Annotated in this window: 166 protein-coding genes, 3 pseudogenes, 1 riboswitch and 1 other annotated feature (1 of these 171 cut by a window edge); of the genes and pseudogenes, 31 read left to right on the top strand and 138 right to left on the bottom strand. The window is 42.5% G+C overall.

Annotated features, from left to right (window positions below; genetic code table 11):
• Nucleotides 1-702 precede the first annotated feature (702 nt).
• From E4K67_RS11945 to E4K67_RS30625, 13 genes are all read right to left on the bottom strand, one after another.
• On the bottom strand, nt 703-2406 hold the full coding sequence (locus tag E4K67_RS11945; RefSeq protein WP_199242522.1) for a hypothetical protein: 1704 nt from the start codon (nt 2404-2406) through the stop codon (nt 703-705).
• Nucleotides 2403-4139, bottom strand: coding sequence for a hypothetical protein (locus E4K67_RS11940; RefSeq protein ID WP_135546841.1), 1737 nt, complete (start codon nt 4137-4139; stop codon nt 2403-2405). Before E4K67_RS11940 ends, E4K67_RS11945 begins: the two co-directional genes overlap by 4 nt.
• A gap of 236 nt (nt 4140-4375) precedes the next feature.
• Nucleotides 4376-5464: a YecA family protein gene (locus tag E4K67_RS11935; RefSeq protein ID WP_135546839.1), complete on the bottom strand. Its 1089-nt coding sequence runs from the start codon at nt 5462-5464 to the stop codon at nt 4376-4378.
• A gap of 125 nt (nt 5465-5589) precedes the next feature.
• The gene (locus tag E4K67_RS11930; protein ID WP_135546837.1) at nt 5590-6999 is read right to left on the bottom strand and encodes a HEPN domain-containing protein; all 1410 of its coding nucleotides are present in this window, start codon (nt 6997-6999) and stop codon (nt 5590-5592) included.
• A gap of 187 nt (nt 7000-7186) precedes the next feature.
• On the bottom strand, nt 7187-7522 hold the full coding sequence (locus E4K67_RS11925) for a hypothetical protein (protein ID WP_135546835.1): 336 nt from the start codon (nt 7520-7522) through the stop codon (nt 7187-7189).
• On the bottom strand, nt 7494-8438 hold the full coding sequence (locus tag E4K67_RS11920; RefSeq protein ID WP_135546833.1) for a hypothetical protein: 945 nt from the start codon (nt 8436-8438) through the stop codon (nt 7494-7496). The genes E4K67_RS11925 and E4K67_RS11920 overlap by 29 nt, the downstream gene beginning before the upstream one ends.
• Before the next feature lie 437 nt (nt 8439-8875).
• Nucleotides 8876-9301, bottom strand: coding sequence for an IS66 family insertion sequence element accessory protein TnpA (gene tnpA, locus E4K67_RS11915; protein WP_420841538.1), 426 nt, complete (start codon nt 9299-9301; stop codon nt 8876-8878).
• 105 nt (nt 9302-9406) lie between these two features.
• On the bottom strand, nt 9407-9859 hold the full coding sequence (locus tag E4K67_RS11910; RefSeq protein WP_135546831.1) for a hypothetical protein: 453 nt from the start codon (nt 9857-9859) through the stop codon (nt 9407-9409).
• Nucleotides 9860-10270: 411 nt separating this feature from the next.
• Nucleotides 10271-11056 carry a hypothetical protein gene (locus E4K67_RS11905; protein ID WP_135546829.1) on the bottom strand — a complete coding sequence of 262 codons (786 nt, stop codon included), beginning with the start codon at nt 11054-11056 and terminating at the stop codon, nt 10271-10273.
• A gap of 276 nt (nt 11057-11332) precedes the next feature.
• Entirely contained in the window at nt 11333-12520 is a 1188-nt protein-coding gene (locus E4K67_RS11900) for a hypothetical protein (protein ID WP_135546827.1), read from the bottom strand.
• Between the two features lie 542 nt (nt 12521-13062).
• A complete protein-coding gene (locus tag E4K67_RS11895; protein ID WP_158408460.1) occupies nt 13063-13932 on the bottom strand; it encodes a tyrosine-type recombinase/integrase in 870 nt (289 codons plus the stop codon).
• Between the two features lie 470 nt (nt 13933-14402).
• Nucleotides 14403-15425, bottom strand: coding sequence for a substrate-binding domain-containing protein (locus E4K67_RS11890; RefSeq protein ID WP_243454432.1), 1023 nt, complete (start codon nt 15423-15425; stop codon nt 14403-14405).
• Nucleotides 15426-15751: 326 nt separating this feature from the next.
• Nucleotides 15752-16261 carry a class I SAM-dependent methyltransferase gene (locus E4K67_RS30625; protein WP_243454423.1) on the bottom strand — a complete coding sequence of 170 codons (510 nt, stop codon included), beginning with the start codon at nt 16259-16261 and terminating at the stop codon, nt 15752-15754.
• A 477-nt stretch (nt 16262-16738) separates the two neighbouring features.
• On the opposite strand from E4K67_RS30625, the pseudogene E4K67_RS11880 reads away from it, so the two are divergent.
• Together E4K67_RS11880 and E4K67_RS30620 are read left to right on the top strand one after the other, a co-directional pair.
• Nucleotides 16739-17970, top strand: a pseudogene (locus E4K67_RS11880) (IS110 family RNA-guided transposase).
• Nucleotides 17971-18423: 453 nt separating this feature from the next.
• Nucleotides 18424-18501: pseudogene (locus tag E4K67_RS30620) on the top strand (response regulator); the annotation flags it as partial.
• Between the two features lie 230 nt (nt 18502-18731).
• Here E4K67_RS30620 and E4K67_RS11870 read toward each other — a convergent pair.
• The 13 genes from E4K67_RS11870 to E4K67_RS11810 all read right to left on the bottom strand — a co-directional run bounded on the left by E4K67_RS11870 (nt 18732) and on the right by E4K67_RS11810 (nt 32062).
• Nucleotides 18732-18971 carry a DUF2922 domain-containing protein gene (locus E4K67_RS11870; RefSeq protein ID WP_135546988.1) on the bottom strand — a complete coding sequence of 80 codons (240 nt, stop codon included), beginning with the start codon at nt 18969-18971 and terminating at the stop codon, nt 18732-18734.
• 38 nt (nt 18972-19009) lie between these two features.
• Nucleotides 19010-19237 (bottom strand): DUF1659 domain-containing protein, encoded by a 228-nt coding sequence (locus tag E4K67_RS11865; protein WP_135546821.1) that lies wholly within the window; start codon nt 19235-19237, stop codon nt 19010-19012.
• Nucleotides 19238-19319: 82 nt separating this feature from the next.
• Complete coding sequence (locus E4K67_RS11860; RefSeq protein ID WP_135546819.1) at nt 19320-20174, bottom strand: DUF3102 domain-containing protein; 855 nt, start codon at nt 20172-20174, stop codon at nt 19320-19322.
• A 291-nt stretch (nt 20175-20465) separates the two neighbouring features.
• Complete coding sequence (locus E4K67_RS11855; protein ID WP_199242521.1) at nt 20466-20765, bottom strand: hypothetical protein; 300 nt, start codon at nt 20763-20765, stop codon at nt 20466-20468.
• Nucleotides 20766-20841: 76 nt separating this feature from the next.
• A complete protein-coding gene (gene ade / locus E4K67_RS11850) occupies nt 20842-22602 on the bottom strand; it encodes an adenine deaminase (RefSeq protein ID WP_135546817.1) in 1761 nt (586 codons plus the stop codon).
• Between the two features lie 12 nt (nt 22603-22614).
• A complete protein-coding gene (locus E4K67_RS11845) occupies nt 22615-23547 on the bottom strand; it encodes an ABC transporter permease (RefSeq protein ID WP_135546815.1) in 933 nt (310 codons plus the stop codon).
• 4 nt (nt 23548-23551) lie between these two features.
• A complete protein-coding gene (locus tag E4K67_RS11840) occupies nt 23552-24625 on the bottom strand; it encodes an ABC transporter permease (RefSeq protein WP_135546813.1) in 1074 nt (357 codons plus the stop codon).
• A complete protein-coding gene (locus E4K67_RS11835) occupies nt 24615-26120 on the bottom strand; it encodes an ABC transporter ATP-binding protein (RefSeq protein WP_135546811.1) in 1506 nt (501 codons plus the stop codon). Before E4K67_RS11835 ends, E4K67_RS11840 begins: the two co-directional genes overlap by 11 nt.
• 98 nt (nt 26121-26218) lie before the next feature.
• Complete coding sequence (locus E4K67_RS11830; protein ID WP_135546809.1) at nt 26219-27346, bottom strand: BMP family ABC transporter substrate-binding protein; 1128 nt, start codon at nt 27344-27346, stop codon at nt 26219-26221.
• An 83-nt stretch (nt 27347-27429) separates the two neighbouring features.
• The gene (locus E4K67_RS11825) at nt 27430-28950 is read right to left on the bottom strand and encodes an ABC transporter ATP-binding protein (RefSeq protein WP_135546808.1); all 1521 of its coding nucleotides are present in this window, start codon (nt 28948-28950) and stop codon (nt 27430-27432) included.
• 13 nt (nt 28951-28963) lie between these two features.
• The gene (locus E4K67_RS11820; protein ID WP_135546806.1) at nt 28964-29989 is read right to left on the bottom strand and encodes a BMP family lipoprotein; all 1026 of its coding nucleotides are present in this window, start codon (nt 29987-29989) and stop codon (nt 28964-28966) included.
• 31 nt (nt 29990-30020) lie between these two features.
• Nucleotides 30021-30956 (bottom strand): ABC transporter permease, encoded by a 936-nt coding sequence (locus tag E4K67_RS11815; RefSeq protein ID WP_135546803.1) that lies wholly within the window; start codon nt 30954-30956, stop codon nt 30021-30023.
• Complete coding sequence (locus E4K67_RS11810) at nt 30956-32062, bottom strand: ABC transporter permease (protein WP_243454422.1); 1107 nt, start codon at nt 32060-32062, stop codon at nt 30956-30958. Before E4K67_RS11810 ends, E4K67_RS11815 begins: the two co-directional genes overlap by 1 nt.
• A gap of 34 nt (nt 32063-32096) precedes the next feature.
• Between E4K67_RS11810 and E4K67_RS29735 the strand changes: the two genes are divergently transcribed.
• Nucleotides 32097-32249 carry a hypothetical protein gene (locus E4K67_RS29735; RefSeq protein WP_158408459.1) on the top strand — a complete coding sequence of 51 codons (153 nt, stop codon included), beginning with the start codon at nt 32097-32099 and terminating at the stop codon, nt 32247-32249.
• A 60-nt stretch (nt 32250-32309) separates the two neighbouring features.
• On the opposite strand, the gene queC is transcribed toward E4K67_RS29735, so the two are convergent.
• Nucleotides 32310-33014, bottom strand: a complete 705-nt coding sequence (queC, locus tag E4K67_RS11805; RefSeq protein WP_135546801.1) for a 7-cyano-7-deazaguanine synthase QueC — start codon at nt 33012-33014, stop codon at nt 32310-32312.
• 242 nt (nt 33015-33256) lie between these two features.
• Here queC and E4K67_RS11800 point away from each other — a divergent pair, with 242 nt between their 5' ends.
• Nucleotides 33257-33808: a hypothetical protein gene (locus E4K67_RS11800; RefSeq protein ID WP_135546800.1), complete on the top strand. Its 552-nt coding sequence runs from the start codon at nt 33257-33259 to the stop codon at nt 33806-33808.
• A 232-nt stretch (nt 33809-34040) separates the two neighbouring features.
• On the opposite strand, the gene serC is transcribed toward E4K67_RS11800, so the two are convergent.
• The 6 genes from serC to E4K67_RS11770 all read right to left on the bottom strand — a co-directional run bounded on the left by serC (nt 34041) and on the right by E4K67_RS11770 (nt 43223).
• On the bottom strand, nt 34041-35126 hold the full coding sequence (gene serC / locus E4K67_RS11795) for a 3-phosphoserine/phosphohydroxythreonine transaminase (RefSeq protein ID WP_135546799.1): 1086 nt from the start codon (nt 35124-35126) through the stop codon (nt 34041-34043).
• Between the two features lie 141 nt (nt 35127-35267).
• The gene (locus tag E4K67_RS11790; RefSeq protein WP_135546797.1) at nt 35268-37646 is read right to left on the bottom strand and encodes an ABC transporter permease; all 2379 of its coding nucleotides are present in this window, start codon (nt 37644-37646) and stop codon (nt 35268-35270) included.
• A gap of 159 nt (nt 37647-37805) precedes the next feature.
• The gene (locus E4K67_RS11785; protein WP_135546795.1) at nt 37806-39107 is read right to left on the bottom strand and encodes an efflux RND transporter periplasmic adaptor subunit; all 1302 of its coding nucleotides are present in this window, start codon (nt 39105-39107) and stop codon (nt 37806-37808) included.
• Nucleotides 39108-39129: 22 nt separating this feature from the next.
• On the bottom strand, nt 39130-41508 hold the full coding sequence (locus tag E4K67_RS11780) for an ABC transporter permease (protein WP_135546793.1): 2379 nt from the start codon (nt 41506-41508) through the stop codon (nt 39130-39132).
• Nucleotides 41502-42206: an ABC transporter ATP-binding protein gene (locus tag E4K67_RS11775; protein WP_135546791.1), complete on the bottom strand. Its 705-nt coding sequence runs from the start codon at nt 42204-42206 to the stop codon at nt 41502-41504. Before E4K67_RS11775 ends, E4K67_RS11780 begins: the two co-directional genes overlap by 7 nt.
• Nucleotides 42207-42422: 216 nt before the next feature.
• On the bottom strand, nt 42423-43223 hold the full coding sequence (locus tag E4K67_RS11770) for an undecaprenyl-diphosphate phosphatase (RefSeq protein WP_135546789.1): 801 nt from the start codon (nt 43221-43223) through the stop codon (nt 42423-42425).
• Between the two features lie 332 nt (nt 43224-43555).
• On the opposite strand from E4K67_RS11770, the gene E4K67_RS11765 reads away from it, so the two are divergent.
• Both E4K67_RS11765 and pdxR read left to right on the top strand, forming a co-directional pair.
• The gene (locus E4K67_RS11765) at nt 43556-44731 is read left to right on the top strand and encodes an aminotransferase-like domain-containing protein (RefSeq protein WP_135546787.1); all 1176 of its coding nucleotides are present in this window, start codon (nt 43556-43558) and stop codon (nt 44729-44731) included.
• Nucleotides 44732-44843: 112 nt separating this feature from the next.
• Nucleotides 44844-46403 (top strand): MocR-like pyridoxine biosynthesis transcription factor PdxR, encoded by a 1560-nt coding sequence (pdxR, locus tag E4K67_RS11760; protein WP_135546785.1) that lies wholly within the window; start codon nt 44844-44846, stop codon nt 46401-46403.
• Between the two features lie 265 nt (nt 46404-46668).
• Here the strand turns inward: pdxR and E4K67_RS11755 are convergent, their stop codons facing one another.
• From E4K67_RS11755 to E4K67_RS11745, 3 genes are all read right to left on the bottom strand, one after another.
• Nucleotides 46669-47355, bottom strand: coding sequence for a response regulator transcription factor (locus tag E4K67_RS11755; protein WP_135546783.1), 687 nt, complete (start codon nt 47353-47355; stop codon nt 46669-46671).
• Nucleotides 47356-47395: 40 nt separating this feature from the next.
• Entirely contained in the window at nt 47396-48610 is a 1215-nt protein-coding gene (locus E4K67_RS11750; protein WP_135546782.1) for a sensor histidine kinase, read from the bottom strand.
• A 152-nt stretch (nt 48611-48762) separates the two neighbouring features.
• Nucleotides 48763-49452: a hypothetical protein gene (locus E4K67_RS11745; protein WP_135546780.1), complete on the bottom strand. Its 690-nt coding sequence runs from the start codon at nt 49450-49452 to the stop codon at nt 48763-48765.
• 277 nt (nt 49453-49729) lie between these two features.
• On the opposite strand from E4K67_RS11745, the gene E4K67_RS11740 reads away from it, so the two are divergent.
• On the top strand, nt 49730-50242 hold the full coding sequence (locus E4K67_RS11740) for a GNAT family N-acetyltransferase (RefSeq protein WP_135546778.1): 513 nt from the start codon (nt 49730-49732) through the stop codon (nt 50240-50242).
• Nucleotides 50243-50244: 2 nt separating this feature from the next.
• Here the strand turns inward: E4K67_RS11740 and E4K67_RS11735 are convergent, their stop codons facing one another.
• The 8 genes from E4K67_RS11735 to E4K67_RS11700 all read right to left on the bottom strand — a co-directional run bounded on the left by E4K67_RS11735 (nt 50245) and on the right by E4K67_RS11700 (nt 58194).
• Entirely contained in the window at nt 50245-50586 is a 342-nt protein-coding gene (locus E4K67_RS11735; RefSeq protein ID WP_135546776.1) for an HIT family protein, read from the bottom strand.
• A 98-nt stretch (nt 50587-50684) separates the two neighbouring features.
• The gene (locus E4K67_RS11730) at nt 50685-51230 is read right to left on the bottom strand and encodes a chromate transporter (RefSeq protein ID WP_135546774.1); all 546 of its coding nucleotides are present in this window, start codon (nt 51228-51230) and stop codon (nt 50685-50687) included.
• A gap of 48 nt (nt 51231-51278) precedes the next feature.
• The gene (locus E4K67_RS11725) at nt 51279-51806 is read right to left on the bottom strand and encodes a chromate transporter (protein WP_135546772.1); all 528 of its coding nucleotides are present in this window, start codon (nt 51804-51806) and stop codon (nt 51279-51281) included.
• A gap of 246 nt (nt 51807-52052) precedes the next feature.
• On the bottom strand, nt 52053-52721 hold the full coding sequence (locus tag E4K67_RS11720) for a GntR family transcriptional regulator (protein WP_135546770.1): 669 nt from the start codon (nt 52719-52721) through the stop codon (nt 52053-52055).
• Nucleotides 52722-52880: 159 nt separating this feature from the next.
• Nucleotides 52881-54491 (bottom strand): gamma-glutamyltransferase family protein, encoded by a 1611-nt coding sequence (locus E4K67_RS11715; protein ID WP_135546768.1) that lies wholly within the window; start codon nt 54489-54491, stop codon nt 52881-52883.
• 264 nt (nt 54492-54755) lie between these two features.
• Complete coding sequence (locus E4K67_RS11710; RefSeq protein WP_135546766.1) at nt 54756-55661, bottom strand: ABC transporter permease; 906 nt, start codon at nt 55659-55661, stop codon at nt 54756-54758.
• On the bottom strand, nt 55658-56614 hold the full coding sequence (locus E4K67_RS11705; protein ID WP_135546764.1) for an ABC transporter permease: 957 nt from the start codon (nt 56612-56614) through the stop codon (nt 55658-55660). Before E4K67_RS11705 ends, E4K67_RS11710 begins: the two co-directional genes overlap by 4 nt.
• 26 nt (nt 56615-56640) lie before the next feature.
• Complete coding sequence (locus E4K67_RS11700; RefSeq protein WP_135546762.1) at nt 56641-58194, bottom strand: ABC transporter substrate-binding protein; 1554 nt, start codon at nt 58192-58194, stop codon at nt 56641-56643.
• A 288-nt stretch (nt 58195-58482) separates the two neighbouring features.
• Here E4K67_RS11700 and E4K67_RS11695 point away from each other — a divergent pair, with 288 nt between their 5' ends.
• The 3 genes from E4K67_RS11695 (at nt 58483) to E4K67_RS11685 (ending at nt 61107) form a co-directional block, all read left to right on the top strand.
• Complete coding sequence (locus tag E4K67_RS11695; protein WP_243454421.1) at nt 58483-59487, top strand: ABC transporter ATP-binding protein; 1005 nt, start codon at nt 58483-58485, stop codon at nt 59485-59487.
• Nucleotides 59484-60449, top strand: coding sequence for an ABC transporter ATP-binding protein (locus E4K67_RS11690; RefSeq protein WP_135546758.1), 966 nt, complete (start codon nt 59484-59486; stop codon nt 60447-60449). The genes E4K67_RS11695 and E4K67_RS11690 overlap by 4 nt, the downstream gene beginning before the upstream one ends.
• A 106-nt stretch (nt 60450-60555) precedes the next feature.
• Nucleotides 60556-61107 (top strand): manganese catalase family protein, encoded by a 552-nt coding sequence (locus E4K67_RS11685; protein ID WP_135546756.1) that lies wholly within the window; start codon nt 60556-60558, stop codon nt 61105-61107.
• A 187-nt stretch (nt 61108-61294) separates the two neighbouring features.
• Here E4K67_RS11685 and E4K67_RS11680 read toward each other — a convergent pair whose 3' ends face one another.
• The 10 genes from E4K67_RS11680 to E4K67_RS11640 all read right to left on the bottom strand — a co-directional run bounded on the left by E4K67_RS11680 (nt 61295) and on the right by E4K67_RS11640 (nt 75278).
• Nucleotides 61295-62728 carry an MATE family efflux transporter gene (locus E4K67_RS11680; protein ID WP_135546754.1) on the bottom strand — a complete coding sequence of 478 codons (1434 nt, stop codon included), beginning with the start codon at nt 62726-62728 and terminating at the stop codon, nt 61295-61297.
• Nucleotides 62729-62742: 14 nt separating this feature from the next.
• Nucleotides 62743-63189: a MarR family winged helix-turn-helix transcriptional regulator gene (locus E4K67_RS11675; protein ID WP_135546752.1), complete on the bottom strand. Its 447-nt coding sequence runs from the start codon at nt 63187-63189 to the stop codon at nt 62743-62745.
• A gap of 432 nt (nt 63190-63621) precedes the next feature.
• Nucleotides 63622-64782, bottom strand: coding sequence for a bifunctional 3-deoxy-7-phosphoheptulonate synthase/chorismate mutase (locus E4K67_RS11670; protein WP_135546750.1), 1161 nt, complete (start codon nt 64780-64782; stop codon nt 63622-63624).
• Nucleotides 64783-64973: 191 nt separating this feature from the next.
• Nucleotides 64974-65228, bottom strand: a binding site (T-box leader).
• A gap of 64 nt (nt 65229-65292) precedes the next feature.
• Nucleotides 65293-66585: an A/G-specific adenine glycosylase gene (gene mutY, locus E4K67_RS11665; protein WP_135546748.1), complete on the bottom strand. Its 1293-nt coding sequence runs from the start codon at nt 66583-66585 to the stop codon at nt 65293-65295.
• A 49-nt stretch (nt 66586-66634) separates the two neighbouring features.
• Entirely contained in the window at nt 66635-67060 is a 426-nt protein-coding gene (locus tag E4K67_RS11660) for an EamA family transporter (RefSeq protein WP_135546747.1), read from the bottom strand.
• Between the two features lie 13 nt (nt 67061-67073).
• Nucleotides 67074-67247: a hypothetical protein gene (locus E4K67_RS29730; RefSeq protein WP_158408458.1), complete on the bottom strand. Its 174-nt coding sequence runs from the start codon at nt 67245-67247 to the stop codon at nt 67074-67076.
• 65 nt (nt 67248-67312) lie between these two features.
• Nucleotides 67313-69727, bottom strand: a complete 2415-nt coding sequence (locus tag E4K67_RS11655) for an ATP-dependent DNA helicase (protein WP_420841534.1) — start codon at nt 69725-69727, stop codon at nt 67313-67315.
• A gap of 126 nt (nt 69728-69853) precedes the next feature.
• On the bottom strand, nt 69854-71290 hold the full coding sequence (locus E4K67_RS11650; protein WP_135546745.1) for an HD domain-containing protein: 1437 nt from the start codon (nt 71288-71290) through the stop codon (nt 69854-69856).
• Nucleotides 71291-71294: 4 nt separating this feature from the next.
• Complete coding sequence (locus E4K67_RS11645) at nt 71295-74144, bottom strand: hybrid sensor histidine kinase/response regulator (protein WP_135546743.1); 2850 nt, start codon at nt 74142-74144, stop codon at nt 71295-71297.
• 3 nt (nt 74145-74147) lie between these two features.
• Nucleotides 74148-75278 (bottom strand): ABC transporter substrate-binding protein, encoded by a 1131-nt coding sequence (locus tag E4K67_RS11640; protein ID WP_135546742.1) that lies wholly within the window; start codon nt 75276-75278, stop codon nt 74148-74150.
• A gap of 272 nt (nt 75279-75550) precedes the next feature.
• On the opposite strand from E4K67_RS11640, the gene E4K67_RS11635 reads away from it, so the two are divergent.
• Together E4K67_RS11635 and ilvA are read left to right on the top strand one after the other, a co-directional pair.
• Entirely contained in the window at nt 75551-77212 is a 1662-nt protein-coding gene (locus tag E4K67_RS11635; protein WP_135546740.1) for an ATP-binding protein, read from the top strand.
• A 342-nt stretch (nt 77213-77554) separates the two neighbouring features.
• Nucleotides 77555-78802, top strand: a complete 1248-nt coding sequence (gene ilvA / locus E4K67_RS11630; RefSeq protein ID WP_135546738.1) for a threonine ammonia-lyase IlvA — start codon at nt 77555-77557, stop codon at nt 78800-78802.
• A 91-nt stretch (nt 78803-78893) separates the two neighbouring features.
• On the opposite strand, the gene E4K67_RS11625 is transcribed toward ilvA, so the two are convergent.
• The 5 genes from E4K67_RS11625 to E4K67_RS11605 form a co-directional block, all read right to left on the bottom strand.
• A complete protein-coding gene (locus tag E4K67_RS11625) occupies nt 78894-80294 on the bottom strand; it encodes a C4-dicarboxylate ABC transporter (protein WP_135546736.1) in 1401 nt (466 codons plus the stop codon).
• Between the two features lie 326 nt (nt 80295-80620).
• On the bottom strand, nt 80621-82264 hold the full coding sequence (gene hcp, locus E4K67_RS11620) for a hydroxylamine reductase (protein ID WP_135546734.1): 1644 nt from the start codon (nt 82262-82264) through the stop codon (nt 80621-80623).
• Nucleotides 82265-82651: 387 nt separating this feature from the next.
• Nucleotides 82652-83968: an NrfD/PsrC family molybdoenzyme membrane anchor subunit gene (gene nrfD / locus E4K67_RS11615; RefSeq protein ID WP_135546733.1), complete on the bottom strand. Its 1317-nt coding sequence runs from the start codon at nt 83966-83968 to the stop codon at nt 82652-82654.
• Between the two features lie 12 nt (nt 83969-83980).
• Complete coding sequence (locus tag E4K67_RS11610) at nt 83981-84667, bottom strand: 4Fe-4S dicluster domain-containing protein (protein ID WP_135546731.1); 687 nt, start codon at nt 84665-84667, stop codon at nt 83981-83983.
• Nucleotides 84664-87234 (bottom strand): molybdopterin-dependent oxidoreductase, encoded by a 2571-nt coding sequence (locus tag E4K67_RS11605; RefSeq protein WP_135546729.1) that lies wholly within the window; start codon nt 87232-87234, stop codon nt 84664-84666. Before E4K67_RS11605 ends, E4K67_RS11610 begins: the two co-directional genes overlap by 4 nt.
• A 253-nt stretch (nt 87235-87487) precedes the next feature.
• Between E4K67_RS11605 and E4K67_RS11600 the strand changes: the two genes are divergently transcribed.
• On the top strand, nt 87488-87736 hold the full coding sequence (locus E4K67_RS11600; RefSeq protein WP_206752192.1) for a hypothetical protein: 249 nt from the start codon (nt 87488-87490) through the stop codon (nt 87734-87736).
• A 265-nt stretch (nt 87737-88001) separates the two neighbouring features.
• Here the strand turns inward: E4K67_RS11600 and E4K67_RS11595 are convergent, their stop codons facing one another.
• From E4K67_RS11595 to E4K67_RS11505, 20 genes are all read right to left on the bottom strand, one after another.
• Complete coding sequence (locus E4K67_RS11595) at nt 88002-89645, bottom strand: AMP-binding protein (RefSeq protein ID WP_135546725.1); 1644 nt, start codon at nt 89643-89645, stop codon at nt 88002-88004.
• A gap of 126 nt (nt 89646-89771) precedes the next feature.
• On the bottom strand, nt 89772-91424 hold the full coding sequence (locus E4K67_RS11590) for a long-chain-fatty-acid--CoA ligase (protein ID WP_135546723.1): 1653 nt from the start codon (nt 91422-91424) through the stop codon (nt 89772-89774).
• A gap of 461 nt (nt 91425-91885) precedes the next feature.
• The gene (locus E4K67_RS11585) at nt 91886-93703 is read right to left on the bottom strand and encodes an acyl-CoA dehydrogenase family protein (RefSeq protein ID WP_135546721.1); all 1818 of its coding nucleotides are present in this window, start codon (nt 93701-93703) and stop codon (nt 91886-91888) included.
• Between the two features lie 306 nt (nt 93704-94009).
• The gene (locus tag E4K67_RS11580; RefSeq protein ID WP_135546720.1) at nt 94010-95203 is read right to left on the bottom strand and encodes a thiolase family protein; all 1194 of its coding nucleotides are present in this window, start codon (nt 95201-95203) and stop codon (nt 94010-94012) included.
• Nucleotides 95204-95223: 20 nt separating this feature from the next.
• Nucleotides 95224-96369: an acyl-CoA dehydrogenase family protein gene (locus E4K67_RS11575; protein ID WP_135546718.1), complete on the bottom strand. Its 1146-nt coding sequence runs from the start codon at nt 96367-96369 to the stop codon at nt 95224-95226.
• Nucleotides 96370-96391: 22 nt separating this feature from the next.
• Entirely contained in the window at nt 96392-97267 is an 876-nt protein-coding gene (locus E4K67_RS11570; protein ID WP_243454420.1) for a 3-hydroxyacyl-CoA dehydrogenase family protein, read from the bottom strand.
• Nucleotides 97268-97364: 97 nt separating this feature from the next.
• On the bottom strand, nt 97365-98534 hold the full coding sequence (locus E4K67_RS11565; protein ID WP_135546714.1) for a thiolase family protein: 1170 nt from the start codon (nt 98532-98534) through the stop codon (nt 97365-97367).
• A gap of 32 nt (nt 98535-98566) precedes the next feature.
• Nucleotides 98567-99433, bottom strand: a complete 867-nt coding sequence (locus tag E4K67_RS11560) for a 3-hydroxyacyl-CoA dehydrogenase family protein (protein WP_135546712.1) — start codon at nt 99431-99433, stop codon at nt 98567-98569.
• Nucleotides 99434-99536: 103 nt separating this feature from the next.
• Entirely contained in the window at nt 99537-100316 is a 780-nt protein-coding gene (locus tag E4K67_RS11555) for an enoyl-CoA hydratase/isomerase family protein (RefSeq protein ID WP_135546710.1), read from the bottom strand.
• 374 nt (nt 100317-100690) lie between these two features.
• Nucleotides 100691-101098, bottom strand: a complete 408-nt coding sequence (locus tag E4K67_RS11550) for an FAS1-like dehydratase domain-containing protein (RefSeq protein ID WP_135546708.1) — start codon at nt 101096-101098, stop codon at nt 100691-100693.
• A gap of 286 nt (nt 101099-101384) precedes the next feature.
• A complete protein-coding gene (locus E4K67_RS31735; RefSeq protein ID WP_476728666.1) occupies nt 101385-101513 on the bottom strand; it encodes an AAA-type ATPase lid domain-containing protein in 129 nt (42 codons plus the stop codon).
• A gap of 71 nt (nt 101514-101584) precedes the next feature.
• The gene (locus E4K67_RS11545; protein WP_158408456.1) at nt 101585-102340 is read right to left on the bottom strand and encodes an alpha/beta fold hydrolase; all 756 of its coding nucleotides are present in this window, start codon (nt 102338-102340) and stop codon (nt 101585-101587) included.
• Between the two features lie 169 nt (nt 102341-102509).
• Nucleotides 102510-103919, bottom strand: a complete 1410-nt coding sequence (locus tag E4K67_RS11540; protein ID WP_135546704.1) for a sigma-54 interaction domain-containing protein — start codon at nt 103917-103919, stop codon at nt 102510-102512.
• Nucleotides 103920-104066: 147 nt separating this feature from the next.
• Nucleotides 104067-105407, bottom strand: a complete 1341-nt coding sequence (locus E4K67_RS11535) for an acetyl-CoA hydrolase/transferase family protein (protein WP_135546702.1) — start codon at nt 105405-105407, stop codon at nt 104067-104069.
• A gap of 118 nt (nt 105408-105525) precedes the next feature.
• Complete coding sequence (locus E4K67_RS11530; protein WP_135546700.1) at nt 105526-106977, bottom strand: sodium:solute symporter family protein; 1452 nt, start codon at nt 106975-106977, stop codon at nt 105526-105528.
• 756 nt (nt 106978-107733) lie between these two features.
• Nucleotides 107734-108729, bottom strand: coding sequence for a type II TA system antitoxin MqsA family protein (locus tag E4K67_RS11525; protein ID WP_135546698.1), 996 nt, complete (start codon nt 108727-108729; stop codon nt 107734-107736).
• Between the two features lie 25 nt (nt 108730-108754).
• Nucleotides 108755-109129 (bottom strand): type II toxin-antitoxin system MqsR family toxin, encoded by a 375-nt coding sequence (locus E4K67_RS11520; protein WP_135546696.1) that lies wholly within the window; start codon nt 109127-109129, stop codon nt 108755-108757.
• Between the two features lie 144 nt (nt 109130-109273).
• Nucleotides 109274-109888, bottom strand: coding sequence for a GOLPH3/VPS74 family protein (locus tag E4K67_RS11515; protein ID WP_135546694.1), 615 nt, complete (start codon nt 109886-109888; stop codon nt 109274-109276).
• Between the two features lie 164 nt (nt 109889-110052).
• Nucleotides 110053-110463: a hotdog fold thioesterase gene (locus E4K67_RS11510; RefSeq protein ID WP_135546692.1), complete on the bottom strand. Its 411-nt coding sequence runs from the start codon at nt 110461-110463 to the stop codon at nt 110053-110055.
• Between the two features lie 107 nt (nt 110464-110570).
• The gene (locus E4K67_RS11505; RefSeq protein WP_135546690.1) at nt 110571-110762 is read right to left on the bottom strand and encodes a hypothetical protein; all 192 of its coding nucleotides are present in this window, start codon (nt 110760-110762) and stop codon (nt 110571-110573) included.
• 174 nt (nt 110763-110936) lie between these two features.
• Here E4K67_RS11505 and E4K67_RS11500 point away from each other — a divergent pair, with 174 nt between their 5' ends.
• From E4K67_RS11500 to E4K67_RS11450, 10 genes are all read left to right on the top strand, one after another.
• Entirely contained in the window at nt 110937-112355 is a 1419-nt protein-coding gene (locus tag E4K67_RS11500; RefSeq protein ID WP_135546689.1) for a Na+/H+ antiporter NhaC family protein, read from the top strand.
• 210 nt (nt 112356-112565) lie between these two features.
• Nucleotides 112566-113450: an ABC transporter ATP-binding protein gene (locus tag E4K67_RS11495; RefSeq protein ID WP_135546687.1), complete on the top strand. Its 885-nt coding sequence runs from the start codon at nt 112566-112568 to the stop codon at nt 113448-113450.
• A 5-nt stretch (nt 113451-113455) separates the two neighbouring features.
• A complete protein-coding gene (locus tag E4K67_RS11490) occupies nt 113456-114256 on the top strand; it encodes an ABC transporter permease subunit (protein WP_135546685.1) in 801 nt (266 codons plus the stop codon).
• A gap of 31 nt (nt 114257-114287) precedes the next feature.
• Nucleotides 114288-115085: an ABC transporter permease subunit gene (locus E4K67_RS11485; protein WP_135546683.1), complete on the top strand. Its 798-nt coding sequence runs from the start codon at nt 114288-114290 to the stop codon at nt 115083-115085.
• Nucleotides 115086-115200: 115 nt separating this feature from the next.
• Nucleotides 115201-115830 (top strand): TetR/AcrR family transcriptional regulator, encoded by a 630-nt coding sequence (locus E4K67_RS11480; RefSeq protein WP_135546681.1) that lies wholly within the window; start codon nt 115201-115203, stop codon nt 115828-115830.
• A 696-nt stretch (nt 115831-116526) separates the two neighbouring features.
• Nucleotides 116527-117117 carry an RNA polymerase sigma factor gene (locus E4K67_RS11470; protein ID WP_135546677.1) on the top strand — a complete coding sequence of 197 codons (591 nt, stop codon included), beginning with the start codon at nt 116527-116529 and terminating at the stop codon, nt 117115-117117.
• Nucleotides 117074-117568, top strand: coding sequence for an anti-sigma factor (locus E4K67_RS11465; protein ID WP_135546676.1), 495 nt, complete (start codon nt 117074-117076; stop codon nt 117566-117568). Before E4K67_RS11470 ends, E4K67_RS11465 begins: the two co-directional genes overlap by 44 nt.
• 58 nt (nt 117569-117626) lie before the next feature.
• Entirely contained in the window at nt 117627-118304 is a 678-nt protein-coding gene (locus E4K67_RS11460; protein WP_135546674.1) for a B-box zinc finger protein, read from the top strand.
• A 125-nt stretch (nt 118305-118429) separates the two neighbouring features.
• On the top strand, nt 118430-119254 hold the full coding sequence (locus tag E4K67_RS11455; protein ID WP_199242520.1) for an undecaprenyl-diphosphate phosphatase: 825 nt from the start codon (nt 118430-118432) through the stop codon (nt 119252-119254).
• A gap of 185 nt (nt 119255-119439) precedes the next feature.
• Entirely contained in the window at nt 119440-119739 is a 300-nt protein-coding gene (locus E4K67_RS11450) for a zinc-ribbon domain containing protein (RefSeq protein ID WP_135546672.1), read from the top strand.
• A gap of 44 nt (nt 119740-119783) precedes the next feature.
• Here the strand turns inward: E4K67_RS11450 and msrB are convergent, their stop codons facing one another.
• Together msrB and E4K67_RS11440 are read right to left on the bottom strand one after the other, a co-directional pair.
• Complete coding sequence (msrB, locus tag E4K67_RS11445; protein WP_243454419.1) at nt 119784-120752, bottom strand: peptide-methionine (R)-S-oxide reductase MsrB; 969 nt, start codon at nt 120750-120752, stop codon at nt 119784-119786.
• A gap of 105 nt (nt 120753-120857) precedes the next feature.
• Nucleotides 120858-121577 (bottom strand): CDGSH iron-sulfur domain-containing protein, encoded by a 720-nt coding sequence (locus E4K67_RS11440; protein ID WP_135546668.1) that lies wholly within the window; start codon nt 121575-121577, stop codon nt 120858-120860.
• A 502-nt stretch (nt 121578-122079) separates the two neighbouring features.
• On the opposite strand from E4K67_RS11440, the pseudogene E4K67_RS11430 reads away from it, so the two are divergent.
• Together E4K67_RS11430 and E4K67_RS11425 are read left to right on the top strand one after the other, a co-directional pair.
• Nucleotides 122080-122271, top strand: a pseudogene (locus tag E4K67_RS11430) (DUF3102 domain-containing protein); the annotation flags it as partial.
• A 341-nt stretch (nt 122272-122612) separates the two neighbouring features.
• Nucleotides 122613-124313, top strand: coding sequence for an acyl-CoA dehydrogenase family protein (locus tag E4K67_RS11425; protein ID WP_135546664.1), 1701 nt, complete (start codon nt 122613-122615; stop codon nt 124311-124313).
• Here the strand turns inward: E4K67_RS11425 and E4K67_RS11420 are convergent.
• From E4K67_RS11420 to E4K67_RS11405, 4 genes are all read right to left on the bottom strand, one after another.
• Nucleotides 124307-124633 carry a YnfA family protein gene (locus E4K67_RS11420; RefSeq protein ID WP_135546662.1) on the bottom strand — a complete coding sequence of 109 codons (327 nt, stop codon included), beginning with the start codon at nt 124631-124633 and terminating at the stop codon, nt 124307-124309. The genes E4K67_RS11425 and E4K67_RS11420 overlap by 7 nt on opposite strands.
• Nucleotides 124634-124693: 60 nt before the next feature.
• Nucleotides 124694-124858 carry a hypothetical protein gene (locus E4K67_RS11415; protein ID WP_206752191.1) on the bottom strand — a complete coding sequence of 55 codons (165 nt, stop codon included), beginning with the start codon at nt 124856-124858 and terminating at the stop codon, nt 124694-124696.
• A 199-nt stretch (nt 124859-125057) separates the two neighbouring features.
• The gene (locus tag E4K67_RS11410) at nt 125058-125900 is read right to left on the bottom strand and encodes a DegV family protein (RefSeq protein ID WP_135546658.1); all 843 of its coding nucleotides are present in this window, start codon (nt 125898-125900) and stop codon (nt 125058-125060) included.
• Between the two features lie 282 nt (nt 125901-126182).
• Nucleotides 126183-127193 (bottom strand): uroporphyrinogen decarboxylase/cobalamine-independent methonine synthase family protein, encoded by a 1011-nt coding sequence (locus tag E4K67_RS11405; protein WP_135546657.1) that lies wholly within the window; start codon nt 127191-127193, stop codon nt 126183-126185.
• A 292-nt stretch (nt 127194-127485) separates the two neighbouring features.
• Here E4K67_RS11405 and E4K67_RS11400 point away from each other — a divergent pair, with 292 nt between their 5' ends.
• Nucleotides 127486-128262, top strand: a complete 777-nt coding sequence (locus E4K67_RS11400; protein ID WP_135546655.1) for a CAP domain-containing protein — start codon at nt 127486-127488, stop codon at nt 128260-128262.
• An 84-nt stretch (nt 128263-128346) separates the two neighbouring features.
• Here E4K67_RS11400 and E4K67_RS11395 read toward each other — a convergent pair whose 3' ends face one another.
• The 12 genes from E4K67_RS11395 to E4K67_RS11340 all read right to left on the bottom strand — a co-directional run bounded on the left by E4K67_RS11395 (nt 128347) and on the right by E4K67_RS11340 (nt 142480).
• Nucleotides 128347-129825, bottom strand: a complete 1479-nt coding sequence (locus E4K67_RS11395) for a gluconokinase (protein WP_135546653.1) — start codon at nt 129823-129825, stop codon at nt 128347-128349.
• A gap of 49 nt (nt 129826-129874) precedes the next feature.
• Nucleotides 129875-130795 carry a phosphogluconate dehydrogenase (NAD(+)-dependent, decarboxylating) gene (gnd, locus tag E4K67_RS11390; protein ID WP_135546981.1) on the bottom strand — a complete coding sequence of 307 codons (921 nt, stop codon included), beginning with the start codon at nt 130793-130795 and terminating at the stop codon, nt 129875-129877.
• Nucleotides 130796-130831: 36 nt separating this feature from the next.
• Nucleotides 130832-132100 carry a nickel pincer cofactor-dependent isomerase, group 22 gene (locus E4K67_RS11385; RefSeq protein ID WP_135546651.1) on the bottom strand — a complete coding sequence of 423 codons (1269 nt, stop codon included), beginning with the start codon at nt 132098-132100 and terminating at the stop codon, nt 130832-130834.
• A 19-nt stretch (nt 132101-132119) separates the two neighbouring features.
• The gene (locus E4K67_RS11380) at nt 132120-132749 is read right to left on the bottom strand and encodes a bifunctional 4-hydroxy-2-oxoglutarate aldolase/2-dehydro-3-deoxy-phosphogluconate aldolase (protein ID WP_135546649.1); all 630 of its coding nucleotides are present in this window, start codon (nt 132747-132749) and stop codon (nt 132120-132122) included.
• A gap of 27 nt (nt 132750-132776) precedes the next feature.
• Nucleotides 132777-133595: a carbohydrate ABC transporter permease gene (locus tag E4K67_RS11375; RefSeq protein WP_135546647.1), complete on the bottom strand. Its 819-nt coding sequence runs from the start codon at nt 133593-133595 to the stop codon at nt 132777-132779.
• Between the two features lie 3 nt (nt 133596-133598).
• Nucleotides 133599-134477, bottom strand: a complete 879-nt coding sequence (locus E4K67_RS11370; RefSeq protein WP_135546645.1) for a carbohydrate ABC transporter permease — start codon at nt 134475-134477, stop codon at nt 133599-133601.
• Between the two features lie 100 nt (nt 134478-134577).
• Nucleotides 134578-135891, bottom strand: coding sequence for an ABC transporter substrate-binding protein (locus tag E4K67_RS11365; RefSeq protein WP_199242519.1), 1314 nt, complete (start codon nt 135889-135891; stop codon nt 134578-134580).
• Between the two features lie 146 nt (nt 135892-136037).
• Entirely contained in the window at nt 136038-137660 is a 1623-nt protein-coding gene (ilvD, locus tag E4K67_RS11360) for a dihydroxy-acid dehydratase (protein ID WP_135546643.1), read from the bottom strand.
• Entirely contained in the window at nt 137657-139210 is a 1554-nt protein-coding gene (locus E4K67_RS11355; RefSeq protein ID WP_158408455.1) for a gluconokinase, read from the bottom strand. The genes ilvD and E4K67_RS11355 overlap by 4 nt, the downstream gene beginning before the upstream one ends.
• A 120-nt stretch (nt 139211-139330) precedes the next feature.
• Nucleotides 139331-140188 (bottom strand): MurR/RpiR family transcriptional regulator, encoded by an 858-nt coding sequence (locus E4K67_RS11350; protein WP_135546639.1) that lies wholly within the window; start codon nt 140186-140188, stop codon nt 139331-139333.
• 28 nt (nt 140189-140216) lie between these two features.
• A complete protein-coding gene (locus E4K67_RS11345) occupies nt 140217-141245 on the bottom strand; it encodes a PucR family transcriptional regulator (protein WP_135546638.1) in 1029 nt (342 codons plus the stop codon).
• Nucleotides 141246-141355: 110 nt separating this feature from the next.
• Entirely contained in the window at nt 141356-142480 is a 1125-nt protein-coding gene (locus E4K67_RS11340; protein ID WP_135546636.1) for an ABC transporter ATP-binding protein, read from the bottom strand.
• A 595-nt stretch (nt 142481-143075) separates the two neighbouring features.
• Here E4K67_RS11340 and E4K67_RS11335 point away from each other — a divergent pair.
• Nucleotides 143076-143477, top strand: a complete 402-nt coding sequence (locus tag E4K67_RS11335) for a hypothetical protein (RefSeq protein ID WP_135546634.1) — start codon at nt 143076-143078, stop codon at nt 143475-143477.
• A 319-nt stretch (nt 143478-143796) separates the two neighbouring features.
• On the opposite strand, the gene secF is transcribed toward E4K67_RS11335, so the two are convergent.
• The 14 genes from secF to E4K67_RS11265 form a co-directional block, all read right to left on the bottom strand.
• Entirely contained in the window at nt 143797-144747 is a 951-nt protein-coding gene (gene secF / locus E4K67_RS11330) for a protein translocase subunit SecF (RefSeq protein ID WP_135546632.1), read from the bottom strand.
• Nucleotides 144747-145979, bottom strand: coding sequence for a protein translocase subunit SecD (secD, locus tag E4K67_RS11325; protein ID WP_135546630.1), 1233 nt, complete (start codon nt 145977-145979; stop codon nt 144747-144749). Before secD ends, secF begins: the two co-directional genes overlap by 1 nt.
• Nucleotides 145980-145994: 15 nt before the next feature.
• Nucleotides 145995-146522 carry a hypothetical protein gene (locus E4K67_RS11320; protein ID WP_135546628.1) on the bottom strand — a complete coding sequence of 176 codons (528 nt, stop codon included), beginning with the start codon at nt 146520-146522 and terminating at the stop codon, nt 145995-145997.
• Nucleotides 146509-147108 carry an RNA polymerase sigma factor gene (locus E4K67_RS11315; protein WP_135546626.1) on the bottom strand — a complete coding sequence of 200 codons (600 nt, stop codon included), beginning with the start codon at nt 147106-147108 and terminating at the stop codon, nt 146509-146511. Before E4K67_RS11315 ends, E4K67_RS11320 begins: the two co-directional genes overlap by 14 nt.
• A 396-nt stretch (nt 147109-147504) precedes the next feature.
• Nucleotides 147505-148470 (bottom strand): ABC transporter ATP-binding protein, encoded by a 966-nt coding sequence (locus E4K67_RS11310; protein WP_135546624.1) that lies wholly within the window; start codon nt 148468-148470, stop codon nt 147505-147507.
• Nucleotides 148463-149452, bottom strand: a complete 990-nt coding sequence (locus E4K67_RS11305) for an ABC transporter ATP-binding protein (protein WP_135546978.1) — start codon at nt 149450-149452, stop codon at nt 148463-148465. Before E4K67_RS11305 ends, E4K67_RS11310 begins: the two co-directional genes overlap by 8 nt.
• A 14-nt stretch (nt 149453-149466) precedes the next feature.
• Entirely contained in the window at nt 149467-150399 is a 933-nt protein-coding gene (locus E4K67_RS11300) for an ABC transporter permease (protein WP_135546622.1), read from the bottom strand.
• A 5-nt stretch (nt 150400-150404) separates the two neighbouring features.
• Entirely contained in the window at nt 150405-151421 is a 1017-nt protein-coding gene (locus E4K67_RS11295) for an ABC transporter permease (protein WP_135546976.1), read from the bottom strand.
• Nucleotides 151422-151592: 171 nt separating this feature from the next.
• Complete coding sequence (locus tag E4K67_RS11290) at nt 151593-153152, bottom strand: ABC transporter substrate-binding protein (RefSeq protein ID WP_135546620.1); 1560 nt, start codon at nt 153150-153152, stop codon at nt 151593-151595.
• 200 nt (nt 153153-153352) lie between these two features.
• On the bottom strand, nt 153353-153979 hold the full coding sequence (locus tag E4K67_RS11285) for a response regulator (RefSeq protein ID WP_135546618.1): 627 nt from the start codon (nt 153977-153979) through the stop codon (nt 153353-153355).
• Nucleotides 153976-155307 (bottom strand): HAMP domain-containing sensor histidine kinase, encoded by a 1332-nt coding sequence (locus E4K67_RS11280; RefSeq protein WP_135546616.1) that lies wholly within the window; start codon nt 155305-155307, stop codon nt 153976-153978. Before E4K67_RS11280 ends, E4K67_RS11285 begins: the two co-directional genes overlap by 4 nt.
• A gap of 244 nt (nt 155308-155551) precedes the next feature.
• Nucleotides 155552-157828 (bottom strand): xanthine dehydrogenase family protein molybdopterin-binding subunit, encoded by a 2277-nt coding sequence (locus E4K67_RS11275; protein WP_135546974.1) that lies wholly within the window; start codon nt 157826-157828, stop codon nt 155552-155554.
• 16 nt (nt 157829-157844) lie between these two features.
• On the bottom strand, nt 157845-158294 hold the full coding sequence (locus E4K67_RS11270) for a (2Fe-2S)-binding protein (RefSeq protein WP_135546614.1): 450 nt from the start codon (nt 158292-158294) through the stop codon (nt 157845-157847).
• Entirely contained in the window at nt 158285-159082 is a 798-nt protein-coding gene (locus E4K67_RS11265; protein WP_135546612.1) for an FAD binding domain-containing protein, read from the bottom strand. Before E4K67_RS11265 ends, E4K67_RS11270 begins: the two co-directional genes overlap by 10 nt.
• A 245-nt stretch (nt 159083-159327) precedes the next feature.
• A riboswitch (purine riboswitch) is annotated at nt 159328-159429 on the bottom strand.
• Between the two features lie 239 nt (nt 159430-159668).
• Here E4K67_RS11265 and E4K67_RS11260 point away from each other — a divergent pair.
• Nucleotides 159669-159962: a hypothetical protein gene (locus tag E4K67_RS11260; RefSeq protein WP_135546610.1), complete on the top strand. Its 294-nt coding sequence runs from the start codon at nt 159669-159671 to the stop codon at nt 159960-159962.
• A 19-nt stretch (nt 159963-159981) separates the two neighbouring features.
• Here E4K67_RS11260 and E4K67_RS11255 read toward each other — a convergent pair whose 3' ends face one another.
• The 7 genes from E4K67_RS11255 to E4K67_RS11225 all read right to left on the bottom strand — a co-directional run bounded on the left by E4K67_RS11255 (nt 159982) and on the right by E4K67_RS11225 (nt 165404).
• The gene (locus E4K67_RS11255; RefSeq protein ID WP_135546609.1) at nt 159982-160440 is read right to left on the bottom strand and encodes a MarR family winged helix-turn-helix transcriptional regulator; all 459 of its coding nucleotides are present in this window, start codon (nt 160438-160440) and stop codon (nt 159982-159984) included.
• Nucleotides 160403-162028, bottom strand: coding sequence for a DHA2 family efflux MFS transporter permease subunit (locus E4K67_RS11250; RefSeq protein ID WP_135546607.1), 1626 nt, complete (start codon nt 162026-162028; stop codon nt 160403-160405). The genes E4K67_RS11255 and E4K67_RS11250 overlap by 38 nt, the downstream gene beginning before the upstream one ends.
• A 15-nt stretch (nt 162029-162043) precedes the next feature.
• Complete coding sequence (locus tag E4K67_RS11245) at nt 162044-162697, bottom strand: HlyD family secretion protein (RefSeq protein WP_135546972.1); 654 nt, start codon at nt 162695-162697, stop codon at nt 162044-162046.
• Between the two features lie 15 nt (nt 162698-162712).
• Nucleotides 162713-163681 (bottom strand): HlyD family secretion protein, encoded by a 969-nt coding sequence (locus E4K67_RS11240; protein ID WP_135546605.1) that lies wholly within the window; start codon nt 163679-163681, stop codon nt 162713-162715.
• A 267-nt stretch (nt 163682-163948) separates the two neighbouring features.
• The gene (locus E4K67_RS11235; protein ID WP_135546603.1) at nt 163949-164602 is read right to left on the bottom strand and encodes an SdpI family protein; all 654 of its coding nucleotides are present in this window, start codon (nt 164600-164602) and stop codon (nt 163949-163951) included.
• The gene (locus E4K67_RS11230; RefSeq protein ID WP_135546601.1) at nt 164586-164882 is read right to left on the bottom strand and encodes an autorepressor SdpR family transcription factor; all 297 of its coding nucleotides are present in this window, start codon (nt 164880-164882) and stop codon (nt 164586-164588) included. The genes E4K67_RS11235 and E4K67_RS11230 overlap by 17 nt, the downstream gene beginning before the upstream one ends.
• Before the next feature lie 252 nt (nt 164883-165134).
• Nucleotides 165135-165404, bottom strand: coding sequence for a hypothetical protein (locus tag E4K67_RS11225; RefSeq protein WP_135546970.1), 270 nt, complete (start codon nt 165402-165404; stop codon nt 165135-165137).
• Nucleotides 165405-165621: 217 nt separating this feature from the next.
• On the opposite strand from E4K67_RS11225, the gene E4K67_RS11220 reads away from it, so the two are divergent.
• Complete coding sequence (locus E4K67_RS11220; RefSeq protein ID WP_135546599.1) at nt 165622-166029, top strand: hypothetical protein; 408 nt, start codon at nt 165622-165624, stop codon at nt 166027-166029.
• Between the two features lie 117 nt (nt 166030-166146).
• Complete coding sequence (locus E4K67_RS11215; protein WP_135546597.1) at nt 166147-167151, top strand: methyl-accepting chemotaxis protein; 1005 nt, start codon at nt 166147-166149, stop codon at nt 167149-167151.
• 111 nt (nt 167152-167262) lie between these two features.
• Here E4K67_RS11215 and E4K67_RS11210 read toward each other — a convergent pair whose 3' ends face one another.
• The 20 genes from E4K67_RS11210 to E4K67_RS11115 all read right to left on the bottom strand — a co-directional run bounded on the left by E4K67_RS11210 (nt 167263) and on the right by E4K67_RS11115 (nt 191857).
• Nucleotides 167263-168837 (bottom strand): ASKHA domain-containing protein, encoded by a 1575-nt coding sequence (locus tag E4K67_RS11210; RefSeq protein ID WP_135546595.1) that lies wholly within the window; start codon nt 168835-168837, stop codon nt 167263-167265.
• A gap of 248 nt (nt 168838-169085) precedes the next feature.
• A complete protein-coding gene (locus E4K67_RS11205; protein WP_135546593.1) occupies nt 169086-169856 on the bottom strand; it encodes an NRDE family protein in 771 nt (256 codons plus the stop codon).
• A 158-nt stretch (nt 169857-170014) separates the two neighbouring features.
• Nucleotides 170015-171457, bottom strand: a complete 1443-nt coding sequence (locus E4K67_RS11200) for a sigma-54 interaction domain-containing protein (protein WP_135546591.1) — start codon at nt 171455-171457, stop codon at nt 170015-170017.
• A 358-nt stretch (nt 171458-171815) separates the two neighbouring features.
• Nucleotides 171816-173027: a thiolase family protein gene (locus tag E4K67_RS11195; protein ID WP_135546589.1), complete on the bottom strand. Its 1212-nt coding sequence runs from the start codon at nt 173025-173027 to the stop codon at nt 171816-171818.
• 177 nt (nt 173028-173204) lie between these two features.
• The gene (locus E4K67_RS11190; protein ID WP_135546588.1) at nt 173205-173987 is read right to left on the bottom strand and encodes an enoyl-CoA hydratase/isomerase family protein; all 783 of its coding nucleotides are present in this window, start codon (nt 173985-173987) and stop codon (nt 173205-173207) included.
• Nucleotides 173988-174007: 20 nt separating this feature from the next.
• Nucleotides 174008-174865, bottom strand: coding sequence for a 3-hydroxyacyl-CoA dehydrogenase family protein (locus tag E4K67_RS11185; protein ID WP_135546586.1), 858 nt, complete (start codon nt 174863-174865; stop codon nt 174008-174010).
• 32 nt (nt 174866-174897) lie between these two features.
• Nucleotides 174898-175389 (bottom strand): hypothetical protein, encoded by a 492-nt coding sequence (locus E4K67_RS11180; RefSeq protein ID WP_135546584.1) that lies wholly within the window; start codon nt 175387-175389, stop codon nt 174898-174900.
• Nucleotides 175390-175510: 121 nt separating this feature from the next.
• Complete coding sequence (locus E4K67_RS11175) at nt 175511-177265, bottom strand: acyl-CoA dehydrogenase family protein (RefSeq protein ID WP_135546582.1); 1755 nt, start codon at nt 177263-177265, stop codon at nt 175511-175513.
• 47 nt (nt 177266-177312) lie between these two features.
• On the bottom strand, nt 177313-178656 hold the full coding sequence (locus E4K67_RS11170) for an MFS transporter (protein WP_135546580.1): 1344 nt from the start codon (nt 178654-178656) through the stop codon (nt 177313-177315).
• Nucleotides 178657-178758: 102 nt separating this feature from the next.
• Nucleotides 178759-180042 (bottom strand): CaiB/BaiF CoA transferase family protein, encoded by a 1284-nt coding sequence (locus E4K67_RS11165; protein WP_135546578.1) that lies wholly within the window; start codon nt 180040-180042, stop codon nt 178759-178761.
• Between the two features lie 109 nt (nt 180043-180151).
• A complete protein-coding gene (locus E4K67_RS11160) occupies nt 180152-181018 on the bottom strand; it encodes a 3-hydroxyacyl-CoA dehydrogenase family protein (RefSeq protein ID WP_135546576.1) in 867 nt (288 codons plus the stop codon).
• An 81-nt stretch (nt 181019-181099) separates the two neighbouring features.
• Nucleotides 181100-182443: an MFS transporter gene (locus tag E4K67_RS11155; protein WP_135546574.1), complete on the bottom strand. Its 1344-nt coding sequence runs from the start codon at nt 182441-182443 to the stop codon at nt 181100-181102.
• Nucleotides 182444-183096: 653 nt separating this feature from the next.
• Entirely contained in the window at nt 183097-184692 is a 1596-nt protein-coding gene (locus tag E4K67_RS11150) for an L-lactate permease (RefSeq protein ID WP_135546968.1), read from the bottom strand.
• Nucleotides 184693-184774: 82 nt separating this feature from the next.
• Nucleotides 184775-186082, bottom strand: coding sequence for a phenylacetate--CoA ligase family protein (locus E4K67_RS11145; RefSeq protein ID WP_199242517.1), 1308 nt, complete (start codon nt 186080-186082; stop codon nt 184775-184777).
• A gap of 330 nt (nt 186083-186412) precedes the next feature.
• Entirely contained in the window at nt 186413-186682 is a 270-nt protein-coding gene (locus E4K67_RS11140; protein ID WP_135546572.1) for a spore coat protein D, read from the bottom strand.
• A gap of 358 nt (nt 186683-187040) precedes the next feature.
• Complete coding sequence (locus tag E4K67_RS11135; protein ID WP_243454418.1) at nt 187041-188645, bottom strand: flotillin family protein; 1605 nt, start codon at nt 188643-188645, stop codon at nt 187041-187043.
• Nucleotides 188646-188669: 24 nt separating this feature from the next.
• Nucleotides 188670-189242, bottom strand: coding sequence for an NfeD family membrane protein (locus E4K67_RS11130; RefSeq protein ID WP_476728668.1), 573 nt, complete (start codon nt 189240-189242; stop codon nt 188670-188672).
• A gap of 132 nt (nt 189243-189374) precedes the next feature.
• A complete protein-coding gene (locus E4K67_RS11125) occupies nt 189375-189986 on the bottom strand; it encodes a DUF2238 domain-containing protein (RefSeq protein WP_135546964.1) in 612 nt (203 codons plus the stop codon).
• A gap of 355 nt (nt 189987-190341) precedes the next feature.
• Complete coding sequence (locus tag E4K67_RS11120; protein ID WP_135546566.1) at nt 190342-191184, bottom strand: 1,4-dihydroxy-6-naphtoate synthase; 843 nt, start codon at nt 191182-191184, stop codon at nt 190342-190344.
• Nucleotide 191185: 1 nt separating this feature from the next.
• Nucleotides 191186-191857 (bottom strand): futalosine hydrolase, encoded by a 672-nt coding sequence (locus E4K67_RS11115; RefSeq protein WP_135546962.1) that lies wholly within the window; start codon nt 191855-191857, stop codon nt 191186-191188.
• A gap of 516 nt (nt 191858-192373) precedes the next feature.
• Here E4K67_RS11115 and E4K67_RS11110 point away from each other — a divergent pair.
• On the top strand, nt 192374-192650 hold the beginning of the coding sequence (locus E4K67_RS11110; RefSeq protein ID WP_135546564.1) for a ribonuclease J. 1385 nt of this gene lie beyond the right edge of the window; the window shows 277 of its 1662 coding nt (coding positions 1-277); it begins with the start codon at nt 192374-192376; the stop codon falls past the right edge of the window.

The following is a 192650-nucleotide window of genomic DNA, read 5'->3' as shown; positions in this document are numbered from 1 at the left end:
CCAGAAGGTATGCTCTGAAATTCCGGAATTGTGGCTCTCGTGGTCCGGAATAGTAGCTCATTTTGCTCCGGATTATTCAGTCTAAAGAAAACTAAAAGAAAAAGCAGCCTTGAAATAGATGGCCACTTAAGACCAAAGAAAAAGAAAAATAGCGTCGCCAACGACGTAAAAAATTGGGTTGCAACGATAAGTAAAAATGAGCCAATTCCACTAAACACAAAAACACCGCAATCACTTGCGGTGTCTACGTTTCCAGTGGAGCCAATGGTCGGAATCGAACCGACGACCTGCTCATTACGAGTGAGTTAAAAGATATCCTGAGCTATACTGACGAATCTCAGAATACAGTCATATGGCGGATTCTGTGGTTTTTAGATTTAGCCATGTACTTAATCATACTGCATTTTTTGGATCGGGTTGCAACGCCGGTTGCAACGGTTGCAGTTATATTTTAATGAGGTAGTGGATTTCGTGTGCATGAGTATCTGGCCTGCGGGGTGGTCATGAATCGGGATCTCTCTAACAGCCGTGTTTGGCAGACCAACAATATCAGTTATCGGAACTTAATCCATTTGCAGAATTAGTTTCGATTCTATACTATGTTTGGTCTTATCAAACAGTATATTGGCCTTCCATAATGCCTAATTAATCTATTTCAATCTAGTGAAAATATGGATAATGGAAAGCTGATTGGGTCTTCCTTTATTGTTTGTTCGACTTAAACATTTCTAAAAAATGCAGAGGTATTGGTAGTCTATAATGCCTACATCCAATAAATAATAAGGGCCATAAACCATACTTCATTGCTGACATATCCCTAAAGTCTGAATTCTGTTGACATTCCTTGAATATTTGGTCCAAAAAATCTTCTTTGGTTTTTTCAACACATACATTAGATAGGGTTGCACCATGCGTAGATTTATTTGTATAGAACTGTTCTTCTGATGTTTCATCAGGATACCAGAATTGAAAATTACAGTGTCTTAAAGACTCCTCTTTAAAACTTTGTATTTCATAATAAATATCATTAAAACCAAATAAACCTGAAAATGCCGCCACTGTAGGATAGAGAACGCTTCCTGCTGTGACTTCAATTCGGTATGCTTCAGATTTTTCAATAGGATGCTCAATAAGTTCATAATATGCGCTCAGGTTGCAAGGATAATTACTATGTATATTAAAATTAAATCGAACGCGGTTTATAACCTCTAATAACCAAGAATGAATGAAATCAAAATTACGCGAGTCAAGGGCTAAAAACCAAGTAACGATTGCAATTTCAATTGCCTGATCATCTTTATAAGGGGATAGTAAAATCGGATTATTGGATATGAGCTGTTTCATGGCAATAAAATATCTTTGTACTTCCTTTATCAATTGGTCACGCAATTCGATATTTTCTTTTGGAATCAATTGAATCTGCCAATGTGTCCAAATCCCGCCCATAGCAACCCTGCCAAGTACATCAAATAGTTTTAGGTTCACATCCACTTTGCATGATGGTTTTACAGCACTAGACAAAGCATGGCGCTTATCTGTAAAGGGCAGTATCTTACTTTCTAGGTATTGAGTACATATGAGCTGATATACCCCCCGTATTGATTCTACCGTATTGAAAATGTCTTTAGCAACTCTTGTCTTCTTTCCTAGAAAAGGCTTAGCAATTTCCCACGCATGCAACAACGTAAGTTCGCTGGAAAGATATGCCGCTTCAATATTATTTGCTTCACGACACCAAGCAAATAGAATCCAAAGACATATATTAATTTGCCGGATAACCGTAACTTTTTTTTCGACTCTGTCAGTTTTGGTTTGAATTAAGTTTTTGATAAGATCAGCAAAGTGTTTGTAAGAAGCTTCAGGTTCATCCAATAATGCCAGTGACTTTCTAAGCATCGAACGGAAACTTTTTGGAAGCAAGTCCTCTCTTAAAAAACTTGATAAAATTAGTTCAGCTAACTTATCTCCATTCCACTGTATAACCTCTATGCCATTTTTTAAAATACTTTTTGTATATCCTTCGACATCCGTTCTAACTTGCTCTAGAATTTCTCCTCCAAAACACAAACAAATAACAATGGGCTTATCTTTATGTTCACTCGGAAGCCGGTTTGGAATATATGAATCGATGATTTCATTAAGTGAAGGTCGTAAAGATTGGACTGCAGCACTATCCCATGTAGTTCTGGTCAAATCGCCAGCTTTAATTGAGAACAAATAGACCTTCTCTATATCCCCATTTAGACAACCTGTTGCTGCCACATCAACACCATCTTGTCGCGTTCCACGACCAGAACTTGAGAAGACGTTAAAACCAATTTCACTTAAAAGGTCAGGTAGTATAGCATCTAGCTCACCTCGTTCTTTTAAAGACGCTAAATACTCTTTAATAATAAGTTTCATCATTTACACCCCTCGGCACGAAAAACCCTCAACATGTATTCGAGGCCATGTGGATCAATATTATTAAGGCTGGGATATTCAATAGAATGACCAAAACTATGTAGAGGAACTTCCATTCGTTGTATCTGAGCATTTGGATAATGAACATAATTAATCGACTTTCGACCATATAAAAGAACTGACTTGGAGCAAATCAGATTTACGATAGAGCTCTTTTGGGCTTCATTAAATGAATCCGTAAATTGACGATTCATGAGCCTTAAGTGTGTTTCACGTTGAGCCTGAGAGGGTAATAAGTCAGGTATATTCCACGCTGCTTTTAGATCTACATGGTAACTTTCTAACTTAGCAAGCGAAGTATTTAATACGCTTTGAACCTTCGGCGATTGGCATAACAATATGCTTTCGAGGTATTGCTTTACCTTCCCAGGATAGCTAATTAAAAGTGGGTCAAATAATAAGTCGGTTATTTGCTCAGCTTCATCTTTACTGGAAGCGTCAATAAGAGACACGATAAAACTGACACAACTAACCGGATTAGTGAACAACCAGCCGATAGCTTTTCTAGCCGCAAATAAGTATGGCCCCTCGGGTTGACCTTCAATTTGATGGGTGTTAGCTAATAGAACAATATCATCTTCATAACCCAAGCCAACAATATCCATTATAGCGCTGCAAAGCAAAATATTTTTTGAGATAAACCAACGTGTTGCTAGTTCATTTAATATTTGCCGGTTATCAAAATACATGTAATGAATTAGACTTTCAACAGCCAAGATACTTAAGTCGCCATCATTTTGAATCAATAGGCTTTCAAGGAATGAGAAGGCTTTTTCTTCCTGATTAGTTTTTACAAGATGTAGTAAACCAAAGCCGATATTTTCTAACGTATCCTTGTTCTGAGATTTAGTAAACTTAAGGGCATCCAACATTATATCAAAAAGCACATCTGAAATTTTTTCTGTGTTAAAAGCTAATACCTCAGAAGCTGCATGAAGGGATAATTCTCCTTTGTGATATAAAGCTACATTAATTAGGTTGGCAACATCATTTTCTATATTTTTGTCGGCAAGATAGAGTGAAAACGCTGATTTTATTCCTGTGCCAAGTAGATAATCATCTTGTTCTGATTGAATAACACAATCCAAGGCACATAGCGCGTCAGCCACTAAAGGTATACTATTACAATAATTTATTCTTCCAAGGGCATCAACTGCACGCACTCGAACTCCTTGTTTTACGTGATGAGTAAGTGCAATTACTATAGCTATATATTTAGAAAGCTCCGAATTAGAACCAGCAATAATAGCAGGCACAATAAAATCCAGCATTTTGTCATTGTTGCTTTCTACAATATGCAGTACCTCTTCGGGTCGTCTGGAGTCTGCTTCACAATATTTTATAAATGGTTCAAATAACGATCTTCTTGCCAAATCGTTACTGCTTTCCGTAGCAAGATGCTTAATACAATCCATCACCGAAGCGACAGAAGCATTTATCTCAGGCAATGCCTCTTTAAAAATATCACGAATTAAGCGTAATTCCCTTCCCTTTAAGTTTAATAAAAACTGACGAAACTCTGCAATCGCATCAATTTCACCTTCATTATGTAAGATAGCAATTTCTTTTCCGATAAATTTTCTATTATCTATGTTATTCAAATTTGCTTCACATAGTATTTTTAAGAGATCACCCTGTAGATAAGCATTAATAAGTTTTTCTCTAATTTCTCCCATAATCTCTCACCTTTATACTCTTTATGTAGCTTTATGTTGTTAAACAGCATCCACAAGCATCCTGAACTTTTATTTTAGCCTTATTGGTATTATGGATAATGTGCAATTCACAACTTGTCAGGACTTGTCGGTAATAAACATTAGTTGAATTTCATCTGCGTGTATAATATTGATTAGTGCATTTATAATGAGTCGTTGTCCTATGGAAGAAGGTCTTTGCTGGAATATCGCCTATTTCACATCGAGATATTCTCAAAAAAATTCCATGGTGTATCCATGTATGTATATGCGTAATTATTATCTTCTTTTTCCCTCATTCGATACAGTATATCAAAATTTGCATGGGCAATTAGTGCTTCCTGTATTCCCGGACCCCACTTTTTCCACAGTCGAGGAGATATAACAATGGAATCAGTCCAACGAGGAAGCTTATTATTAAAATAATTTTCTCTATCTCTACTATCTAACTTTGAAAATTGTTCAGTAAACCCTTTATATGCGTTATCGTAGATGCTTAACCAAGACCAAATGCAAAAAGATTTTCCTTCTGCAGGGAAAATATTGAGATATATGTTTTTTACATCTATGTCTTTTTCCAAATCATTGATTCGCTTGCCGTAAATGTCTTGTTCAAGTTCAGTCATCATTGATACAGCACTACTTATTTCGTATTGGATTTCCCATGTCCAAGAACTTATAACGCCGTACTGCTCATTCAATAAGGCTTCGTCAAATATCTCTTTTTCTCTTTCATTATCTGCTAATCCTAACTTCAAGCCTGTGAGGTATTCAATAAAATCGTCTGACTTGGCTAAATCATATCCTTGCTGAAACATCTTTTCAAAGTGAATGCAAGCAGCATTTGTCTGTTCTTGCTTTTTGTGATAATGCCAAGCCATAGTCCTGTATGTTAATAAAAAAATTTGCTTTTTACTTCCCGTGAAATCCTTATCCTCAATATCTTGAAAAAGAGTTTTGTCATGGTAAGAACAAAATCCAGTAAAGGTCGTAGCAACACCACGCCCTTTTATCTCTGATGTTTGAAACATATAATGAGACGTACCATCCAGAGTAAGTATCATGCCTTTTTCTGCTATCTTGTTGAGTATTCGATTATTCTGAATTGCGTGGTCTTTTACAATCTTGCCACTACATTCATTTTGATTGGGATAAAGGCATCTTTTTATTCGAGCCTCGTTTTTTATATTCTGCATAGAAGTCGTAACTGCCTCGGCTAATCGCTGCTCTTCAGTCTTAATTAAACAACATCTTTTGTACTTTTTTCCACTGCCACAAGGGCACTGTTCATTACGACCGATTTTCATCTGCCAACCACCTTAAATTTTTGAATTAGTATAATTCATATCCGCTTAAATCCTCCGTCTTTTAGACATAACCAGAATTTAATCGGTTATTGCCATACATTGTTATTTGAAATTGATTTAGTTGGCTACCTTACCAATAAATCTTCAAGAATTTTTTTGATCTGTTGGTCGCAATATCCAGCTTGCCTAAGTACAATACAATAATTCAGATGTTCTACAAGACGAATAGCTGATACAACACGCTTATCGGGTTCATATTTCCCCTTCTCATGGGCAAGTTCGTTGCGCCATTCATTTGCAACCTCTGCCAAGTCATCGACTTGACTTCCAAACCACTCATCTAAAACAGAATCTAAGCCAGTCCATTCAGGACAACCTCTATATACTTTCAAAATTTTATCCATTAAGGATGGTTCTGGGGAAATTCCTTTAATAAGGCTTTTGGCTTTTTTCTTTTTCTTCCCAGTATGATTTTCTGCATATTCCTGAAGCAAAGTTTTAATTTCGTCGTAAAACTCTATTGCATCCTCAGATGGTGTATCAGGAATGTATTCTCTGTAGTAATGTTCTAATGCCGCTGTAATATGAAGAGATTGCTTCAAATCTATCAAATTGCGTGCAGCAATGGATGAGTGAACGCTGAATACTGACACCTTGTTGTTTACAAACATTAAAAACAATTGTTCAAATCTTGCTGATAAAGCTGTGTATCGGATTGTTTTTTGGATGACTTTTTCACTTTCCCAGTTATCCTTATATTTGTTTATGATAACAAGCGTCTGAGAAGTTTTGACGGGTCGTTCATCAATAACGGTTTTTCGATCCTTATGAAGGGGATACTTCTGAATCCGCTCTCCATCAAGAGTCACACTATGTAAAGTAATATTCCTACGATTACATAAGAAACAAAAGACATCGTTCACTAATTCAAACAATCTAACAAAAAAGTCAAGATCGTTTGTCTTTTCAAATTTAAGCAATAGCTCTGTCTTAGTCAACGCCGTGCTTCTGGTACCACACTTCCCTTCAGCATAGATCCGCAAGGTAAAATTAATCATGCGTTCCAGATAATAGAACGAAAATTCCACTACTTCTTTTGGTGTTCTGGAGAACATCAAATCGGTCAAATTGCCTTCAGTTCCATATAAGCTACAAGCATTGCTGGAAGGCAGGAAATAGTCTAATTCTGAGAAAGCAAATCGCATTTGAGTAAATTCTGATTGTTCCTCATAGTTCTCGATATAAAAGTCGACATTATGCTTAATATTTCCCATTGATATTGCGCGAACTTGATGCCTACCTAATTCGTCTGTAGAATTCATAGCACAATAATTTACGAGTGGTGTCGGAAGGTGAAAATATACCATACCGCCAGTTAAAGCTGTATAGCATTGCCCGACAACTGAAGTTTTACCTTCTTCAAGTGTGCGGATATTCCCGCCGTGATAGAATTCTATTTCCCCATTCTCAAAGTGAAACGGCACCCTATTATTTTTTGAAATTTCAGCAATGCCATCATAGTTGCTCATTTGCATATTTAATGCCTTCTTTCTTAAACAGCGTCAACTTAATAGCGTCTTACGTCGTGGTACAGTGGCAGGGTCATTGTTTCGCATTATTGCTATAATTCGGCCTCTACCGAGATGCGCATTATTAGCCTTACGTGAAGTTGGACAGGTGAGTCTAGCTTGATGTAATAAACATAATGGGAAAATAATCCTATTACTCCGGAAGATTGGTATAAAAGTAATTTCCAACCTTAAGAAGTTCGATTGTATTATTCGTAGCTGCGATATACTTGGAAACGCCATTAACAGACGAATCCAATAGCTCTGTATTCCCGCAGTGATCCATATATGGTTTCAGACTTTCGATTTTTTCTGTCTTCTTTTCTTTACGTTTTTCATTAAATTTTTCATCGACATATTGGGCACCCTTAATGCCAACTGATGTTCTGGTAACTACAGTTAGAGCAACACCAACTACTGCATCAGCAGCAATCTGTATTGGGTTTCTCTTATTTAATGCATTATTTGAATCCAGATAAAGAATAATCATCTTTATACTGGTTTACGATTCCTTTAAGTTCTTCATGAACAATCTTAAAATAATCGGCATTAGGTGCATCCATTAGATAAAGTTCCATAAGATTTGCCATGCAATACGCTAATGTTGCACACCGATACTGAGTCATATAATTTCCGACATCATTTATATTCTTACCAATCTTCTTATCCTTATCTTTTTTATCAGCGGCCTGCCTAACACTTTCTGATTGCTCCTGATAAAAGTTGATAAACCCTTGCGTCTCTGTTTGGATTGATTTGAGCTGCGTTATCGTAGCATTTTTTTGAACTTCATCGTCTTTGATGAAGGAAATCCGCCTATTAACTTTTTCGAGTGTCTGAAAATCCGCCTTGAGCTTACTTTGTTTGTCGGCATCAAGAAATTGTTCTATTCGATCCAGACCATCTTTGATATCTGACAGCTTTTCATTAACCTGTGCCATAAAATATTGTCCAGTAACAAAAGATGCAGCATTAAAAATATTTAAAGCTACCTGTGGTGCTGCTGAAACAGACAATATTGCACTGCTCTCAATAAATTCTGCTTGGCCGGCCACCTTGTTTGTCACTTGATTTAGCTCAGCGCCTCGAAAGGCTCCAACTGTTTGTTTTGATTTGGCCAGAATCGTACCAGTATCCAAGATTACCCGGTAAGTTCCTTCCACTGCATCCTTAAACGCAACCTGAACTGCGCCATTGTTGATATGCTGAATAGCAAGTTGCGGTACATATTGGAATATCTGTGTCACGCGTCCAAGCGCCTCGTTTGGCAATTTCCTGTAGCCTTTTTCCTCCAGTTCAGCTGGAAGCATCTTTTTTTCGCGATACACTTCAATTCCATATTCATCTTTTAAACAGAGTTGTAACTCCTCTGAATCTTTTTTCGTCTTATTTCCAAATAAATTCATATTGCCTCCGTTGGGGAAATTTACAGTATTCTATATTGCTTGTCCTAAACATAATGAGCAACTGGTTGTAAAAATACTTTATAAAGGTTTTCTATCTACTAACTCATCAAATACACCCTTGCGGTTAAATACATGATAACAAAAATCAGCGGCGGTATTTGCGGCTATCTCGGTATTACTTTTCCAAATATGGTTTTGTATGATTCCAGTGACAATAAAAACCATTTTTTTGACCAACGCCGCATTATAGAAAAAATGCTACAAAGCGCCCTAACAATCTTGGCATGGATCCGGGGCTTATTGGTCAAGCGATTGCTTAAATTACTTAGAATTTCAACGTGTTGCCTAAATATTCCTGCAATAGTTACAAATGTTAGTAACTAAGTTATATGGTAAATAATTAAAGCTGTTATTCTTAATCGCAAACTACTAACTCACTACAGAATACCTGACATCATCGGGTATTCCTCATCATCGACAGTTCCTCCAGTGCTGAAGCGCACTCCGCTATTCAAAAATGCGGATCTAAACACCAAGCCATTCCCATACCTCTCACGTATCGAGTCTACTACTCGATCAACTGTTCTCTGCTTCTCGTAATCCTTCTCAAATAGTGAGAGCTGCCTAAATTCATTTTGACATAGCTCGGAAACACGAACTCCCAAGTGTCGAACAGGTTCACCTCTCCAAAGCTCGTCAAACAATTCGCAAGCCAACGTTTCTTTGCCTGTTTTTTGACTTTTGCGCACCCGCTGGTTCCAATAATTGTACTGATTCTTGCTCACGCCATTTTTTTCACACCAATCCCTGATTGTCATGCTATTTTGGATTCTTTCTCTTATTCGCTGCTCCCAAAGTTGCAGTTTTTAGCTGTGGATTTCACAATAAAACCTCCCCTCTGATCACTTGTTCTTAGTGTATCAAAGGGGAGGTTGATCTACACGACGGTGCTTGTTCCACCGCTTAGGTTATTGTTTCTTTTTTAAGTAATTTAAAACAGATGATATATTACTTTGGGTGTAATAGCCAGGCTTAGTATTAGGTTCAAATACACCCTCTTCTATTGCCTCTTCAAAAGATGATCTTGCTTCTTCATAACCAGGTATATGAATTCTTTTAATTATTTCCAGTAGCTCTTCTTTATTATCGAAATACCCTTCGCTTACAAATAATAATAAATCCATTAGTCCATCTGCACCTGAAAAAGATTGTAAATCCATATCACCAACTATTGCACTAAACTTTTTGTATACTAAATCCTGATTATAATTGCATCTTGCACTATGAACAATTCTTATGCCTTGGTATGAATTGTAAAGGCCATTTTCATTCTTTAGCTCTAACCATTCAACCCATCCCTCATTAATATCTTTAATTTTCTTTCTACAATTGTCGCAAATCCAAAATTTGGTTGCATTCATAATGCATATCCTCCTTTATTCATCGTCCTAATTATTGCGCAACTGCTTGATGCACAAAATCACTCTCACTTAGAATTCAATTTATTCGGCACACAAGGAACCAGGGTAATTACCATCGTTTCAGTGAGAGTACTTTCAAACTATACAAATTATCCCAGTTTAACATTTCTACTTTTTTCTTTCATATCCTCCCACGATAGCAAAAATAATCCATGAATACAAAAAAGGCCACACCGTCCATTAAGAGACTATCTGGCTATACAAAATCAACTATAGTTTCCCATACGCCTCAAACTAAGACTATACACCTTCTCAAACCTGCTCATACTAAGGCTTTCACTCAACCCCGATACAGCACTATTATCGTCTCCATTTTCTATTTATTGATAAGTAGCAAAACTACCTCTAAAATTAATAGCTATCTCTATAATCTGCTTCGTATTGCAACATGTCGCTTATAACATCGTCAAATGGCGGCATCATAGTCTGTAAATCAAGTAGCAAGATACAATAAAACTTAAGAGAAAACACTAAATCATCCCAACCATTGACCGTTCTGTTTTTAAAAGAATGTATTGTATTTCTGTTCTCTCTGATTGTATTTAATGCTTCAATATATTTATCATCCCAAGAGATTTCACTTTGAAAGAATCTTACTAAACTTTGAAGGTTCATATCCTCTAAGCTTGTTACTTCCATTTTTCCTTTTAAGTGATTCTTCAGATTCTTCTTTAATGCTTTTGCTTTCTCTTTAATAATATGACCATCACCCTCAAGTGAATTTATCACTTCATATAATGATGTTTTGACTTCGTCATAGTTGAACTCTTCCCACTTACCCCAATTGGAGTTTTGATAATCATTCAAATAAATAGATAAGAAAATTTGTAGAGAAGTTTCTATTGCTGAACCTAAAGTAATCCAGCATTGAATTAGTCTTCCCATCTCTTCTATCTCATCGATAGTACCTACTAATTGATGAAAATCATAATCAAAGTCTTTTAATGGAAGATTCAAAGCCATATTAATTGCTTCATATCTTTTTAAGGTTTCTTCATTAAGCAATCTATGAATCTCTGTATCAGTATCAATGTATACGCATTTTCTTGCACACTGAATCAATCCGTCAGATTCTTTTTTAATTATCTCCAGTAACTCTTCAATATTCGCTTCATCTATTACAATTGGTATATGCATATTTAATCTCTCTTTCTAATCTTGTAAAATGGTAAGCTCATTATATAATTTGAGTAAATTCACTATCGAGTTTTGTGATCACCTGATAAGTCACCTTATACCTTCCACATCTTTCCTCAATTTCCTTCTAGGATAGTGGAAACAATAAAAAACAAAAAAGCCAGACCTTACGATCTGGCAATACAAATTCAATATGTTTCCCTATATAAACGACACTATAAAAAGACTATACCTCTTCTGAAACCCTCTATACCACTTTCGAAAATCACAAATAATTTATCCATTAGTCTTATCCTTATTCAACTTTTCTGCTTTTTGGAGATAGTCATTTCCAAACTTTCTTTTGATGGCTTTACGTTTTTTCCAGCTTTTTTTCAACGACCTTTGAATGTTATCCTGTGTTAGGAACAACAATGATTTTTCACTGTTGCTATCCAGCTTGCCTAATAAATCTTCTAATCTATATGCGCTAATGCCGCATATAGAGTAATACAAGTCTTTAAGAATTCTATCCTCTGGTGTCTCGTTTTGCCATTCTTCAAATTGCCGTTCTAATTCCTCATATTCTTCGGGATGAGCTGCATAATACTCGTCTCTCGCTTGTGCTTGCTCGATTTGCTTTTCTATATACTCATCGCTCTGTAAGTATATTTCTTCATAGTACCGCTGGCCTATTTCGTCCTTTATGCTTTCCTCTTTTTCAATCACATCGGCTCGGCAATACTGAATTGAAGCGATTATTTTTGAACATATATATAGGGTCATGCGCAAAAAGCGAACGCACTTTTCATAGTTTATAATACCGTCATTCCAAAAATCGTTAATGTGTTCCGCATAATCCATATAGGCGTCATTGGCAAAATTGGAAGTCAACCCATTGAACTCATCTTTTGTCAGCAAACCTTTGAGGTAATATTCATGTTTGGGTAATCGTTTTAATTCTGCAACCAAGTAGTCGATGCGATTATTTCCAATATTGAGCAGTGTTTTTAAGTGCGTTCTCTCACTTTCAGACAGTTTATCCACATCCAGTTTCTTTAAGTAATCTTCGAATTCATTATATGACGAAAAATCATCGTAAAAACCGTAAAATGATTTTGGTGGAATATTACTGAACATGACATACTCATTTATCCGATAAACAACATCTCTGTATATATTTATACTTACGTTAATGATGTCACTTAGAACCAACCTTTTATCTTCGAGCAGTTTCCTTTCCTGCCGTTTGTCGTTTTTGTAATTTATTGAAATACTTACAACTAAAGACGTCAGCAGTCCTGTCCCTACGCCGCTTGATACATTTATCCAGTTTTCTTTTAGTTTGAATGACAACACAATTAATGCAATTCCAACAGCAAAACCGAAGCAATACAGAATAATATGGGAACGACTGACAAGCCAGGCCATAATGGCTTTCTTCGCTTTTTTAAATTTTCTTTTTGTGGCTCGAACTTTCTTCAACTCAGCACCTCCCATATTTATAGGATAATTATACCATGATAGTCTAAAATTTGATGGCACTATTTTAGCGGAGGCGAGGGGATTTACACCCCTGTATTTAAGAACGGCCACAAAAAAATGAATATTACGGTCTGACATTTCACTCTGGATTATTCAAAAAACATTAAGGGACACCAAAACAATTGTTGAACATATTCCCCCGATACTAACAAGACTGTCCACTCTAACATTTCTCCACTTTTCCCTCACATCCTTCCACGATGTAAAAATAATCCAATTAAACAAAAAAAGCCAGACCGTCCATGATCTGGCTCAAATATATTCCCCCTCACACACCGACACTATAAAATGACTATAAGCCTTCTCAAACCCGCTCATACCAATGCTTTCAGCCACCTCAATTATAGCACTATTATCGTCTCCACGTGCATCGTCCCCGGAACCATATATGTCATTTTAGTTCTAAGTTACACCTCTTCAACTGTAATTCTCTACAAATTTCTTTCCTAAAGAAGTACACGGCCTCGTTTTGCGATCGGCGATTACTGTCGAAGCGACAGCCTCTCTACAGCGTTCGCTTTATCCTGATCAGACGGCTGTGTGTATATTCGTGTCGTATTCAAGCTCTTGTGTCCCAGAATTTCCGCGACCATCTCCAACCCTTCACCAGTTTTCAGTAAATTCCGGGCAAACGTATGCCGCAGAGCGTGGGGATGCAGATCAGGCAGTTTTGCGAGGTAAGCGTACTGGTCTATAACCTGCCGGATTCCACTAGCTGTTAAGCGACCAGCTCCCTTCCCCCGTTGACTCAAAAATACTGGCCCTTTTGCACGACCGTTCAAATAATCTTGCAAGGCCTTCCGAATATCGCCGTTTAGGGGTACAGTACGGAATTTTCCCCCTTTCCCCAGCCGTACCTTGAGACTGCCGTAACGATCGCCCATTGTGAGATCTTCTATATCCAGAGAAGCAACTTCACTAATACGAAGGCCAGTGTTTAGCATGAGCGTAATAATAGCAATATCGCGTGATATGCTCTCTCGTTCCACTGCGCGAGTAAGTGAGCGTTGGGCAAGTTTATCTAGTCCTTGAGGTGCAGAACGTACCTCTTCCACATATGATGGCATTGATACATTCTGTCCGTTAAAGTCCAGCCAGTTTGCAATCGCAACGAAGGAAAGATTGACTGTTGATGGAGAGCGCTTAAGATTAATTAGTAAGTAGGATTTGTATTCACGCAGGTCTGTAGGGGTGACACGCTCATGAGTAAGTGTTTCTCCATTCGTCGATACAAACCACTCAGCAAAACCCAACACTCTCTGTCGATAGACTCGGAGGGTGTTTTCACTTTTGTTGGTATTGCGAAGATTTTCTAACCATGCGTTGAGATAGGGTACGTTAGTCGTTGGCAAAGACATCGCTCCTTTGCTTCTTGATTAGCCCTAAGATTTCCTCTGTGTTTTAGGGCAAAAATCTTATCTCCTGAGTTTTTTGGCACTTAACGACCTTAACTGCTTCGGGCTTAGCGTCTGAAACCCCCATTTTATAAGGTTCTTCAAAAATCAGTCTATCATAGTTATACAAGAACTCAAGAGATAATGTGTATTATCTCTTGTACTTATCTCCTGTTATTTATTACAAAAAATCAGCCTTAGATTCGATGGGTAACCGCATTTCTGAGAACATTGACTAAATTGTGGTAACCATACCATGCTGCTTTAAAACATTCCAAAGTTATTGAATATTTTTAACTCTTGCATTGCGTTTGCGTTCTATATTCATCAAGCTCTCTCATCTCTGCTAGTTTAATTTTATCGAATTCTTTTTCAAGCATACTATCTGGTATTTTGTGTTCAGCTAGTAAAGTTTGATGAGATCATGCTCATTGCGGCGGCTCGTATAACGTCTTTAAGGCGCCCAGACCGGAAATGCCAACCTCCCATTGACCCTCCGTCGTTCTCAGCCAACCCGCGATACTCCGTGCCGGATGGTCCACTGGTAGCTCTTTCCGCACGACCGCGTAATAATTTATCGCAAGCGGGTACTCCCTTGACAAAATCGTTTCCGGCGTCGGAGAAACCCCGTCGTACGCGAGCGTTTTGATATCCATTTCCCCTATCACGCTTTGGGTAATCTGGACATAGTAAAAAAGCGTATAGCCCAACGAATATGCGTTTTCCTCGCCGTCCCGTGCGAAATTCCGGTAACTTTCCACCATGTTAAGCATCCCATTCATATCCCGCTCCATGTAGTTCTCCTCGACGGCCTGGTTGATCGCCCTACCCCCGAGCACCAGATTTTCTATCTGCGCTTGGGAGCCGGAATCGGCATTGCGGCAGATCGGCACGATGCGCCCGTTCTTGCCTCCGAGCTCCGACCAGTCGGTAATAGACATGTCGGCATATATTTTTTGCACCTGAGTGGCATTGATATCTTTCACGGGGTTATCCTCGTGCGTGATGAACACAAGCGCTTCCGCGCCGATGGGAATGTACTCAAGCTCCGATCCGGTGCTGTCGGCCATCCGCTTAACTTCTTTTGAGGGGTCTGGGACAATAATCAGATCAACGTCCCCATTGATAAGCATCTCGTAAGACGCCATTGTTTTGGAAGCCTTCTGCGGCATGCCCGGCCACCCCTCCCCGTCGCCGTGCATGGGCAGAAACATCCTTTTGTATATTCCCTGCACAAGTGGAAGTGTGGAGGTCGACCCGTCGATGCGCGGATAATTTTCCGCCGTAATGCCTATGGAGGCGGCGTCCTCCGACGGCGTCGGCACTACTACCTGGGTGACTATACTTTGCTCCGCCGGTATTTGAGATTCCACTGGCGTCCCTGCATCCTCGCTTTTCGCACAACCCTGTAAAAGCAACAGGGCGATCACAATTGTTATTTGTAGAAGCATTTTCACCTGCTCACCAACTCCTTTATATTCCTCTTTTCATAGAACTTACAAACAACGTTCTATATGTTCTATTTGCAGAGTTAGGTTTTTGAGCAACAATAACAAATCTGTGTTCTTTGCTTTCAATAAATCCTTTTTCTTCAACAATTGATTGCAATAGACATAATTGCTTAAAACAACTATCAACAGAGAAACTTGGAAATTTCCATTCAATAATTTTGCAAAATAAACCAATGCTCCAACATCAAGAAATTTAAGTATTGGAAAACATTCATCTGACTTCAGGATAGTCAATCCTTTGTTCTCAATTAACATCAGATTATTTTTTAAGGTATTTCACTACTAGTAATCTCTTTGAAATCACTAATTAAAAGCCTAGATAGTTCCTTGTTGTTTAATCCGCCAACTTGCTGTGTAATAAACAAGCCATTCGGTTTTAACAATCGATAAACTTCGTTGATGTCAAAAGCTGAATGGCTGTTTATTATAATGTCAAACATCTCGTTTTCAAAGGGTAAGTAATGATCGTTAAATACTTGTCGAACATCTATGCCAAGTGGCGTGAGTGTCTTTTCGCACAGTTCATAGTTAGGAGGATATGCCTCTGTAGCAAACGTTTTGCAATAAGGGTGATTTAAAGTCAATAGGTATTCGCCACCCCCAGTTCCCATATCCAACAATGTTGAATTTGTATTTAAATATTGTCGAACCATCTTGTCATAATTCCAAGGCAAAGGTTCTTGTGTTTTTCTCTTGCCAATATATGAAAAATTCCAACCTTGGAAAATCTTTTTTTCTTCTGACAACCAGTATTCTTTTAACTTCATATAATCCATAACATAAACTCCTTTTCATAATTGATTTTGATGAAAAGCAGTGCAGTCAACTGATAACAAATTTCGCAATCTCGGTACAATCTGATATCAGATTATGTTAACTGCACCGAGTATTTAATTCGTTTTATTCTTTTCATAAAGTCACCTTCCTTATATACAGGGCCATTGCCTATTTAATATATGTGAACATATTCATCGTTCATCTTCTGAATCCAACTTCCAGTTATAGACCCCCATGTGGCACTTCGTGCCATACCATCAAATGAATGAAAACGTTGGAAAACGTTGGAATAAAAGAGTTGCCCACGTGAGATACTTTTGCTACGGATAAGGTCGAAATGTCTTGGTGCGTTTAAGCCCGATGTTATAGACTGATTAAGGCTTCCTGCTTGCACCACAAATTGTTGCCATGAGCACGTAGGGTAGATTAATGCTTTACAGGAAGCCCGCCGTAATTAAATCATTGGAGGTCTTTCAATGAATGTTATTTACGAGCGTTGTTGTGGTATGGATATTCACAAGAACACAATTGCTGCCTGTCTAATTACAGGTAGAAAAAAGGAGATTAGGAGTTTCAGTACAATGACTTCATCGCTTCTAGGACTTATTGACTGGCTGAGGAGCGCTGATTGTCAATGTGTTGCCATGGAGCAACCGGCTCATACTGGAAGCCAATCTACAATCTTTTAGAAATGGAGGAGATCCCTACTTTAGTTGTGAATGCACAACATATTAAAGCTGTACCTGGACGTAAAACCGATGTTAAAGACTCTGAATGGATTGCTGATTTACTTCGTCACGGGCTACTAAACGGCAGTTTTATTCCCAAGCGAGAGCAGCGCGAACTTAAAGAACTTGTTCGTTATCGCAGAAGTATAGTTGCGGAGCGCGCCAGAGAGTTGAACCGGATCCAAAAGGTGCTTGAAGGCGCTAATATCAAGTTAGGTTCTGTTGTCAGCGACATTGATGGTAAATCATCCCGTCGAATGCTTGATATGCTCATAGCAGGCTGTACTGACGTTCAAGCTATGGCAGATAAAGCGCTCAGACAAATGCGTAAAAAAATACCTCAAATTGAAGAAGCACTTCATGGTTTTATGGGTGATCATCAAAGGACAATGTTACGTCTGATGCTCAAGCATATTGATATTCTTGAGGAACAAGTCCTTTCGCTTGATCAAGTAATCCAAGAAAGAATGAAACCTGTCAAAGATCAAGTTTCTCTTGTCGACTCTATTCCCGGAGTTGCGGAACGTAGTGCGCAAGTGATCATTGCCGAAATTGGTATCAATATGAACCAATTTCCATCGGATTCACACCTCGCTTCATGGGCTGGCATTTGCCCCGGCAACAACGAGAGTGCAGGCAAACGCAAAAGCGGTAAAACGCGAAAAGGGAGCGACATGCTTAGGACTACACTGATGGAATGTGCCAAAGTCGCCGGGCATCTGAAGAACACCTATTTCAGTGCCCAATACGCTAGGATTGCCGCAAGACGCGGCAATAACCGTGCTACTGTAGCTGTTGCTCATGCCATCCTCAAAGCTGCGTACCACATACTCAAAAATAACACACCATACAAAGAGCTGGGACCGGATTACTTTGATCAACGCAGGAAAGCGGAGATCGTTAAGAAATCTGTAAAGAGACTTGAAACATTCGGATTTACCGTTACTATTGAACAGAGCGCTAACTCCAGTACAGCTTAGTCACTAATTAAATATTCGAAGGCAATTCATGATTGCTCAAGCATTTACTTGAGTATAGTTGGATTTTTTTTGTTTTTATGGCCCTAGCACTCTGTTTTCAGGATAGACATTCCCCTACTCCTTCACCAAATCTTCTTGCCTAACAGTTTTTGCTTATTAGGGCTTCCTCGACCAGGGTCTGTCGATCTGGGAAAGAATAATCCGGTTACTCTTTAATCTGATATTCGTGAAATTTCACTGCTTTCCTTCTTAAATAATCAAAGTATGTGGAAATTAATTCTAAAAAACAAAGGACTCCTTTGCTGTAAAAGGCTCCTTAAGAGGAAATGGCCTGACGTATTCTAAGGTGAAGTCTCCCTTATTGTCAGATACATCAAAACAGTAAAAAGCATAGCCAATGAGCTATGCCGACCTTTTTAGTTATATCTAAATTGGCTTTTGGAGGGAGATGTTTTGCTAACTATCGGCATTTGCGATGACAGGCCGTTGTGTCGCCAGTTGTTAGAGGCGTTCATTCATTTATATGAAGAATATGCAAGCCAGGTACGAAAGAGATTATGGAAGTAATTTTAGAAAGGGTACTGGTCAAAAAAGGATTATGGAGCGTTTGATTAAAATTTTTATGACCGAACCGTTCTGATCTAAGATTCATATAATACTATTACCGATGATCAGGCAAAAGATCGGGGGCGAGGCCGCCGCAACTCCTGATTGCCGGCATCCCGCCCCCGCTCTTAATTTTTTATGCCGGCACTGCCCGCTTACCCTTGGGGAGGATCATAAAGGTCATCGGTAGTTGTTTCGATGACCTTTATATCCCTTACCCCTGTAAGTGTGCCGTTTGTGGTGAGGAATATCCCGCCGGCGATAAGCAAGTTCATGACTTCCATGGTTTCAGCCAGCTGAATATTCTCCCGCGGTTGGGGAACCGTTAAGGAAAACGCATTCCCTCCGGTGGTTGTGAAGGTTAATCTTGCTGTTCTGTTGGTGGTCACAGCCAATTTAATCACCTCCTTTATGCCTGTTATCACCCTCTGGTTTACTCCTCGTTTGTTAATTCATCCGTTCTTCTGAAGTAAACGTCGAGCAAGGTGTATTCCGAGAGGCTGAAGATGGCGTAAGCCGCGTCATAGACAGCTTGAGTCGAGGCATTGTAGACAATATTGTTAAGGGTTCGCTGGCTGGTTATGGGAGCGCCGGCGGGGCTGAGTCCGGTCTGATAAACTAATACCAGAGCCGCGCCGGATGGTGCTGAAACAACGGCCATTCCAATCGTCTCCTTTCTCTATATTGGACAGCTTACGGCTGTCTGGTATATACTATGCTGGACTTGTCCATAGGTGCCAAAATCAGGAATTAACTCTAAGGGGCTTCCTGGGGGGCGGCCACGATTTAATGGTCTCGGTCATGTATTCAATCAGCCGGCTGGCCTCTTTTCTTTTTTCTTCTTTCAACTCCGAATCGATATGGGCCAGATTGGTGAGTGCAGTCGTCAGATTGAAGAAGGTATCGGCGATAGTTTTGCAGCAAGCGTCGCATTGTTCTACATACTTGATGTGAGCGTCGAGGTCACGTTCGGTTTTAAGGTTGTGGGTCGGCAGGGCAGTTCGAACGGCAGAGGAGGCCTCTGCTTTGATGTTTTCTGGATTCGTCGGTCTTGACGGAGCATTAGCCTGCTCCTTTTTTAATTGGGAGATTGTGCTGTTAATGGTCTCCAGCCCTTTTTTTAGTACTTGATTCTCCTGAAACGCCTGATCCTTTTCTTGAAGCGCCTGGTCCTTCTCCTGTTTGGCCTGGTCTCTGTCCTTAAGGGCGTGCTGCAGCTCCTGTTTCGTCATATTACTGACATCATTCTGGGCGATGAATTCCTCCCGCTCCTCTTCCGGTAAACCCAGCAGGAGGAGGGCCTGGGTGTAAGTCAAAATCGACACCAGTGTCGATTTTGACCTGCCGGATCCGTCGGGGAAGTTAGGCCCGTATTCTTCGTAGAGCTTTATCAGCCTTTCGGCAGTTTTCTGGGAATAGCTCACAGACTCTTCCAGCCACTTACCCCATTCCCCGTGTTTGACCAGAGCTTTGGCTTCCTGCAAACGACAGCCGATTTCAATAGCGCTGGTAAGCAGGATTTTTTTGGTTTGGAAGGTTATCATATTTATTTCAGCCGCAATGACTAGCGGCGTGCGTTTGGTGACCGGATTATCCATGCCGCCCGTCCTTTCATTATTCGTCTAATTACAGCATACGCAGATGGGCAGCGGATGGTGAGGCTCTGCTTTTTATTAAAAAAGCAGAACCCCGGTCAATTTGATCTTGAACCGGGTTTCTGCTTCCAAGAATATTTTCCTTACTCATTACAATATATGCTTTGTCCGTAGAAATGTTACCAACTTAAAACAATCCTTTTGGCCATGGGAGAAAGAGTGACCCACGCCGGCATTGTGCCGGCCGGTACGGCGGAAGTAACGGGACGAGCAGTTGATCCTTTTTGAACACCTTCAGAACTTCTTCATCCTATTTCCTGCGCTAAGTCCAACTCCTCTTGAATATGATCGGAGATATCCCTTTTCATCCAAAAGCTCTTTTGCGGACAGCGTTTCGCTGCCTAAGGCGGACATCAGGCACTCGACTTGATCGGTAACTTGCTCGCGAACTTGTTCGGTTTGCATAAGATCATTTAAAGCATCTCGGATCACGCGGAGCATAAATTCAACAAAAGCTGTAGAATCCGCCGCTTTGTCGGCAACAGCCAATATGGTGTAATACTCCTGTTGACGTTCGCGGATTAAAGTCTCCACAGAAACAGATTACCCTAAACAAACTTACAATGAAGTGACACCAGAGCGTTGGTTTGCCATCATGGGCATGGGAAAATTATAGTTCAAGATCAATCAACTTATGATTAAGCACATCGACTAACCCTAAGTCTGTCAGTCCCAGCTTAGGAACTGTCGGCAAAGAAATAAAACAAAGAGTCATAAATGGGGACGGCAGGAGACATCCCAACTGTCGAGCTGCTGCATTAACGTCTTCAAGCTCTTTAATCACGATCTCAGCTGGTTTCTCACTCATTAGACCGCCGATTGGTAGTTCCATTTTACCTATTACTTGCCCATCATTCACGACAACCATACCACCCTGCAGCTTGTGAATCGCATTGACGGCGCAAGCCATATCTTGATCATTGGTACCGACGCAGACAATATTATGATGGTCATGAGACATGGACGTCGCTAGGGCCCCCTTTTTCAGCTGGAATCCCTTAACAAAACCAATCCCAACCCCACCGGTCTTACCATACCGCTCGGCAATCGCCAGTTTAAAAATATCCTTTTCGGGGCTGCTGAGGATTTGTCCGTTTGCTACCGGTAGTTCTTCTTCATCCCACTCGTTGATAATTTGGTCATTATAAATCCGAATCACGTTAACCCGAGTTGTTGACCCTTGACTTTTTGCCGGTACAACAAAGGAGTGCTCATCAATAGGCTTCTTGAGTTTAATGGTTTCTTTTATCCATTCAGGATAGTTACCCTGTTGGCTTCCCACCACAAGCTGACCGTTTTCAGCAACAACTTCCCCCTCGAAAATAACCTTGACCGGGGTGATGTTGGTTATGTCTTTAACGAGCAAGATATCGGCCAACCTGCCGGGGGTAATACTCCCTATCTCGTCTTCTAAACGGAAATGTCTTGCGGAATTCAGGGTTGCCATTTGGATGGCCTGCATGGGCGGCATCCCTAGCGAGATTGCCTTATTCACATTATAGTTAATATGGCCTTCTTCTCGGATATCGATGGCATGCTTGTCATCCGTACAGAAAATCAAATGTTCGTGGCTCAGACCGTGTTTGAGAACCCCAATAATAAGTTCCTCAACATTACGTTCCGTACTACCCTCACGAAGCATCACCGTCATGCCTAATTGCACTCTCTCGAGAAGGTGTTCATAGGTAACGCACTCATGGTCATCCGACATTCCCGCACTGGCATAAACATTTAGCTCTTGACCATCACGGCCAATGGCATGGCCATTAACCACCTTGCGGCGCTGTAAGGCAGCAGCAATTTTTTTCAGATATTCTTCTTTGATCACGAGAACCTTGGAAGGATCTAACTCCCCTAAACTGATGCTTTCTGGCCAATCCAACATTTCTTCTACTTCAGCAAGGCCAAGAATACCACCGGTAGTCTCCAAACCAGGTGCGGTGGGTACTCTAGAAGAGACCTGAATAAAGGTTCTATAAGGGAGCTGAGCAATGGAATTGACCAGTTCTTTTACACCGTCAATGCCTGCCACGTTGGCAATTTCCATTAAATCCGCCATAATCGTGGTCGTACCTTGGGGTACCAGGACATCCGCCAAGGCCTCAGGGGAGAGAAGGGTCGTTTCAACGTGCATATGCCCATCGATAAGACCCGGCACGGCATACATTCCGCCACAATCCAGGGTCTTTTTAGCCTTTAATTCAGCCAAGGGATCAATTGAAACAATTCGTTTCCCTTTAATGTAAATATTCGTGGGATAGATCTGGGATGAGTAGACATTAACCAGCTTAACATTTTCCAACTTTAAGTCACAATCGCTGATACTTAACCCGGCTTCAAGCACGGTCTTGATTTCTTCATAGGTTCGCATTGTCGTCACTCCTTATCGTTCCTCGCGAGAATATGAAAGTCCCAGTGCAGCAGGTGTTCCCGAACGCCTGTTTTTTGTTTCTCGTGTGGTGAGGACTAACACTGCAAATGTAAAAATATAAGGCAGCATCTGTAAGAAATTGGAGGGAATCATGACCCCTAAGGCTTGAAGATGCAGACCCAAGGAAGCTATAACACCAAACAGCCAGGCACCCAAAAGCGCACGACGCGGATCCCAGACAGCGAAAATAACGAGTGCGACCGCAATCCAGCCGCGGCCAGCCGACATGTTTTCAATCCAAGAGGTAGAATAGGCTAGCGATAGATAAGCACCACCTGCGCCAGCGAGCATCCCTCCGACGATCACAGCGGCATAGCGAATGAAAAAGATGTTGTGTCCCAGAGCATCGACGGCGGATGGATTTTCACCCGCTGCCCTGAGCAGCAGTCCTGCTTTGGTTTTATAAAGGACAAACCACAGGATGACAACTAGCACCACGCTGAGGTAAACCATAACATCTTGCTTGAAAAAGATTTCCCCGAGGACAGGAATTTGAGAGAGGCCCGGAACTGCAACGACCTTAAAGGTTGAAGTGGGTGGAATTCCCACCAAGTTACGTCCTAGGTAGGCAGACAGACCCGTACCGAAAATAGTCAACGCCAGGCCGCTCGCTACCTGACTCGCCCGGAAAGAGATGGTGATGACCGCATGAATGAGCGCCATAAGTCCGCCCGCCAGCAAGGCCACTAAGAGACCCAGCCATTTGTTTTGTGTAAAGGTCCCCACGTAAAAAGCGCTCACGGCTCCCACCAGCATCATGCCTTCCACGCCCAGGTTTAGGATGCCGCCACGCTCGGCAATGACTTCACCCAGAGACGCATAGAGAATCGGAGTGCCTGCCACAACTCCAGCTGCTAAGATGGCGATGATATAGTTTAAATCCATACCGTCATACCTTCTTTCTTACCAAACGGTAATTATTAAAGACTTCGCCAGCCAATACGAAGAACAGAATCGAGCCTTGAAACATGGACACCATACTTGATGGAAAACCAGAGGTCCGCAGACTGAAGCCGCCCACCAGCAGCGCGCCCATCATAAACGATACAAGTACGATACTTAAGGGGTTCAACCGGGCGAGCAGAGCTATGAGTATGGCGGTGTAGCCGTAGCCAGGAGAAATCGTCTGCTGCAGTCGGTGCAGCACGCCTGAAACCTCGGCCATGCCAGCAATTCCCGCGATGGCACCACTTAAGAACATCACCTTCAGAACATTTTTCACATAACTCATCCCGGCATAATCAGCCGCCTTGCGACTGGAACCGCTGACGGAGATCTCATATCCCCACTTAGAATATTTAATCAGGAAAAACATCGCTAACGCAATGATAACTACAAGAAAGATTGCATAACTGATTCGGGTATTGCCGAAAACAGGGATGGTCGCGCTCTCAGGAAATTGTTTCGTGAGCGGGAAATTGTTGCCCTTAGGGTCTTTCCAAGGACCATAGACCAGATAGGCCATCCAAAAATAGGCCACATAGTTCAGCAAGAGAGAGCTGATGGTTTCGTTAACATTCCAGAATGCCTTCGGAATTGCCGGAATCAAGGCCCAAAGCCCGCCGCAAATAAAACCGGCCAGCAACATCAGGGGTAGCATGATTAAAATTGGCAGATCCGAAAAAAACAGAGCGAAATAGGCCGCGCCGAAAGCGCCCATATAGAATTGCCCTTCCGCGCCGATGTTCCATAATTGCATGCGGAAAGCCAGTGAAACACCGAGCGAGCAAATGGCAAGAGGAATCATTTCCACGAGCGTTTCGCTGAGACCATAGATTGAACCAAAGGAGGCATGAAGAATTTCGCTGTAGAGCTCCAAAGGGTCTTTGCCGGTAATCAGTACAAAAAGTCCCGCAAAAAGTAAACCCAGCACAATGGAAGTCACCGAGATGCCGAACTTCTTCAGGGCAGAGCTGGAATTTGTTTTTTTGATCTCCCAACTTTCCAACAGTTTAAGCTTCATGAAGATCTACCTTTCTTTTGCCGGCCATCATCAGGCCGATTTCTTCACGCGTTGTTTCACTCGGCTTTACAACGCCCATGATTTCGCCCCCGTGCATTACGATGATTCGATCCGTCATGGAAAGAAGGTCTTCCAGATCCTCGGAAATAAGGAGCACTGCCTTACCCTTTTCGCTCTGCTCTATGAGCAGTCGTTTGACATAATCGGTTGCACCGATATCAAGGCCACGCATGGGATAGACCGCCACGATTAGCAAGGGATCGGAATCTATTTCACGCGCTAGCAGCAACTTCTGGATGTTTCCACCAGACATCATTTTAACGGGATTCGCCTTACTCGCTAACCTGACATCAAAGGCCTGGATCAATCGATCGGTGTCCTTTTTAACTTTATCCCAACGAATAAAGGCGCCACGATAGCTACGATAACTATTAAGCGCCATATTTTCATAGGCGTTAAGGTCCGGCGCCAGCCCAGTTGTCATGCGATCCTCCGGCACGTAGCTGATGCCGAGATTCATTCGCTTTTTACGGCCGGATTTTGTACAGTCTTTTCCACAAAAAGCAAGGTTTCCCATTTTAACCGAACGTATGCCTGCCACCACTTCGGCAAGCTCTTTCTGACCGTTTCCGTCAACACCCGCAATACCCAGTATTTCTCCGGCATATATATCAAGTGACATACTTTTCAATTTCAGCAAACCATTGTTGCCCAAAGCCGATACATTATCTAATGAAAAAATTTTATCTTGTTTTCGAGAGGATTTCTTTACTAACTGGTCCGCGATATTTCTGCCCACCATCATTTTAGCAAGCTCTTTTTCATTGGTATTTTTGGTATCAACCGTACCTATGGATTTACCGTCCCGTAGAACCGTTATGCGATCCGTATTTTCCAAAACCTCATTCATCTTGTGCGAAATAAGAATCACTGATTTCCCGCTCTCAATCATCTTTAAAAGCGTCTTAAATAGAGCATTTGCTTCCTGCGGCGTCAAAACAGCGGTCGGTTCATCGAGTATCAAAACCTGGGCACCAAGCAGGAGCAATTTGATGATTTCCACTCTCTGCTGTTCACCGACCGAGAGCTGCCAGATTTTCGCTTTGGGATCAATAGAAAGTCCAAATGCTTCCGATTGCTTGATTATTTGCTGTTCAATCTCTTTAAGGTTATAAATCTGTTTCAGGTCCTTAATACTAAGCATGATGTTCTCCGCCACAGTAAATGGCTGAACAAGCTTGAAATGCTGGTGCACCATTCCGATGCCGCAGTTGACCGCATCCTTGGGGGACGAGAATTCAGTTTTTTTGCCTTCAATATAGATCTGACCCCCGTCGGGATGATAGAGACCTGTCAGCACACTCATCAACGTGCTTTTGCCCGCCCCATTCTCACCCAGCAGAGCGTGGATTTCGCCGGATTTAACGTCAAAGGAAACTTGATCATTGGCTAGGATGCCCGGAAATTCTTTACTGATGTTACGCATTTCCACCATGGGTGTATCTCCCATTGAGTTCATCCTTTCAAACATTACCACAAACCGGCGAGAGTCTCACCGGTTTGTGGTTAACATCATTCTTAATATCGCATCGTTTAAGATTTCGGAATGGTTCCTTGAACGCCTTTGACAAACCAGTTATAGGAAAGGAGAAGATCATCTTTACCGGCTTCTCCTTCTTTGATCTTCAGAGCGCCACTTTGGTCATAGATTGGTCCCGAGAATGGATCAAATTTACCACTCATGATATCTTGTTTTTTGGCAAGTACGAGAGCTTGGAAGTCTTTGTCGACCTTATCACTGAACGGTGTTATATCAATGATACCGCCGTCTTTCATTCCACCAAAGTATTGTGTTGGTTTCCAGGTTTTGGCTTCAACTTGCTTGATCACGTCCACAAAATAAGGACCCCAGTTGGATACATCACCCACGAGGAGAGCATTAGGAGCAAATTTTGTCATATCGGAATCGTGACCGATGGCAAGCTTACCCCTGTCCTGGGCGGTCTGAGCAAAGGTTGGCGAATCAACATGCATTGCCAACATGTCTGCTCCTGCGTCAATCAGACTATTGGCAGCAGTTTTCTCCGTCGGGGGATCGTTCCAAGAATTTGTCCAAACAACGTTAACTTGGATTTTAGGGTTCACTGACTGAGCTCCAAGCGTAAACGCGTTGATATTGCGGATAACTTCAGGTGTACCGAAGGGTGCAATAAATCCAATCACATTGGTCGTGGTGTATTTGCCTGCCACCATTCCGGTCAGATAGCGGGCTTGATAGTCACGATTGAAATAAGTGCCTAAATTGTCAGTGGTTTTATAGCCACTGCAATGTTCAAAGACGACATTCGGGAATTTCTTGGACACATTAACCATATAATCCATGTAGCCATAGCTGGTGCCGATAATGACATTGTAGCCCTTTTGTGCAAAATCCGTGAAAACACGTTCACAGTCTGCAGTCTCAGGAACGTTTTCCACGAAGGCTGTTTCAACGTTCTTCATATTGGCTTCGAGGTATTTTCGACCCTGATCCTGGGCGTAAGTATAGCCAAAGTCACCTACTGGTCCAACATATACAAAGGCTACTTTGATTTTTGCTGCAGCGGCATCAGGCGCTGGGGTAGCAGCTGGGGTCGGAGCCTTAGCACCACAGCCTGAGATAACTAGCAATAGTGATACTAATAAAGTGATTAAAACTGTACCTCTCCGTTTAAAACTCATTTCTCTTTCCTCCGATTTCTTCTCTTTTTTATTGTCACGCTTAAGGAAAATATGAACCTGGGAAAGTGCTAACTAGTACTAAATTAAGAAGCCTCCTCGGCTATACCAGCCATTAATAGTCCCAAAATACGTTCATCTGTTTCCTCAACCGACATGACCTTCATGACCCTTCCCTCATAAAGCACTGCTATGTTGTCACAGATACTCAACAGTTCTTCGAGATCCTCAGAAATCAACATGATTCCAATTCCATTACCACGGGCTTCTAGGAGTTTGCTATGCAAATACTCCGTTGCCCCGATGTCCAACCCTCGGGTAGGATAAGCCGCTACCAGCGCTACAGGACTACGGGTTATTTCTCTGGCAAGAATAACCCGCTGGATGTTGCCACCAGACAGCCTCCCTGTGGGGGTTTCCAAGTTCGGAGTTTTTATCCCGTACTTTTCTACCAAAGATGAACTGTGCGACATAATTACCCGGTTTTGGAGCAGTAAACGTTTTGCAAAGGGGGGCAGGTGGTGATCCTTAAGAATCAGGTTTTCCCAGATACTAAAGGAAGGAAGGGTTCCCACATGAAGCCTGTCTTCTGGGATATAACCCAGACCCTGCTGGATGATACGAGCCGGTGACATTTTCGTGCAATCTTTACCGTTTAAACTAATCCTACCTTTACTTAGTTTTCTCAGCCCAGCGATTACTTCGGCAAGTTCTTTTTGCCCGTTCCCTGAAACCCCAGCAATGCCTAATATCTCTCCTTCTCTGATCGTGAGAGAAACTCCTGCCAAAGCCTCTGTCCCTTTATCCCCATGGGCGAAAACATCCTGGAGCTCTAGAACCGTCTTCCCTGGAGAGAACATTCCTTCCCTTCTACAGGGAGCCATTTCTCGGCCCACCATCAGCTGGGCAAGGGCTTCCTGAGAGGTATCCCTAGTCAAGACATCAGCGCACACTTCACCATCCCTAAGTACGGTAACCCTATCGCTCAAGGCCATCACTTCGTGTAATTTGTGGCTAATCAAGATGATTGAGTTACCCTGTGCGGACATATTCCTGAGTAACTGGATTAACTCATTGGACTCTTGGGGAGTGAGAACCGCTGTCGGTTCATCAAGAATTAATAGGTTAGCACCACGATAAAGTGCTTTGATTATCTCTACACGCTGCTGTTCTCCAACACTTAGTTGCCAAACGTAAGCATCAGGATTAATGGCTAAACCATAGGTATCCGTAATTTCTTGAATCCTTTGGGCTGCCGTTTTAAGATCCACTAAGAACGTCTTAGATAGCCCTAATATGACATTTTCACTAACGGTAAGTGTAGGCACCAGCATAAAGTGCTGGTGTACCATACCTATCCCGTGAGCAATGGCTTCCCGAGGAGAATTTATCTTGACTGGTTTACCATTTAGCAAAATTTTACCTTCATCTGCTTGATAAAGGCCGTAAAGGATATTCATCAATGTGGTTTTGCCTGCTCCATTTTCACCAAGAATAGCCAATACCTCGCCAGCTTTTATATGGATATTGACATCGCGGTTACTTAGGACACCGGGAAAACGTTTAGTGATTCCACACATCTCTAGGTGCTCAATCTTTTCAGCCATTTGTATTCACCCGTTATTTCTTCGGTAATTCCACCTTTAATTTACCGCTAATGATGTCTTGCTTAGCCTGTTCAACTGCGGCTTTAGCTTCTGCCGGGATCTTGTCAGCCAATTTAGCATTGTACTTTAATTCAATCGTTCCGTCAGCAAAACTCAAGGTTAAGACTTGTCCACCGAGAGTTCCATTTTTGCGTAATTCAATTATTTTATTGACAACTTTTTCCCAGTTATACACTTGGGCAGCCAAAACATGGTCAGGGGCAATACCGCTTTGGTCCATATCCGTTGATAGCCAGTATTTACCTTGGGTTTCGGCGACTGCTCTCAAAGCTCCAACAGCTTGCTGCGAGGAACCAGTGAGGATATCTGCTCCAGCACTCATTTGGGTTTTGGCCAGGTTGCCTGCACCCACTATATCATTAAAAGAGCCAGTATAGGCGATACGCGCTTTAACATCTGCTTTACCCTTAAGTACACCTTGCTGTACACCATAATTATACTTAACTGCATCACCGGATTCGACAGGTCCAACAATCCCCACGATACCCGTTTTAGATGTCATGGCTGCAAGCATACCTAGCAGATAGCCACCTTCTTGGGCCTGTGGATCATATGCAAAAACGTTGGGTTGAGTCGCAAAACCAGTACCATAGGCGAAGGTTGTTTTAGGGAAGTCCTTGGTAATTTCGCTTAAGACGCTTTGGTACTGAGAACCGTGGGCAAAGATAATGCCATACCCCTGGGTTGCATACTGGCGTATGGCAGACCCTGCATCCACAGCATTACCCAACTTTTCACTGATGGCAAGCTCAACTTTGTCTTCACCCATGGTTTTCTGAACAGCTTTTAGACCTTCCACCATGGACTGGCCCCAAGCCAAATCATCAACAGTAGCAGGAAGTACAAGAGCGATGCGAATCTTTTCCACTTTTGCGGTATCAGGGGCAGGATCTGACTTAGCGGTCGTTTTGGTACCACAGCCAGTTAAGGCTAAGAGAGTAAGGGCAGCCAACAATAGAGCTAGTACTCTTTTCTTCATGTCTTTTTCCTCCTAAACTTTTCTTTTATAATTAACCTCTGGTTCCGCGTTCAAAGGGTTTACCCAATGCTGCTGGGGCCCAGACGCGTCCATAGGAAATTGCCAGAGCTATAATTGTGACCATGTAAGGCAAAATAACGGCCAATTCGTAGGGGAAATTGATTCCCAACACTTGAACCATGCTCTGAAAGGAATCAGCCAGACTAAATAAGAGAGAACCAAGCAAAATACCCCAAGGACTCCAACGTCCGAAGTAAACTAGGGCAATGGCGATAAAGCCTCTGCCTGCCGTAATATTGTCAGCATACATATTCGCTTGACCAATAGTCAGGAAGGCTCCGGCCAGAGCGGCTAGCATACCGCCTACAACCAAACACTGATACCTAATGCGAACAACACTTACCCCCAGGGTGTCTGCTGCCTCCGGTTTATTGCCAACTGCCCGCACATTGAGCCCCCAACTCGTTTTAAAAAGTATAAAGCCTGTCAACGGAACCAGTAGAAACGCAGTATATACTAAAACGTTATGTTCAAATAGTACTGGCCCTAAGAATGGAATAGTACTAAGCAGGGGAATTTTTATGGCCTTCAAGCCTTCGATGGACGTAATTCCTCCCACGTATAGGCGAAACAACAACCCTGATAGACCCCAGCCAAACATGTAAAGTCCAATACCACTAATTCCCTGTTCAGCCTTAAAGGTGACGCTGACCACAGCCATTAATAAGCCCATTAACGCCCCGATGGCCAAGCTAACAAGAATGCCTAAGAGCGGACTTCCCAACTGCAGAGTCGCAAAAAAGCCCGCAAAAGCTCCCATCATCATGATTCCTTCCACGCCTAGGTTATAAACACCTGAGCGTTGAACAAACATTTCCCCTAAGGCTGCTAACAAGTAAGGCGTGGCCAGACGGATTCCAGTCGCGAGGATAATAATGATAATATCGGAATTCATAACACTGTCCATTATGACTCGCCACCTTCCTTGTCCACTTTTTCCCTAAAGAACTTAGCCTTTAATACGGTTAAAGAACCTGAGTTCCTTTGGAAATAATCACTTGACACCACAAATAGGACGACTAGTCCTTGAATTACCATGATCATGGCTGCCGGAATGTTTACAGCCCTTTGCATCATATCCGCCCCTAACAGCAAGGCTCCGAACAGCACCGCCGCAGGTATAGTCCCCAATGGATGCAGGCGACCAAACAATGCAGCCACAATACCACTGAACCCGTACCCTGCAGATATACCCTCTAAAGCGCGGTGATGAACTCCAGTTACCTCGACTACACCTGCCAGTCCAGCCATACCACCCGCAAGGGCCATCGCCAGTACTAAATACCATTCCACTCTAATACCCGCGTAACGGGCGGCCTCAGGTCCTGCCCCCACTGCTCGCATGCGATATCCAATACTGGTTCGCCATAAGAAGATATAAACCAATACTGCTAACACAAGCGCGAAAATCAGACCCGAATGGAGTCTCGTACCTGGAATTAGGCGGCTAAGCCAGACTTGATCTGGGATTAAGGCTGTCTGTGGTACGCCTGTGCCGTACGATACCTCATTTGGGTCAATTAACGGACCACGTATCAGAAACATATATAGCTGAAACGCAATTTGATTAAGCATCACCGTACTGAGAATCTCATTTACTGATAGCCGTGCCTTCAACCAGCCCGCAATCCCCCCCCAAATCGCACCACTCAAACCACCAATTAAAAATATCAATGGGAGTAGGATTACCGCTGGCATATCGGGCAAGGAGTTGGCTACCGCGGCCGCGCCAATAGCTCCTGCTAGAATCTGCCCCTCTGCTCCAATGTTAATAATTCCACTTCGGAAAGAAATAACAATACCCAACCCCACCAAGAGTAGGGGAACTGACCGCACCAAGGTCTCGGTTATCCCGTATTTGTCATGCACTGGACCTGAAAACATAACCCCATAAGCAATAATTGGGTCCGACTTGGCTAAAAGCAGAAATAATGCACCGACTAGCAACGCTCCCACCAAAGCAGCAAACAATACTGCAACTTGTTTTAAGATCCGTCTGAATTTTAAGTTCAACCTCTACAACTCCATCCTGTTGGGAAATTCAATTATGTATGATTTTCAAGTTGCGCTGACCAAGGATGGTCGATTGTTCCGTAGCCAAGGATGGCGAGTGGGAACCATCGCCATCCCTTGGCGAGAAGAAAAGCTTCCTAGAGATAATCATCCCCAGAAAGCTTCATCGCTCGTTACTGTGCTATAACTATATTATATTACCTATGCCAAAAAAACACAATAAATACTTGGTGTACAACATCAGGTTCTAAAAGCATCGCCCTGTTTCATACTCAATGGGGTCTATTAATCCATTCTCCTCAAATCCATGTAACCGTCCCACACATGCAGGACAAACACCACATGCCTTTTCCTTACCATTATAACAACTCCAGGTTAATTGGAATGGAGTACCAATTTTTTTCCCTAGGGCAACCACTTCACTTTTGCTAAACCATTGAAGTGGCGTTACGAGACGAACTTTCATATAGGAGCCGATATATATTGCATTTGCCATAGCTCCATTAAATTCTGGAGTACAATCTGGATATGCCCAGTTTCTCGCATCTTCGGAATGCGCCCCATAGAAGATTGTGTCTGCACCTTTAATTAATGAAATTGATGTGGCGACTGATAGCAAATTTGCGTTACGAAAAGGTACGTAAGTTGGAGATATTCCTTGACTTGTACTAAGTTCTTCATAGGTTTTTTCTGGGTTTTGTCTATCCTGATCAATAAGAGTAGACCCTCCCCCTTTGAAAATATCGGGGAGTTGTTGGATAATATGATCTTTGAGTCCTAAGTGCTTAGACACCTCCCGTGCTGCATCGATTTCTTTAGCGTGTTTTTGCCCATAAAATAAGCTGAGTGCGAGAACATTTTCTGGACCAAATTCTCGACAAGCCAAAACTGCGCAAGTCGTACTATCAATTCCTCCGCTGAGAAGAACAATGGCTGAACGGGGACTATCCATGGGAATCTCTCCAATTCTACAATTCAATTTAGAAGATACATTACCTTAAAACTCCAAGTCCTCTTAATTTACCTTTCAAATATCAAATTGTCAATTGACACCCCTACAGCCTTCCTCCCAACTGTCAAACTTTCCACTGTGAGATCATAGTATGCACTATAAGGATACTAATTTTCTGACTAAAACAACTCAGGCGTGGAGATAAATAAGTGATATGGGAAACCTAAAAGGGGGTTACCGGCTTGGATAAAATAGCATCCACCACCAGTATCCTAGAATTAGCACCTGAAGAATTAATAATTGCAACGCAGTTGGAACCGTCTACGTATGTAGTTACCGTTAAGGTTTATGAACGAGAGCACTTTCTAGCTAACCCAAATCTGTCCGTTAATCAAAAGCAGATAGATCTGTACTCCATTTATCCTGGCAGACTCATTCAAACTTTTGCTGAAATCAAGGATAAGTATGAAGGCTGGTCTAAAATCGACAAAACTCTACCTACTGAGCTTATTGGCATTCATAATCAAGATCCCTACATTCTCTATATACAATTTTCGATCAACCAGCGATACTTCCAATATAAACGTTGCTTAGCGAGCAGTAGTGAAACGGTGCAAGAAGAATTATTTGGCAGAAAAGACCATTCTCGCTTGAGGGCCTTATGTCATGAGGATGAACAATATCTCATTTCTAAGTTAAGGTTCATGCCCAAAGCGAAAAAAGCGATTAGCTTTTATTCCCTGAAAACGTCCTATGGCTTTACCCATGCTAAAAGACATCTTACTTTCCGTTAGTGAAAACAAACCGAAGTACGATAAAGAAAACTTGGTTAGCGCCAAGCCGTCAGTCGTCGGTGGTCGCCTTAGTTGCACTTATGTTTCCAGAAAGTATGTAACGAAAGTTATGCTTTCTGATCAATATAAAAAATGGGCACGATGCTCGTGCCCAAACAAGGGGATTCTCATCGTCAAACTGATAAGAATTCCCACCTCTTATAATTCCTCTCAGGCTTAAGACCGCACAAACTTACCCATTTTTACTTTGAAAGACTTTCATGAAATCAACTAATGCCAGTGCCCCTTCAAGGCTCATGGCATTATAGATGGATGCCCGGAGACCGCCCACTGAACGATGGCCTTTTAGACCAATCATTCCCTGTTGTGTGGCCTCAACCGCGAATTTTTTCTCCAAATCTTCACTAGGTAAGCGGAAGGTGATATTCATAAGTGAGCGGCTATCTTTGAGGGCATGGCCTCGATAATAGCCTTGGCTGTTATCAATAGTATTATAGATTAAGACTGCTTTCTCTGCATTGCGTTTTTCCGCTGCGACCAGTCCTCCGTTATTTTTTAGCCAGCGCAGGACCAGATTCACCATATATACGGAAAAGCTAGGTGGAGTGTTGTAGAGGGAATCGTTTTTAGCGTGAATATCATAACGCAACATCGAAGGGATATTAGTTGGGATACCCTCCAATAAATCCTTCCGAATAATCACCACGGTAACGCCAGCAGGACCAAGGTTTTTCTGCGCTCCGGCATAAATCAAGCCGAACTTCGAAACATCAAAGCGACGTGACATGATATCACTCGACATATCGCCAACTAAGGAAACGTCCCCTAAGTCTGGGAAAGACTGCCATTGGGTACCGAAGATGGTGTTATTTGAACAAAGATGAACGTAGGCGGGACCTTTACTCACCTTAATTTCATCTGTTCTAGGAATGCGAGTGTAGTTTTCTTCCTTAGTACTGGCAGCTATATTAGTTTTAATAAATTTTGAGGCTTCCTTTTGGGCTTTTTCCGCCCAGGCGCCAGTGAGGATATAGTCAGCATGACTGTCGGCGGAGACTAAGTTCATAGGCACAGCTGCGAACTGAGTACTTGCACCCCCTTGCAGAAATAAAACTCGATAGTTTTCCGGCACGCCTAGCAATTCCTTGACGAGAGCTTCTGCTTCGGAATTAATGGCTTCGTATTCTTTGGTACGATGGCTATTTTCCATCACTGACATGCCTGTGCCTCTAAAATTAAGCAGTTCACTTTGCGCTTCTTCTAAAACCACAAGCGGCATTGTGGCTGGGCCTGCATTGAAGTTGAAAATTCTTTCCATGGTCAGTCAATCCTCCTAAGATTGTATTATTTTGCACAATCAATTACTTTATTAGACCATTATACCCTTTCAGATCAGCTGTAGCAATGCTATTTTAAAAATTTATTCTATTATATGACACAGCGGAAGAAACAGGACATACTAATCTCTAGTCGCTAGGATCTCGACATACGGTAGTGACTTTATTTTGTAATAAGCCCTACTTTGGGCCACCAAAACAGAAACGGCTGTTCCAGCGGCCGCACCCAGCAAAGCCATGAGCGGGAGATCTGCCGGTAGAGAGTACATATCATTGCTCATTGACTCCGCCATACTAAAACTTAACCCATAGGCCATGGGTATGCCTAAAAGGATTCCGAAAACATATAGAGTCCACTGTTCTGAGGTTATGACCCGTAATACCTCTCGCGGTGTCATGCCTAGAACTCGTAGGGAAGCCAATTCTCGTTTCCGTTCGGAGAGGGAAATGATACTGGAATTATAGATCAGAGCAAAACCCGTAATTCCACCCAAAATTGCTAGTAGCCAAGTCGTAAAACCGTAAGAATCCATCATTTTCCGGATCTTATCCCCCGTATCTTTAAGGGATTCAATCGACGAGACATTACTGGCATTGCGATACTTGCTTTTAATTTTTCCTACCTCAGATTGATCCATTTTGACGAGCATTGATGTGCTGATTTCTCCCTGCCTCAGAAAACGTTGCAGTTCTTTATCCTCCATGAAGGCATTAAGTCCGACATATTGAGGCACAACACCCTGAACCAGCAAGGATTCACCCTTTTGCCCGATGAGTTCTCTCCTCCAGGGACTCTCAACATAAATTAAGTCTCCAGCTTTGACGTTCAAGGTCTTGGCCAAATGCTCGGACAATAAGATTCCATGATCAGGGACCTCTATGTGCTTACCGTCTTTATCTAAGATATTATAAAGCGTGGAGTCTTTGGATAGGCCCATCAGAGCAACTTCCTTCTTTAACCAACCATTTTTTAATGTGGCTGGTACTTCTAGAAGGGGTTCGACTTTAGTAACTCCCGGTTCATGAATTACGGCTTGTTGTGTCAACCTCGTGGAGGAGGGCTGAGTCAATTGGATTTTCACATCGTAGGTTTGAACTTGTTCTAATTGAACCACTGTCATCAATTCTGTCATGTTTTGCATAGACCAAGATACCGTCATCAAACTAAAAACAACAGCAATACCCAGGGTGTTGAATAAGCTTCTGGTGGGGGTACGAAACACATCCCGTATTCCCATCTGGGCTTGAGAGGAAATATTACGCCAGAACCATGTGATCTTCTCGATTTGAGTCTTACTCGCAGTGCCTGGCGCTGGAGGCCTCATGGCTTGGGCCGGTTCCAAGCGCAAAATATCCAGACTCCCTTTAACCCCACTCAGAACACTGAAGAAGAGCGAAAGAGCCAGGCCAATCAATAAGTATTTAACGGAGAATTCACTTTTAAGTCCAGGCAAGGCAAAGAATTCTTTGTACATAGCCGTTAAGGGAAACGAAAGGGCAACTCCCAATAAGCTCCCGATTAATCCTCCGAGAGTTCCAATGACCAAGGGATAGGTCAGATAATGCAAAATCACCTCTCGATCCGTAAAGCCAAACGCCTTAAGCGTCCCTATGGCAACCCGTTGCTGTTCGATCAGTCGTTTCAACATCGTGTACAATATAATGGCAGCGACTCCAAGAAACACCACAGGAAGAGTTTTAGACATCGTTCGGATCTGTTTGATTTCACTATTCAAGATGGAATTACTCGTTTGATCTTTACGAGGGACCATACTTTGTACCCCGTAGGGCTTTAACGCAGCTTGCAGACTATCTTTAACTGAAGCAAAATCAATCCCACTTTTCAAAGTAACGACCAGATCATTGACCTGGCCTTTTTCCTTAACCAGTGCTTTCAGAGAACTTAAGGGAACATAGGCTATTCCAAATTCTTCAGGTGAGGGATAAAAGTCTTGGGCGGTCTTCATGATGTAAATAAATTCCGGACTTTGAGCGGTTCCAGTGATAAAGAAAGTCACTTGTTGTCCGTCTAAGTTAGCAGTAATACTATCGCCTAAGGACAGATGATTGGCTGACAAAAACTTCGGATCCACGAGAATCTCAGGTTGGTTATCGTCCGGAAGTTGCCCCATGATTAGACGAAGTTGGTTAATTTTTTGGGGATTAGTCATATTGATGGAAACCATTCTGAGATAGCGATTGGAATCTTTCTGTTCGTCCAAAAGGCGGACATCTTTGACAATTCGGCCCTCAGCCTGATCGATTCCGGGTATAAACGTGAGAGAGTTTACTTTATTCTCTGGATACCCTTTGACACTGATAAATCCGTCCCCAAAGTGGGTTTCACTATAGAATTCCTTTTGTGCCCGATCCAGACTTTCCACCACGACAGACATCGAAGTAAAGACGATCAATCCGATCGCGATCACCACGACGCAAGCGAAATAAACGCCCTTATTCTCTAAAATATCTCTCCAGGTCTTTCTTCTGAGCATTACCATGAGATGAGAACGTCCATCCCGCTCCCTCCATCCATCTGCTAGTTCAATACAACAGAGTTCTTCCTCTCTCTGACCACTCTAGTAATGGAGCACCTTACAAATGATTAAAGCAAACTCCGCACCACTTGAAGGTGATGCGGTGCTGATTTTCTGGATTGCTTAGAGTATTGACTTAATACGTTTTCCTTCTTTCAGACCCGTTAAATTGGGGTCCTCAATAATAATAGATCCATCCGTCAAGCCTTGTTCAATGATCACTTGGTTATCATTTTCCTGGCCTTTTTTGACGGGTTGAATTTTAGCCTTCCCTTGCTCAACTACCCAGACAGCCTCTCCTTGTTGGTAAGGAAAAAGGGCAGTTTTGGGAATCAGCAGTTTGTCGAGGACTTCGAGGGTTGTATACTTTACATCCACGTTGCTCCCCAGAACGACGACAGGAGATGACTCTGTGAGCAAAATGGTCACTTTAACGCGGTTTTCTTTTAAGCCCAAGGGAGATATCCGTTCGATCGCTGAGACTGCGACGGCTTCAACTTTGCCTGTCAAGGATTTATTTCCAGCACTGGTCGCTTGGATAACTTGGACCGTGCTCCCCACTTTGATATCGAGGGCATCACTGGCTAGGACATAACTTTCTAACTTATACCCGCCGCTCACGAACACGGTCAGTATCTGCTGGCCTAGTGGAACCAAGTTTCCTTCCTTCAGAGTGAGATCTTTGACAAGCCCATCTTGAAGGGCAACAACTTTGGCTTTACTGATCTTATCAATTAATTGGTCAGTCTGAGCTTGAAGGGCATTTTTTTGATTGTTATAATACATTTCCGTCCCTTGGGAAGCTTCACTTTGCTCGTAGATCAATTGCAAGCCATATTTTTGCTGTTCTAAAATGTTTTTCGCTTTATCGAACGTTGACTGGGCCTCTTCATATTGAACGAGAGAAATCGATCCGGAATCATATAAGGCCTTCATTCGCTTCAGGTTCAGTTCTTCGATCTGAGCATCCTTTTCCGCTTGCTGAATCATTAAATTCTGTTGGGCAACTTGCGCAGCATTGGGGCTTTTGTAACTCTGCAAGCGTTGCCCTTCCAGACTTTGCACTTGTGCTTTCAAGGCTTCCAACTGATAGTTCAGATCACTGGTGCCTATCTCAAAAAGCACTTGTCCTTTTTTGACGGTATCTCCATTCTGAACCTTGAGCGTTTGCAGTTTCCCCTCAACAGGGTTGAAGATTGGCCACTCCTGAGCGGCGATAATTTCCCCTTCTTCTGTAAAACCTTTGCTAAAGTTTTGTGGATGAAGCGTAACTACGCCTGTCGACAGAGGCTGGGCATTAGAGACCACCACGTAAATAAGAACAAGGACTGCGAGCCCACCCATAATTATTAACTTGCGATGCTTAAATTTTGGTAGCTTAAAGGTTTTTGGAGTTAGCTTGAACTTACTCTTTTCCAGCGCCATTTTAACCCTCCTATCTCGAACTTTAGTCTCTAGTCGCGAGAATCTCAACATACGGAAGTGACTTTATCAAGGAATAAGCCCTGCTTTGGGCCACTAAAACTGAAAAAGCGGTTCCCACAGCTGCACCCAGTAAGGCCACGGGCGGGAGTACTGCCGGAAGTGAGTACAGATCCGTGCTCATGGCCTGAGCCATACTCATCTCTAAGCCATAGGCCAAGGGAATACCCAGTAGGATTCCAAAAGCAAACAACGTCCATTGTTCTGAAGTAATCACCTTTAATACTTCACTGGGTGTCATGCCAAGCACACGCAGGGAAGCCAATTCCCGCTTTCGTTCAGAGAGAGAAATAATACTGGAATTATAGATCAAAGCAAAGCCCGTAATTCCACCGAGAAACGCGAGTAGCCAAGTCGTAAAACCATAAGAATCCATCATTTTCCGAATCTTGTCCCCCGAATCTTTTAGGTCTTCCATCGTCGTGACATTACTAGCATTGCGGTACTTGCTTTTCATGGTTCCTATTTCCGACTGATCCATTTTAACGAGCATTGACGTGCTGATTTCTCCTTGCCTGAGAAAACGCTGTAGTTCTTTTTCCTCCATAAAGGCATTAAGTCCGATATATTGAGGAACCACACCTTTGACAAGTAAGCTCTCTCCCTTTTCACCGAGGGTTTCTCTCCGAAAAGGGCTTTCCACATATATAACATCTCCCACCTTTACATTTAAGGACTTGGCCAAACGTTCGGAAAGCAAAATCCCTTGGTCCGGAACCTCCACGCGTTGGCCGTTTTTATCAAGGATTTTATACAGTATAGAATCTTTGCCAAGGCCCATCAAAGCAACTTCCTTCGATAACCAACCATTTCTCAAGCTGGCTGGCACTTCCAGAACGGGCTCTACTTTAGAAACTCCTGCTTCACGGGTTAGGGCAAGTTGAGTTGAACCCGTCGGAGAGGGGCGAGCCAGTTGTAGCTTCACGTCGAAGGTTTGAACTTGTTCCAATTGTACAACCGTTAGCAAATTGATCATGTTGTGTAAAGACCAAGATACTGTCATTAAACTAAAAACAACAGCCATCCCTAGGACGTTAAAAAAGCTTCTAGTCGGAGTACGAAATACGTCACGGATACCCATCTGAGCTTGGGAAGAAAGGTTTCGCCAGAACCAGGTAATTCTTTCAATTCGAGTCTTGTTTGCGGTGATTGGTGCTGGAGGTCGCATAGCTTCGGCTGGATCCAAACGTAAAATATCGAGACTCCCCTTGAGACCGCTGAGTAGGCTGACAAAGAGCGACAGTGCAAGGCTAATCAGTAGGTATTTATACGAAAATTGGCTTTTAAGTCCGGGCAGCGCAAAGAATTGCTTGTACAAGGTCGTTAGAGGAAACGAAAGGGCGATTCCTGATAAACTCCCCAGTAAGCCTCCAACCGTACCAATAATCAAGGGATAGGTTAGATAATGTAAGACAATTTCACGATTGGTAAAGCCAAACGCCTTCAGGGTCCCAATGGCAGCCCGTTGTTGTTCGATGAGTCGCTGCAACATAGAATACAAGATGAACGCGGCAACTCCTAAAAACACCACAGGAAGAGCCGTTGCCATACTTTTCATACCAGCTATTTTAGCAGTCAACACGGCATTGCTCGTTTGATCTTTACGCGCCACCATGCTTTGTAGACCACTGGATTTCAGCTCAACTTGCAGATTTTCTTTCACCGAATCAAAACTTACTCCCTTTTTCAAAGTGAAGACCAGATCATTAACCTGTCCCTGTTCCTTAACCATCACTTTAAGAGAACTTAAAGGCACATAGGCAATACCAAAATCGACAGGCGATGGATATAGGTCTTGAGCGTTCCGCATGATATAGACAAATTCCGGGCTCTGAGCGGTTCCTGTGATATAGAAAGTACTTTGTTGTCCTTCGATAATGACGTTGAGAGGATCCCCTAACGATAAATGATTGGCTGCTAAAAACTGGGGGTCAACTAGAATTTCAGGCTGGTTATCTTTAGGAAGTTGCCCGGTTATGAGTTGAAGTTGATTGAGTTTTGGGGGGTTGGTAAGATTGACGGAGACCATTCTTAAATAGCGATTAGAGTCTTTTTGCTGGTCAATGAGGCGAACATCTTTGACGATCCGCCCTTCAGCTTGATCAATTCCATAGAGATACGTGAGAGAGTTTACTTTGGCTTCTGGATAGCCTGTAACACTAATAAATCCGTCTGCAAAGTGTGTTTCACTATAAAAAGCCTCCTGAGCCTTCGTCATGCTTTCGAACACCATGGACATTGTGGTATAGATCATCAAGCCGATGGCGATGACCACGACACAAGCGAAGTAAACCCCCTTATTCTCCAAGAGATCTCTCAAGGTTTTTCTTCTCAGCATTACCATGAGATGTCCTCAGGATCCAGTGGATTCTCGTTGACTTTGACACAATCAAGCAGACCGTCTTTCAAATAAAAAACCCTATTGGCCATTTTGGCGATTTCGGCATTATGGGTGATAATCATTACGGTTTTATGGTAGACGCGGTTCAACTTCTGTAACGCTTTTAAAACCTGAACACCGGTTTGAATATCCAAGGCCCCAGTTGGTTCATCACACAGCAGCAATTCAGGATTTTTAACAATTGCCCGGGCGATAGCCACCCGCTGCTGCTGTCCCCCAGAGAGTTGGGATGGAAAATGATCTGACCATTCCTCAATTCCAACTTCTCTAAGAACGTCTGAAACAGAGAGTGGATTCTGAGCAATTTCTACAGCTAGTTTAACGTTTTCATAGGTTGTGAGATTTGGCATTAAGTTGTAGTTCTGAAAAACAAACCCGACCTCGTTCCTTCGATAAAGTGTCAGTTGTTGATCATCAATTGAATGAATGGGTTGTCCCTTGTAATTAAGCTCACCGCTGGAAGCCTGGGTCATGCCTCCAATAATATTGAGTAACGTTGTTTTGCCAGAACCACTTTGGCCCAAAATAACAATGAATTCCCCTTGGAAGATCTGGAAGTCGATTCCCTTTAAAACTTCGACTTCTACTTCGCCAGTACGGTAACGTTTGCGGATATTTGTGCCTTCCATAAGAACGTCCATCCTGATCCTCCATCCATCTTGCTGAATATATCAGAATTATACCTCTCTCTGACCACTTGGTCAATGGCCCAAATTACAAATTTGAAGGGCCCGATGCATCTTGCCCCTATTCTTTAAATCCTACATTCAGATACGCAAAAAAGTGCACCTTTTAGTCTTTCATTAAAGGTGCACTTTTTTTGCGTATCTCACTTTCCAACTAAAGTAGAGCTAAGACTATATTAAGAAAAAATACGCAAGGACAATAATTCCAAGCACAATTCTGTAATAGCCAAACGGTTTAAAATTCCTTTTACTGATGTAATTCATTAACCCAGCAATGACAAGCCAAGCTACAGCAAAGGATACGATGAACCCACAAGCTACAACAAGGAACTCATGTGTCGACAATAACATCCCACTCTTTAATAATGTGTAACCAGAGGCAGCTGCCATCGTAGGAATTGCCAAAAAGAAAGAGAATTCCGCCGCTACAATCCTAGAAGCTCCTAGTAGCATTGCTCCGATAATGGTTGCCGCTGAGCGTGACGTACCAGGAATCATTGCCAAACACTGAATAAAGCCTATTAATATCGCCGTTTTATAAGTCAGATATTCAACTGAGGTTATTCTATTTAATGGTTTCCTATTCTCGATATACAGTAGAATTAGCCCACCAACTATTAGGGCCAGTGCAACAACTGTCGTGTTAAATAAACGTTCTTCTATGTAATCGCCTAGGAGGAACCCGATTGCCAGCGCAGGAATCACTCCCGCAATAGTCTTTTTCCAGAGGTCAAAAATCCTCTGATTTTCTAATGGTTTGTTACGACCTGATGGAATAAGTCGTTTTCTAAAGTAAACTACTACCGAAAGAATGGCCCCAAGTTGGATTACCACGTTAAACATATTCGCGAATTGTTCACTGAACCCAACAAACTGGTTCACAATAATAAGGTGCCCAGTCGAGGAGATGGGGAGAAATTCGGTTATCCCTTCTACAATTCCTAGAATTAAGGCACTTAGAAAGTCGTTCAAATTATCATCTCGTTTCTACAAATTGTGACTGGTCCAAAGGCTTGGCTTTCCTCCTTTCACAGGAAAAAGGCACTGGTTATCACTTAGCCAATACTTTCTAATGATACGTATTAATACTTAAATTAATGCCAGTATTTCTTCTTGACTAACTGATAATATACCATGAAAGAGACGTTTTCTCAAGAATCACGAGCCATGGAAGACTCAGCAAAATTCAGGGTAAACAATTGAAACGCACAAATTGGATGTCTTATATAATCATCCAATTGGATGTTGCACGCTGGTAATCTCCCCCATATAATAAGCTAAAACCACGTGAGGGGGAGTAAAATATGATGCATGTCTATGCAGATCGTGTTAACCACATGGAGAATTCTGCTATTCGGGAGATCTTGAAGGTGACCGAACAACCAAATGTAATTTCTTTTGCAGGCGGCCTTCCAGCTCCAGAATTGTTTCCACTTACTGATATCCGGGAATCGTATGATCGTGTTTTAGGGGCTGGAGACCCTTCTGTCCTACAATACGGTACTACCGAGGGTTATTTACCCCTGCGCGAGGAGATAGCGGCTCAAATGCGTGCCAAAGGAATTAAGGCTGAAGCCGATAACATTTTCCTCACAAATGGGTCACAGCAAGGACTAGACCTAATTGCCAAACTATTCCTGAATCCAGGGGATGTTGTACTTTTACAAAATCCCAGTTATCTCGGAGCCATCCAAACCTTTCGTAGTTACCAGGCCAATTTTAAGTCATTCCTTACAAATGAAGGAGGAATCAACCTCCCGGACCTCGAATCATCTATTAAGCAGCACGGTCCCAAGCTCATCTACCTTGCTCCCACCTATCAGAATCCGACTGGCACCACTTTCACGCTTGAAGAACGGCAAGCAGTTGCACGCCTAGCTAGCCAGTACGGAATCCCATTGATAGAAGATGACCCCTACGGTGAACTACGCTATGAGGGTCCAATATTACCGTCAATCAAGTCTTTGGCTGCCGAAGATGAAGTGATTTACCTTGGCACCTTTTCTAAGACCCTCGCCCCTGGGCTAAGGTTAGGTTGGATCGTCGCTGACCAAAAAATAATAGCTAAACTGACTGTGGCCAAACAAGGAACTGATTTGCACACCAGTACCCTCTTACAGCGGGCTACTCACTACTACTTGACCCATTTTAGCGCGGCCGAACACGTCGAGAAGATTCGACAAACCTATAAACTACGACGAGATCTAATGCTACAGGAACTCAAGTTTGCCTTTCCCACCCAAGCTAGGTGGACAGAACCAACCGGAGGCATGTTTATATGGCTGACCCTACCCGAAGGCTATGATACTGATCAACTCCTGCCACGGGCAGCAGCAGCCAAAGTAGCCTATGTGCCTGGTATTCATTTTTTTGCGAACGGCGAGAGTAATAGCAGCATGAGATTAAATTTTTCCAATCCCACACCAGAACAGATAAAACAAGGAATAAATCGCCTTGCAGCTATTATGAAGGTTAACTAGCAACGCACTTTGAAGGACGTGGTTCGGGTTCGGAGTTCGGGTTCGAAATACGATCAAAATATTAATTATCCCAAATGAACACATCCAACATAAGATCAAAGGGGTTATGACCATGGAACTGCATTTAGACCGTTCCCTTAAGACACCACTATACTTGCAAATTAGGAACCAAATCCGGCAACTTATCCTGGCAAATGAACTCTCTCCTGGTTTTCGCCTTCCCCCTGAGAGAAAGTTTGCCAGCACTTTAGGGGTAAACCGCACTACAATAGTCAATGCTTACCACGAATTGGAAGCGGATGGCTTAATTCAGTCACATGTGGGCAAAGGAACGATAGTGAGTTCTTCCCTGTCCTCCACAGATCGCTTTTTTGACCATCTATCAGGCATCGAAGACAATTACGGATTACTACCTACACCGGTTCAACCTATGTCTTGGCAGAACTTTTATTCCAGGCAGTCAGAGCGCATGTACAATCCTGTCTTAGCTTCCATTCTGACTGAAATTGGTGAGGAAGATCAGATATCCTTTGCCTTGGGATCACCGGCTGGTGAGTACTTTCCACTAGAGGAATTTAGTCAGATAGGTCAGCAAGTCATAAGTTCAGGTAACTGGCAGGCCTTTGAATATGGGCCCACAATGGGGCATTACCCTCTACGGGAATACATAGCAACTTGGCTGGCTCAGCGCGGCATCCATACCCAAGCAGAACGAGTTATGATTTTATCAGGTTCTCAACAAGGGCTAGATTTGCTTGCCAAAGTCTTCTTAGAACCGGGGGACTACATCGTGATGGAAGAACCGTCCTTCTTAGGAGCTATTGGGGTTTTCAAAGCAGCAGGTGCCCGAATTCTAACTGTACCTATGGATCAAGAAGGCTTAAGAACCGATTTATTAGAACAGATTCTCGCACGGCATCGCCCCAAATTCATTTACACACTCCCGACCTTTCAAAATCCATCTGGCCATAAGATGAGTCTGTCCCGACGCCAAGAGCTCCTCAGATTGGCGTATCAATATCATATACCGATTGTGGAAGATGACCCCTATAGTGAACTCTATTATGAAGGTAAACTATCCCCTTCCCTTAAATCCTTGGATGAACACGAACACGTTATCTATTTGGGAACATTTTCTAAAATACTGTTTCCTGGTCTCCGCCTAGGTTGGTGTGTAGCACCTCCTTCGGTATTGGAGCATTTGACCCTTGCCAAACAGCATGTCGATCTTCATACCAGCACCACTACTCAGTGGATGATGACTGAATTCTGCCAGCAGGGACTATTGGACCAACACCTTATAAAGGTCAGAAATCATTATAGGATTCAACGCGATACCATGGTTTCAGCTTTAACGAAGCTTGCACCGTCAGGACTAACCTGGTCTGTGCCTGAGGGTGGTTATTACTTATGGTGCGAACTGCCCCCCGGAATGAAAGCTGCGACACTCCTTACCAAGGCGGCCGAGAAGAAAATTACCTTCGTCCCTGGAAATGCCTTTTTCATTAACCCTGGTGGCACAGACCGAATTAGACTTTGTTTCAGTCGTCACCCAGAAGCAACGATTCTAGAAGGAATTCGACGGCTCTGCGAAGCTATAACTGAGATCTTAATTCAGCCTCGCCCTAAGGATAAGACGAATCGACCTCTCTTTAATAATCCTCTAGTGTGAATAAGAAGCTACCTCAATTACAATTCTAACGGGTTCCGTTAAGAGGTTCAAACTCAAAGTTCACTTAAATTTACACCCAGAAAAGAGGCTAATTCACGTTAGCCTCTTTTCTTATTCCACAAGGGTTATTAACCCTACAATTGTATAAATCACACCAGAAATTACCTAGGAAGGTTTTATTAAATGCATGCATCGTTCTATTAAATTTAGGCTTGAATTTTTGCATTTCTTGCTCGAATGGTTGCGTTAACTGTAGACACCAAGGTTATGAATTAAACCTATATCCCGCGCCCCAAAGGGTTTCGATATATTCTGGATTGGATGAGTCTCTTTCAATCTTTTTTCTGATCTTCTGGACATGCACTGATACAGTTGCACTATCTCCGAGGGATTCATCCCCCCATATTGTTTCGAAGATATGTTCTTTGCTAAATACAATGTTTGGATTTGTAGCAAAAAACACGAGCAGGCTATATTCTGTTGTCGTCAACTGGACTTCTTTTCCGTTAACAAAGACTTTATGGGCGGATGTATTTATTTCAAGGCCCTTATGATTTATTACTTCACACGCAACTATTTTACCTTTAAGCCGTTCATATCTTACAATATGAGATTTGACTCTAGCTACTAACTCCGCAGGACTGAAGGGTTTCGTTAGGTAATCATCGGCGCCAAAACCTAATCCTCTAATTTTATCAATATCTTCATTTTTGGCGGATACAATGAGCACCGGAATCTCGAATTTATCTCGAATTTCCTTTGTAATTTGATATCCGTCCTTACCAGGCAACATTAAATCTACAATAATAACATTGTAGAGGCCCGTTAGAGCCTTTTCTAGACCCTTTATCCCATCTTGGACTATATCTACTTCATACCCATTTAATTGCAAATAGTCTCGTTCTAATTCAGCAATGTTTAGATCATCTTCGATAATTAGAATTCGTTTCATTTATACCCTCTTCTCTAATCATCCCTAGCAGTGTATCTGATTACGCTTCTTCTATGACTGGTAGCAGTATTGTAAAACATGTGGATTCCTTTTCAATACTTACTACCGTAATTGACCCCCCATGAGCTTGCACGAGTTCCTTGGCAATGGCTAGCCCAAGTCCAGTACTCATCAGGTCCTTTGTTCGCTCGTTATCAATTCTATAAAATCTATTGAAGATATGAGGAAGTTTTTCCGCAGAGATTCCGGGGCCATTGTCTGCTATGTTAATGACAATAAAGCTATCAAGGTGTCTTTTCATTTCAATCCTTATGGTCAAATCCTTATCTGCTCCATATTTTACAGCATTTCCAATCACATTTCTGAAAGCCTGATGGATTCTTTTCCGATCGATAGAAACAAGACAGTCGCTCTCCATTTTATTGACATAGTGAAAATTCAATTGTTTTTCTTCAAGCTCAAATTGGAATTCTTCCATTAAATCATGCATAAAAGCACCTATTAGAACACGTTCAAAGCGAAAATCAAGTTTTTGCAAATCTAATTTAGAAAATAAGAAAAGATCATCAATTAGTTTATCCATATAAACTGTATTCTGGTAAATCGTTTTGAGGTACTTAGCAATTTTCTCGGGTGATATGACAACTCCGTCTTGGATTGCTTCAATATACCCTTGCACAGATGAGATGGGTGTCTTAAGATCATGAGAAATATTGGCAATAAGGGTCTTACGATTTTCTTCATACTCAGACTTTAATATCTCACTCGCCTGTAATTTTTGAGCCATTTCATTAAACGAATCGACCAACAACCCAATAAAACCTAAGTCAGCGACGATATCTCTCTCAACTTTTACATTATAATTACCTCTAGAAATCTCTTCCACACCAACTTTGAGTTTATCAATTGGCGCGAAAACTCGTTTTTCTAAGCGCCAAAGAAACGAAAATTGCAAGACTTCTTTAATAATTAAAAATACTGCGAAGAACATGCTGATTGATTTGATACCTACCCATCTAAATAGTAAGTATATAATGATTAAATTAAATACAATACTAACCGGACGCAGAAAACGAAGGGACTTATGATACTGAGTGAATTCACGGTGCTTTCTCACGAATTCCTGGTGATGACAGAATAACTCCTGTTGTTGCTCACATTCATGATGGCATTCTTGTAATCCCTTATGCTTCTGATGGCGAACATGCTTTGCTTTTAATCCTCTTGCTAGATGTTCTCTAATCCGCTTAAACATACAGCTCACCCATTAAATTCTTCCTTTAATTACTCCTGTGTATTATATCGAATACAAGGACGCAAAACAATTCAATTGTTCTGCGCCCCCGTTCTATATTAAGAGAATCCTGAGTCCACTTGGTTTCCCATGCTATGCCAAAGTGAACTGGTTCAATTAAGGATCAATTCTGCTTTGAGACTGATAACATGACTCTCCTTTAGGGCATCGATTTGATTTCCGTCAACAGTCACCACGATTTTCTCTACTTCCCGATCTTTATTGATCCAGAGACTCAACCCAACTTTATGGTCGGACAGAGTACAAAACTCCTTCATAAAGGCGTGATGCGGATGATTTTCCGGCATTGCTTTCTCACTCATTTTCCCTTGGAAAAGCTTTGCTAGCTCTTCAGGCATTTCAGTTAAATTCAGGGATAAGATGACAGACTTATCTTCTTTCTCATCAACCTTGATTTGATTGAGTACATTAAGCATAAACCCTAACTTCGTTAATTTGCCTTTAATCCCACAACAATTATTATCACTCTGTGTTTGACCGCCAAGGTGCTCGTGAGGGTTATGATGATTCATGTGTTTCAAAAATCCATGATGATTATGACTAGAACAACTCTTCATCGTGAACTCAGATTGACTGTCATGCTTTAGTTTTTTACCCTGGCATTCGAATTCTGCATTAATTTTGACTTTTGTCTCCCCGCTTGTTAGATTTTTTTCAAATTCATTAACAAAGTGTCCTATTTCAACTTGATCCTTCATACCTAACGCTTTAAAAGTACCGCTTACTACCTCCTTTTCTTTCATCGTGTTAATCACATCATACATAATTTTAAGTTTACTCATATTTAACAACCTCCCTATTATTTCTGCTCACAAATTCATTATAAAGGGAGATTTTAAACTCGTTTTAAAGAGATTATAAAAATTCTATAAAGATAATCGAAAAATTTTTCTCTTTAGTCATTTCAATCAATATAATTTAAGTGTATTATGACAGCATAGGGAATTGCTTTCATCAAGGTGTGGTGATTAAATCCAAAACAAAAAGCAGACGACTCTGCCGACTGCTTTTTATTTTAGATTTAGTAGTAGTGATATCCCTCTAAGGAGTTGAAGCGTAATGATTAGACTAGCAGTAGAAAATGATTTACCTGTGATTTTAGAGATTTATAACGATGCAATATTAAATACTACATCAGTCTACACCTATAATGCCCAGACACTAGAGGACCGAAAGCTATGGTTTGATAAGAAAAATGAAGACCAATTTCCAATCCTTGTTTTTGAAGAGAATAACAGTGTTCTTGGATTTGCAACTTTTGGCCCTTTTAGAGCTTGGCCTGCCTATAAATATACGATTGAGCATTCAGTTTATGTGCATAGTGGTTATTGGAATCATGGGGTGGGTAGTGCTCTCTTAAAAGAGATCATTAACCTTGCAGGTGAAAGAAACTTTGCAACCTTAGTTGCTGGCATTGATTCATCTAATAATAGCAGTCTCAAAATGCATCAAAAATTCGGTTTCGAATACTCAGGCACTATACAAAGGGCTGGTTATAAGTTTGGTAAATGGCTTGATTTGGTGTTTTATCAAAAAAATCTCTTAGGCCCTGAAAATCCAATTGATGGCTAAATTCATGCATGCCACCGCACTGATCCGACATCACCACGATAACGTGGAATAACGTGAACATGCCAGTGAAAAATCGATTGACCTGCAACCTCCCCGACATTAACGCCTATGTTATATCCATCAGGGTGAAACCGCTCATCTAGCTGCTCTTTTACTTTCTTAAGAAGTACTCCAACGCTGGCAATCTCTTCCTGGGTCGCCTCAAAAAAACTTGCTGCGTGGCGTTTCGGAACAATAAGGACATGTCCTTTACTGACAGGGTACTTGTCAAAAAAGGCCCGAGCTAGTTCGTCCTCTACAATAATTTCCGTTCCCAGTAGTGTGCAAAATACACAATCGTTCATCTTCTTTCCTCCTCAAATTTGCTCGACGTAAGACACCGACTTCGACAAGTAAGAGTCATACCCATACTCCATTTCAACTCTTTAGTTGAACGAGTTCATTAGGCTTCTTTCTTCGCACGTCCGTATACAATCCAACCAAACAGCATGGATGCCACAATAATAAAGGCCGGATGAATATTGGCTAGGTAAAGCAACGCTACTGTGACCACTGCGATTCCCCATGAACTACCGGTAGGGAAAGATTTCTTACCCATGTCATACGCTGTTTCCGCTACAAGAACAACCACCACGGGGCGAACAGCCTGGAGCATAGCTTTGAGTTCTGGAGAGTTAGAGTACTTCATAATTAAACTACCTAATAATACAACAACGATTACCGTGGGCGCGACTGTTCCAATGATAGCTACGAATGCTCCCAGCCACCCTGCTACTTTATACCCTATATAGGCAGCCATTTTAGTGGCGATAGGTCCAGGTAAAGCATTGCAGATGGCTAGAGAATCAGCAAACTCTTGGTTATCCAGCCACTGATATCGAACCACCGCTTCTGCTTTAACAAGTGGAATTAGGGCAGGCCCTCCACCAAATCCCAGGTTTGAAGCGCGGGTGAAGGCTATAAATAGATCCCATAGTTTTCTAAGCATGAAGAGCACCTCCTTTAACACTAGGTTAGTTTGGAATGAGTCCTAAAATTAGCGAAAAACCAGCAAGCCAAAGGCCATAGATAGTACAATAATTAGTGCTGGATGCAACTTCAACCAGAATAAAGAAACCACCGTGGCCAAAGCAATACCCCAAGTTGCTAGATTCGGGAAAGACCCTACTCCCATATCGAAAGCGGTCTGAGCAATTAAGACAACAACGACCGGCCGCACTCCCCTAAGCATCCCTTTTAAGGCTGGGGAATTCGAATACTTCATTAAAAAATTAGCCAATAGAATAACCGCGAGAACGGTCGGTAAAATAACCCCAATATTTGCTACTATTGCTCCTAACCATCCGGCTTGTTGATAACCTATATAACCCGCTAATTTTGTTGCGATTGGGCCCGGCAAAGCATTTCCAACGGCCAGCGCATCGGTGAATTCAGTGTTAGTTAACCAGTGATACCGCTCCACTACTTCAATTTTAATGAGAGGAACAACGGCTGGTCCACCACCGAAGCCGAGGTTACTGGCCCTAGCAAAAGCAATTAACAGATCCCAGAGTTGGGTAAGCATCTAGTTTCATCTCCTTCCTGTGTGTTCTCCACTTATAATTGCCTAACATTTTTTAGAAGCATGTAGATTGGTAAAGCCATCTACTCAGTAAGTATTCTTTTCCCATGTTCCGTATTTTCTTGAAGGTATAGAAGACGGATTATATGAGTTTTCCTAGTGTGATTATATAACCTAGGGTTCTAGAATTCAATACGTTTGGTATACCAAATTCGTTATTTTTGTATACCAAACGTATTGAATTAGAAATTAAAAAGCCATTTCCAAAAATGCTTTGCTCGAATTTTCAGTGTGTCTTTTTGCTGCGGACTCAGCTCCAAGGCTGTCACGGTTTCGTAGAGCTGCAATGATCTCATTGTGTTCTAGCCATACTTCTTCAGAACGACCCGGTTTAGAATAAGCCACTTCAGTAAACTTCGTTATATACTCGTGCAATGTATTGAGAAAATCATATAATCGCGGGCTTTCCGCAGTTTTGTAAATTATCTCATGAAACTTATTGTTCAATTGGTTAGATTTTTTAAGATTTCCTTTGCCATGTTCGTCCGAAATCTGCTTAGCTAGCAATTCCAAACGGTCTAATTCCCTGGGTCTTATTTTAGAAGCTGCGATACTGCAAATAAGTGCTTCCAATGATGTCCTAATGACTAGTATCTCTATGATATCTGCCTTTGTAAATCCAGTAACAACTACCCCTTTGCGTGGGATATGAGTGACCAGCCTTTCTAATTCGAGCTTGTGGATTGCTTCGCGAACTGGAGTCCTACTAATCCCCAGTTGTTCGGCGATATTACGCTCCACAAGTCTCTGACCTGGTTCTAATTTTTTGTCCAGAATGGCGTTTCTCAAAATAGAAAACACCGACTCACGGATATTGCCCTTATTGTCAAACTTAATGGGTGAAAAATGATGTGCCACTTTCCTTCTCCCCCTTTTGAATTTGTAACATCTACTTTAACGCAATTATAATTCCTTCAATGGCATAAAGGCAAGTGGCACATGGTATACCATATTCTAAAAACCGAATCTACTTTTCAGTACTCCAACGCAACTAGAAAGCGAAGCCATTGCAGCAGATCACCACAATGCAATATGCCCATCCGCTCTGGGCTCTGTTCCTCCGGCTAAAATTCCGTCTGAAGTCCTCCAGATTATTTGACCACGTCCAAAACTGCCAGAATCTAATGCCCAACGAATGTCATGCCCCTTGCGGGCAAGGGCTTGGGCAATATGTTCGGGAAAGGAATGTTCAAGCTCGATAGTTTTTCCATTGATCCATTGCCAACGGGGCGCATCGAGTGTTGCTTGAGGGTTTAAGTTGAAATCAAGGGCATTCGTAACTACTTGGAGATGTCCTTGAGGCTGCATGAAACCTCCCATCACGCCAAAGGGACCTACCGGAAGGTTATCTTTGGTTAAGAAACCAGGGATGATGGTATGATAAGGCCGTTTACCTGGTTCCAAACAATTGTCATGATTAAGGTCCAAGGAAAAGTTGTGGCCGCGATTATGCAGGCTAATCCCGGTTTCAGGGACTACTAAGCCGGAGCCAAAACCCATATAGTTACTTTGAATATAAGAAACCATATTTCCCTCGCCATCAGCAGTTGCCAGATATACCGTTCCCCCTTGAGGCGGATTTCCCGGCTCAGGTTGAAGGGCTCTTGCTCCGATTTCTTCCCGTCGTTGCTTAGCGTAGACGTCTGAGAGCAAATCTTCAACGCTTAGTCGCATCTTAGTAGGATCGGCAATGAATTTCTTACCGTCCATAAAAGCAAGTTTTAGAGCTTCGATCTGCTTATGATATGATTCGGCGCTATCTTTGATATCAAAGTCGAAACCTTTTAAAATATTTAAGGCCATCAGGGCAACGAGCCCATGTCCGTTGGGAGGAATCTCCCAAACATCATACCCTCGATAATTAATGTTTATCGGGGTCACCCATTCAGGTTTATATGCCGCTAAATCGTCTTTTCTAAGCAAGCCACCATATTTTTTAGAAAACTCGTCGATCTTATCGGCGATAACCCCGCTATAGAAAGATCGAGCTTTTGTTTCTGCGATAGCTTGTAAAGTGCGGGCGTGATCAGGAGAGTGCCAAAGTTCACCGATTTTTGGAGCTCGCCCTTGGGGGGCAAAGGTACTAAACCAATATTTGTATTGCTCGTCTTTTAGCTCAAGAGAGTATCTGTTGAAGGCGCTCTCCCAACTCCTGCCGACCGTCGGAGAAAGAGGATAACCTTTTTCTGCATAAGCAATTGCCGGTGCCATCACTTCACTTAGCGGAAGCCTTCCGAAGCGAGCGGACAATTCAGCCCAAGCGGCCGGTGCCCCGGGTACGGTGACCGGAAACCATCCGTATTTGGGCATTTCCTTATGTCCGGCTTTTTGCAAGGCATGCAAGGTCAGGAGTTGCGGTGCTGGGCCGCTGGCGTTAAGGCCAAAAAGTTGGCCCTTTGTCCAGATTAAGGCAAAAGCGTCCCCTCCTATTCCATTAGAAGTTGGCTCTACTACTGTCAAGCATACTGCAGTGGCAATAGCTGCATCAATTGCATTTCCGCCTTTTCTCAAAACAGACAGCCCCGCTTCAGCTGCAAGAGGCTGAGCAGAGGCGACCATTCCATTTTTTGCGTACATGGTCATTCTGCGCGATACATAGGGATTATAAAGCGTATCAAAGTTGATCATTTGGCATAATCTCCCTTCAAGAATGGTTTTCCTAACCTACTATATAAATATTATAAGCCTGTATTGCCCTCAAAGTGGAAAATTATAAAGAAAACTTAGCAAACGCCAAGCATTCAGACGCCGGCGGTCGCCTTAGTTTTTTCATTCATCAGTGGTGCCGCAAAGCGGTATGGAGGTCGATAGTATTAAAAAGCACCCCCTAAGGGGTGCTAAACATACATAAGACTACTTAGCTCTCATGTCAGGCTGTAGGCTTCACCCTCTTCAATTAAGTTTAGGATCAAACATTTCCCGAACCCCATCTCCAAAGAGGTTAAACCCGAGAACCACGACAAAGATCGCTATCCCTGGCCACAAGGCCAGGAGTGGCTGAACATTAAGATACCCTTGAGCGATATTAAGCATTGAACCCCAACTTGCCTGTTCCGGTCGAGCACCTAAGCCAAGGTAGGAAAGCCCTGCTTCTGCGATAATCGCCGCAGCCATCGAAAGTGTCATTTGCACGATAACCGGACCCAGAGTATTCGGAAGAACATGAAGGAACATGATTCTTAAATCGCTCGAACCAATGGCCTTAGCCGCCTGAACATATTCCAGATTTTTTACCGTTAAGACCTGGGCCCGAGTGATTCGGATAAAGGAGGGCAAAAAGCCTATTCCAATCGCGATCATGGCATTATAAAACCCACCCCCTAAGGCCGAAGCCATCGCTAAGGCTAAAATCAGAGAGGGAAATGCCTGGAAAGCATCAACGAACCGCATAACCACCCATTCATCCCAAAATCCACCGACATATCCGGTAATAAGCCCAATCGGTACTCCAAACACTATGGCAATGCCTACAGAGATCAGTGCCGCCTGTATGGATAACCGGGCGCCAAACACAATTCTCGAAAAGATATCCCGTCCTAAATCATCGGTCCCTAGAATATGTCCCGGGCCTGGCGGTTGGAGAGTGTGTAGATAGTCTTGGGAGAAAACAGGGTCATAGGGAGCAATCAAAGGGGCAAAGAGAGCTGTGAGGATAAGAACAAGCACTATCACTCCGCCAAATACGGCGAGTTTGTTCTTGGTAAAACGTCGATACATCACCCTCCACTGTTTTTCCCGCTGAAAGGAATGGGCAACTTGCGGGGCAGATAGAACAGTCGAATTAGCCAATTCATTCATGCTCCTGCCCCCTTCCCTATTTTTATTCTCGGATCAATGACCGTGTATAACAAATCAACAATGAGATTTATAAGTACGACCATCAGCGCTGACACGAGAATAGCTCCCTGTACTGTCACAAAATCTCGAGTAAAAATAGAATCCACAATCAATTTCCCATAGCCGGGAATAGAGAAGATACTCTCTGTAATAACCAAGCCTCCCAGGAGCCCAGCGATCATCAAACCGCTTGAAGTCAAAACTGGCACTAGGGCATTTTTAAGGGCATGGTCTAAGATGACCGTCTTCTCTTTCAGACCTTTCGAATACGCAGTACGTACATAATCGGCATCCAACACTTCCAGCAAGCTGCTTCTGACCATTCTCATCAGCACTGCTGCTTCACGAAGCCCTGTCGCGACCATTGGCATAATCATGGCTGCCATATTTTCCGCTGGATTCTGGGTAAAAGGCACATAACCCGAGGCCGGAAGCCAACCCAACTTTACTGCAAATAGTACAATGAACATCATGCCCAGCCAAAAATGGGGAACGGACATTCCACCCAAAGCAAAACCTGAGCTCAGATAATCTATCCAGGTCCCTCTCCGGGCTGCAGATAAAATTCCTGCTGGAATTGCAATGAGAAGAGCAATCAGAAATGTACCCAGTGTTAATTCCAGGGTGGCGGGTAGACGCTGCAGGATAAGCTTGGAAACTGGGGTGTGGTCCACGAGAGAGCGCCCCAAATCGCCGTGGAGCACTCCCCCTAACCAGGTCAAATACTGAATTATGATGGGCTTATCCAGTCCCAATTGAGCTCGCATTGCTACAACAGCCTCAGGTGTCGCTTCTTGCCCCAGAATTACAGTGGCCGGATCCCCTGGGATCAGGTGCATTAGTGAGAACACCATGATCGTAACGAGCAGAATGACCGGTATAGCAAGTAACAGACGCCTGAGTAAATATTTCATACCAATAGCTCCTTAATTCTTAAATTTTAATTTTTAAATATAGATACCGTGCGGATCAACCCATCAGAAATTGGGACAAAGCCTTGAATATGTTTGGACAGGCCAAAAACATTATTTTCATGATAGAAGAAGATATACGGCAGTTCCTCGTTCAAAATCGTCATGGCTTGATCATAGATCACTTTTCGTTTAGCCGGATCTTGTTCAATCCGAGCGTCTTTCATTAATCCATCGATTTGTGGGTTACTATACCTCCCATAGTTCATAGAACCGTTAGTTATAACGTCATCATAGATGTTTTGATCTGGGTCTGGGCGTCCGCTCCAACTAACAGCAGACGCTTCGAAGTTTCCTTTGATCGATTGGTCAAGAAGCGTACCAAATTCCAATTTTTCAATATTCATAGTAATCCCAGCCGGTTTTAACATATTCTGTAACATTTCAGCAGTTCGTTGGTTATCTGGAGTGGTTGATGTTTTGTAGGTGAATGTAAATCCATCTGGCTTACCCGCTTTGACTAAGAAATCTTTTGCTTTGGCGGTATCCGGGCTAAAAGTCTTATCGCTATCCCCATTGGCGAGGTTACCCGGCGCGAACGGGGAATGTCCGGCTGTGGCCGCACCATTTTTGATAAGTTTGACCAAAGCTTCACGGTCGATTAACACATCAACAGCTTGACGCAGATACTTATTATCAAACGGAGGTTGGCTGACATTTAGATAGAATCCGACATAACCTTGTCCAGCTTGATTAATCAGCATAAAGTTAGGATCGCTTTTGAAGTTTTGAATTTCCTTCGTAGGAAAGCGCCAGTCCGTCATGTCCACTTGTCCGCTTTTCAGATTCATGGCCGCAACATTAGCATCCGTAATGATTTTATACACAACCGAATCAAGATGGGGCAATCCTTTTTGCCAATAGTTGGGGTTTTTAACGAGTGTTATTGAGTTACCTTTAACACGTTCTTTAAATATGAAGGGGCCAGTTCCGACCGGATTATTAAGAAAGTCTTGGCCTGCTTTCGTAACGGCAGTTGGAGAAACCATCATGCCAGCACGATCAGATAAAATTGAGAGAAATGGCGAAAAGGGCTGTTTTAGTTCGACTTTGACAGTGTCAGGATCGACCACTGATACAGCCTTCACCTCACCCAATTCGCCCTTCCGGGGTGAGGATTTATCCATATTTCGGTCAAAGTTGAATTTCACGGCTTCTGCATTAAAGTCTGTGCCATCTGTAAATTTAACTCCTTTATGAAGATGGAAAGTATAGACTAAGCCATCCGTCGAAACATCAATTTTTTCCGCCAGCATCGGGACGATCTTACCGTCTTTATCAATATCAACTAATTTGTCAAATAAACTTTGGAAAACATAACGGTCATACACAGAGCTGGAAAGCGCAGGGTCAAGCTTTGGCGCATCGGAGCTTAATGCAATATTTAATGTTCCCCCATCTTTCGGAACTGCTACATTTGAACTAGTCGTCGGAGTGGTACTCGCTGCTGTTCCGCAACCCGTTACAACCAGAAGCAAGCCAACTACGGCAGCTGCAAGGGGTGCTTTAATCTTCTTAAACATGTCTAACTCATCCTCTCTGTTGCTATGTAGTGGAATTTGATTTTCAATCACTTTTAAAACTATCAAGATCTAAATTGAAGTAGCTAATCTTCTTTCCTTTTTCTCGCCCCCTTATACAAATTTTCACATGATTTGTTTCACAAAACTCTGATTTCATAATTTAAAATTTAAACTTAGGTGTTGTATAATAGGTTACCATCAATTATTATAAAGAGCAATAATATATTTCCATAAACGAAGGAATAAATACCCTCGATTTACCCAGAAAGATCGGAAGGGATGTTGTTTGTGTCAAATTACTCAAGCCTATTAGATATTAATAATTTACAAACCCAATTTATCTCAAACGGCCACATTATTCCCGCTGTAGATGGCGTGAACATTAAAGTTCAGCCTAGCGAAACGGTGGGTATTGTTGGTGAATCTGGCTCCGGTAAAACGGTAACCGCTCTATCCGTGATGCGCCTACTTCCTCGACGCGGTGCTAAAATTGTTTCTGGGGACATCCTGTTTAAGGATCAAAGTTTGCTTGCCTTATCGGAGGCCAAGATGCGTGAAATCAGGGGGAATGAGATCGCCATGATCTTTCAGGAGCCCATGACATCCCTAAATCCGGTCTACACCGTGAACCGGCAATTATGCGAAATGATCATGCTTCATCGAAACTATAATAAACAAGAAGCTCAGGCGCAAGCCTTGACTATGTTAAAAAGGGTCAATATTCCACGTCCGGAGAAAATTCTCGAGGAATACCCCCATCAATTATCTGGAGGAATGCGACAACGTGTCATGATTGCCATGGCCATGTCCTGTGACCCTTCGCTACTCATTGCGGACGAACCGACTACAGCTCTTGACGTGACCATCCAAGCACAGATTCTTGATCTGATGCGTGAACTTCGCCAGTCTCAGCAGACTTCCATACTTTTAATCACTCACGACCTAGGCGTCGTGGCTGAGATGTGTGACCGGGTATATGTGATGTACGCCGGCCAGGTCGTTGAAGAAGCAGATATCTATGCATTATTTGAAAATCCTTCCCATCCCTACACGCAAGGTCTACTTCGATCAATGCCTAAGGCCAATGTCGACCTAGAGCGACTCGATTCCATCCCGGGAAATGTTCCCCTTCCCGGAACAGTTAAACAAGGTTGTCGCTTTGCTTCTCGTTGCCCCCATACCGCTGAACGCTGCTTATGCGAAGCCCCCCCGTTTGTCGAACTCTCCGCAGGACAAAAAAGCCGCTGTTGGCTCCATGCTGAACCCACTCGAAAAGAGGTGCATCTCTCATGAGCGTACTCCTGCAAGTAAAAGGCTTGAAAAAATACTTTCCCATCTCTGCCGCTGGAGTTGTAGGTCGAACGGTTGGCCAGGTTAAGGCTGTAGATGATGTCTCTTTCACAATCGAGGAGGGAGAAACCCTCGGTCTCGTCGGTGAATCCGGTTGTGGAAAATCAACAACTGGGCGTTCCATTATCCGCCTAATTGAGCCCACGGCAGGTGAGATTACCTTTCAAAACATCAATCTTTCTCAGCTTAAAGGACGAGAACTTCGCGAAGCTCGGAAGGATCTCCAGATAGTTTTCCAAGATCCTTATGCCTCCTTGAATCCTCGAAAAACGATTGGAGCAACCCTAGAAGAGCCCTTAATTATCCATGGCGTACCAAAGGTCGAACGAAAAAAACGGGTAATTGAACTCTTGGAGATTGTTGGCTTAACCGAGTATCATGCCGGCGCGTACCCCCATGAGTTCTCCGGCGGTCAACGCCAACGCGTCGGAATCGGTCGAGCCCTGATCACTAAACCTAAGTTAGTCGTCGCCGATGAACCCGTCTCGGCACTCGATGTGTCCATTCAGTCCCAAATTCTAAATCTCATGAAAGACCTTCAAGATCAATTCAAACTAACTTATTTGTTTATTTCTCACGACCTTTCTGTAGTCCGACATGTGAGTGACCGTGTCGGAGTCATGTATTTAGGTCGCCTTGCGGAAATTGCCCCTAAGAATGAACTCTACAGCAACCCTATGCACCCTTATACAGAGGCTCTGCTTTCCTCAACACCTAATTTGAATCCGCGGGAGAAACCTCAACGCATTATTCTCAAAGGAGATATTCCCAGCCCAGCGAACCCACCCTCTGGGTGCGCCTTCCACACGCGCTGCCCTAAGTGTATGGACCTCTGCACGACAAAGCGACCCGTGCTGCAAGAAATTAAACCTGGCCATTTTGTGGCCTGCTTTCGTTGTCTTTAAGTGTTTTAGAAATGCTAGTTCTACTCCATGGTAATAACCATAACCAAAAGACTACCTGCATCATATAATGAATTCAGGAATTCTAGAGTTATGAGGAGGGCTAGCCATGTTCGGTTATAGCAAGTCACTATTCTATCCGGTTCACGTTCAGCTCCGCGACCCTGTATTTGGCCAAGTATTGCTTGAACACTATGGTGGAAAAGACAGTGAATATTCAGCGGCGTCCCAGTACCTAAATCATCGCTCCAATATGCGTAACCGCCACCTTCGTGATCTCTTGGGGTTAATTGCTGCCGAAGAGATGGGGCACATGGAAATGATCGCAGTCGCCATTAACAAACTAGGTGGTCCGCCACTCTGTTATGTTAATTCGCAAGGAATACCCTGGAATATGAGTTATGTCGATCAAAGCTTAGACCCTATTGCGATGCTTCAAGCCGACGTCGAAGCGGAGGTTCGAGCCCGAATTTTGTACAATCAACATTTCACGATGACCAATGACCCCGGTCTTAAAAAAATGATCAGTTTCTTAGGCAGTAGAGAAGATGTGCATAAACATCTATTCCAAAAAGCTCAGGCACTCATTCAGCACTCTGCACCAGCCGAGCAATTTAATGAATTAATTGTTGAATACAAACTGAGTTTGCAAAAGTTATAACCATCTAGAAATATTACAACAGCGAGCCCTTCACGTTTATAAAAACAATGAAGGGCTCTTCTTATTATGCGCATAATAAAATTTACTATTTGAAATTCTATTTATCTCTCTGTTAAGTTCGCTCTTTGGTAGACCTTCCTGTCTGCAGGTTCGTATTCAATCAGATGCTTATCTTCCAATCCAGGGCTCAGTTGGAACTGGGTTTGCCTAACAGTGCATCATCGGCGCCCGTAAAATGGTCTTCGGCAATTTGATCACTCTTCTTGCCTTCAATTTCATATTGCCTCTTATTGATACTTTTCATTTCGAAATAAATCAGGATGGCGGTTAATAGAACTGCTAAACCATCTGCTATCGGAGCTGTTCTCCAGATGCCGTCGATTCCCCAGAAATTCGGCAAGATTAACAAGAGAGGGATAAACAGTAAAACTTGTCTTGAAAGACTGAGTATAATAGATGGAATTGCTTTTCCCACTGCTTGAAAGTAACTGGAACCTATAATTTGAAAACCAATTACTGGGCACAACGCAAAATAGACAAGCATAGCATCAGCCGTCATTTTCGTAAGCGCCACATCGTTGTTACTGAACAGGCCCACAATTTGTGTTGGCCAGAAATAGATTACTATAAACCCAACTATTGAGATTCCAGTACCTGCAATCCCTGCCTTCTGCAAAGTCTCTTTAACTCGAATGTATTGCTTCGCTCCATAATTATAGCCAATAATAGGTTGAGCTCCCTGACTAACGCCTACTACAGGCATCAACAGTAACATTGAGACACTCATAATTATTCCTACTGCTGACAAAGCCATATCTCCTCCATAGGCGAACAAGCTTTTGTTGAGTATCATATTTTGAAGGCTGTTAGCAAGTTGCATAGCAAAAGGAGCAAATCCTATAGCTACTATACTAGTTAGTATCGCCATCTGCGGTTTCATATTTCGAAGTCTAATTTTCACTAGGCTTCGTCCTGAAAAGAAATAGCTTAATACCAAGATTGCCGTAACCATCTGACCAGCGATTGTTGCTAAAGCTGATCCTTTAATGCCAAAGCCCATTTTAAAGATAAAAATATAGTTTAGTAATACGTTGACAAACGTGCCCGCCAGTTGCGTAATCATGGCCAATTTGGGATTGCCTTCTGCTCTTATGAAGTTGTTCATGCCCATACCGAGTGAACCTAAGACAGAACCCAACATGATAATATGCGTAAAATCCCTGGCATAAGGTAAGACTTCCGGACTGGCTCCAAACAAAACAAGTATAGGATCTGAAAAAAAGAGGTAGATGACCGATACAATTAGGGGTAAGATGATCAACATTGTCAATGCGTTGCCGATGATCTTTTCCGCTTCCTCTTTTTTTCTTTCTCCTAGTCGTATCGAAATCAAAGCAGTAGCTCCAATACCTATGAGCATCGAAAAAGCCATCAGAATTAGCATTATAGGAAAGGCCACTGTTGTCGCCGCAATAGCAAGAGATCCGACTCCACGGCCTACAAATATCCTATCAATAATGTTATAAAGTGCGTTCACCAGCATACCAACTATGGCTGGCAGGGAGAATGTCCAAAGTAAACTTCCTATCTTTTGCTTTCCCATGCCTAATTCATTATTCATAACCAGTCCACCTTCTATAATTTGTTCATGAATTTTACGACGTTACCTAAACTGTCTACAAATTGCTTCATTTCGTCGGAATCTATGCACTCTAATAATTCGTTCATACTCTGAATGTGACTTTCAATAATACACTCCATTTGCGCTTTTCCTAAATCAGTCAACAATATCAGCGATTTGCGACGATCGTGGGCAACATCGCAGCGCACAACAAAACCACATTCTGTCAATTGATCAATTAATGTAGTAACACTACCTTTTTCCATATCTAACATTTTAGCAATGTCTGTGGAGGTCAAGCCCTCGAATCTATATATCATTACAATAATTTTTACATGGTTTTTCTTCATTCCAGATTTACTTTCATTTCTTTTACGAAAGTGATGCAGAAATTTTTCATGAAACATATCGAGGAAACTGAATAGGAGATCATGTAATTCCCTAGTCTCATAATAATTCAATTGCACTCCCCCTCCTATGTAGTTAGAAATCTAACAGTAAGAATTCTAACATATTTTACTCCAATCACTCCCTTAAGTCAACTATAAAAACTAAAGAACAATTGCCGGGTGAATGAGCTTAAGCATTTAGACGAACCTACACTCATTTACACTCATTTAAGTAGAGCTTATCAAATTTTGAATCGCATTCAATATTGGGAATCAATACGACCTAATTAGGACTTTAGAAAACTAATCTGCCCAAGGCAAGCCTTGGGCAGATTAGTTTTTTCTATTTCCAGGTAACTCCCATTTCGTTAGGTTTATCGAAGCTTATATCAAGCTTTCATTCAACACAGATATCACTCCACCACCTAGACGTGTGGACCTATAACCTATATTTAAAAAGTGGGAGTCTCAGGAGTGTACAGCGCCTATTTCGAAAGCGAAAGTTTATTTACTGCCTATGGGATATACCGCTAGCTCTAGCTCTAGCTCTAGTTCTTGTTCTGGGTCTCGTACCAGTTTACTCTTAATCTGCGACTGAACCGCAGACTCGAAAATCAAAGGATATATCTTTCTGACTAATTCAGGCGGGAGTTGGAGTTCTGTGGCAAGGTTTACTAAGCGTTGAATGATTTCTTTTTCTCTTTTGGAATCTTTGACTTGGTTTAGGTGTTTTTTATCCCCAACCTTCCGAACGACTTCCATGCGGGCTGCTAAGTTTTCGAGAATCCTTTGATCAACTTGATCAATCTGAGTACGCAGGGATTCAAGGGTGTCCTCATTTTGCCCGCCGCAAGCAAAAACTCTATTCACCGCTTCTGCAACTACCCCTAACTCCCCGGCTAATTGGACAAACTGTTCTGGGGTTAAAGACTGAGGTCCGTCACTGGTCGCTTCGGCAGGGTTAGGGTGGGTCTCAATTAATAATCCATCTGCACCTGCTGCAATAGCTGCCTTAGATAAGGCGGCTATTAAGTCTCTTCTGCCTGCCGCATGGCTCGGGTCGACAATAACTGGCAGGTGAGATAGTTCTTTAGCCACTCCAACGGCGCTTAGATCTAAGGTGTTTCTAGTGCTAGGTTCAAACGTGCGAATGCCCCGTTCACAAAGGATGACTTGGGAATTACCAGCCGCTAGAATATATTCAGCAGCCAACAGCCACTCCTCGATCGTCGCCGACAACCCTCTTTTGAGGATAATTGGGGTTTTACTTTTACCGGCTAATTTCAGAAGCTCAAAATTCTGCATATTCCGGGCACCGATTTGAATAATGTCGACTTTGTCGACCACTAACTCCAGACTAGCTGCATCAATAACCTCTGTCACACAAAGCAGATCCTGGTCTTTAGCGGCCTGAACCAGATAATTAAGCCCCTCTAGTCCCAGACCCTGGAAACTATAGGGTGAGGTACGTGGTTTGAAAACCCCACCACGCAGAATCTTACCGCCCGCTTGTTTGACTGTTGCGGCAGATTGACTCATTTGAATACTTGATTCTACCGCACAAGGTCCACCCATAAGGATAATTTCTTTTCCTCCAATAGTTACTCCTTTAACCTCGATAGTGCTTCGCGTAGTTTTAAGTCCTGCTAATCTCAAATCTTTCATAAAAACATACCCCTTTCAAATCCTAAAAATAAAAAGTCTACGGCTCATCCCTCTAAGGGACGAAAGCCGTAGACTTCCGCGTTACCACCCATTTTGGCCAAACTTGGCCCTCTCTAAAAAGTACAGCATATCAAACTCGCATTTGCCGTGCTTAAGTCGATCTAACAAAAAATAAAAAGCTCCTCATCCCTTGAAGGGACGAGAAGCTATATCTCGCGTTACCACCCGACTTTTGGCCAAAAAGGCCACTCGACAAAGGTACGGGAATGACATCCGATACCTCCTTCCTGTTAACGGGGAAGAACCGTCCTAGCCTACTTGATATCGTTCAGCCGGCAGCTCGGGAGGGAACTTCACCTATCACTACACATAGAAGAGTTTTCAGTCTAGACTCTTCCTCCCTGAAGGGCAATAAATAGCTTACTTTTCTCCGTCTTCGCTTTTAAAGATGTTATTTAATTATTTACTATATTATACAACAGATTTCTTTTTGTCAACTCTTTATAATTTTTATATTTTAGTTAGATCCTCGATGATAGCGGAAAATGCAACTGGTAGAGCGATTCGACCTAAGTCTTGAAGCAAAATCCAATCTCCATGTTTTTCATGGCGATGGACTGCTTTAGAGTCAGCTTGATATTGCTCACTTGCTTCTTTCAGCACGTTTTTTTCTAACCCTTCTTGTTTAATATGCCCTATCTGGTCTATCTGGTCTAAGCACTCTCTCGGCTTAAGTTTCTCAACCAACACGAGCGGCTCAAGTAGGTCAACAATAACCCAGATGATTTTCCAATGACGGTGGCTAAATGTATACCAGACTGGACCATGCAGTGTAACGCTCTTCTCGAATTGTTCCTTCACCCACCCATCAAACCCCCGCTCAGATACAGCCTTCTGAAAATGGTTAAACAATTCACCAGCCTCAACTTTAGGAAGGCTATCTTTCAAGAGATTATCTTGAGACAACTCGACTCCAGGAAACTCCCACAAATCAGCCAGCAACCCCTGAGGGGGGCGTTTCTGCAAGTATAGTTTGTCCCCTCTGCGTAAGACAAAGGTTAAACGGGTCACTATTTGGCGTTTTGCTTTGGGCTTTTTCACTGGGTAGAAGAGGACATCGTCTTGACTGTAGGCCTCACAGAGTTGGCTGAGTGGACAACTTTCACACATGGGTTTCGAGGGAGTGCAAACCATTGCCCCAAGTTCCATTAATGCCTGATTAAAGTCTCCTGGCTGAAGAGCAGGTTGCCACATGGCCAGGTGGGTGCTAAAGTGGCGGTAACTGCGCACCGTTTCGACCGGCTCAGACCAAGCCAAAATCCTGGAAACCACTCGCAAGACATTGCCATCAACCGCAGGGACCCTCTGCCCGAAAGCAATACTAGCTATGGCTCCTGCTGTATACTTTCCGATCCCTGGGACTTGTAAAAGGATATCATAGTCCTTAGGCATTTCTCCTCCCCTTTGATCGAGGAGATAATTGGCTCCTTCCCACATTCGACGAGCCCTAGAATAGTAACCTAGCCCACGCCATTCGGTCAAGACCTCATCGAGAGTTGCCTTACCCAGTTGTTCTACACTGGGAAAACGCTGAAGGAATCGTTCATAATAAGGAATAACGGTCTTCACCTGAGTCTGTTGGAGCATGACTTCAGACACCCAAATTGCATAGGGATCTCCTGTCTTTCGCCAGGGTAGTTCTCTCTTGCCTTGTGCATACCACTCCAGTAATAGAACTGGAAAGCTCTGCTTCTTAGCTTTGTCATTAGAACCGCCGTTTGAACCACCATTTGATGCATCCATTATGTTGTCTCCTATGTCATCTAGAAAGCATTGGCTTCACTTAGATTCTCTATTTATTTATTAGAATTAATCCTATCAAACAAAACACAACTCCAATTATCTGGTTAAACGCAAAACCTTCTTTGTAAAACAATATCCCTATGGGAATAAGCAGTAGAGCCAAAATAATATTGGCAACTAAAGACCCTACACTAATGTTCCAGCCTGCCCGGTAGGCAAGCAGATATCCTAATTCAAGACCAACAATCGCACCTCCAAGTGCCACGCTCGTCCAATTTAACTCGTTAAACGAATTAATAAAACCTTTATCGCTTTTATAAAACAAAGACGCTATTAAAGTCAACAATGCTGCAGTTAGGTATGTAATAAGCAATGCTGAAAAAGGATTAGCATCCTGGGGTGTTGACTTTTGGCACACATTATACAAAACGTTTGACACTACAATAAGCACAATAGGAAAAACATACATAAACATTCTTTAACCTCATTCACTGGCTATTTCGCGATCTAAGCTTGTCTTCTATTAAACCATAAAGATGAGCGCTAGGCCTAGTGCTAAGGCCTATTTTTTGGCGCTCCGTCTCAACCTCTAGCCCAGAAGTATGAGGACGGTTCCGGTGCTTCATGCGCAGAGGAACTGCCCCCATGCTTTCACTCTTCATCTCTCCCGTGTCACCTGTGCGTCACCGTGAGTCACCACGTGTCACCATGTGTCACCCGTGTGTCACTACTTTAGCTCATACTTCGGCTCAGCCCAGAAGCTTCCGATTATTTTACGGATACTCTCAGCGTCTACTGCGTAATGAACCTTCTTCCATTCTGCCGGAAATAATTTCTTATATGCAGACAGCGAAAAACGTTGATCAATTAGCAACACGATGCCCCGGTCCTCTTCCGTACGAATGACTCGTCCGACTGCCTGTAATACCTTGTTGAGGCCGGGGTACATATAGGCGAATTCGTAACCCTGTCGGCTTGTTGTTTCATAATAGGAACGAATGATATCTCGTTCCATGCCCATCTGAGGCAACCCCACTCCAACAACGATTACTCCAGAGAGACGATCACCAATGAGGTCAATTCCTTCACCAAAAATCCCACCCATCAATGCAAACCCGACCAATGTTTGCTCAGGATTAGTGGCAAATGCTGCTAAAAACTCATCTCGTTCTTCTTCTTCCATACCTGGAGTTTGGCAGATCACGCTTATCGGTTGATTTTGTGCTCTAAACTGAAGATAGACCTGCTGTAGATACTCATAGGATGGGAAATAAACCAGATAATTCCCTTCTTTGTGGAAAACGGCCGCGGATATCGCTTCCGCGACAAGGTCGTAGGTCGAAGCACGCTGTTTATACTTAGTCGATATGCGATCATTAATGAGTAGACACAAATTCTCCGCGGGAAACGGTGACGTCAGTTTCAGCTTAAAACTCGCCTCCTCTCCGCCCAAAACGTTCATAAAATAGTCCATCGGACTCAGGGTCGCGGAAAACAGTACAGCCGCCCGCCCTCTCCCCAAGGCTTCCTTCAGCCGAACAGAGGGATCAAGACAGAATAGTTTAACCCGAAAATCGTCCTGGGTAGGCTGCAGGTAAGTGACATAGCGTTCATCATAACTGTCCGCTGTCCTGATAAAGCTTAACGCCAGGAAATAGTGTTCAACAAGTTGTTCTCGCCAAACGACTGGGTGATCGTTCTTCTTAAGGAAGTGCTCTGCTTCTTTGACGAAGTTATGCAGAGCATGGTTTAGCTTAACAGGAAGTTCCTTTTCAACGATTTCTCGGTTTCCACTGACTTCAGCGCAACGTTTTTTCTCTTTGACCAAGACTGAGTTTACTTTTGTCACGCTTTTTGTCAACCTCGCGTTGTCATCTTTTGTCTGCCTCTTTAACCTAAGCCAAGATTCCTTACCCAGCTCGGCTGAAAACATCTCTCGTGCCCGATCCACGAGGTTGTGCGCTTCATCGACCAAAAAAGTGTATTCTCCACCGTCGAGAAAAAAGCGACGCAAGTAGACCCGTGGATCAAATACATAATTATAATCACAGATGACGATATCCGCCCAATTCGCCATCTCTAACGAGAATTCAAAGGGACAAATGGAATGTTTGTGGGCGAAAGACTCGATCACCTGACGCGTCCAAGCTTCCTCTGAGAACAGGTCCTCCACCGCACCTCGCATCCGGTCGTAATACCCACGAGCATAAGGACAATCTTCAGGTTGGCATGTCGCCTCTGGCAGAAAACAAAGCTTTCGTTTAGCTGTTAACGTCAGTCGTTTAATTGCTAAACCGCGCTTTTGTAAATCCGTTAAGGACTTCTCTGCAACCGTTCGGGTGATAGTTTTCGCCGTGAGATAAAAAATCTGAACTGTCAACCCTTCAGCCATAGCCTTTAAAGCGGGAAACAAGGTACCCAAAGTCTTACCTATACCCGTAGGAGCCTGAGCAAATAATTTCTGGCTTTGTTTGATAGTCTGATAAACTGCTACCGCCAATTCTCGTTGGCCTGGTCGATATTTTCCGAATGGAAACTGCATCGCTCGTATACTGGCGTCTCTCACCTCCGACCACTTTTGCAGCTTGATAGCCCACGCCAGATAACGCTCAGCTAAACTAAAAAAGAACTCTGACAGTTCGGTTAAGGAAAAACTTCGCGAGAATCTCTTAATAAGGGCCATATCCAATTGGAAGTAGGTAAGTTGGGTTTCCATCACTTCTAAGCCTTCTTGTACAGCGTACATGAAAGCATAACACTGAGCTTGAGCCCAGTGCAAATCGCTGAACGATTCCTCAATAAGGCTTAGATCCAGCGAAGTTGTCTTAATCTCATCAATACATCCACCGAAATCTTTCTTTATAATTCCGTCGGCGCGACCTGATATTTCTAATCCGAAGTCCTCACTTAGATCACAAGCCTGTTGTGCTTTCGGCTTAGCATAAATATATCTCAGGGTTACTTCCGGCATGTAGTCAAGGCCACTTGTGCTCTGTACATATTGATGTGCCTTGATGGCTTCTTGTGCCCGCGACGCTCCGATTGAACCTGGTTGCAAATCTCCTTGTTTAAGAACAAACTCGACGAGAGTCCGAACTGATACCTTAATAGTGATCACAATCGCTAATTCCTTCCGAGACAATGTCTACCCCTTTATTATACGCCATACCCGCAAATTTCAAGAGCCTTCCACCACATTTTTATGGTGAAAGACTCTTGTGAAATAATTCTATACTTTGAAATAAGGGAGTAGTGAAGGTCTTCTATATTAAATAATGAGCCACGGTATGTCCAATACCTTTTCAACAAATAGTTTTGCTATTTCAGGATCAAACTGTAGCCCAGCGTTTTTACGAATCTCATTAATGACCCTTTCTTCACTTAAAGCCCTTCGATATGGTCGCTCGTTGGTCATGGCATCGTAACTATCCGCAAGCGTAATAATCCTTGCAACCCTCGGAATAGCCTCACCTTTTAAACCTTTAGGATAACCGGTCCCATCCCATTTTTCATGATGAGCTAAGACATAGTCTGCTAATTCTTGCATCTCATGAGATGAACTTAAGATTCTGTAGCCTATCTCCGGATGACGTCTTACTTCGTTCCATTCCTTATCTGTAAGTTTCTCTCGCTTATTAAGAATACGTTCTTCTATAGCGATCTTACCTATATCATGAAGAAGGCCCCCTACTTTGAGAGTTCTTATTTCTGATTCAGATAACCCGATTTCCTTTCCTATGTCTTGACACAGTTCACTAACCCTTTTTGAATGCATTTCTTCTCTTGGACTTTTTTCATGCAGTGTATTGATTATTGTATTGATCATACGGCTTCGTACACTTTCATTTTCGCATGTTTTATTTCGATACATATAGTCTTCAGCATTTTTAAATATTTTTGTTATCTCTTCATCCATTGTATGTTTAGTATCCCAACCAAAGGATATGCTACCTTGAATACCATTAACCTGTTCCTCTGCGTATAAATTTTTTATTCTATTGACAACTTCTTCAGCCTCTTCTTTTTTTGTTTTTGGCAGAAGAATTATAAATTCATCTCCTCCCCAGCGGGCAATGATATCATCTATCCGACATGCATTTTGAATGGTAGTAGCAGCTTTCTTTAGAAGTTTGTCCCCTTCATCATGTCCAAAAGTATCGTTGATAAGCTTTAATCCATTAATATCTCCAACGATTATGGAAATAGGAAGATTTCTGAAGGTATTAATGCGTTTAATTTCTTCTTCACAGAACCTTCGATTATAAAGCTCCGTTAGAAAATCGTGATAACTCAAATATGATATTTCAAGGTTTCTTTTCATTAGTTCAATGGCATTTTTAGCTTTCAATGGCAAGGAAGTTTTCATAGCTTCTTCGCATAATGGCTTTGAAAAATAATCATAGGCTCCCAGGGTTAATGCTTTTTCGATAGCTTGTTTATCGCCTATCCCTGTGCAAACAATTACGGGTATGTCTACTACCGCGGGATCTTGCTTCATCTCTAGTAATACCTGAAACCCATCTTTAAGAGGCATCATTATATCCAGAATGCACAGATGTATCTTATTTGACACAAGTTTATCAGTAATGTTCAGTCCATCTTGAGCTTCAAACACATTAATATCATTGAGCCTCATTTCAAGAACCTTCCGTATAAATGTTCTATCGAGCGGAGAGTCATCAATTATCATAATATTTCTTGTCATTACTTCAGTCCCCCTCTCCAACACTTTTTAGGAATCCTTGTAGTAATTCCTCTATTCGCTGAAGCAAACTATCAAGCAATTCATAATCCATCACCTGCAATGCTTCTTCAGCCATTAAAGCTTCTTTAGCTATTTCGTTCACTCTAACATTTCCAGCCGAACCTTTTAACTGATGCAAGAGGAGGCCAGCACCTTCAAGATTACTTTCAGAGATATATTTTTTGATACCAATCACCAGCCTGACTGCCTGTTCATAAAACCCATTTAATAACTCTTCACTTATGTCCTGGTCAAAACCTGTCGCTTCTATTAGCGCAAACATCGCATCCGCAAAAATGTTGTTCTTTTCTAACTCATCACTCTCAATTTTGTCACCATAAACATATTTATCGATGAGCTCCATAGTCCGACTGATATCAATCGGCTTACTAAGATAATCGTCCATACCTGCTTCAAAGCACTTTTCTCTGTCTCCCTTAAGGGCATACGCTGTCATCGCTATAATTGGTGTGTAGTAACTCTGATTTTTTTCACGCAATCTTATTTGAGCAGCTGCAGAGAACCCATCCAAATATGGCATGTTAACATCCATCAAAATTAAGTCAAATTTGTCCTTTTCATAAGCTGAAACTGCTTCCTTTCCGTTTTCCACTGCAACCACCATAAAACCTTTATTCTTTAGGAGGATCGTGACTATCTTTCTACTAATTAAATCATCTTCGGCAAGTAACACTTTTTTGTCGGCTGCGCTCGTACACTGAACGGAATAATGATTATCTTTTTTCGTTACTGGCATAGATTTTTCTTGAAACCCAAATACTGCAGTAAAAAAGAAACGACTGCCTATTCCTTCTTTACTTTCTACTCCCATCTCCCCATCCATCATTTCAATTAAGTTCTTCGAAATTGCAAGACCTAGTCCTGTTCCTCCAAATTGTCTAGTATTGGAGTCATCTACCTGACTAAATCGTTTAAACAACCTGTCAATTTCATTTTCAGCTATTCCAATCCCTGTATCGCTAACACTAAATAGCAATTTCATCATATTATCATGCTGCTTTTCAAGCTCAACCTTGATATTGATTTCACCATTAGAAGTAAATTTGATACCGTTGCCTAATAAATTAGAAAGTACTTGACGTAATCGAACTGAATCACCTAGGATAACATTTGGTATTCTCCGATCAAACTCTAATTTGACACATAACCCCTTTTGTTTGGCACCGATATCGAACAAGTTAATAACCTCATTAATTATATTCTCAAGATTAAAAGGCAATTTCTTCAAACAAACTTTACCCGCCTCAATTTTTGAGTAGTCCAGAATATCATTTAACACACTCATTAAGGCCTCTGTTGAGGCTTTTACAATATCTAGATATTCTCTTTGCTCCTCCTTCAAATCCGTTAACAGTGTCAAATCCGTCATCCCTATTATCCCATTCATGGGAGTTCTGATTTCATGACTCATATTGGCAAGGAATTGGCCTTTGGCCTTATTTGCGTATTCAGCCTCATCTTTTGCCTTAGTCAATTCTTCTAATGCCTTGCGCAACTGACTCTCACTATCTTTTAATACCTCTTCTGCTTTCTGTCGATCCGCGATTTCCTCCTCAAGAGATGAATTAATCTCTTCGAGTTGATACGTACGAGTCTCAACCTTATTTTCTAGCTCATTATTCAATATATTGATTTCTTCCTCAACTTTTTGGCGCTCAAAGATTTCTTCTTCTAGTATTGCATTCGTTTCTTCCAGTAAAGCAGTTCTCTTCAGGACCTTTTCTTCTAACTCAATGTTTAATAATTGGATTCGAGTTTCACGTTCCGAGACATTTTTTTTCATGGTGTCAAAATAGCCTGATAACTCCACAAATTCCTTGTAACCGTGATACTGTACGTCGGAACCATAATCACCCTTTGAAATAAGCTTCGTTTTATCGATCAGTCTTTTCAGGGCTCGTGTTATATGGAGAACATTTCTGGTGGAAATAACAAAACTAATTATTATAAAAAGAACCAATCCAAGAAAAATCATTTTCAACTTAGCAATAGGCTCAAAGACCTTGTCCGATTCCAAAGCAATTACTGAATACCAGCCTGTAGCATTGATTTTAGTAGAATATAAAATGATCTTTTCATTGTTTACCACGACTTCAATTGGCACTCCTTGATTGATGCTATTCTTAATTTCAGGGAAATTGTTATACGTTCTTCTTTGAGTTACATTATCCGTATTATCATCCACTAGATACATACCCTGTTCATCAAGTATGGACACATGTTCTACCGCACCAACATGAGTACCTTCAGTAATGCTCGTAATTTTAGAGAGATTCAATTCTGCCACTAGAATATTTCCATTAATATAAATTGAGATTGCGACTGTTGGTTTATTTGTTTGTTCTGAAATAAATACTCTAGACCATACTGGCATACCAGTTTTGTCTATGTTGTTAAAATATTCTTTATGTATCATACTTGTCCCAAGATAGTTTTCATTGAAGGGTGCAACGTTTTCCACGACACCGTTTTGATCAAGAATTTGAATTGTATCAAAATATGGATATATATTCGTTATCGTATTGAGGTATTCGTTAATTTCACTATCCTCTACAAACCCGTTGCCCAATAATCTCCGTCTTATTTGGTTCATCATGTTAATTGGGTTTAGGATGAAACTATCAACCTGTTTATTGATATAGGTTGTTATAATACTATTGTCATATCGAATATCTGCTTCAATCCTTTGATTAAACAATCCGACAGTAATATATGTAAAAATTAGAAATGGGACGATAAAGATAAATATATTATTCAAAATCATAGTAGACTTCAAACTAGAGTTTTTCTTCATAAGTTAATCAATTCTCCTTAGTTGTCCATCCTCTACTCTAAAAACCATATATTTTCTAATGCTATCACCGAATTTATCAATTTGGTAATTCCCATCTAGTCCCTTGAAATTCATGATTGAAATAATATTCTTCTTAATGGTAGACGGTTTTAAATCAGGTCCCATTTTCATTGCCTGAAATAAGCTGATGGTGGTTTCATATGAATAAACGGCAGAAAATGTTACGTTTTCTCCATATCTTTCATAGTACTTCTCTTTAAAATTCAGTAGTTCCATTGATTTGCTGTTGATATCAATTGCACCTAAAACAAACATCCCCTCGACGGCTGCCCCCCCATTAATAATTAAGTTCGCTGTGTTTGACCACAAAGGGGCATAGATTTGTACCTTACTTCCTGTCTTTCTTAATTGCTGGACTATCTGTGCATTATCAGCTGCACCTGCGATTAACAAAATCGCCTCTGCTTTTGATTCTGCCAGATCCTTAGCTAGACTTACATAATCTAGATCTACACTTGAAGTGTATGTTCTGGTCAAGATTACTTGTCCATTGTTCATTTCCAGGAGATTTTTAAAATTATTATAAAAAATGTCATTAAATCCACTGTTATCAGCACTATATATTACAGCAAATTGTTTATAATTATATTTTTTAGCAATATCTGCCAGCACAATTGCTTGTTCCTGAGTTGTTGCAATAAATCGAATAAAATTATCATCAATACCTGATAATGAGTCGGCACTGATTGTCGGTGACAAAAATAATATATCTTTATCTCGTAGGTAATCTATGGAATTAACCATCATGCCGCTTGTATAATGTCCAATAACGACTGGTATATTTTCATTAATAAATTCTTTATCGACATTTAAGGCAATAGTTGAATCAAATTTGTCGTCCTTAACAATTAATTCAATTTTTTTACCCTCTAATCCTCCAGCTCTATTTAGCTCATCAATTGCAATTTCCACACCCCTACGACCTGAAACAGATAAGTCAGAATTAATTCCTGACATAGTCCCTACAACACCAATTTTTATGGCTTCACTCTTCAGATTACACCCCTGCAGGTATATGAAACAGCTAATAAATACCGCACTGAGAATAAGTAGTGTACTCTTTCTTAATTTCAAGTAAATCACCCTTCTTGGATCCAACAGTATAATTATAGGAAAATTTTGTTTATTTTTTTATTTGTAAATAGATTCGACGCATTGTTTAAATTTCCTTTAAAATACAATATTTTAACATATTAAGTATACAATTCACTATTATAAGCTTTTCTGGTATTTCATGGGACAAATTACAAATGTACTATATTTGGCAATATATTTGAAGGATATGATGATATTCACAAAGAATACTCTTTAAATTATCATGGAGAACGTTATCGCTGGAGGCTGTTATGAGGGAAGAGCATAAAACAATAAAACAATTAATTTTCGAATTACGCGAATCGCGTAACCATCACGAGCAATTACAAGAGCAACTTTCGTTTGCCAGTGCCCTAAATCTAATTGCTGAAACAATTATTAGCAATCATGATACTCCTATTATTCTTGAATCGATGGCGGAAATTATCGGGTCAACGCTACGCCTTGATCGTACCTTGATCTATGATATTGATTTTGCCAAGCACCAACTAATTGGTCTATCTGAATGGCTTAACCCCAACTCACCTGATCTTACACCAACTAAGGCTATCTACAGTTTAGACGTTTTTGGAGATGCAAGCTTGCATATGAAAAATACTCGCCAATGGCAGGAAAGTCATGTGGATGATTACAATCCTCATGCCTATCGAGATGGCTCAGGAGACCTCCTTCACAAGGTTATGCAGATTAAAAGTGGCCTATGGTATCCCTTTTCTTTTCGTGAGCAAGGATATTATTGCTTAACTTTCAATCACGTTATCCACCGGCGCATTTGGAGAAAAGAGGAAATTGAATTTATTGCAACCGCCGCTCATCTAGTAGAAATTGCTGTTCAGAAGATCAACTTTCTTACTGAACAGCAACAACATAAAGAGGCCTTGCGTTTATCGGAAGAACGCTTTTACAAAGTCTTTCATTATAGTCCAGTTTCAATGACAATTACTTCCCTGAAAAGCAGAGAATATATCGACGCCAATGAATGTTGTCTAAACACACATGGTTATAGTAGAGACGAGTTCATTGGGAGCACTGCATTAGCTCTGAATTTATGGGTGGATCTTGAGAAGCGTGCTAAATATTACAAAGAACTTACGGAAAGGGGATTTGCTCTTAATCACGAAATTGAAAGCTATAAAAAATCGGGGGAGATGTTTGAGTCTTTATTATCTGGAGTTGTCATTGAGCTTAACAATGAACAATGCGTTTTAGGGACAAAAACAAATATAACTGAACTCAGGCAGTATCAACGAGAACTATCCCGGCTTGCTAGTTTAAACCTGATTGGTGAAATGGCTGCAGGCATCGCCCATGAAATCAGAAACCCTATGACGACAGTCAGAGGATTTTTACAGTTGCTAAGTGAGAAGGAGGAATACTTAAGCCATATAGATTTTTTTACCCTCATGGTAAGTGAACTTGATAGGGCAAATTCATTAATCACAGAATTCCTCTCCCTCGTCAAAAATAAACCGATCGAGTTAAAAACTCAAAACTTAAATTCCATCATCGAAAACCTATTTCCTTTAATACAATCTGATGCCATGATTACCGATAAATATGTCAAATTAGACTTAGATAGGATTGAGAATCTGTTAATTGATGCTAAAGAAATGCGGCAACTCATTCTTAACCTTGTTCGTAATGGACTGGAGGCAATGTCTCCTGGTGGAATTCTAACGATTAAAACTCATATGGAAAACAATACGGTAGTTTTAATCGTTAAGGATCAAGGCAAAGGGATAGCTTCAAATGTGATTGATAAAATTGGAACTCCGTTCTTCACTACCAAAGATAATGGCACAGGATTAGGTTTAGCAACCTGTTATAGTATTGCTGCACGACACAATGCTTCAATAAACTTCGATACTGGGCCAACTGGAAGTAGCTTTTATGCATGCTTTAATGCATGCTAATACCCGTCAAGTTATAAAGAAAATCTGCCTAAGGCCAGGGCCTTCAGGCGCTAATGCTAGGCATTAGTTACACTTATTCTTCCAGAAAGTATATAATCATAAGTTATAGTTTCTGACTAGTACGAGGAATAATCAAAAGCTACCTCGGGCTTAAGTGAGGTAGCTTTTGATTGTATCGTAATATCTTCATATAAAATTGGCGAATATGACATAAAGGAGTGTATGATATACAATGATTATCTTTTTATAATAACGAGCTTTCCTTCCTGATAGACATCTTAGTCAGTTTAGTTTGAATCGAGGGCTCTCGTCAGAAATATCAGATCAGAAAGAGGTAAGAACATGGAGACAATACTTTTAGAAGATATCATTAAAGCTGGTCAGGCCCTCAAGGGCATCATTAATAAAACGCCGCTCCAGCGCAATGACATTCTATCTGAAAAATACAATTGCAATGTTTATCTAAAGCGTGAGGATTTACAGGTTGTACGTTCTTTTAAGATTCGAGGTGCTTATAACCTGATTCAAAGCATTCCCTCTGCCGAATTAATCAATGGTGTGGTCTGTGCCAGCGCTGGTAACCATGCTCAGGGTGTCGCCTATTCCTGTAAAAACTTAGGTATCCCTGGGAGAATATACATGCCCATTACCACCCCTAGACAAAAGATCTCTCAAGTTAAACGTTTTGGTGGGGATTTTGTCGAAGTAGTTCTGACGGGGGACACCTTTGATGATGCTTTTTATGAAGCCAAAGTACATTGCGACGCAGAGAACAAATACTTCATTCATCCTTTTGATGACCCCCTGGTTATCGCAGGGCAGGGTACGATCGCTCTCGAAATCCTCAACGCTTTGGAGAGTCCAGTGGATTATATTTTTGGAGCCATTGGAGGAGGTGGCATGATGTCGGGAGTTGGCACATACATCAGATGTTTGAGCCCTAAGACCCAGATTATCGGAGTAGAACCTCTAGGGGCCTGTTGTATGAAGCAATCGCTTGATAAAAATGAAGTCGTTACCTTGGACAAGATCGATAAGTTTGTGGACGGTGCAGCCGTAAAGCGAGTTGGCGACCTAACCTTTGAAATCTGTCGAAACGTTTTAGATGATGTTATCGTTGTCAGTGAGGGAAAAGTCTGCACCACAATCTTAGAACTGTACAATGATAGCGCAATTGTTGCCGAGCCAGCAGGTGCTCTTTCGATCGCTGCCTTGGATACCTATAAAGATAAGATTGAAGGTAAAACCGTCGTCTGTATCATCAGTGGTGGAAATAATGATATTGAACGAACTCCGGAAATAAAAGAGCGTTCCCTGCTCGATCAAGGACTCAAACATTATTTCATTATCAACTTTCCCCAACGCCCAGGTGCCCTGAAAGAATTTGTGGTCGATATTCTAGGTCCCAACGACGACATTACGAGGTTCGAGTACACTCAAGTTAACAATAAAGAAAAAGGCCCAACCCTAGTCGGGATTGAGCTCACCCAGAAAGAAGATTACCAAATTCTCATCTCTAAAATGGACAAAAAAGGCTTTCAATATACCATAATTAATGAAAACCCAGAATTGTTTGATCTTTTAATATAACTCTTTCACCCAAAACTCGATCTGCACCACATACACAGAGTAGCCAACTGCTAGCAAGTCTTGCAAGCAGTTGGCTACTCTGTGTATCACACTATAATAATCCGAGTGCTCTAAATAGCGTAAGGACAATAATTAGCACAGTTGATACAATCAAAACATATAATCCATTCCAGCGAAATCCGACCTGGGTGGGAGATTGCCCGGTTAATCCAGAAATGGCGATAACATTAGCGGCGGAAGGAGATACCGATATCCCCATCGCCCAGCTAATGGCTAAAATTAAAGCCATATATGTAGGAGTCACACCATAAGCTGCGGCTTTAACAGTTCCTCCTAGAATGGTAACGCTAACAATTGGATGAACACCCAAAAACGACAATATGAGACTACCGAAAATAATGACTATGGTAAGCGCCAAAGCGCTACTGCCCACGATCAAATTTAGGAATTGCGGCACATAACCCCCTAGGTGAGAGTATGAGATACTAGTTGCGAATAATCCCGCTCCCACAAAAAGAATAATTTCATTCTTTAATCTTGGGAGCCTTTGAGTAAAATAGTCCCCTTGGAACTCTCTGAGCAATATTGGCAATCGTCCGATTAGGGCCAGCCAAATGATTGGGAAAATCAAAGAAGCGATGGAAACCACGTTGATCGTTGATATTCCAGTTACAAGGGACGCAATTACTATGAGAGTTATTAGAGTAATTGCAAAAAAGCTCAACTCTAAAACTTTACGCAAATCAATTTCTGCAATGGGTTTACGTACATCAAAATTATCAGGTGTAGCATCAACAATAGCAATACTATTGTCTTCTCTTCTTGCTTCCAAGATCATCATGGTGTATCCAATTAAACCTGCTATTAAACCGAATAAAATGCCAAAGGGAAAAAATACGGGCCATTTGGCACCGGTTAATTGTACTACCAAAGCTATGGTAGCCGTCGTTGGCGCCCAAAACATGGACGTGGTAAATCCTCTGCAGATGGCCATACTCAGCAACTTTTTATTAGAACTTTTATCGCTAGCTAAACTAAGTTGATGCACTAGCGGTACAACCGCCATATTCACTAATACTCCGATAAAAGCAGAAATCAAACTCACTAACAGATAAAAACGGCTATCAGTATGAACGTAGCGTCTGAATACACCTTGTAATGACTCGAAATACCCCCCGTATTGAAGAGGGATACCTAACAACGGTACCGTGGTAAACATAACAACCAGATAAAGATTCCCTTGTAAGGCCTGCTCCCATATGCTTAGCGGAGCACGATAGATAAATAATAGCAGAATGCTTAACACAAAGGATACATAGCCAATCACTTTTGCTGAACCCGTGACAACAGGCAAACTGAGTGAGATAACGATGAGCAGAAGAATTAGATTGAGATCTGTTATTAAATCAGATTTGATATACAAGTTACTTAAGTAACCAATCGCCAGACTAAAAGTAATTACACTACGGATGCGGGTAGATAATACTGCCATAACCAAATTCCTTCCAAGAGTGCAAGTGGGGACGGTCTTTGACTTGTACAAGTCAAAAACCGTCCCCACTTGCACTCACTTGCACTTCACCACAAGCCCTACTTCTGTATTATATAGCAAAGGGGTCTAGCGAAACAAGACCTTGCCCTGATTCCTCGATGTGGCATGCAAACTCCAAAAAGTTCCCTCCTTTTGTTTTGTATTTTCGGGGGTGCAATTAGAATGGCAGAACGTAGAACCGCCCCCTAACTTGCACCGTCCCCATTTACAACAGAAAGACCCCCTTTACTAAATTCTCTCAGTAAAGGGGGTCTTGGGGAGCGTTATTATGCCATAAACAGCTTGATATCTTCTTCAACGCTGGAAATACCTGCAATGCCGAAGTTCTCAACTAAGACATTTACGACATTGGGGGACAAGAAGCCTGGTAATGTCGGTCCTAGGTGGATATTTTTTACGCCTAGTGAGAGTAAAGCCAATAAAACGATGACCGCTTTTTGCTCATACCAAGCAATGTTATAGGAGATTGGAAGTTGATTGATGTCTTCCAGTCCAAATACTTCTTTCAGTTTAAGGGCGATCACAGCCAGGGAATAGGAGTCATTACATTGTCCGGCATCGAGAACCCTTGGAATGCCGCCGATGTCTCCAAGGTCCAGTTTATTGTACTGGTATTTTGCACACCCTGCCGTCAGGATCACAGTGTCTTTTGGCAGCGCTTTTGCAAAGTCAGCATAATAGTCGCGACTCTTCATGCGTCCGTCACAGCCAGCCATGACGAAGAAACGCTTAATAGCACCAGTTTTGACGGCATCGACGACTTTGTCAGCAAGTGCAATAACTTGATTGTGGGCAAATCCGCCAACAATTTCACCTGTCTCTATTTCCGTTGGTGATGGGCAAGTCTTAGCATGCTCAATCAATGCGGCGAAATCCTTAGGCCTTCCGTCTACGCGCTCTGCGATGTGCTTAACTCCTTCGAAGCCTACCACTCCCGTGGTATAGACGCGATCCTTATAGGAGTCTTTCGGTGGAACGAGACAGTTGGTAGTTAAGAAGATTGGTCCATTAAAGGATTCAAATTCTTTAACTTGTTTATGCCAAGCATTTCCGTAGTTCCCTACGAAGTTGTCAAATTTCTTAAAGGCTGGGTAGTAGTGCGCTGGGAGCATTTCTCCGTGTGTATAGACATCCACGCCGGAACCTTTCGTTTGGATGAGCAATTCTTCGAGGTCTTTCAAATCGTGGCCACTGATCAGAATAGCTGGGTTGTTTCGAACACCAATATTTACTTTGGTAAGTTCTGGATTACCGTAGGAGGTGGTGTTAGCTTTATCGAGTAGGGCCATCACTTCAACGCCGTATTTTCCTGCTTCTAAAGTGAGGGCAACGAGATCACCAGCCGCTAACGTGTCATCCAGTGTGGCTGCTAAGGCTTTTTCAATGAAGGCGAAGATGCCTGCCTCTTTGTACTCTAGAGTATACGCATGCTCAGCATAAGCAGCGATTCCTTTTAAACCATAAGTGATCAGTTCTCTGAGTGAGCGAACATCTTCATTTTCTGTTGCTAAGACGCCAACCAGAACCGCTTTCGCTTCGAACTCAGAAGCAGGTGCTGTCCAAGTTGCTGCATCATTCAGGTTTACTGGAATCACACCACCAGCTTTGATGACATCTTGTTTGAGTTCTTCTCGGAGTTTAAGACCGTCTTGAATCCGCTCTACGAAACGACTTGCATCAAAGTTCGCATTTGTAATCGTACTAAAAAGGCTTTCCATGATAAATTTATCAACATCTGGACGCACTATCCCAAGTTCACGCGCTTGAACCGCGTAAACTGCGATTCCTTTTAAGTTGTAGATTAGAAGGTCTTGCAATTTGGCAACATTTTCGGGTTTTCCGCAAACCCCTTTAACTGTACAACCGGTTCCTTTGGCTGTTTCCTGACACTGATAACAAAACATACTCATTCTTGTTTCCCCCTAATTTTTTATTTAAATTTTCAGTAACTCGACTTCACTAAACTTATTATAGATCAATCCCACTCGTGATTCTGTGATTGTAGCGGTTCTTTTGGTGTGAGATAAATCACACCTCCTTCTTGAGGCAACTATACCTGAAAGATCTCTAGTATGTTAATTCTTGGAGTATATGTATGGAAAAACAGTGGTCGTAACATGCTTTGTTCAACTAGACAATATTATATTAAATTCTAACTATGAATATTGGAAAAGCCCTTCAATCCAATAAAGGGCTTTTCCCAACGGTTTTACATAAGTGAGATAGTATCATTTTTCCATTGTGGAGGCCTTTTGGAGTATACTATTGCGCCATGAACACTATGACATCTTTACTCATCATTCACTTTCTGAAGTAGCATTGAAATCCGTGTGTGGCTTCATTGGCCTTGAAGTGCATAAACTCACTACGCGCTTCTTAGGCACAAAATTATACATTCTTAACGCTCCGGTCACAACGAAGAGTACCAACCCGAATGGTAATAGTGCCACAGCGTACTCCACCAACGTTGGCGAGTAATCCCACGAACTGACAAACACTGGTAGGCCTTCTCGAAGTTGCCCCAAAGCTACAGGATATGCCCAACTCTCTATCCCCGCCCCAGGTACGGATAAGGACAGCGGGATAACATTAAAGGCAGGGAACATCAGCATCATTCGATGAGCAAAAACCCCGATAAAAAGGAGTACGCTTCCTGTGATAAGCGCCCAAAAACTGCTTTTCCCCTTCTCTGTGAAGAAGAAGATCATGGTGAAGGCTGGGAGTAGAATTTCTGTCGCATAGAGAAATCCGTACCGTCCAAAAACAACGTGAAGGATTTCTTTAGCTTCAGGGTTCCCTGACCACCCATGAACAATAAGGTCAACCGAGACGAAGAAAAAGTGAATAACTAAGGAGCCGGCAACAATCAAGGCCATCGTCCGAAATGCTCCCCGATACTGTTCGAATTGTTCTCTGCCTACAGCGAGCAGAGAAATCACTAGAACGAGGGCTGTACCAGACGCGATAGCCACGGAAACAAAGTCCGGAGGCAACACCGCCGTGTTCCACCACCCTCTGGAAGTTTGGGTTGCAAATATCAAGGCGGTCACCGTGTGAATCAAAATGGCCACAGGTAATCCAACGAGTGCAACGCGCTTTGACCATCTTTTAGAGAATGCGTCGATGTTCTCTTGGGAGCGTTTTGTCGTCCACCCATTAAAGAAACCGTGGCCTTCCTTTTTCCAATCGGGCAAAAGCTGGACATAGACACTTAAAAACGTGATGATCAGGTAAGCTGTGATTACGACGACATCCCAAACTAGCGGGGACTTTAAATTTGGATGTAGGAAAATCATCCAAACCCGCGCAACACGGCCCATATCCGGGAAAATCATGGCTCCCGCACCTAGAATACTAGCAAACGCTGAGAGGGAAGCAATGCGTGTAAAGGGCTTAAGTACTTCAATATTAAATAGATATACGGATGAGGATACAATCAACCCTCCAGCCGCCACCCCCACAAAGAAGGCAAAGGTCGCAATGTATAAACCCCAACTAAAGGGATTTCTCATATTTGTGACGATTAAGCCGTTGAATAATTGGTATCCCCAGGCGAGTAAACTGATAAGGATTAAAGCACCCGCCAAGCCCAACAGGGCATTACTTTTTTTCATGTTACCCACCCCCTAGCGTATGGGCTTCGCGGGCGTCAAATAGAATACTTTGGGCGATGTACCCAGTTCTTCTTTGAGACGAACCGTTTGCCGTTTTCGAATAAGTTTACTTACTTCGGAGCTTGAATCATCAAGATCTCCGAAAATCCGAACCTTGCCCGGACAACCTTGAACACAGGCAGGTAGTTCTCCATCAGAGATGTACTGCGCGCAGAAGGTACACTTTTCAACCACTCCTGCCGGCCGATTAGGGGTGAAAACTAACCTTCCATCCTTATCTCGAAAATCAACTGGGTATCCATATTCATACCCCAATTCATAGCCCACCCGATCCTTAACCTCTTTCGGATCTTCCCAGTTAAATTGCCGAACCCCGTATGGACATGCTGCCATACAGTACCTACAGCCGATACAGCGTTCGTAGTCAATCAATACCACGCCGCGTTCATCGGTATAAGTAGCCCCAGTTGGACATACCTTTTGGCAGGGCGGATTATCGCACATTTGACAGGAGACTGGCAACGATTCCATTTGCAAACTACCATCTTTGCCGACTGCAGCTTGATGAAAAGAACTCCCTGGGGTAAACACCCGATTCCACCACGTCCCCGGCGGTTGCGCATTGTGAGATTTACATGCCACCGCGCAAGATCGACAACCGATACACCGATCCAGGTCAATTACCATCCCGAGTCTCATGAAACATCACCCACCTTTCTCACATCACAGAGGCATTCGTTCCAGGCTGTGTTTGGGGCCCACATGCCGGGAACAAAGTAGATTTCGTGGGTCGGTTTAATGAACGGATAAGTCAAGGTGTTGTAGGATTGCCCAAATGTATAGCGGCTCCACCATCCCTGCTCAAAGACCGCCTGCTTCACCCCCACGCCCGGATCAATAATCGCATAGGCAGTGACTTTACCACGATCATTGAAAATTTCTACGGCATCCCCTTCTTTAATCCCCTTTTCCTTGCCATCCTTAGGACTGAGCCATACTCTTGGCTTCCCTTCTTGGAGTTCATTCATCCAAACATTGTTGGAATGCGTAGAGTGTACTCGGTAAATAGCATTACGAGTGACATAGCTAAACTGATACTTTTCTCTGGTTTGAAGATTTAAAGCATACTCGCTTTCTTCAAAGGGAGGTTTATGGACCGGGAGCGCCTCGCCCATCTGAAGCATGATATCTTCGTCTTTGTAAAACTCTATCCGTCCACTCTTCACAAACTGAGCCGTTTGTTCAATTTTTGCCGGCAGACTGATCGGTGGGAACGGCTTTTTATGTTGGACTTGGTCATAGAACGGAATTTGTCGCCCCCCTGGGACTTCCGACTTCAAGCGTACTGGGCCTTTTTGTAGCTGTTCCAAGGTAATACCGGCAACCTCAGGTCCTCCAGTTTTGAGCAAGAGCTCAATGACTTTCTGCGCTGCCTCATCCGGTTCAAGGCCTGGGTAAAAGTACTTTTCAAAATCCGGATTTAGCCGTTTCGCAAGTTCTCTGATGATCCAAAACTCCGGTTGTCCTTCATAAATCGGTTTTACCGCCTGTTGTTGCAACTGTAGGTAAGGATGAACGGGAGTGGCCACAAGATCTGTTTTCTCATACCAAGACACGGCAGGTAAGACGGCATGGCTATACTGGCAGGTTGTCGTCATTTGGAAATCAGTGGTCACGACAAATTCTAAATCCTCTTGTTCCACCATTTCCCGGAGCTTATTGGCCATGTTGTGCTGGTCGAACGGATTTCCCCACCCTATTACGAGGGCTTTAATCCCATTTTTAGGCCACTTGGCTTTCATGGTTTTTGTAGGACCGTGAAGAACATAAAGAAAAGGTAGCCAGTTTTGCTTTTTGCCTTCCGGAACCCACCATTCTGCGACTTTGAAACGAATTCTATACTGACCCGCATAGGTGGAAATCCCCGCTCCTGGTTTACCAATATTCCCGGTTAGAACAGGAAGTAAGGCTAGCGCTCGTCCCTTCAGATCGCCGTGATACCACTGATAATTACCCGCCCCATAGATGACATGAAGCGGTTTGCTTCCCGCCATTTCGCGGGCTATACGCACTAGATCGTCTTTGGGTATTCCCGCTATTTTCTCGACTTCTTCCGGAGTGTATTGAGTGAGGCTTTCTTTCAGGAGTTGGAACGCTGGTTTAGCTTTCACAATTTCGCCCGTTTTCAGGGTCACATCCACTTCTCCTTCGATCATTAGATCTAAAGGCAGATCGAGTTTTTCCGAGTGCACCACGATGAACTGACCATTATAGGCCACATAGGCTTCCCGATAAGCTGGAATATCAGAAGGTTTAACGAGATCTTTGACCTCATCAGCTTTTAAGCGTTTGCCATTGTCGACACGAATGAGAAGCGGTAGGTCTGTGAAGGTTTTAATAAAGTCTGAGTCATAGAGTTTCTCTTCAATTAATATCCTTGCCATACCTAACGCAACCGCTGCGTCGCTGCTGGCCTTGATCGGAATCCATTCATCCGCTTTAGCTGCGGTAGGACTAAAGTTAGGGTCGAAAACCATGATCTTCGCGCCATTATTCCTGGCTTCGAGGAGAAAATGAGCATCGGGAATCCGTGTTGCCAAGATATTAGAACCAAAGACCATCACATAACGGGAATTAAGCCATTCGCGCGGTTCGAGTTCTTCACTCTGTACCCCGAAGGTCATCGGCCAAAACATCGGCAAGTCTCCATTTTGGTCATAGGCATGATGCATAGTCCATCCCGCTAACGTCGCCAACCTACTCACTGCCCCCTTTTGCACGTATCCGGTTCCTCCCACCTGGAAGAGCACCCCGATGGATTCAGGCCCGTATTTAGCGGCAATTTCTTTTAATCGTCCTGCTGTGTAATCTAACGACTCGTTCCAAGATGCCTCTTTAAAATCTCCAGAGCCAGGCTTCCCTTTTAGAATAAGGGGGGTCTTCAAGCGATCTGGACCATAGATTAGGTTGGTCATAGAAAGTCCTTTTAGACAACCGCGGGGATTGTATTCCGGTTCAGGATAATCTGCAGCTTGGATAATTGACTTGATTTGACCATCCTCGACAAGAGCATTCATACCGCAGGCTCCGGTGCAGTTTGGCGAACAGGTCGTGCGCACATATGTAATATTCGGATCTACTTGTTTGGGCGAGGCCACTGCTTTATGAATGAATGAGGCTGTACCGGCGGTTCCCGCCAAAACACCGGCTGCCGCTGACGCTTTAAGAAATTGTCGACGCGAAAGTTGTATGTTCTTTCTTTCCATTATTGAGGCACCTCCACTTGTTACACTTTTCACTAGCTAGGATAATTTCAAATCTGATTCTTCTACTAATTACACCACAAGTCTGGGCCGGGTGCTGTGAACTAGGTCACACATTCAAAGTGATTATTTTACTAGTCATTGCCTTGGATATGCCTTTACAGAAGGTTTACTTGCAAATTTAGGTCTAGGGAGAATTACGCTGTATATCATCTGTGCTCTGTTTGTTTTAGATCAAATGCTGGCTTCAGTGACTATGGCCAGGGCAACATATCTTAAGAAAATCGCTTTAAGCGACGAGGATGTTTCTCCGACTCTGTCGATGGGAATGACAATTGATCACATGGTCTCCATGTTTGTGCCGTGGTTAGGCGGATTTGTCTGGACTGTTCTGGGCTATGAATATGTCTTTATCTGCGGTGCAGTTATTGCCACTCTCAATTTACTCTTGACTACTAAGATGAAGTCGTTTAGTCGACTGCCCGACAAAGAAGCTACCATATAAATTACAATTAGTAAGACAACCAATATTTTACGTTCCCTTTACCCAAAACCAACGACAGGCGATCGCCTGTCGTTGGTTTTTCTAATTACCAAACAATCTTCCGAGGATTCTAATCAAAAGTGTATCAATCTGTTCGACAGTGATACCTGCCTCTTTTACTACTGGAATGACATTTTTAATAAATTGCTGGGGTACCGATGTACCAACATTTGCTATACGATTTGTTTACGCAACCAATGGTTCACTGTGCAACGTAAACCCCTTTTTATAAAAGCCGTCGCAGCACTTTGCCTGCACCAGTGGCCGGCAAGGACTCCCGAAACTCTACATAACGTGGTGATTTATAAGAAGTCATTTTTTGTTTGGCCCAGTCTATAATTTCTTGAGCTGTGATATGTGTACCCAGCTCCGATTTTAGCACAACGTAAGCCTTGACTACTTCGCCTTTCTGAGCATCAGGTACTCCAGTTACCGCCACTTGCCCAATCGCTTCATGCCGGATTAGCATGGCCTCTACTTCCTCCGGGAAAACGCTGTAGCCCGATACTTTGATCATTTCCTTGAACCGTCCGCTGAAGGTTAAGTAGCCATCTTCGTCCAACCACCCCATATCTCCGGTGTATACCCACCCCTCACGAAGCGTCTGATTTGTGGCCTCTAGTTTCTTCCAATAACCCTGGAAAACACCTGGATTAGTGAGAACGATCTCTCCCATCTCTCCAAAAGGCATTTCCTTACCCGTTTCTGGGTCAATAATACGGATAACTGTCTCATAATTAGGAATGCCTTGAGTTCCCCACTTCACTGAAGTCGAGGGCATAAATGTATCCGCAGTGTGGGTTTCGCTGAGCCCATAAGCCGCTTCGAAGATTTCACACCCTCCGGTAAACTTAGCCCACGCCTCGGCGATCTCTTGAGTTAGGATAATTCCAAAGCTTGTAGCCCTAGTCGTTCTTAAGGAAGATATATCATACTGTCCAGCATTCGGTACCTGCATAATCGCGAGATTCATAGGGACTACACTATACCACCATGTACATTTGTAACGTTCGATGGCCTGCAAAACCGCGACTGGATCAAACCGATACAATAGCACCATGCTGGCGTTGGAATATATAGGGCAATTGAGCCCCAACAGCATCCCTGCGATATGGTAAAGGGGCACCACGGTTAGTAAGACATCTTCCACCCATATTTTGCTATTTTGGGCTACTGCTGCGGTTTTAAAGAGAGCGTTTTCATAACTAAGCATAGCGCCCTTCGGTTGACCAGTTGTACCTGAAGTATAGATCAGGAGACTAACGTCCTTCATGTTAAGGTTCACGAAAGGAACAGAAATTTCCTGATCATTGATCACTGTCATCATATCGTGAACACCTGGCGGGATGATGAGCTTCGGATGGCAAATCTCTGCTGGCACATTGAAGGTAGGCTTAGCTGGCAGAAGATCTCCATAATTAGTAAGAATAACTATGTCGATTTGTGTCTTCGGCTGAATCTTCATGACAATATCATAGAGTCCGTCCGCTGCCACGATTACTTTGGCTTCCATGTCGTTGAGTTGGTACTCTAATTCCCATTCCTTAAACAAAGGGCTGCACGGTCCCACAATTGCCCCGATCTTCTGGATTCCATAATGAGCAATAAAATATTGAGGACTATTGGTGAGAAAAAGTGCTACATGATCTCCTTTCTTAACCCCAGAGATTGTTAAGAAAGCTGCAAACCGCTCGCTGAGATCGTTCAATTCTCGATAGGTAATCTTTCTCCCATACCAGATGATCGCGACCTTCTCTGGATTCAAGTTAGCGTTGTCCCGCAAATACTCGTGCAATGGCTTTTGCCCTTGCCGATAGGAGAGCTCAGGAGACAAATCTTGAGGCCAACACTTATGTCTACAGTTCTCCATCTAACTACCTCCTCAACATAATGACACCAAACCATACCCTCTAAGGTGTGAAGCCTCAGATGTAAGGCGCTGCATATTCATTCTATTATGAATTTTCTGATTTTAAAGGGCATAGTTATTGGCTGCTTAAACGGATTCCGTAGTGGCCGCCGTCTGGAGTTTCGCCTTTTCCTCTTCTACCAGCTTGCGACGTAAGACTTTTCCGACAATCGTCCTAGGCAATTCGTCTCTGAACTCCACGTGACGAGGGACTTTAAAAGCAGCCATCCTGGTCTTGCAAAATGCGATAAATTCCTTCTCATTGGCCTCGGTATTGGGCTTCAGAACAATATAGGCCTTGACCGTTTCTCCACGGTAGTGATCTGGAACCCCTGCTACGACAACTTCTCTAACCTTAGGATGTTCATACAGAATCTCCTCAATATCCCGTGGATAGATGTTGAAGCCCCCGGCAATGATGATGTCCTTCTTGCGGTCGATAATATAACAAAACCCATCTTCGTCCATTCTTCCAATGTCGCCGGTATGCAACCAGCCATTGCGCAAGGTTTCAGCTGTCTCTAGGTGCTTTTCCCAATACCCTCTCATGACTTGAGGACCCCGAACACAAAGTTCCCCTATTTCACCGAAGGGGATTTCTCGATCGCCCGTCTCCAAATCCATCATGACATAATCAGTATCTGGAAGCGGCAAACCAATAGAACCGGCACGAGTAGGACGATCGAGTGGGTTGCAATGTGTGACTGGCGAGGCTTCAGATAAACCATATCCCTCGACCAAAACCCCTTCGCCATGTGTCACTTCAAGAAATTTTTGGGCCACTTCTAAGGGCAACGGCGCTGAGCCGCTCGTACAGGATTTGATCGCAACTAAACTCTCACGATATTCAGCGATCCGGGGATGACTATTCATAGCCATAAACATAGTTGGCGCGCCCGGGAAGAAGGTCGGCTTATGGAGGCGTATGGTTTCCAGCACTTGATCTACGTCAAAGCGTGGCAAAATTATCTGTGTAGCCGCAAGAGACACGGCATAATTCATACAATCAGTCATGCCATATACATGAAATACCGGTAGGATCGTGAGAATCCTTTCCTTACCATACTCCTTGTTAGGGTCCCATTCCTGAACTTGAAGGGTATTAGCAATTAAATTATGATGTGTTAGCATAACCCCTTTAGATACACCCGTCGTTCCACCCGTATACTGCAAGACGGCGAGATCTTCGATGGGATTAATGGATACTCTGTTATAAACCGGTTCATGCTTGATCAGTTCATCGTAGGAATACAAGCCTTCTGCCGGCTCAACAGGTGACATAAAGTTGAATACAACTACCCGTTCCAAGGAGGTTTCCTCCAAGATATTCCGTACCCTAGGATATAACATTTCAAGAACGATGATGGTTTTCGCACCGGAGTCGTTCATTTGGTACGCTATTTCTCGTTCAATATACATCGGGTTTGTTTGCACCACAATTGCGCCAAGTTTCAGCAAGGCAAAGAAGGCAATTTCCCACTGGGGACAATTCGGACCCATCAGTCCCACTCGTTCTCCTCTTAGAATACCGATATCCTGTAGTGCACCCGCAAAACGGTCGACTCGACTCCCAAACTGCCGATAAGTAATCTTCTGATCCCCAAATATCATCGCAAGTGTATCTGGCATTTTGGCAACTGTATCATCCAACATTTGCCCAAGTGTTCTATAAGGATAATCAATATGATACCGAACATTGGTGGGATAGCTTTTCAACCAGGGTCTTTCCTTTTTCTTCATACAAGTTCCTCCTTTACACTTTCCCAGCACAAGCGGCGGTCTATCACTTTCAATGTTATCAGTCCAAGTTGTCATCAGTTCCTTCTGTTCACCTCTACACAGGTCTCATAAGCAGTTCATTCCACCTCCGAATCACGTTAATTTTATTGCCTTACAGCAATCTAGGAAAAACCAGCCCCGCCTTTTATCTAAATATTCAAACATATTGGTTTTTTATATGCAATAATCACGCCAGTTGTGCAGAAGGTAAGGGGAATTTTGTTTTGTTCCAGGAGTACGCTGGCCACGGCTCAAAGAGCACGTTTGTGAACTAGTAAAACAATCCGCAGGGTGAGATTTCACCTGTATGGAAATAATACAAAAGAACAATTTATTATGAGGTTTTAGTATGTAAAACACACACCCATCGGTGGAATTATGTGAGTAATTCCACTGAAGTTTACCTCATGTGGTGGCCTCCCTTAATTTATAATTAGAGACTCTTCGGGACATTCTTGAATCGTTAGGTCCGCATCTTGCAATATTTCGGTCAAGCTAAACACATTGGGTAAAATATTATTAGCATAGTACTTAGCACTAGCTAGTTTCCCTTTGTAGAAGTTAAGATCAAAATGATCCTCAGGTAATTCTATTATCTTCCTTTGGGCAATCAAGGCCTGCTCCAGCAAACACTCGGCAACCACTACCTGTGAACATACAAATAGCGCCCTCGTAGCATACAAACCTATCAACTCATCCATCTTGTTGAGGTGCCATAAATCGTAAAGTTTCTTTACTTTATCCATGCAAGTATAGGCCTTATCCAGATTTTTAAATTCCTTCTCAAGGCCAGCAGTAGCCTTATTATCCTCAATAAAGGATTTTATGCCAGCCATCCAGTTAAGAAAAGGTTTACCATCATCCATCCTCATCTTACGCTTCACGAGGTCTTGAGCATGAATGAACGATGTTCCTTCCCAAATAGTCAATATTTTTGAGTCCCGCAGAGACTGTTCGATCGGAAACTCATTAGTGTAGCCAACCCCACCTAATACTTGCATGGCTTCGCAGGTCATAGTAACTGCTGTTTCACTTCCATAGCACTTGATCAAAGGAGTAAGTATCGATGCTATCTCCTCAAATTGCTTGGCTTTGGCCTTGTCACTGGAATTTTCGGCGATATCCAGACTGTAGTACCCCTTAAATATCATAGCCCTTATCCCTTCGGTATGAGCTTTCATATCCATTAACATTCTCCGAACATCGGGATGTTTAACGATCGTTACCCTTTTACCCTTGATGTAGCCCTGTACTCTTCCAAGTGCATATTGTGAGGCTTGTGCATAGGCTGAAGAAGCCTGTGCACAAGCATTGTGTCCAGTTCCGATACGGGATTCATTCATCATTCGGAACATCATGGTCAACCCTTGGGATCGACCCTTTTCATTAGGAGGCGCACCCAGCATTATACCGTAGCACTCATCGTTCTCGCCGTAGTTTAACATACAGGTTGCGGATCCTTTGAGACCCATCTTATGCTCAACTGCTATCGTCGTAACGTCATTAGACTTTCCTACGCTACCGTCTGCATTGACCCAATATTTTGGCACAATATAAAGCCCTAAACCAGCTGATCCAAGACAGCCTTGGGGTGGACGTGCTAAAACCAAATGGATGGTATTATCACATATAGAGCCATCACCAGCCGTGATAAACATCTTAGAGGCTTTAATCTTATATATTTTAGGGTCATCCGTTGGATAGGCTTTCGCTAAAGCATCCCCTACATCCGAGCCAGCGGAGGGTTCTGTGAGGTTCATAGTTCCTTGCCATTCCCCACTCAGCATTTTAGGTAGGAACCTTTGTTTATCCTCCTCAGTGCCAAATTTTAGAATGATGTTGGCGGCACCCGAAGTTAGCTTAATGTTAGAACCCATGGCCGGACAGGCTGCAGTAATCATCTCAAAAACAGATTTAAAAACAATTAGGGGCATGCCCCCTTCAACATCGACACACTCGCTACTAGATCCCCATCCGTTTTTTTGAATAAATTGAAAGACTTCTTTATAGCCCGGAGGGGATGTTACGAGTCCATTTTCAAAAATTACTGGGTTTTTGTCACCCACTTCGTTGATAGGACTTATAACCTCACGACATATTTTATAGCCCTCAATCAAAATCTGATCGAGATCATCCATGCTGTAGAAATCCTTAAACCGGTTACACTCCATCACTTCTTCAGTTGGCAACCATTCTTTTAAAATAAATCTTAAATCACGAACGTTGTATTTAAATTCCATATTAATTCCTCCAATTCAAATAGACTCGGTATTTACAAAGTAGATGAGCATTACGATGGTAAACAGTCTATCCATGACTGACTAGTATCAAGAAAACTTGACTGACGCCAAGCCTCCGGCGAGGCGGCAACCTTAGTTGCACTTATGCTTAGAAAGTATATGACGTAAGTTTGTGCTTTCTGATAGTAGAACAAAAGGGAGCTATGTTAAGCTCCCTAATATATACCTATGTTTTTCTTCTGCCCATTCTGTCCTGACAAATTACTCAGTGAATATGGCGGGATGCTTGTTTTGGTTTGCTTAATCCTAGTTAGTCAAGTTCTCCACTATCGTAGAAATACCTTGACCTCCTCCGATACACATAGTCGCTAAGCCGTATCGTTTTCCGGTACGTTTTAACTCATTCATCAATTTAATCAAGATGATAGAACCAGTGGCGCCTAAAGGATGCCCTAACGCGATAGCCCCACCATTCACATTGATTTTAGTAATATCTAGACCTAACTCTTTAATCACTGCCAACGACTGGGCTGCGAATGCCTCGTTAAGCTCTATTAAGTCAATCTGATCTAGAGTCAATCCAGCCATCTTAAGAGCGGCATGAGTCGCCGGCACCGGCCCTATACCCATGATTTGGGGCGGCACTCCTTTCGCCCCCATCCCAATCACCCGGGCTAACGGCTTCAGCCCAAAGGCTTTAGCCTTTTCCAGAGTAGTTACAAGCACAACGGCAGCTGCATCATTACGCCCGCTGGAATTGCCTGCGGTAACTGTACCACCTGCTTTGAAAACTGGAGCCAATTTAGCGAGCTGCGCCATGCCGGTTTCTCGTGGATGTTCATCGGTATCAAAGGTGACAATACCCTTTTTCCCTTTAATTACGTAGGGAACGATTTCCTCTTTGAACAGTCCTTCTTTTATAGCCCGCAGAGCTCGTTCCTGGCTGATAAGAGCAAATTCATCTTGTTCTTGGCGACTGATGTTGTATCTATCGGCTAGGTTTTCTGCCGTTATTCCCATAGTCAAGTGTCCATAGCGATCCTGTGGCTGGCAACGGGGTTGGCTTTCAGTATTAGAATCTAGAATTTCGGCATTTCCCATCCGGAAGCCATATCGAGCGTTCCTCAGATAATAAGGGGCGGTGCTCATGCTTTCTGCCCCACCAGCCACTACCATTTCTGAAGTCCCAGACCAAATGGACTGTACAGCATTATTTAGTGCAGTCAGAGCCGATCCGCACTGTCGATGTACTGTATAGGCCGGCACTTCTTCTGGCATATTAGCCCTCAGCCACGCTAAGCGAGCCACGTTAGGATTGTCACTGCTTTGTTTGGTATGACCAAGGATGACTTCGTCTACTAATTGACCTGGGATGCCACTACGCTTGAGTACTTCCTGGATAACCTCAACGGCCAGATAATCAACCTCAATATCCTTCAAGGTTCCACCCACTCTACCAATCGCCGTTCGAACTCCTGCTACAATGACTGCTTCTTGCATCCTCTAACCTCCTTCGCCTATTAAGAAAATTCTTTCTTCAACTGGGCAGCTATGATATTGCGCTGAATTTCCGAGGTACCTTCATAGATGCGGGCAATCCGAGCATCCCGATAAAACCGTTCTACTTCACACTCCCGCATGTACCCCATGCCACCATGGATTTGAACGGCCATATCTGCTACCCGTCCAAAGACTTCGGAACCAAACGTTTTCACGATAGCGGCCTCTTTGATCACTTTTTCCCCTCGGTCAATTTTTCGGGCAACATCATACGTCAAGCTACGCAAGGCCTCAATCTCAATAGCCATATTGGCTAAATAATGCTGGATAATTTGGTTCTCAAAAATTGTCTTGCCGAATTGTACACGCTGCAAAGAGTATTTTACGCTTACTTCCATTAATTTCTGGCTAGAACCAAGGTTCCGGGCAGCCAGTCCAGCGCGTCCGTTGGCCAAAATTTTGAGGGCATTGACGTATCCCTGCCCCAACTCCCCTAAAACATTTTCAACGGGTACTTCACAGTCTTCAAAAATTAGCTCCGCCGTTTGAGAACCGTGCAAACCCATTTTTTTCTCGTATTTACCCACCGTGAAGCCTTTAAAACCCCGCTCTACAATAAAAGAAGTAATTCCTTTGCTCCCCTTTCTCTTGTCAGTCACAGCCATCACCGTGAATAAACCAGCAACATCCCCGTTTGTGATAAACTGCTTGGTTCCGTTTAAGATATATTTGTCACCTTTTAGCACTGCTGTCGTCTTTAGATTACCTGGGTCTGAACCTGCAGACGCTTCTGTAAGGGCAAAGGCTCCAATCAATCCGCCAGTGGCCATTTTTGGCAAGTAACGCTGCTTTTGCTCCTCATTACCCGCCATAACAATCCCGACGCTCCCGATACCATTGTGGCAACCAATAATGGAAACAAAACAATTCGGCCCTCGACCTAATTCTTCAAAAATCATTACTTTCCCGACCATGCCAGCGCCCAAGCCATCGTACCCTTGGGGAATGCTCAGACCAAACAATCCGATTTCCGCAGCTTTTTCGAGTAAACTGCGAGGGACTTTGTCCTCTTCCTCCATTTGTTGGGCAAGGGGTTCAACTTCCTTAGTTATGAATTTGCGTACCGTCTGTTGGATAATGCTAAGTTCATCTTGGGTTACATCCATTGCAACTCCTCCTAGATTCTTCCTACTCTTTTTGGGGATAATCGTAAAATCCTTTGCCCGTTTTACGTCCCCACTCTTTATTTATGAACTTCTCGACGATCGAGGGAGAAGGACGGTATGCCGGATCACCAGTTTCTTGGTAACGCTCCATTCCCACGTAATAAGTGAGATCTATTCCAGTCAGATCCATCAAACGAAAAGGACCCATAGGATATCCCAAGGCTAACGTAACCGCTCGATCAATCTCTTCAGGTCCTGCGATTCCCATGTCGAGTAAGTAGATTGACTCATTTTTAATGGTGCTAAGCATGCGGTTCACGAGAAATCCATAGATTTCTTGCTGTAATAACACTGGAGTTTTGCCCATACGAACACAAACTTCCATTAATGTTCCAGTGGTTTTCTCTGATGTATGGGGTCCTTTTACCACTTCCACAAGTTTCATAACCAAAGCCGGATTAAAGAAATGCATGTTACAAACCTTTTCAGGGCGACTCGTAACATCCGCAACTTTAGAACTCACAATATATGAACTGTTGGTGGTCAGAATAGTATGCGACGGACATAAGCGATCTAATTGAGCAAACAAATGACGTTTAATTTCTAATTTTTCTATTACAGCCTCGATGACCAAATCAGCTTCCCCAGCGGCCTCCGCTAAATCTGAAGTAAACATAAGCTTAGCTCTGACAGCGTCTGCATCGGCTTGTTTTAGCTTCCCTTTAGCGACTCTTTCCGGTAGATAGGTTATAACGAATTGTTCTGCCTTCAGCAGAACTTCTTTGTTTAGATCAATACATTTCACTGTGAAACCTGCTAACGCTGCACTTAAGGCAATCTGATGGCCCATGTTTCCTGCCCCGACTATGCATATATTATTAATTCTGTGTACTCCCACATTCATTCCCCCTATCAATTATAAATCAAGGCAAGACACTCAGACTCCCCATATTTCTTACGATAACTTACTTACCCTTGAATACGGGCTATCTCTATTAAACTCTTTCAAAGATAGTAGCAATACCTTGCCCGCCACCTATACAAGCCGTAATCATACCGAATTGAACATCCCTTCGATTCATTTCGCACACTAATTTAGAAGTGAGAATTGCTCCCGTAGCAGCGATCGGATGACCATGGGCGATCGCCCCACCATTGACGTTAACTTTATCCATGTTAAAATGAAGCTCTCGATCAACTGCTAAGACTTGAGCCGCAAAAGCTTCGTTCAATTCGATGAGGTCAATATCCGCTAAAGAGAGACCGCCTTGAGCTAGGACTTTTCTAACAGCTGGCACTGGTCCGATTCCCATGATGTTGGGGTCAACACCAGCAACCGCAAATGTACGAATTTTGGCTAAAGGTTTAAGTCCTAATGCTTTAGCTCTGTCGGACGACATTACGACGACTGCAGCTGCAGCATCGTTTAAGCCAGAACTGTTGCCCGCAGTGACCGTTCCGCCCTTTTTAAACACGGGAGAGAGTTTACCTAGACCCTCAAGTGTTGTTTCCGGTCTAGGGTGTTCATCCGTATCAAAAACAACTGACTTATTCTTACCTACTGGAATCGTGAGAGGAACGATTTGGCTTTTGAATAAGCCGTCTGCCATTGCTTTACCCATTTTTTGCTGACTTCTTACAGAAAACTCATCTTGTTCTAAGCGGCTAATCTGGTATTTTTCAGCCAGGTTTTCTGCAGTAACCCCCATCGGTGGATTGCCGATTTCGTCACTCGAAAGTTTAAAACCACTCCGAAATTTAGGGGGCATCTTGCTGAAAAACTCCATATGTTCCATAATATACGGCTTTAGGGAACAGCTCTCTGTCCCTCCGGCGATAAATACGTCGCCCATACCAGCCATTATAGCTTGAGCGGCTAAATTGACTGCGTTTAGTCCAGAGCCACACTGCCGATCTATTGTTAACCCTGAGATCTCTAACGGCAGGCCAGCTTCTAAGGCGCATAAACGAGCAATATTACCACCGGCATTCAGACAGTTTCCGAAAAATACATCTTCAATTAAAGTAGGATCCAAGTCTATGCGCTTGATCACTTCTTTAATGACTTCCGCGCCATAATACTCGGGGGGAATCTTTCCTAGGGCCCCGCCGGCCCGACCAATGGGACTACGAACTGCTGATACGATTACTGCTTCTTTAATCATGAAAGCAACCTCCTGCAATTATTAATTTTAGTTCACTCGTAAGTGTAGTAGCCTTTTTTCGTCTTCTTGCCCCATTCTCCCTTGGTAAACTTCTCAACAACCAAGGGTGATGGCTTGTCTTTAGGGTTACGAGTCGACTGATAGCGTTCCATTGCAGAATAATAGGAAAGGTCAATGCCAGTTAAATCCATTAAACGGAAGGGCCCCATTGGATGGCCCAAGGCATTCGTCACTGCAAGGTCAATCTCTGCTGGAGTGGCAATCCCCATATCTGCTAGAAATAAAGCTTCTTGAGCAAGTGCAGATAGGATTCTATTAACCAGGAACCCATAAATTTCTTTCTTAAGTAAGACAGCAGTCTTACCCAGTTTAGCGCACAAATCCATCGTTACTTGGGCAGTTTCTTCTGAAGTATGCGGTCCCTGCACAACCTCAACCAGCTTCATAACTAGGGCTGGGTTAAAGAAATGCATATTGCATATTTTATCCGGCCGAGTAGTGACATCGGCGATTTGTGAACTAACGATATACGAACTATTGGTAGCCAAAATAGCATGGGGTGGAGCAATTCTGTCCAAATCAGCAAAAAGCTTCCTCTTGATGTTTATTTTCTCAACGGCAGCCTCAATCACGAAATCCGCTGCTCCAGCCGCTTCCTCTAAGCTCGGTGTAAAGCGAAGATTAGTAAAAGCCGTATCTGCTTGTTCCTGGGTTAATTTTCCCTTGGCAACCCGTTCAGGTAAATAGGATCTCGCAAAAGCTTCTGCTTTGTTCAACATATCTTGGCTTATATCGGTACAAGTCACCTGATAACCAGCTAAAGCGCCACACAGGGCAATTTGATGACCCATGTTACCCGCACCGACCACACAAATAGTTTTTAATTTTTCAATCTTCAATTTTGATAACCTCCTTATTAATATTTCAGTACGCTACTGCCGATCTTCTGGCAGTGTAGACGCTAGACTCTAAAAAGCGCCTTCTAAATAGTAGGGCAAAGGACTATCTTCCCTGGAAATTCGGTTTGCGTTTTTCAAGAAAGGCCTTCATGCCCTCTTTCTGGTCTTCCGTTGCGAACAATAGGCTAAAACATTTGTGCTCATATTGTAAGCCCCTGTCCAAATCCATCTGTAACCCTTCATTGATACAGGTTTTAGCCATCTGAATAGCCACCGCGCCGCGGGCAGCAAATTTCTGAGCCATTTTCTTTGCTTCTATTAATAATTGATCTGCCGGTACCACTTTGTTCACAAGACCAATCCGCAGAGCTTCCTCGGCGGAAATGAAATCACCGCTATAAATCAACTCTTTTGCTTTAGCTGCACCGATCAATCGAGGCAGACGTTGAGTTCCTCCACCGCCCGGCAAAATCCCTAACTTTATTTCTGGCAAGCCCAGCTGAGCATTGTCAGCTGCAATGCGTACATCAGCCACCAAGGTTAATTCACACCCTCCGCCCAAGGCATACCCTGCAATTGCAGCGATGACTGGCTTATGCATATTTTCAATAAAATTAAATGTTCTTAGCGAGGGTCTAACGTTTGTCGATACATCCACTGCTGTTGCTGAAGCCATTTGTTTAATGTCCGCCCCAGCTGCAAATACTTTGTCGCCGCCCGTGATAATCACAACTCTAACTGACTCATCCCCACTTAACTCTTCCGCAGCCTCCCCCAGCTCAATAAAAACCTGACTATTCAGAGCGTTTAGCACTTCTGGGCGGTTCAGGGTGATCGTGGCGATTCCCTCGTCAATTTCCACAATAACTGTTTCGTAAGCCAACTTTTCTACCTCCCTCAATTGTTATTTCAGTAAACTTGAGCGTTAGCTCTCAGATTCTAGTCCTATTTCGAATATTCTAAAATAAAAGCTTACCTAGTCTTTCTATACAAGAACCGTGCCAATTCTTGAAAAAATAAAGAAAACTTTGCCAACCAAAAACAATCGTGGCTTTTCAAGGAACTGGCGGAATTTTACCTTAATAAAACTTTCACATAGTCGAATAGAAAGTTAATTAATAATATAATTGTATATAATTGAAACAACAATTAGCTACTACACAACCATTTTGTATACAACTAGAATATATATTCACTCTTTGAAATTCTTCTTTGCAATTATTTATTTTACAATCCCAGAACATTGTCACTTCCCAATCACTCCTCTCTCACGACATCCACCTTTATCGGGGCAATCAACGTTGAATTGCTTGAGAACACTAATTCGGCCGCCGAATCATAACCTGTTGTCTCGATCACAACAAACGTCATATTCCCCAGCTTGCCACTGCGAGCATAGACATCCTTAATGCAGCGCTTGCAGCTAAGTCTCTCCCCTATTTGGATCTCTCGATGGAAAGTAATTTTTTGTTCTCCGTGGATCATACCGGGAATAGGCAATTCAAAACCTGGAATATTAGCCTGCCTCAAAGTTACCACAAAGGTGGGGGGCACTCGGTCATTATACTGAGCGCCCGTGGCCTCAGCAAACCTTCGTACTGCTTCTGGCTCAATTTTTAATACGCGAACTTCACTTTCAAGTCCAATTGATTCTTTTCCGATCATACGACACATCCTCTTCTCTATTTTCTCAAGTCACAACTTCATCGGATCAACATTGTTCACTTATGTAATGCCACAAGATCACCCTCAGAAATTTCAACCTAGTTTATGACCAGTCGGCGAAATTGGCCCCTTAATCTCAAACATTAGCTTCAGGTTTTTTATTTTAATATTCAATTAAATGCAAAAAATGTGCCAAACCAAACTAAAACAAAAAAAACCTCCAGACTAGTAAACTAGCCCACAGGGGGTTAAAATGTTGTATGAAATTGATACGAAACAGCGTATCCTAGCTGTGTTCCAGTATACTAAGTACACACTTAATATATATGCTCGCATGTTCTATAATATTTTGCAATTCTCGGATGTTACCAGGCCATTCACAAGCAGCATCTACCCAGGAAACGACTGCTACCATTCAGAGTTTTGCCACAGATACTCAAACTATGTAAAAACTATCTTCACTTAATTCATCACTTGTTAGGTTATCTAGTCAACGCAATTCCTTATAAAACGTTCTAGCTCTGTAGTGACTTCTGTCGGTTTTTCCAGCATACACATGTGCCCAGCACCCTTGATGATTCTTAACTGGGAATTAGGCAGATTGCTACTTAAAAACTGGGAATATTTCAAAGGAGTCATAACATCTTCGTCTCCAACTATAATCAAACTAGGAACTTTGATTTTCCCTACACTCAATACCCTATCGAATTTGTTACAGGCCTCAAAATCTGCCCAATAGACAGTTGGGGAAATTTCATTCATTTCCCACATTGCTTCTTCTCTTTTATCGTCTGATGTCGAAGATCCATACAAATGGTTGACATCCTTAAAGGGCATATTTCCTGTAGCGAGAGTACTTAAGACCCCCTTGCTTACTTTTAGACGAGCACCTGTCGCAATTAAAACAAGACCCCTTAATTTTTCCGGATACTGCAGAGCAAACTCCTGAACAATGGCACCACCCATAGAATGGCCAACTAGGACGAATTTTTCCAAGGTTAACGCCTTAATAAAATCGTTAATGAACTCAGCCATATCCTTAATATTGGAGAGCAAACTTCCTTCTGATTTCCCATGACCAGGCAAATCCAGAGCCCATGAGTTGTATTGGCTATCAGAAACCAATTGTTCGGACCAACTCTTACTGGATCCTCCAGCACCATGTACGAATACGATTGGCAATGAATTTCCAATCGTACTCTCAACGTAAATGCTAATACCACTCACGGTCACGTAAGGCACTTGAACTTCTCCTCTCCTCTTATATTCATCAAAGATTGAATATATTCCAAACACAGATCCTTCATCAACGAATCATTCCGCCAAATACCTCAGCCAAACTGATTTGTATACTCCAGAACGATACCATTGAGTCGAATATTGTATTCCCCACTGTGCCCATAATTATTTTCTACACCACTATGCCATGTCGACGCAACTTATCGTAAAATGCCCGCCTAGAAATTCCCAAGGCCTTCATGGCACTAGTGCGGTTATTGTTACAAGTATCCAAAGCTGATAAAATCAGATTCTTTTCCACTTTACCCAAGATCTCTTTCATGTCGTAGAGTTTGTCTTTATCACTTTGAATGTCTTTATTGATCGGGATTAAGTGTGCAGGTAAATGCTGAATTTCTATGATCCCGTCGCTACACACTATGCTTCCATGTTCTATAACATTTTGTAATTCTCGAATGTTTCCAGGCCAGTCATACTCCTGGAACAGTCTCACGACTTGGGAAGACAGAATCAGTTTCCGTCCTACATCTTGCTCAAATTTATCAAGAAATGTTTTAGCAAGTGCCATTAGGTCATCTTTGCGCTCCCGTAGTGGAGTTAGTTGGAGAGGAACGATATTCAACCGATAGTACAAGTCACTTCGAAACGTCCCTTTTCCGATCATTTCTTTCAAGTCCCTGTTAGTCGCTGCGATTACTCGAATATCGACCTTAACAGTCTTTGTCCCGCCTACCCGCTCAAACTCTTTTTCTTGCAATACTCGTAATAGTTTAGCTTGCATTATCAGGCTCATATCCCCAATTTCATCAAGGAATATTGTACCACTATGTGCCAATTCAAACTTTCCGAGCTTACCCCCTTTTTGGGCACCTGTAAAAGCACCCTCTTCGTAGCCAAACAATTCACTTTCCAGCAAAGCCTCTGGTATAGCCGCACAATTCACCTTGATCATAGGCTTATCTTGGCGTCGACTACAATTATGTACAGCCCTGGCTAATACTTCTTTACCGACGCCACTTTCACCGAGAATCAACACTGTACTGTTAGTACGTGCAACTTTAGCTGCTAATACTAAGGTTTCCTTCAGACGACTGTTTTGTCCCACGTATTCCTTGAAGGAAAGAGGCAGTTGTTCCCACTGTTCTAATTGTTCTTTCAAATAATTAGTTACACCCTTCGCTTGTTTCAACTCACGATTCAATTGAACAACTTCTGTTATATTTTTAAAAATTGAAACAGCCCCTATGACTTCTTTACCACTATCACTATATAAAGGAAACGAACTGCCAACTACATCGATTTTTAGAGATTCTAAATAAGACCTGCGGTTATTAGTAACCTTCCGCGTGCGCAGTGTCGTGATTGTCTTCGAATCAGGTTCGATTGTGTCCAACCTTCGGCCTAAAACTTTAGCTACTGGCACTCCTAATATCTTGGCATAAGACTCGTTAACATAAACAATTGTTGTATCCAAATCAATAACGAGTACTACATCATTAATGTTATCTAGGATTTCAAATAAGAGTTTACGATCCCATTGAGGAATACTGTTGGTAGTCACAGCATGGACTCCTGCACTCATTTTCGTCCCCCGCTTTTAATTGTATCTTTTATATACATTATACAGGAGCTTTTGCTTTTAATAAAGTAACTATTGTAAATATTTTGATAATTAACATTGTTTCATTCCTAGTCTAATCATAAGCCCGGCTGGCAATGACAGTCTACACTAATTTATTTTATTGGTTCGAGTCCAGATGTTTTGGGCCTGGGCGGCTTTGATCAAATCCTCGCGGAAATCTGGATGAGCTAACTCAATCAGCATTTCCGCTCGCTTAAAGGTAGACTTACCCGTCAATTGAGCTTTACCATATTCTGTAACAACAGTCGGTGCTAGGGTTCTAGGGCAAGTTACGGCGGAGAAAGTCTTGATGCTAGGTACGATTCTTGAGACTAAATTTCCACCCTGCATGGTGGTCGAACTCATACATATAAAGGGTTTTCCTCCTTTAGACTGGAAAGCCCCCATGGTAAAATCCAATTGCCCACCCGTCCCGGATATTTGTTTAATTCCTGACGATTCTGAGCTTATCTGTCCCAGCAGATCGATTTCAACAGTATTATTGATAGTAATTTGTTTATCGTTTAAGGCAATCCGAGCCGGATTATTAGTTATATCCACAGGATAACTAGCGAAGGCGGGATTTCTGTGGAGAAAATCATAGAGTTTCTGCGTACCCATGGCAAATGTAAAGACTGTCTTATACTTGTCAATATTCTTCATAGATCCATTAACTTTGCCTTTTAAAATCAGATCGATATATGAGGTGGTAGCCATTTCTGAATGAATGCCTAAATTTTTCAGATCACTATCGGCTATCATCTTCGCTATAGTATTGGGCATACCTCCTATCCCAAATTGCAAACAACTTCCGTCCTCTATTTCTTCAATCAATAGTGTGGCGATGGCTCTTTCGGCTTCGGTTTCCGTCGTAGTTGATGGCAGCTGAGGCAGAGGATAGCTTTTCTCAACAATATAGTCCACTTCAGAAATGTGTATACTTTCCTGTTCGCCACCTAGCACCCAAGGAACTTGATCATTAACCTCCAAAATGACAGTTTTGGCCATTTCACAGATAGCCCGCGCGTAGGAAACTGAAGTGCCAAAGTTAAAGTATCCGTTGTTATCGGGAGGGGTCGTCTGAATCATGGCTACATCAGGCGGATACATAGTACCACTACGTATGAATGTTGGGCTGGCGCTATAATTGCCCGGGATGTAATAGCAAAGGCCTTTTTCCCCCAATTTCCTTTCATGTCCACTGAGGTAGCCACTCATATAGGTGAAACTCTTTTTCTCTGGATCTGCGGTACATATTTTGGGTGATACAGTAGCGCACACACTTCTAACCATAACATCGCTTACCTCACCTACTCGCTTGGATAAGGCTTCATCTAAAGCCTGCGGAAACATGGCAAAATGGCTCATAAAAACCCAATCACCTGATTTAACGACTCTAGCTGCTTCTTCAGGGGTACATAATTTATTTTTATAATCATTGGCGTACAAAATACCCAACTCCTTTCAGATTTGTTAAATAGCTACTTAAAAAGAAATTTTTCAGGGTAACTACACAGGCTCATTAGATTTGGAGGGCTGAGTGATATGGTTACGTTTTCCCTAAAGGTTAAGGTGTAATATTTGGCTTCTTCGGTTCTGGATAGCTTTCGTCACCCCCGGCTGTTTCATGGGTAGCCAACAAATACCTTGCGTAGCCATCTGAGACAGGTTTATTAGCCATTAAAGTCAGGATTACTAGTATAGGGACTCCAACCGCAAGTGAGGGATACAAGGAGGTACAATATGGGTTACCCGCAAAATGCCATACTGCTGCTACAATGCCGCCTAATAGCATTGACCAGAACGCTGCCCTACTGTCAACGCGTGGCCAAAATATTGCCACTAACAGCACCACCCCAGCTACCGATCGAATCTGAAAAGCGCCCGCCATCTGAGCTAGTATAGAAGTAGACTGCATACCGAAGTAAGTAGCTATTAAACCAAGTACTATGGTCAGAATCCTAGCCCATTTCATTTCTTCCTTTTCTGATATACCTGGTTTAAGAACACGAACCATATCTTGAGTAAGCATTGTTGTGCATATAAGTAACAAAGCTGGCGCCGTTGACAGAATTGCAGCCAATATACCCATAGAAGCCATGACAGCATACACGGGGCCTAATTTATTGGCCACTACATAAAGAATACTATTTGCGCTTGCAGTGGGCATAAGCACCTTACCTGCCATACCTATCAATGCAGGGAACAAAGCAAAGATTATTACAAGTCCTGAAGCCCATAAAATACCATTTTTCACTGAAGACATGCCTTTTGCACCGAAGATAACCACCACCACTGTCGAAGCAGCAAAAAAGGACAGAGCGGTGCCTAGTACCCATCCAACGACAGTCAGCATATTCGGCTGATTAAAGGCGAACATTTTTGCTGGAAGCACTGCTTGCATATGCCCTAAGCCCCCTGCTGTTTTCACTGCTGCGTAACAAACTATTCCCAAACCAATATACATTACAAGGGAATGAAGAACATTCATCCATGCAAGGCCCTTCATACCTCCCGTTAAGGTAAGAAATATAAAAACGACACCTACTATCCAGGTCAACATCACCTTATCCATACCCAACAGAGGACCCATTATTCCAGCTGCCGCTACCGGTTGTTGCGCAAATATTATCAAATATACCGCTACTAGTATTACCATCATCACTGTTCTGGTCTTGGCATCAAACCTTTGCATGTATACCTGAGGTACGGATACTGTACCATATTTCAATGAGAAAACGCGGTACATTTTAGCTGCTAAATAAAGTACGAGTACACAGCCTATGCTCATCCCCCAGTTTACCCAGACCGATGAAATTCCAATTTGAAACGCAGTCGCCGCATTACCCACTGTACCGGCGCCAGCAATCAATTCTGCAAACAAAAGTGGAATAATTAGACCTGCAGTTAGACCCTTTTTAGCCACAAAAAAATCCGTAATACTGCTTTTCTGCCTCACCATATATATACCAATACCAGCCGTTAATACAAAATATAAGAATACTAACATAGCTATCATTAGCTATACCTCCTAAATTCTAATTATTGATACCCTTCCTACTCATTTACCAATTAACTGATGCGTGAGAGACCTATTCCCTGAATCAGTACAACATTCTGTGATTAATGTCTTTCATTTAATACTCGTTCTCTCCCTCTCCAATAGATCACGTTAAGGTCCTGCTTGACTTTAAATATTGAAACCCTGCCTTTCTTTCTGATTATCACCACCCCTCAACACGCCCTACATGAAAATCTAAAATATGATAAATGCAATTTTAGTGCCAAAATTCTTAATATTCAAAACGTTTTGACTATCATAAGCGATTTCGGATTGACTATTGTGATTCATGGCGGATATAGGGCTTAAACATTTAAGCCCTATCAAATCAGTCCACTTCTCTTATAGAGAAGTTTCTTAAGAACCAAGTCAATATGTATATAAAAGCGTCTCAAATTCTCTGTACATGTATACTAAATGTAACAATAATCCTGGATCAAGAATTGCTATTCTTCTGGTCAACTACTGGACTTCGCGCAATCAATCCAAAACAATTAAGAGGGCGCGCTTATTCTTAAAGCACGCCCTCTTACTGATAAAATCAGTTCTTTTTCTATACCTACAAATTCCCTTAACATCCTAGGGTTTATCCCTATTCCTTGAAAAATACATTTGACGTCAAAATCACGGTTCACTCTCGAATGACACATATTCCAAGCCAATTTGAACTCCCCCCTGCTAAAGCTAGGAGTTTACTGCAACAAGTTGTAATATCTAATCTAGCAGGAGATCACTGGCATAGGAATAGCCGATAATGTCCTTAAAACCCGTTTTGGCATAGCCTTGTTCAGCATGTGAGAATTCGGAAATTTTGGAGGCCGTGAAATCTTTAAAGAAACCATTAACCGCATCGATGACTTCTATTTCTTCTTCATTAAATAAACTAAGATCTGGTTCTCCAAGTGCGATTATGAGTTCTCCCCCGTAGGGTCCCTCGGAAGGTTTTACGTCAATAGCTCCAATAGTAACCAAAGCCCATTGGACAAGGTCATGATTAGCTGGAACTGGCCCATAATGATGATGAACATAGGCGAGTCCTGTAATCTGATACCCGTATCGTTTATAGCATAAAAAGTCCGCGTAAAACAGTAGCTTTTGCAACTTGCTTTTAAATAAGTCCTGGGTTCGCCAGGTGAAGCATTGGACTAGTGCTGTCAACTTCTCAAAATCAAACTCCACATTAGTAATTCCGTCTCGGTAGATTGGTTGGAAAACGGTGTTTAAATAGTCTTCTGGATCTGGCGTCTCCACTAAACCCGTTTGAAGGACGGCTTCGATCTTACTCCGCTCACGTTCCTTTAATTTGTGGCCCCTTTGCTCTAAGAGCACTTTAATATAGTTCGGATCCTCGTGCAGCCTCAATAGTTGGTCATAGTGGGAGGCATCTGGGATGGCACCCCCTTCGTAGCGTACTAGTGTGGCCTGACTCCATCCCAACAAAGTCGCTACTGTCCGACCCGAACCAAAACGACTCCTGATTTCTTTCATCCGTGCTGGAGACAAATAGTTGTGCTTATTCCGGTATTCCGCGTAGGCCCGCTCGATGTTCTTACTATCCAGTTCCTCGTTAAATAATTCCGCATGACAAACCGAACAGGTTAAAACATCGGAGACTACTTCGATAGGTTCTCCTTTGACTTGGAAAGTTTCCCGTTGTCTGATGACTATCGCATCCTGCTCGCAAGCGCACTGGTAGCAAACGTTTTTCAACTCAGAACCCCTCCTAAATATACGCCTATCTCTTAAACGGCAAGGTAGTCGGTCCAACCGAACGGTGAAAACTAAGGCACACACAGCCCCGAATATCAATCTTTAGTTTGATGTAGACCTTCTGCGACCCTATACGTTTGATGAATTCCCATATGAAATCCCCGTCTCTATCGCGGTCCGCTTCTGGACCACGATCATAATGTCTATAACTTAGCCCTAGAATTTCCGCCTTAGCTTGGGGAACCGTCAGCCCTAAGGCTGCCAATCCCTGGAGATTTATCCTTCGTTCCACAAACGTCCATCTATCTTGTTTTATAAGAGCCTTAAATTCTCTTAGAGTTTTTTCTATTTCTACTTTTGTAACTGTTTCTACTTTTGTAACCATTTCTACACCTTTCAAACGTAGTATACCCCATTATGCTACTAATTAGTAGCATCCTCAAAAATATTTATGCAGTTATTTTTCCCTCCTAGCGAAGAATATAAAAAAACCGTCACGTTCATTTTGAAACATGACGGGCTATCTACCAACGATTTTCTGTTATCATCCCTGACTCGCCTTGGCAATGCCTTGAGCAATGAGATTTAATTTGGCAATCTCTTTAATCCGTTTGTTAGCATCCTTTCTTTCATCCGAATCAAACACCGTATTCCCCAGCCCACTGGCCCAAACTAGAGAAATAAGCATTTCTGTCTTCGGATCAGGGGTTTCTCCACGTAAAATCACGGTTTGTAAGTGCCTAAGTATCTCCCGCTTCGGCCGGTCATCCCGTGTAGGATAGCAGTTAATGGTAAAAAACCAGAATACTTTGCGCTCATCGTGATTCAAGATTCCATGGTCGACTAGTTTCTCTAGTTTTTCTTTGATCCTAGGCTTTACGCCCTTTTTTAATTCCTTAATCCAGAAATCCGTGGATTTTATGTGCTCTGAATCTCCTATTTGTTTTAAGAAAGCATCAAGATCGACTTGTCCCGTAGGCTTTCGGTCAACAACTTCGAGAGTTTTTGGTCTTACACGTAAACGTTTTAAAAGGGCTAAGTTCATGAGTAATGCTCCTACGAAACAAACATCCAGCTTAGAATAAGCCGCCATGCGTAGTGTGCCCTTTTCCTCATGATACGCTATGAGCAACAACTCTTCATCAAGACTTAGCACCATAAAAATCCCTCCCACTAAGGTATTATCAAGATCACAAATTCAGAATTTATGATACTAAAATGATATCACTATTTAAATAGTTTGTAAACCACAGGTGCTCTTTTCACGAAAGACAGAGGCTAATTAGGTCGATAACCTAACAGCCTCTGTCATTAGCACTTGAACTACTTCTCTGGTATGTCGATTATTGCGATGGTACATCTGGAAACACAGATCAGCTTTCCTGTTTCATCTGTAAGCTTAATATCCCAAACCATCGTGGTCCGCCCTTTGTGGAGTGGCGTACCAACCGCGGTTACGATTCCATCACGTTTACCGCGGATATGATTGGCATTGATCTCTAGCCCAACTGTAAACTGTCTTACTGGATCTATGAGGTTATAGGTACCCACACTCGCTACAGTTTCAGCCAGTGCCACTGAGGCTCCCCCGTGCAATAGCCCAAACGGTTGCCTTGTAGCTTCATTGACGGGCATGGTTGCAACCACCTTTTCTGGACCGAGTTCTACGATCTCAATACCTAACGCTTCCATTAAAGTACCTTTCAGACTAGTTCTATTGGCTATTTCATCCATAAGTTTCACCCCCAATAACATTTTATTAGAGAACTCGTTTGACTAAAGTTGAACCTCAATGGGATTAAAGTCAAGACACCAACCCTTAGGTGGTGCCTTGACTTGTTTTATGAATGCTTTGTCTTAACTAAACGTGGCAAATCCCAAAATTCCTTCTTGAGAGGGACTTCATAGGTAATCTTGGTATATTGTTCTTTATCATACGTTTGGCCCCGTAAAAGATCAACAAGAAAACGTTCCCCACTGGTCTTGTTTTCAATAACAACCATACGACTAGGATTACTTTGCGGTCTTTCCAAAATTCAATCCCCTTATCTTTAATTTTTATTTGCTTTCACTTTTCGATTCTTATTCTTAGACTCCACGTCTTATCTTAAGTATTCTAGAAGTCTGCCTAAAATCCTGCTATATTTATATATCATTTCCAATCTGGAGATAATAAAACAAATATCTACATAGAAAGCAGGAGCATAATGGAAAGTTCTTGGGTATCTCTCTTACCTTTTCTAGTTGTTATTCCGATTGCGGTCCTCTCCAAGCAAGTTCAACCAGGCCTGTTTATGGGGTTGATCTTAGGGAGTTACCTTGTCCAACCAGATCTCTTTGGCGGGGTCAAAACGCTAATCTCCTACTTAGTCGACAACTTGGTGAAAACCAACAATATTCGAATCATTATCTTTCTCTATGTTTTTGCCGGACTCATTAGTTTAACAAAGATGACTGGAGGAATGAAAGGGTTTGTTGATCTTGTGGGACGCAACGTAAAAACCGAACGAGCTGCTATGGTGCTCATTTGGCTTTCAACAATTGGAACCTTCAATAATCCAAATTTCCGAATCGTGACCATTGCACCCATTATGAAACTATTAAAGCAGAGATTACCGTTGTCTACACATAAGTTGGGCTTCGTCATTGAAGTAACCTCAAATCCCGTGGTTGTGCTCGTGCCAATAGCAACTGCTTTTGTAGGATATATGGTGTCTTTGACTGGTACCGCCTTGCAACTGGTAGGCATCGCCGAAAGCCCCTACAGCGTTTATATTAGAAGCATTCCCTTTAATTTTTTCTCTCTTGTCATTATAGGGATAGGAGTTTATTATAGCTTCTTTAAAAAATTTGCCAGCGATTCACTAGGACACGGAACTGATGCCCTTAATGCTCAGCTGGAGGAGGAAAAACTACAAAGATGTCTTCATGCCTATGAAAAGGAAACTCCAAGCAAGCCTTGGAACCTCCTTTTGCCCCTGAGCTTTGTCTTAGTGGGGACTGTGTTTTTAAGTTGGTGGGATGGACATACCCAGACTAGTAGCTTCTTCGAAGCCTTTATAAAAGCAGATGCCTTAGGTGTGATGTTAGAGGCCTTGTTTATGACGTTGATTCTATCCCTTTTCTTTTTCCTCTTACAGGGTTTCAGCGCTGGAAAATTAGTCACTCATTTTATCGAGGGGGGCAATGAATTAGTTTCTGTCATCCTCATGCTGGCTTTGGTTTGGGCCTTGTCCGCAGTCTCTGAGGATCTGGGATTTTCCAACTATATTGCCTCTAATTTAATTGGCTGGATCCCACCTGAGTTTATAGCCCCGGTCGTTTTTGTCTTAGGAAGTATACTCGCTTATTTTATCGGTTCCTCATGGGGAGCTTGGGGCTTGTTAATGCCCTTAGGCGTAACCCTCGCCCATCAAAGCGGGTCTAGTATTATATTAGTCATCGGAGCTGTGTTTGCCAGTGGTACGTTTGGGGCTTTTGCCTCTCCTTTGAGCGATAATACGGTAACTCTCTGTACAATTCTCAATCTTCCAGTGATAGATTATGCTCGCTCAAAGCTAAAACCGTCGTTAATCGCAGCTGGAATAACAACGGTTTTATATGGGATTGCCTCGCTCTTGATTTGACCTACATTCTGACTTATGTGAATGCGAGGTTCGAGATATTATCCAATAAATATTCACTCAGTCCAGCTCGTCCCATAAACATGGAGACAATAACAACCAAATTACCCTTCGACCCATGGTCAACGCCAATCTCAAAATCGCGCTGGGTAAACGATTAAGATAAATCGCATTTTATAGAGTTACTTTCAAAATCTAAGGAGGATATAGTATATGAATATTATTGAAATTAAAAACCTTACCAAAACTTACGGTACAGCGAGAGGAATAACAGATGTTAGTTTTAATGTTGAAGAGGGAGAAATCTTTGGGTTTATTGGACCGAATGGAGCGGGAAAATCCACAACAATTAGGACACTGCTGTCTCTTATTTATCCAACCAGTGGTAGTGCAAAGATTTTCGGGAAAGATTGTATAGAATTTGGACCTGAAATTAAAAAGGAAATAGGGTATCTGCCTTCTGAAGTTTTTTATTACGACAATATGAAGGTTATCGATTTACTCAAATATTCGGCTAGTTTTTATAAAAAAGATTGCAGTAAAAGAATTAAGGAATTAGCAGATATAATGGACCTTGATCTGAAAAAGAAAATTAATGATTTGTCTTATGGTAATAAAAAGAAAGTGGGAATTGTACAAGGTTTGCTCCATGAGCCAAAACTTATTATGCTCGATGAACCTACCAGCGGATTAGATCCTCTTATGCAGCAGAAGTTCTTTGACTTGCTAAAGGAAGAAAATAGAAAAGGTACCACAATTCTATTTTCTTCCCATGTTTTAAGTGAGGTTCAGAAAATGTGCGAAAGAGTTGCTATCATTAAAGAAGGAAAAATTATTAACATAGAAAGGATTAGCGATTTAAAAGAGAATAATTTTAAGAACTTTGAGATTGAGACCACATCTAAGATCGACAAGGAGTATTTTAACATTAATGGGGTTACTAACTTACTTGTAAAAGGCAACTCTGTAAGCTTCCTATTCAAAGGCAACATCAATTTGATTCTGCAAAAACTTTCCGTCATAGAAGTAGTTAATCTTTGGATAGAGGAGCCAAGCCTTGAAGATGTCTTTATGCATTATTATGAAAGGGAGGAGTAGCCTTAATGAATATGTTTCTACACGAGTTGAACGCTTATAGAAAATCAACTGTTATTTGGACCATTTCGTTGGCTGTAATTGTCATTCTTTTTTTAGTGATGTTTCCTGCCTTTTCAAGTAATGCCGAAGAGCTAAAGAAATTACTAGAGAGTTTACCTTTAGCCTTACGAAATGCAATTGGACTTTCGTTGGATAATATTGGATCTCTTTTAGGTTTTTATTCTACCCTAACCTTTCTATATATTACGCTTTGTGGAGCAATTCAAGCTATGAATCTTGGGACTTCCATTGTTTCCAAGGAAGTACGTGAAAAAACAGCAGATTTTCTTTTAACAAAGCCTGTTTCTCGTGTACAGATTATGACGGCTAAGCTTTTAGCTGCTTTGGCATCGTTAGCGATTACTAATGCAATTTATATCGTTGTTGCCAGTATAACGGCATCTATTGTAACATCTCAAGCTTTTAGTATGAAAATATTCCTACTGATTTCTGCAACACTTTATTTCATTCAATTAATGTTCTTGGCACTAGGCGTTGTCGTTTCTGTAGTAGCTCCTAAAATTAAATCAGTGCTTCCTGTTTCTCTGGGGACTGTATTTGCATTCTTCTTTATTAGTATGTTTGGTTCTGCTATCGGTGATGACAACCTGAGATATATAACACCCTTTAAATTCTATGACCCTGCCTATATCATACAAAATGCCAGCTATGAAACTTCGTTTATTATCTTAGAGGTCGGGCTTATTACTCTAGCAATCGTTGCTAGTTACATTATTTACGTCAAGAAAGATATTGATTCAGTCTAGTCGATTGCAAAAAGAAAATGGGAGGATCATTATGAATATATTTATAATAGAAATGAAAGCCCATAGAAAATCACTGATCATATGGTGTATCGCCGTTTTATTAATGGTAGGCACTGGAATGAGCAAATATGAAGTTTTTTCAACTACAGGCCAATCCATCAATGACGTTATGAGCAAACTACCTAAAGTAGTACAAGCAATATTTGGCATTGGTGCTTTTGATTTATCAAAAGCCAGTGGCTTTTATGCGCTACTATTTTTATACTTAGTATTAATGACCACGATTCATGCCGCAATGCTTGGAGCTAATATTATTTCGAAGGAAGAACGAGATAAAACGACGGAATTTTTGATGGTTAAGCCCATTTCAAGGGACAAAATTATTACAGCCAAACTATCGGCCGCCTTCGTCAACATCATCATACTAAATATTGTTACTTTAATTTCTTCATTTGTTATTGTTGGATATTTCGGTAAAGGTGAATCAGTTACCGGTGATATAACATTATTAATGGCAGGAATGTTTATTTTGCAATTGATGTTTATGTTTATCGGCACAGCATTGGCAGCAGTAAGTAAGCACCCTAAAACTTCTCCATCTATGGCTACAGGTATAATTCTAGTAGCTTACCTTTTATCCACGGCAATTGATATCAACCTCAAGCTCGGAAATTTAAGGTATTTAACACCCTTTAAATATTTTGAGGCAAAGAATTTGATCCCTAGTGGAGGCTTCGAACCCGTTTTTGTAATTTTGTCGGTTTCGATTATTGCAGTCTCTCTTAGTGCGACCTACGTATTCTATAGAAAACGGGATCTAAATGTTTAGAATCTACTTCATCATCAATGATCTTGACCGTCTATATGATGACATCTGGGGCATATCTAGCTTATAATGAGAAGTGTGTATTAATGCGTAGCAGGTTTTAAAGAGAGGGCTTAATTTGTACAGTAATTTCGAAAATCTTATCGAGGATAAAAAACAAAGAATTCTGGAGGCGTGTATCCAAGAGTTTGCCGACAAAGGGTATGAGAAAGCTTCTACCAATGCGATCATCAAAAATGCTAAAATTTCTAAGGGAATCTTGTTCCACTATTTTGGTAACAAGAAAAACCTGTTTCTCTATATTGTCGAGTATTGTCTCCAACTCCTAATAACGGGATATAAAAAATACCCGTTACAAAATTCGAAGGACATTTTCGATCGACTCCTAGAATTAGGAATGGTTAAACTCCAGATTTACAACACTAATCCTAATATTAGTAAGGTTATACTACAAGCTTTTATGAATTCCCCAGAGGAGCTTCGCGCGGAGATTCAAGACAAATACCAACAATTAGCCAACGAGTTTATGCCATCGATTTTTAAAGACATCGATTCCTCAAAGTTCAGAGACAGCGTAAACCCTGAGATAGCGTTAGAAGTCGTGATGCTGTTTTTAGAGTCTTTACAAGGAAAATACATCAAAAAGTATAAAGGGCGGGAACAGGAATTGTTAAGGGATGTCGATAAAATCATGGATGAATACAAAGAATATGTTGAGGTCTTAAAGTATGGTATATACGTCCGATGAAATAGTGGTTTTGGGATATCATCTCAAAACCACTAAAACACAATAAAAGGGTGGTTAAGTATTGTAGTGAGTATCGTCTTTAGTCCTTTCAGTCTTGATCATCGCAAGTGTCATTGGAGTCAATAAGGGGTATGAGGAATTTTCAGCCTTCATTAAGGGGCAGTAACAATTGCTTTGCAGTTTGTTACTGCCCCCATAGTACTATTCTCTTTTCCCACATGATGATATTATATTAACTAAAATAAACTGACGAATTATTATCAGAGGGGGAAATTGAACATGTACGTGCCTTTATTATGGGGGAAACCCCTAACCGTTTGGTTAGGATTACTTCTTATGGTGTTGCTGACACTCCAAATCCTTTCTGGGAAACGATTAATCAAGCTTCCCTTTAGTTTTCACAGACGCAATGCTATGTTCATAGTTATAGTCGTAAGTTTACATGCCTTTTTCGGGTTAGGAGTATGGTTTTTCAACCTACCAATAAAGTAAACTCGTTTCATTTAGTTAAACATCAAGTACTTTAGCTCTCCAACAAGGAGTGGGAATCTTACGATAGGATAAATATAATTCACGGAGTTACCGCTATAGACTATCCCGTTGAAAACGAGTCAACGGGGTTTTTTAATTATCGTTGACGTATAATAGACGCATGAACACGTCTAAAGGGTGTAAGGTGAGGGCGGTGATGGATATTTGCAAGATGACGAGTTGATTAGAAGCATCCTCAAAGGAAATGGCGAACGGTATGACGATATCGTGGAACGCTATCAGGCAGGGTTATACCGAACCGCCTTTTACTATACCCAAAATGTTGAAGACGCTCGGGACATTGCCCAAGAAATTTTCATTAAAGCCTACAATAGCCTCGCAGGATTCAAACAGGATTCCAGCTTTTCCACTTGGCTATACCGAATTGCTGTCAACCATTGTATCGATTGGTCTCGAAAAAAAAAGCCATTTATTGAAGAAAGCACTTATTTTGATAACCTCTGCGACAAAGAAGGGAGCGCAGAAGATTTGTTTATCCGCCAAGAATCTGCGTCTGAAGTACACAGGGCCGTTGCTAGCCTACCAACGATCTACAGTACTGTTCTCATTTTATATTATTTTGAGGATTTTAGTCCCCAGCAGATCGCTGACATAATCGACTCTCCTAAAAGAACGGTCGAAACCCGGTTGTTCAGAGGTCGAAACATGCTAAAAGACAAACTACAACCTTTAGTATTGGGAGGTGAGCGCGATGACGTGTTATCGAAGCCGAAACAACTGGCACAGTTACGTTAAAGCTAGTTTGAACGAAGCTGAACTGGAAGATATGACTGCCCATCTAACGCATTGCTCTGAATGCCTGGATATTGTTTCAATCATTCAGGAAACCGCTGGCATCTTCGCGAAGAGCCAGGTAATCCTCAGCCCCCCTTCAACTATTAAACTCAATGTAATGATGGCTATTGATAAAAATAGGTATAAGAAAGTTAGTTTTCCTCACCTACTCGAATTAAAGAACTGGGGATTCAGCATGGTGGCAGCGGGAGTCCTCTTGTTAGCCCTTAACTTAACTTCATTGGCCCCTACTATTGAGAGCGGTCAAGTAGCCCAATTAAATAGCCAGATTGTCCAGCAAATCAGCCTGCAAATTTCCCACCCGTTCGAAAGAATAAGTCAAGCGGCCTACTCTGCAATTGGAAGGCTTGAAACGATAACAAGCTCACCCCCAAAGAATAAACAGGAGTGAAATATTAAGAATGAGCAAGCTAACGAGAGATATCTTAATTTGAAGAGGAGACATCTTTATGAATTGTAAATATCATTCCACTCAAGAAGCCCAGTCTATTTGCGAGAAATGCAAACAACCGATTTGTCCGGATTGTACGATCAAAGTTGACGACAAAACAGTCTGCCGTAACTGTGTTCAAGAAAACCTCTTATCAGTCCAGCCTATATCTGTTAAGAGATCGTTCTCAGAAAAATTCTTGTTTTTTTGTTTCAGCCTGATCCCTGGTGCTGCGCACATGCACATGGGTCTGTTCCGACGCGGTGTACAGTTAATGATTATCACCATTGGTGGAGCGTCCCTAATCAGTTTTATCGGCTTAGATTTTCTGATTCCTTTAGTGTTGATACCCGCTTGGTTTTTTAGTTTTTTCGAGAGTTACCATTTAAGAAGGCAACTAGAAAAGGGCCAAGTCATTATCGACAGGGATATCTTTGACCGCCAAATATTTGATTATACCCCACTGTTGAAAAATCGCCGTTTAATCGGGTCCACAATTGTTGTTATTGGTATTTTCAGCCTCATCCATAAGCTGGATCAATATTCATTTTTAAATCGCCTATTCGGGAGTTGGAATTATTATAATTTGATTCGAGGTAGCTTGATCCCACTGTGTTTGATTCTAGCCGGTATTTACCTGATCGCAAAAGCGAAGCAACCGACAAAAGTAATATCAGAACTCGGTGAAGATCAATAACTGAGGAATCCCTATCTCAATGCCTATCAAAAAATACATCAAATTTTTGATAGGCATTCTCAATCTATTTAGCAATTTTTCATAAATCATTTCAATACACTTAAGATTTTGGAGGTTAAATTTCCATGTTAATTATTGAGCTATTAAAGGCAGCCTTACTAGGAGTCGTTGAAGGAATAACAGAATGGCTCCCAATAAGTAGTACCGGTCATATGATTTTGGTTGAGGAGTTCATACGATTAAATTCTACTGAAGCATTTAAAGAAATGTTTTTTGTGGTCATTCAGTTAGGGGCTATATTAGCTGTCGTCCTTCTCTATTTCCATAAGTTGAATCCTTTTTCCTCTAATAAATCAAAGCAAGAAAAGCAAGATACCATGTCGATCTGGTATAAAGTAATTATTGGTGTTATTCCCGCAGGAGTATTAGGCTTTCTATTTGATGATTGGTTAAACGATCACTTATACAACTATCAGACTGTTGCGGTTATGTTAATCGCTTATGGGATTCTGTTTATTATTATTGAAAATCGCAACGAAACTCGTAAGGGGAGTATTAAGACTTTTAATGATTTGACCTACAATACTGCCTTCTTAATTGGAATGTTTCAAGTGTTGTCTTTAATTCCAGGAACATCTCGTTCAGGGGCAACAATTCTTGGTGCTATTTTACTTGGCACCTCTCGATACGTCGCTGCTGAATATTCATTCTTTTTGTCTATTCCAATAATGTTTGGAGCCAGTGCACTGAAACTAGTAAAATTTGGATTTAATTTCACTGGTATGGAAATAGCCATTCTATTTACGGGTATGATTATGGCTTTCGCTGTTTCTATTATAGCTATCAGATTTCTAATGGGATACATCAAAAACAACGACTTTAAACCTTTTGGTTGGTACCGAATCGTTTTAGGCATTTTAGTTATTGGATATTTTGGTATATTTAGTTAATCCGGCTAAACGGCGCATACCCCCGAAGGACTTGCTGACGCTCATAATTCAGTCAGGTTACTTGCGGCTCTGTCCTTGAAACTCAAGAAAGCTATTAACAATTTAAATCAGTGGTAAATTTTGCGTTAATCTTTGTTGAATACTTCTTCTGCTATGACAAATAATACATAACGGAGGTGTTAATATTGTTTGAAGATAAAGTTCTAACTTGTAGAGATTGTGGTAGGGAATTTGTTTTTTCAGCTTCAGAGCAAGAGTTCTTCGCTTCAAAAGGGTTTACTAACGAGCCGGGTCGGTGTCAAGAATGCCGAGCTGCTAAAAAGGCTCAATCGGGTGGCGGCGGATACAACCGACAAGAACGGGAAATGTTTCCTGCCACCTGCGCTACTTGTGGAAAAGAGACGACAGTACCTTTCCGCCCATCTGGTGAAAAGCCAGTGTATTGTCGAGAATGCTTCCAACCCCCTCCACGTAACAATTGGTAGACAGCCACAAAAAATCTCCCATATCCTGGGAGATTTTTTTGTCCCTATTTATCAAATAGCTTAACGTAGTCTCCATAGCCTTCTTTTTCGAGGTCCTCAAGGGGAATAAAACGCAGTGCGGCAGAATTGATGCAATAACGCAACCCTGAGGGTTTGGGGCCATCGTTGAAAACATGTCCAAGGTGAGCTCCTGTCTTAGTGCTTGTAACTTCTGTCCTTTGCATAAAATGGCTCAAATCCTTCTGTTCCATAACCACCTCTGGCTGAAGAGGTTTAGAAAAGCTGGGCCACCCGCACCCAGAATCAAATTTATCTTGGGAACTGTATAGAGGTTCACCAGATATCACATCGACATAAATGCCAATTTTATTATTATCCCAGTATTCATTCTTAAAGGCGGGCTCGGTACCTTTATTCTGTGTCACTTCATATTGAATCTTCGTCAGTTTTGATTTCAAAAGATCTTTTTCTTTACCTTTACTCCAGTGTTCTTTTAGGAAAGCATCCCTACCTGATCCTTGACGGTACGCACCGTATCTTAATGGATTTTTCTGATGATAGTCCTGATGATAGTCTTCAGCAGGATAGAACGTTGCAGCTGGAAGGATTTTCGTGACAATAGGGTCTGCAAACCTTCCACTTTCCTCAAGGATCTGCTTGGACTCTAAAGCCTCACGATGTTGATCCTCGTTATGATAAAAGATTGCCGTTTGATAAGGTTGCCCCCGATCAAAAAACTGCCCCTCAGAGTTTGTTGGATCAATCTGCTGCCAGTAGATATCCAGCAGTTTCTCATATGGAAATATTACTGGATCAAACGTAATCTGTACGGCCTCATAATGCCCTGTCTTCTTAGAGCAGACGTCCTCATAGGTTGGATTAACCATGGTCCCACCAGTATAACCAGACACCACGTTGATAATTCCTGGCGTTTCCTCAAACGGTTTCACCATGCACCAGAAGCACCCTCCGGCAAAGGTAGCAAGTTGGAATTCGTTAGTATTCATAGCCATAGTTTCTCATCCATTCCCTTTCTATTATTATGGGTTACATTTAATATTCCATACGACTGTCATTTTGATCCTAGTCTCGATGTTTAACTATAGGTAAAACGAGTTTCACAAAGTATTGCTTGGATCCGTAGTTTTTGCTATATATCCTTTTGATACATGCGACGCGTCGCAGAAGGGTTTGTTACGTGATTTTCCACACCTGCAAAGGGTTAGCTGATTCCTTACAGCGTACGGTGTACCGTCGCACGACTCGATGGGGATTCCTCCTCTTACCCAAATTGGACCGCTAACCTTTTTGGCAGGATCTTCAATGATTCCTATCGATGGGACATAGGGTGGTTCTATGGCCTTCCCTGTCTTTTTATTCCAAGCAATCAGTCTCCCCGCGGGACAATCCCAAGCTCCTTGGATAGCGCTTGCACGATATTCCGGGTTATAAGACTCTTCTGTAAGATCCCAAACCCCTCCTTCTTTTCGATGACAAAAGCGAGCTAGGGCACACAGTTGTTGTGCATCCGTTAGAATTAGATCTGGACCCTCGATCGTTTCGGGATTTTCCAGATAGTTTCCTTTGCTAGCTGTTTCAGTGCCATCATATCCGATTTTTTGATGAGTTCCGTCGCAGTACGGACTGTTAGAGGATTCGCCACAGCTGCAAAGCGCATACTGCTCCTTTAGGGGAAAACAATCATCTGCTTTCCATTTCACAGCCTGTCCATGTTCATCTTCGATGATTGTTTGCTTGGTCATAGGGATATTACCCACTACTAGATACGGTCCATCCTTAACAATTTTTATTTTTGCGGTACACTTATCTTCAGACACAAATCATTCCTCCTATTATTGGCTTAATCAGGACTCGAACAGGTCGTTCGAGAGTGCTGACAAAGTATGGTCAAGTATCCTTGTAGCCAGGATGGCGAGCAGGGTCTTCCTAGAAAATGCCAAAAAACACGTCATGATTATAATGTATTTATTATATACCAACTTCCTCTTACTTGCTCTACGCTATCCGACCATCACTACGAAAAAGCATACGGGTGCTACTTCTCTATCTAATTCTTCAAAAGATAATCATTACGAATCGATTAAACCTAACGAGTCACGCTTACAATGTCATAGAGTTACTGGACACGAAACGGATATTTTAGTAAATGAAGACTTAATTACGGCAACCGGAATCTTACATTTTCCGACTTAATATCCAACTCAGACTTTGGGCAATTAGACAAGGGTGGATGGCGCTATAGCCCTCACGCTTGTCTGGGGTTCGGCATATCCTATAGCGTATCTGAAAAGACATTCCGTATATGGATGGGCAGCCAGTATGAGGATGAAAATTTCCAACAGGACGCCTGAGCAAATCGCGTCCGAGATTAACTTTATCAAAGAACAAAGCTGCAAAATGCTGCTTAGCAACGCCGTTGAGATCGGACAGCGTTTGACGGAAGCCAAAGAGCTGGTACCCCATGGGGAGTGGCTCAAATGGCTGACTGAATCAGTGAGTTACTCCCGAGCGGGGAAGAGAGGCCAAATGGTGCAGCGCTGCACCATTTGATTTTAACTCCATGGGCACGGTTTTTGACGCAAAAGGCTGTTTTTTCATGCACATATTTATTAAGAAACTACCCGTAAACCCTTGCAAAGCCTAGGCTCTTCCATAAATCAGCAAGCCAATTATGATAGAATTCATATTGCATAGGTCCTTTTTCAAGTTGTCCTTGACAGGGGTACACTTTAATAGTAAGGGCAGCCTTCTTCTCTTTCTCTTTACTTTTTTATGATTTATGAGATAATTGAGACAATTGATGAATGGTCATTCACTATCCGTGGTAACTAGAAAAGAAAGGTGTGAGCTATATGTCCCTATTACTCAATCCGCAAAATTATATAAGTCCTCAAATGGATTTGCAATCTAAGGAAATCATGGAAAAGACCATCCGCTTTTTTGAGGACAAAGGTCTAGCAAGCATTAAAGAGGATGACCAAGCTAGTCGCTGGTATGATGATTTTATTAAATTTATTAAAAAAGAACATATCTTTTCGACGCTTTTAACCCCTACTGGCTATGGCGCCCCAGACTCTCGTTTTGATCTAAGCCGAGTCTGTGAATTCAACGAGATCAGTGCCTTTTATTCGTTGTCTTATCAGTACACCTACCAAGTTACTATTCTCGGTCTGGGGCCTATTTGGATGGGGGACAACGAAAAGGCTAAACACTTAACGGCACAGAAACTGATTGACGGGGGTATATTTGCTTTTGGCTTATCCGAAAAGACTCATGGTGCTGACCTTTATAGTAATGAAATGACTTTAGCCCCAACAAACGACGACGGCGTCTACCTAGCAAACGGTGGCAAATACTATATCGGCAATGCTAATATAGCGGCATTTATCTCAACCTTTGCTAAGTATAAGGATACCCAAGATTACGTCTTTTTTGTGGTTGATAGCCAACATCGCAACTACAAATTAATTAAAAAAATCTCAACCTCAGGAGTCCGTGCGGCCTATGTCGGCGATTATGAGCTAATTGAGTATCCTATCACTTCGGATGAGATTCTTTCTAGCGGGCCACTAGCATGGGATTCAGCCCTTTCTACCGTTAACGTTGGCAAATTCCAACTAGGTTTTGCGTCAATTGGAATTTGTACCCATGCGTATTATGAGGCCTTGAATCACGCCTCCAATAGATTACTGTATGGTAAAAAGGTTACTGATTTCCCACATATTCAAAAAATCTTTACGGAGTCTTATGCTCGCCTGACTGCCATGAAACTGTATGCTCTAAGAAGTTTAGACTATTTCCGTTCTGCTTCTGACGAGGATAGACGATATTTACTCTTTAATCCTATTCAAAAGATGAAAGTAACAACTCAAGGAATGAAAATTATTGAAATGCTCCTCGATGCTATAGCTGCTAAAGGATTTGAACAGGACACTTATTTCGAGACCGCTATCCGGGACATTGGCATGATCCCACGTTTAGAGGGCACTACGCATGTAAATATTGCCCTTGTCATCAAATTTATGAACAATTATTTCTTCAACCCGATGGAATACCCCGTTATCCCTAAACGCGATGATCCAGCAGACGATTCCTACCTTTTCCGTCAGAAGGCGGGCAAACTTGCGTCTGTCCGGTTCCCTAACTACCACTTGGCCTACGAAGGAATTCAGGTTCCCAATGTATCAATTTTCTTAGAACAAATCGAACTCTTCCGTACATTCTTAGAACAGGCCAGTCCAACTCCTGAACAGCTAAAAAATATTGACTATATGCTCGCTTTGGGTGAGATGTTCACCCTGATCGTTTATGCGCAGTTGATCTTGGAAGATTCCAAACTTAATACCATCTCTCTCGCTTTACTCGATGAAATTTTCAACTTTTTGGTTCGAGACTTTGCTCAATTTGCTTTGACTCAGATCTCTAATTATAATAACGCAGTGCAGCAAGATGAACTCTTGAAAGCAATGATGAAAACACCAACTCTTAATCCTGCAACTGTTCAAACGCTTTGGGAGACTGAGGTAAAGCCTTTACTTGGTGTTTATCAGTGACGTGGGGCCCATAACATAATTGATACACCGACCAGGCAAACAGATGCCCCTATCCAATCGTAAGTATCTGGAGCCTTATTATCAATCCCCCATCCCCATAAAAGTGCCAGAATTATAAAAACCCCTCCATAAGCAGAATACACCCTGCCGAAATTCGGAAATTTCTGCAGGGTGGGTATTATACCGTATAAAACTAGTATTAGTCCTCCAATAATTCCATACCATAATGGCTTTGCTTCTCTAAGCCAAAGCCATATCAGATACCCCCCTCCTATTTCAGCTAAACCAGCAAGAATAAACAAAAATATTGCATTAACCACTTATATTCACAACCTTCGCTTTCACCCTCAATTAGACCGATTTCTAAGTATAGTACAGTATTATTTAATCCGACGTAGTTTGGCCTGTCCCCTAGGCTTATTTATAGGATTAATTTCGGATACTTTAGTTTTTTTGCTCATCTGCGACTTGGTGCGACGACCTCCTGACCAATACCCAAAAACCGCTACGATTCCTAGAGCAATAATAATTGTCAGATAGCCCATCTGCATTCCTCTTCTCAAGTTATTAGCTTTCGCCGTTGATAGTAATATTAGCCTTCCACTGTATCATTATATTGTTAAATATTACTGATAAGCACACTTGAGATTAATCTTCTTAGGTGCTTCGATTATTTTAATCACTCATGTGACTCCAACTCCAACTTCGACTTCGACAAGTGGAAGCCAGTCCCCGAACTCTGCTTCACTCATACTGAACGGCTGCCCCCACAGTTCCCGGTCCAGTATGAACTCCAATGACCGGCCCCACCTGTGTAAAGGCAATAGTTTGTAGTTGAAAAGCATTTTCCATAGTCTCTTTTAGATATAAGCCCGCCTGGTGTGCAGCACCGTGAACTATCACCAACCCAATAGGTTTCCTACCCTCGGCCAACTCCCGAAAAGCTTGGACCACGCTATCTAAGGCCTTCTTCTGACTATGAATTTTCCCATAGGTTTGATAGACTCCATCGTCTCCAACCCTGATAATCGGTTTGATATTCAAAAGCGACCCCATAAAGCCCTGAACCCTGCCGATTCTCCCCCCTTTTTGCAGGTATTCCATCGTGTTTAAAGTGAAAAGAGTCTCGATGTTCTTCCTCGCTTTAACAAGGTTATCAAGAATCCACGCTACATCCCGTCCTTCTTTAATATTCTTTGCAGCCTCTATTAACATTAAACCCATTCCTAGACTCAATGTTTTTGAATCTACAATGTGGATTTTCTCTTTGAATTTTTCTTTAGCTAAATGGGCTGCATTAAACGTGCCACTTAGGGCGGATGAAATATGTACGGATATTACCTCATGATATTCCTCCATTAATTTAGCGTATAAACATCCGAACTCCTCAGGAGAGGGTTGTGACGTCTTGGGAAGTTCATCCTCCTCCGCTAAACGTCGATAGAATTCTTCGCTTGAAAGTTCCTGACCAGAATACTCCTGATTCCCGAACCTCACCTTCAAAGGGACTACATGTATATCACAGTCCTTCACAATATCATCTGTTAGGTCAGCAGTCCCGTCGGTTACAAGTGCAATTCTTTTCATACGAAATTCCTCCATCACTGACTTTGTATTTTATCCTTGTTCCTTCACCATTCGATAAAATACGCCGAATTCCTCCAATCTCAAGAACGAAATTTTACTGGATTCGAGTAAACGAGACTGGAAGCATTGCTTCCAGTCTCGTTTTCAGTTCTTGTCTCCTCTTCAAGCTTATATTTTCTCTCCATTTTTTTGATGTTCATACCCTTGTTCTAATACTTCATCATAATCGTCAAAAACTTCATCTTCTAAACACAGCCACTTCAAAAGAGAATCGGTTGCTAATTAACGAGTCCTGAGATTTAGCGATATTTCTCTTAGTAATGCGAAGGAGTGATCTATGCTCGCTGTTCCATCTCCATTAATAAGGCAGCAACGGGATGGGGCTAACCAAGATCGGTCAAATAGTATATCATCACTCAGCCCATGTTGATTAAGAAATTTCCATAATTGAAGCAGACGATCTGTCAGTGAATCGGCAGTCTCTGAAGATAATTCGCTCGTCAGGGTAGGAATGATTCCCCAAGATATAATACCCCCACGTCTTAAAAACTCTTTAACTTCATCAACATAACGTACTAAGATATGTCCCCAACTGAATGCATCTACTGAGAGGATATCAAGGTTGGCGTTTAAGAGAAAAGACCAATCAGGATTGCCACATAAATGAACTCCTTTAGGGCCAGGAAGTTTAGACAAGAAATTCCCGTATTCAACTTGAGCCACTTCATACGTGTATGCACTAAGCGAGTTAAATATCATTTCTAAGCCTGGTTCATCCAACCAAACAAAGGGGTTCGGATGAACCTGATTTAATTGGTTATATTGCCAGGTTATCTTATGATGGAGAAAGTCGTAGAGAATTTCCCGAACAAAATCATTATAAATCATGGGTTTACGTTGTTCATCACATATTTTAAGTCCAAAACTGATGGGACCAACAGTCTGCCCATGAATTAATTTATAAGAGGAAAGGTTTGAAGCCAAAAATCCATTAAACGCTGCAGAAGACTCTATAGATAAAGCGAAGTGTTCTGGAATGACACTATTCTCAAGATATTCATCGATTTCCTGTGCAAAGCGTTCGTGAGAGAAAAAGAGACTTTTTTTCTCTTCGTCCACAATAATTCCCGGGAAATGTTCAGCAAATTGAGCATACATATCTTCCTTGAATCGAAAATGCGGCAATTGCGGCCAAAAAGGAATATCTAAGCTGAGCGCTAACTTCTGAGCATCTGGTAAATTCGTATGGGGTAAAATACCCATAGCTGTAGTTAAAGCTTGCCCTGGAAGCATTGAGTTTACTCCTTCCTCCTACTATCTGAATAGTCCTTAATTTACTGTCTTAAATATACCAAACTCTCCTTAAACTTTTCGTGATTTAGCGCACACAAAACACAAATCATTCGTTTATACAATCGTGAGGGTATAGTTCCCCGTACCCGATGCTCAACTTTAGTTGAACAAGTTCATTGTCCAATCTTCAGACTCTAGTAACTTCCCATATTTAACGCGTTTAAATTAGCAGTAGATTCCGCAGACTAGTAATGAAACTCGAATCTGCACATAAGGGAGAATGAGAACATTTATGAAGCAACATATCTTAATTTGTAAAATCTTTTTAATAGCCATCTTAATTATGACATGTTTTCTAGATCCTGTTAACGCCCAAACCCAATTTAACCGTACTAATGTACCAGGGCAGATTTCCATTACTGCCACTTCAGCGAAGGTAAGGTCCGGGCCAGGCACTAGTTTTCTTAGTGTAGGGTTGGTATCTAAAGGTCAAATTGTTGATTGTATAGGTAAACTCGGAGGATGGTGGGTTGTTCATTTAGAAAATGATGTTGTGGGCTCAATCTCTGGTGGTCTGGCCAAAGCATACTATCCTCCATCAACTCCAGAACCTACTCCTGCCGCACCTGCTCCCACTCCTGCTCCTGCTCCTACTCCTACTCCTACTCCTACTGCACAAATTGATCTCACAGCTGATCAACAGCATATGCTAGACCTGATTAACCAAGAGCGTTCAAAAGCAGGGGTAGCACCCCTTGAAATTGATGCTCAATTACAGAAGATGGCTCAAATAAAGTCAGATGAGATGGTCGCAAAGTCTTACTTCAGCCATACTTCACCCACTTATGGTTCTCCTTTTGAAATGATGAAAACATTTGGGATTAGTTATACTTCAGCAGCTGAGAATATTGCTGGAAACTCGTCAGTCGAGACAGCGCATGAATCCCTCATGAACAGTCCTGGTCACAAAGAAAACATCCTAAAACCGACTTTCAATTATATTGGTATCGGAATTACTGCTAGTCCAGCTTATGGCAAAATGTTTGCACAAGAGTTTATTGGACGGTAGAAAATGATTTCAATTTACGAACTTAAAGAACTAGGCTGAAAGCATTAAGCTTCCAGCCTAGTTCTTTAAATTCAATCATACCACTCACCTATAAAGCCTGTCGTAAATCCGCTGATAATGGGTATATTGATTCTCGTAAAATATCGCCTGCAACGTGTTGGGGTAGACCACCTTCTGTTGACGGGCTAAGCTAGTGCACTCATCTAAGGTCTTTATTCTTCCTACAGCCAACCAACCAAGAACCACTGCGCCAAAGGCGGACCCTTGGGGTTCTTCTAAAATCTCCAACGGCGAATTTAGGACATCAGCTACGATTTGCACCCAGGTCGGTGAGGCGATAAAGCCTCCCCCAATTCTTACAGAACGGACAACGCCAGCCATCTCGACTATCGGTTCAAACACACTCTTGAGGCGATAGGCGACTCCTTCCATCGCTGCTCGGGCAAAATGTCCTGGCCCGTGTGCCAGATCAAGCCCTATCAAAGCTGCCCGGATCGACGGATCCCAATTTGGAGAGCGCTCACCTGTCAAAAACGGCATAAGCATTAACCCCTCCGAGCCTGGTGCAACGTTAGCAGAGAGCTTTTCAACCTCCTCGAAAGATGCACCATTTAACCATTTTTCTCGCACCCATTGAAGGGTTAAACCCGCGTTATTGATAGCGCCTCCAACGACCCAAGCAGCATCAGCTAAATAGTAGCACCAAGTTCTTCCTTGAGAGTCCAACGTTGGTGTAGCCACAGTGATACGAGCGGCCCCACTTGTTCCAATCATTACGGTTACTTCCCCGGGACCAAGCGCTCCTGCACCAAGGCTAGACAAGACCCCGTCCCCTGCACCAATAACGACCTGGACATCTGCACTTAGCCCCAGACGGTCGTAGACCTCTCGGTTCATCCCTCTAAGAACGTACGTAGTCGGAACAATCTCAGACAGTTGTTCTCTCCTTATCCCTGTTATTCTCATAATATCTTCGTCCCAATCAAACTTGGTGACATTAAAGAGACCCGTACTTGAAGCAATTGAGGCGTCAATTACAAACCGTCCAAACCAACGATAAAACAACAGTTCCTTCAAGGAAAGAAACCGATCGGCTCGTAGGAAGATCTCGGGTTCCTCCTTTGCCAGCCAAACCAGTTTTCCAGGTAAATACATGGGATGAATTGGACAACAGGTTGCTTCGTAAAATTCTTTATGCCGTCTCTCTATGCGCCATTGTTCTGTTATAGATGCACTGCGATTGTCGGCCCAAATAATACAAGGACGCAAAGGCTTACCTTCAAACAATGGAATTAGTCCATGATTGACAGCGCTAAAGCTAATTAGATTTACCCTATAATGCGCTTCTGCCGCACTCTTTACCGCGTCTTTAATGCACTCTTCGACTTGAGCTAGAACAAGGTCCGAATCCTGTTCCGCCCACCCAGGCTTCGGAGAGGACGTAGGATAAAGGCGTTCAGCCTTGACCACAACATCTGCTTGATCAGAGTAAGCCACACAACGACAGCCTGTAGTTCCTATATCAACTCCAAGTGTTGCTTCTAGTAATGTAATACCGTTCATAAAGCTACCCCTTTAATGTACAGGTTGGCATTTACTCTCTTGATTTTGACTAGTCTTTTTTCACCATGGCATGGCCTCCAAATTCATTTCGAAGAGCTGAAACTACTTTACCCGCAAACGTATCATTTTGTCTAGAACGCAGGCGAGCTGCATAAGACAAAGCAATCGCTTCGAACGGAACCCCCACCTTCCAAGCCTCTTCGATCGCCCAACTTCCCGTACTTCCACCGCCGACTTCGCCTATAATTTGACTAAGGCCTGTATCTTTGGCAAAGGCTCGTTCAGCCAATTCCATCAAATATCCACTAACAATACTGCCTTTTGTCCACAAATGAGCAATCTCTTCAAGGTTCAAATCATACGGTGCGGCTTCTAAAAGTTCAAATCCTTCACCGATAGCCTGCAACATGCCGTACTCAACGGCATTATGCACCATTTTAGTGTAATGCCCAGCCCCGCTGGGGCCCACATAAGTACACGCTCCCTTCCCCTCAGAAAGTGCTTGAAGCAAGGGTTTCGCCTGAACAAAAGCCTCTTGATCTCCACCGACCATCAGGCATAGACCACCTTCTGCACCTTCCGTCCCACCACTGGAGCCAGAATCTAAGTACTTAATCCCGGACTCCGCCAACCTTTTGGATCGGCGAACAGTGTCTTGGTAAAAGGAATTTCCTCCATCAATAATGATATCCCCAGGGCTGAGGAATTGACTTAGGCCATTTTCCCCAAATAAGACCTCTTCGATAGGATCTCCTGCTGGAACCATTAGCCAAATCACACGAGGGGCATTCAAAGAGTTTGCTAATTCCTTTAGCGAGTGACAACCTTGTGCTCCTAGTTTTGCCAGTTCATTGACTTGCTCCTGAAATACATCAAAAATTGCAACCTGTATTCCCTTGGACAAAACATTTTCTACGGCTAAACCACCCATTTTGCCGAGTCCAATCATACCGTAAGAAGAATCCCTCATGTCATTCACCCTTCGCTCCAAAATTTATTGAGTGCATCAGATTAGGTTTCCGCTATAATCAAATGCCCAGATTTCTAATTCCCCGATTTCTAATTCTCCGTGGTGTTTAGACAATTCTTTCACAACCGCCTCGGAAGCCCAGAACTCTCCAATGCGCAAAGTATTTTTGATTCTAACCATGCGAATCATACTTGGATCAGCCGCATTACAAGTCTTCACAGCTGCCCTAATCACGTCAAAGTCCGACCCCAGAGTTAAAGGAATTTTTACGGGGCCAGTGACCGTTGAGGTTAGGGCATTGGGGTAAGTTTGTTCCATATCCATTTTCTCCACAAGCCTCTTAGCGACGAAGTCCGCAGTTCCGATTCCATTAGCATTACCATGGCTCCGTTCCGTCAGATCCAAAAGGACCATTTTAGCGACCTCTGGACCGCCGCTGGCATAGGGAGTCGGATAACGACCGGTTATATTAGGGTCCATTCCATCCCCGCTAATGTCTTTGCCAATTTCGTCAATCACTAATACGTCCAGCTGATTAACCGGCAAACTTGGCATTAGGCTTTTTGCCTTGATTAACAGCTTAGGTTCTTCCTCCATTAAATGCTCCGCTGGAATAGTAATAATCGAATGGGTCTGGTCATAGGCATTTTCGACAATGCCCAGTCCGAATGTTACCTGGGTCTCTTTTAACAGGAGCGAACCCATCTCGACAAGGGTCTGGGCCATGTACTTAAATCCCCGCGCATGACAGACCTCGGCTCCTTTTTGTTTCCCTAAACCAATCGTCAACATCTTAATTAACCCACTTTCGATAGGACCTCGAAAAGCAGTATGTGGCTTAATTCGGTTTACAAGGACAATATGGTCAGCCGCCAGTGCATCTTGACTTAAATAGACGGGGGTATCATCTGCTAACAATCCGATCAAGTTAACATCCATGTTAGAAACTATTTCCGCCCCTACGACCTCAGGTACAATTCCTAGCCTGAGCAGTATTTCTCTTTGTCCTTCCGCAGTGGCTCCACCATGACTCCCCATCGCTGGGATAATTGTCACTTCAGCCCCCCTCTTGTGAAGCTCAGTCACAAGGGTTCGCACGATCAACTGCAGGTTATCGATACCCCGACTCCCTACACTAATGGCAACCTTTTCTCCTGATTGAATCCGATCAAGGGTTCCAGGACGTTTAAGGGCCTGACAAATCTCGTTGGGAATATCCTGAAGATGTTCGTCGGAAAAGGTTTGGCGAATTCGAGCTACTTTAGGTAACGAAACACTTTGTAACAGTTCAGCAAAGTTTCCCACTTGTTCACCTTCTCGCGCTTTATATCACAACAGTCGAAATTTCTTGTCCAAGCTTTTTAGCCAAGCGTGTGACTTCAGTATAGTTTTTATCCTTTAGCCAATCTTTTTGAATTAACGCGCTTCCCATACCGACCGCTACTGCACCCGCTTCAATAAAGGCCACAGCATTCTCTGGAGTGATTCCACCCGTCGGGATAAAAGGAATATATGGAAAGGGTCCACGCAATTCTTTAAGGTACTTAACTCCTAAAGAACCTGCAGGGAATAGCTTAACTATATCTGCACCACATTCCATAGCAAGGAGAGCCTCAGTTGGAGTCATGACTCCTGGGATGGCCATCCGTCCATAGCGATGAGCGATTTGAATTACTTCAGGACGGACGACTGGAGAAAAGATAAAATCCGCTCCAGCCTCAATGGCCTCCCGAGCCGTTTCTGTATCAAGGACTGTCCCTGCCCCCACAACAAGACGGGGTTCCATTGATTTAAGCGTATTTATGACGTGCCAAGCATTGGGCGAATCGGAGGTAACTTCAACCATAAAGACTCCACCCTCAATCAAAGCCTGGACCGTATCATAGGTCTCTTGTTTATTGAAGCCGCGCAAAATTGCTAAAATTCCGTTATGCCAAAGCCGATGTTTAAACATTATAGGTACCCTCCATTTCGAATATTCTCACCCCTTAACCGCGCCTGCCGTTAAGCCACTGATAATATACTTCTGAGCAAACAGAGCTAGAATCAGCACGGGGAGTGTGATCACAACCGCCGCAGCCATCAGTCCCCCCCAATTGATTGCGGAGTAAGACAGAAATGAGAAGACAGCGATCGGTAAGGTCTCTGTTTTTTGTCCAGATAGGACCAAGGAAAACATAAAGTTATTCCAGGAAAAAACAAAGGAAAAAATTGAAGACGTGATAATTCCCGGTCCTGAGATTGGCAAGACGATCCGCCAAAAGGCTCCTTGGATGGTACAACCATCGACCCGCGCGGACTCTTCTAATTCCGAAGGAATATTTTCAAAGTAGGAGACCATAATCCAAACGATGAAAGGTAAACCAACCAGCATATGACTTAAGATCATCGAAGTGTAACTATCAACGAGACCAAGTTTAGAGAAAATGATGAACCAAGGTATCAGGAAGGTGATTCCCGGAACGATCCGCGCAATTAATATGGTCATACCTAACTTATTCTGGCGATACCGGGCAATCGAGTATGCAGCTGGTAGACCCAACACCAACGAGAGAATCGTTGAGGCTGCCGCTATAAAGAAACTATTAAAAATGAATTTCATAAAGCTGTACTGTTGAAAGACGTCTAGGTAGTTCTGGAACGTTGGCTCAAAAATAAAGATATTACTCGCGGAAAGAATCTGCTGTTGGGTCTTGAAGGAAGCCAGAATCATCCACAGGAAGGGGAATAAAAACGCTAGTACCACTGCTACTAGGAGCAACCGTTGCAAAAATTTAACTGGATCTCTACGCTTTGCCATACCTTAAGCCCCCCAGCGTTTCCTGGCTGAAACCAGGAGCATACTCATACCAAGCACAATCACAAAAAAGATCATGAGAAGTGACGAGGTCATACCTAATTGAAAATAAGAAAATCCTTGAACGAAACTGTAAATGTTAATGGTTTCCGAATTAAAATCCGGTCCTCCGCCTGTCATAGCATAAATAATATCGAAGGTTTTCAAAGCGTCAATCGACCGGAGAAGTACGGCAACCAGAATTGTCGGCTGTAAAAGAGGCAAGGTAATCTTAGTAAGTACTTGCCACCTATTTGCACCATCAACCATAGCCGCCTCATAGGGCTCGGTCGGTAAGGATGACAAACCCGCTAAAACAACTAAGGCAATCATCGGAGTCCATTGCCAGACATCGACAATGACTAGAGATGCTAAGACCTGTTGGGGCGAAGCTAACCAAAGTAGGGGCGATATGTGGAAGAATTCAAGAACCTTATTGGCAAACCCAATGTTCGGTTCAAAAATCAGCATCCAGACGAGACCAATAGCCACTGGGGTCGCAATCATTGGCAAGAGAAACAAGGTCTTTAAAGCGTTCTTCCCTTTGAAATCTTGGTTAAACAAGAGCGCAATACCTATTCCCAGGATCGTCTCGACGACAACCGCGGCAAAAGTAAAGGTAAAAGTGCGCCATAGAGACGCCATAAAGCGTGGATCGCTAAACAAAAGGGTTTTATAATTCTCCAGTCCTACCCAGGTCGGCGGTATCAATGACGACATACTCCACTCATAAAAACTCAGCCGAAAGGTGTATGCAATCGGAAAAACCATCATCAGTAAAACAAATATAACTGCGGGCAGTGGAAACACGTATTTAATATTCCGCTCAAGCCAACGACTAAACATGGTTAACCCCCCCTAGGTACAAATTAAACGGATAAGCCGAGCCTTCCGTATAAGCGGAAGGCTCGTTCATTTTAAAAGAGGAGTGTTGGATCGAAGACAATTACTTTTCTTTGTCCAAAATCACTTGGAATGCAGCATTGGCTATATCAGCAGCTGCCTTCACATCTTTTCCTTGAATCGCCGCTTGAATTGGGCCACCGACAGCGTCGCGAGCCGGTCCAATGCTTATGACGAGTGGACGGTCATGGTCAACTGAGGTTTTCATGGATTCTTTCACAGTTGATGCATACTCTGCTGGGAAGTTCTTAAGTCCCTCTGGGTTGTTCCATACAGACTCACGAGCACCAGGGTTACCAGCTTGCTGCATTTTTAGAACTTGCTCTTGACTGGTTGCCCACTTGATGAATTCCCAAGTAGCATCTTGATTCTTAGACTTAGCATTTTGAGCTAAAGCCCAGGAGGTAATATTGTAAGGTTTAGAACCTGCTGTTCCAGCTGGGAACAGAGCAAATCCGACTTTATCCGAGACAGTGGATTTTTTGGGGTCGGTCAAGTTTGTATATAAGCTGTCTGCATCCGTTAAGAAAGCAGCTTGACCTTGTTGGAACACTGCGAAGGCTTCAGGCCATGCCATGTTCAAAGTTCCTGGAGGCCCATAGAGACGCTGAAGGTCGCCATATGTTTGGTAAGCCTTAATGGCTTCAGGGGTATTTACCGTCGCTTTACCGTCTTTGGCAAAGTCGCCACCCATACTATAGAGGAAGCTGGAGAATTGGGTTACTGACGGAGAAAGTTTTCCGCGCGCCACAAAGCCATAAAGTTTGTTGCTAGGATCATTGATCTTCTTGGCAGCGGCAAGGAGGTCGTCTAAGGTCTTTGGCACAGCTATGTTGTTTTTCTCCAAGATATCTTTGCGATAGTAGAGAATTTCTCGTTCGGTAACAATCGGCACACCATATAACTTGTTATCCATGGTCACGGTCCCGATCGCACCTTTATTAAAATCACTAATATCCCACGTCTTATCCTTTTGTGATGTAGCGGTCAAATCATTCAACCAACCATTTTTCGCGAAAAGCTTACCTTCTTGAAGTGGGCGAAACATCATGGCATCAATAGTAGTAGTTCCAGAGGTTAATTCAACCGTTAGCTTTGTGGTTAATTGATCTTCAAAAAAGTTTTCCAGATTCACTTTAATCCCAGTTTTCTCTTCAAATTCTGGAAGTTGGGCTTTGATAGCATCAGCCCATGGGTGGTTAGCAAAAACTACGCGCAGTTGAGTTCCAGCATACGGTTTTTCCGATGCTGCAGGCTGCGTGGTTGTCTTTGCTCCACAGCCTGCGACTAGACCCAAGGTCATAGCCAAGCTTAAAACCATAGCGACTCCTCTTAATACTTTGTGCGGTTTCTTCACAGTGTCCCCTCCTACTTATTTTTAAGAATTGATATTATAGTAGTAATATTCGGTATATCTTTTCATATTCCTCCATAAAAGAAAAAAATATTCTTCTTTATATTTAATAAATGAAAATTTTATTCATACCGAGTCACCCGATTCTCTTAATCAATTACGATTGCCCCGAGATTTGCCGAAGAGACTCTACGAGCATACCTCTGAAGGAGAGGGGAAGCTTTTTTCTGTACAGGAACAAATCTACCTCGACGAACTGCCAATTCTTCTGGTGTAACCATCAGGTCAAGCAGCCTGTTTTCAAGATCAATAATAAGACGATCACCGTTTTGGACTAGGGCGATTGGTCCTCCAGCGTAGGCTTCAGGAGAGATATACCCTGCGGAGATTCCACCTGAGGCTCCGGAAAAGCGACCATCCGTTAAAATTGCCTTGCCTCCATGGACTTGTAAAAATTCGGTAACTCGATGCAACTCCCTCATACCGGGTCCACCAGCCGGACCTTCATATCGCACCACCAGAATTTCCTCAGGGCTAACATTATCCGCTGCTAAACATTCCTCTTCTGAGTTAAACACTCGGGCTACTCCCTCAATCCGACTTTCGGTTCCACTAATCGCAGATCGCTTAAGCAGTGCCCCGTCTGGTGCTAAACTGCCATATAACACGACTAATCCGCCCTCTGGTTGAAGCGGGCTTTCAAGGGAATGAATTAGTTCTCCGATTTCTTTAACTTGAAGCAAGTTGTCTCGCACCGTCTGCCCAGTTACAGTGATAATCTCCGTATGCAGAAGAGGTTCCAGACGTTTCATAACTGCTGGAGTCCCTCCTGCCCTGTGAATATCAACGACCGTGTAGTCTTGGTCATTGGGAACAACTGCCGTCAAAAAAGGGGTGACTCGGCTTAACCGATCAAAGTCTTCCAACGTGAGGTCAACTTCGACTTCTTTTGCCAAGGCTAAGAGGTGGAGCACTGCATTCAATGATCCGCCTATGGCTAATAAAACCTTAATTGCGTTTTCAAAGGATTCCTTGCTTAAAATTTGCTTAGGAAAAATTCCAGTTTTAATGAGTTTGACCACCTGGATTCCGGATTCTTCTGCTAGGCTGAAGCGCAAAGAACTTTGGGCTGGCACAAGTCCATTTCCAGGTAAGGCTAATCCTATGGCCTCAGTCAGCATTCCCATTGTGTTGGCAGTCCCTAAATAAGGACAAATTCCTGGACCGGGATAATATTTGAGAGTCTCTGCCACGAGGGTTTTCTCATCAATTTCTCCCCGTAGAAAACTCTGGCGTGCTGCCTTGGAATCCCGAGGCTTGATTTCGGGCACATTAGGCCCTGCTGAGACAAGAATACTAGGTAAATTAATTCGAGCCGCCGCCATCATTAAGGCTGGCACGATTTTATCGCAGGAACCGAGTAAAACCATACCATCAAATATGTCGTGGCTTAAAATCATTGTCTCGACCGAATCAGCAATTAACTCCCTACTGGGAAGCACATAATTCATACCGCAGTGTCCCTGGGTAATTCCATCACAAATTGCAATCGTGTTAAACTCTAGCGGTGTCCCCCCTGCTTGGATAATTCCACGTTTAACGTGTTCCGCTAGTTCTCTAAGAGGAGCATGACCAGGGACAATTTCATTCCAAGTATTGACTACTGCTACGATAGGTCGGTCCAAATCCTCGTAACGAGCACCCGCTGAACACAAATGGGCCTTTGCAATGGCTCGTTGAAAAGGTGGAAGTTGATTAAGACGATTTATCATAAAGACTCTCCTTTTTGTGCAAATTCCTGAAGTTTCAGATATGCTTTGTCTCCTAAAATGACTAGTTCTTTAAAAAGTTTATACCCATCCTGATAACGAACGATCCGAGCTTCATCAGGCCGTTCTACATGGGCAATTGGTACAAGCTCTGCACATTCCTCTAACGAATTGATTTGTCCTAAAGCATACCAAGCAAGGAAAGCACCTCCTAGGGCGGATCCCTGAGCATGTTCAAGAACCCCTAAAGACTTTCCTAGCACATCCGCCAGAATCTTTAGCCAAACCTCAGATTTAGTAAAACCCCCAGTCGCACGGATTTCTGAGACCGGTCCTGTTAAATCAGTAAGCAATTCAACGACCGAATTAAGCTGATAACAGATGCCCTCAAGTACTGCGCGAACTAGATGGTCACGATTATGATTAAGCTTTAATCCCCAGAAACTTCCGGATAGATCCTCACGCCAGAATGGTGCCCTTTCTCCAGTAAGATAGGGTAGGCAAAAAAGACCGTCTGAACCCGGTGCGACTTTATTGACCCCTTGGCTCATCAATTCATAGAAAGTACGCGTGAGCTTACTTTCCGAAATGAGTCCTTCGGAAGGTTCTCCTCGCTCTAACAAAATCCCCTGCAACCAGCGCAATAAAATTCCGCCGTTATTGATGGGCCCACCGACAATATAGTGACTCTTATCTACATGATAACAAAAGAGCCGCCCGTGAGGATCCAACTTTGGTTCGTTAACCATCCCTCGAACAGCCCCGCTCGTCCCAATAGAAATGGCTAAAGAACCTGGATAAACCGCCCCTACCCCTAAATTGGCCAAAGCTCCATCACTAGCACCTGCGACAACCCGGATGTTTTCAGCTATTCCTAACTGATCAGTTAATTCGGGCCTGATACACCCTAGAATATTGGTCGTTCTTACCAACCTTGGCAACTGCTCGCGGGTCACCCCGCACCATCTCATAGCCTCTTGATCCCAATCTCTAGTCAAAAGATTATAGAGCCCGGTGGCCGAAGCTAGCGATTCATCGATCAACCATTCACCTAGCAAATCAAACAAAATCAAGGATTTTAGATCCGCCCACAGTTTGGCTCTCTCAAAGATCTCAGGCTCATTATCTCTGAACCATGCCAGTTTGAGCAGTGGCGACATTGCATGGATCGGCGTGCCGGTCCTCTGATACAGAGAATTTCCTTGCGAGCTTGAACGTAATTGACTAGCTTGACCCTCAGCCCGTTGATCAGCCCAAGTCACAAGTTGGGTTATTGGCTTATTAAACTCATCGATCGCCACCAAGGAATGCATCGCTGTACTCAGAACCATAACGTTTGGACAATTCTCACTTCCAGACAATACCTGTTGAATTGCCTGATGAAAGGCTTCTAAGATCCGCTGCGGGTCCTGTTCTGCAAAACCGGACTGAGTCTGAAGCAGAGGATAGCTGATACTAGATTCTCGAACCAACTCGACTTCACCGTTAAAAATCGTCACTTTGACACTAGACGTTCCTACGTCAACACTTAGAATCGATTCTCGCTGCTTCACCAATCTCCCACCTTGCTTTCCCATAATATAGGGCGAAACTTTAAGGGCAATTCACGAATTGCCCTTAAAGTCATTTAAACGCAGTTAATTGTTGTAGAGATTTATGAATCACTACAATCATCAAAATCTTTTCAAGGCAATTACTTCACGAACTTTTTGTAGATTCTCCAATAAAATATCTTGCCGAAGCAAGGAAACTCCAACATACAATGTATCGATAATACTCAATTGAGCAATTCGGGACGACATCGCTTCACTACGATAATGGGATTCTTGACTGGAAGAAAGCAAACAAATATCACTTTCTTTAGTGACAGGTGATTTAGGATAATTCGTTAAACATATGGTAACTGCACCTGATTGACGTGCGGTCTTGATGGATTGCACGATATCTATGTTACTCCCCGAGTGACTAATCGCAAATACAACTGCTCCTGGCTGCAAAAGCCGAGCTGAAATAACCTGCATATGGGAATCAGTAAGAGCTATACAAGGAATTCCAACGCGAATAAACTTGTGGTATGCATCCATTGCAATCGGCGCCGATCCTCCCAAGCCATAAAATTCAATCCTAGTAGCCTGATGCAAGGTCTGAACTGCCTTCTCCAAACTCTTTTCGTCAACTAGTGTTAAGGTGTCTTGTAGGGCTTCCATATTAGAATGAAAAACCTTGGCGGCGATTGTCAACAGATTGTCATCTGGGGTGATCTCCTGGTGAATGTTCTGTAAAGGTTTGACCAAATCGCTTGCTAGCGAAATTTTGAAAGCCTGGTAGCCACCATATCCTAAACGTTTACATAAGCGAAAAATTGTTGCCTCAGCACTTTGGGCAAATTCCGCTAGTTCAGTAATCGAAAGATGGATGATCTGATCTGGGTTTTTCAAAATATAGCGAGCCACTCGACTTTCTGCTGATTTCAAGGAAGGAAGTATCCCCCTAATACGAACAAGACATCCTTGTAAAACGTTTTCCTCCATGCTTTTTCTCCCTTTATAATTGGTATGGTTACCTATTTGAATTGGTATGGCTACCTAACCAGAGTGCCATATATAAATGAACTGCCCCATTTAAACGTCGAGGATTATATCCTGTTAATTCGGTGATTCGATCTAACCGATACGTCAAGGTGTTTCTATGAATAAATAAGGCCCGAGATGAGTCTGCAACACTCATCTCTTTTTCTAAGAAAACCCTTAGGGTTTCAAGCAATTCTTTGTTTAAGTGCCCCAAAACTCCCTGAATATAGTCTTGCCCGACAATTGACCTTGTTTCCGAAAATAGAGAAGCTATACCTACATTCCAGGCCGCTAAACCAAGCTTACTGACAAAAAAACGACTGTGGAGCTCGGTTAATTTCCTTACCTCTAAAAAGCCTGCCCATATATCCGCTTCGATCACTTGTCCCACAAAGACAGTTGCTAAAACACCCAACTCGTCTGCTAATACGGCGTGAATCTGCTCAATCAAAGCTTCTCCGTAAACCCTCTGTTGCGCTAACCCACCCTCACATTGGTCAAGCGGAACATAAATAAATAGATCGGGTTTTAGAACCCAGCGTACGGGTGCCTGCGGGAAGAGGTTCTCCAACACTTCGACCACTTCAGTGCTCCATGTTGAACAGTGAACAAGTACCGGAAAACCTAGAGATAGACCTGTCAGCCGACACGTTCTTACCCGCGCTGTGAATGTCTCTGGGTCCCATTGCTCTATGAGCGCAATGTTGAGTAGTTTTTCCCAGGTCCATGGTTCAAGTTGAACGACTTGTTCACTGACGATCAGTCCGGCAACGATTCCTCGAGCCAAAGCTTGTAACAGGCGAGTTGTAAAGGGTCCCACCTCTACACTCCCTGGATCATAGACCAGCTCAACAAGTTCATCTCCAACCTGAACTTCAAGCGTCAATAATTCAACAAATGAATTATTATCAGTGGATCGGCACTCTAAACCCACTCGAAAAAGCAAACCCGTAGCATCGGAAAGACGACAGGCTAACTCCTGGGCATTCACTTGATCACTTCGGTCATTTTGAAGCATGTTACTTCACCCTAGCATTTCTTTCTTTTACCTAAGCCAAACTTATGGCTTCTACTCATATACTATCACTCTAATAGCGGTAACCCAATACACGAAACTTGCTTAAATAATTAATAAGTGGCTTGATAACCCGGTCTATGAATTACTTTTTGAGTTTCCACATCAAAATAGCGAGCCTCATTCATATCAAAAGCCACTTTATGAACCTGGAGAGGTTTTGACTGGCTCGTCGCCTCTACCCTTGCAATTAGGTTTTCTCCGTTAATTGTAAAATGGATGTAATTTTCCGCGCCCAGTGGTTCAACAACATCCACTTGCACGTCAGTCGTCCAATCTGGATGTTCCTTTAGATATGAACTATCGTCATTAATAGACTCAGGGCGAATCCCAATAATGATTTCCTTCCCTAGATAAGGGGTCAAGGCCTCTCGCCGTTCCACCAACGGTGGAAGGCGCAATTCCTTGTTCACTAGCCACAGTTGACCATTGTCTTCAATCAGGGTTGCCCGCAAAAAATTCATAGCGGGCGAACCGATGAACCCGGCAACAAACATATTGCACGGATGATTATACAAGTTCATTGGGGTATCCACTTGTTGGATAAAGCCATCTTTCATGACAACAATTCGGTCACCCATGGTCATCGCCTCAGTTTGGTCATGAGTCACATAAACCACGGTTGTCTGTAAACGATGCCGAAGCTTGGAAATCTCAGCCCTCATTTGAACCCTTAACTTAGCATCTAAATTGGACAGCGGCTCATCCATCAAAAATACTTTAGGTTCCCGAACAATTGCCCGGCCTAACGCCACCCTTTGTCTCTGTCCACCCGATAAAGCTTTCGGCTTACGATCTAAAAGATGTTCGATGTCCAAAATTGCAGCTGCTTCCTGCACTCTCCGGTCAATATCATCTTTCGGCATTTTTCGCAGCTTTAAACCGAACGCCATATTCTCATAGACACTCATATGAGGATAAAGAGCGTAACTTTGGAAGACCATGGCGATATCTCGATCTTTTGGGGCAACATTGTTGATCAATTGGTCTCCAATATATATTTCACCGCTAGTTGGGTCCTCTAGCCCCGCGATCATTCTTAGGGTCGTCGTTTTCCCACAGCCAGAAGGACCGACCAAAACCAAGAATTCTTTATCGTGAATTTCCAAATTAAAATCATAAACGACGGTAGTTTGATCGTACTTTTTGACGATACTCTTAAAAGTTAACCCTGCCAATAATACCCACCCCTTCCCTACTTCTCCTCTATTAACTAAGTCTGTTGCAATGTTCTAGCTTTAATACCCTCCCATTGTAACAAATCTTAGTGTGGATAATCTATTGGCACAATGAACAAATAAAGCTGCATCTTTGACGAATTTCGTTTAGTGCAGCTTTTAAGGAAATTTAGTTTTGTGTACCGCTCGCTAATTATTAGGATTTGATCATCACCGTACCCCCCTTTATCTATTTCCAAACTTTTGGGCACACGAATATAGATTACCTTCCCCCCGGAATTTACTGACATCCCCATAAAATTTCCATAGTTCTGGAGTTTGAATTGATCAAAAGTAAAGTCATTTTTATATTGTTTATACTCCAAAGTCTGACGACTAGGTGACCTAAAAGACAACGTCTCCTTTTGAAAGGAAATCTCAGGGGGTAATAACTGTAAATCGTTTAGTTGTAAACAGTATCCACTTTGCAATATCCACTCATTATGATAATGTTATTCTAAAGTTGTACTTTCTGGGAGCATAAGAAGAAGAACCTTTAAATAAGGATTGTGCTTATAGTTTCTAATATTGATTTTTAAGAAAGTTGGTTTGTGTAATGGCAGCAAAATCTTGGTCTATCAAGGACTCAAAAAGAAAGCCTGGTAATGTTGTAGAATTTTCGTTAGCGAACAAACAAAAAAATTCAGTGCAAGTTGTCGTCGCTACCTACGTTAACGACAAATTTGTTGAAGCTATTGGGGCAGACAACTTACCAGAATATATCATGACAGATATGCAGAAATACCTCGCTAGCATCTCTATTTTTAGGTGCCGTTGTGTAGGTCTATGCAAGTACTGCGTCAAACCGGAAGGTGAAGGAGCTATGTTCTCTAGTTCAGGAGTCTGTAAGCACTATGCTGGTCTTGCAAGCAACATATCTACGGGGGAAATAACTATGAAGAACAATCCTAAAGGGTACAAGGAAATGGACCGCTGTAAACTCGCTGTTACTAAGTGAACTCGTTCAGCCCCACTTATAGAAGTAGGGGCTTTGAAAACTGATAACGCTAACCCCCAGAAGAAGGGGGCGTAACAAAACTTGAGAAATTTTCAGGGTGGTGGTGCGCTATCCCCAATAAAGAGGATTATACACCTGTAAAGTGGTGAATAATCCTCGAAAATATCGACAATTCTCGAACAAGAAGAGGCTGTAACAAACTGGAAAATAAGTTTTGTTACAGCCTCTTCTTGTTGAAATCGGTTCTCAATTTTAGGGGTCTACTTGCCCTAGTGTTTAGGTTATCAGGCTAATGTTGAAATAAAATTTGCATTAGGGCTTAAACCCGGACTGCCTTACCGCCTTTACGTGGCTTCTTACTCCAATGGATCTTAACTTCCAAGAGGATTTGACTAGCGATAAAGATCGAGGAATAAGCTCCGATAGATACCCCTATCAACATAGCCAAAGAGAACATCCTTGTGGATTCCCCACCTAGGATAAATACCGATAGCAATGCGATCAGTACCGTAACGACCGTGTTAATGGAACGACGCATGGTCTGCCAAACGGATTTGTCGACCATATCTCCATAACTATCTGCTCGTTTCATCTTGGCTTCGTTCTCACGAATCCGGTCAAAAATAATTACAGTATCATTAATGGAATAACCGACGATTGTCAATATGGCCGCCACAAACGCTGAATCAATTTCCCATTGGAACAACGAGAAAATCCCCACAACCACTAAAACGTCGTGAATTAGCGCAATAATTCCGGAGATAGCAAAGACAAATTGGAACCTTATCGTAATATAAATGATCATCATTCCTATGGCAATAATCAATGCATAAATGGCATTGCGGGTAAGTTCTTGCCCCATGGCAGGTCCTACTTTATCCTCTTTAATATTCGTTTTGTCATACTCTCCAACCTTGGTTTCCAAGGCAGTCAGTAATTCACTTCGTTTGCCTTCTTCAAGAGCCTCTGTTCGGATTAAAGCTGATGTATCTCCAGCGGACAACTGTACAATGCCTTCTAGCCCAACCGATTTCATAGTATCCGTAATAGCAGCCTGTGTCACAGCTTTCTTAAAGGTCACGTCGAGCATTGTTCCGCCCTTGAAATCAATCCCCAAATTCAGCCCCTGCATAAAGAAGGAAATTATTCCCGGGATAATAATGAGTAATGAAATAGCAAACCACCAAAACCGTTTCTTAACAATATTAAAATACAGAGGGTGTAGCTTTTGGACTTCATCGTAAGTCGCTGGATGTCCAGTTTTCTCCATTATACATCCCTCCTAACGCCAAACCATCTTATATTCATTTTTGGGTTGATTCCCACAGTCCAGCGTAATACAAGTCTAGTAAACGTAATCGCGGTAAATAAGCTAGCAAGAATCCCGATGCCCAGAGTGAGGGCAAATCCCTTAATAGAACCAGTTCCAAAAGCGTAAAGTGTCATTGCAGCAATAAGCGTTGTTACATGGGCGTCAATAACCGTAATGAAGGCCCGGCTAAACCCAGATTCCAAGCCAGCCCGCAGCGATTTTCCGGCTCGAATTTCCTCTTTTACTCGTTCGTAGATAATGATATTGAAGTCGACGGCCATCCCAATCGAAAGAATAAAGCCGGCGATGCCTGGGAGAGTCAATACCACTCGGAACATCCAAAAAACCCACAGGACGATGAGTGCATATACGATTAAGGAGAAATCGGCTACAACCCCAGGTAAACGATAGAAGATAAGCATAAATAGAAAAATAAAGATTAGACCGTAGAGTCCAGCCTGAATGCTTCTGTTTAACGAGTCAACACCTAAAGATGCTCCCACCTGACGCTTCTCAGCAATACTCATACTCACAGGTAAGGAACCGGAGCGCATGAGGACGGCATCCTTCGCTGCAGCTTCCAAGGTAGCATAATTATCAATCTCCGCTTGACCATTGAGAATTGGAGTTTCTACTTTTGGATTCTTCAAAAGTTTATCGTCCAGATATATTCCAATTTGTTGCCCGAGATACTTGGTCGTTAAATCTGCAAACTTTTTGGTCCCATCAGATGAGAACGTCAAATTTACAACATAACCCTGCTGCTGGTCTCGCCCTCCTTTAGCATCTTTTAGTTCATCTCCTTGCAACACAACATTTCCTTGGGGATCCCTAAAGGTTAACTTGGCCGTTGTTTTCAGTATATCCACAGCTTTATCTGGGTCAGAGACCCCAGCTAAATCGATAACAATACGTTGCTTATCATAGTCTGCTTGCATTATGGGTTCAGATACCCCAAGATCATTGACTCGGTTCGAGATGATCGCTTTTGCTTTATCGATATCATCTCTCGTAATGGGGGTGCCATTTTTGTCTTGTTCCGCTTGTAGTACTAAATGCACTCCACCACGTAGGTCAAGCCCCAACGGGATACCCTTCACGGGATCCACAAGGGGTTTTATCGATAGTGCAACTGCTACCGCGACCAGTAACACAAGCGCTACTAATTTGATGATATTTCCTCGTCTCATCTGCTTTCCTCCCTCTTAATATAATGGGACCTGCCTATGCCGAAACTTGTCATCATACAAAGTTTGTATCATTGTCATTCTTCCAATGATCAAAAGTCTTAGATATAATTCTAATTTGTTCACTTTATTTAACAAAAAGCATCTTGTAAATGTTCGCAAAAAGAGGACACTCGCACCTACTCTTTTGGAATTATCTGCATTAGCTAACTGGGTACTATCGATATGTTTAAATAATTCGTTCGCATTTCTTGCAAAAACTTTATTACTCTTATCCAACATAATTACTGTTGTAACAGTGCTTATCATTTCTGTTGCCGAATTCTTCACATCCACTGATGGGATTAACGTTGTTCCAAATATCACAGAAACTGCACATATAAAGGCTATTATGTAATGTTTATAGCTTATATAAACACTCCTACGTGCTTTCTTCTTTTCAAGACCAGCTAGGATTTGCGTGAAAGTTTCTTCCGATGGTAGTATTTCATTTGTTTTGGACAAAAGTGCCCTTTTAATTCTCTTATCGAGTTCATGCATTTCCATCAAACCCATACTCCTTTCTTTTACTAAAAAAAATATTGGCAGCTGGCCTATTAAGTTCATTTTCATCAAATACGTCATGGAGCTGTATTCTAGCATTATATAGTCTAGATTTTACAGTTCCCGGAAAGCACCCCAAAACCTTAGAAATTTTCTCAATGGTCATATCATTAAAGTAGTAAAGTATGACAACAGTTTTCAATGATATACTTAACCGAGCTAAAGCTTCGTGTACCACTAGGTTGGTCTCGCTCGTATTCAAATCGGAATTATAATCCACGGATGTGCATAATCCTTCCATATTCTGCTCATCCATTGGGAGTAAGTAATTATGTTTTTTTACCATCCTCCAACCGGTTCTCACCAGAATTTTATAAAACCAAGCCTCGAAAGCTTCTGGATTCTTTACGGTTTTGATTTTACGGAAACACTCAATAAAGGATTCTTGCACGATATCTTCTGCGATCCCCTTTTGGTTGGATATAAGGTAAGCGGTCCCTAAAGCTTTTTTTCTATGTAGATGGTAAAGCTCGCTGAAGCTACCCAAATCACCAACTTGACATCGTTTAATTAGATCGGTATTCCCCATATTGTCCCTACTTCCTTACACTATAAGAGTTGTCATCTATAATAAAGTGTATTAAATATAATAAATGGTTCACTTTTTCAAAAAAATAATTTGTTAACATTTTAATCAGTATAATTCAATCTATCTCTAATCTCCATTAAATTGCTCATTCCGGGTACCACTCTCATGTGAAGAATTGAAAGTCTGACGCTTGGATAAACAAAATAACTCAGTCTCTTTAAAACTCTTACGCAACAAAACAAATACAGCACGCATGGAAAAAGACTGGGCTGAAAGCTAATATTGCTTAAAGCACAGTCTTTTTTTGTTTACAGTTTATACATTCCTACAAACACCTTTTCCGGTGTGATCAGCAAATGATTTAGATGTTCCCTAGAAAAATTCGCTCTAAAATCGCTAAAACAAATGGCACGCAACCCAATGATTAGGCGAGACCTCTTTGAGTACAGGATCCTTGAACTTGCAATGGTCCAGCTCCTTAAAGCAACGGGAAGAGAAGCGACAGCCGGCGGGTGGGTTAATCGGGCTAGGAACGTCGCCGTTCAGAATAATGCGTTCCTTTTTCTTCTCCGGATTAATAATAGGAATTGCAGAAAGCAACGCCTGGGTGTAGGGGTTCAAAGGGTTAGCATAAAGCTCCCGTTTTGGGGCGATTTCCATCAATTTGCCTAGATACATTACTCCCACTCGGTCGCTAATATGCTTGACCACATTCAAACCGTGAGCGATAAACAGATAGGTCAACCCAAATTCCTTTTTTAAATCAACCAGCAGATTTAACACCTGAGCCTGAATAGAAACATCCAGAGCAGAAACCGCTTCATCACAGACAATCAGTTTCGGTTCCACCGCAAGAGCGCGGGCAATGCCCACACGCTGCCTCTGACCGCCGGAAAACTCGTGCGGATAACGGTTGCGTTGATGCTGAGCCAGACCCACACAGTTTAGAAGATAGATGACGCGTTCTTCCACTTTACTTGCGGGAAGCAATTTATTGATAATAATTGGTTCTGCAATGATGTCTCCCACTGTCATTCTGGGGTTTAAAGAGGCATAAGGGTCCTGGAAAATCATCTGAATATCCTTACAATAGGAACGGCGTTGCTTATCATTCAGGGCAGTTAACTCCTTACCCTCAAAAAATATTTTGCCGTTTGTAGGACTGTGAAGATTGACCAAGATTTTACCCAGGGTTGTTTTTCCGCAACCAGATTCACCAACGAGACCAAACGCTTCCCCTTTGTCAATTCTAAAAGAAACGTCGTCAACCGCTTTCAAAACGACAGTTGGCTTGCCGAGCAAACTGGTATCGAGGGTAAAATGTTTAGAAAGATTCTGTATCTCCATCAATACTTCACTCATTTTGCGCTCGTCCCCCTTCACTGTCTTGGTTATATAAAAAGCAGCGAACCTTATGTCCATCAATCTCTTGCAGTTCCGGCATTTCTTGAGTGCAGCGTTCTAGACAGCGGTCACAACGGTCGGAAAAGGGACAACCTTGCGGCATACGCAGGGGGTTGGGCACCATGCCTTTAATCATATATAAGGGTTCATCGCTTTCATCATCAATCTGAGGTATTGATTGGAGCAAACCCACAGTGTAAGGGTGCATCGGATGGGCAAACAGACTCTTCACATTGGCTTCCTCTACAATTTTACCACAGTACATCACGATGACGCGGTCGGCGGCTTCGGAAACCACGCCCAAATCATGCGTGATGAGTAGAACCGCCATACCGAACTTCTCACGCATCCGATATAAGAGCTCTAAAATCTGAGCCTGAATCGTAACATCCAGTGCTGTGGTCGGTTCATCAGCAATCAACAGATCGGGCCCGCAGGAAAGAGCCATTGCGGTCATGACCCTCTGACGCATGCCGCCGCTCATCTGGTGGGGATAATCGTTGGCCCGCTCGGCCGGGGAGGGTATGCCCACTGTATCCAGCATTTCAATGGTGCGTGCCAGCGCTTCTTTCTTAGAAAGCTTCATATGCGTCATAACGCTTTCCATAATTTGGTCTTTGATGCGCCAAACTGGATTTAAGGAAGTCATCGGTTCTTGGAAAATCATAGAAATCTGATTGCCACGGATCTGTTGCAGTTCCTTTTGACTCATTTTGTTCAAATCCTGGGAGTTAAACAAAATTTGCCCACCTGCAATCCTACCGGGTTTCTGTAAAAGTCCCATAATAGAAAGGGATGTCACGCTTTTTCCGGAGCCAGATTCGCCGACAATCGCTAGAATTTCGCCCTTATCTATGGTAAAACTGATGTCATCGACTGCACGTACAGTACCACGTTTCAGTTTAAATTCCGTACTTAAATTTTTTACTTCCAGCAACATCCTATTCACCGCCCTTATTTTATTCTGGATTTGGGGTCAAGTGCATCTCGCAGTCCGTCGCCCAACAGGTTAAAGGCCAACACGGTAATAGTGATGGCAATCCCGGGAAAAATCAAGGTGTAAGGTGCGCTGAAAATAAAGCCCCTTGCTCTCCCCAGCATATCACCCCACTCGGCGAATGGCGGCTGAACACCCAGACCTAAGAAGCCTAGGGCTGCGGTATCCAAAACAGCAGTGGAAATACCTAGGGTGGCTCTAACGACAATCAAGGAGATGATATTCGGCAGAATATGTTTCATAATAATCCGAGTATCACTACTGCCGATGACCTTGGCTGCTTGCACGTAATCATTTTCTTTGACAGATAGAATACTGGCACGCACTATACGGGCATATTCTGGAATGGACACTAGACCGATGGCGATGACTGCTTTATCTATCCCCTTGCCCAAAGCCGCCATAAAAGCGATGGCCAGTAGAATGGATGGGATGCTAAGCATCATATCCATTACCCGCATGATGACTGCATCTGTCCGTCCACCTCTGTACCCAGCAAGTGCCCCCAACAAAACGCCGGTGGAAAGCGAAATAGTAACTGCAGCAATACCCACAAACAAAGATATCTTTGTACCATCAAGGATTCTGCTGAACATGTCCCTGCCCAATTGGTCCGTTCCAAACCAGTGCTGGGCGTTCGGCCAGATAAAGCTTTTAGTCATGTCAGAGTAATTAGGATCATAGGGTAAAATTTGTTTTCCCATCAGACTGCTCACCCAGACGGACAGGGCAATCAGCACAAGAAAGCAGATGGTAAAGAGTCCGACTACTGCGGCCTTGTTCTGCCTGAGCGTCTCCCACATTTCTTTTAGCTGCGATTCCGGTTTTTCCACGTATTCTGCAGCCTGTATCAGATTTTCATCTGTATTTGCACTATATTTTTTCTTCATACAAGCTACCCCTTTGCTTTCGAGTATTTAATACGCGGATCAAGGAACGCATAGATCACATCGACCAGTAAATTCACCATAACAAATATGAAAGCAATGAGCAATACGACACCCTGCACCACCGGAAAGTCGGACTTTAGGATACAGGCCACAGTATAGGCACCGATCCCGGGCCAGGAGAACACCGTTTCCGTCAGCACAGCGCCGCCGAGAAGGCTCCCAAGTTGTAAGCCGATGACCGTGACAATCGGAATCAATCCGTTGCGCAGCGCGTGCTTGCGGATCACCTTGCCCTCCGAAATTCCCTTCGCCCTCGCGGTACGAATGTAATCCTGCTGCAAAGTTTCCAGCATGCTGGAACGGGTCATTCTGGTAATGATAGCCATGGAATACATAGCCAATGCTGTGGCCGGCAACACCAAATGCCGCAAGGTATCTTTAAATGCGTACATATCTCCGGCAATCAGGCTGTCAATTAGATAAAACCCAGTAACATTCATGGGCTGCAGCAGCGGATCGATTCTTCCGTTGGAGGGAAGCCAGTGCAGTGTGCCTGAAAAGAGAATAATAAGCAAAATACCTAGCCAGAAGATCGGCATGGAAACACCAATTAGCGCGATTAGCATACCAGCATTATCGAAAATGGAGTTCTTTTTTACAGCGGAAATGACACCAATCAGGATTCCGAAAATTGAAGCGAGTACAATAGCCACCAAGGCCAGTTCAATCGTGGCCGGAAAACGGGAAAAAATCTCTTTAACAACAGGTGTTTTGGTATAATATGATGTACCGAGATCGCCAGTTAGAGCACCCTTAATAAAATTAAAGTATTGCATGTAAACCGGATCGTTCAATCCGTTGGCCTGCCGCCATGCCTCTGTGGCCTGCTGTGTTGCATGCTGGCCCAAAACAATCGGAGACGGATCAGGTGAAAAGACACGCATTATGAGAAAGACAATAATCGAAACGCCAATCAGCACGGGAATTAACATTAGGATTCGTTTAAGGATATATTTGAGCATCGACAACAACCTTTCAGCTTTAGGCACTCAGCCTCCCGTGAGAAGTCCCACTGAGCTGGCGCCATGTGGCGTATGGTGGATTTTTCCTTTGACTAGCGAAAAAAACAAAACCGGGAACCGGTATAAAACCGGTTCTCGGCAGTCTAAAGTTAAGAAAAGCTCTACCAGGGTTTATTTCTTTGATACACCAGCAAAAGGCGTAACACCCGTCATATGGTAGTAAAAACCATCGATATTTGCCCTGTAGGCACAAAGTGTTTCGGCATGGGAAATTGGGAGCCAGGCAGCATCGGCAGCGGCAATCTTTTCCAGTTGGGTGTAAACTGCATTGCGCTCCATGCCAGCAGGTGTCACTACACCCTTAGCAATTAACTTATCAAATTCTGGGTTTTTGTAAAGTGCAATATTCATGGTGGGGTCATCTACAGATAACAGATACAGAAAGTTATCCGGGTCTCCGTTATCCCCAGTCCAACCGTAGAAAGCGAGATCGTAGTCGCCTGCTTTGACTTTTTGCTTATAAGTGGTCCAGTCAAAGGAATCTATTGTGCAGGTAACGCCGACTTTAGCAAGATACCCTTGAATGGATTCAGCCAGAGATTGACCAGTTGCTGTATTATACGGTCTAGGGTTGGTGTAGGTGATCATGTGTACCTTTGTCAATCCGGCTGCTTTTATAGCCGTTGCTGCAGCAGCAGCATCATAGGCAACTTGGGAGATACTCTTGTCATAGCCATCCATAAAGGCTGGCAGAATGGAAGTAGCTGGTTCAGAATATCCTTGATACAAACTCTTTACCAATTCCGGAACATTGATAGACTGAGAAACAGCTGTCCGGGCCTTAGCGTTATTGAAAGGTGCTTTGGAGGTGTTGAAAGCCATGTAATTGATGTTCATACCCGGAGCTTTAAAGATTTTATTGCCTGCATCGGTGATTTGCTTGACCACAGTCGCATCAATACCATCGATCATATCAGCCTCTCCGTTGTTCAGGGCAACCACGCGAGCTGAGTTATCTTTAATGAATTTGAAGATGACGTTTTTGGTTATAGCTTTAGTTCCCCAGTATTCATCATTGCGGACTAAAACAATGTTTTCATCCTTTGCCCATTTTACAAACTTGTAAGGGCCTGTGCCGACTGGTGCTTGGTTCACGTTGTTTTTACTATCCGTTAAGGCCTTAGGGCTAACAATAGGCGCACTCATGACCATAGCCAAATTGGCGAGGAATGGCGTGCTAGGAGCCGTCAAGTTAACTTTAACGGTGTTCTTATCTACAACCTGGACATCTTTCACGGAGCCATAAACGAAAGTAGCGTACGGCATGTCCGCTGTCACCTGTGGCGGCAATTGGCGGTCAATGTTAACCTTCACGGCGTTGGCATCGAAATCAGTGCCGTCGTGGAATTTTACGCCTTCTTGTAGATGGAAAGTATAAGTAAGACCGTCTGCGCTAACATCCCAGCTTTTGGCTAAGGAGGGCTCCACTTTAGTTGAATCCTTGTTGTACTTTAAAAGTCCATCGTAAATGTTGATCATTACTTTAGCCGACTCACCGTCGTCAACCAGCGCTGGATCCAGTCCTCTAGGCTCTGCACCTTGCGCATAAATCAAGGTATCGCTGGCCTTTGGTTGGGTGTCGGTACTTGCTGCTTTGCCGCATCCAGTCACAGAAACACCGATGACAGCAACTGCCAGAGCAAGAGCCATAATTTTTCTCATTTTTCTCATTTTCTTCCTCCTACTTTTTCTTCAATTGGAATTATTGCATATTTCCTGCAATATAACCCTTAATCATATTACCTAATTATAGCAAAAGGGTTAGGCGAACTAAAGAAATAAAAAAGAGAAAAAGTACCGATAGGTTTATTTAGGTTTCGAATCTTAAAGAAAACCCCCTTGGGATTTCCTAAGGGGGTTGATGATTCAAATTAAATCCAATAATATCGATTTTTTGGTCTTCCTATTTTTTGATAACTAGGAATTGACCGCACCTTGCCATTTTGAACAAGAAAAGTAAGATATCGATAAATTGTAGGAACGGCTAACGACAATTCCTTCGAAATTTCCTCCACTGTGGCGGGTTGCAAACTAGCCGAGAGATGTCGTTCAATATAGGTCAGGGTCGTTTCGCTAATTCCTTTGGTTACAAACACTTCGTATTGAATTTTTGAGGTTGCTTGAACAGTCTTTGTCATATCCAACAACCGCTTATGCAATTGAACGCGAGCAATCAAATCCGGCGCTTTGACAGGTTTAAGTGCGAAATCGGTGGCTCCTGCATCCAGAAAACGATCGGCAATTTCCTGCCTTTCGTCCACGGTGAGAACAAGAATAGGTATTTGCTGATTCTGTTCCCGAATCAGGCGAACCGTTTCTAGGCCATCAATTTCAGGCATATGATAATCCACTAATATGATATCCGCTCCATGGTTTAGGAACCCTTTAATTCCCTCTCTCCCATTAGGATAGACTATGGGATCCCATCCAGCAAACTTAAATATTTCACTTAGCGTATAGCGCAGGGACTGATCATCATCCATAATTATAATTTTCATTGGCTTTCTCCCCGTGGCAGGGTTATCCAGACCTTCGTCCCCTGACCTACTTCACTTTTTATATTAACGGACCCTTCGTGTCCTTCTGCAACCTGTCGTACAAAAGCTAAGCCAAATCCCGGATGGTTTTTCGTGCTGTATCCAGTCTTCCAGATTCTTTTTATATCATTTTCCGAAATACCGTATCCGTTGTCTTCTACCTCTAGTTCTACTACGTTTTTTAAAGTTATGGCGCGTAAAACTACCCTTCCGTTCTCCCGCTCCTGAATGGCATCCAACGCGTTATCAATTAAATTTATGATTGCTCGAGTCAACCTGATTTTATTAATGTAAAGACAAGATTCAGGTTCTCCTTCTAATTCAATATCCACCGCCGAATTCGTCCCGATTAAACGACTAGCTCGAATATAATTAATTAGTTCTTTAAGCTCACACCAGTTCTTTCGATCCTCATACAAAATTTCCGAAACCATTTCACTCATTGAATTAATAGAACCATAGATAGTTTGACAGTATTCTCGCATCTTAGGATCCGGCCATCGCATCTCCATCAATGAAACCAGTCCCTCGATTGTAGCAAGCGGAGTTTTAAGGTCGTGGACAAGAAGGAGAACTTCACGTCCTGAACGAGATTCATTGGCTTCAAGTTGGGCACGGTGTAGGTCTTGCGAAATAGCCCATTTCTCCATATATAAAATCAAATAAATCCATAAAGTAATAGCACTTGCTACGAAGATAAAAAACAAAACATTCGCATAAAGTGAAAGCACCTGACCAAATCCTATTTGAATCGCTACCTGTTTTATTCTTATCGATAAGGAACCTTGTCCGAAACCATAAGGAGTGAGAAAAGGTACTTGGTTTAACCAAGCAACACCAAAAATCAATTGGGAGAAAACCAGTAGTTTCATTCCCATATTCAATTTCTGTTTGCTTAGTTTCTGCATCACTACAATCGATAGCCAAAGAAAAATATCTGTAGCCCCAAAACTATAGTTTAATGGAGTCACCAGATTGACGATCACATAAGCGAGCGGTACTACAGTTAGGGGAATGATGGTTCTAAATCCAGAACGATTGAAAGCATCTGCCATTCCATCTCCCAACATCACCACGCTGAGGAACTGAGGTATGGAAATAATGGTATTAATTGACACAATGAGAAAGGCATTAACCATTAACGCGCTGCCGTCTGTTTTTTGGTTCATCGTTTGGAGTAATTGATCCAATCCTATAAGTTGAGGTTTTATCAAATATGGTATTAAAATCCCCAACAAAAATAATCCAATTCCTATCCATATTTTTCTTGATCTAACGACTCTTCCCACCGCATTACCTCCTTTCCTACTCATGTTATTATAACATGAAATTAGAATAGGATAATTTCTTTTGCTAAGGCAAAAAGAGGCTGCCAAAAGATGTGCAGGTGAAAATAGAATCCTTGTTTCACAGAGTGGAGTGAGCTGGGACAACGAACCTGTCCCCTTGTCCCACTTAACTAAATAGCGAAAGGACCGGCTCAAAACTGGTCCTCTCGCTATTACATTAATAATGTATGAGTCGTCTTTCAATTTATAATTTCTGCATTCCCATAAATACCTTTTCAGGTGTAATCGGCAAATGGTTTACTCTGACCCCTACAGCATTATATACTGCATGGACAATGGCTGGAGACGGAGTATTGGCGACTACTTCCCCGATGGATTTCGCTCCGAAAGGGCCGGAGGGTTCAAAGCTTTCTTCAAACGCTATACGCACTTTTCCGACATCCTTGCGGCACGGAATTTTATACTGCATAAAGGAATTAGATGCCATCTTTCCCACGGCATTATAGTTTACCTCTTCAAAGAGGGCCATTCCGATGCCCTGAGCAATCCCACCCTCAGCTTGAATTCGAGCGAGATTTGGATTAATCACGGTTCCACAATCGATGACTGCCACATAATCAATCAGCTCTACTTTTCCGGTTTCTTGATCAACTTCTACTTCAGCAAAGCCTGCTACATATGGTGGGGGAGAAATTTCACTGCCATGGGTCGCATAACTCACAAGTTGAAGTTTCCCCGTACCCAGTACAGTTAACTCCGCAATTTTGGCCAGACTAATCTCTTCTCCTCGAAATGTGTGGACCGTTAAACCATCCATTTCGACATCCTGCGAAGAAACTCCTAAGAACTTTGCTCCCTGCTCCAGGATTTTCTTTTTCAGTTCTTGCGCCGCTTTGACGACCGCAGTTCCCGCAACATAGGTTGTACTTGAGGCGTATGACCCTGGATCATAGGGAGAAGTATCCGTATCCCCAGCGTTAAAAACAATATTTTCCATCGGCACCTCTAAAATCTCAGCGGCCATCTGGGTGAGTATAGTATCACAACCATGTCCCATATCCGTCGCACCCGAGAGGAGTGTGAAATAACCATCATCGTTTAAGCGAAGTTCAACGGAAGCGGTACCGATATTGGCAATTCCCGAGCCCTGCATCGTGACCGCCATTCCCACCGCTCGCACTTTATTATCCCCAATTTTTCGGCAGGGAAATTTGTCCTTCCAGCCGATTAGCTCTTTGCCTTTTTCAATACAGCTTTCTAAGCTCGTGCTTCCGAGTAGAACCCCTTGACCGGTCAGATAGGTTTCCCCTACTTTGCTGATATTCTTGAGGCGAACCTCGGTTGGATCCAACCCTAATCTTTCAGCTAACTTGTTGACTGTGCATTCCAAGGCAAACGTTCCTTGAGTCGCTCCATACCCTCGGAAAGCCCCGGCGGGCATTTTATTCGTATAAACTGCATTCCCGGTAAAACGAACCGCTCTCGTTTTATTATAAAGTGGAAGAGTATAATGGCCTACACAGCTCAAAACAGTGGGGGCATGTTCTCCGTATGCTCCAGTATCCGATAAAACTTGAATATCGATCGCTCGAATTATCCCGTCCTGATCAGCCCCTACTCTAGTCTTTAATCTCATAGCATGACGGCTGGTAGTACAAGAGAACGTTTCTTTTCTATCATAAATGATAATTGCAGGTTTCCCAGTCTTCAGAGTTACGATTCCTGCAAACGTCTCGACCGAGCCCGTTTGTTTTCCCCCAAAACCGCCGCCGATTCTCGGCTTTACAACCCTAACCTTACTGGCAGGAATCTGTAATGCTCTGGCTAACTGTCGTCTAATATGAAAAGGAACCTGGGTTGAGCTAACCACGACAAGTCTTCCCGTATGATCTAGATACGTAAAAGCACGATACGTTTCCATCATCGCATGAGCTTGGGCCTGAGGATAGTAGACATCCTCCACCACGACGCTGCACTGTTTAAATTCTTCCTCTACGTCCCCTACTTCTTCTTTGCAAGAAGAGGCGATATTCTGTTCTTTATGCAGTCCAATATCAAAATTGAAGTGCAAATCCTCTTCAGGATGAACGGCAGAGGCATGTCCCAAAGCCTTCTCAAAGTCCAAGACAGGTTCCCAGACTTCATAATCAACCTTAATTTTCTTCATGGCCTGACGCGCGGTCTTTTCGTCCACCGCCGCAATAATCGCCACTTCATCTCCAACATAGCGAACGATTTCATCGAGGATCAAGCGATCATAGGGCGAGGGTTCAGGATATGATTGCCCTGCTAACGTAAATCGGACGCCCGGAACATCCTTATAGGTCAGGATGCATTCCACACCTTCCACTTGCTCTGCCCTTGAGAGGTCAATCGATTTGATCTTGGCAAATGCATGTGGGCTTCTTAATATTTTCACAACTAAAGCATTGGACATAGCTAAATCCTGAGTATACACTGGTTTACCTGTAGCAATCGCAATTCCATCAATCTTGCGAATGCTGTGGCCTACGCTTTTCATACCTACCTTTGTCATGTTAAAGCACCCCCAGATAGGTCTTAACGGCTCTGAGCTGTCCCATATAGCCAGTGCATCGGCACAAATTACCAGTTAGGTAATGAATGATTTCTTCGTCTGAGGGGTTAACTAATTCATTTTTCATGGCCAACACATTCATAACGAAGCCCGGGCTGCAAAAGCCGCACTGTTCAGACCCTTCTGCCGTAAGAACTCGTGCAAATTCCCCTGCTTCGTTCGGGACCCCCTCGATGGTTGTGATCTTTTTACCGTGAGCTCGCACTGAAAGAATAGTGCAAGATAGTACCGACTTTTCTTCCACCCAGACAGTACAAAGTCCACAACAGCTTGTTTCACAAGCCTTCTTAACACTAAGATAGCCATGCGCTCTTAACGTATCCGCTAGAAACTCATCCTGTTCTACGTCCCAGGTTACTAATTTATCGTTAATGGTTAATGTTATTTGCATGCCTTCACCTCCATTATTGCCCTCTTGACAAGCACCTTACAGAGTGCCTTCCGATATTCAGCCGACCCTCTCATATTGGTTCCAAAGGATAACTCATCTGCTGCCTCTTTGGCTACAGCCTCAACCTCTGCGGCACTTTGTGTTCCCTTCGATAAGGTTGCTGAAGCCTTAGAGGCGATAGCGGCTCTTCTAGGCCTAGCCCCTACGACGATAGTCCAGTGATTATTCAGTTTGGATACGGCAACATTTAAGACCGAATAGTCGCTGGCTGATTTTCTCAAATTCAAATAAGTTGCTTTACGGTTGACAAGCTTTATCCACAATCTCACTAAGATATCTTTTTGCTTAGGCATCTTTAAGAAGTCAACTAGAGGCATTCTGCCATCTTTATATAACTCGACTTCAGTGTCTAAAACTAGTAACGCTGTAATCAAATCTGAAAATCCGTATTTAGAAAATACTGAAGCACCTACGGTAACGCAGTTTCTAAATTGCACACCGATAATGCTACAAACTGCCTTAGGCAACACTCCATTAAAAGACTCTTTTAACAGCGTATGAGTTTCAAGCTCTCTTAAAGAAGTCATCCCGCCGATTTCAATAAAGCCGTCAGTTTCCTTAATATAGCTCAGGCTAAGATTGGAAAGGTCAATAGCAGTACCGATTCTCTTGGAGCTCATTTTCAGGAAGGCACAGCCACCAAGAATTGTGTTATTTCTTTTATCCGAGAGAATCTGATAAGCAGTCTCTAATGTTTCTGGTTGAACTAAATTACTTAATGTAAACACTCTAGCTCCTCCTTACTGTCAATTTTGTACATAGGTGTCTGATATCATAAAGAAAAGTTGGCTAACCCAAACATAAAAACCCAAGCGAACAGCTTTCAACTCTAATAAGTGAGAGAAACCTGTCCGCCTGGGTTTGTTCAACTAAACTTCTATCAAAGCAAGTTGCCTATATCCCTTCGGTGTAATCCAAAAACAAAGTAAAGACTCTCAATAAGTCTTTGGATCTGTACCACTTGGGCTGTTACCCTAGGTACACTTTCGCTCATAGTCGGACCATTTACGGCAGTCCGGTAGAAACTCGCAGACCATATCTCTGCTACTATATGAACACTATTTTCTTTTATCTAATGTCATTTTACAAGAAATTATGATATTGGTCAACACCTTTTTCGAACGTTTTTTTAAAAAGCCTTTACATTGTTCGACGATATGTATTTTAATTTAATTTAATCTAATCAATAAAACTGTACGATAATATAAAGGATAAGGACTTGTTAACTAACGTTGATCATTAAGCTTCGCGCCGCCGTAGTGAGTATGTGGTACCACCCTAGTTGTAGCAGATAACTTGAGGAGGAGACATTGAATGGATGACAATGAAAGAAACTCACCAATTCAGAGCGTTCAGCCCGTCCGCAAAATCCGTGCTCAAATATTTAAACGTGAGCGACGCGAGCTTATGTACCTCTATGAAAGAGCTCGTCAAGGACAGGCAAGCAAACGAAAAAAGCCAAGTATCCGACAGACCGAACTCTTGACTTCTGACGCCAGCACACCTGCAGAGATTGAACAAGATTTTCTTGATTACAAAACAGACTTGAAAAATCGACTGACCTTTGACAGAGCTCAGCTTCTTAGCGAAGATCTTTCCTCAGACTGATGAGATTAGAGTTATTACGTTATTCGTTTTCAGTTAATAGTTGATGCAGGATTTCCAAGCCAGTAATTATTTTGTCTAGATCCTCTTCACTAGCTTTCCTGAGGGAATCATTAATATATTTGTTTGCTAACTCTTTCAAGAAATTATTCTTTTGAAAGTCGGGAGATATCGACAATCTTACCGTTCTTCGATTATCCTCAGGGATCTCACGAATCACAACCCCCTGCCCAACTAAACGATCCACCATACCCGAAACAGTACTTTTAGACAAACCCAAACATTCACTCATTTCCTTCAAAGTTATATAAGGGTTCCTACTCAATCCAATAATCAGACCGATTTGTGGTCCCGTAAAACCATATTGCCTAGATTTTTCATAAATCTGATCCCTGTATATTTTGTGAACAGCCTTAAAGAGATAGACGACTCTTTCAGAAGGATTACTCCATAAATCCTGCAACTCCGGCTTCTGATTCATGCAAAACCTTCTCCTTTACTAAACTTCTATCTGACTCGTTTTTCTTAGCTTTTTTCTTACTACTCATCATGAGAACCAAAATAATAGCTACAAGTACTGCCACTACCGTCACCCCAATAGCATAATCCATGGCGTCTAGATAGGCCTGCGCATAAATCATTTGTCCCAGAGTCGAATAAGCATACCCTTGAGAATCCCCTTGGGACAACCCCGATTTCATAAGAACCCCTTGCAGGGCTTGGGCAATATTGTTTGAAGTATTATTAAAGGGCGTTATTTGCTCGCTTAGTCTAGCATAGTTATAACTTGATTTATTGGATATTATGGTGGTCATAAACGTAATTGCTACGGCACCCATAATACTTCGAACGGTGGTCGACAGTGCCGTTGCTTTCCCAAAGAGATGTCTTGGCACAGAATTCATCCCGGCCGTATTGACTGGCATCATGGCAAACCCTAGACCAATTCCCCGGAGAGTTGCGATCAGCATTATGTTTGTTCTCGTCGTATCCATATTAAACAAGGACATTTTATAGGTAGCAAAGGCAATCACTACAAGTCCAGGTATTGTCACGACCTTGGCCCCAAACTTGTCAAAAAGAGCACCACTGATAGGCATCATTAACCCAGAAGCAATGGCTGATGGAAAAAGAATTAAGCCTGTTTCCATCGCGGTATACCCTCGTAAATTTTGTAGAAATAGAGGAAGTATATATACACCACCCATCATAGCCAAAGTGGTTACGCCTGTAATAAATTGACTCAGGGTAAAATCGTATATTTTAAATACCCGTAAGTCAAGCAAAGGCTCTGGATGCATTAATTCATTCACAACAAATATGAGGAGACTAAAGCAGCCAAATGCTAACAAAAGAGGGAATTTTACATCTCCCCAATCAATAGTATTGCCTTCGCCGAGGACATATAACAGACTGACGATCCCAATAATTGAGGAGAAGAATCCAATGTAGTCAAAATTACCTTTATAGGGTTTAACTGTTGTTTCCCGCAATAAAATACCCGCAAGAATTACTCCGAAGATTCCAATTGGTACATTAACATAAAATATGAAACGCCAATCCATGTATTGAATGATATATCCTCCTAGAGTAGGACCTATAGCAGGCGCAGACATTGAAGCGATCCCCCAAAAGCCCAGGGCCTTACCACGTTCACTGACAGGAAACATCTGCATAATATAAGACATTCCAACCGGCATGATTGCACCGCCGCCTACCGCCTGTATAACACGGAAGAATATCATAGAATTAGTACTCCATGCAAAGCCGCACAAGAAAGACCCTATGGTAAAAAATATCAAAGCAAAGATGAATAGTTTTTTAACTCCAAATGTATCACTTAAAAATCCTGTTATTGGTACAACAGCACCCATTGTCAGGGTGTAACCCGTTAATATCCACTTAACCGCATCCAGATTCGATCCAAAAACATTCATCATTTTAGGAATTGCGATATTAACGATACTGCTGTCTAGCATAACCATAAACGTTCCTATGACAACAACAACCAAGGCAGCCCACTTATACGAACCGTCACCTGCACTTTCCTGTAGGTCATGTTCAGTCATGCGCATTTCACCTCATCACTTTATGTGAATATTGACAACAGCATTAGTACCTGGCAATAACGTATTATCGCTTTTATCAAATTCAATTTTTACCGGTATTTTCTGGATAACCTTAGTAAAAGTACCGCTCGTAGATGAAGGGAGAAGGGCGAAGGTCGAATTGGAGGCTTGACCAACATATTTAACACGACCAGAAAATGTCTTTTTGGCAAACTGGTCGATGGTAATATCCACCTTCTGACCCTGTTTAATACTTCCTAATTTTGTTTCTTCAATGTTTGCTGTAATATACAATTTATTGGGATCAATCAACATAGCAATAGTTTGTCCCGGAGAAACAATCTCCCCCACGGTTCCTTGCTTTTTGATAACGATTCCGTCGATTGGTGCCCTAAAAACAGATTGGTCAATGTTACTTTCTTGAGGATTACTCATTCCCTGGCGACCAAGAATCTGATCCTTAACCACGGCGTCTCCCTCTTCAATATTTATTTCCAAAAGTTTTCCAGAAATTTGCGGACTTACGCTGACTATGTCTCCCTTTACTTTGGCATCCTCTGTAGAAACGAAGTAGGCATTTTTATACCAGTAATACCCTCCTATACTAGCAAACGCAATGACCATCACGGCTATGATTAAAAAAATTATTTTTTTACGCTTTTCATTCATTCCATTCACCTGCCCTTAATTTTTAAGACCAATTTCCGCCAGCATTCCGGGTTTCAAGATTGAATCCGGGTTATTTAAATTAATCTTTACTAAAACACTTCTACTACGAGAGTCTATGACAGAGTCCATAAAAGAAACTTCCCCTGGAAATTCTTTATCGGGAATTTCGGTTACTTTTACGATGACTGCCTGTCCAACTTTTACACTCTTCATATGTCCTTCCGGCAGTGAAGCCTTGATGTATAGAGAATCAACATTCACTACTGAAACCAAGATTACGCCAGGTGACGCCAATTCTCCAACATTGATATTTTTTGCACTAACGATTCCAGAAACCGGAGACGTTATCGTTCCATAGGCAAGCTGAGTTTTTACTAAGTCTAACGCTGCCTGGGCTTGCTGGACTTGCGCTTGCGCGATATTTATAGTTTCTTGAGTTTCCCCTTTTGTTAGAATATCTAACTGGCTTTGAGCAGAGTTATACTGCGCCTGTGCTACAGCTAACTGCGTCTCAGAGGATTCCATCTGAGACTGTGATATTCCACCAGCAACTAGGAGTTGTTGGTTCCTTTCGTAAGTGTTCTTTACATTTAAATAACTTGTTTTTGCACTATCTACTGTCGCCTGAGCTTGAGCGATCTGCTCCGGTCTAGCCCCAGACTGCATCTTAGCCAAATTTGCTTCGGCGGTATTTACACCTGCTTGGGCCTGTGTAATCTGGGCTTCAATATCTTTGGAGTCAAGTGAAATAAGTGTATCTCCTTTTTTCACTACAGTGCCAACGTCCACCGAGATTCCTGTAATTTTTGCTGAAATCTTAGTAGTAATCTCAGCTTTTTCGTTGGCATCTATAATCCCCGCCATTACATAGACCTGCTTACTTGCTTGAACCTCAGTACTTGCTTGCTCTTCTTTTTGAGCTGAAGCGCTGCATCCCGTAAGCACCATAACCATTGCCAGACTAATCAACATTGCTCTTTTCATCCCGATCCCCTCTCTCTTTGTACAGAAACAGTTCGTGCGCGTACCGTTAAGCATAGTTTAATTTACATCTAGTTAAGTCTTATGTCAACAACTAAATTATCGTAGGGACAATTCATGAATTCCCACCAGGACTTATTCCAAACATGATTTTCAGATTAACTAAAAAGAATAATCATTGCACCTCGCTGGGGACATCGTTGGTGGTAACAAGATCAGACATCTCTCTAAAAACAGAAGCATCTGCGCTAGGCGCAGATGCTTCTGTTTTTAAACAACTTTCTGATAAACAACATAAGAATAACCAATCGGCACAATCGAAATCACTGCGATAATAACTATGAACCCGATGCCGTTAAAACTCATTCCTGTAAGAGCCAGCAATATATTAGAAACACCGCCTAATACCCATAACGGAGCAGCCAGTCTGTGGGTTTTCCTCCACACTTCTTCATTTGCCAATGTCCAGGGGGTCTTTATCCCTACAAAATAATTGTGTTTAAATCTTCCCATCACATTTCCGATTAGGATAAAAAGCAAGGAAACCATGATTTGAATAAAGACTGGTTTGTTAACGATAACCCCTGAGGCGATGAGGAGGGTCATTAGTTCAATTCCAAGGAAAAATATAATTAGTACATACTTCAGAAATTGATAAGTCGACTCAAAATCAGTATAGTTCTTCCTTTTGGGATCAATATAAGGAAGTACAAGGTACAATAAATAAGTTGCTAAACTTATAGCAGGCAGTCCAAATGCACCAAACAATTTGCTCCCATAGCCGTTTACTTCTCCACTCGCGTTCCAGTGGGTAGGTACTTTGTCTGGTAGTGAGGGATAGAAATAGGCTCCCAAGGCGAATCCTGAAAGAATCAGAATTAAAATCAACCAATCTTGCTTTAGGATATTACTTGTTTTTTGCATCTTCTGCTCCGCCTCCTTCGTTAACATTAGTTGTGTTAAAAAACCAGTTGACCACCTCTTGAAACACCGTGGTATTCAATGAATAATATATATTTTGTCCCTTTCGCTCATCCGTAACTAACAGAGCTTGTTTCAAGGCATTGAGATGGTGAGAAATACTTGGCTTAGTCATATCAAATTGGTCCGCAATTTCGCCAGCCGTCATATCCCGTTCTTTTAATAGTAAAATGATTTTTCGCCTAGTCGGATCTGCAAGTGCTTTGAATGGCAAATTAAGCATATAACGTTTCTCCTCCCCCCATTACAATATAATATCCTTAGATAGTTAGGCAACCATCTAAACTTAGTATACTCTCTCTTTCAATTAAAATATACACTTATAATAATTTGTTAAAGACTGACAAAAATTATAGTGTTCAGTCTATATATTGTTGGTACTATAACCTGATTGTGTCTAGGAATACCCTCAACTAAACTAGAAAGAGCCCTCGCACGAAGGCTCTTTCTAGTTTAGTTGGATCATTTATACCATTTATAACAAGCATCCTGCCAAAAGCTTCTGTATCTTGATATATTTGGCCTCCGCTTCATCTTCATCAACAAACCACTCTGCTCCCTGTTCTGGCGACTTGGTGTTATAGGTGTGAATCAAACCACCGATAAGAGCCTCTTTGCCCCAAGCGACAAAATACTGGGCAGGGGAATTCACCGGATTAACTCCAGAACCAAAATAAATGGGGGTCCCGTTTATCTCTGTACTCTCAAAGACATGGGCCTTGGTTGTTCCACATGGATTATCCATCATATCTACTCCTTCCTCGTTAATCAAGCCAATCCCTGAGTGGCTATCAAAGAAAACACTTAAGCCTTTTGCCCCAAGTGTTTCTCCATCTTAATACTTACATAAATAAAATAAATAGTCTATAATGAATTTGTTAAAATTGAGTTGAAAAGAATGAAACCCGTTCAACTAAAGATCAAACAGAGACTTGGGCTTAGATGTCCTAAAAGGGGGAGCTATGTTTACTCAAGCTTATACACCGGAACAATCTGCCTTTGGCAAACTTGAAAACGGTCGCGACGTACTTATTCTATACGTCAAAGAATTTTCCGAAGAAGTCAGCGCTGTCAATCAGTCTGGTCTCTCAGGATATACCTATAATTGGTTTGCAACTGAACAAAAGGACGCCTATGTCCTGCAAGTAATCTGGGAAAACGAAATCCACATTGCTATTCGCTTTAACTCCCAGCACTTTGGCCTCATTGACCAATTACATGAACCTAAAGATGTCATTCTGACGACAACCCCGATATCTGTACTTATGGAAAAAGCCCAAAAAAGTGACTATAACTTTCTCGAATTTTGCGATGTGCTCACCTTTAGTCATTTATCCTTTTCAGTTCCGAGTTCGGAGGACCAAAGTTAATTGTGAAATAAATTCTTTGCAATTCCGTTTGCCTGTTATATAATAAAAAAACAAAATTGGCAACGAGCCTGCCTGATTTTTCAGGTAGGCTATTTTTGCCTTAAAGGTGGTATTCTCATGTCAAAAGACTCTCTAGGAATCGATTCTTCAGTCTTGCTTAGTGAACTTAAAGATGCTAATCAAGAAATGAGTCAAGTAATCGAATCCATCCGACAAATCGCTCAGCACACAAACCTTTTGTCTCTAAATTCAGCGATCGAAGCGGCAAGAGCCGGCGAAGCGGGTCGGGGATTTAGCGTAGTAGCGGATGAAATTAAAAAGCTTGCCACAAGCAGTTTAGCTTCAACCAAAGAAAGTACTAAAATTATCGAAAACATTCAGAGCAAGGCAAACGAAATTATGGCCGTTCGAACAGCGGATGTAGCCTATGATACCATTGATAAAATTGATCGAAACCTTTTTGAACGCAATTGCGATGCCCAAGCATGGGCTGGTTTTGACAAAGTTAAGAGCTGCTTATGCTCTACAGATTCCGATCGCTTTTCTGCCACGAACGATCTGTTGAAAAAACTGGTTGATATTTATGAAGTTTATCTTGACCTTTATGTACTTGATACTGAGGGTATGATCGTCGCTGCCGGTGTTCACCACAAATTCATCGGTCAAAGCATGGCCGATAAAGTCTGGTTTAAAGACGCCAAATTGGCAAACGCCATATCTGTAAGCGACCTTTATCTTTCAACTATTGGTAGTGAGTTATATACTGTGGCCTACACATGTCCGATCCACAGTGATGATGGTCGCGTATTGGGATACTTTTCGACTAGATTTAACTGGAATTTCATCTATGACATTATAGAATCAGCTCGCATCGGTAAGAATGGGGATATTTCCATCATCAATAAATCAGGCTACGTCATAGCGTGCCGGAGTCGCAAGGGAATACTATCTGATAATTTGAAGCACCTTAATGCCGCCCAACATGCGATGAAAGGGGAAACTTACGGATATGTCTTTGAAAAGGAATTAAGGGCCACTAAAATTTATGGTTATGCCCATACCCGCGGCTATAATGCCTATAAAGGGAAAAATTGGTCTGCCCTAGTAAGTGAGACCTTATAATGCTGCAGCGCAAGGGTACGCGCATCATGCTCTAACGCTAGAAGAATGACACAATTATTCGATCAAAGGGTACCAGACTAAAAGGGGCACGATGCATCGTGCCCCTTTTAGTCAGACGAGGGTTTGCAGGCGTCGTTTGACGCTAGGGTAACGGGCGAGATCCGTGTGAGGCAGAAATTTACTGCCACTGAATTTCTCCATAAACGAGGGGTTGGCATTAAGCTCGAAATAAGTAACCTTTGCCGCGATCTCTTCTGCTTCAAGACGTTTAGTCCGAGATAATAGTACTTGGCGAGCTGCTTCACCGGAACTATTGCCCAAACGTACGATGGATGAGCGCGGAAGGTCAGGGTATAGGCCGATTGTAATGGCCGATTCGATCGGCAAGTATTGGCCAAACGCCCCTGCTGCATAAAAATGCTTCATTTCTTGCCAAGCGCAACCAACGTTCTCCATTAATAGATCAGTAGCTGCATTGACCGCCCCTTTGGTGGCTATGAAGTTATTAATATCGATCTGAGTAACTACAATGTCCTCTCCCGAGGCGGTTTCTTTGCCTGGGACAACTACATAAGTCTCCCGCCCTTTCTGGAAATGGGCATTTCTGTCAATAATACCATTAAGGAAAAGCTCAGCTAAGGTGTCCACCAGTCCAGAGCCGCAAATGCCACGGGCAGGCATATTCGCCACAGTTGTATACACGACCTGCCCTGTAAGGGGATCAATGGAAACGTGATCCACCGCTCCCGGTTCCGCCCGCATACCGAAGGATGTGACACCACCTTCAAGGGCCGGCCCAGCAGCTCCGGCACAAGCGACAAGCCAGTCTTCGTTCCCCATCACAATCTCTCCATTGGTACCAATGTCGACAAACAAGGATACATCTGGCTGTTTGTGCATCCCACTTACTAGTATCCCGCCGATGACGTCTCCCCCAAGGTAACTTCCTATGCTTGGCAGACAATAAACTGGGGCAAGGGGGTTGACGTCAAGTCCTATTTCTCCTGCAGGAATTAGGCCAGGATTATTTACGGTTGGGGTATATGGATCTCGACAAATAGAAGCTGGGTCCAAGCCCAACAAGAGATGGATCATAGTCGTATTGGCGCCGACGGCCACGGCGGTAATTTTTTTCGTCTCCATGGGTAGTGGGCATAGGACCCTAATTAAGCGGTTCAGAGTATCTAAAACCGCATTCTGCAGACGTGCTAGACCGCCTAGTTCAGCAGCATGACGAATACGGTTCAAAATGTCCTCTCCCAAGATGATTTGGTCGTTATAGTCGGCTGCGTGTCTCAGGACCGCACCATTACACAGATCGACAAGGTATACGACCACCGTTGTCGTACCAATGTCAATGGCCAACCCAAATTGCTGCTCGGTCATATCGCCAGGTTCTAGATCAATTAATTCCCAACCATTTCCACTCTCCGCTAGTGTCGCTGTGACCTGCCAATGAGCGCCTCGACATATGCTCGGTATCTTACGCATAAGTGCCAAAGGCACCAAGACAAAGTCATAGCTACGTTCTAGCATTTGACGTACTTGATCGACATCTGCCCGATTATCCATGGGACTAGGAGGCGTGAGTGAAAGGAAGACTTTCCGGGTGAGGGGCTCTAGGTTTGTTAGGGTCGTCTGAACCTGTTCTGACAAAATCACTGGTATGTCTTTATGCTTTAACATATTACTACCTTCTTTAATGAATTTTTGCAAGCGTAGGTCGGGGGACGGTTCTTGAATTGCATCCTGTTATGTTCCCTTATTTGCATGTTCGCAAGTTAAGGGCACTGTTCTGACTTGCTCAGAACTACCTTGCGCATTACACATTTACACTTTGACTATGTTTCCATAGCAACCTAACTAACTATACCACTTGAAGTATGCTATCGTAACTCTACTTCGCATTAAGTTATTATCTTTTCTCAATTTTGCTAATTAGTAAGATCAAATTCGCAGTCCACTTCGACACACTGTTCCTGACCCGGAATGTAACTGTTTTCCCTGAAGATCACATGATTATTGCGGTCTATTAAGAGTACAGTGGAGCTTCGTGTCCCGTACTCTGCCCCTTTGATATAAATCGAAGATAAGAATCTTTCAAATTCTTGGCCTATCCCGGTCTGTGGCAATTCGTGGTCCTGAGCAAGTTCAGTATCTGCTAAAATTTCGAAAAGACCTTGTGGATCAATGAACGTTTTATTTTCAATGTAATTAGCTAAAGCCAGCTTACTTTTTTGAACTTTGGGCCACGGAGTATCTATAAAATGATTACTAAGCCCATATAATCCAGGTTTAAGTGCCAATGCTTTCGAGAACTGTTTGTTAAAATATAATAGCTTTGATAAATCTCCCACTAAGAGATTAAACGGATTATACAGAGTACGGTTCTTGGCGACCTCTAACATGTATCTTTCTGGAGATTCATCTAAACATAGGAAATTATTTACTAACATCCCCCGTGATTTAGGATCTATAATCTGTGCCGAAGGATCCCGAAAGTTTGTTAGTGCTGCGAAACGACTTGATCGCGTAATCCCCATCCACGTTCCCAGCATCTCCAAATCTCTACCAGCGAAAACCCAAGGGTGATCCTCCCAGAAATGAGCGGCCGCAGTCGGACGACAATAATACTCATCCCTATTTGCGGCCAATATCAAACGATAGCGCGGATGACACTCATACGCAAAAAAAAGCAAACACATAGTTGATGTCTCCTTTCACTAAGGAAAAATTCTCTACCTAATCATAATAACACTTTAGAGGAGTTAAGAAGAAGAAAAAAGACCAATCATTGCAAACCTCAACGACTGGTCTAAACTATGATCGATAAATACTAACTGGCCATTATTCGAAAATGATACTATCGGCCTATAGTCTTTCGATATAACATGGTTCGATGAATTCCCAATCGTTTGGCGGCTTCACCTACCCGACCACCACATTCGGTGAGTACTTGATTAATATACTCCCCTTCCACTGCCTTTATAACGTCTTTCAAAGTCCCTTTATAACGTGTATTAATACTTGGCAACGATTCTGCACTCTCTAAACGAGTTTTGCTGTTGACCAAGGAATCATCCTCAAAATTCAAGATGTCACCTGCTGACGTAATAACTAATCGCTCTATGACATTACGCAATTCACGTACATTCCCCGGCCAATTATAGTTAAACAGTAACTGAGTCGCTTGGGTAGAAAATTGCTTCTTTAGCGCGTATTTTCTATTTAGTTCCTCTAGAAATTTATGCGCAAAAGCTAATATATCTTCAGTACGATCTTTTAAAGACGGTAAACTGATGGGAATTACATTGAGACGATAGTATAAGTCACTTCTGAAAAGTTTTTGACTGATCATTGCTTTTAAATCTCTATTCGTTGCAGCAATAAAACGAACATCGGCATGATAAGTCTTCGTATCACCCAACCTTTGTACTTCACTGGATTCTAATACTCTTAGTAGCTTAGACTGCATCGCTAAAGGTAATTCCGCAATTTCGTCCAAAAACAACGTTCCTTTATCGGCAATTTCAAACAACCCTGGTTTCCCATGTGGGTTTGCGCCTGAGAAAGCTCCTCTCACATAACCAAAAAATTCCGACTCCAATAATTCATGCGGAATTGCTGCGCAATTTACGGGGATAAACGGCTCTTTTGAACGCAGACTATTTCTGTGGATATGCCTTGCCATTACTTCTTTTCCGGTTCCAGTTTCACCGATTAGCATAACGGTGCTATCCGTTCGGGCTATAACATTACTAATTCTCATTATTTTGCGCATCTGCTGACTTTCAGCTACGATTTCTTTATTCTCCAAATCCACTTCGCTTAAATATTCTACTGCCGTTTTGTAGCGATGAACGCTTGTTCTTTCTTTATCTAAAGCTGCGATATACTGATCAACTAAATCCTTATCACGGGCATTGGTAATGATCATAATTATGTCGCCACCTTCATCCATCAGTGGCTTACTAGTAGCCATTTGCTGAACTCCATGCTTGTTTCTCACGATACCTGAGACGAGCGACCGTGTTTTTATTGCCTCCATAGTAGGCGACCAATCATAGACACCACTTTTTACAAAATCCTTAACATTTTTCCCAACCATATCCTCAGTTTTGGTTTCCATAAATTCCCCTGTTCCTGCGTTAGCCAAAAGCACATTGCCATATCTATCAGTAACAAATATTGAATCAAACGAATTATCAATAATTTGTTGTAAAAACTGCTGTCCAAGGGTTTTTCTTAATTCGTCCGCTTGAACATCTTGTTGGCGAGGAATTTGCTTTTCAAGTGCTGAAGCCACTTTATCACCTCCCACAGTGGTCTGATTATAATAGTATCTACCAAATCTATCCGTGAAAAGCTATTCTGTTAAAAACTCAAAAGAACAAGGTAATTACAAATTCTAAGACTAATAAACGAATCAAATTGTTTAACTATTCACACTATTCATTATATAAATATATTCTTTATCTTAGCGATATTTCCTTTATATAGATCATTATATTTATAACTTTTATCAGCAAAAGCAAAAGTAGTATACTACAAGGACAATGTTAACAAAAACGCGAAAACCCCGTCCTCTAGAACAGAATACTAGGCAACGGAGTTTTCGAAAAGGTCATTTAAGTACTCTCCTATTACAAGCTAAGATTTTCTTCCTAGGCCTTAAAGTTCTGCGTAGAGACCTTGATAACAAGGGCTGCACCAGTGTCGCCGGCTGCGCATCCTGTGAATAGACCATATCCCCCACCTAAGATAGCCAGTTCTTCAATCATTTCAATAATTGCCCGACCAGCAGTAGGCGCCTGGGGATGCCCATAAACAAGGGGACAACCGTAATTATTCATCGTCATGACATCAATACCCATTTCGTTAGCCATATACAAGTCATTGGCCGTAAATGGATTGTGCGTTTTGATAGCTTTCACATCTTTAATACTGATACCAGCATTGTTCAATGCCATTCTCGCTGCAGGAACTACTGCCATAGCCATATGGGCCTGTTCCGCACGGGCATAACCATAGGACAGTATTTGAACCTCAATGTTTTTATCAGTACTCAGTTCACGAGCTTTCTCTTTTGTGGTTACTATAAGCCCGCAGTTTCCATCAGCCGGGTGGGTCTGAGCACCAAAGGAGTGTACTCCTCCAGGAATAACTGGGTTTAATGGAGTCAAACTATCAAGAGTTGTGGGAGTCACGCCTTCATCCGTTTCAACTATTCCCGTTTTCTTTTTACTTATCTTATATTCCGCTGGAATCATGTAACGTTTTTGGAACGCCCGATCCTTGGCCAAAGCATCCTCATATTGCTCATAGCGTCTAACCGTAACTCGATCAACATCTTCTTTAGTAATCCCACCGACTTTCTTAACCACGTTTTCAGCAGTCTGAACCATGGCAACTCCTTTCCAAGGGCCACCGTCAAAGTTATCCATCAGCCAACTTTCCCTAATTAATTCGCCACCAGGACCCTTTGGATTAGGCCAGACTGTAAAAGGACCATTAGAACAACGATCTGTCATCATACAAAATGAGCTTTCATAAAGACCTGTTTCGAGAGCTGCAGCGGCTTGATTTAAAACAGTAGTGGAAGTAGAACATGCCTGAGTGATATGCATACCTGGAATATCAGGAGCACCCATTAGAGTCGCTGCCCAAGGCGCATCGTAAAAAGTCCACAATTGTCCAATTGTTTTCCCAAAAACAAGGTATTCGAAGATTTTAGGATCGATTTCTCTTGTTTCAAACCATTTTCTCGCGGTTGACCCGGCCAATTCAACCGCATGCTCGTTTTGCAAACTCCCCTGCCAGCGAACGAAGGGCGTACTGTAGTAACCACCATATGGGATAAATGCTTTTGTATACATTTGAATATCCTCCTTTGATTTCGAGTAGATTTTATATCAGGTTCCCAAATCCTCAGACAGTAATCTTTAGCAACAATGGCTAGTGAACTCTCAACTATAGTTGAAAACATCGAGACGAAGTATGGGGTATCACTCCCACTTTTAGAAGTGGAGTCACGATTGGATAAATGTTTATGTTTACCTGTTCTTGAATACTGCAGGGCGTTTGTTAATAAATGCTTCAAGGCCCTCCTGTAGATCCTCAGTATCGAAGATTTTTTCGACATGCTGCATTTCCATTTCCAGTGCCTCCTGCAAGGGAAGCTCACTTCCCGCATTTACGAGATGCTTAGCATAAGCCATGGCAACTCCAGCCCCTTTAGCGAGTTTTCTGGCTAACTTGAGAGCTTCCTCTAGCGCTGTACCTTGAGGCACAACTTGATTTACAAGGCCAATCCTCAGGGCTTCTTCGGCAGAGATAATTGTACCTGTAAATAGCAACTCTTTGGCTTTGGTCTGCCCGACCAATCTTGCCAACCTTTGCGTCCCACCGAGTCCCGGGATAAGTCCCAGAGTCACTTCCGGTAAGCCGATTTTCACCAATTCATCGGCAATTCTGAGATCACATGCTAAAACCAACTCACACCCTCCACCCAGGGCCAGACCGTTCAATGCTGCGATGATAGGCATAGGTGCTTCTTCCAGATAAGTAAACATCTCCTTATAAATAGTAGCATTTTCCCTCGGACCATTTTCCATCTGCCTAGGAAAGTCTTTAATGTCAGCACCTGCGACAAAACACTTTGAACCAGCGCCTGTAATAACCAAGGCCCTGATCTCATTACTCCCCTCTACTTCCTGCAGAACTTGCCTTAATTGTTCTCTAACATCTAAAGTAAGAGCGTTTACAGGGGGATTATTTATGGTGATCACCCCTACTCCTTCGGCAACTGTAAGCTCAACGACCTTATTTTCAGGCATCGTTATTCCTCCTTCGGTAATTATTGATTGTAATTGTAAAAGCCTTTTCCTGTTTTGCGACCAAGATGTCCGGCTTGAACTAGACGCCGGTGAATAGTCCTCGGCCAGAATCTCATATCTCCGGTCCCTTCATACATGACGTTGAAAACGTCTAAGGCAGTATCTAGTCCGATCAGATCTAGTAAGGCTAGTGGACCGATGGGGTGGTTCATCCCTAACACACATGCCTTATCGATATCCTCCGCTGAGGATAATCCTGCTTCATAAGCCGCTACAGCCCCATTAAGTAGCGGGATCTGAAGATAGTTCACTAAGAAGCCAGGGGTGTCCTTTGCCCTAATGACTTTCTTGTTAATTTGTTCACAGAAAACGACGGAAGCTTGATAAGTCTCTTCACTGGTTGCCAAACCCATGACCAACTCAACTAGTTTCATCACAGGGACAGGGTTAAAGAAATGTAACCCAATTACTTTGTCCTGCCTTTTGGTAGCACTCGCAATTTCTGTCAAGGAAAGAGCCGAAGTGTTACTAGCCAAGAGTGCCTCAGGTTTTACGATTTCATCCAGTTGTTTGAAAATATCTTTTTTCAACTGGATATTCTCAAAGACCGCTTCAATTACTAAATCGACGTCCGCCATTGCCTGATAGTTATCACATAGGACAATTCGATCCAACATATTAATTTTATCTTGAGCGCTTACTTTACCTTTATCCACGAGTTTTTGGACAACTTTGTCCAGCTTTGTCTTTCCCTTTTGGGCCAATTCTAGATTTGTTTCAAAGAGTAGTACTTCTATACCCGCTTGAGCAATCGTTTGTACAATACCAGAACCCATAGTGCCCGCTCCACCAAGAACAGCTACCTTTCTAAATTCCATTAAGTGCATCCTCCTTAAATATTTTTAGGAACCTAATTAAACAGTTCACTAACATTGACCTCAATTACATCATCAGAAACAACTAAATCTGAATTCTTTTCGCTTTCATATAGCTTTCCGAATTCATCGGCAACCACTTCCAAACCCCATCTCTTATCTCCGGCTCTTGCTCCCTCAATCGAGTCATGCAACTTCAAGGCATCATACCGTTTACCGGATATGACCACGGTCATCGCGCCTTCCAGCTTGCCATTGTTCCACAGGGGGTTAGCGATTGCAATATATGAAATTCCAAACTGTGATTTTTCTAATGGTACTCGCATAACCACTCTCTTTCTCTCTTTCAAGCACTGAGAGGTGATCGTTTTTTCGTTCGTTGGCTCGTCTTGACTAACGATTAAATTTTGGTTTTTGTAGTTGATAACAACAATAACACTTTGCAGACTGGAGATGACAACTGTGACATCTTCATCATAGAAATCTTGCATATATGGAGCAATAGTAACAGCTTGTTCTAGATTCATTACTGTGACCTCCTCCAAATCACCCATTAGAATATAACCTTCTCGAAACAAACGTCACCTCTTACGCCCCGAGAGGCTCATATTTCAAATATGAAATTCCCTGAGTCCCGAGCTTCTTTAGTTACACTACATACTTGCCCTCTTCCGAAACAGCTGCAGCAATCTCCTGTCTCAACGCTACCGTATTCCGAATCTTATACTGGGTCACCCTCTGCAGATTCTCCAGTAGGCTTGCCAATTCCTCACCCTCTGCAAGGGCCGTCAACGTTTCTTTAGCGGAGTATTCCAAAAGGCCAACGGTAGCACTGATGTAGGCCATAGCCATACTGAGCTTTAGTTTTGTCTTAACCCCACCTTCATTGGCTACCGCCTTTTGGGCTCGGAGCCAAGCGCTTTCTATGGCAAAGGCGCGTATAGCTAGATCCGCTAACCTGCCCGATATCTCTTGGTGTTTCGGTAAATCCTTTCCATACTTGGCAAGCCCAGCACCCATGGTCAGCAGGAAGATATCCTTTGCTGCCTGTACTAATCCAGCTTCTCCTTCTCGGGCCAAGCTCCCGCCTGCGATTTTCTCCTTGAGTTGGGCAATGGTTTCCACAAGGGGCAAATCTCCTTTTGCTGCCCGCCGCAACAAAGTTGTAGGAATCAAAACACGGTTTATTTCATTCGTTCCTTCAAATATGCGGTAAATCCTAGCATCCCGATAGAGTCTTTCGATGGTATATTCGGAACTAAATCCATAACCGCCATGGATTTGCACTCCTTCATCCACTACATACCCCAGCGCCTCTGTGGCAAATACCTTGTTCATGGAGCACTCCAGGGCATATTCCTCAATACCCTTGGCAGCGACCTGACCTCCATCAGCTCCCGAGGTATCTAGGCTGTGCATCATACTCTCCAACAGCCCTCCGGTGCGATAGACCATGCTTTCCATGACATAGATTTTAATCGCCATTTCAGCCAGTTTCTCCTTAATTAGACCAAAATTTGCGATGGGGGTGCCAAACTGTTTGCGCTCATTGGCATAGCTTGCCGACAGTTCTAGGGCAAACTTGGCATTACCCAATGAATTCGCAGCGAGCTTATAGCGTCCTAAGTTCAGGATATTAAAGGCCACCACATGTCCTCGACCAATTTCAAAGAGTAAGTTTTCCACGGGCACTTTTACATCATCAAAACTTACCGACCTTGTGGAGGAGCCTTTAATCCCCATCTTGTGTTCTTCTGCACCGGTAGAAAGCCCCTCAGAATCTCCGTCAACAATAAAAGTAGTAAATTTATCCCCGTCTATTTTCGCGTAAACGATGAAGATATCGGCCATGGCGGAATTGGTGATGAACTGTTTTGTGCCGTTTAGAATGTAGTGCTTTCCGTCAGGACTTAAATTTGCCCGAGTCTTGGCAGACAAAGCGTCCGACCCCGCTCCCGGTTCCGTCAAAGCATATGCCCCGACTTTTTCGCCAGTGACAATTCCCGGCAGATACTTTTTCTTTTGTTCTGGGGTACCGAACATGACAATAGGCATACTACCGATACCAGTCTGGCCGCCCTGAGTCATGGCAAAGGAACCAGAGCGCCCCATACACTCGGCAATGATTGTGGTGCTGATTTTATCCATCTCCATGCCACCATATTCTTCGGAAATATCGGCACCATTAAGGCCTAACTCTCCTGCTGCCATTAAGAGTTCCCTTATCAAGCCCTCTTTCTTGGCTTCCAGCTCATTCATCTGGGCTAAAACACTATCAGTCACAAATCCTGTCGTCATGCGATAAATCATTTTATGCTCAAGGGTGAAATCCTCAGGGGTAAAAATATCTTGAGGATTGGTTTGACTGAAGAGGAAGCTTCCCCCTTTAGGTAAATTACTCATAAATCTCACTCTCACTTTCTTCCATCAATCCCCTATACCATGTTCCTCTAGGCTTTAACTCTGCCAATACTCTCAATACTTCTCCCTTTTGTTTCGTCGATCATGAAAAATGCTACAAACGAAGCAATGACTGCAGGTATAGCAAAGAATACAAAAAGACCAGTAAAACCGACACCCAACTGTTGTACAAAGCCTGCAGCGATCGGACCTAGAAACCCTCCCACACGCCCAAATGCCTGAGCTGAAGAAACACCAGTATTTCTGAATTCAGTGGGGTACCCTTCAGCAAGGAGTGGCTGGGTACCACTTAACCCCCAATTCATGGCCATACCCACTAACATCCCACAAATAACCACTTGCCATTGGTTTGTAGCAAATCCGAGAGAGAGAATCGCTACAGCTGTAAATATCCAACCAAAAATTACGTTTGTTCTGCGCCCAATGATATCTGCCACATAACCCGTGACAAGACTACCCACCATTCCGAAAACATTTTGTAGGACGGCGAAAGAATAACCTTTGACCAAACCATACCCTTTCCCAACCAACAAAGTAGGCAACCAACCATTAATACCGTAAATAACCACCGAGCCCATGAAGTAAATTAACCAAAGGGCTATCGTTGCTTTGCGAAATTGGGGAGAAAAGAGGGCACCAACTCCAACTTTCTTAGGGGGAGGAGGAGCAACTAGAGTATCTGTAATCCATTCACCAGCTTGACCTTTAGCCGAAATCTCCATTCGCTTAATTAACTCGATGGCTTCTTTTTCTCGTCCTTTGCCTAAAAGCCAATGTGTTGATTCAGGCAGTACGGCCATTAAGATGAAAGCATATAAAGCAGGAAGTCCTCCGACAAGATAGCAAACTCGCCAGCCAAATACGGGAACTACATAAATGGCCACAATACCTGCCACGACCCAACCTAAGACATAAAAGGCCATAATTGATGCGGAAAAGTAGCCACGGTTTTTGGTGGGTGCACTCTCTGACATCATTGTTACAGCAATGGGTATGCAACCACCAAAACCAATACCTCCTAAGATCCTAAGAATGGCAAAGGCTTCGAAACTATGCACATAATAAACCGGGAAAGTAAGCAAGGAAAATAGGAGGACAAAGAAAGCAAACGCCTTTTTTCTCCCGAGTTTATCCGAAATAATCCCTGCACTTAGTCCCCCAATTAATAAACCCAAAATGCTCCATGAAGAGAGACTTCCCGTTTGAATTTTCGTAAGGGCCCATTCCTTGGCCAACTGCGGCATTGTGTATGCTACAATCATATAGTTGTATCCTGCAAAGATTAGAGCAAGCCCAATTAAAAAGTATATTTTGAAGGTATACTTCGAAACGCCTAATCTATCGACAACTTCAGAAATTGAAACCTTATTCATATATTTATCGCCTCCCCGACTTTTTCTCATCCTGATCTGTTCTAGCAATTAATGCCTGTCCTAAATCCATAGGGCTCTCACATCACTATTGAAGACTACCCACTAGATAATCCCGAGCTCTCTGAAAGAAGAAATCTCTCTACTACTGTATCCGAGGAGGGTATTCAGAATTGTGTCGGTATCCTGTCCAATGGTCGGTGCTCCACGCCATATTTGTGCCGGAGTCTCGCTCATCTTCGGACAGAACCCAAATCCTTTCACGATTTCCCCTAAGGTCTCATCTTCATACTCTATAAAATTCCCCCTCTTCTGGTAATGTTCACTCTCTGCTAGGTCAGCGGAAGTTCGTACAATTCCACAGGGCACCTTCAAGCTTAACAAGTATTGCTTACCCTCCTCCGCTTCGCGTGCTGCTACCCATTCAGTAGCAATTCGATTAAGCTCAAGTCCCATTTCAGAATTTATCGCTTCTACCGAACCACCTGCCGCTTCGTGAGTGTACTTATTCAAGTCGAGTCCAAGCGCTTTGATAAATCGCCCGTAAACTGCGGGACCATATGCGCCAATATATAAATACTTCTCGTCCTTGGTCTTGAACAGGTTTCCAGGTTGAAAGATTGCTACCTTATTACCTTTTCGTTCTCTAACTTTACCGAGCACAAAATACTGGACAAAGGTGTCATTTAGAACCTTACTCATTGCCTCGATCTGGGCAATGTCAATGGCTTGCCCGAGACCTGTCTTTTGAGCGTGAATATAAGCCATCAGAATTCCATTAGTTGCGAACATTGCTGTCATGTAATCGTTAATAAATGTGGCAGCATGAGATGGAGGGGATGGCTCGGGAAAACCATTGATATGCATATATCCCCCCTCGGCTTGGCCAATGGGATCGTACGAAGGTCGGTCGCACTCTTCCGGCAGACCTCCGAATTGTGGCCTCCCAAAGCCGCTTATGTGAGCAATGACTAGCTTCGGGTTGACTTCCAACAACATCTGTTCTGTGATTCCCAACTTCTCTGTCCAAACCATATTCTCCACCCAAACATCACAATTTTTGATTAGGGAGAGAAAGATCTCTTTACACTCCGGGATTTTGAGGTTTATTTCCAATGTTAGACTAAGCTTATTTCTAGCCTCCTGAATCCAACCAGCGCTTACTTTTCTCTCACCGCGTTTGATTACAGGAGCCTGTTCGCGGTAAGGATCTCCAATGTTTGGACGTTCGACATGAATGACCTCTGCACCAAACTCCGCAAGCAATGAAGCACAAAAAGGTGCAGCGACAATACTTCCCGTCATCAGCACTCTCATACCTGTCAGTGGACCATAGGTTGGCATTAATGCCGGGGCAGGTATGCGCACTAGTTCCTTCCATCTTTCCATTTTTCAAATTCCCCTTTCAGACACCACATTTAGTCCTAATGAGTACAACCTTCTCTGATTACAGAATAGATATTTTCACTATTCAGTTAATTTAAGTTATTAAACTCCCTCATTCTCCTTTCTTTTTGTGTTCGTACCACCCGGCACCAGTCTTCTTGCCCAGTCGTCCGGCCCGGATCAGAGCTTTCACTGTCTGAGGTGCATTCCATTTCGTATCTTTAGATTCACTGAAAAAATAGTCCGCTACATGTACAGCTATGTCTACGCCTGTATAATCCATAAGTTCGAAGGGACCCATGGGATAGTTCAAACCCAATTTAACAGCCGTATCAACATCCTCTGGAGTGGCTATTCCCTCCTCAACTATGCGGATAGCCTCGAGGAACTGGGGCATCATAACGCGATTTACGATGAAACCAGGAGTGTCCTTTTTAACTACCACAGGAGTTTTGCCCATCATCTGAGCAGCTTCAGAAGCCAATTTTAGAGTCTCATCGCTCGTATAATAGCCACGGATGACTTCAACCAACCGCATGATCAGGGGAGGATTAAAGAAATGCAAGCCAACAACCTTATCTGGTCGGGAGGTAGCAGCAGCTAATGCAGTAATTGACATGGAGGAAGTATTAGAGCCAAAAATTGTCTCTGGAGAACAAATCTTATCCAGTTTTTCGAAAGCGCTTTTTTTAACCTCAATATCTTCGAAGATTGCCTCGATCACCATATCCACTGAGGCAAAATCCTCCATCCGCGTCGTGATGCTGATCCGCTTTAAGGCCACCTCTTTTTCCGCCACTGTCATTTTCTGCTTTTCAATACTCTTATCCATGAAAGCGGCAATACGATTAATTGCACCTTCAACAAACCGTTGCTCCACATCACAAAGTACCACCTCAAAACCCTTTGCTGCTGCCAGATGGGCAATTCCGCCCCCCATTGCACCTGCACCTAAAACCCCAATCTTTCTAATCGTCATGATAACCCCTCCATTATTTAATACTTCGCTCGATTTAAAAGGCTTTCTACTTCAATGAAGCAAGAAACGAAGATTTAATAATTAGGCTTTAGCACTGGCTAAGCTTTCGATGCTTTTCCCTTTTGTTTCTGCTACAAATAACAGTGCTACCAAAGCAGCTATGACTGCCGCGATTGCAAAAAATACAAAAGTACCGCTAAAACCAACACCGAGCTGTTGAATATAACCTGCGAATATCGGACTAAGAAATCCTCCGACTCGACCAAAGGACTGAGCCCAAGAGACACCAGTATTTCTAAACTCAGTTGGATATGCCTCAGCTAAGAGAGGCTGGGTCCCACTGAGCCCCCAATTCATGGCGAGGCCAACTAACATCCCGCAAACAACAACTTGCCCTTGACTTGTTGCAACCCCTAGAAGGAGAATGGCTACTGCCGTAAATATCCAACCAAAAATTACGTTTTTTCTACGTCCAAAGGCATCAGCCGCGAAACCCGTGACAAACCCACCAATCATTCCAAAAACATTTTGTAAAACAGCGAAAGAATAACCCTTAACCAAACCATACCCTTTTCCGACAAGCAGGGTGGGCAACCAGCTTGTTATACCATAGATCACGACTGAACCCATGAAGTAAATAAGCCAAAGAGTTAACGTTTGTTTGCGATACTCTGAAGAAAAAAGAGCATTTACTCCTATTTTCTTAGGGGGAGGCGGTGCGACGAGACTGCCCAGCGGCCACTCGCCAGCTTCGGCCTTCGCTGCTATCTCCATACGTTTAATCAACTGTATGGCTTCTGTTTCCCGCCCTTTGCCTAAAAGCCAATGGGCCGATTCTGGGAGTTTAAGTAGTACAATCACAGCGTAAATAGCAGGTAACCCTCCAGTAAGAAAACACATCCTCCAACCAAATAATGGAACAGTATATATGGCTACAATACCAGCGACTACCCAGCCAAAGACATAAAACGCCATTATAGATGATATGAAAAATCCCCTATTGTTAGTTGGAACACTCTCGGACATCATGGTTATGCCGATTGGTATACATGCACCTATACCAATACCACTAATAATCCTGAGAAGTGCGAATGCTTCAAAGCTATTCACAAAATAAATGGGTAAGGTTAGCAGAGAATAAAATGCAACAAAGAAAGCAAGAGTCTTTTTCCTCCCAATGCGATCCGAAATTATCCCTGAAATCAAGCCCCCTATCAATAACCCAATAACGCTCCAGGAAGCAAGGCTTCCAGTCTGAACCTTCGACAACCCCCATTCCTTCGCCATTTGAGGCATTGTATAGGCCACAATCATATAGTCGTACCCGTCAAAGAAGAGAGCGAGACCCACTAAAACGTAAATAAGATACGTATATTTCGAGACGCCCAATCTGTCAATAACCGAAGAGATCGAAGATTTAATCATTCATTTGCCCCTCCCCCTCACCCCGTCAGCGTTTACATTTAGTCGTTGATACATAGAGATTCTAAATTTGTTTCCTTCCTTCTTGTTCATAAGTAATTAGTCCCAATAATCTCAATTACAGCTCAGCCTTTACATCGCCCCCCTTGTAATGGATTGATAATTCACCGCTACTGGTTGATATACGCAAAATCCATGCCAAACCGATTGAATTACCAAATAAAGTTTCCGAAAAAATAGATAAGTCCGAATTTACTGATAAATTTGTAAATTCGGACTTATCTATAATGGTCCTATTAATCTATTTTCCTAAGTCTTTTTAGTCAACTCCAATTATTAGTTGCATACCCACTACAAAACGGTTGCATATTTGATACATTGTATTAACAATGCAACCAAATTGTTGTTACTCGATATTTCTACAAGCGAACCCACTCGATTCCGTTTTTGTTAAGTTAAGTTAAGTTAAGTGAACTAGCTAACTTAACAAAAACATCGAGGCTTCCGTGAGTGAGTCTACCCCCACCGAATCAGAGTACGAGCTGCCACTCCCACTTGTAATAAGGGGAAGTCTCACGAGAGACGGGAAAAGCCCATTCCCCCTCTCAAGTCGGGATAATGGGCTTTTCTCTGTCTCTCGGTTAAGACCCTGCTAATTAGACATACATCTTCAAAAATACGACTACCAAAACAGCTGTCACTACTGTTAACAGTAAGGCAAATACAAAGGCGATTCTAATAACCTTTGTTTCTTCACCTAACTTATCAATTGCTGCTGCAGCGTTTTGTAACTTTGCTGGAGAAATAACACTTGCTAGTCCGCCACCAAAGGCCAAACCAGCAGTGATAATGAGCATTCCTGTCACACCCATCTCAAGTATGTTTGCTGTCTTCATTGTATACGTTGCAAACATTGCAATCGTTGAAGCTTCGCTACCAGTAATAAATCCTCCCAATAAGCCAATGAAAGCAACAACCGAACCGTAAGCGTTACTGAAGATCTGGGATGAAAAGTTCGCTAAGACCTGCACCATGCTTGCAACAGCATACTTATTGGCTACCATATCATAACCGGACATGTTCATTATTTCCCCTATACTAAAGAAAATAGCTACTGCAAAAACTGGTCGGGGAGCCCTCTTCGCCCACACCCTAAAGGTCTCTTTCAATTGAGAAGACGTTGGTTTTATAAAGGCCATAGAGAGAAAGGTACTCACAAAGATCCAAGTATAGGCGTTCCACAACGCTCTCGTCATAATAGGCTTACCATCTGCTGACAAACCAGTGATTGGCAGAGTAACCTTCCGATATAGAAAGTTAAACATATCCGTAGGAAGGTTGAGCGCGATAATGACTACAATAAGGATTCCCCAAGGTGTTAAGGCCTTCCAGAGGGAGAACTTTTTTTCATACTCCAATTCCTCAGCTGTGAGCCTACTCTTGTCAATGACCTTGTTCCCAGTTGCCTTAAGGTAAACTACCATGGCGACAATTACGGCTGCGCCACACATGATTCCGGTCAGAACCACTAATCTATCTACTTGATTGGTAAAATATGAGACGAGAGTTATTACCCCTCCAGTAATAATGCACGGTAGCCAGCCATCTTTGATTCCTTGCCACCGTCCGACAATCCAGAGCATGCAGAAACCAATCAAGGTAGAAATGACTGGCAGGAACATGAAAAACACTCCACCAGCCTGTGATAAGCTAATTTCATGACCCTTGCCGAGAAATGAATTCGCCACGTCGACAAAAACGACAATGGGGGCCCCCAAAAGTGCATAGGTGCAAAGAGCATCATACCCAATACAAGGCAGTGCTATTGAAACATAAGTTGAATAACCAAGTGCCAACATAATAGGCGGAAGCAGGGATACAGGAGTAGCCCCCACAGACACCATTAGGGTGCCAAATCCGATATTTACCAACATGATTTGAACTGCCTTGTTATCGCTGGCAATCGTTTTAATTAAAATAATAATCCTCTTGAGCGCACCTGTCTTCTCCATATAAGCCATCTGCAATAAAGAAGTTGCGACTACTAAAGAGACAGTAAAAGACTTTACCCACCCAGCAATGGTAGACCTGAATATCACTTCAAGACTCGTTTGGAAGAAAAAGAAAGCAATAACTGATATAGCGATCCATCCTACGATACCACTAATATCCGCAGGCTTCTTCCAAACAACGAGCATCCATATGATTACGGCAATAGGGGTCAACGTAAGTAAAAGCGAACTTATTGACATCTCAATTAGCACCTCATTCAAATTCAATCCTCTTGTACGGATTTGCAATTAAAAATTCGCACAGGCAGCTCATGAATCACTCCTACTGATTGGACTGATTGCGGTAATCAAAGACCCGCTTGGCCTTACCTGCACTGCGTTCTAGGGTTCCTGGCTGAACGATCTTTAAGCGAACATTAATGGAGAGAACGCCGTGAAGCTTCTGGCGGATGTATCCTGTGAAGTCTTCCAGCTTAGAATAGGGTTCGAGCAAATCTTCACGGGTGAGTTCAACTACTACCTCAAGTTCATCAAGGAAGTTACGTCTATGAACATTGATGACATAATGAGGACCGATACCCTCGATGGTCATTAGGACGCTTTCAATCTGGGAAGGAAAGACATTAACTCCTCGAATAATCAGCATATCATCCGTCCGCCCGATGATCTTGCGCATACGCGCAGTGGTGCGACCACACTCGCAGGGCTCTTGGGTAATGCAAGAGATGTCCTTGGTCCGAAAGCGGATCACCGGAAACGCTTCCTTAGTCAAGGAAGTAAAAACCATCTCCCCTTCCTGGCCAGGTTCGAGGACTTCACCTGTCTCGGGATCAATAGTCTCTATGATAAAGTGGTCTTCTGCAATATGATGACCGCACTTGTGTACACATTCTCCAGCGACACCCGGCCCCATGACCTCACTTAGTCCGTAGTTATCTGTAGCAATAATATGAAGCCTGGATTCAATTTCCTTACGCATTTCCTCCGTCCAGGGTTCCCCCCCAAACAACCCGACCCGTAGTTTCAACGAGGAGATATCTACCCCCATTTTATGAGCAACTTCAGCGATATATAAAGAATAGCTAGGTGTAGCAATGAGCACTGTAGTGCCAAAATCTTGCATTAACATAATCTGTCGTTCGGTATTCCCGCCAGAAACGGGGACGACAAGGGCCCCTGCCCTTTCTAAGCCATAATGCAAACCAAACCCTCCTGTGAAAAGGCCGTAGTTAAAAGCTACCTGGGCAACGTCCTCCGAGGTGACGCCGGCCATAGTAACCATACGAGCCGTCAGATCAGTCCAGGTATTCAGATCGTTAGCAGTATAACCGACGACCACCGGTCGGCCAGTGGTACCCGATGAGGCATGGACACGAACAACTTCCTTCTGAGGGACGGCGAAGAGACCAAAGGGATAATTATCCCTTAAGTCGACCTTTGAAGTAAAAGGCAAACGCTTTATATCCGCCAAGGATTTGATATCCTCGGGTTTGATACCTAGTTCATCTAATTTAGCCCTATAATGCGGAACCTTATTGTACACCCTGTTAACTGTCCACTTCAGACGTTCCAGTTGCAGTTCTTCTAATCGACTGCGGGTCATACATTCTTGTTCTTTATTCCAGATCACGATTAACCAACCTTTCTTCTACTGAATGATTTCTAAAACCCGTTGCTGTTTGATAGAGATACAAGAAAACAAAAATAGCTATCACAAAAAGGATAGCTACTTAAATACAATCGTTAAATGCATTTCTCTCTACCATCCTTCCGTACTGTGAAAATTCACCTATATACCAATTCTTCCAGTCACTCCTGCTACCTTACTACACCCTGTGAAACAACTCACAGGTTCTACCTTATCTATTTTAACTAACTATTGTGGAATTGTCTATATGAAAGATTAGATAAATACCACGCTTGAAATAAGCGTGGTATAGGATTTTAGTTCCCATATGATTTAACGAAAAAGACGATTAGTGAATCCTTGAGTTCCTTGAGTCCCTTGAGCAGCTAGAAAGTCCGCTCCTTGCCCTTGTACTTGACCTTGAAAGCCTTGATTAACAACCACGGTTCTTTCGGCTCGCTGATAAATATGCTGAGGAACATCGACAATGTTTTGGCGATTGATAGTCACAATCGGATGGATTACAGGGACAAATCGTTGGGTGTAAAAATCTTGCACGCAATACTGTGGGGGGCAACAAATTGGTCTTACACAACCATGCACCAGAAAACACCTCCTTATCTAGGATACTATATTCACTAAGTATATTTATGGTTACTGTTACATTTTAATCCAATTTTTAAGAATACCTATTTCCCCTTTGACGATTTCTTTAGAAATTAGGCTAGAAACAATAAGATTGTTCGAGTTATAACTTTCGTTAGGTCATGTCCATCAATTCTCTGCAAACAACCACGCATCCCAGGTTTTCTGACGACTAAACTTACCAGTGCTGGCTTTTCAGACTGGGCCCTCTGAACCATAGACTCGCCCTAAATTCGTATCTAATGATCCAGTTTTTAAGGTAACTTAAAAGTAGGGCGCCTATAAATTAGGCACCCTACTTTTTAACATTTTTTTGTTAAGCATTGGTTGTTTTCTCAGTATCTTCGATTATTTTATCTACAGCAGCACTTATAGTCTCGTTGCTTAATCCTTGACCCTCCGGCAGACCCTTTACATCAAGGTTGATGTTCTTGGTTGTCTTGGCTTCGAATGTATTTGCCTTCATTACATCCATAAGATCAAACCCAATCGTTTCCTTTAGGGCCTCAGTTACTGCCTTAAGTGCCCCCACTGTGTATCTCGCTACTTCAGATGTTCCATCTGAACCACCCCCACCACCAATGATTGTAATTTTATCAATTCTAGCTAGAGGTTCAGCAACTGCTCGTGCGATTTCAGGAAGTTTTTCAATAACCATCTGGAGTTTACCTGCCTCGTTCATTTTTGCAAGTGCTTCTGCTTTCTCCGCAAGTGCATCAGCTTCCGCTAACCCCTTCGCCCTTATGGCACCAGCCTCCGCATTACCCACCGCCTCAATGACACTAGCCTGAGCCTCACCCTCTAAGCGGAGTTTTTCCGCTTCGGCTTCAGCCGCTTTAACTTGTTCAAACTTTTTCCCTTCTGCCTCTAATTGTTGTTTTTGTCGAGCCGCTTCAGCAGGCTTAACAACCGTCTCTAATAGCTCAGCTTCTTTTCTCTCAGCCTTACGTTTAGCCAGCTCGATATTCTTCTCTTCTGTTATGATCATTACCTGTACTTGCGCTTCAGCTACTTCCTTATCACGTTGCTTTTCAAGCACAAGTGCATCCATTTCAGTATTCTTAACTTCTTTAGAGGTAATGTTTTGCTGAATTTGATAGGCCGCATCCGCTACGGCTTTCTGGGTTTCTTGGTCCCTCTTGTACCCGAGTATCTTTAACTCTTTATCTTTTTCTGCCTCAGCAATTTGAGCCTCTGCCCCGAGCTCTGCCTGTTTACCAAGTCTACGAGCCTCTGCCGTTTTAATTTGCTGTTCTCTAAGCGCCTCTGCAGTACGAATTTCACGTTCTTTAGCCGCTTCAGCTTCCGCAATAGCAGCGGATGATTTAACCTTTGCGATTTGCTCTTTACCAAGAGCCTCAATGTATCCTTCATCATCCGTGATGTCATTGATAGTGAATGATTTGAGCTCAAGACCCATTTCGCCCAGTTCGGTTCCTGCTACCTGCTGTACTTTAGCTGAAAAGCTTTCCCTATCATTGTAAATATCCTCGACACTCATGGATGATACAATTTCGCGAAGTTTACCTTTACATATTTCGGATGCTTGGGTTCTGATTGTAGTTAATGTTTGCTCATCTTTTGTACAGTTAAACTGTTGCACTGCAGCTAAAATGCTATTTTCATCATTCTTCACCTTAATTACAACTATACCTTCTGCATTAAGTGGGACCCCTAATGCCGTCTTAGTTTGTCGGATTTCTACAGGAAACATAATGTTCTCTAGTGTAATTACATCCATTCTCTGTATAATCGGGATTACCATTGTACCGCCACCAGTTACTACCTTAGGTTTGCCCAACCCAACAATTACAGCCGCTTTATCTGAGGGTATCTTTTTCCACGTGCTCAATACCGCCACGATGATAAGAATAAGACCTAACAAGATTATCCCTACAACCCCAAAGACCGAATTAAACATTAAATCCACCTCCACTTTCTTTTTCTATTCGTACAACGGATGTACATAATAAATATTTGCATCCTTATCAAACCCTGTGACCACAACTTCTGTTCCTTGGTCTATCCTACCGCTATCGTCAAATTTATAGAAGTCACATGCCCTAGCCCTATAAGATATGGCTGCCCCAGTACTATCCAATACGGATACAACCCCATCACTATCCTGTGTCACCCTCAACGTTAATTTCCCTACTAACCCCACTATCTCATAACTCGTTATTGCTAAAGGGCTATTACGTTTCAACTTAACTATTACATATTTATATAACAACAAATAAGCTACAAAAGATACTAACGCTAACAACGCAATAATTATGGCTTTAAATAAGGTATTCGTCATATATGGCACACACAATCTTCCGAGCGACCCAAAAACAATCAATGCAAAACAAGTACACATTAAATTGAATGGTACGAATCCATCAAAATCATGACCTGTATCTAAGTCGAAATTCCCATCGAATATTGACCCGAATACACCTGTTAACAGATTCAGGATTGGTACAGCAAACCCCGTTAGTAAACATACATTGAATATGCTCGTCATGGTATCCATATTCAAGCTACCACCTCCCCCTTGTAAAGGTTTACTCCCATTTCTCCAAATTACCTCCACCTTTTTCCTATATTCTAATATTATTCTCTAGAACCCAATAAATCCCTCTTTATTCACAAACGGAATTATAATTCACTGGTGCCTTTGTTTCAGAACAGAATCATGGAATCTTTGAAGTGTTAGCAGAGAAATTACCGCCCCACATAAGGCCAGAAACATATCCCATTGCGTATCCCAGACATCTCCTTGAGTCCCTAAAAAAGCATCCGCTGCACTACCAGTAGTTACCGCTACACCCCATTCTATTAATTCGTACGAAGCGCTAATCGCAAGACAAATACTAATAACAAGGAAAGACAATAGTTTACCACTCTTTATAGGGGACTTGTATAATAGTATTTCTCGACAAATAATTGCAGGCACAAAGCCCTGTACGAAATGACCCAAACGATCGTAATAATTCCGATCAAGCTGAAACGTATCTCGTAGCCAATTAAAGAAAGGCATTTCAGCATAGGTGTAGTGCCCCCCTATGACCAAAATAATCGCATGTCCTAATATCAAAACATACACTAAGTTGGTCAGTCTGAAACGATTATAAGTGATTAGGATGACTGCCAACCCTATCAGAGCAGGTAGTACCTCCAAAAACCACGTGAACAAATCCTTCGGATTAATGACAGACCAGAGTAAAGTTACCAAGAAAATTAATAAGAAGCCAATATGTTTTAGTTCAAAATCCATCTTATTTTGTCCATGATTCACTTCAATTTCTTCTCCTTTGCGTTCCATTGTAGTACAAATTGAAAACTTGAAATTCCCCCTATTCTCCCCTTCGATTTATAGAGGGGTTTACTATCCCATATGGTTACATTTAATTTATTAATTTTGTAAAATTTTACCCGCCTTTCTCGAATCCTGACAGTATTCTCCAAAAAACCATTAATCCCTCTTTATACCAATACCAAGAACTCAAACAAGTGTGAGGGTCCCTCCACACGATACGTTTTGTGGCTTGCTTATATTCCATAGAAGTAATATTAATTAAACTTCAATAGCCATCCTAAATAGGATGGCTATTGAAGTTTATTAATTTTTTCTACAAATATAGTGCTGTCAAATCAATCTTTGGTACTAGGCCTTCTTGCGAAGCTCGGCTTAACAAGGCAACAACCGCCTTATACCCTGTCTCACCAATATTTTCGGTGAACTCGTTTACATACAGTTTAATGTGTGCTTGAGTTACTTCAGGGGACAATTCTTGACTGTGGTGCAGTATGTACTCCTTCGATTCCTCCGGGTGAGCCCAGGCGTATTTTACCGAGGCCTGAATCCAACCGGTGATTGCAGGTAAATCCAGTGAACGTCGAGCAATGATCGCACCCAGCGGGATCGGTAGGTTAGTATCTTGCTCCCACCAACTGCCTAAATCAGCTAAGAGGGTTAGCCCATATGAAGGATAAGTGAAACGTGCCTCGTGGATCACAAGCCCCGCATCAACCAAACCGTCACGCACCGCAGGCATTATTTCATGGAATGGCAAAACGACAATCTCACCCACTCCCCCTGGCACATGTTGAGCCGCCCATAACCGGAAAAGCAAATAAGCGGTTGATCGTTCACTAGGAACCGCTACACGTCTACCGGATAGCCTTGCTGAATCATTGTTACAACCCGCACGGTTTGACGTCAGTACCATTGGCCCGCAACCTTTACCCAAAGCGCCCCCACATGGCAGCAATGCATACTCAGACAAGACCCAGGGAAGTGCAGCGTACGAAATCTTGACAACATCTGGTCCCGCCGAGCCGGCTGCCAAAGTATTCGTAATATCAATGTCTGCGTAGGTTACATCAAGCCGAGGTGCACCAGGAATTAGACCGTGTACCCAGGCATGAAAAACAAATGTGTCGTTGGGACATGGCGAAATTGAAATTTTCACACTAAAACACCTCCGTCAATACTGAGCTAGCTACTTCCAAAACGTCTAGAGCGTCCTTGATGCGCCAAGTAGATCGATCACGCGGACCGACCATGTTGGAGATTGCACGAAGCTCCAGAACTGGCAAACCGCGATCAACTGCTGCGAATCCTACACCGAACCCCTCCATAGCTTCAGCAGTGGCCCCTGGTATTCTAGTAGCCAGTTCTACGGCTCTCTCTGCCGTACCGGTAACGGTTGATACCGTGAGCACTGGTCCAGTAATAACCGGCAACCCGGCCACTAGCATCGCTCTAGTAACACGCTCCACTAGCTCCACTATACTAGCATCGATTTGGATATGGCTGCAGCCGAAGCCCAAATCATCCACACTACGAAAACCTTCTGAGGTCTCTGCACCCAAGTCGGCCACCATAATATCGTTTGCTAGCACGAGTGAACCCACCTCAGCTCTACCAGGAAAACCCCCACCAATACCGGCACTTATGACCAAACTGTACTCAGAAGTAGCCAATGCCTTAGCTGTGTTCACTGCGGCAGCTACCGAGCCGACACCAGCCAACAGGACATCAAACCTCGAATCGCTATGTAGCCCACGCAATACCGCATCTCTCTCGACCGAGACAGCGGTCATTATAAGAATACGCACTTCAGATTGCTGACCGCAAGACATTAAACCGAATGGTTTTTCTGCTCTTTGTTTAATCTTCAAGTTCCTACTCCCTTGTATTAGTTTCGAAATTTCTCTCTAATCCTATTAACTAATAAGCTGCATTTATATAGTCTCCCAACAATTTATACCCCTATGCCTAATGTCAGTTTCTCTTGTTGTAAAGTTACTGTCAAACAATCGTTTTCCAATAGAAAGGATCTCTTTATGTCCCAGTATAAACTGATTAATTAACTCAAGCAAACCTTGCAATAGGCATCCTATTAAGTTATAGTAAAAGTTAATGGGTTTCGTGCGGACTTATATTTCTTAAGAATACCTTTTAATACCGTGGGCGTTTGTATTTTTACGTATTCTTATAATGGTTTCTGCAAAGACTACATAATGAGTTTTATAGGAATTGGCCTCTCGGATTTTCTGAGCAAGACTGGTTGCTTAAAATACTATGCTCGTATACTTCATGATTTGTTCATGTTGGCTAATCATTTAAAGAATTTTAAAGTAGGAGGTACTATTCACTTGACCAAAGAAAATAAATTGCAAATTATCCCCCTCGGTGGCCTAGGGGAAATTGGAAAAAACACAACCGCTATACGCTATAATGATCAAATTTTGTTAGTCGATGCCGGTCTGGCGTTTCCTGACGATGATATGTTGGGGGTGGACCTCGTTATCCCTGATTATACATACCTCATTGAAAACAAAGACATGATTCTGGGCATCCTGATCACTCATGGCCATGAAGATCATATTGGGGGACTACCTTACTTATTGAGACATTTGAGCGTTCCTATTT

This window comes from Desulfosporosinus fructosivorans, assembly GCF_004766045.1.
Lineage (GTDB): Bacteria > Bacillota > Desulfitobacteriia > Desulfitobacteriales > Desulfitobacteriaceae > Desulfosporosinus > Desulfosporosinus fructosivorans.
Note: the sequence above shows the minus strand (reverse complement) of the source record. Positions and strands in the feature narration are given on the sequence as shown.

Coding starts and splice junctions, on each gene's coding strand:
- E4K67_RS11410 (WP_135546658.1), bottom strand. CDS start 125,900: ATGAAAAGAATTGCACTTGTAACCGACGGGACTGCTGACCTAACAGAT.
- E4K67_RS11190 (WP_135546588.1), bottom strand. CDS start 173,987: ATGCCTGAAAATAAGGTCGTTGAGCTTACAGTTGCCGAAGGAGTAGGG.
- queC (WP_135546801.1), bottom strand. CDS start 33,014: ATGGATAGTCCCCGTTCAGCCATTGTTCTTCTCAGCGGAGGAATTGAT.
- E4K67_RS11170 (WP_135546580.1), bottom strand. CDS start 178,656: ATGAATAAGGTTTCAATTTCTGAAGTTGTCGATAGATTAGGCGTTTCG.
- E4K67_RS11530 (WP_135546700.1), bottom strand. CDS start 106,977: ATGATAGCTATGTTAGTATTCTTATATTTTGTATTAACGGCTGGTATT.
- E4K67_RS11370 (WP_135546645.1), bottom strand. CDS start 134,477: ATGTTTAGTCGTTGGCTTGAGCGGAATATTAAATACGTGTTTCCACTG.
- E4K67_RS11150 (WP_135546968.1), bottom strand. CDS start 184,692: ATGTCAATAAGTTCGCTTTTACTTACGTTGACCCCTATTGCCGTAATC.
- E4K67_RS11565 (WP_135546714.1), bottom strand. CDS start 98,534: ATGATTAAAGAAGCAGTAATCGTATCAGCAGTTCGTAGTCCCATTGGT.
- E4K67_RS11310 (WP_135546624.1), bottom strand. CDS start 148,470: ATGAGTGAAGTATTGATGGAGATACAGAATCTTTCTAAACATTTTACC.
- E4K67_RS11115 (WP_135546962.1), bottom strand. CDS start 191,857: ATGTCTTGCGGTCAGCAATCTGAAGTGCGTATTCTTATAATGACCGCT.
- E4K67_RS11315 (WP_135546626.1), bottom strand. CDS start 147,108: ATGGGGAATACCGATCTAATTAAACGATGTCAAGTTGGTGATTTGGGT.
- E4K67_RS11865 (WP_135546821.1), bottom strand. CDS start 19,237: ATGGCCGTTGTTTCAGCACCATCCGGCGCGGCTCTGGTATTAGTTTAT.
- E4K67_RS11220 (WP_135546599.1), top strand. CDS start 165,622: ATGTTTACTCAAGCTTATACACCGGAACAATCTGCCTTTGGCAAACTT.
- E4K67_RS11205 (WP_135546593.1), bottom strand. CDS start 169,856: ATGTGTTTGCTTTTTTTTGCGTATGAGTGTCATCCGCGCTATCGTTTG.
- E4K67_RS11335 (WP_135546634.1), top strand. CDS start 143,076: ATGGCAGCAAAATCTTGGTCTATCAAGGACTCAAAAAGAAAGCCTGGT.
- E4K67_RS11550 (WP_135546708.1), bottom strand. CDS start 101,098: ATGATCGGAAAAGAATCAATTGGACTTGAAAGTGAAGTTCGCGTATTA.
- E4K67_RS11650 (WP_135546745.1), bottom strand. CDS start 71,290: ATGACAAGAAATATTATGATAATTGATGACTCTCCGCTCGATAGAACA.
- serC (WP_135546799.1), bottom strand. CDS start 35,126: ATGGAAAGAATTTTCAACTTCAATGCAGGCCCAGCCACAATGCCGCTT.
- E4K67_RS11210 (WP_135546595.1), bottom strand. CDS start 168,837: ATGTTAAAGCATAAAGACATACCAGTGATTTTGTCAGAACAGGTTCAG.
- E4K67_RS29735 (WP_158408459.1), top strand. CDS start 32,097: ATGTATGATTTTCAAGTTGCGCTGACCAAGGATGGTCGATTGTTCCGT.
- E4K67_RS11300 (WP_135546622.1), bottom strand. CDS start 150,399: ATGAAGAAAAAATATAGTGCAAATACAGATGAAAATCTGATACAGGCT.
- E4K67_RS11400 (WP_135546655.1), top strand. CDS start 127,486: ATGAAGCAACATATCTTAATTTGTAAAATCTTTTTAATAGCCATCTTA.
- E4K67_RS11290 (WP_135546620.1), bottom strand. CDS start 153,152: ATGAGAAAAATGAGAAAAATTATGGCTCTTGCTCTGGCAGTTGCTGTC.
- E4K67_RS11260 (WP_135546610.1), top strand. CDS start 159,669: ATGGATGACAATGAAAGAAACTCACCAATTCAGAGCGTTCAGCCCGTC.
- E4K67_RS11165 (WP_135546578.1), bottom strand. CDS start 180,042: ATGGAAAGATGGAAGGAACTAGTGCGCATACCTGCCCCGGCATTAATG.
- E4K67_RS11195 (WP_135546589.1), bottom strand. CDS start 173,027: ATGTATACAAAAGCATTTATCCCATATGGTGGTTACTACAGTACGCCC.
- E4K67_RS11820 (WP_135546806.1), bottom strand. CDS start 29,989: ATGAAGAAAAGAGTACTAGCTCTATTGTTGGCTGCCCTTACTCTCTTA.
- E4K67_RS11910 (WP_135546831.1), bottom strand. CDS start 9,859: ATGAATGCAACCAAATTTTGGATTTGCGACAATTGTAGAAAGAAAATT.
- E4K67_RS11920 (WP_135546833.1), bottom strand. CDS start 8,438: ATGAATTTATTTGGAAATAAGACGAAAAAAGATTCAGAGGAGTTACAA.
- ilvD (WP_135546643.1), bottom strand. CDS start 137,660: ATGATAAATCGTCTTAATCAACTTCCACCTTTTCAACGAGCCATTGCA.
- E4K67_RS11515 (WP_135546694.1), bottom strand. CDS start 109,888: ATGGTGCTAAGTCTTGATGAAGAGTTGTTGCTCATAGCGTATCATGAG.
- E4K67_RS11600 (WP_206752192.1), top strand. CDS start 87,488: ATGGCCAGGGCAACATATCTTAAGAAAATCGCTTTAAGCGACGAGGAT.
- E4K67_RS11235 (WP_135546603.1), bottom strand. CDS start 164,602: ATGCAAAAAACAAGTAATATCCTAAAGCAAGATTGGTTGATTTTAATT.
- mutY (WP_135546748.1), bottom strand. CDS start 66,585: ATGGATGCATCAAATGGTGGTTCAAACGGCGGTTCTAATGACAAAGCT.
- E4K67_RS11285 (WP_135546618.1), bottom strand. CDS start 153,979: ATGAAAATTATAATTATGGATGATGATCAGTCCCTGCGCTATACGCTA.
- E4K67_RS11625 (WP_135546736.1), bottom strand. CDS start 80,294: ATGGCAGTATTATCTACCCGCATCCGTAGTGTAATTACTTTTAGTCTG.
- E4K67_RS11735 (WP_135546776.1), bottom strand. CDS start 50,586: ATGAACGATTGTGTATTTTGCACACTACTGGGAACGGAAATTATTGTA.
- E4K67_RS11175 (WP_135546582.1), bottom strand. CDS start 177,265: ATGAGTAATTTACCTAAAGGGGGAAGCTTCCTCTTCAGTCAAACCAAT.
- E4K67_RS11240 (WP_135546605.1), bottom strand. CDS start 163,681: ATGAAAAGAGCAATGTTGATTAGTCTGGCAATGGTTATGGTGCTTACG.
- E4K67_RS11785 (WP_135546795.1), bottom strand. CDS start 39,107: ATGGCGCTGGAAAAGAGTAAGTTCAAGCTAACTCCAAAAACCTTTAAG.
- E4K67_RS11415 (WP_206752191.1), bottom strand. CDS start 124,858: ATGGGCTATCTGACAATTATTATTGCTCTAGGAATCGTAGCGGTTTTT.
- pdxR (WP_135546785.1), top strand. CDS start 44,844: ATGGAACTGCATTTAGACCGTTCCCTTAAGACACCACTATACTTGCAA.
- E4K67_RS11635 (WP_135546740.1), top strand. CDS start 75,551: ATGAGGGAAGAGCATAAAACAATAAAACAATTAATTTTCGAATTACGC.
- E4K67_RS11455 (WP_199242520.1), top strand. CDS start 118,430: ATGTTAATTATTGAGCTATTAAAGGCAGCCTTACTAGGAGTCGTTGAA.
- E4K67_RS11605 (WP_135546729.1), bottom strand. CDS start 87,234: ATGGAAAGAAAGAACATACAACTTTCGCGTCGACAATTTCTTAAAGCG.
- E4K67_RS11715 (WP_135546768.1), bottom strand. CDS start 54,491: ATGATCAACTTTGATACGCTTTATAATCCCTATGTATCGCGCAGAATG.
- E4K67_RS11375 (WP_135546647.1), bottom strand. CDS start 133,595: ATGGCAAAGCGTAGAGATCCAGTTAAATTTTTGCAACGGTTGCTCCTA.
- E4K67_RS11295 (WP_135546976.1), bottom strand. CDS start 151,421: ATGCTCAAATATATCCTTAAACGAATCCTAATGTTAATTCCCGTGCTG.
- E4K67_RS11765 (WP_135546787.1), top strand. CDS start 43,556: ATGATGCATGTCTATGCAGATCGTGTTAACCACATGGAGAATTCTGCT.
- E4K67_RS11830 (WP_135546809.1), bottom strand. CDS start 27,346: ATGAGTTTTAAACGGAGAGGTACAGTTTTAATCACTTTATTAGTATCA.
- E4K67_RS11485 (WP_135546683.1), top strand. CDS start 114,288: ATGAATATATTTATAATAGAAATGAAAGCCCATAGAAAATCACTGATC.
- secF (WP_135546632.1), bottom strand. CDS start 144,747: ATGGAGAAAACTGGACATCCAGCGACTTACGATGAAGTCCAAAAGCTA.
- E4K67_RS11725 (WP_135546772.1), bottom strand. CDS start 51,806: ATGCTTACCCAACTCTGGGATCTGTTAATTGCTTTTGCTAGGGCCAGT.
- E4K67_RS11125 (WP_135546964.1), bottom strand. CDS start 189,986: ATGGATTTTGAACTAAAACATATTGGCTTCTTATTAATTTTCTTGGTA.
- E4K67_RS11130 (WP_476728668.1), bottom strand. CDS start 189,242: ATGGATACCATGACGAGCATATTCAATGTATGTTTACTAACGGGGTTT.
- E4K67_RS11185 (WP_135546586.1), bottom strand. CDS start 174,865: ATGGAATTTAGAAAGGTAGCTGTTCTTGGTGGAGCGGGCACTATGGGT.
- E4K67_RS11685 (WP_135546756.1), top strand. CDS start 60,556: ATGTTCGGTTATAGCAAGTCACTATTCTATCCGGTTCACGTTCAGCTC.
- E4K67_RS11155 (WP_135546574.1), bottom strand. CDS start 182,443: ATGATTAAATCTTCGATCTCTTCGGTTATTGACAGATTGGGCGTCTCG.
- E4K67_RS11590 (WP_135546723.1), bottom strand. CDS start 91,424: ATGAAGAAAAAGGAAAGACCCTGGTTGAAAAGCTATCCCACCAATGTT.
- E4K67_RS11595 (WP_135546725.1), bottom strand. CDS start 89,645: ATGGAGAACTGTAGACATAAGTGTTGGCCTCAAGATTTGTCTCCTGAG.
- nrfD (WP_135546733.1), bottom strand. CDS start 83,968: ATGAAAAAAAGTAATGCCCTGTTGGGCTTGGCGGGTGCTTTAATCCTT.
- E4K67_RS11680 (WP_135546754.1), bottom strand. CDS start 62,728: ATGAATAATGAATTAGGCATGGGAAAGCAAAAGATAGGAAGTTTACTT.
- E4K67_RS11930 (WP_135546837.1), bottom strand. CDS start 6,999: ATGCAAATGAGCAACTATGATGGCATTGCTGAAATTTCAAAAAATAAT.
- msrB (WP_243454419.1), bottom strand. CDS start 120,752: ATGGCTATGAATACTAACGAATTCCAACTTGCTACCTTTGCCGGAGGG.
- E4K67_RS11320 (WP_135546628.1), bottom strand. CDS start 146,522: ATGGAAATGCATGAACTCGATAAGAGAATTAAAAGGGCACTTTTGTCC.
- E4K67_RS11705 (WP_135546764.1), bottom strand. CDS start 56,614: ATGAAATATTTACTCAGGCGTCTGTTACTTGCTATACCGGTCATTCTG.
- E4K67_RS11215 (WP_135546597.1), top strand. CDS start 166,147: ATGTCAAAAGACTCTCTAGGAATCGATTCTTCAGTCTTGCTTAGTGAA.
- E4K67_RS11690 (WP_135546758.1), top strand. CDS start 59,484: ATGAGCGTACTCCTGCAAGTAAAAGGCTTGAAAAAATACTTTCCCATC.
- E4K67_RS11245 (WP_135546972.1), bottom strand. CDS start 162,697: ATGAATGAAAAGCGTAAAAAAATAATTTTTTTAATCATAGCCGTGATG.
- ade (WP_135546817.1), bottom strand. CDS start 22,602: ATGCGAACCTATGAAGAAATCAAGACCGTGCTTGAAGCCGGGTTAAGT.
- E4K67_RS11460 (WP_135546674.1), top strand. CDS start 117,627: ATGAATTGTAAATATCATTCCACTCAAGAAGCCCAGTCTATTTGCGAG.
- E4K67_RS11775 (WP_135546791.1), bottom strand. CDS start 42,206: ATGGACGTTCTTATGGAAGGCACAAATATCCGCAAACGTTACCGTACT.
- E4K67_RS11835 (WP_135546811.1), bottom strand. CDS start 26,120: ATGGTGGAAATGCGTAACATCAGTAAAGAATTTCCGGGCATCCTAGCC.
- E4K67_RS11935 (WP_135546839.1), bottom strand. CDS start 5,464: ATGAAAATCGGTCGTAATGAACAGTGCCCTTGTGGCAGTGGAAAAAAG.
- E4K67_RS11465 (WP_135546676.1), top strand. CDS start 117,074: ATGACGTGTTATCGAAGCCGAAACAACTGGCACAGTTACGTTAAAGCT.
- E4K67_RS11860 (WP_135546819.1), bottom strand. CDS start 20,174: ATGGATAATCCGGTCACCAAACGCACGCCGCTAGTCATTGCGGCTGAA.
- E4K67_RS11905 (WP_135546829.1), bottom strand. CDS start 11,056: ATGCATATACCAATTGTAATAGATGAAGCGAATATTGAAGAGTTACTG.
- E4K67_RS11350 (WP_135546639.1), bottom strand. CDS start 140,188: ATGGAGGAAAACGTTTTACAAGGATGTCTTGTTCGTATTAGGGGGATA.
- E4K67_RS11270 (WP_135546614.1), bottom strand. CDS start 158,294: ATGCAAATAACATTAACCATTAACGATAAATTAGTAACCTGGGACGTA.
- E4K67_RS11755 (WP_135546783.1), bottom strand. CDS start 47,355: ATGAAACGAATTCTAATTATCGAAGATGATCTAAACATTGCTGAATTA.
- E4K67_RS11250 (WP_135546607.1), bottom strand. CDS start 162,028: ATGACTGAACATGACCTACAGGAAAGTGCAGGTGACGGTTCGTATAAG.
- E4K67_RS11230 (WP_135546601.1), bottom strand. CDS start 164,882: ATGCTTAATTTGCCATTCAAAGCACTTGCAGATCCGACTAGGCGAAAA.
- E4K67_RS29730 (WP_158408458.1), bottom strand. CDS start 67,247: ATGAAGAGTGAAAGCATGGGGGCAGTTCCTCTGCGCATGAAGCACCGG.
- E4K67_RS11510 (WP_135546692.1), bottom strand. CDS start 110,463: ATGGATGAAATAGCCAATAGAACTAGTCTGAAAGGTACTTTAATGGAA.
- E4K67_RS11790 (WP_135546797.1), bottom strand. CDS start 37,646: ATGGTAATGCTCAGAAGAAAGACCTGGAGAGATATTTTAGAGAATAAG.
- E4K67_RS11495 (WP_135546687.1), top strand. CDS start 112,566: ATGAATATTATTGAAATTAAAAACCTTACCAAAACTTACGGTACAGCG.
- E4K67_RS11945 (WP_199242522.1), bottom strand. CDS start 2,406: ATGATGAAACTTATTATTAAAGAGTATTTAGCGTCTTTAAAAGAACGA.
- E4K67_RS11135 (WP_243454418.1), bottom strand. CDS start 188,645: ATGTTTAATTCGGTCTTTGGGGTTGTAGGGATAATCTTGTTAGGTCTT.
- E4K67_RS11745 (WP_135546780.1), bottom strand. CDS start 49,452: ATGAGTAAACTTAAAATTATGTATGATGTGATTAACACGATGAAAGAA.
- E4K67_RS11840 (WP_135546813.1), bottom strand. CDS start 24,625: ATGAAGCTTAAACTGTTGGAAAGTTGGGAGATCAAAAAAACAAATTCC.
- E4K67_RS11575 (WP_135546718.1), bottom strand. CDS start 96,369: ATGGATGTAACCCAAGATGAACTTAGCATTATCCAACAGACGGTACGC.
- hcp (WP_135546734.1), bottom strand. CDS start 82,264: ATGAGTATGTTTTGTTATCAGTGTCAGGAAACAGCCAAAGGAACCGGT.
- E4K67_RS11815 (WP_135546803.1), bottom strand. CDS start 30,956: ATGGACAGTGTTATGAATTCCGATATTATCATTATTATCCTCGCGACT.
- E4K67_RS11425 (WP_135546664.1), top strand. CDS start 122,613: ATGTCCCTATTACTCAATCCGCAAAATTATATAAGTCCTCAAATGGAT.
- E4K67_RS11660 (WP_135546747.1), bottom strand. CDS start 67,060: ATGTTTATGTATGTTTTTCCTATTGTGCTTATTGTAGTGTCAAACGTT.
- E4K67_RS11780 (WP_135546793.1), bottom strand. CDS start 41,508: ATGGTAATGCTGAGAAGAAAAACCTTGAGAGATCTCTTGGAGAATAAG.
- gnd (WP_135546981.1), bottom strand. CDS start 130,795: ATGAGGGATTCTTCTTACGGTATGATTGGACTCGGCAAAATGGGTGGT.
- E4K67_RS11585 (WP_135546721.1), bottom strand. CDS start 93,703: ATGGAATTTAAATACAACGTTCGTGATTTAAGATTTATTTTAAAAGAA.
- E4K67_RS11160 (WP_135546576.1), bottom strand. CDS start 181,018: ATGACGATTAGAAAGATTGGGGTTTTAGGTGCAGGTGCAATGGGGGGC.
- E4K67_RS11825 (WP_135546808.1), bottom strand. CDS start 28,950: ATGGCTGAAAAGATTGAGCACCTAGAGATGTGTGGAATCACTAAACGT.
- E4K67_RS11700 (WP_135546762.1), bottom strand. CDS start 58,194: ATGTTTAAGAAGATTAAAGCACCCCTTGCAGCTGCCGTAGTTGGCTTG.
- E4K67_RS11845 (WP_135546815.1), bottom strand. CDS start 23,547: ATGGATTTAAACTATATCATCGCCATCTTAGCAGCTGGAGTTGTGGCA.
- E4K67_RS11395 (WP_135546653.1), bottom strand. CDS start 129,825: ATGAACGGTATTACATTACTAGAAGCAACACTTGGAGTTGATATAGGA.
- E4K67_RS11225 (WP_135546970.1), bottom strand. CDS start 165,404: ATGGATAATCCATGTGGAACAACCAAGGCCCATGTCTTTGAGAGTACA.
- E4K67_RS11500 (WP_135546689.1), top strand. CDS start 110,937: ATGGAAAGTTCTTGGGTATCTCTCTTACCTTTTCTAGTTGTTATTCCG.
- E4K67_RS11610 (WP_135546731.1), bottom strand. CDS start 84,667: ATGAGACTCGGGATGGTAATTGACCTGGATCGGTGTATCGGTTGTCGA.
- E4K67_RS11580 (WP_135546720.1), bottom strand. CDS start 95,203: ATGCAAGAAGCAGTCATTGTAGCAGGAGTTCGAACGGCGATTGGTAGA.
- E4K67_RS11750 (WP_135546782.1), bottom strand. CDS start 48,610: ATGTTTAAGCGGATTAGAGAACATCTAGCAAGAGGATTAAAAGCAAAG.
- E4K67_RS11255 (WP_135546609.1), bottom strand. CDS start 160,440: ATGAATCAGAAGCCGGAGTTGCAGGATTTATGGAGTAATCCTTCTGAA.
- E4K67_RS11275 (WP_135546974.1), bottom strand. CDS start 157,828: ATGAAAAGCGTAGGCCACAGCATTCGCAAGATTGATGGAATTGCGATT.
- E4K67_RS11740 (WP_135546778.1), top strand. CDS start 49,730: ATGATTAGACTAGCAGTAGAAAATGATTTACCTGTGATTTTAGAGATT.
- E4K67_RS11940 (WP_135546841.1), bottom strand. CDS start 4,139: ATGGGAGAAATTAGAGAAAAACTTATTAATGCTTATCTACAGGGTGAT.
- E4K67_RS11490 (WP_135546685.1), top strand. CDS start 113,456: ATGAATATGTTTCTACACGAGTTGAACGCTTATAGAAAATCAACTGTT.
- secD (WP_135546630.1), bottom strand. CDS start 145,979: ATGAGACGAGGAAATATCATCAAATTAGTAGCGCTTGTGTTACTGGTC.
- E4K67_RS11670 (WP_135546750.1), bottom strand. CDS start 64,782: ATGAAAGATTTGAGATTAGCAGGACTTAAAACTACGCGAAGCACTATC.
- E4K67_RS11405 (WP_135546657.1), bottom strand. CDS start 127,193: ATGCTTCCAGGGCAAGCTTTAACTACAGCTATGGGTATTTTACCCCAT.
- E4K67_RS11180 (WP_135546584.1), bottom strand. CDS start 175,389: ATGAATCTAGAACAAGCTGTTACTATTGCTCCATATATGCAAGATTTC.
- E4K67_RS11925 (WP_135546835.1), bottom strand. CDS start 7,522: ATGATTATTCTTTATCTGGATTCAAATAATGCATTAAATAAGAGAAAC.
- E4K67_RS11710 (WP_135546766.1), bottom strand. CDS start 55,661: ATGAATGAATTGGCTAATTCGACTGTTCTATCTGCCCCGCAAGTTGCC.
- E4K67_RS11540 (WP_135546704.1), bottom strand. CDS start 103,919: ATGAGTGCAGGAGTCCATGCTGTGACTACCAACAGTATTCCTCAATGG.
- E4K67_RS11730 (WP_135546774.1), bottom strand. CDS start 51,230: ATGCTTAGAAAACTATGGGATCTATTTATAGCCTTCACCCGCGCTTCA.
- E4K67_RS30625 (WP_243454423.1), bottom strand. CDS start 16,261: ATGGATTATATGAAGTTAAAAGAATACTGGTTGTCAGAAGAAAAAAAG.
- E4K67_RS11380 (WP_135546649.1), bottom strand. CDS start 132,749: ATGTTTAAACATCGGCTTTGGCATAACGGAATTTTAGCAATTTTGCGC.
- E4K67_RS31735 (WP_476728666.1), bottom strand. CDS start 101,513: ATGGTAGCAGTCGTTTCCTGGGTAGATGCTGCTTGTGAATGGCCTGGT.
- E4K67_RS11345 (WP_135546638.1), bottom strand. CDS start 141,245: ATGCTTCAAAATGACCGAAGTGATCAAGTGAATGCCCAGGAGTTAGCC.
- E4K67_RS11305 (WP_135546978.1), bottom strand. CDS start 149,452: ATGTTGCTGGAAGTAAAAAATTTAAGTACGGAATTTAAACTGAAACGT.
- ilvA (WP_135546738.1), top strand. CDS start 77,555: ATGGAGACAATACTTTTAGAAGATATCATTAAAGCTGGTCAGGCCCTC.
- E4K67_RS11645 (WP_135546743.1), bottom strand. CDS start 74,144: ATGAAGAAAAACTCTAGTTTGAAGTCTACTATGATTTTGAATAATATA.
- E4K67_RS11890 (WP_243454432.1), bottom strand. CDS start 15,425: ATGCTTCTACAAATAACAATTGTGATCGCCCTGTTGCTTTTACAGGGT.